223 protein-coding genes, 1 tRNA gene, 2 pseudogenes and 2 riboswitches (2 of these 228 cut by a window edge) are annotated in these 218217 nt (G+C 69.8%); of the genes and pseudogenes, 85 read left to right on the forward strand and 141 right to left on the reverse strand.

Features of this window, described 5'->3' with window-relative positions; translation table 11 throughout:
* Positions 1-107, forward strand: partial view of a Fur family transcriptional regulator gene (locus tag AC6R2M_RS15925; protein WP_500483813.1) — the 3' end only. 331 nt of this gene lie to the left of the window's left edge; only the last 107 of its 438 coding nucleotides appear in the window; its start codon lies beyond the left edge, outside the window; its stop codon occupies positions 105-107.
* A 65-nt stretch (positions 108-172) separates the two neighbouring features.
* Here the strand turns inward: AC6R2M_RS15925 and AC6R2M_RS15930 are convergent, their stop codons facing one another.
* Positions 173-607 (reverse strand): OsmC family protein, encoded by a 435-nt coding sequence (locus tag AC6R2M_RS15930; protein ID WP_500483814.1) that lies wholly within the window; start codon positions 605-607, stop codon positions 173-175.
* Between the two features lie 181 nt (positions 608-788).
* Here AC6R2M_RS15930 and AC6R2M_RS15935 point away from each other — a divergent pair, with 181 nt between their 5' ends.
* Positions 789-1754 (forward strand): tyrosine recombinase XerC, encoded by a 966-nt coding sequence (locus AC6R2M_RS15935; RefSeq protein WP_500483815.1) that lies wholly within the window; start codon positions 789-791, stop codon positions 1752-1754.
* A 70-nt stretch (positions 1755-1824) separates the two neighbouring features.
* Positions 1825-2871 carry a TraB/GumN family protein gene (locus AC6R2M_RS15940; protein WP_500483816.1) on the forward strand — a complete coding sequence of 349 codons (1047 nt, stop codon included), beginning with the start codon at positions 1825-1827 and terminating at the stop codon, positions 2869-2871.
* A gap of 249 nt (positions 2872-3120) precedes the next feature.
* Here the strand turns inward: AC6R2M_RS15940 and lpdA are convergent, their stop codons facing one another.
* The 11 genes from lpdA to mdh all read right to left on the reverse strand — a co-directional run bounded on the left by lpdA (position 3121) and on the right by mdh (position 14714).
* Complete coding sequence (gene lpdA / locus AC6R2M_RS15945) at positions 3121-4536, reverse strand: dihydrolipoyl dehydrogenase (RefSeq protein ID WP_500483817.1); 1416 nt, start codon at positions 4534-4536, stop codon at positions 3121-3123.
* A 30-nt stretch (positions 4537-4566) separates the two neighbouring features.
* Complete coding sequence (locus AC6R2M_RS15950; RefSeq protein WP_500483819.1) at positions 4567-4974, reverse strand: MAPEG family protein; 408 nt, start codon at positions 4972-4974, stop codon at positions 4567-4569.
* 2 nt (positions 4975-4976) lie between these two features.
* Complete coding sequence (locus AC6R2M_RS15955) at positions 4977-5456, reverse strand: hypothetical protein (protein ID WP_500483820.1); 480 nt, start codon at positions 5454-5456, stop codon at positions 4977-4979.
* Entirely contained in the window at positions 5453-6211 is a 759-nt protein-coding gene (locus AC6R2M_RS15960; protein WP_500483822.1) for an SDR family oxidoreductase, read from the reverse strand. Before AC6R2M_RS15960 ends, AC6R2M_RS15955 begins: the two co-directional genes overlap by 4 nt.
* 18 nt (positions 6212-6229) lie before the next feature.
* Complete coding sequence (locus AC6R2M_RS15965; protein ID WP_500483824.1) at positions 6230-6556, reverse strand: pentapeptide repeat-containing protein; 327 nt, start codon at positions 6554-6556, stop codon at positions 6230-6232.
* Positions 6553-6945, reverse strand: coding sequence for a hypothetical protein (locus AC6R2M_RS15970; RefSeq protein WP_500483826.1), 393 nt, complete (start codon positions 6943-6945; stop codon positions 6553-6555). Before AC6R2M_RS15970 ends, AC6R2M_RS15965 begins: the two co-directional genes overlap by 4 nt.
* A gap of 12 nt (positions 6946-6957) precedes the next feature.
* Positions 6958-8229 (reverse strand): 2-oxoglutarate dehydrogenase complex dihydrolipoyllysine-residue succinyltransferase, encoded by a 1272-nt coding sequence (odhB, locus tag AC6R2M_RS15975; RefSeq protein WP_500483828.1) that lies wholly within the window; start codon positions 8227-8229, stop codon positions 6958-6960.
* 28 nt (positions 8230-8257) lie between these two features.
* On the reverse strand, positions 8258-11290 hold the full coding sequence (locus tag AC6R2M_RS15980; RefSeq protein ID WP_500483830.1) for a 2-oxoglutarate dehydrogenase E1 component: 3033 nt from the start codon (positions 11288-11290) through the stop codon (positions 8258-8260).
* Between the two features lie 186 nt (positions 11291-11476).
* On the reverse strand, positions 11477-12382 hold the full coding sequence (sucD, locus tag AC6R2M_RS15985; RefSeq protein WP_500483832.1) for a succinate--CoA ligase subunit alpha: 906 nt from the start codon (positions 12380-12382) through the stop codon (positions 11477-11479).
* Between the two features lie 91 nt (positions 12383-12473).
* Positions 12474-13664: an ADP-forming succinate--CoA ligase subunit beta gene (sucC, locus tag AC6R2M_RS15990; protein ID WP_500483834.1), complete on the reverse strand. Its 1191-nt coding sequence runs from the start codon at positions 13662-13664 to the stop codon at positions 12474-12476.
* Positions 13665-13751: 87 nt separating this feature from the next.
* Positions 13752-14714 (reverse strand): malate dehydrogenase, encoded by a 963-nt coding sequence (mdh, locus tag AC6R2M_RS15995; RefSeq protein ID WP_500483836.1) that lies wholly within the window; start codon positions 14712-14714, stop codon positions 13752-13754.
* A gap of 404 nt (positions 14715-15118) precedes the next feature.
* On the opposite strand from mdh, the gene AC6R2M_RS16000 reads away from it, so the two are divergent.
* Complete coding sequence (locus AC6R2M_RS16000; RefSeq protein ID WP_500483839.1) at positions 15119-16225, forward strand: GGDEF domain-containing protein; 1107 nt, start codon at positions 15119-15121, stop codon at positions 16223-16225.
* A 30-nt stretch (positions 16226-16255) separates the two neighbouring features.
* On the opposite strand, the gene zapE is transcribed toward AC6R2M_RS16000, so the two are convergent.
* Positions 16256-17434, reverse strand: coding sequence for a cell division protein ZapE (gene zapE, locus AC6R2M_RS16005; protein WP_500483841.1), 1179 nt, complete (start codon positions 17432-17434; stop codon positions 16256-16258).
* Between the two features lie 25 nt (positions 17435-17459).
* On the reverse strand, positions 17460-18002 hold the full coding sequence (locus AC6R2M_RS16010; protein ID WP_500483843.1) for a protease inhibitor Inh/omp19 family protein: 543 nt from the start codon (positions 18000-18002) through the stop codon (positions 17460-17462).
* Between the two features lie 259 nt (positions 18003-18261).
* Between AC6R2M_RS16010 and purH the strand changes: the two genes are divergently transcribed.
* Positions 18262-19887 (forward strand): bifunctional phosphoribosylaminoimidazolecarboxamide formyltransferase/IMP cyclohydrolase, encoded by a 1626-nt coding sequence (gene purH, locus AC6R2M_RS16015; protein ID WP_500483845.1) that lies wholly within the window; start codon positions 18262-18264, stop codon positions 19885-19887.
* Positions 19888-19898: 11 nt separating this feature from the next.
* On the opposite strand, the gene AC6R2M_RS16020 is transcribed toward purH, so the two are convergent.
* Entirely contained in the window at positions 19899-21335 is a 1437-nt protein-coding gene (locus AC6R2M_RS16020) for an MFS transporter (protein WP_500483847.1), read from the reverse strand.
* Between the two features lie 153 nt (positions 21336-21488).
* Complete coding sequence (locus tag AC6R2M_RS16025) at positions 21489-26384, reverse strand: NAD-glutamate dehydrogenase (RefSeq protein ID WP_500483849.1); 4896 nt, start codon at positions 26382-26384, stop codon at positions 21489-21491.
* A 117-nt stretch (positions 26385-26501) separates the two neighbouring features.
* On the opposite strand from AC6R2M_RS16025, the gene AC6R2M_RS16030 reads away from it, so the two are divergent.
* The 4 genes from AC6R2M_RS16030 (at position 26502) to AC6R2M_RS16045 (ending at position 29261) form a co-directional block, all read left to right on the forward strand.
* Entirely contained in the window at positions 26502-26759 is a 258-nt protein-coding gene (locus tag AC6R2M_RS16030; protein ID WP_500483851.1) for a hypothetical protein, read from the forward strand.
* The gene (gene pdxY / locus AC6R2M_RS16035) at positions 26759-27661 is read left to right on the forward strand and encodes a pyridoxal kinase PdxY (RefSeq protein ID WP_500483853.1); all 903 of its coding nucleotides are present in this window, start codon (positions 26759-26761) and stop codon (positions 27659-27661) included. The genes AC6R2M_RS16030 and pdxY overlap by 1 nt, the downstream gene beginning before the upstream one ends.
* A gap of 62 nt (positions 27662-27723) precedes the next feature.
* Positions 27724-28476 (forward strand): DUF429 domain-containing protein, encoded by a 753-nt coding sequence (locus tag AC6R2M_RS16040; RefSeq protein WP_500483855.1) that lies wholly within the window; start codon positions 27724-27726, stop codon positions 28474-28476.
* Between the two features lie 80 nt (positions 28477-28556).
* Complete coding sequence (locus AC6R2M_RS16045) at positions 28557-29261, forward strand: carbonic anhydrase (protein WP_500483857.1); 705 nt, start codon at positions 28557-28559, stop codon at positions 29259-29261.
* Between the two features lie 112 nt (positions 29262-29373).
* Here AC6R2M_RS16045 and AC6R2M_RS16050 read toward each other — a convergent pair whose 3' ends face one another.
* The 4 genes from AC6R2M_RS16050 to htpX form a co-directional block, all read right to left on the reverse strand.
* Positions 29374-29520, reverse strand: coding sequence for a hypothetical protein (locus tag AC6R2M_RS16050; protein ID WP_500483859.1), 147 nt, complete (start codon positions 29518-29520; stop codon positions 29374-29376).
* 31 nt (positions 29521-29551) lie between these two features.
* The gene (locus tag AC6R2M_RS16055) at positions 29552-31237 is read right to left on the reverse strand and encodes a heparinase II/III family protein (RefSeq protein WP_500483861.1); all 1686 of its coding nucleotides are present in this window, start codon (positions 31235-31237) and stop codon (positions 29552-29554) included.
* 115 nt (positions 31238-31352) lie between these two features.
* Positions 31353-32753 (reverse strand): RsmB/NOP family class I SAM-dependent RNA methyltransferase, encoded by a 1401-nt coding sequence (locus AC6R2M_RS16060; RefSeq protein ID WP_500483863.1) that lies wholly within the window; start codon positions 32751-32753, stop codon positions 31353-31355.
* Positions 32750-33727 carry a zinc metalloprotease HtpX gene (gene htpX / locus AC6R2M_RS16065; protein ID WP_500483865.1) on the reverse strand — a complete coding sequence of 326 codons (978 nt, stop codon included), beginning with the start codon at positions 33725-33727 and terminating at the stop codon, positions 32750-32752. Before htpX ends, AC6R2M_RS16060 begins: the two co-directional genes overlap by 4 nt.
* Before the next feature lie 132 nt (positions 33728-33859).
* On the opposite strand from htpX, the gene AC6R2M_RS16070 reads away from it, so the two are divergent.
* The 4 genes from AC6R2M_RS16070 to AC6R2M_RS16085 all read left to right on the forward strand — a co-directional run bounded on the left by AC6R2M_RS16070 (position 33860) and on the right by AC6R2M_RS16085 (position 36526).
* Positions 33860-34054, forward strand: coding sequence for a DUF1674 domain-containing protein (locus AC6R2M_RS16070; protein ID WP_500483867.1), 195 nt, complete (start codon positions 33860-33862; stop codon positions 34052-34054).
* Positions 34055-34196: 142 nt separating this feature from the next.
* Positions 34197-34682, forward strand: coding sequence for a thermonuclease family protein (locus AC6R2M_RS16075; protein ID WP_500483868.1), 486 nt, complete (start codon positions 34197-34199; stop codon positions 34680-34682).
* 119 nt (positions 34683-34801) lie between these two features.
* The gene (locus AC6R2M_RS16080) at positions 34802-35122 is read left to right on the forward strand and encodes a DMT family transporter (protein ID WP_500487628.1); all 321 of its coding nucleotides are present in this window, start codon (positions 34802-34804) and stop codon (positions 35120-35122) included.
* A 93-nt stretch (positions 35123-35215) separates the two neighbouring features.
* The gene (locus AC6R2M_RS16085) at positions 35216-36526 is read left to right on the forward strand and encodes a class I SAM-dependent methyltransferase (protein WP_500483870.1); all 1311 of its coding nucleotides are present in this window, start codon (positions 35216-35218) and stop codon (positions 36524-36526) included.
* Between the two features lie 1226 nt (positions 36527-37752).
* Here the strand turns inward: AC6R2M_RS16085 and AC6R2M_RS16090 are convergent.
* From AC6R2M_RS16090 to AC6R2M_RS16100, 3 genes are all read right to left on the reverse strand, one after another.
* Positions 37753-39045, reverse strand: a complete 1293-nt coding sequence (locus AC6R2M_RS16090; protein ID WP_500483871.1) for a DUF2254 domain-containing protein — start codon at positions 39043-39045, stop codon at positions 37753-37755.
* 197 nt (positions 39046-39242) lie between these two features.
* Positions 39243-41198, reverse strand: a complete 1956-nt coding sequence (acs, locus tag AC6R2M_RS16095) for an acetate--CoA ligase (protein WP_500483872.1) — start codon at positions 41196-41198, stop codon at positions 39243-39245.
* Positions 41199-41266: 68 nt separating this feature from the next.
* Positions 41267-42328 (reverse strand): AI-2E family transporter, encoded by a 1062-nt coding sequence (locus AC6R2M_RS16100; RefSeq protein WP_500483873.1) that lies wholly within the window; start codon positions 42326-42328, stop codon positions 41267-41269.
* Between the two features lie 188 nt (positions 42329-42516).
* Here AC6R2M_RS16100 and AC6R2M_RS16105 point away from each other — a divergent pair, with 188 nt between their 5' ends.
* Both AC6R2M_RS16105 and AC6R2M_RS16110 read left to right on the forward strand, forming a co-directional pair.
* Positions 42517-43212, forward strand: a complete 696-nt coding sequence (locus AC6R2M_RS16105; protein WP_500483875.1) for an aspartate/glutamate racemase family protein — start codon at positions 42517-42519, stop codon at positions 43210-43212.
* Between the two features lie 272 nt (positions 43213-43484).
* A complete protein-coding gene (locus AC6R2M_RS16110; protein ID WP_500483877.1) occupies positions 43485-43913 on the forward strand; it encodes a nuclear transport factor 2 family protein in 429 nt (142 codons plus the stop codon).
* Between the two features lie 170 nt (positions 43914-44083).
* Here AC6R2M_RS16110 and AC6R2M_RS16115 read toward each other — a convergent pair whose 3' ends face one another.
* Genes AC6R2M_RS16115 through AC6R2M_RS16130 form a run of 4 tightly spaced genes read right to left on the reverse strand, consistent with a single transcriptional unit; the run spans position 44084 to position 46893 of the window.
* Positions 44084-45388 carry an arsenic transporter gene (locus tag AC6R2M_RS16115; RefSeq protein ID WP_500483879.1) on the reverse strand — a complete coding sequence of 435 codons (1305 nt, stop codon included), beginning with the start codon at positions 45386-45388 and terminating at the stop codon, positions 44084-44086.
* 22 nt (positions 45389-45410) lie between these two features.
* Positions 45411-46136, reverse strand: coding sequence for an arsenical resistance protein ArsH (gene arsH / locus AC6R2M_RS16120; RefSeq protein ID WP_500483881.1), 726 nt, complete (start codon positions 46134-46136; stop codon positions 45411-45413).
* Complete coding sequence (gene arsC / locus AC6R2M_RS16125) at positions 46133-46546, reverse strand: arsenate reductase (glutaredoxin) (RefSeq protein WP_500483883.1); 414 nt, start codon at positions 46544-46546, stop codon at positions 46133-46135. The genes arsH and arsC overlap by 4 nt, the downstream gene beginning before the upstream one ends.
* Before the next feature lie 2 nt (positions 46547-46548).
* Entirely contained in the window at positions 46549-46893 is a 345-nt protein-coding gene (locus tag AC6R2M_RS16130) for an ArsR/SmtB family transcription factor (RefSeq protein WP_500483885.1), read from the reverse strand.
* Between the two features lie 260 nt (positions 46894-47153).
* Between AC6R2M_RS16130 and AC6R2M_RS16135 the strand changes: the two genes are divergently transcribed.
* Positions 47154-47702, forward strand: coding sequence for a putative immunity protein (locus tag AC6R2M_RS16135; protein ID WP_500483887.1), 549 nt, complete (start codon positions 47154-47156; stop codon positions 47700-47702).
* Between the two features lie 111 nt (positions 47703-47813).
* Here the strand turns inward: AC6R2M_RS16135 and AC6R2M_RS16140 are convergent, their stop codons facing one another.
* Positions 47814-48209, reverse strand: a complete 396-nt coding sequence (locus AC6R2M_RS16140; RefSeq protein WP_500483889.1) for a RidA family protein — start codon at positions 48207-48209, stop codon at positions 47814-47816.
* 86 nt (positions 48210-48295) lie between these two features.
* On the opposite strand from AC6R2M_RS16140, the gene AC6R2M_RS16145 reads away from it, so the two are divergent.
* Positions 48296-49015 (forward strand): helix-turn-helix transcriptional regulator, encoded by a 720-nt coding sequence (locus tag AC6R2M_RS16145; protein WP_500483891.1) that lies wholly within the window; start codon positions 48296-48298, stop codon positions 49013-49015.
* A gap of 46 nt (positions 49016-49061) precedes the next feature.
* Here AC6R2M_RS16145 and AC6R2M_RS16150 read toward each other — a convergent pair whose 3' ends face one another.
* The gene (locus tag AC6R2M_RS16150; RefSeq protein WP_500483893.1) at positions 49062-49712 is read right to left on the reverse strand and encodes a YggS family pyridoxal phosphate-dependent enzyme; all 651 of its coding nucleotides are present in this window, start codon (positions 49710-49712) and stop codon (positions 49062-49064) included.
* A gap of 198 nt (positions 49713-49910) precedes the next feature.
* Here AC6R2M_RS16150 and AC6R2M_RS16155 point away from each other — a divergent pair, with 198 nt between their 5' ends.
* The gene (locus tag AC6R2M_RS16155; protein ID WP_500483894.1) at positions 49911-50663 is read left to right on the forward strand and encodes an SDR family oxidoreductase; all 753 of its coding nucleotides are present in this window, start codon (positions 49911-49913) and stop codon (positions 50661-50663) included.
* Between the two features lie 94 nt (positions 50664-50757).
* Here the strand turns inward: AC6R2M_RS16155 and AC6R2M_RS16160 are convergent, their stop codons facing one another.
* From AC6R2M_RS16160 to rplS, 7 genes and pseudogenes are all read right to left on the reverse strand, one after another.
* Positions 50758-52137, reverse strand: a complete 1380-nt coding sequence (locus AC6R2M_RS16160; RefSeq protein WP_500483895.1) for a PepSY-associated TM helix domain-containing protein — start codon at positions 52135-52137, stop codon at positions 50758-50760.
* Between the two features lie 14 nt (positions 52138-52151).
* Positions 52152-52769 carry an SCO family protein gene (locus AC6R2M_RS16165; RefSeq protein ID WP_500483896.1) on the reverse strand — a complete coding sequence of 206 codons (618 nt, stop codon included), beginning with the start codon at positions 52767-52769 and terminating at the stop codon, positions 52152-52154.
* The gene (locus AC6R2M_RS16170) at positions 52769-53314 is read right to left on the reverse strand and encodes a copper chaperone PCu(A)C (protein ID WP_500483897.1); all 546 of its coding nucleotides are present in this window, start codon (positions 53312-53314) and stop codon (positions 52769-52771) included. Before AC6R2M_RS16170 ends, AC6R2M_RS16165 begins: the two co-directional genes overlap by 1 nt.
* 74 nt (positions 53315-53388) lie before the next feature.
* Positions 53389-53796 carry a hypothetical protein gene (locus AC6R2M_RS16175; RefSeq protein WP_500483898.1) on the reverse strand — a complete coding sequence of 136 codons (408 nt, stop codon included), beginning with the start codon at positions 53794-53796 and terminating at the stop codon, positions 53389-53391.
* Positions 53797-53849: 53 nt separating this feature from the next.
* Positions 53850-55259 (reverse strand): 3-isopropylmalate dehydratase large subunit, encoded by a 1410-nt coding sequence (leuC, locus tag AC6R2M_RS16180; RefSeq protein ID WP_500483899.1) that lies wholly within the window; start codon positions 55257-55259, stop codon positions 53850-53852.
* A gap of 108 nt (positions 55260-55367) precedes the next feature.
* Complete coding sequence (locus tag AC6R2M_RS16185; RefSeq protein ID WP_500483901.1) at positions 55368-55490, reverse strand: hypothetical protein; 123 nt, start codon at positions 55488-55490, stop codon at positions 55368-55370.
* A gap of 341 nt (positions 55491-55831) precedes the next feature.
* A pseudogene (gene rplS / locus AC6R2M_RS16190) lies at positions 55832-56290 on the reverse strand (50S ribosomal protein L19); the annotation flags it as partial.
* A gap of 252 nt (positions 56291-56542) precedes the next feature.
* On the opposite strand from rplS, the gene AC6R2M_RS16195 reads away from it, so the two are divergent.
* Positions 56543-57331 (forward strand): sulfite exporter TauE/SafE family protein, encoded by a 789-nt coding sequence (locus AC6R2M_RS16195; protein ID WP_500483903.1) that lies wholly within the window; start codon positions 56543-56545, stop codon positions 57329-57331.
* Here the strand turns inward: AC6R2M_RS16195 and AC6R2M_RS16200 are convergent.
* A complete protein-coding gene (locus tag AC6R2M_RS16200; protein ID WP_500483905.1) occupies positions 57313-57543 on the reverse strand; it encodes a hypothetical protein in 231 nt (76 codons plus the stop codon). The genes AC6R2M_RS16195 and AC6R2M_RS16200 overlap by 19 nt on opposite strands.
* 208 nt (positions 57544-57751) lie before the next feature.
* Between AC6R2M_RS16200 and AC6R2M_RS16205 the strand changes: the two genes are divergently transcribed.
* Positions 57752-58684 carry a DMT family transporter gene (locus tag AC6R2M_RS16205; protein ID WP_500483907.1) on the forward strand — a complete coding sequence of 311 codons (933 nt, stop codon included), beginning with the start codon at positions 57752-57754 and terminating at the stop codon, positions 58682-58684.
* A 19-nt stretch (positions 58685-58703) separates the two neighbouring features.
* Here the strand turns inward: AC6R2M_RS16205 and trmD are convergent, their stop codons facing one another.
* Genes trmD through rimM form a run of 3 tightly spaced genes read right to left on the reverse strand, consistent with a single transcriptional unit; the run spans position 58704 to position 60264 of the window.
* Positions 58704-59387: a tRNA (guanosine(37)-N1)-methyltransferase TrmD gene (gene trmD / locus AC6R2M_RS16210; protein WP_500483909.1), complete on the reverse strand. Its 684-nt coding sequence runs from the start codon at positions 59385-59387 to the stop codon at positions 58704-58706.
* Between the two features lie 11 nt (positions 59388-59398).
* Positions 59399-59701, reverse strand: a complete 303-nt coding sequence (locus AC6R2M_RS16215; protein WP_500483911.1) for a putative quinol monooxygenase — start codon at positions 59699-59701, stop codon at positions 59399-59401.
* Positions 59698-60264, reverse strand: coding sequence for a ribosome maturation factor RimM (gene rimM, locus AC6R2M_RS16220; RefSeq protein WP_500483913.1), 567 nt, complete (start codon positions 60262-60264; stop codon positions 59698-59700). The genes AC6R2M_RS16215 and rimM overlap by 4 nt, the downstream gene beginning before the upstream one ends.
* Before the next feature lie 562 nt (positions 60265-60826).
* Between rimM and AC6R2M_RS16225 the strand changes: the two genes are divergently transcribed.
* The gene (locus AC6R2M_RS16225) at positions 60827-61309 is read left to right on the forward strand and encodes a helix-turn-helix domain-containing protein (protein WP_500483915.1); all 483 of its coding nucleotides are present in this window, start codon (positions 60827-60829) and stop codon (positions 61307-61309) included.
* Here the strand turns inward: AC6R2M_RS16225 and AC6R2M_RS16230 are convergent.
* The 4 genes from AC6R2M_RS16230 to ffh all read right to left on the reverse strand — a co-directional run bounded on the left by AC6R2M_RS16230 (position 61248) and on the right by ffh (position 65423).
* On the reverse strand, positions 61248-61517 hold the full coding sequence (locus AC6R2M_RS16230) for a DUF1236 domain-containing protein (RefSeq protein ID WP_500487629.1): 270 nt from the start codon (positions 61515-61517) through the stop codon (positions 61248-61250). The two genes, AC6R2M_RS16225 and AC6R2M_RS16230, sit on opposite strands and share 62 nt — an antisense overlap.
* Positions 61518-61697: 180 nt before the next feature.
* On the reverse strand, positions 61698-63206 hold the full coding sequence (locus AC6R2M_RS16235) for a sensor domain-containing diguanylate cyclase (protein WP_500483917.1): 1509 nt from the start codon (positions 63204-63206) through the stop codon (positions 61698-61700).
* Positions 63207-63362: 156 nt separating this feature from the next.
* Positions 63363-63770: a 30S ribosomal protein S16 gene (rpsP, locus tag AC6R2M_RS16240; protein WP_500483919.1), complete on the reverse strand. Its 408-nt coding sequence runs from the start codon at positions 63768-63770 to the stop codon at positions 63363-63365.
* A gap of 87 nt (positions 63771-63857) precedes the next feature.
* On the reverse strand, positions 63858-65423 hold the full coding sequence (ffh, locus tag AC6R2M_RS16245; RefSeq protein ID WP_500483921.1) for a signal recognition particle protein: 1566 nt from the start codon (positions 65421-65423) through the stop codon (positions 63858-63860).
* A 366-nt stretch (positions 65424-65789) separates the two neighbouring features.
* On the opposite strand from ffh, the gene AC6R2M_RS16250 reads away from it, so the two are divergent.
* The 11 genes from AC6R2M_RS16250 (at position 65790) to AC6R2M_RS16300 (ending at position 77624) form a co-directional block, all read left to right on the forward strand.
* Positions 65790-66875, forward strand: a complete 1086-nt coding sequence (locus tag AC6R2M_RS16250; RefSeq protein ID WP_500483923.1) for an endonuclease/exonuclease/phosphatase family protein — start codon at positions 65790-65792, stop codon at positions 66873-66875.
* A 74-nt stretch (positions 66876-66949) separates the two neighbouring features.
* Positions 66950-67918, forward strand: coding sequence for an endonuclease/exonuclease/phosphatase family protein (locus AC6R2M_RS16255; RefSeq protein ID WP_500483925.1), 969 nt, complete (start codon positions 66950-66952; stop codon positions 67916-67918).
* Positions 67919-67993: 75 nt separating this feature from the next.
* The gene (locus AC6R2M_RS16260; RefSeq protein WP_500483927.1) at positions 67994-69109 is read left to right on the forward strand and encodes an NADH:flavin oxidoreductase/NADH oxidase; all 1116 of its coding nucleotides are present in this window, start codon (positions 67994-67996) and stop codon (positions 69107-69109) included.
* A 58-nt stretch (positions 69110-69167) separates the two neighbouring features.
* Entirely contained in the window at positions 69168-70076 is a 909-nt protein-coding gene (gene dapF, locus AC6R2M_RS16265) for a diaminopimelate epimerase (protein WP_500483929.1), read from the forward strand.
* Complete coding sequence (gene mtaB, locus AC6R2M_RS16270; protein ID WP_500483931.1) at positions 70073-71347, forward strand: tRNA (N(6)-L-threonylcarbamoyladenosine(37)-C(2))-methylthiotransferase MtaB; 1275 nt, start codon at positions 70073-70075, stop codon at positions 71345-71347. The genes dapF and mtaB overlap by 4 nt, the downstream gene beginning before the upstream one ends.
* A 66-nt stretch (positions 71348-71413) precedes the next feature.
* Positions 71414-71731, forward strand: coding sequence for a hypothetical protein (locus AC6R2M_RS16275; protein ID WP_500483933.1), 318 nt, complete (start codon positions 71414-71416; stop codon positions 71729-71731).
* 148 nt (positions 71732-71879) lie between these two features.
* A complete protein-coding gene (gene ftsY / locus AC6R2M_RS16280; protein WP_500487630.1) occupies positions 71880-73322 on the forward strand; it encodes a signal recognition particle-docking protein FtsY in 1443 nt (480 codons plus the stop codon).
* Positions 73323-73373: 51 nt separating this feature from the next.
* The gene (locus tag AC6R2M_RS16285) at positions 73374-74576 is read left to right on the forward strand and encodes an alpha-hydroxy acid oxidase (RefSeq protein WP_500483935.1); all 1203 of its coding nucleotides are present in this window, start codon (positions 73374-73376) and stop codon (positions 74574-74576) included.
* A 113-nt stretch (positions 74577-74689) separates the two neighbouring features.
* Entirely contained in the window at positions 74690-75343 is a 654-nt protein-coding gene (locus AC6R2M_RS16290) for a septation protein A (RefSeq protein ID WP_500483937.1), read from the forward strand.
* An 81-nt stretch (positions 75344-75424) separates the two neighbouring features.
* On the forward strand, positions 75425-76321 hold the full coding sequence (locus AC6R2M_RS16295; RefSeq protein ID WP_500483938.1) for a tellurite resistance TerB family protein: 897 nt from the start codon (positions 75425-75427) through the stop codon (positions 76319-76321).
* A gap of 343 nt (positions 76322-76664) precedes the next feature.
* Positions 76665-77624 carry an IS110 family RNA-guided transposase gene (locus AC6R2M_RS16300; protein WP_500481999.1) on the forward strand — a complete coding sequence of 320 codons (960 nt, stop codon included), beginning with the start codon at positions 76665-76667 and terminating at the stop codon, positions 77622-77624.
* Positions 77625-78015: 391 nt separating this feature from the next.
* Here the strand turns inward: AC6R2M_RS16300 and AC6R2M_RS16305 are convergent, their stop codons facing one another.
* The 12 genes from AC6R2M_RS16305 to AC6R2M_RS16360 all read right to left on the reverse strand — a co-directional run bounded on the left by AC6R2M_RS16305 (position 78016) and on the right by AC6R2M_RS16360 (position 88080).
* Positions 78016-78576: an NUDIX hydrolase gene (locus tag AC6R2M_RS16305; RefSeq protein ID WP_500483940.1), complete on the reverse strand. Its 561-nt coding sequence runs from the start codon at positions 78574-78576 to the stop codon at positions 78016-78018.
* A 142-nt stretch (positions 78577-78718) separates the two neighbouring features.
* A complete protein-coding gene (locus AC6R2M_RS16310; RefSeq protein ID WP_500483942.1) occupies positions 78719-79123 on the reverse strand; it encodes a F0F1 ATP synthase subunit epsilon in 405 nt (134 codons plus the stop codon).
* On the reverse strand, positions 79116-79349 hold the full coding sequence (locus AC6R2M_RS16315; RefSeq protein ID WP_500483944.1) for a glutathione S-transferase: 234 nt from the start codon (positions 79347-79349) through the stop codon (positions 79116-79118). Before AC6R2M_RS16315 ends, AC6R2M_RS16310 begins: the two co-directional genes overlap by 8 nt.
* Positions 79349-80797 (reverse strand): F0F1 ATP synthase subunit beta, encoded by a 1449-nt coding sequence (gene atpD, locus AC6R2M_RS16320; RefSeq protein ID WP_500483946.1) that lies wholly within the window; start codon positions 80795-80797, stop codon positions 79349-79351. The genes AC6R2M_RS16315 and atpD overlap by 1 nt, the downstream gene beginning before the upstream one ends.
* 109 nt (positions 80798-80906) lie before the next feature.
* Complete coding sequence (locus AC6R2M_RS16325) at positions 80907-81797, reverse strand: F0F1 ATP synthase subunit gamma (RefSeq protein ID WP_500483948.1); 891 nt, start codon at positions 81795-81797, stop codon at positions 80907-80909.
* 29 nt (positions 81798-81826) lie between these two features.
* Positions 81827-83356, reverse strand: coding sequence for a F0F1 ATP synthase subunit alpha (atpA, locus tag AC6R2M_RS16330; protein ID WP_500483950.1), 1530 nt, complete (start codon positions 83354-83356; stop codon positions 81827-81829).
* A complete protein-coding gene (locus AC6R2M_RS16335) occupies positions 83356-83916 on the reverse strand; it encodes a F0F1 ATP synthase subunit delta (RefSeq protein WP_500487631.1) in 561 nt (186 codons plus the stop codon). Before AC6R2M_RS16335 ends, atpA begins: the two co-directional genes overlap by 1 nt.
* Before the next feature lie 206 nt (positions 83917-84122).
* Positions 84123-84521, reverse strand: a complete 399-nt coding sequence (locus tag AC6R2M_RS16340; RefSeq protein ID WP_500483952.1) for an AGROH133_08824 family phage infection protein — start codon at positions 84519-84521, stop codon at positions 84123-84125.
* Between the two features lie 78 nt (positions 84522-84599).
* The gene (locus AC6R2M_RS16345; protein ID WP_500483954.1) at positions 84600-84935 is read right to left on the reverse strand and encodes a type II toxin-antitoxin system PemK/MazF family toxin; all 336 of its coding nucleotides are present in this window, start codon (positions 84933-84935) and stop codon (positions 84600-84602) included.
* A 4-nt stretch (positions 84936-84939) separates the two neighbouring features.
* On the reverse strand, positions 84940-85200 hold the full coding sequence (locus AC6R2M_RS16350) for an AbrB/MazE/SpoVT family DNA-binding domain-containing protein (protein WP_500483956.1): 261 nt from the start codon (positions 85198-85200) through the stop codon (positions 84940-84942).
* A gap of 109 nt (positions 85201-85309) precedes the next feature.
* Positions 85310-85720, reverse strand: a complete 411-nt coding sequence (locus AC6R2M_RS16355) for a DUF2442 domain-containing protein (protein WP_500483958.1) — start codon at positions 85718-85720, stop codon at positions 85310-85312.
* 164 nt (positions 85721-85884) lie between these two features.
* Positions 85885-88080: a primosomal protein N' gene (locus tag AC6R2M_RS16360; protein WP_500483960.1), complete on the reverse strand. Its 2196-nt coding sequence runs from the start codon at positions 88078-88080 to the stop codon at positions 85885-85887.
* Between the two features lie 313 nt (positions 88081-88393).
* On the opposite strand from AC6R2M_RS16360, the gene fsa reads away from it, so the two are divergent.
* On the forward strand, positions 88394-89047 hold the full coding sequence (gene fsa / locus AC6R2M_RS16365; RefSeq protein WP_500483962.1) for a fructose-6-phosphate aldolase: 654 nt from the start codon (positions 88394-88396) through the stop codon (positions 89045-89047).
* 701 nt (positions 89048-89748) lie between these two features.
* Here the strand turns inward: fsa and dps are convergent.
* From dps to AC6R2M_RS16415, 10 genes are all read right to left on the reverse strand, one after another.
* Positions 89749-90273, reverse strand: a complete 525-nt coding sequence (gene dps, locus AC6R2M_RS16370) for a DNA starvation/stationary phase protection protein Dps (protein WP_500483964.1) — start codon at positions 90271-90273, stop codon at positions 89749-89751.
* Positions 90274-90377: 104 nt separating this feature from the next.
* The gene (locus AC6R2M_RS16375) at positions 90378-90866 is read right to left on the reverse strand and encodes a DUF302 domain-containing protein (protein ID WP_500483966.1); all 489 of its coding nucleotides are present in this window, start codon (positions 90864-90866) and stop codon (positions 90378-90380) included.
* Between the two features lie 76 nt (positions 90867-90942).
* Positions 90943-91560, reverse strand: coding sequence for a peptide-methionine (S)-S-oxide reductase MsrA (gene msrA / locus AC6R2M_RS16380; protein ID WP_500483968.1), 618 nt, complete (start codon positions 91558-91560; stop codon positions 90943-90945).
* Positions 91561-91692: 132 nt separating this feature from the next.
* The gene (locus tag AC6R2M_RS16385) at positions 91693-92472 is read right to left on the reverse strand and encodes a succinate dehydrogenase iron-sulfur subunit (RefSeq protein ID WP_500483970.1); all 780 of its coding nucleotides are present in this window, start codon (positions 92470-92472) and stop codon (positions 91693-91695) included.
* Positions 92473-92672: 200 nt separating this feature from the next.
* A complete protein-coding gene (locus tag AC6R2M_RS16390) occupies positions 92673-93935 on the reverse strand; it encodes an App1 family protein phosphatidate phosphatase (RefSeq protein ID WP_500483972.1) in 1263 nt (420 codons plus the stop codon).
* A gap of 131 nt (positions 93936-94066) precedes the next feature.
* Complete coding sequence (locus tag AC6R2M_RS16395; protein ID WP_500483974.1) at positions 94067-94414, reverse strand: virulence factor; 348 nt, start codon at positions 94412-94414, stop codon at positions 94067-94069.
* Positions 94415-94440: 26 nt separating this feature from the next.
* A complete protein-coding gene (gene sdhA, locus AC6R2M_RS16400) occupies positions 94441-96285 on the reverse strand; it encodes a succinate dehydrogenase flavoprotein subunit (protein ID WP_500483976.1) in 1845 nt (614 codons plus the stop codon).
* A 4-nt stretch (positions 96286-96289) separates the two neighbouring features.
* Positions 96290-96682 carry a succinate dehydrogenase, hydrophobic membrane anchor protein gene (gene sdhD, locus AC6R2M_RS16405; RefSeq protein WP_500483978.1) on the reverse strand — a complete coding sequence of 131 codons (393 nt, stop codon included), beginning with the start codon at positions 96680-96682 and terminating at the stop codon, positions 96290-96292.
* Between the two features lie 12 nt (positions 96683-96694).
* Positions 96695-97084 (reverse strand): succinate dehydrogenase, cytochrome b556 subunit, encoded by a 390-nt coding sequence (gene sdhC, locus AC6R2M_RS16410; RefSeq protein ID WP_500483980.1) that lies wholly within the window; start codon positions 97082-97084, stop codon positions 96695-96697.
* 178 nt (positions 97085-97262) lie between these two features.
* A complete protein-coding gene (locus AC6R2M_RS16415; protein WP_500483982.1) occupies positions 97263-97733 on the reverse strand; it encodes a GNAT family N-acetyltransferase in 471 nt (156 codons plus the stop codon).
* A 117-nt stretch (positions 97734-97850) separates the two neighbouring features.
* Here AC6R2M_RS16415 and AC6R2M_RS16420 point away from each other — a divergent pair, with 117 nt between their 5' ends.
* The gene (locus AC6R2M_RS16420) at positions 97851-98450 is read left to right on the forward strand and encodes an exopolysaccharide biosynthesis protein (protein ID WP_500483984.1); all 600 of its coding nucleotides are present in this window, start codon (positions 97851-97853) and stop codon (positions 98448-98450) included.
* Between the two features lie 18 nt (positions 98451-98468).
* On the opposite strand, the gene AC6R2M_RS16425 is transcribed toward AC6R2M_RS16420, so the two are convergent.
* The gene (locus AC6R2M_RS16425) at positions 98469-98633 is read right to left on the reverse strand and encodes a hypothetical protein (protein WP_500483986.1); all 165 of its coding nucleotides are present in this window, start codon (positions 98631-98633) and stop codon (positions 98469-98471) included.
* A 14-nt stretch (positions 98634-98647) separates the two neighbouring features.
* On the opposite strand from AC6R2M_RS16425, the gene AC6R2M_RS16430 reads away from it, so the two are divergent.
* Positions 98648-99658, forward strand: coding sequence for a sensor domain-containing diguanylate cyclase (locus AC6R2M_RS16430; protein WP_500483988.1), 1011 nt, complete (start codon positions 98648-98650; stop codon positions 99656-99658).
* A gap of 91 nt (positions 99659-99749) precedes the next feature.
* Here AC6R2M_RS16430 and AC6R2M_RS16435 read toward each other — a convergent pair whose 3' ends face one another.
* The 12 genes from AC6R2M_RS16435 to hemE form a co-directional block, all read right to left on the reverse strand.
* Positions 99750-100238 (reverse strand): YbaK/EbsC family protein, encoded by a 489-nt coding sequence (locus AC6R2M_RS16435; protein ID WP_500483990.1) that lies wholly within the window; start codon positions 100236-100238, stop codon positions 99750-99752.
* Positions 100239-100754, reverse strand: a complete 516-nt coding sequence (locus AC6R2M_RS16440; protein WP_500483992.1) for a hypothetical protein — start codon at positions 100752-100754, stop codon at positions 100239-100241.
* A complete protein-coding gene (locus AC6R2M_RS16445) occupies positions 100736-101140 on the reverse strand; it encodes a hypothetical protein (protein WP_500483994.1) in 405 nt (134 codons plus the stop codon). The genes AC6R2M_RS16440 and AC6R2M_RS16445 overlap by 19 nt, the downstream gene beginning before the upstream one ends.
* Positions 101141-101234: 94 nt before the next feature.
* Positions 101235-102500 (reverse strand): transcription termination factor Rho, encoded by a 1266-nt coding sequence (rho, locus tag AC6R2M_RS16450; RefSeq protein ID WP_500483996.1) that lies wholly within the window; start codon positions 102498-102500, stop codon positions 101235-101237.
* Between the two features lie 243 nt (positions 102501-102743).
* Positions 102744-104123 (reverse strand): GntP family permease, encoded by a 1380-nt coding sequence (locus AC6R2M_RS16455; RefSeq protein WP_500483998.1) that lies wholly within the window; start codon positions 104121-104123, stop codon positions 102744-102746.
* Positions 104124-104126: 3 nt separating this feature from the next.
* Entirely contained in the window at positions 104127-104657 is a 531-nt protein-coding gene (locus AC6R2M_RS16460) for a gluconokinase (protein ID WP_500484000.1), read from the reverse strand.
* Between the two features lie 106 nt (positions 104658-104763).
* The gene (locus tag AC6R2M_RS16465) at positions 104764-105120 is read right to left on the reverse strand and encodes a DMT family protein (RefSeq protein ID WP_500484002.1); all 357 of its coding nucleotides are present in this window, start codon (positions 105118-105120) and stop codon (positions 104764-104766) included.
* Positions 105121-105205: 85 nt separating this feature from the next.
* A complete protein-coding gene (gene hemJ, locus AC6R2M_RS16470) occupies positions 105206-105724 on the reverse strand; it encodes a protoporphyrinogen oxidase HemJ (protein ID WP_500484004.1) in 519 nt (172 codons plus the stop codon).
* A gap of 301 nt (positions 105725-106025) precedes the next feature.
* The gene (locus AC6R2M_RS16475) at positions 106026-107042 is read right to left on the reverse strand and encodes an LLM class flavin-dependent oxidoreductase (protein WP_500484006.1); all 1017 of its coding nucleotides are present in this window, start codon (positions 107040-107042) and stop codon (positions 106026-106028) included.
* Positions 107043-107278: 236 nt separating this feature from the next.
* Positions 107279-107557, reverse strand: a complete 279-nt coding sequence (locus tag AC6R2M_RS16480) for a BrnA antitoxin family protein (RefSeq protein WP_500487632.1) — start codon at positions 107555-107557, stop codon at positions 107279-107281.
* A 13-nt stretch (positions 107558-107570) separates the two neighbouring features.
* A complete protein-coding gene (locus tag AC6R2M_RS16485; RefSeq protein WP_500484008.1) occupies positions 107571-107831 on the reverse strand; it encodes a BrnT family toxin in 261 nt (86 codons plus the stop codon).
* A 42-nt stretch (positions 107832-107873) separates the two neighbouring features.
* Positions 107874-108896: a uroporphyrinogen decarboxylase gene (hemE, locus tag AC6R2M_RS16490; RefSeq protein WP_500484010.1), complete on the reverse strand. Its 1023-nt coding sequence runs from the start codon at positions 108894-108896 to the stop codon at positions 107874-107876.
* A gap of 613 nt (positions 108897-109509) precedes the next feature.
* On the opposite strand from hemE, the gene AC6R2M_RS16495 reads away from it, so the two are divergent.
* The 5 genes from AC6R2M_RS16495 (at position 109510) to AC6R2M_RS16515 (ending at position 114625) form a co-directional block, all read left to right on the forward strand.
* Positions 109510-110109 carry a Maf-like protein gene (locus tag AC6R2M_RS16495; protein ID WP_500487633.1) on the forward strand — a complete coding sequence of 200 codons (600 nt, stop codon included), beginning with the start codon at positions 109510-109512 and terminating at the stop codon, positions 110107-110109.
* A complete protein-coding gene (locus tag AC6R2M_RS16500) occupies positions 110102-110971 on the forward strand; it encodes a shikimate dehydrogenase (RefSeq protein WP_500484012.1) in 870 nt (289 codons plus the stop codon). Before AC6R2M_RS16495 ends, AC6R2M_RS16500 begins: the two co-directional genes overlap by 8 nt.
* Positions 110968-111552: a dephospho-CoA kinase gene (gene coaE / locus AC6R2M_RS16505; RefSeq protein ID WP_500484014.1), complete on the forward strand. Its 585-nt coding sequence runs from the start codon at positions 110968-110970 to the stop codon at positions 111550-111552. Before AC6R2M_RS16500 ends, coaE begins: the two co-directional genes overlap by 4 nt.
* A gap of 135 nt (positions 111553-111687) precedes the next feature.
* Positions 111688-112422: a DNA polymerase III subunit epsilon gene (gene dnaQ, locus AC6R2M_RS16510; protein WP_500484016.1), complete on the forward strand. Its 735-nt coding sequence runs from the start codon at positions 111688-111690 to the stop codon at positions 112420-112422.
* 211 nt (positions 112423-112633) lie between these two features.
* A complete protein-coding gene (locus AC6R2M_RS16515; RefSeq protein WP_500484018.1) occupies positions 112634-114625 on the forward strand; it encodes a putative bifunctional diguanylate cyclase/phosphodiesterase in 1992 nt (663 codons plus the stop codon).
* Between the two features lie 76 nt (positions 114626-114701).
* Here the strand turns inward: AC6R2M_RS16515 and secB are convergent, their stop codons facing one another.
* Both secB and AC6R2M_RS16525 read right to left on the reverse strand, forming a co-directional pair.
* Positions 114702-115226: a protein-export chaperone SecB gene (gene secB, locus AC6R2M_RS16520; RefSeq protein ID WP_500484020.1), complete on the reverse strand. Its 525-nt coding sequence runs from the start codon at positions 115224-115226 to the stop codon at positions 114702-114704.
* 105 nt (positions 115227-115331) lie between these two features.
* Positions 115332-115886: an FxsA family protein gene (locus tag AC6R2M_RS16525; RefSeq protein WP_500484022.1), complete on the reverse strand. Its 555-nt coding sequence runs from the start codon at positions 115884-115886 to the stop codon at positions 115332-115334.
* 216 nt (positions 115887-116102) lie between these two features.
* On the opposite strand from AC6R2M_RS16525, the gene AC6R2M_RS16530 reads away from it, so the two are divergent.
* The 4 genes from AC6R2M_RS16530 to AC6R2M_RS16545 all read left to right on the forward strand — a co-directional run bounded on the left by AC6R2M_RS16530 (position 116103) and on the right by AC6R2M_RS16545 (position 118916).
* A complete protein-coding gene (locus tag AC6R2M_RS16530) occupies positions 116103-116804 on the forward strand; it encodes a Tim44/TimA family putative adaptor protein (RefSeq protein WP_500484024.1) in 702 nt (233 codons plus the stop codon).
* Between the two features lie 77 nt (positions 116805-116881).
* Positions 116882-117973 (forward strand): murein transglycosylase A, encoded by a 1092-nt coding sequence (gene mltA / locus AC6R2M_RS16535; RefSeq protein WP_500484026.1) that lies wholly within the window; start codon positions 116882-116884, stop codon positions 117971-117973.
* Positions 117970-118518 (forward strand): Smr/MutS family protein, encoded by a 549-nt coding sequence (locus tag AC6R2M_RS16540; RefSeq protein ID WP_500484028.1) that lies wholly within the window; start codon positions 117970-117972, stop codon positions 118516-118518. The genes mltA and AC6R2M_RS16540 overlap by 4 nt, the downstream gene beginning before the upstream one ends.
* The gene (locus tag AC6R2M_RS16545; RefSeq protein ID WP_500484030.1) at positions 118515-118916 is read left to right on the forward strand and encodes a helix-turn-helix domain-containing protein; all 402 of its coding nucleotides are present in this window, start codon (positions 118515-118517) and stop codon (positions 118914-118916) included. Before AC6R2M_RS16540 ends, AC6R2M_RS16545 begins: the two co-directional genes overlap by 4 nt.
* Positions 118917-119232: 316 nt before the next feature.
* On the opposite strand, the gene AC6R2M_RS16550 is transcribed toward AC6R2M_RS16545, so the two are convergent.
* On the reverse strand, positions 119233-119988 hold the full coding sequence (locus tag AC6R2M_RS16550) for a Crp/Fnr family transcriptional regulator (RefSeq protein ID WP_500484032.1): 756 nt from the start codon (positions 119986-119988) through the stop codon (positions 119233-119235).
* A gap of 274 nt (positions 119989-120262) precedes the next feature.
* On the opposite strand from AC6R2M_RS16550, the gene AC6R2M_RS16555 reads away from it, so the two are divergent.
* The 5 genes from AC6R2M_RS16555 to AC6R2M_RS16575 all read left to right on the forward strand — a co-directional run bounded on the left by AC6R2M_RS16555 (position 120263) and on the right by AC6R2M_RS16575 (position 124859).
* Entirely contained in the window at positions 120263-120685 is a 423-nt protein-coding gene (locus tag AC6R2M_RS16555) for a MarR family winged helix-turn-helix transcriptional regulator (protein WP_500484034.1), read from the forward strand.
* Positions 120686-120776: 91 nt separating this feature from the next.
* Positions 120777-122408 carry an OpgD/OpgG family glucan biosynthesis protein gene (locus AC6R2M_RS16560; RefSeq protein WP_500484036.1) on the forward strand — a complete coding sequence of 544 codons (1632 nt, stop codon included), beginning with the start codon at positions 120777-120779 and terminating at the stop codon, positions 122406-122408.
* Positions 122405-122689, forward strand: a complete 285-nt coding sequence (locus tag AC6R2M_RS16565) for a hypothetical protein (RefSeq protein ID WP_500484038.1) — start codon at positions 122405-122407, stop codon at positions 122687-122689. Before AC6R2M_RS16560 ends, AC6R2M_RS16565 begins: the two co-directional genes overlap by 4 nt.
* Before the next feature lie 65 nt (positions 122690-122754).
* Positions 122755-124587 (forward strand): glucans biosynthesis glucosyltransferase MdoH, encoded by a 1833-nt coding sequence (gene mdoH / locus AC6R2M_RS16570; RefSeq protein WP_500484040.1) that lies wholly within the window; start codon positions 122755-122757, stop codon positions 124585-124587.
* A 56-nt stretch (positions 124588-124643) separates the two neighbouring features.
* Complete coding sequence (locus AC6R2M_RS16575) at positions 124644-124859, forward strand: DUF3329 domain-containing protein (protein ID WP_500484042.1); 216 nt, start codon at positions 124644-124646, stop codon at positions 124857-124859.
* A gap of 90 nt (positions 124860-124949) precedes the next feature.
* Here AC6R2M_RS16575 and AC6R2M_RS16580 read toward each other — a convergent pair whose 3' ends face one another.
* Entirely contained in the window at positions 124950-125798 is an 849-nt protein-coding gene (locus AC6R2M_RS16580; RefSeq protein WP_500484044.1) for an SDR family NAD(P)-dependent oxidoreductase, read from the reverse strand.
* 93 nt (positions 125799-125891) lie between these two features.
* Positions 125892-126134: riboswitch (cobalamin riboswitch) on the forward strand.
* A 133-nt stretch (positions 126135-126267) separates the two neighbouring features.
* Between AC6R2M_RS16580 and AC6R2M_RS16585 the strand changes: the two genes are divergently transcribed.
* From AC6R2M_RS16585 to cobO, 5 genes are all read left to right on the forward strand, one after another.
* Complete coding sequence (locus tag AC6R2M_RS16585; protein ID WP_500484046.1) at positions 126268-126906, forward strand: HupE/UreJ family protein; 639 nt, start codon at positions 126268-126270, stop codon at positions 126904-126906.
* On the forward strand, positions 126899-127432 hold the full coding sequence (gene cobU, locus AC6R2M_RS16590) for a bifunctional adenosylcobinamide kinase/adenosylcobinamide-phosphate guanylyltransferase (RefSeq protein WP_500484048.1): 534 nt from the start codon (positions 126899-126901) through the stop codon (positions 127430-127432). Before AC6R2M_RS16585 ends, cobU begins: the two co-directional genes overlap by 8 nt.
* Before the next feature lie 8 nt (positions 127433-127440).
* Positions 127441-128520, forward strand: a complete 1080-nt coding sequence (gene cobW, locus AC6R2M_RS16595) for a cobalamin biosynthesis protein CobW (RefSeq protein WP_500484050.1) — start codon at positions 127441-127443, stop codon at positions 128518-128520.
* A 368-nt stretch (positions 128521-128888) separates the two neighbouring features.
* Positions 128889-132770: a cobaltochelatase subunit CobN gene (gene cobN, locus AC6R2M_RS16600; protein ID WP_500484052.1), complete on the forward strand. Its 3882-nt coding sequence runs from the start codon at positions 128889-128891 to the stop codon at positions 132768-132770.
* Positions 132770-133411 carry a cob(I)yrinic acid a,c-diamide adenosyltransferase gene (cobO, locus tag AC6R2M_RS16605; protein WP_500484054.1) on the forward strand — a complete coding sequence of 214 codons (642 nt, stop codon included), beginning with the start codon at positions 132770-132772 and terminating at the stop codon, positions 133409-133411. Before cobN ends, cobO begins: the two co-directional genes overlap by 1 nt.
* 218 nt (positions 133412-133629) lie before the next feature.
* On the opposite strand, the pseudogene AC6R2M_RS16610 reads toward cobO, so the two are convergent.
* From AC6R2M_RS16610 to AC6R2M_RS16625, 4 genes and pseudogenes are all read right to left on the reverse strand, one after another.
* Positions 133630-134091 (reverse strand): annotated as a pseudogene (locus tag AC6R2M_RS16610) (cupin domain-containing protein); the annotation flags it as partial.
* A 47-nt stretch (positions 134092-134138) separates the two neighbouring features.
* A complete protein-coding gene (locus AC6R2M_RS16615) occupies positions 134139-134717 on the reverse strand; it encodes a cytochrome b (protein WP_500484056.1) in 579 nt (192 codons plus the stop codon).
* 76 nt (positions 134718-134793) lie between these two features.
* Entirely contained in the window at positions 134794-136257 is a 1464-nt protein-coding gene (locus AC6R2M_RS16620; protein ID WP_500487634.1) for a cobyric acid synthase, read from the reverse strand.
* A 26-nt stretch (positions 136258-136283) separates the two neighbouring features.
* Entirely contained in the window at positions 136284-137033 is a 750-nt protein-coding gene (locus AC6R2M_RS16625) for a TSUP family transporter (RefSeq protein WP_500484058.1), read from the reverse strand.
* A 137-nt stretch (positions 137034-137170) separates the two neighbouring features.
* Here AC6R2M_RS16625 and cbiE point away from each other — a divergent pair, with 137 nt between their 5' ends.
* From cbiE to cbiB, 5 genes are read left to right on the forward strand one after another with little or no spacing between them, the layout of a single operon-like run.
* A complete protein-coding gene (gene cbiE, locus AC6R2M_RS16630) occupies positions 137171-138376 on the forward strand; it encodes a precorrin-6y C5,15-methyltransferase (decarboxylating) subunit CbiE (protein WP_500484060.1) in 1206 nt (401 codons plus the stop codon).
* Entirely contained in the window at positions 138373-138762 is a 390-nt protein-coding gene (locus AC6R2M_RS16635) for a cobalamin biosynthesis protein (protein ID WP_500484062.1), read from the forward strand. Before cbiE ends, AC6R2M_RS16635 begins: the two co-directional genes overlap by 4 nt.
* 8 nt (positions 138763-138770) lie before the next feature.
* Positions 138771-140036: a cobyrinic acid a,c-diamide synthase CobB gene (locus tag AC6R2M_RS16640; RefSeq protein ID WP_500487635.1), complete on the forward strand. Its 1266-nt coding sequence runs from the start codon at positions 138771-138773 to the stop codon at positions 140034-140036.
* Entirely contained in the window at positions 140033-141049 is a 1017-nt protein-coding gene (gene cobD / locus AC6R2M_RS16645; protein WP_500484064.1) for a threonine-phosphate decarboxylase CobD, read from the forward strand. Before AC6R2M_RS16640 ends, cobD begins: the two co-directional genes overlap by 4 nt.
* On the forward strand, positions 141046-142002 hold the full coding sequence (gene cbiB, locus AC6R2M_RS16650) for an adenosylcobinamide-phosphate synthase CbiB (RefSeq protein ID WP_500484066.1): 957 nt from the start codon (positions 141046-141048) through the stop codon (positions 142000-142002). Before cobD ends, cbiB begins: the two co-directional genes overlap by 4 nt.
* A gap of 10 nt (positions 142003-142012) precedes the next feature.
* Here cbiB and cobS read toward each other — a convergent pair whose 3' ends face one another.
* On the reverse strand, positions 142013-142783 hold the full coding sequence (cobS, locus tag AC6R2M_RS16655; protein ID WP_500484068.1) for an adenosylcobinamide-GDP ribazoletransferase: 771 nt from the start codon (positions 142781-142783) through the stop codon (positions 142013-142015).
* Positions 142784-142963: 180 nt separating this feature from the next.
* Between cobS and cobT the strand changes: the two genes are divergently transcribed.
* A complete protein-coding gene (gene cobT / locus AC6R2M_RS16660) occupies positions 142964-143983 on the forward strand; it encodes a nicotinate-nucleotide--dimethylbenzimidazole phosphoribosyltransferase (protein WP_500484070.1) in 1020 nt (339 codons plus the stop codon).
* A 50-nt stretch (positions 143984-144033) separates the two neighbouring features.
* Here the strand turns inward: cobT and AC6R2M_RS16665 are convergent, their stop codons facing one another.
* From AC6R2M_RS16665 to AC6R2M_RS16680, 4 genes are all read right to left on the reverse strand, one after another.
* On the reverse strand, positions 144034-144339 hold the full coding sequence (locus AC6R2M_RS16665; protein WP_500484072.1) for an excalibur calcium-binding domain-containing protein: 306 nt from the start codon (positions 144337-144339) through the stop codon (positions 144034-144036).
* 63 nt (positions 144340-144402) lie between these two features.
* Positions 144403-145266, reverse strand: a complete 864-nt coding sequence (locus AC6R2M_RS16670; RefSeq protein ID WP_500484074.1) for an extensin-like domain-containing protein — start codon at positions 145264-145266, stop codon at positions 144403-144405.
* A gap of 109 nt (positions 145267-145375) precedes the next feature.
* Positions 145376-146758 (reverse strand): L,D-transpeptidase, encoded by a 1383-nt coding sequence (locus AC6R2M_RS16675; protein WP_500484076.1) that lies wholly within the window; start codon positions 146756-146758, stop codon positions 145376-145378.
* Positions 146759-146926: 168 nt separating this feature from the next.
* Positions 146927-147340 carry a translation initiation factor 2 gene (locus AC6R2M_RS16680; RefSeq protein ID WP_500484078.1) on the reverse strand — a complete coding sequence of 138 codons (414 nt, stop codon included), beginning with the start codon at positions 147338-147340 and terminating at the stop codon, positions 146927-146929.
* Positions 147341-147497: 157 nt separating this feature from the next.
* On the opposite strand from AC6R2M_RS16680, the gene AC6R2M_RS16685 reads away from it, so the two are divergent.
* Positions 147498-147884 (forward strand): PRC-barrel domain-containing protein, encoded by a 387-nt coding sequence (locus AC6R2M_RS16685; protein ID WP_500484080.1) that lies wholly within the window; start codon positions 147498-147500, stop codon positions 147882-147884.
* A 115-nt stretch (positions 147885-147999) separates the two neighbouring features.
* Positions 148000-148623 carry a glutathione S-transferase family protein gene (locus tag AC6R2M_RS16690; protein WP_500484082.1) on the forward strand — a complete coding sequence of 208 codons (624 nt, stop codon included), beginning with the start codon at positions 148000-148002 and terminating at the stop codon, positions 148621-148623.
* A 14-nt stretch (positions 148624-148637) separates the two neighbouring features.
* On the opposite strand, the gene AC6R2M_RS16695 is transcribed toward AC6R2M_RS16690, so the two are convergent.
* Genes AC6R2M_RS16695 through AC6R2M_RS16705 form a run of 3 tightly spaced genes read right to left on the reverse strand, consistent with a single transcriptional unit; the run spans position 148638 to position 151324 of the window.
* Positions 148638-149135: a RipA family octameric membrane protein gene (locus AC6R2M_RS16695; RefSeq protein WP_500484084.1), complete on the reverse strand. Its 498-nt coding sequence runs from the start codon at positions 149133-149135 to the stop codon at positions 148638-148640.
* 39 nt (positions 149136-149174) lie between these two features.
* Positions 149175-150152, reverse strand: a complete 978-nt coding sequence (locus tag AC6R2M_RS16700; RefSeq protein WP_500484086.1) for a WD40 repeat domain-containing protein — start codon at positions 150150-150152, stop codon at positions 149175-149177.
* Entirely contained in the window at positions 150152-151324 is a 1173-nt protein-coding gene (locus AC6R2M_RS16705; protein WP_500484088.1) for a CobW family GTP-binding protein, read from the reverse strand. The genes AC6R2M_RS16700 and AC6R2M_RS16705 overlap by 1 nt, the downstream gene beginning before the upstream one ends.
* A gap of 173 nt (positions 151325-151497) precedes the next feature.
* Between AC6R2M_RS16705 and AC6R2M_RS16710 the strand changes: the two genes are divergently transcribed.
* From AC6R2M_RS16710 to AC6R2M_RS16720, 3 genes are all read left to right on the forward strand, one after another.
* The gene (locus AC6R2M_RS16710; protein ID WP_500484090.1) at positions 151498-152520 is read left to right on the forward strand and encodes a LacI family DNA-binding transcriptional regulator; all 1023 of its coding nucleotides are present in this window, start codon (positions 151498-151500) and stop codon (positions 152518-152520) included.
* A gap of 31 nt (positions 152521-152551) precedes the next feature.
* Positions 152552-153532 carry a 2-hydroxyacid dehydrogenase gene (locus AC6R2M_RS16715; RefSeq protein WP_500484092.1) on the forward strand — a complete coding sequence of 327 codons (981 nt, stop codon included), beginning with the start codon at positions 152552-152554 and terminating at the stop codon, positions 153530-153532.
* Positions 153533-153723: 191 nt separating this feature from the next.
* Positions 153724-154170: a hypothetical protein gene (locus tag AC6R2M_RS16720; RefSeq protein WP_500484094.1), complete on the forward strand. Its 447-nt coding sequence runs from the start codon at positions 153724-153726 to the stop codon at positions 154168-154170.
* A 63-nt stretch (positions 154171-154233) separates the two neighbouring features.
* Here the strand turns inward: AC6R2M_RS16720 and AC6R2M_RS16725 are convergent, their stop codons facing one another.
* The 15 genes from AC6R2M_RS16725 to AC6R2M_RS16795 all read right to left on the reverse strand — a co-directional run bounded on the left by AC6R2M_RS16725 (position 154234) and on the right by AC6R2M_RS16795 (position 171276).
* A complete protein-coding gene (locus AC6R2M_RS16725; RefSeq protein WP_500484096.1) occupies positions 154234-154905 on the reverse strand; it encodes a GNAT family N-acetyltransferase in 672 nt (223 codons plus the stop codon).
* A complete protein-coding gene (locus AC6R2M_RS16730; protein WP_500484098.1) occupies positions 154902-155768 on the reverse strand; it encodes an alpha/beta hydrolase in 867 nt (288 codons plus the stop codon). Before AC6R2M_RS16730 ends, AC6R2M_RS16725 begins: the two co-directional genes overlap by 4 nt.
* A 10-nt stretch (positions 155769-155778) precedes the next feature.
* Positions 155779-156423: a 2-dehydro-3-deoxy-phosphogluconate aldolase gene (locus AC6R2M_RS16735; protein WP_500484100.1), complete on the reverse strand. Its 645-nt coding sequence runs from the start codon at positions 156421-156423 to the stop codon at positions 155779-155781.
* Positions 156424-156435: 12 nt separating this feature from the next.
* Entirely contained in the window at positions 156436-157917 is a 1482-nt protein-coding gene (locus AC6R2M_RS16740) for an alpha,alpha-trehalose-phosphate synthase (UDP-forming) (protein ID WP_500484102.1), read from the reverse strand.
* 46 nt (positions 157918-157963) lie between these two features.
* On the reverse strand, positions 157964-158701 hold the full coding sequence (gene otsB, locus AC6R2M_RS16745; protein WP_500484104.1) for a trehalose-phosphatase: 738 nt from the start codon (positions 158699-158701) through the stop codon (positions 157964-157966).
* A gap of 269 nt (positions 158702-158970) precedes the next feature.
* Positions 158971-159567 carry an N-acetylmuramidase domain-containing protein gene (locus AC6R2M_RS16750; protein WP_500484106.1) on the reverse strand — a complete coding sequence of 199 codons (597 nt, stop codon included), beginning with the start codon at positions 159565-159567 and terminating at the stop codon, positions 158971-158973.
* Positions 159568-159897: 330 nt separating this feature from the next.
* Positions 159898-161211: a D-amino acid dehydrogenase gene (locus AC6R2M_RS16755; RefSeq protein WP_500484108.1), complete on the reverse strand. Its 1314-nt coding sequence runs from the start codon at positions 161209-161211 to the stop codon at positions 159898-159900.
* Between the two features lie 163 nt (positions 161212-161374).
* Positions 161375-161466: riboswitch (glycine riboswitch) on the reverse strand.
* 202 nt (positions 161467-161668) lie between these two features.
* Positions 161669-162739: a sn-glycerol-3-phosphate import ATP-binding protein UgpC gene (locus AC6R2M_RS16760; protein ID WP_500484110.1), complete on the reverse strand. Its 1071-nt coding sequence runs from the start codon at positions 162737-162739 to the stop codon at positions 161669-161671.
* Between the two features lies 1 nt (position 162740).
* Positions 162741-163655 (reverse strand): sn-glycerol-3-phosphate ABC transporter permease UgpE, encoded by a 915-nt coding sequence (ugpE, locus tag AC6R2M_RS16765; protein WP_500484112.1) that lies wholly within the window; start codon positions 163653-163655, stop codon positions 162741-162743.
* Positions 163648-164532 carry a sn-glycerol-3-phosphate ABC transporter permease UgpA gene (gene ugpA, locus AC6R2M_RS16770; protein WP_500484114.1) on the reverse strand — a complete coding sequence of 295 codons (885 nt, stop codon included), beginning with the start codon at positions 164530-164532 and terminating at the stop codon, positions 163648-163650. The genes ugpE and ugpA overlap by 8 nt, the downstream gene beginning before the upstream one ends.
* 255 nt (positions 164533-164787) lie before the next feature.
* Entirely contained in the window at positions 164788-166101 is a 1314-nt protein-coding gene (ugpB, locus tag AC6R2M_RS16775) for a sn-glycerol-3-phosphate ABC transporter substrate-binding protein UgpB (protein WP_500484115.1), read from the reverse strand.
* A 244-nt stretch (positions 166102-166345) separates the two neighbouring features.
* Positions 166346-167389 (reverse strand): DNA polymerase III subunit delta, encoded by a 1044-nt coding sequence (gene holA / locus AC6R2M_RS16780; protein WP_500484117.1) that lies wholly within the window; start codon positions 167387-167389, stop codon positions 166346-166348.
* A complete protein-coding gene (locus AC6R2M_RS16785) occupies positions 167389-167973 on the reverse strand; it encodes a hypothetical protein (RefSeq protein ID WP_500484119.1) in 585 nt (194 codons plus the stop codon). Before AC6R2M_RS16785 ends, holA begins: the two co-directional genes overlap by 1 nt.
* Positions 167960-170569 carry a leucine--tRNA ligase gene (gene leuS, locus AC6R2M_RS16790; protein ID WP_500484121.1) on the reverse strand — a complete coding sequence of 870 codons (2610 nt, stop codon included), beginning with the start codon at positions 170567-170569 and terminating at the stop codon, positions 167960-167962. Before leuS ends, AC6R2M_RS16785 begins: the two co-directional genes overlap by 14 nt.
* 86 nt (positions 170570-170655) lie before the next feature.
* Positions 170656-171276: a LysE family translocator gene (locus AC6R2M_RS16795; protein ID WP_500487636.1), complete on the reverse strand. Its 621-nt coding sequence runs from the start codon at positions 171274-171276 to the stop codon at positions 170656-170658.
* Positions 171277-171442: 166 nt separating this feature from the next.
* On the opposite strand from AC6R2M_RS16795, the gene AC6R2M_RS16800 reads away from it, so the two are divergent.
* Positions 171443-172438, forward strand: a complete 996-nt coding sequence (locus AC6R2M_RS16800) for an NAD(P)H-quinone oxidoreductase (protein WP_500484123.1) — start codon at positions 171443-171445, stop codon at positions 172436-172438.
* Positions 172439-172452: 14 nt separating this feature from the next.
* Positions 172453-173142: a phosphoglycolate phosphatase gene (gph, locus tag AC6R2M_RS16805; RefSeq protein WP_500484125.1), complete on the forward strand. Its 690-nt coding sequence runs from the start codon at positions 172453-172455 to the stop codon at positions 173140-173142.
* A gap of 4 nt (positions 173143-173146) precedes the next feature.
* On the opposite strand, the gene AC6R2M_RS16810 is transcribed toward gph, so the two are convergent.
* From AC6R2M_RS16810 to phnK, 10 genes are all read right to left on the reverse strand, one after another.
* Positions 173147-175558: a penicillin acylase family protein gene (locus tag AC6R2M_RS16810; RefSeq protein WP_500484127.1), complete on the reverse strand. Its 2412-nt coding sequence runs from the start codon at positions 175556-175558 to the stop codon at positions 173147-173149.
* Positions 175559-175623: 65 nt separating this feature from the next.
* Complete coding sequence (gene phnN, locus AC6R2M_RS16815) at positions 175624-176232, reverse strand: phosphonate metabolism protein/1,5-bisphosphokinase (PRPP-forming) PhnN (protein WP_500484129.1); 609 nt, start codon at positions 176230-176232, stop codon at positions 175624-175626.
* Complete coding sequence (locus tag AC6R2M_RS16820; RefSeq protein ID WP_500484131.1) at positions 176229-177368, reverse strand: alpha-D-ribose 1-methylphosphonate 5-triphosphate diphosphatase; 1140 nt, start codon at positions 177366-177368, stop codon at positions 176229-176231. The genes phnN and AC6R2M_RS16820 overlap by 4 nt, the downstream gene beginning before the upstream one ends.
* Positions 177369-177421: 53 nt before the next feature.
* Positions 177422-178129, reverse strand: a complete 708-nt coding sequence (locus tag AC6R2M_RS16825) for a DUF1045 domain-containing protein (RefSeq protein WP_500484133.1) — start codon at positions 178127-178129, stop codon at positions 177422-177424.
* A 3-nt stretch (positions 178130-178132) separates the two neighbouring features.
* Positions 178133-179002, reverse strand: coding sequence for a phosphonate ABC transporter, permease protein PhnE (gene phnE, locus AC6R2M_RS16830; RefSeq protein WP_500484135.1), 870 nt, complete (start codon positions 179000-179002; stop codon positions 178133-178135).
* Positions 178999-179919 carry a phosphonate ABC transporter, permease protein PhnE gene (phnE, locus tag AC6R2M_RS16835; protein WP_500484137.1) on the reverse strand — a complete coding sequence of 307 codons (921 nt, stop codon included), beginning with the start codon at positions 179917-179919 and terminating at the stop codon, positions 178999-179001. The genes phnE (AC6R2M_RS16830) and phnE (AC6R2M_RS16835) overlap by 4 nt, the downstream gene beginning before the upstream one ends.
* Before the next feature lie 4 nt (positions 179920-179923).
* A complete protein-coding gene (gene phnC, locus AC6R2M_RS16840; protein ID WP_500484139.1) occupies positions 179924-180790 on the reverse strand; it encodes a phosphonate ABC transporter ATP-binding protein in 867 nt (288 codons plus the stop codon).
* Between the two features lie 80 nt (positions 180791-180870).
* The gene (gene phnD / locus AC6R2M_RS16845) at positions 180871-181803 is read right to left on the reverse strand and encodes a phosphonate ABC transporter substrate-binding protein (RefSeq protein WP_500484141.1); all 933 of its coding nucleotides are present in this window, start codon (positions 181801-181803) and stop codon (positions 180871-180873) included.
* 177 nt (positions 181804-181980) lie between these two features.
* The gene (phnL, locus tag AC6R2M_RS16850; RefSeq protein ID WP_500484143.1) at positions 181981-182703 is read right to left on the reverse strand and encodes a phosphonate C-P lyase system protein PhnL; all 723 of its coding nucleotides are present in this window, start codon (positions 182701-182703) and stop codon (positions 181981-181983) included.
* 2 nt (positions 182704-182705) lie between these two features.
* A complete protein-coding gene (gene phnK, locus AC6R2M_RS16855; protein WP_500484145.1) occupies positions 182706-183482 on the reverse strand; it encodes a phosphonate C-P lyase system protein PhnK in 777 nt (258 codons plus the stop codon).
* 104 nt (positions 183483-183586) lie between these two features.
* Between phnK and AC6R2M_RS16860 the strand changes: the two genes are divergently transcribed.
* Complete coding sequence (locus AC6R2M_RS16860) at positions 183587-183958, forward strand: endonuclease domain-containing protein (RefSeq protein WP_500484147.1); 372 nt, start codon at positions 183587-183589, stop codon at positions 183956-183958.
* 194 nt (positions 183959-184152) lie between these two features.
* Here the strand turns inward: AC6R2M_RS16860 and AC6R2M_RS16865 are convergent, their stop codons facing one another.
* From AC6R2M_RS16865 to phnG, 4 genes are read right to left on the reverse strand one after another with little or no spacing between them, the layout of a single operon-like run.
* Positions 184153-185001, reverse strand: a complete 849-nt coding sequence (locus AC6R2M_RS16865; RefSeq protein WP_500484149.1) for an alpha-D-ribose 1-methylphosphonate 5-phosphate C-P-lyase PhnJ — start codon at positions 184999-185001, stop codon at positions 184153-184155.
* The gene (locus AC6R2M_RS16870; protein ID WP_500484151.1) at positions 184998-186095 is read right to left on the reverse strand and encodes a carbon-phosphorus lyase complex subunit; all 1098 of its coding nucleotides are present in this window, start codon (positions 186093-186095) and stop codon (positions 184998-185000) included. The genes AC6R2M_RS16865 and AC6R2M_RS16870 overlap by 4 nt, the downstream gene beginning before the upstream one ends.
* A gap of 5 nt (positions 186096-186100) precedes the next feature.
* Positions 186101-186700: a phosphonate C-P lyase system protein PhnH gene (gene phnH / locus AC6R2M_RS16875; protein ID WP_500484153.1), complete on the reverse strand. Its 600-nt coding sequence runs from the start codon at positions 186698-186700 to the stop codon at positions 186101-186103.
* Positions 186697-187164: a phosphonate C-P lyase system protein PhnG gene (gene phnG / locus AC6R2M_RS16880; RefSeq protein ID WP_500484155.1), complete on the reverse strand. Its 468-nt coding sequence runs from the start codon at positions 187162-187164 to the stop codon at positions 186697-186699. Before phnG ends, phnH begins: the two co-directional genes overlap by 4 nt.
* Positions 187165-187316: 152 nt before the next feature.
* On the opposite strand from phnG, the gene phnF reads away from it, so the two are divergent.
* Positions 187317-188060, forward strand: a complete 744-nt coding sequence (gene phnF / locus AC6R2M_RS16885) for a phosphonate metabolism transcriptional regulator PhnF (RefSeq protein WP_500484157.1) — start codon at positions 187317-187319, stop codon at positions 188058-188060.
* A 20-nt stretch (positions 188061-188080) separates the two neighbouring features.
* Here the strand turns inward: phnF and AC6R2M_RS16890 are convergent, their stop codons facing one another.
* Genes AC6R2M_RS16890 through AC6R2M_RS16915 form a run of 6 tightly spaced genes read right to left on the reverse strand, consistent with a single transcriptional unit; the run spans position 188081 to position 197258 of the window.
* Positions 188081-189031 (reverse strand): Csu type fimbrial protein, encoded by a 951-nt coding sequence (locus AC6R2M_RS16890; protein ID WP_500484159.1) that lies wholly within the window; start codon positions 189029-189031, stop codon positions 188081-188083.
* Complete coding sequence (locus tag AC6R2M_RS16895; RefSeq protein WP_500484161.1) at positions 189028-191439, reverse strand: fimbria/pilus outer membrane usher protein; 2412 nt, start codon at positions 191437-191439, stop codon at positions 189028-189030. The genes AC6R2M_RS16890 and AC6R2M_RS16895 overlap by 4 nt, the downstream gene beginning before the upstream one ends.
* A 20-nt stretch (positions 191440-191459) precedes the next feature.
* Positions 191460-191885 carry a fimbrial biogenesis chaperone gene (locus AC6R2M_RS16900; RefSeq protein WP_500484163.1) on the reverse strand — a complete coding sequence of 142 codons (426 nt, stop codon included), beginning with the start codon at positions 191883-191885 and terminating at the stop codon, positions 191460-191462.
* Between the two features lie 11 nt (positions 191886-191896).
* A complete protein-coding gene (locus tag AC6R2M_RS16905; protein ID WP_500484165.1) occupies positions 191897-192415 on the reverse strand; it encodes a Csu type fimbrial protein in 519 nt (172 codons plus the stop codon).
* Positions 192416-192447: 32 nt separating this feature from the next.
* A complete protein-coding gene (locus AC6R2M_RS16910) occupies positions 192448-192975 on the reverse strand; it encodes a hypothetical protein (protein WP_500484167.1) in 528 nt (175 codons plus the stop codon).
* Between the two features lie 5 nt (positions 192976-192980).
* Positions 192981-197258, reverse strand: coding sequence for a beta strand repeat-containing protein (locus AC6R2M_RS16915; protein WP_500484169.1), 4278 nt, complete (start codon positions 197256-197258; stop codon positions 192981-192983).
* A 360-nt stretch (positions 197259-197618) separates the two neighbouring features.
* Here AC6R2M_RS16915 and AC6R2M_RS16920 point away from each other — a divergent pair, with 360 nt between their 5' ends.
* Both AC6R2M_RS16920 and AC6R2M_RS16925 read left to right on the forward strand, forming a co-directional pair.
* Complete coding sequence (locus tag AC6R2M_RS16920; protein ID WP_500484171.1) at positions 197619-199022, forward strand: putative bifunctional diguanylate cyclase/phosphodiesterase; 1404 nt, start codon at positions 197619-197621, stop codon at positions 199020-199022.
* A gap of 179 nt (positions 199023-199201) precedes the next feature.
* Positions 199202-199927, forward strand: a complete 726-nt coding sequence (locus AC6R2M_RS16925; RefSeq protein WP_500484173.1) for a GntR family transcriptional regulator — start codon at positions 199202-199204, stop codon at positions 199925-199927.
* Positions 199928-200127: 200 nt separating this feature from the next.
* Here the strand turns inward: AC6R2M_RS16925 and AC6R2M_RS16930 are convergent, their stop codons facing one another.
* Positions 200128-200841, reverse strand: coding sequence for a Crp/Fnr family transcriptional regulator (locus AC6R2M_RS16930; protein WP_500484175.1), 714 nt, complete (start codon positions 200839-200841; stop codon positions 200128-200130).
* A gap of 260 nt (positions 200842-201101) precedes the next feature.
* Between AC6R2M_RS16930 and AC6R2M_RS16935 the strand changes: the two genes are divergently transcribed.
* Both AC6R2M_RS16935 and AC6R2M_RS16940 read left to right on the forward strand, forming a co-directional pair.
* Positions 201102-202214 (forward strand): alpha/beta hydrolase, encoded by a 1113-nt coding sequence (locus tag AC6R2M_RS16935; protein ID WP_500484177.1) that lies wholly within the window; start codon positions 201102-201104, stop codon positions 202212-202214.
* Positions 202215-202264: 50 nt separating this feature from the next.
* Entirely contained in the window at positions 202265-202987 is a 723-nt protein-coding gene (locus tag AC6R2M_RS16940; protein WP_500484179.1) for a hypothetical protein, read from the forward strand.
* 39 nt (positions 202988-203026) lie between these two features.
* Here the strand turns inward: AC6R2M_RS16940 and AC6R2M_RS16945 are convergent, their stop codons facing one another.
* From AC6R2M_RS16945 to AC6R2M_RS16960, 4 genes are all read right to left on the reverse strand, one after another.
* Positions 203027-203803 (reverse strand): MetQ/NlpA family ABC transporter substrate-binding protein, encoded by a 777-nt coding sequence (locus AC6R2M_RS16945; RefSeq protein WP_500487638.1) that lies wholly within the window; start codon positions 203801-203803, stop codon positions 203027-203029.
* Between the two features lie 34 nt (positions 203804-203837).
* Entirely contained in the window at positions 203838-204503 is a 666-nt protein-coding gene (locus tag AC6R2M_RS16950) for a methionine ABC transporter permease (protein ID WP_500484181.1), read from the reverse strand.
* Entirely contained in the window at positions 204493-205527 is a 1035-nt protein-coding gene (locus AC6R2M_RS16955) for a methionine ABC transporter ATP-binding protein (protein ID WP_500487639.1), read from the reverse strand. The genes AC6R2M_RS16950 and AC6R2M_RS16955 overlap by 11 nt, the downstream gene beginning before the upstream one ends.
* A 375-nt stretch (positions 205528-205902) precedes the next feature.
* A tRNA-Leu gene (locus AC6R2M_RS16960) sits at positions 205903-205987 on the reverse strand.
* 212 nt (positions 205988-206199) lie between these two features.
* On the opposite strand from AC6R2M_RS16960, the gene AC6R2M_RS16965 reads away from it, so the two are divergent.
* Genes AC6R2M_RS16965 through AC6R2M_RS16975 form a run of 3 tightly spaced genes read left to right on the forward strand, consistent with a single transcriptional unit; the run spans position 206200 to position 208186 of the window.
* Positions 206200-207129, forward strand: a complete 930-nt coding sequence (locus AC6R2M_RS16965; protein ID WP_500484183.1) for an ABC transporter ATP-binding protein — start codon at positions 206200-206202, stop codon at positions 207127-207129.
* Positions 207130-207137: 8 nt separating this feature from the next.
* Positions 207138-207899: an ABC transporter permease gene (locus tag AC6R2M_RS16970; protein WP_500487640.1), complete on the forward strand. Its 762-nt coding sequence runs from the start codon at positions 207138-207140 to the stop codon at positions 207897-207899.
* Positions 207896-208186 (forward strand): Rdx family protein, encoded by a 291-nt coding sequence (locus AC6R2M_RS16975; protein WP_500484185.1) that lies wholly within the window; start codon positions 207896-207898, stop codon positions 208184-208186. The genes AC6R2M_RS16970 and AC6R2M_RS16975 overlap by 4 nt, the downstream gene beginning before the upstream one ends.
* Before the next feature lie 62 nt (positions 208187-208248).
* Here AC6R2M_RS16975 and AC6R2M_RS16980 read toward each other — a convergent pair whose 3' ends face one another.
* Complete coding sequence (locus AC6R2M_RS16980; protein WP_500484187.1) at positions 208249-208884, reverse strand: DUF1236 domain-containing protein; 636 nt, start codon at positions 208882-208884, stop codon at positions 208249-208251.
* 181 nt (positions 208885-209065) lie between these two features.
* Between AC6R2M_RS16980 and AC6R2M_RS16985 the strand changes: the two genes are divergently transcribed.
* The 9 genes from AC6R2M_RS16985 to AC6R2M_RS17025 all read left to right on the forward strand — a co-directional run bounded on the left by AC6R2M_RS16985 (position 209066) and on the right by AC6R2M_RS17025 (position 214671).
* Positions 209066-209623, forward strand: coding sequence for a sigma-70 family RNA polymerase sigma factor (locus AC6R2M_RS16985; protein WP_500484189.1), 558 nt, complete (start codon positions 209066-209068; stop codon positions 209621-209623).
* Complete coding sequence (locus tag AC6R2M_RS16990) at positions 209620-210360, forward strand: anti-sigma factor (RefSeq protein ID WP_500484191.1); 741 nt, start codon at positions 209620-209622, stop codon at positions 210358-210360. Before AC6R2M_RS16985 ends, AC6R2M_RS16990 begins: the two co-directional genes overlap by 4 nt.
* 82 nt (positions 210361-210442) lie before the next feature.
* Positions 210443-210601 (forward strand): hypothetical protein, encoded by a 159-nt coding sequence (locus AC6R2M_RS16995; RefSeq protein ID WP_500484193.1) that lies wholly within the window; start codon positions 210443-210445, stop codon positions 210599-210601.
* An 11-nt stretch (positions 210602-210612) separates the two neighbouring features.
* Complete coding sequence (locus AC6R2M_RS17000; protein WP_500484195.1) at positions 210613-211080, forward strand: hypothetical protein; 468 nt, start codon at positions 210613-210615, stop codon at positions 211078-211080.
* Between the two features lie 82 nt (positions 211081-211162).
* The gene (gene murA, locus AC6R2M_RS17005) at positions 211163-212452 is read left to right on the forward strand and encodes a UDP-N-acetylglucosamine 1-carboxyvinyltransferase (RefSeq protein ID WP_500484197.1); all 1290 of its coding nucleotides are present in this window, start codon (positions 211163-211165) and stop codon (positions 212450-212452) included.
* Positions 212453-212651: 199 nt separating this feature from the next.
* Positions 212652-212870, forward strand: a complete 219-nt coding sequence (gene infA, locus AC6R2M_RS17010) for a translation initiation factor IF-1 (protein WP_055892241.1) — start codon at positions 212652-212654, stop codon at positions 212868-212870.
* Positions 212871-212883: 13 nt separating this feature from the next.
* Positions 212884-213519, forward strand: coding sequence for a Maf-like protein (locus AC6R2M_RS17015; protein WP_500484199.1), 636 nt, complete (start codon positions 212884-212886; stop codon positions 213517-213519).
* Positions 213519-213719, forward strand: a complete 201-nt coding sequence (yacG, locus tag AC6R2M_RS17020) for a DNA gyrase inhibitor YacG (RefSeq protein WP_500484201.1) — start codon at positions 213519-213521, stop codon at positions 213717-213719. Before AC6R2M_RS17015 ends, yacG begins: the two co-directional genes overlap by 1 nt.
* Positions 213720-213747: 28 nt before the next feature.
* On the forward strand, positions 213748-214671 hold the full coding sequence (locus AC6R2M_RS17025) for an AEC family transporter (RefSeq protein ID WP_500484203.1): 924 nt from the start codon (positions 213748-213750) through the stop codon (positions 214669-214671).
* Positions 214672-214674: 3 nt separating this feature from the next.
* On the opposite strand, the gene AC6R2M_RS17030 is transcribed toward AC6R2M_RS17025, so the two are convergent.
* From AC6R2M_RS17030 to hrcA, 5 genes are all read right to left on the reverse strand, one after another.
* Positions 214675-215961 (reverse strand): NAD(P)/FAD-dependent oxidoreductase, encoded by a 1287-nt coding sequence (locus AC6R2M_RS17030; RefSeq protein ID WP_500484205.1) that lies wholly within the window; start codon positions 215959-215961, stop codon positions 214675-214677.
* 5 nt (positions 215962-215966) lie between these two features.
* Entirely contained in the window at positions 215967-216110 is a 144-nt protein-coding gene (locus AC6R2M_RS17035; RefSeq protein WP_500484207.1) for a DUF3096 domain-containing protein, read from the reverse strand.
* A gap of 96 nt (positions 216111-216206) precedes the next feature.
* Positions 216207-216986: a 3-hydroxybutyrate dehydrogenase gene (locus AC6R2M_RS17040; protein WP_500484209.1), complete on the reverse strand. Its 780-nt coding sequence runs from the start codon at positions 216984-216986 to the stop codon at positions 216207-216209.
* Positions 216987-217118: 132 nt separating this feature from the next.
* Positions 217119-217781, reverse strand: coding sequence for a nucleotide exchange factor GrpE (gene grpE, locus AC6R2M_RS17045; protein ID WP_500484211.1), 663 nt, complete (start codon positions 217779-217781; stop codon positions 217119-217121).
* Between the two features lie 150 nt (positions 217782-217931).
* Positions 217932-218217 carry the final stretch of a heat-inducible transcriptional repressor HrcA gene (gene hrcA, locus AC6R2M_RS17050; RefSeq protein ID WP_500484213.1) on the reverse strand. The gene runs 830 nt beyond the window's last position, so the window shows 286 of its 1116 coding nt (coding positions 831-1116); the start codon falls outside the window, past its right edge; it ends in the stop codon at positions 217932-217934.

Genomic DNA, 218217 nt, shown 5'->3' on the forward strand with positions numbered 1-218217 from the left:
AGAAGATCGAGGTCCTGCAGGAGGAGATCGCCCGCGAGCTCGGCTACGAGATCGTCAGCCATCGGCTGGAGCTCTACGCGCGGCGCAGGCGCTCTCCGTCGGGCTGAGCCTTCCGGCCGATTCCCCCGATGTGCGAACCGCCGGGCACGAAGCCCGGCGGCGCCTCCTCGACTCAGACGAGCTTGGCGTCGAGGCTCACCTGGATGGCGCCGAGCGCCTTGGAGATCGGGCAGCCTTCCTTGGCCTTGTTCGCCAGCTCCTGGAACTTGGCGTCCTCGATGCCGGGGACCTTCGCCTCCAGCGTGATCGCGCTGGACTGCACCTCGAAGCCGCCGGAGGCCTGCTCGACGGTGACGACGGCGCGGGCCTTCAGCTCGTCCGCGGGCGTCCCGTTCTCGGCCAGGAAGTGCGAGAGCTGCATGGCGAAGCAGCCGGAATGGGCGGCCGCCAGCAGCTCCTCCGGATTGGTGCCGGACTTGCCCGATTCGTCCTCGAACCGCGCCTTGAACGAGTAGCCGTGCTTGTCGAGCGCGCCGGACTGCGTGGTCAGCGTGCCCTTTCCGTCGCCGAGGGCTCCGTTCCAGATGGCCGTGGCATGACGCTTCATGGGATTCTCCCTTGCCTGTAGGATGTCGTCGTCGGGCGCTGGACTCCCGGAGCGCCCGGTTCGGCTTCGCTGCTCAAAGTGGGTCGGGCCGGCGATCGTTCCAGACGCAAGGCTTCGTTCACCCGGCCGGGGCGAAAATGATGCGGCATCTTCGAACGCGAAAGGATCGGACGACAGCGCCATGGCGAGCCCCCTTCTCCTCAGCGCCGACGCGGACGTGCACGCGCGCAAGCGCGAATGGCTGGCGCGGCTCGGCACCGAGCGCGGCGCGGCGCAGGCGACGCTGACGGCCTACGAGCGCGACCTTCGCCAGTTCCTGGACTTCCTCGCCCGGCACGAGGGGCGGCCGGTCCGCCTCGCCGACCTCGCCGATCTGAAACCCGCCGATCTTCGCTCCTTCCTCGCCGACCGTCGGCGCGAGGGAGCCGGCGCGCGCTCCATCGGCCGCAATCTCGCGGGGCTTCGATCCTTTCTGAAGCATCTGGAGCGCGAGGGCCTGGCCTCCAGCGCCGGAGCCTCGGCCCTTCGCGCGCCGAAGGCGCAGCGCTCCCTGCCGCGACCGCTCGCCGCCAACGACGCCCTGGCGGTGACGGACGAGGCGGGTGCCATGGCCGCCGAGCCCTGGCTGTCCGCCCGCAACGTCGCGGTGATGACGCTGCTCTACGGCTGCGGCCTGCGCATCTCCGAGGCCCTGAACCTGCCGGGCGATGCGCTGGCCGACCCGACCGAGCGCTCGATGAGCATCACCGGCAAGGGCGGCAAGGCGCGGCTCGTGCCGCTGCTTCCGGCCGTGCTGAGCGCCGTCGCGGAGTATCGCCGCCTCTGCCCCTATCATCTGGCGGGCGACGCGCCGCTCTTCCGGGGCCACAAGGGCGGGCCGCTTCGCCCGCAGATCGTCCAGCGCGAGATGGTCCGCCTGCGCGGTCTTCTCGGTCTGCCCCCTTCGGCCACGCCGCATGCGCTGCGCCATTCCTTCGCGACGCATCTTCTGGCGGGCGGCGGGGACCTTCGCACCATACAGGACCTTCTCGGCCACGCGTCGCTGTCGACGACGCAGGCCTATACGGCGGTCGATTCGGCGCGGCTCCTGTCGGTCTATCGCGACGCCCATCCCCGCGCCCGGCGCGCCCCGCCCCCGGCCGGTTGAGCCGACCACCGTTCCGCCATCCGGGGCCGCGATGGTGGCGGCTCGTTCGTTCCGCCCCGAAAGGTCCCCCATGCCGCGCTTCCGCCCGTCCGGCCGACCGATCCGCCAACGGCTCGCGTCCTGCGCCGCCGCACTGACGCTCCCCTTCGTCCTGCTCGTTCCCGCCGTCGCGCAGGACGCGGCCTCCTGCCCGCCGGCGGCCAATCTCTTCGACGCTCTCCCGGCGCCCGACCGCGAGCGCATCGAGGCGCAGGCGCGTGACGTGCCGAACGGCGAGGGCCTGCTCTTCCGGATCGAGCGCGAGGGCATCGCGCCCTCCCATCTTTTCGGGACCATGCATCTGTCCGACCCGCGCATTCTCGCTCTGCCCGAGCCGGTCGAGGCGGCGTTCGCGGGTTCGAACCACCTCGTCGTCGAGACGCTCGACATCGCCGACGACCAGGCGATGGCCGGCCAGCTCCTGCTGCGCACCGATCTGACGCAGGTTCCTCCGGGTCGCTCGCTCGCCGATTTCGTGCCGCCGGACCGGCGCGACGATCTGGAGGAGGCGCTCCAGGCGGCGGGCACCCCGCTCGCGACCGTCCGGACCCTGCAGCCCTGGTTCGTCGCCGTGTCGATCGCCATGCCGGCCTGCGAGATCGCGCGGCAGGCGGACGGCGCGCGCGTGCTCGACCTGCATCTCTTCGACCGCGCCGAGGCGTCGGGGATGAGGCTATCGGGTCTGGAGACCGGCACGGAACAGCTGGAGGCCCTGGCCTCCCTGCCGCTCGACTTCCAGGGCGAGAATCTGATGGCGACGCTCGACGTCGCGGACCGCCTGCCGGACGTCTTCGAGACCATGATCGATCTCTATCGGGAGGGCCGGATCGCGCTCATCGGCTCGGCGATCGAGGCGGTCGCTCCCGCAGGAACCGACGAGGCGGGCGCCGCCGAAATCTTCGCCGCCTTCGAGGAGCGGGTGGTGACGGCGCGCAACCGCACCATGGCCGAGCGGCTGGCCCCCCTGCTCGAAGAGGGCGGCGCCTTCGTCGCGGTGGGCGCGCTGCACCTTCCCGGCGAAGAAGGGCTGGTCGAGCTTCTCTCCCGGGACGGCTGGACGGTGACGCGGGTCGAGTGAGACGTCCGGCAGTCGTCATCGCCCTGTCACGGAAGCGTCGCCGCACTGCCATGCGGTGCCCGTATGGGGGCGCGTCCCGGCCCGCCGGGTCCGGCTTTCGGGGCAATGCCTTGGCCGATACCTGTTCGTCGGTGCCGCGGGACAGAACGCGGCGCCGGCACGAAAAAGGCCGCCGCCGGGTCGTCCCCCGGCGGCGGCCTTCGCATGTGACGGCAACGAACGGCGCTCCGGGCGTCCGAGCCTTGACCCTTACATGTGGATCGGCTTGGCGAAGGTCGCGAAGGCGGCCTCGCGCACGGCCTCGGACATCGTCGGATGGGCATGGCAGGTGCGCGCCAGATCCTCCGACGAGCCGCCGAACTCCATGAGGACGGCCGCTTCGGCGATCAGTTCACCCGCGCCGCGCCCCAGGATGTGGACGCCGAGCACCCGGTCGCTCGCCTTGTCGGCGAGGATCTTCACGAAGCCGTCGGTGGCGAGCATCGCGCGCGCCCGGCCGTTCGCCATGAAGGGATATTTGCCGACCGCGTATTCCACGCCCTCGGCCTTCAGCTCCTCCTCGGTCTTGCCGACCGAGGCGACCTCGGGCTGCGTGTAGACCACGGACGGGATCACGCCGTAGTTCACGTGGCCGCGCTGGCCCGCGAGGATCTCGGCGAGCGCGACGCCCTCGTCCTCGGCCTTGTGGGCGAGCATCGGGCCCTTCACCACGTCGCCGATGGCGTAGATGCCCTCGACATTGGTCTTGTAGTGCCCGTCGATCTCGACGCGGCCCGCCTTGTCGCGGGCAACGCCCACCTCGTCGAGGCCGAGACCGTCCGTGAAGGGCCGGCGTCCGGTGGCGACGAGCACGACGTCGGCCGAAAGCGTCTGCGCCTCGCCGCCCTTGGCCGGCTCGAAGGTGACACTCGCCTTGTCGCCGTCCTTGGCGATGCCGGTCACCTTGGCGCCGAGCTGGAAGTCGAAGCCCTGCTTGGCGAGGAGCTTCTGGAAGGCGGAGGAGACCTCGCCGTCCATCGGGCCGAGGATCTTGTCGAGATATTCGACGACGGTCACCTTGGCGCCGAGCCGCGACCAGACCGAGCCGAGCTCCAGGCCGATCACGCCGCCGCCGACGACGACCATGGTGCCGGGCACTTTCTCGAGCGCGATCGCGTGGTCGGAGGAGACGACGGTCGTGCCGTCGAACTCGACCGAAAGGCCCGGAATGCCCGCGACCTCGGAGCCGGTGGCGATCACGATCGACTTCGCCGCGATGTCCTTCACCGCGCCGTCCTCGCCCGTCACCTCCACGGTGCCGGCGGCCTTGATGCGGCCGGTGCCGATCATGCCGGTGATCTTGTTCTTCTTGAACAGGAAGCCGATGCCGTCGACATTGGCCTTCACCGTCTTGTCCTTGTGCTCCAGCATCTTCGGCAGGTTGAGCTTGGGCTCGGCGTCGATGCCGAGCTCGGCGAAGGAGTGGTTGGCCTCCTCGAACATCTCGGAGGCGTGGAGCAGCGCCTTGGACGGGATGCAGCCGACGTTCAGGCAGGTGCCGCCGAAGGTCTTGCGCTTCTCGACGACGGCGACCTTCAGGCCGAGCTGCGCGGCCTTGATGGCGCAGACATAGCCGCCGGGGCCGGAGCCGATGACGACGAGATCGAAGGCGGAGGTGTCGGACATGGAACCGTGAAATCTCTCGTGTTGCGAGGGTTAGGCGAAGAAGAAGCGGAGAAGCATGAGCAAAAGGCCGAACATGGCCACGACGAAGACGAGGCTGCGCACCTTCGGAACGCCCGTCAGATAGAGCGGGATGTAGACGATCCGGGCGACGAACCACAGCCAGGCGCCGACCGAGCCGATGCCGCCGGTCGCGCCCGTCACCGCGAGGCCGAGCGCCAGCGCGATGAAGGCCGGATAGGTTTCCTTGTAATTGTCGAGCGCGCGCTGGGCGCGGCCGGCGCGCACGCTCAGCGGCTTCTCGTCCGAATTGTCGCGCGGGCCGGCGTTCCAGTCGAGCCCGCGATCGGCGGTGGCCAGCTGGCCCTGGAGCATGATGTGGACGACGAGAAGCACGACCGAGAGGCCGAGCACCACGAGTTCGCCGGGCAGAGAATCCATGGCTACAGTCCCTCCTGAGGACAGGTCGGCGTCACGGCGTCGAAGCGTTCGCCCGTCTCTTCCATCCGCGAGGCGGTGATGCGGATCGGCTCGAAGGGCGGCGCGATCTGCGCCGCCGGCTGAACCTGCCGGGTCTCGTAGCAGCCCGTGAAGACGGTGGTGCGACCGTCGCTCGTGCGCGCCTCAATGGCGACCGGCACGAGGCCGTAGAGCGACCCCGCCGCGCCCTCGACCGTGCCCTCCAGGACGCGGGCGCGAACGCCCGTCGTGTCGGCATATCCGGCCGCGAACGTATCGTAGGGCTGCGCCGCCTCGGCATCGAAATAGGACCAGGCGCGTAAGGTTTCCTGCCGTGCCACCGCGTTGTAGAGCGATTCGATCAGCGCCTGCGGGCTGGAGCGGTCGTCGCGATAGGCCGGCATGTCCTGCGCGAGGGCAGGCGTGGCGGCGGCGAGCGCTAGGGCGAGTGCGGCGGTCTTCATGGCCAGATGCTCCTCACGCCCGAAACGTCGAGAATGGCGCCGGACGAATAGCTCGCGGCGGGCGAGACGAGCCAGAGGATCGCCTCGGCGACCTCGTCCGGCGTGCCCGCGCGGCCCATGGGAAGCGTCGGCCCGAGCCTTGCGACGCGGTCGGGCTGGCCGCCGGAGGCATGGATGTCGGTGTCGATGATGCCGGGCCGCACCGCGCAGACGCGGATGCCTTCGGCGACCACCTCCTTGGCGAGCCCGACCGTCATCGTGTCGATGGCGCCCTTGGAGGCGGCGTAGTCGATATACTGGCCCGGGCCGCCGAGCTTGGCCGCGACGGAGGAGACGTTGACGATCGTGCCGCCCCGTCCGCCCCGGGCGGTGGACATGCGGCGAACGGCCTCGCGGGCGCAGAGGAAGGGCGCGGTCAGATTGATCCGCCACATGCGCTCCAGGCGCTCGGCGCTCATCTCGACCAGCGTCGCGGTCTCGTCGACGATCCCGGCATTGTTGACGAGCGCAGCGAGAGGGCCGAGTTCGTCGGCCGCCTCGAACAGCGCTTCGATCTCGTCCGGCACGCCCATGTCGGCCTTCACGGCGATCGCCCGCCCGCCGGCCCGTTCGACGTCGGAGACGACGCGCAGCGCCGCCGCCTCGTCCCGCGCGTAGTTCACCACGAGGTCGTGACCGGCGCGCGCGGCCAGCCGGCAGACGGACGCGCCGATCCCGCGCGAGCCTCCGGTGACGAGCATCACGGGTCGATCCATTCGGGCGCCTTCTCTCGTCTATTCCGCGGGTTCGCGGTGACGCGCGGCCGCGACGGCGGAGCGGTCGATGTAGTCCGGCAGGCGTGTCGTCTCGTCCAGAACGGCGCGCGAGAGCTGATCGACGGTCAGGTTCCTCGCGCCGGTCAGGTCCGCGCCGACGAGGATCGTGCCGTCGAGATTGGCGCGGGCGAAGTCCGCGTCCGTGAAATTGGCGTTCTTGAAGTCGGAGCCGGCGAAGTTCGCCTCCGTCAGGTCGGCCCCGGTCCAGTCGGTCCGGCGCAGGAAGACGTTCTGCAGGCGGATGCGATGCGGCTTTCTCGCTGCGGGCGGCAATTCCAGCCTCATGACTGCCTCCGTAGGTTGAGGGTCGCGACGATCGCCTGAACGTCGACCGGGGGCGCGCCTTCGCCGTATTCCGGCGATCTCTGCCGCAGATGAACCTCCAGCAGCTCGAAGATCGGAGTCGCGAGGTCGGGAAAATCGCGCGCGACTTCTCTCAATACGTAGATCGCCGCCAGCCTGACCTCAAGCTTCTCGTCGGCCAACTGGCCGGCGGCCCGATTGAAGAGCTCCGTCACGTGGGCCCGACGGGAGAGCTCGGCTTGCGCCACCGCCGTTCCCGCCTGCCGGGTCTTGGGCCCGAGTTCCCGCCAGGCGAGAAACGCGCCGACGCCCGCCGCGAGGGCGAGCGCCAGATTGCGGACGATTTCCGAGACCGCGATCCAGAAATCCATCCGATCGAGGGCTTACAGGTCGAGGACGAGCCGCTCGGGGTCCTCCAGCGAATCCTTGACGCGCACGAGGAAGGTCACGGCCTCCTTGCCGTCGACGATCCGGTGGTCGTAGGAGAGCGCCAGATACATCATCGGCCGGATCTCGACCTTGCCGCCGATCGCCATCGGCCGCTCCTGGATCTTGTGCATGCCGAGGATGCCCGACTGCGGCGCGTTCAGGATCGGCGTCGACATCAGCGAGCCGTAGACGCCGCCGTTCGAGATTGTGAAGGTGCCGCCCTGCATGTCGGACATGCCGAGCTTGCCGTCGCGCGCCGCGATGCCGAGGCGCCCGATCTCCTTCTCGATCTCCGCGATGGTCATCTGGTCGGCGTCGCGCACGACCGGGACCACGAGGCCCTTGTCCGTGCCGACGGCCACGCCGATGTGGGCGAAGTTCTTGTAGACGATGTCCGTGCCGTCGATCTCGGCGTTCACCGCCGGGATCTCCTTCAGCGCGTGGCAGACCGCCTTGGTGAAGAAGCCCATGAAGCCGAGCTTCACGCCGTGCTTCTTCTCGAACAGGTCCTTGTAGCGCTTGCGCAGGTCCATGACCGCCGTCATGTCCACCTCGTTGAAGGTGGTCAGCATCGCGGCCGTGTCCTGCGCGTCCTTCAGGCGCCGCGCGATCGTCTGGCGAAGGCGCGTCATCTTCACGCGCTCCTCGCGGGCCGCGTCCTCGCCCGAGGAGGGGGCGCGCGGCGCGGCCGGAGCCTTGGCCTGCGAGCCGCCCGTGCCCTTGGCGATGGCGTCGAGCACGTCGCCCTTGAGCACCTGCCCGCGCTTGCCCGAGCCCTCGACGTCCGAGACACCCTTCTCGGCCATCAGCTTGCTGGCCGAGGGCGAGGCCGGCATGTCACCGGACTTCGTCGCATCGGACGAGGCGCTCTCCGCCGCCGGAGCGGCGGGTGCCTCGGAGGCGTTGCCGTAGCCCTCGGTCTTGGCGGACGCCGCCTCGGCCTTGGCGTCGGCGGGCTTGGCGGCCGGAGCCGACGCGCCCGAACCAGACCCCTCGCCGATCGTGCCGAGGATCGCGCCCGGCTCGACCGTGTCGCCTTCCTTGGCGAGGATCTCCTGCAGCACGCCCGCGGCCGGAGCCGGCACCTCGACCGTGACCTTGTCGGTCTCGAGCTCGGCGATGGTCTCGTCCTGCTCGACGCGGTCGCCGGCCTTCTTGAACCACTGGCCGATGGTGGCCTCGGTGACGCTCTCGCCCAGCGTCGGAACCTTGATGTCCGTGCTCATGCTTTCCTCTCGGGTTCCAACCTGCGGATCAGTTCTTGGTGGAGTTCGGCTCGCCGAGGGCGTCCTCGAGGAACGCCTCCAGCTGCGCCAGATGCTGCGACATGGTGCCGACCGCCGGCGAGGCGGCGGGCGGGCGCCCGGCGTAGCGCGCGCGGCGCTTGTCGGCGCCGGTGCGGTCGAGCACCCATTCCAGATAGGGCTCGATGAAGCTCCAGGCACCCATGTTCTTGGGCTCCTCCTGGCACCAGACGATCTCCGCCTGCTTGAAGCGCGAGAGCTCGCCGATCAGGGCCTTGGCCGGGAAGGGATAGAGCTGCTCGACGCGCAGCAGGTAGATGTCGTCGATCCCGCGCTTCTCGCGCTCCTCCAGAAGGTCGTAATAGACCTTGCCCGAGCACAGGACGACGCGGCGGATTTCGGCATCCTTGCGCAGCTTCGTCGGCCCGTCCTTCACCATCTCCGCATCGTCCCACAGGATGCGGCGGAAGCCGGTGTCGCCCGACAGCTCCGACAGCTCCGACACGGCGCGCTTGTGGCGCAGCAGCGACTTCGGCGTCATCAGGATCAGCGGCTTGCGGAAGTCGCGCTTCATCTGGCGGCGCAGGATGTGGAAGTAGTTCGCCGGCGTCGTGCAGTTGGCGACCTGCATGTTGTCCTGCGCGCAGGACTGCAGGAAGCGCTCCAGGCGCGCCGAGGAATGCTCCGGCCCCTGCCCCTCGTAGCCGTGCGGCAGGAGCATGACGAGGCCCGTCATGCGCAGCCACTTGGCCTCGCCCGACGAGATGAACTGGTCGATGACGACCTGCGCGCCGTTCACGAAGTCGCCGAACTGGGCCTCCCAGAGCGTCAGCGCGTTCGGCTCGGCCAGGCTGTAGCCGTACTCGAAGCCGAGCACCGCCTCTTCCGAGAGCATCGAGTTGATGACCTCGTAGAAGGCCTGGCCCTTCTGGATGTTGGCGAGGGGGATGTAGCGGTTCTCGGACTTCTGGTCGTAGAGCACCGAATGGCGCTGCGAGAAGGTGCCGCGCTCCGAATCCTGGCCCGACAGGCGGACCGGATGGCCCTCCGTCATGAGCGAGCCGAAGGCCAGCGCCTCGGCCGTCGCCCAGTCGATCCCCTCGCCGCTCTCGATGGCCTTGGCGCGGTTGTCGAGGAAGCGCTGGATGGTGCGGTGGACCTCGAAGTCCTCCGGGATCTCGGTCAGCTTCTTGCCGATCTCCTTGAGCTTCTTGACCTCGACGCCGGTGGCGCCGCGGCGCGGCTCGTCGTCGGAATCGGCCCGGCGAAGGCCCGACCACGCGCCGTCCAGCCAGTCCGCCTTGTTCGGCAGATAGGCCTGGCCCGCCTCGAATTCGGCGTCGAGATGCGCGCGCCATTCGGCGCGGCGGGTGTCGACGTCCTCCTGGCTGAGGACGCCGGCCTCGACGAGCTTCTTGGCGTAGATCTCCAGCGTCGTCGGATGCTGGCGGATCGTCCTGTACATGATGGGCTGGGTGAAGCCCGGCTCGTCGCCCTCGTTGTGGCCGAAGCGGCGGTAGCAGAAGAGGTCGAGCACCACCGGCTTGTGGAAGGTCTGGCGATACTCGATCGCCACCTTCGCCGCGTAGACCACCGCTTCCGGATCGTCGCCGTTGACGTGGAAGATCGGCGCCTCGACCATCTTCGCCACGTCCGACGGGTAGGGCGAGGAGCGCGAGAAGCGCGGATTGGTCGTGAAGCCGATCTGGTTGTTGATGATGACGTGGACCGAGCCGCCGACGCGGTGGCCGCGAAGCCCCGACAAGCCGAAGCACTCCGCCACCACGCCCTGGCCGGCGAAGGCCGCGTCGCCGTGGAGAAGCAGCGGCAGGACCTCGTTGCGGATCTCCTGCGGCACGATGTCGGTGCGCGTGCGCCCGTAGATCTGGTCCTGCTTGGCGCGCGCCTTGCCGAGCACCACGGGATTGACGATCTCGAGATGCGAGGGGTTCGCCGTCAGCGACAGATGGACCGAGTTCTGGTCGAACTCGCGGTCGGACGAGGCGCCGAGATGGTACTTCACGTCGCCCGAGCCCTCGACGTCGTCCGGCTTGAACGAACCGCCCTTGAACTCGTGGAAGATCGCGCGGTGCGGCTTGCCCATCACCTGCGCCAGAACGTTCAGGCGGCCGCGATGGGCCATGCCGAGAACGATCTCCTTCAGGCCCAGCTGCCCGCCGCGCTTGATGATCTGCTCCAGCGCCGGGATCAGCGCCTCGCCGCCGTCGAGGCCGAAGCGCTTGGTGCCCTTGTACTTGACGTCGATGAACTTCTCGAAGCCCTCGGCCTCGATCAGCTTGTTCAGGATCGCGCGCTTGCCCTGATCGGTGAACTCGACGCCCTTGTCCGGGCCCTCGATGCGCTGCTGGATCCAGCGCTTCTCCTCGGGGTTGGAGATGTGCATGAACTCGACGCCGATCGTCGAGCAATAGGTGCGCTCCAGGATCTCCACCATCTCGCGGATGGTGGCGAACTCCATGCCGAGCACGTTGTCGATGAAGATCTTGCGGTCGTAGTCCTCCGGCATGAAGCCGTAGTTGGAGGGCGACAGCTCGTTATAGTCGTCGTCGGCGGGCGTCGCGATGCCCAGCGGATCGAGCTTGGCGTGGAGATGGCCGCGCACGCGGTAGGCGCGGATCAGCATCAGGGCGCGCAGCGTGTCGCGCGTCGCCTGGGCGACCTCGCCCTCGCGGATCTCGCCCTTGCCGGACGGCTGGGCGCCGGCCTTGGCGCTCTCGGCGGCCTTCGCGGCGACCTTGGCGCCCACCTTCTTCTCGGCCTCGGCCCAGTTGCCGTCCAGCGCGGAGACGAGGTCGCCGCCCTCGGCGATCGGCCAGTTGGCACGCTCCCAGGACGGGCCCGAGGCGCTCTTCTCGACCGCCTCCCGGTCGTCCTTCAACTCGGCGAAGAAGGCCTGCCACTCGGGCGAGACGGACTGGGCGTCCTTCTGCCAGGCGGCATGCAGCGTCTCGATGTAGTCGGCGTTGCCTCCGTACAGGAAGGAGGAGAGCGCGAAAGTCTCGTTCGCCGGGTTGCGTGCCATGGATCCTTTTCGGCGCCGGGCTTCCGGTCGCCGTCTCCTCTTGACGTGGCGGCGGCCCGCCCTCGGACCGCCCGTTCGTTCATCGCCCGGGAGCGGGTCCCCCGGGCCGTTCGCCCGCCTTTAGGGGCGGAAGGTGGCGCAAATGTCGGCGGCGGCGAGCTTTTTCGCCGCGCCGCCGGATGAGGATCAGCCCTTGAGCACTTCCGCGAGCGTCTTGCCGAGACGCGCGGGCGAGGGCGAGACGCGGATGCCGGCCTCTTCCATCGCCGCGATCTTGGATTCGGCGTCGCCCTTGCCGCCCGAGACGACCGCGCCCGCATGGCCCATGGTGCGGCCCTTGGGCGCCGTGCGGCCCGCGATGAAGCCGGCCATCGGCTTCTTTCGGCCCTTCTTGGCCTCGTCGATCAGGAACTGCGCCGCGTCCTCCTCGGCCGAGCCGCCGATCTCGCCGATCATGATGATCGACTGCGTGGCGTCGTCGGCCAGGAACATCTCCAGGACGTCGATGAACTCGGTGCCCTTCACCGGGTCGCCGCCGATGCCGACCGCCGTCGTCTGGCCGAGGCCCTCGTTGGTGGTCTGGAAGACCGCCTCGTAGGTCAGCGTGCCCGAGCGCGAGACGATGCCGACCGAGCCCTTCTTGAAGATGGAGCCCGGCATGATGCCGATCTTGCACTCTTCCGGCGTCAGGATGCCGGGGCAGTTCGGGCCGAGAAGGCGCGACTTGGAGTTCTCCAGCCGGCGCTTCACGCGGACCATGTCGGAGACCGGCACGCCCTCGGTGATGCAGACGATGAAGGGGATCTCGGCGTCGATCGCCTCGACGATGGCGTCGGCCGCGCCGGCCGGCGGCACGTAGATGACCGAGGCGTCGGCGCCCGTGCGCTCCTTGGCCTCGGCGACCGAGGCGAAGATCGGCAGCGAGTTGCCGTCGACGCCCGACGTCCAGTTTTCACCGCCCTTCTTGGGATGGACGCCGGCGACCATCTGCGTGCCGTAATAGGCCAGCGCCTGCTCGGTGTGGAAGGTGCCGGTCTTGCCGGTCAGGCCCTGCACGATGACCTTGGTGTTCTTGTCGACGAGAATGGACATTCGAGGGTCCTAGGTTCTTCGGGTCGGCCGCCGGGCGCGGCTCGCGCGCCTCGGCTTGGCCGGGAAAGGGTGGGAAGAGCTGCGTCCGCGATCAGCCGATCGCGGCGACGATCTTCTTGGCGGCGTCGTCGAGGTCGTCCGCCGCGGTGATCGCGAGGCCGCTCTCGTTCAGGATCGCCTTGCCCTTGTCGACGTTCGTGCCCTCGAGGCGCACGACCAGCGGCACCTTGAGGCCGACCTCCTTCACCGCCGCGACCACGCCCTCGGCGATGACGTCGCAGCGCATGATGCCGCCGAAGATGTTGACGAGGATCCCCTTCACCGCCGGATCGGCCGTGATGATCTTGAAGGCCGCCGCGACCTTCTCCTTGCTCGCGCCGCCGCCGACGTCGCAGAAGTTCGCCGGCTCCTTGCCGTAGAGCTTGATGATGTCCATCGTCGCCATGGCGAGGCCCGCGCCGTTCACCATGCAGCCGATGTTGCCGTCGAGCGCGACATAGGCGAGGTCCCACTTGGAGGCCTCGATCTCCTTGGCGTCCTCTTCGGTCTCGTCGCGCAGCGCTTTGATGTCCTCGTGGCGGAACAGCGCGTTGCCGTCGAAGGAGACCTTGGCGTCGAGGACGCGCAGGTGGCCGTCCGTCATGACGATCAGCGGGTTCACCTCCAGGAGCGCCATGTCCTTCTCGGTGAAGGCCTTGTAGAGCGCCGGGAAGAGCGACTTGCCGTCCTCGGCGGCCGCGCCGTCGAGCTTGAGCGCCTCGCTGATCGCCTTGACGTCCGCGTCGGTCACGCCCGTCTCCGGGTCGATGGCGACGGTGACGATCTTCTCGGGCGTGTCGTGGGCGACGGCCTCGATGTCCATGCCGCCCTCGGTCGAGACGACGAAGGCGACGCGGCCGACCGAGCGGTCGACGAGGATCGAGAGATAGAGCTCGCGGTCGATGTCGGCGCCGTCCTCGATGTAGAGGCGGTTCACCTGCTTGCCGGCCTCGCCGGTCTGCGCGGTGACGAGCGTGTTGCCGAGCATCTCACGGGCGTGGGAGACCGCTTCCTCGACCGACTTGGCGAGGCGCACGCCGCCCTTGGCGTCCGGGCCGAGCTCCTTGAACTTGCCCTTGCCGCGGCCGCCCGCGTGGATCTGCGACTTCACGACGTAGAGGGGGCCGGGCAGCTGGCGCGCCGCGGCCTCGGCCTCGTCTGCAGAGGTGATGGCGACGCCCTTGGCCACCGGTGCGCCGAAGCCCTTGAGGACTTCCTTCGCCTGATACTCGTGGATGTTCATGAAAGGCCTTGCTCCGTTCGCAAGCCGAAAGGGGAAAAGGCCGCCCTCCCCTCTGTGAGAGGGAAAGGGCGGCCTCGATACGATGCTTTAGGCGAGGCTCGGCTGGATGCCGCGGCAGGCTTCCATCAGGCCCTTCACGGCGCCGACGGACTTCTCGAACTGAGCCTTCTCGCCCTCGTCGAGCTCGATCTCTATGATGCGCTCCACGCCGCCCGCGCCGATCACGACCGGCACGCCGACGTAGAGGTCGCTCTGGCCGTACTGGCCGGCGAGGTTCGCCGCGCAGGGCAGGACGCGCTTCTTGTCCTTCAGGAAGCTCTCGGCCATCTCGATGGCAGAGGCGGCCGGCGCGTAATAGGCCGAGCCGGTCTTGAGCAGGCCGACGATCTCGGCGCCGCCGTCGCGGGTGCGCTGGACGATCTCCTCCAGGCGCTCGGCCGAGCACCAGCCCATCTTGACCAGATCGGTGAGCGGGATGCCCGCGACGGTGGAGTAGCGCGTCAGCGGCACCATCGTGTCGCCGTGGCCGCCCAGCACGAAGGCCGTGACGTCCTTCACCGAGACCTTGAACTCGTCGGCGATGAAGTGGCGGAAGCGGCCGGAGTCGAGAACGCCGGCCATGCCGACGACCTTCTCCTTGGGCAGGCCGGAGAACTTCTGCAGCGCCCAGACCATCGCGTCGAGCGGGTTGGTGATGCAGATGACGAAGGAGTTCGGCGCGTGCTCGGCGATGCCCTTGCCGACCGCTTCCATGACCTTCAGATTGATGCCGAGCAGGTCGTCGCGGCTCATGCCCGGCTTGCGCGGCACGCCGGCGGTGACGATGCAGACGTCGGCGCCCGCGATCGCGGAATAGTCGTTGGCGCCCGAGAGGTCGGCGTCGAAGCCCTCGACCGGGCCGGACTGCGCGATGTCGAGCGCCTTGCCCTGCGGGGTGCCTTCGGAGATGTCGAACAGGACGACGTCGCCCAGCTCCTTCAGTGCCGCCAGGTGGGCGAGCGTGCCCCCGATCATGCCGGAGCCGATGAGTGCAATCTTTGCGCGGGCCATGATGTGCCTTCTGTTGAAGCCGTGAGCGGAAGCCGGTTCCGCCGATCCTCCGGATCGCGGCGACCGCCAGGGTCCTGGCCGATCGAGCCGCCGGCAAGCCCATACGCAGCTTCCGGGAAGAGTTCAACAGCCAGAATGGAAAGGCTCGATCAACGCGGTGAACGATTTCAACCGGTTAAATGCAGTTTCGTTTACGTAAACGTAAATGCGTTTCTGTCGCGCGGGGTTTGGCTTGCGGTGTCACCTGTCCCGATCGGGTGGGCCCGCTTCCGCTCCGTCCTCGGTCTTCCCATTAATTGCTTTTAAGCCGTTCGCGGCGATGATCACGGCCGCCGGACCGGGAACCTCGTGGAGCAGACATCCTGATCGCGCTTCTGATTTCCCTCGTCAACGGGTTGGGGCTGATGGCGCTCGTCGCCGTGCTCTACGGCACGGTCGAGCGGCTGCGCCTGTCCCGGCCGACGCGGTCCATGATCCAGGGCCTGACCTTCGGCGCGGGAGCGGTGATGGCGATGGCGACGCCCGCCATGCCGGTTCCGGGGCTCCTGATCGACAATCGCGCCATCTTCATCGCGGTCGCCGGGGCCTTCGTCGGCCCGGTCGCGGCCTCGATCGCGGCGGTCCTCGGCGGTGCCTACCGCTACGGCGTCGGGGGAGCGGGCGTCGTTCCGGGCCTGCTGACGATCTCGATCGCCTTCGTCGTCGGCCTCGTCTGGCGCTACGCCTGGGCGAAGCGGCGGCCGGTCACCCCGTTCGGCCTTCTTCTGCTCGGGCTCGGCATCTCGGTCCAGAGCCTCGTGGTCTTCCTCTTTCCCAACGACCTCTCCACGCGCTTCCTGATCGTGATCGCCCTCTCGATGACGGGCAGCGCGCTGTTCGCCGCCTTCGTCCTCTGCGGGATGATGCAGCGCGAGAGCCGCATCATCGCCCGCGAGAAGTCGCTGCTGGACGACGCCCACACCGACCCGCTCACCGGGCTCACCAATCGCCGCGCCCTTCTCGAAGCCGACGAGCGGCTGCGGGCGCTTTCGCATTCGCAGGGCTACGCCGTTCTTCTCATCGACGTCGATCACTTCAAGTCGGTGAACGACCGCTTCGGCCACCATGTCGGAGACGCGGCGCTGTGCGTGGTCGCGGGGCTCCTGCGCTCGGGCGCGCGCGAGGGCGACGTGGTCGCGCGGTTCGGCGGCGAGGAGTTCGTCGTCGTCCTGCCGGGCACGTCGAGCGAGGAGGCCTGGAGCGTCGCCGAACGGATCGCCCGGCTCGTGCGCGAACGCCGCGTCGTTCTTCCCGACGCCGACTTCTCCATGACGATCAGCGTCGGCCTCGCCCATGCGCGCCAGGCGCCGCTGGCGCAGACGATCGAGCGCTGCGACGAGGCGCTCTACAGGGCCAAGGCGGAGGGACGGGACCGGGTGGTGGCCGCATCCGCCGTGCGGGAGGGGCAGCGTCCGCCGGTCCGGCAGGAGCGGCCCGATCCGGCCGGGCTCGCGCGGCCGCGGGCGTTCTGAGCCGGCGGCTCCCGGCGCGGCTCGACGGCGTCAGCCCTCGGAGGACTGCCCCGCCAGCCGCCGCGCCTCGTAGTCGTGCGAGCGCATCTCGATCAGGCGCGAGACGGTGCGGTCGAACTCGAAGGCCTCCGTGCCGCGCCGCCCGGTGTAGAGCTTGTCGACCGGCACGTCGGCCAGGATCGCGAGGCGGCGTCCCTTGTCGTAGAGAACGTCGACGAGAAGGATGAAGCGCTTGGCCTCGTTGCGCTCCGCCTCGCCCATCGCGCTCACGCCTTCCAAGAAGATCGTGTCGAAGCGTTCGGCAAGCGCCAGGAAGTCGCCCGCTCCGAGCGGCCGGCGCACCAGATCGTCGAAGGCGAAGCGCGCCGCGCCGTTGCCCGTGCGCCCCGCCTCGATCGTGCGCCCCTTCACCGCGACCTTGCCCGCGCTCTCGCCCGAGCTGCCGACGACCGAGCGCCAGAGCCCGTCGAACCGCGCCTGCGTCTGCGGATCGCGCGGCCACAGATACAGATCGTCCCCGCCGATCGACTGCAGCCGGTAGTCGGTCGGCGCGTCCACCTCGAACACGTCCGTGTGGCGCTTCAGGACATCGACGAAGGGCAGGAAGAGCGGACGGTTCAGCCCGTCGCGGTAGAGGTCGTCGGGCGCGACGTTGGAGGTCGCGACGAGCGCGATGCCCTGCGCGAACAGCGCCTCGAACAGGCGCGAGAGGATCATCGCGTCGGCGATGTCCGTCACGGTGAACTCGTCGAAGCATAGGAGCCGCGCCTGCCCCGCGATCGCGGCGGCCGTCGGGGCGATGGGGTCGTCGCCTTGCGCGCGCCCCTCCTTCACCGCGGCGCGGTGGGCCGAGATCCGCTCGTGGACCTCGCCCATGAAGGCGTGGAAGTGGACGCGGCGGCGATCGCGGACGCTGCTCTTCTCGAAGAACAGGTCCATCAGCATGGATTTGCCGCGCCCGACCTTGCCGTAGATGTAGAGGCCGCGCGGCGGGGGCGTCGCCTCGCGCCGGCCGAAGAGCCAGCCGAGCGCGCTTTTCTTGGTGGCGACCGAGCCGGCCTTCAGCTCGCGTTCGAGGCGGTCCAGCCGGTCGGCCAGCGCGCGCTGCACGGGGTCGGCGTCCAGCCGGCCCGCGCGCACGCGCTCCTCGAGGCTCGCGCGCACGGCGCCGCGCTCGGCGCCGACCACGCCGTAGCCGGTCTGTGGCATGGCTTCGCCTCGTTCGCCTTGCGGCCTAGCGGAACAGCGAGATCTGCTGGCCGCCCGTGGTGGTGCCCTCGTAGCGGGTGCCGCCGGCATTGTTCAGCGTCGCCACCGTGTCGCCCGATCCCGAGCGCAGCACGACCTGGTTGCCCGAGACGTCCCAGGCCGACACGTCGGCGATCTGGCCGGGGCAGCCGCGCGAGGCCGCGCGGTATCCGCCGCTCCACTGGGTCAGCGCCATGAAGATCTGGCAGTTGCCGCCCGCCGAGGAGACGCGCCAGGCGCCGACGAGACCCTCGCGCGTGACCGGACCGGCGGAGGCCGTCTGGGTCGGAGCCGCGCCGGGGGCTCCGGGCGCACCGGCCGCGCCGTCCGTTCCGGCAGGGGCCTGCGCGGCCGAGGGCGGCGGAGGCGGCGGCGGAAGCTGGTTGGCGAAGACCTGTCCGCGCGGGGCGGAGGGCAGCGGCGCCGGGCCGGCGGAGGCCCCGCCCCCGAAGGTGGGCGCGCTCTGCTGGCAGGCGGCGAGCGTCAGAAGCGCCACCAGCGCCGCGCCGGTCTTCATGCGATGGATCATGGGGCCGTTCCTCGAACCGTCTTTGGCTGTTTCGTCCCGAACAGGCGGCCGTGCCGCCCCTTCCGTCCTTTAGATGGATGTTTCAAATTGTTCGCAAGGCCCATTCTCGCGGCTTGGAATGCGGATCGGCGAATTTTCGGTGGATGGGCCGTGACCCGTGATGGGTTCCGGTGGGGCGGCGGATGCTCTATCAGGCGCGCGAACCCCGCCCGTCGCGCCGTCCTGCGCGGCCGGGCTTCCCCCTGGAGGTTTCGTCCCGATGGCCATCGCCGCCAATGCCACCCCCGCCCCGGACCGCCTGCCCGTTCGACGCGCCCTGCTCTCCGTCTTCGACAAGACCGGCCTGATCGATCTGGCGCGCGCGCTGCATGCGCGCGGCGTGGAGCTGGTCTCGACGGGCGGCTCGGCCAAGATCCTGAAGGAGGCGGGCCTGCCCGTCGCCGACGTCTCCTCCGTCACGGGCTTTCCGGAGGTCATGGACGGCCGGGTGAAGACGCTGCACCCCTCCGTCCACGGCGGCCTTCTCGCCATCCGCAACGATCCGGCGCACGCCGCCGCGATGCAGGAGCACGGCATCGAAGGGATCGACCTCCTCGTGGTGAATCTCTATCCCTTCGCCGAGGTGGAGGCCTCGGGCGCCGAACCCTCGGCGGTGATCGAGAACATCGACATCGGCGGCCCGGCGATGATCCGCGCCGGCGCCAAGAACCATGCCTATGTCGCCGTCCTGACCGATCCGGCCGACTATGCCGGCGCGATCGAGGCCATCGAGGCGAGCGGCGAGACCGACCTCGCCTTGCGCCGCCGCCTCGCGGCCAAGGCCTTCGCGCTGACGGCCGGCTACGACGCCGCGGTGGGCGCGTGGTTCGCCCGGACCGGCGAAGAGGCGAAGTCCGCCGAGACGCTGCCCGAGCGCCTGAACCTGTCCGCCACGCTCGTCTCCTCGCTGCGCTACGGCGAGAACCCGCACCAGTCCGCCGGCTTCTACCGGACGGACGAGAGCCGCGCGGGCGTCGCGACGGCGCGGCAGGTGCAGGGCAAGGAGCTCTCCTACAACAACATCAACGACACCGACGCCGCCTTCGAGTGCGTGGCCGAGTTCGATCCCGCGCGCACGGCGGCCGTCGCCATCGTCAAGCACGCCAATCCCTGCGGCGTGGCGGAGGGCGCCGATCTGTCGCAGGCCTATGCCCGCGCGCTCGCCTGCGACCCGGTCTCGGCCTTCGGCGGCATCGTGGCTCTGAACCGCCGGCTCGACGCCGCGGCCGCGCGCGAGATCGTCAAGATCTTCACCGAGGTCATCGTCGCGCCCGAGGCCGACGAAGAGGCGATGGAGATCGTCGCGGCCAAGAAGAACCTGCGCCTGCTCCTGACCGGCGGCCTGCCCGACCCGCGCGCGGGCGGCCGGATCGTCAAGTCCGTCTCGGGGGGCCTCCTCGTCCAGACGCGCGACGCCGGCACGGTGGACGGGCTCGACCTGAAGGTCGTGACCGAGCGCGCGCCGACGGACCGGGAGATGGCCGATCTGCGCTTCGCCTTCCGCGTCGCCAAGCACGTGAAGTCGAACGCCATCGTCTATGCCCGCGATCTGGCGACGGTCGGCGTCGGCGCCGGGCAGATGAGCCGCCTGGACTCGGCCCGCATCGCCGCGCGCAAGGCGGAGGACGCCGCGCGCGAGGCCGGCGGCGAGCCGCTGACCAGGGGCTCGGTCGTCGCCTCCGACGCCTTCTTCCCCTTCGCCGACGGACTGCTGTCGGCGATCGAGGCGGGCGCGACGGCGGTGATCCAGCCGGGCGGCTCGATGCGCGACGACGAGGTGATCCGCGCCGCCGACGAGCACGGCGTCGCCATGGTGCTCACGGGCATGCGCCACTTCCGGCACTGATCCCGGACGGGTCAGCCGGACGGTTCGAGGCGCGGGTCGCGGGTCGTCAGGAGAAGCAAGAAGCCGAGCGCGAAGAAGACGAGCAGCGCGGACATGCCGATCCGCGAGGCCGTCACCGGATCGGTGCGCGTGGCGGCGAAGGCGGTCAGAAGCGCCACCGAGAGCGGCGCGAGGAAGGTCGTGATGCGGCCGGTCAGGGCGTAGAGGCCGAAATAGCGGCCCGCCTCGTCCGCATCGACCGACTGCGCCAGCCACGAGCGCGACGAGGCCTGGATCGGCCCGAAGGCGAGCCCGATCAGGATGCCGAAGGCGAGATAGGCGCGCTCGGCGCCGGTCGAGAAGAGCCCCGTCTCGCCCGAAGGGTCGGCGAAGACGAGAAGGCCGAAGAGCGTCGCGTTCGGCGCGGTCGAGACGATCCCGAGCGCGGCGAGGCCGAGAAGCAGGATCGAGATCATCACCACGCTCTTGGAGCCGAATCGCCGGTCGATCAGCCCGGCGAGCCCGCAGCCGAGGATCGCGAAGACGTTGAGGATGATGCCGAAGAGCCCGCTTTCGGTCACCGACCAGCCGAAGAGGCCCGCCGCGAAGGCGCCGCCCAGGAGCAGGATGCCGTTGACCCCGTCCTGGTAGAAGAGCCGTGCCAGGATGAAGCGGAAGAGCGCGCCGCGCCGCCGCAGCTCGCGCACCGTGCCGAGGAGCTCCGCCGCGCCCTGGCGCACGGCGGTCCGCGCCGCCACGGGCCGCGACGGGCGATCCGGCACGAGCAGGAACATCGGCAGCACGAAGACGAGATACCAGATCGCCGAGAGCGGCCCGGTGGCGCGCGCCGCCTCCCCTTGCGACGGGTCGAGGTCGAAGAGCGGCGGGATGCCCGCCAGCGTCAGTCCGCTCGTCATGTCGGCCGCGAGCAGGAGCACGGTCGTGAAGAGCGCGATCATGCCGGCGCAGTAGCCGATGCCCCAGGCGATGTTCGACACGAGGCCGATGGCGGGCTTGGGGACCAGATGGGGGATCATCGCGTCGTTGAAGACGATGGAGAACTCGGCGGCGACCGTGGCGACGACGATCAGGGCCGCCGCGGCGAAGAGGCTCGAGCCCGGAGCGGCAGTCCACAGAAGGAGAAGCGCGAGGATCTTCGCCACCGCGAAGGCGGCGATCCAGGGCTTGCGCGGTCCGGCCCGGTCGGCGATCGCGCCGAGAAGGGGCGCCAGAAGGCCGACCGTCAGGCTGGAGACGGTCGCGGCCGCCGCCCAATAGGTCTGGCCGGTCGCCGGATCGGGCGCCAGCTGGGCGACGAAATAGGGGCCGAAGATGAAGGTGACGACGATGGTGAAGAAGGGCTGAGCGGCGAAATCGAAGCTCATCCAGCCCCAGATGGCCGGCCGTGAGAAGACGCCGCGCTCGGGCTCGCCCGGCGCCGTCAGGGCTTCACCCCGCGCGTCCTGCATCGCGTTTTCCTCGAAGCCTCGGCCTACCTCACATCTCCATGTCTACGTCAGGTGCGACCGAATGCCCATCCGCGACGGTTCGCGAACTCGTCCGACGGTGAACCGCCGGTTACGGACGGGCTCGCGGAAAAGCGCGCCCGTCCGAAGGCTCGATCAGCGCGGATCGAGGTCGAGGAGCAGGCCGACCGCGAGCGTCAGACGGGCGACGGAGGTCTCGCCGCTTCCCGTCAGGCGCCCGACCTGTTCCACCACGCGCTGCAGCTGCTCGCCCTGACCCTCGGCCCAGGCCGCGACGGGGTCGTCGCCGCCCTTGCGCAGCGCCTCGGCGGTCATCCGGCGCCGGGCGGCGCTCAGCTGGGCCGCCGCGCGCTCGAGCGCCAGCATCTCGAAATAGTCGGAAGGCCGCAGCTGCCGAAGCGCGCCCTCGATCCGGCCGATGCGGAAGAGGCGTGTGATGCCGAAGAAGGCCGAGAGCGCCTTCGGCAGGGCGACGTCCGTCTCACGTGAAACGGTGAGGACGTCCGGCAGCAGCGCCATCAGGGGCAGGAGCGCGATGTCGTCTGCGAGGTCCTCGGGAACGCCGGCGCTCGTCAGCCCCGCACGCCGCGCGTCGAAGTCGGCCCGGGCCCGGTCGCTGGAGGATTCGACCAGATGCGGGCGCAGGAGCCGCGATGCCTCCGTAATGCGGCCGACCGCTTCGGACAGTTCCGCGCCCTCCGGCACGTTGCGGATGAACCACGCGGTCGTCGCCCAGAGGAAACGGCGGACCGACAGATAGAGGCCGATCTGCGTCTCGCCGTCCAGCCGGCCGTCCAGCGCGTCGATGCGGCTCGACAGATCGTCGATCGCGAAGCCGTCAGCCGCGATGATGTAGGCCGCGACGCAGCGCGGCGCCGTCGCGCCCGCCGCGTCCGCGAACATCACCGCGAAGGGCGAGCCGAGCCGGTTGACGAACGCGTTGGCGAGGCGCGTGGCGACGATCTCGCGGCGCAGCCGGTGCGTCTCGATGTCGGAAAGGTGCTCCTGCCGCATCCGCTCCGGGAAGTAGTGGACGAGACGGTCGGTCAGATAGGGCTCGTCGGGCAGCGAGGACTCCAGGATGCGGTCGTAGAGGTCGAGCTTGGCGTAGGCGAGGAGCACGGCGAGTTCGGGCCGCGTCAGCGCCTTCCCCGCCGCCTTCAGATCGGCGATCCCCGCGTCGGTCGGAAGCGTCTCCACCTCGCGCGAGAGCTCGCCCCGCTCCTCCAGGACGCTCATCAGCCGCGCCTGTCCGGCAAGGCCGAGAACGCCCGTCGCCTGGTCGAGAGAGAGCGCCAGCGTCTGCTCGTAATTGTTGGACAGGACGAGGCTTGCCACCTCGTCGGTCATGGTCGCCAGCAGCCGGTCGCGGGCGGGCCGGTCCAGCCGGCCCTCGGCCATGGCGCTCTTCAGCGCGATCTTGATGTTGACCTCGACGTCGGAGGTGTTCACGCCCGCCGAATTGTCGATGGCGTCGGTGTTGATCCGCCCGCCGGCCCGCGCGAACTCAATGCGGCCCTTCTGGGTGGCGCCGAGATTGGCGCCCTCGCCCACCACCTTGGCGCGCAGCTCGCGGCCCGTGACGCGCACCGCGTCGTTCGCCCGGTCGCCCGCGTCGGCGTTGGTCTCGGTGCTGGCGCGGATATAGGTGCCGATGCCGCCGAACCAGAGAAGGTCGACCGGGCTCTTCAGGATGGCGTTGATGATCTCGCTCGGCGTGCCCGAACGGCGGTCCCAGCCGATGGCCTCGGCGGCCTCGGGCGAGAGGCGGATCGTCTTGTCGCGTCGCGAGAAGACGCCGCCGCCCTTCGACAGGAGCGAGCGGTCGTAGTCCTGCCAGCTGGAGCGCGGCAGCTCGAAGAGCCGCTTGCGCTCGGCGAAGGAGACGGCCGGGTCCGGATCGGGGTCGATGAAGATGTCGCGATGGTCGAAGGCGGCGACGAGCCGCGTCTTCTGCGACAGGAGCATGCCGTTGCCGAAGACGTCGCCCGACATGTCGCCGCAGCCGGCCGCCGTGAAGGTCTCGGTCTGGATGTCGAGCGGCCGTCCGTCGCGTCCCATCTCGCGGAAGTGGCGCTTCACCGCCTCCCAGGCGCCGCGCGCGGTGATGCCCATGCCCTTGTGGTCGTAGCCGGCCGAGCCGCCGGAGGCGAAGGCGTCGTCGAGCCAGAAATCCTCGGCCTGCGCGATGGCGTTGGCCGTGTCGGAGAAGGTCGCCGTGCCCTTGTCGGCGGCGACGACCAGATAGGGGTCCTGCTCGTCATGGGCGACGACGCCGCGCGGGGTCGTCACCTCGTCGCCGAGCGCGTTGTCCGTCACCGAGAGAAGGGAGTCGACGAAGACGACATAGGCCGAGCGCCCGGCCGAGAAGATCGCGTCGCGGTCGCCGCCGGCCGGCAGGCGCTTCGGGTAGAAGCCGCCCTTGGCGCCGACGGGCACGATCACCGCGTTCTTCACCTGCTGCGCCTTCACGAGGCCCAGCACCTCGGTGCGGTAGTCCTGGCTGCGGTCGGACCAGCGCAGCCCGCCGCGCGCGACCTTGCCGAAGCGCAGATGCACGCCCTCAACGCGCGCGTCGAAGACGAAGATCTCGCGGAAGGGCACCGGCTGGGGCAGCCAGTCCATGGCCTTGGGCGCGAACTTGAAGGCGAGCGCCGGCTTCACCGCGCCGGGCCGCGAGTCCGGGTCGGCGGAAATCTCGGGCACGGAATAGTAGTTGGTGCGCAGCATCGCCAGGATCGCCATGGCGAGGCGGCGGATCACCCGGTCGTCGTCCAGGCTGTCGACCGCGTCGAGCCCTTCCAGGATCGCCGCATGGATCGAGGCGACGCCGCGCCGCGCCGCCTCGCGCGAGGCGGCGTCCGCGCCCTCCTCCGGCTCGTCCGGCCGGCGCGTGCGGGCCGGGTCGAAGCTCTGCGCGAAGAGCTCGAACAGCTGGCGGGCGAGATCGGGATGCCGGCCGAGCACGGCGGCGATGAAGCCGTCCGGCAGCGAAAGGCCGGTCTGGCGCAGATAGCGCGCCAGCGCCCGCAGCACGTTGGCTTCGCGCCAGTCCAGCCCGGCGCCGAGCACGAGCGCGTTGAAGCCGTCGTTCTCGATGCGCCCGTCGGCAACGGCGAGATAGGTCTCGGCCAGCGCCTTCGCGCCGCCTTGCGTCAGCGCCGCGCCGCCGTCGCGCCGCGTCAGGTCCATGTGGTGGACATGGACCTCGTCGCCGTCCGGGCGCGTCAGCGCGAAGGTGCGCTCCGAGCCGACGGCAAAGCCCATGTTCTCCAGGATCGGCACGCGCGTGGACAGGGAGAGGGACGGGCCGAGCGTGCGCAGCGCAAGCCCCAGCGTCCCGTCCTCGACGGCGGAGGCGGGGTCGCTGGAGAAGTCCACGTCGAGCGGGGCGTCCGGGGAAAGCGCGGCGATGCGCGCGGTCTCCGTCAGCGCCGCTTCCGGGGCCACCGCCTCGCGATAGGCGCCGGGCAGCGCGCGGCCGAGATCGAGAAGCGCGCGCGTGCCGCCGGAGGCCGCCAGCGCCTTCTCGAAGCCGTCGAGCCAGGAGCGCGCCATGTCGGCGACGCGCGCTTCCAGCCCCGCGATGTCGGGACGCGGCGTCGCACCGCCGCGGCGGCCGATAATGAAGTGGACGCGCGCCAGCGGCCCCTCCGGGAAGGAGGGGTAGTAGGCCGAGACGTGCCCGTCGAAGGCCTCGGCGAGCAGCCGGCCGGTCGCCTCGCGCAGCCGCTGATCGTAGCGCTCGCGCGGCACGAAGACGAGGACGGAGACGAAGCGGTCGAACGGGTCGAAGCGGGCGAGGATGCGCACGCGCGGACGCTCGCCCAGCTCCAGGATCGTGCCGATGAAGCTTTCCAGGAGATCGACGTCGATCTGGAAGACCTCGTCGCGCGAGTAGGTCTCCAGCGCGTTCAGGAGCGCCTTGGCCGAATGCGACTGCGGCGACAGGCCGAAGCGCGAGATCACCGTCTGCGCCTTCTGGCGCAGATAGGGCACCGAGAGGATCGGCTGGTTGTAGGCGGTGGAGGCGAAGAGGCCGACGATCCGCGTCTCGCCGACGAGACGGCCGGAGGCGTCGAAATCCTTCACGCCGACATAGTCCATGTAGACGCGGCGGTGGACGCGCGAGCGCGTGTTGGCCTTGGCGACGATCAGCGGCGTCGGCGCCTCCAGGAAGGCGCGGACCTCCTCGCCGATGCTCGCCTCGCCGGCCTCGCGGCGAAGGACGCGCACCTCGGGGTCGCGCAGGATGCCGAGTTCCGAGCCGGGCCGGCGCTCCAGGACGCCGCCGCCTTCGCCGCGCCGGTAGTCGAACTCGCGGATGCCGAGGAAGATGAAGTTCTTGTCCGCCAGCCAGTCGAGGAAGCGTGCCGCCTCTTCGACGAGCGCGCGCTCGGCCGGATCGACGGTGCGCTCGGCGCGCCGGCCGAGCGTGAAGGCGGCGCGGCTGGCGCGCTCGCGCATGGCGTAGAAGTCTTCGTTGGCGATCGCGACCTCGCCGAGGATGACGGTGAGGCGCTCCTTCAGCTCGGCCTGAGCCTCGGCGTCGGTCGCCGTGGTGGCGAGCTGGATCAGGCTGACGCGCGCCGGCGTCCCGTCCGCCGGATCGGGCAGATGCGAGGCGGAGAAGGAGAGGATGCGCCCGTCGCCCCCGCGCACGACGTCGAGGACGGGATGGGAGATGTAGTGCGTCTCCGCCATCGATTCGGCGATCTCGGCGACGACGGAGTCGAACAGGAACGGCCGGTCGTCGTTGACGATGGTGACGAGCTGCAGCGCCTCGCCGTCCTTGGAGAAGCCCTCGGGGCACGAGACCTCGACGAAGGCGGTGTCGGGCCGGTGCGCGGAGAGCGCGCTCGCGGCGGACTTGGCGGCGACGGCGAGCGCGGCCGGCGGGAAGGCGACGAGATCCTCGGCGGGCGGGCGGGCCAGGAGAAGCGGCACCAGCGTCGCGGCGGCCTCCTCCGTCGCCAGCCTCTCCAGCACGTCCTCGATGATCTGCGTCTTCTCGCGGCTCGTCGACGGCATTGAAGCCCTCCTCTTCCTCGACGGCCCTCTTCTGGCATGAAAGCGGCAACGGCGCGACAGCCCGCATGGCGCCCCACCATATTGCCCTCGTCGCGCCTTTCGGGCAGGGTCCCGCGCATGGAGCACGATCGTCGAGACGCGGAGCGCCGGGCGGAGTCCGAAGCGATCCTCAAGCGGCTGCGCGAGGAGACCGACATCCAGGTCGGCGGCACGACGGCGCGCATGCTGTCGAACACGCGCGGCCACTTCTCCGCCGACGACGCCGACCCGAACGACCGTATCGAGGTGATCGGAACGCGCATCGGCCGCGCGCTGGGGCTCGTCGGCTTCGTCGTCCTCGTCTTCCTCTTCGTCCAGACCTACTTCCTGTCCTGATGAGCGAAACCCGCAGCGCCGGCACCAGCGAGCGGCCGGCGGTCCTCGTCGTCTCCAGCCACGTCGTGCGGGGCACGGTCGGCAACCGCGCCGCCGTCCTGGCGCTGGAATCGCTCGGCCATCCCGTCTGGGCGGTTCCGACCATCACGCTGCCCTGGCACGCCGGCCGGGGCCCGGCGACGCGCGTCGTGCCGGACGAGGCGGCCTTCGCCGCCATGATGGACGATCTGGCCGGCGCCGAATGGCTGTCGGAGGTCGGCGGCGTCCTCACCGGCTATTTCGGCTCGGCCGCCCAGATCGAGCCGGCCGCGCGGCTGGTGGAGGCGGTGCGGCGCGCCAATCCGGACGCGGTCTTCTGCTGCGATCCGGTGATCGGCGACGGCAACGAGAACGGCGGGCGGCTCTACCAGCCGCAGGCGGTGGTGGACGGCATCCGCGACCGGCTGATGCCGCTGGCCGACATCGCCACGCCCAACCGCTTCGAGCTGGAGTTCCTGACCGGGCTGGAGCTCGCCGGCAACGACCATCTGATCGAGGCCGCGCTGACGCTCGGCCCCGGCCGCGTCGTCGTCACCTCCGCCTTCCCGATGCTGCGGGGCGGCATCGGCAATCTCTTCACCGACGGGCGCTCCGCGCTTCTGGCCGAGCACCGGCGGATCGACACGGTGCCGCACGGCGTCGGCGATCTGACCTCGGCGGTCTATCTGGCCCGCGTGCTCTCGGGCCTCGGCGAGGAGCGCGCCCTGCAGACGACGACGGCGGCGGTCTACGAGATCCTGGCGCGCACGGCCCGGCGCGGCGCGGACGAGCTGACGCTTGAAACCGACGCCGACAGCCTCAAGACGCCGATGGCCATGGTGCAGATGCGTCATCTCGCCATGCCGGGCGGGCGACGGGCTTGAGCGACTTATGACGAGTTTACCGGCTTATGCCTGTTTTCCGGTAAACTCTTCATAAGGCTGCCATGGACAAGCCTTTGGTCACGACGGCAGGGGTCGACGGGTATCGCAAGGGCTGGGTCGCGGCCGTTCGCCGCCCAGGCGACGCGGTCCGGCTCTCGACGTTCCCGACGATCGCCGAGCTTGCGAGTTCGCTTCCCGACGACGCTTCGATCGTCGTCGATATCCCCATCGGGCATCCAAACCGCATCGCCGGCAACGGTCGCGTCGCCGAACAGGAGGTCCGTCCCCTTCTGAAGCGGCGCCGATCCAGCGTCTTCTCCATGCCCGCCAGAGCTGTCGTCGAGCTGGCGGGAAGCCGGACTTTCGGTCTCGCGAATATCCTCGAAGCCCATCGGAGCGCGAGCGCCCTTGCCGCCACGCTTTCAGACCCGCCGCGTAAGATCCCGATCCAGTCCTTTTCCATCCTCCCGAAGGTGCGTGAGGTGGATCTGTTCCTTGCCAGCGACCCAAGGCTTCGTGAGCGCATCGTCGAAAGCCATCCGGAAGTGGCGTTCGCCGTGCTGAACGACGACCGGGAAATGGAGCATGGGAAAAAGTCCCAGCTCGGTAGGATCGAACGAGAAGCCGTGCTCTCCCGCCACGGCATTCCAACCGAGGCCTTCGATCAGTCCCTGCCCGGCGTTCCCCACGACGACCGTCTCGACGCTCTCGTCATGCTTCTCATCGCCGATCGTCACGCCCTCGGCCTTGCACGGCCCTACCCCAATCTGCCCCATCGCGACGAGCACGGCCTGCCGATCGCCATCTGGGCATGAGCCGAGGTTGCGCGCGGCCTTGACGTGGCGCGCCGCCTCACGCTTGAAGCATTCCAACGTTCAGCCCGGAGCCGCCGGCCATGACCATTCTCCCCGACCATCTCCTGGCCGGCTACCGCACCTTCATCGAGGGGCGCTATCTGGCCGAGACCGCGACCTACCGCTCGCTCGCCCGCGACGGGCAGGCGCCCCAGACGATGATCGTCGCCTGCTGCGATTCGCGCGCCGCGCCGGAGACGATCTTCGGCTCGGCGCCGGGCGAGCTCTTCGTCGTGCGCAACGTCGCCAATCTCGTGCCGCCCTACACGCCGGACGGCGAGTTCCACGGCACCTCCGCCGCGCTCGAATTCGCAGTCGCGGCGCTGAAGGTGCGCCACATCGTGGTGATGGGCCACGGGCGCTGCGGCGGCATCAAGGCCGCGCTCGACCCCGACATGACGCCGCTTTCGCAGGGCGACTTCATCGGCAAGTGGATGAGCCTCGTTCGGCCCGTCGCCGAGGCCGTGGGCGCCAACGATCTGATGACGCCGTCCGAGCGCCAGACGGCGCTGGAGCGCATCTCCATCCGCCATTCGCTCGCCAATCTGCGCTCCTTCCCCGACATCGCGGCGCGCGAGGCGGCGGGCGAGCTCTCGCTTCACGGCGCCTGGTTCGACATCTCCTCGGGAGAGCTGTGGGCGATGGACCCCGAGACCGGCGACTTCGTGCGTCCGCTGGTCGACGTCGAGGACGACGCCGACCCGGCCAAGCCGGATCAGGAGAAGTCCGGAGAGGACGCGATCTGAAACCGCGATCTGGACCATCGTGCGTCCCATCGGACGCACGATGGTCGCCCAAACTGTCTGAATCCACGCATCAGGCTTTCCGAAGATCGATTCCGATTGTCGGGCCAATTCTTCAGGAGCGCGGCGGCGTCTGCCCGCTCGCCCGCTCGCGCTCCTCGGCAAGATCGTCGAGCGTGTTCGGCAGGACGCCGACCGCGCGGTTCATGCCGCCGCAGGCGGTCAGCGTCAGGACGGCGAGGATGAGGATCGCGCTTCGCATCGCCGGGTAGGTGGAGGCGGGGCGCGCCCCGTCAACGCTGGCGCTCGAAGCGCCAGTTCGCCTGCGCGGTTCCCGTCTGCATGACCGCCACGATCTGCCGCGTGCGGCGCGGTCCCTTGGCGCTGGCGAAGAAGACCGAGTCGTCCAGCGTCGCCGGCTGGTCGCAGAAGAACCACCAGACCTCCTCCCCCGCCGCGAGGCGGATGCCGCGCCCGGCCTGCTCGGCCGCCACGTCCGGGTGAAGGTGGAAGCGCAGCGTCGCCTCCGGGGCGGGCCCGAGCATGCGCGCGCGGCCGGCGGCCGGATGCAGCCGGTCGGCGCCCTCGATCCGCATGCCGTCGTGCCACAGGAGCATCTCGCGCTCGTGGACGAGACCGAAGGCGAGCCGGTAGCCGTCATGGGCGGCGGTCAGGAGCTGGCCTTCCGCGACCTCCTCGCAGGCCGAAGGCACGCGCGAGGGGCCGGCGACGACGGGCGAGCCGAGGAAGCGGTCCAGCCGCTCCGAGCGCGCGAAGCGCGCCGAGGAGCGGTCGCCGAGCGTCAGCGTCGAATGGGCGGCGGTGGCGCGGGCGAGGCGCCGGTGAACCTCGTGGCCGGCGGACGGCGCCCCGCAATTGACGACGAAGCGCTGGCGCCCGGAGGAGAACTCGAAGGCGAGCGTCCCGGCGTGGCTCTCGCCCGACAGCGCGGTGGGCGGTGCGAGGCCGGTGTCGGCGACGATCGTCGTCGTTCCGCGCGACAGGCGCTGGTAGCCGGACTGGCGCATGTGGCCGACCGGCTCGCCCAGCGTCTCGTCCTGGCGCACCAGCGCGGCGACGAGCGGCACCGGCACGAGGCTCGCGCCGTTGAAGAGGGTCGTCGCGCCGTCGCCGTGCAGGAAGAAGCGCAGCGCCGGCAGCATCCGGTCGATGGCGCCGAAGAGCGAGCGCGGAACGGCGAGGCCCCGCATCGAATAGATCTGGCGCAGCGGCAGCAGCATCTTGAGCAGCGCCGCGATGGCCTGCGGGTTGCGCGAGACGTGGCCGCCATCGGGGAAGATCTGGCGGTCGAGCTCGTCGCTGAGATGCGCCGAAGCCGAACGCGCGTCGCAGCGGCCGGGCAGGCAGAGCGCGGCGAAGGCGAGCGCGATGCGAACCTTCAGGCGTGCCAGCCCCTCGGCGGTCTCGGGTGCGGCGCGCTTCAGGGCGCGCGTCTCGGCGGCGAGCGTGTCGAGGAAGCGGCGGCGGAAGGCGGAATCGGCGTTCTGGAGGAGCAGCGGCGCGTGCGAGAGCAGCGCGATCAGCCGCGTCGCGGCGACGTCCGGCCGCTGCGCGGGTGACAGCCGGCGTCTTAGGCCCGGCGCCAGGAAGTCGCGCAGGAGCGCCCGCGCGTTCTCGCTGGCGAGCGCGTCCTCGACCTCGCTCAGATGCCGCAGCCATTCGAAGGAGACCAGCGCCTCGCGCCAGGCGGCGGGGGCCTCGGTCTCCAGGAAGGGCGAGCGCGCCGTGGCGACGATCCGGTGGCCGGCGAGATCGAACACGCCGGAATAGATCGCCTCGGCGATCGCCGCCTTGCCCCGCTCCAGGTCGCGCGGAACGGCGAGCAGCCGGTCGTTCTCGCGCGAGCGGCGGTGCAGGAAGGGCAGGACCGGCAGCCGCAGGCTCCGGCGCATGCGCCGGACGGCTTCGCGGGCCGTCAGCGCGGCCAGGCGCGGGTCGTCGATGAGTTCGGCCGCCATGACCTCTGAGCCCCGCCTCGTGCTTCGATTCACCGGGCCGCGCCGCGACGGGGCCCCGCACGCAAGTTTCGCGGATCGAGGTAAATGCTTCCCTAAGACGGACGGATGACGGCGCTCACGGGTTGCGCCGCAGGCGCGCGGCGAAGAAGCCGTCGAGACCCGGAACCGCGCCCTCGGCCACCCCGAACTCCATGTCGGGCGTGGTGCGGACGTCGCCCTTGGCATCGATCGCCGTTTCGAGCCCGGGGAGCTCGTGCGGGGCGACCGGCTCGCGCGAGAATTCGGGGCGGGAGGCGAGGAAGGCCTCCACCACCGCCTCGCCCTCGGCGGGGTCCAGCGAGCAGTTGGAGAAGACCAGACGCCCGCCCGGCGCGACGAACTCCGCCGCCCGGTCGAGCAGCCCGGCCTGGACCCGCGCGAGCTTCTCCACCTCCTCGGCGCTCTTCGTCCAGCCGACATCCGGATGCCGGCGGATCGTCCCGGTGGAGGAGCAGGGCGCGTCGAGAAGCACCGCGTCGAAGGGTTCGGGGGCGACCTCGCGGATGTCCCCGAGCCGCGTCTCCACCTCGAGACCGAGGCGCTGGAGATTGCCGTTCAGGCGCTTCAGGCGGCTGGCGGAGATGTCGAAGGCCGTGACCCTCGCTGCGGCGGCGGCGAGCTGCGCGGTCTTGCCGCCCGGCGCGGCGCACAGGTCCGCGACGCGCCGGCCCGCGATGTCGCTCAGAAGGCGCGCGGGGATGGCGGCCGCGGCATCCTGCACCCACCATTCGCCCGTCTCGAAGCCCGGCAGCGCCGTCACCGGCCCGTCAAGCCGGTCGAGCCGGACGGTTCCGGTCGAAAGGGCGCGGCCGCCGAGCCGCTCGGCCCAGCCGGCCGGGTCGGCCTTCACGCTCAGATCGACGGGCGCGGGGCTCAGATGCGCGCGCGCGATCGCCTGCGCGCGCGCCTCGCTATAGGCGGCGGTCAGTCGCTCGCGCAGCCAGGGCGCCATGTCCGCCATCGGGTCCACCGGCACGTGCGGCCGCTCGCTCACCTCGCGCGCGATCCGGCGCAGCACCGCGTTGACGAGCCCCGCGAAGCGCTTGTTGCGCGGGTCCTCGTTCGCCGCTGCGACCGCAAGGTCTACGGCGGCCGAATCCGGCACGTCGAGGAAGAGGATCTGCGCCGCGCCGACGTGAAGGAGATGGCGCAGCGAGACAGCGCCCTCGGGGAGCGGGCGTTCGATCGCCCCGGAGACCAGCCCTTCGATCGTGCCGCGAAAGCGCAAGGATGTAGCGAGAATGGCCCGCACCAGGGCCTGATCGCGCGGCTCCAGCCCGCGGTAACCCGGATGCCCGCCGCTCGGATCGGTCAGCCCGTCGAGCGAGGTCCGGGCATCGACGACGGCCGAGAGCAACCGCGCCGCCACCTGACGGCTGGCGAGGCCCGGCCGCGCGGGCTCGGCCCGCTCCGAAGCCCCGCTGTCCCTGGCCTTCGCTCCGCTGCCGCGCCGCGCGCCCGAGGGACGCGCGCTCAACCCCAGGGCCCCTGGCCCGAGGAGGAGCCGCCGCTTCCGCCCGTCCAGGGTCCGCGCTGGCCACCGGTGTGGCGCAGGCCCGCGCCGAAGGCGCTCTCGCCGCGCACCGGGTTCGCGCGCCCCGCCCCCATCTCGGCCGCCATCTGCTGGAGCGCCGCGATGCGGTTTCCGGTGTCGGGGTGCGTCGAGAACAGGCCGTCGGCGCGCTGGCCGTTCAGGGGGTTGATGATGAACATGTGCGCGGTCGCGGGATTGCGCTCGGCGTCCACGTTCACCGTGCGCCCGGCGGCTGTGGCGATCTTCTGCAGCGCGGAGGCGAGCCAGATCGGGTTCCCGCAGATCTCCGCGCCACGCCGGTCGGCCGAGTATTCGCGGGTGCGCGAGATCGCCATCTGCACGATCATGGCCGCGAGAGGCGCGACGATGATCGCGAGAAGCACCCCGACGATGCCGAGCGGGTTGCGGTTGTCGCCGCCTGAATTGCCGAAGAAGAACGCGAAATTGCCGAGCATGGAGATCGCGCCCGCCAGCGTCGCGGTGATCGTCATGATCAGCGTGTCGCGGTTCTGCACATGGGCGAGCTCGTGCGCCATGACGCCGGCCACTTCCTCCGGCGTCAGGCGCTGGAGCAGGCCCGTCGTCGCCGCCACAGCGGCGTTCTCCGGGTTGCGGCCCGTCGCGAAGGCGTTGGGCTGGTCGTTCTCGATGATGAAGACCTTGGGCATCGGAAGACCGGCCTGCGCGGCCAGTCCCTGCACCATGCGGTAGTATTCGGGCGCGGTGCGCTCGTCGACCTCGTGGGCGTGGTGCATGCGCAGCACCATCTTGTCGGAGTTCCAGTAGGCGAAGAGGTTCATCGCCACCGCGATCGCGAAGGCGATCATCATGCCCTGGCTGCCGCCGATGAGGGCGCCGACGCCCATGAAGAGGGCGGTCATCAGGGCGATCAGCATGGCCGTCTTGATCATGTTCATCGGTGGTCGCATCTCCAGCTTGCGAAGAGGCCCCGAAGGGGCGATCTGACGGCTCATGATCTGGTGCGCCGGGCGTTCCGCTTCAATGCGAGCGGCGCGGCCGGCACCCGCGAAACGAGAGGCTCCGCACGGATGAGCGAAGACACCACCGAGACGCCCGAGCGCAAGCCCCTTTCGGCGGCCGCGCAGCGTGCCCTCGCCGAGGCGGCGGAGCGCCGCCGCGCCGAGGCCGGACCGGACCTGCCGCCCGAGCTGAACGGGCGCGACGGGCCGGAGCCCACGCGCTACGGCGACTGGGAGAAGAAGGGCATCACCTCCGACTTCTGAGGGGGAAGCGCGTTAGGATTTCCTTCACGACCCTCGCGCGTGGACCCTCCTTCCGGTTGCATGGCTCGCGGAAACGGGCATTTGCGGTACGCAGGCCTGCGTGGTAGATAGGACTTCTGTCTTATCTCACCCCGAGTCGCCCGTGCCGCGCGCCGCCCTCGCTCTGTTCCTCTCCGTCGCGTTCACAGCGCCCGCGCTCGCCGAGCCGCAGGTTCCGCCGCGCCGGATCGCGGGTCCCGTCGAGGCGCAGGTGATCGAGGTGCGCGACGGCGACACGGTCATGGTCGCCGCCTATGTCTGGCCGATGCAGGCGGTGCACGTGGCGGTCCGCCTTCGCGGCATCGACGCGCCGGAGCGCCGGGGCCAGTGCCCGAGCGAGATCGAGGCGGCCGAGGAGGCGCGCGCCCGGCTCATCGAACTGATCGGCGACGGCCCCGTGCGCCTGACGCGGATCGAGGGCGACAAATATTTCGGCCGCGTCCTTGCGGACCTTTCGACCGAAAGCGAGCCCGATATCGCGCGGCGTCTGCTCTCCGAGGGCCTCGTCGTCGCCTATGACGGCGGCCGCCGCCGCGACTGGTGTTCGGTGGCGGGCGTTCCCGTTCCCCGGCAGGCGACGCGCGGCTGACGCCGGCCGTCGCCTTGACCCGGACGCCCCCGCGAACCATCTGAAAGGCGCGCGGGACGGCCCGCCGCACCCCCATTCCATGCCCGGGACGGCCCGGCTTTCTGAAAAGGAGGCCGATGATGGCCTGGATCATGCTTCTCTTCGCCGGCCTCTTCGAGATCGTCTGGGCGAGCGCGATGAAATTCTCGATGGGCTTCACGAGGCCCGGCCCGACCGCGATCATGGTCGTGTCGATGGCGATCAGCTTCTATCTTCTGACGCTCGCCTTGCGCACCCTCCCGCTCGGCACGGCCTATGCGGTGTGGACGGGGATCGGCGCGGCGGGCGCCTTCGTCGTCGGCATCCTGTTCCTCGGGGAAAGCGCGAGCCCGATGCGGATCCTCGCGGCCGCGCTCATCGTCTCGGGCATCGCCCTCATGAAACTCTCCTCGACCGCCTGAGACGGGCGACGCCCGCACCGTTCGGCCCGACCGGGAATCGCGACTGGACAGGCCTGCCGCGAACCGCCAAGTCTGGCGGCTCAGGAGATGCGCATGGCGAACGATCCGACGACAGGCCGACGCGCCGGCACCGAACGGGCCGAGCGGACGGTCGCCGACCTCCTCGCCCATGCCGTGGACGCGTTCCGGCCGGGCTTCGGCGTCCGCCTCTGGACGGGGGAGCGCATCGGCCCCGCCGGCGGCCCGACGCTCGTCGTCGCCGACGCCCATGTTCTCTCGCGCCTCGCCTTCGCGCCCTCCATCGGGACGCTGGTCGAGCTGTGGGCCGACCGGCGGCTCGACGTCGCCGACGGCTCGATCTTCGACATCGCCGCGGCGCGGCCCGAGGGCGGCCGCAAGCAAGGGCTGAAGCGGCTGGAGAAGGGGCGGATTGCCCGCGCCCTTCCCGCGCTCTGGCGCCTTCGCCGGGCGGAGAAGCGTCAGGCCGCCGCGATCGGCACGGACGAGGGGCGCTCGGGCTCGACCCGGAGCGCCATCCAGTTCCATTACGACGTGTCGAACGACTTCTACCGCCTCTTCCTCGACGAGCGCATGGTCTATTCCTGCGCCTATTTCGACCGCTGGCACGACGACATCGATCGCGCCCAGGCCGACAAGCTGGAGATGATCTGCCGCAAGCTGCGCCTGTCGCCGGGCGAGCGCTTCCTCGACATCGGCTGCGGCTGGGGCGCGCTCCTGATCCATGCGGCCAAGACGCGCGGCATCACCGGCCATGGGGTGACGCTCAGCCAGGCGCAGTTCGATCTCGCAACGCGCCGCGTCGCCGAAGCCGGCCTGTCGGACCGGATCACGATCGAGCTCAAGCCCTTCCAGGAGCTGACCGGGCGCTTCGACAAGATCGCCTCCATCGGCATGTTCGAGCATGTGGGCTTCGCCCATCACGACGCCTATTTCTCGGCCGTCTCCAGGCTGCTGCGCCCGCGCGGCCTCTATCTGCACCACGCGATCGCGCGGCCCGCCAAGAAGACGCCGAAGGACTTCCACCGGAAGCGCTCGCGCGAATACCGGGCGATCACGAAATACATCTTCCCCGGCGGCGAGCTCGACTTCATCGGCCACTCCCTGCAGAAGCTGGAGGCACACCGCTTCGAGGTGCACGACGTGGAGAACTGGCGCGAGCATTACGGCCGCACCTGCCGGCTCTGGGCCGAGCGCCTGCGCGCCAACATGGACGCGGCCGTCGAAGAGATCGGGCCGGAGAAGGCGCGGGTCTGGCTCCTGTACCTCGCCGGCTGCGCGCTGGCCTTCGAGCGCGGCTCGGTCATGATCAACCAGACGCTGGCCTCCAAGCGCGACAAGGGCCCGTCCGGCCTGCCCCCGACGCGGGCCGACCTCTACGGGTAGGCGCCGAGGCTCTTCTCCGACGCTCGTCGAAGGCCGTGCCCTTCGGCGCCCCCCTCTGCCCTGCCGGGCATCTCCCCCTCAAGGGGGGAGATCATTCGCTTCGATAATTTCGCCAAGGCCTGCAACGTCTTCAGCCTTTCGACTAGCCCAGGCCTTCGACGAAGAAGCTGCAACATCCAAACCGCGATCTCCCCCCTTGCGGGGGAGATGGGCGGCAGCCCAGAGGGGGGCGAGCCGGCAGAAGGCCGAGACATCTCGCGCGACGTGATCTCCGGCGCGGCCGACCTCTATGGGTAAACGCGGGGGCTGCTCTCCGACGCTTGTCGAAGGCCGCGCCCTTCGGCACCCCCCTCTGCCCTGCCGGGCCTCTCCCTCTCAAAGGGGGGAGATCATTCGCTTCGATGATTTCGACAAGGCCTGCAACGTCTTCAGCCTTTCGACTGGCCCAGGCCTTCGACGAAGAAGCTGCAACATCCAAGCCGCGATCTCCCCCCTTGCGGGGGAGATGGGCGGCAGCCCAGAGGGGGGGAGCCGGCGGGGCATCTCCCGGCAGAAGGCCGAGACATCTCGCGCGACGTGATCTCCGGCGCAGCCGACCTCTATGGGTAAACGCGGAGGCTCTTCTCCGACGCTCGTCGAAGGCCGCGCCCTTCGGCGCCCCCCTCTGCCCTGCCGGGCATCTCCCCCTCAAGGGGGGAGATCATTCGCTTCGGTCATTTCGCTTAGGCCTGCAACGTTGCCGGATCTTCGGCTTCATCAGCCCTTCGACGGAGAGGCTGCAACATTCCAAGCCGCGATCTCCCCCCTTGCGGGGGAGATGGGCGGCAGCCCAGAGGGGGGCGAGCCGGCGAGGCCTTGGCCTCAAGGCTCCCGGCAGAAGCGCCCCCGGAGCGAGCCCCGGCGACGACCGACATTCGCTTAGCTGCGGGCAAGACAAGCAAAAGGCCGCCTCCCATCTCTGGAAGGCGGCCCCGTGATGTCTGCCCTGCCGGCCGGGATGATCCCGAAACCGGATCGGCAAAATCGTCGGATCAGAAGGAGGCTGCCCCTTCCGACCGGCGAGAATTGCTGGATCCGGCCGACATTTGGAAATCACTCGACATCGGATCACCTCCTTCCATTACGTTGAACACGAACAGAAGTATGGGGTCGGCGGCCGGGCTTGCCAAGGGCTCGACGTACCGAAAGTCTGCGCCCTCGCGTCGCGCCCCCTGTCGGGCGCCGCGTCAGGCCGGCCGCCCCTCCCAGATCGGCGCGTGGGAGCGCTCGAAACGCTCGCGCTCCAGCTCCGTGCCGTCCGCCCTCATCTGCCGCGCCAGGGCCTGCGCCATGGCCGTCGCGGCGGGCGCCATGGCGGGCACCTGGGCGCGCACCGCCGCCAGCGTCTTGGACAGCCGGATCGCGACCTCCGCCTGGGTGCCGCCGTCGCGCACCAGCGTGGCGAAGGCGTCCTCCACGAACTCGCGCTCGTGGGGCCGCGCGAGATAGACCCGCTCCGACGCCGGTTCCGCCTCGCCCTCGTCGTCCCGATCCTTGTCCGCCCCGTCGTCCCGAAGCCGCGTCAGGACGCGCAGGATCGCGTTCAGGACCTCGATGGCCGTGCCCGGATCGTTGACGGCTGGGGACAGCGCCCGGCTGCCGATCTCGGCCAGCGTGATGAGCCCGAGCCGGGGATCGTGATCGAAGGTGCGGTGCCGCTCCAGCGAGAAGGCGCCCGACAGCGCGTCCTCGATCTCGTCCGTGACGGTCCCCTCGACATGGACGAGCGACCGCGTCGCATGCACGAGCGTTCCGGGGATCGCCTCCACGTGGATGATCAGATCGTGCTCCTCGGCCAAGCTCTCGATGAGGTCGAGATGGACGTGCACGACGTAGCCCGTCTTCTTCGAATAGACGGGCCGCGCCCGATCCGGCACGGGGATCGCCGGCCGCGCGCCGCCCATCGGGTCGGCGGCGAAGGCCTCCATCGACCGGCAGGCGGCGTCCTCCACCCGGTCGATCACGTCGGACATGCGGCCGAAGCTCGTCAGATGGGAGATCCATCGAAGCAGGGTCAGGACGATCACGGCGATGAGGGCGACCGTGCCCGTGAAGAGGACGATCCGTCCCTGCTCGCCGTAGATGCCGGTCTGCAGGCCGATGATCCCGACGATGGCGAAGACGAAGGCGCCGAGAAAGGTGGAGAGCGCGTTCTGCGACGTGGTGTCGTTGATCAGGAGCTGGGTCGAGCGCGGCGTCGCGTTCTGCGTCGCCGAACCATAGGCCGTCACCATCGCGGTGAGGGAGAAGGTCGTCACCGCCAGCATGGAGGAGGCGATGATCTCGAGCAACGTGCCGACGGCGTCCTGCCCGATCTCGACCGTGAACTCGAAGGGGACGAAATTGCTGGCGATGGCGGCCAGGGCCGCGACGACGATGGCCGCGACGGTGATCAGGGCGGCCCGGAACCAGATGCGGTGGCGCAGCTGGGCGAGCAGGAAGTCGAACCGGGACAGCCGCTCCCGTTTGGTCTTGGACATGAGGGCCGATCCGAAGGCGTATGCGAACGAGGGGTGTCGCCGCGCCCGAGCTCCCACCCTGATCGGGAATATGAAGCTCCCGCGGCGCCCTTCAACGTCGCCCGGTGGCGGCCGCCTTGCCCCTCACGCGCGACGCTCCGAAGGCCGGAGAAGACCTTCGGACCGCATCGGTATGCGAAGCCGCCCTTCGGGCGGATTCAGCCGCGCTTGTTCTGGCGGTTCTCCACCAGATCGTCCACGACGCCCGGATCGGCCAAAGTGGAGGTGTCGCCCAGCGCGCCGAAATCGTCCTCGGCGATCTTGCGCAGGATGCGACGCATGATCTTGCCCGAGCGCGTCTTCGGCAGGCCCGGCGCCCACTGGATCTTGTCCGGCGAGGCGATGGCCCCGATGTCCTGTCTCACGTGAGACACGAGCTCGCGGCGCAGCTCCTCCGTCGGCTCGATGCCGCCCATGAGCGTGACGTAGCAGTAGATCCCCTGCCCCTTCACGTCGTGCGGGTAGCCGACGACGGCCGCTTCCGAGACCTTCGGATGGGCGACGAGGGAGGATTCCACCTCCGCGGTGCCCATGCGGTGACCGGAGACGTTGATGACGTCGTCCACCCGGCCGGTGATCCAGTAGTAGCCGTCCTCGTCGCGCCGCGCGCCGTCGCCGGTGAAGTACTTGTTCGGATAGGTCGAGAAGTAGGTCTCCTCGAAGCGCTTGTGGTCGCCGTAGACCGTGCGCATCTGCCCTGGCCAGGAATCGGCGATCACGAGGTTGCCGTCGCAGGCGCCCTCCTTCACCTGGCCCTCCGCGTCCACGATCTGCGGCTTCACGCCGAAGAAGGGCAGCGTCGCCGAGCCCGGCTTGAGCGCCGTGACGCCCGGCAGCGGCGTGATCAGGATGCCGCCCGTCTCGGTCTGCCACCACGTGTCGACGATCGGGCAGCGCTCCTCGCCGACGACGCGGTAGTACCAGTTCCAGGCTTCCGGGTTGATCGGCTCGCCCACCGTGCCGAGCACGCGCAGGCTCTTGCGCGAAGTCTTCCGCACCGGCTCGTCGCCGCCGCCCATCAGGGCCCGGATCGCCGTCGGCGCGGTGTAGAAGATCGTGACCCGATGCTTGTCCACGACCTGCCAGAACCGGGACGTGTCGGGGAAGTTCGGCACGCCCTCGAACATCAGCGTCGTCGCGCCGTTGGCGAGCGGGCCGTAGACGATGTAGCTGTGGCCCGTCACCCAGCCGACGTCGGCCGTGCACCAGTAGACGTCGCCGGGGCGCCAGCCGAAGACGTGTTCGTGCGTCATCGAGGCGTAGACGAGATAGCCGCCGGTGGTGTGGAGCACGCCCTTCGGCTTACCGGTGGAGCCGGAGGTGTAGAGGATGAAGAGCGGGTCCTCGGCGTTCATCGCCTCGGGCTCGCAGGTCGCCGAGGCGCTCTCGCGCGCCTCGTGCCACCAGACGTCGCGCCCCTGCGTCACCGCGACCTCGTTGCCGGTGCGGCGCACCAGAAGGACGGTGTCGACGCTCTGCCCGGCCTTGGCGGCGATCTCGATCGCCTTGTCGGCGTTCGCCTTCAGCGGGATCGTCTTGCCGCCGCGATAGCCCTCGTCCGCCGTGATGAGGACTGAGGAGGCCGCGCCCTCCAGCCGCCCGGCCAGCGCGTCCGGCGAGAAGCCGCCGAAGACGACCGAGTGCACCGCGCCGATGCGTGCGCAGGCGAGCATCGCGAAGGCCGCCTCCGGGATCATCGGCATGTAGAGCGTGACGCGGTCGCCCCGCTTCACGCCTCGGTCCTTGAGGACGTTCGCCATGCGGCAGACCTCCTCGTGGAGCTGCCGGTAGGTGATCGCCCGGGTGTCCTTCGGGTCGTCGCCTTCCCACAGGATCGCCGTCTGGTCGGCCTTGCCCTCCAGATGCCGGTCGATGCAGTTGGCCGAGACGTTGAGCTGCCCGTCCTCGAACCACCGGATCGAGACGTTGCCGGGCGCGAAGGAGGTGTTCTTCACCTTGGAGAAGGGGCGGATCCAGTCGACGCGAAGCCCGTGCTCGCCCCAGAAGGCGTCGGGGTCGGACAGGCTCTTCCGGTACCATTCCTGGTAGGTCGCCTCCGAGATCAGTCCCTCGGCGGCCCATTCGTCACGGACGGGGATCGTCTTCTCGCTCATCGTTCCTCCCGATTGAAGCGCGTCGTTCGAACCGTTCTAGCCGGAGGGCGGCGCCGCCGCCAAGCCTGTCAGGCGCCGTCCGACGGCTCCGGCTCCCCGCCGCCGAGCACGTCCTCGACATAGAGCATCGTCACCATCGTCTTGATCACCGCCACGACCGGCACCGCGAGGATGAAGCCGGCGAGGCCGAAGAGCAGGCCGAAGATGAGCTGGACCGTCAGCGTCAGGGCCGGCGGCAGCGAGGTCGCCCATTTCTGCGCGATCGGCGTCGTGACGTTCGATTCCACGCCCTGGATCAGGATGTAGACGCCGACGCCGAGCAAGGCGGTGGTCGTGTCCACCGACAGGCCTGTCAGGACGATGGGCACGCCCGCCGCGATGGCGCCGAGCGTCGGCACGAAGGCGAGCAGCCCCGCCTGCAGCGCCAGAAGGAAGGCGAAGGGCATGTCGATCAGCCAGAGGCCGATCCAGGACACGGTGAAGACGGTGGCCATGGAGATCGCCTGGCCGAGGAGCCACATGCGCAGCGACTGCGCGCTCTCGTTCATCGCCTCGCCCAGCCGGGCGCGCTTGGCCTTGGGCACGAGGCTGACCGTGCCGCGCCGGTAGATGCCGGGGCTCCAGGCGATGAAGGCGGCGAGGAAGAGGATGATGAAGAAGTTGCCGATGCCGCCGGCGACGGAGAAGAGCGCCGTCGTCGCGCCCGACAGGACGCCGCTGGCGTCGGGCAGCATGTCGCGGATCTCGCTCGGCTCGATCTCCTCGGCCGAGACCGGGAAGCCCTGGCTCTGCGCCCATTCCAGAACGCTCGTCGCCTGCCCGCTCACCGCGTCCAGAAGGTCCCGCGCCTGATCGGCGAGGGTCGCGCCGCCCCAGAAGATCAGGCCGGCGAGCGCCGCCAGGGTCGCCAGGAAGACGAGCGCGAGGGAGGCCGCGCGCCCGAGCCCCAGCATCATCGCCGCGCGCGCCGCGCCGTCGAAGATGGCCGCCAGCACCATCGCCGCGAAGACCATGAAGAAGGCGCTGGCGGCGAAGTAGAAGACGGCCAGCGCGATCAGCATGGCCAGCACGATGGCGGTCGCGATGACGGTCCGCCTCGCGAAGACGGCCTCGGAGGCGGATGGGGTCACAAGCGGGCTCCTCGAGACGCGGGCTTAGGTCCCAAGATAGGGCGCCGCGCGGCGAGGAGAACGAAGCGGCGCGCGCGAGCCTCTGCCCGGACCGGCAGCGGCGCGGCTCGCGCGGCACCGGCTTTCGGACTAAGGATGGCCCCCCGAACGGCGCATCCTCGCTTTTCGGCGTCGAACGGGAACAGGCCATGCGGACGATCGGGCTGATCGGGGGAATGAGCTGGGAGAGCTCGGCGGAATACTACCGCATCCTCAACCAGGGGGTCCGGGACCGGCGGGGGCCTACGGCCTCAGCGCGCTGCCTCCTGTGGTCGTTCGATTTCGCCGAGATCGAGGCGCTGCAGCATCGCGGCGACTGGGACGGGCTCGCCGACCGGATGACCGACGCGGCGCGTCGGCTGGAGGGCGCCGGGGCCGATCTCCTGATGATCTGCACCAACACCATGCACCGCCTCGCCCCGCAGGTGGAGGCGGCGGTCGGCATCCCGCTCCTGCACATCGCCGACCCGACGGCGGACCGGATCAGGGCGGCGGGGCTTGGAACCGTCGGGCTTCTCGGAACCGCCTTCACCATGGAGCAGGACTTCTACAAGGGCCGCCTGCGCGAGCGCCACGGCCTCGACGTCATCGTGCCAGGGCCGGAGGATCGCGCCACCGTCCACCGGGTGATCTACGAGGAGCTCGTCGCCGGACGGATCGAGGCGGCCTCGCGCGAGGCCTACCGGTGGATCATCGGGCGGCTGGTCGAAGAGGGCGCCGAAGCGGTGATCCTCGGCTGCACGGAGATCATGCTCCTGATCGGCCCGCAGGACAGCCCGGTTCCGATCTTCGACACGACCGCGCTCCATGCGCAGGCGGCCGTCGAGAGGGCGCTGGCGGACTGAACTGCGCGCCCGGCTCCGCCATCGGGCCGGAAATGGCGCGAAGGCGACCGGCGGCCCCGTGCCGCCCGGGACGCACGCAAGGCAGGCGCCGGTCGAGCCGCGCCCCGCGGCAACCCGCACGGCTTGCAGGGTCGTGGCCGACACGTCGGGAGCGCGGTCATCATTGTTTCCACGTCACCCGTCATCGATATTCGTCGGAATCCATCCGCCGCAAGGGCCGCGAGCATCGCATGGTGGCCCCGAGCGACAGGCACAACCACAGGTGAATGAGAATGACCGCCAACGAACGCATCGTGAGAGCCATCTATGCGGCCGCCGAAGCCCGCAGCCTGAACGCGGACGCGTTCGCCTCGCACTTCGCGCCGGACGGCTACTTTCTCGACATGGCGTCCGGCCAGCGTTGGACGGGAGACGAGGTCCGCCAGCCCGTCCAGGGCCTGGCCTCGATCTTTCCCGACATGCACCGCGAACTCATGAAGCTCTATTCGACGGGCGACGACGTCGTGGTCGTGGAGTTGCGGCTGCAGGGGACCCAGGCGGCCGACTTTCCCGGGCCGAACGGCGTCATCCCGTCCGCCGGACGGACGTTCGACGTCCCGTGCTGCGACGTGTTTCATCTCAAGGACGGGAAGGTGACGTCGTTCCACTGCTACAACATGCAGTCGATCTGGCTCGCGCAGTTGAGCGGCGCCGCCGGCTGAGCGGCCGCTGCCTTCTCGCGCTCGACGAACGCACGCTCGTGCCCGGCGCCTGCCTTCGTTCGACCGCGAGGACCCAGAGTGCCGGGGCTTCCGGGGCAGTCCCAGAGCGCCGAGCGTCCGAACGCACGCACAAAAGTCGCCCTTACCCTTTGAATCTACGGAACCGGACGTCAGGAGACGACCGGCAGCCACGCCCACAGCGCCACGAGCGTCGCGAGGAGAACGGGCGGGGTGAGCACGAGCCCCACCCGCACATACTGCCCCCAGGTGATCCGCTGCCCCTTGCCGGCGAGGACGTGGAGCCAGAGGAGGGTCGCGAGCGAGCCGATCGGCGTGAACTTCGGCCCGAGGTCGTTGCCGACGACGTTGGCGTAGATCATGAGCTCGCGGGTCAGGGGCGCGACGTCCGCCCGGTCGATGGCGAGCGCCCCGACGAGCGTGGCGGGCATGTTGTTCATGACGGAGGCGAGCATGGCGACGACGACGCCCGTCCCGACGGTCGCCACGAACGTCCCCTGGTCGGCGAGCCAATGCAGCACGCTCGCGGCGATGTCCGTCAGCCCGGCGTTCCCGAGGCCGTAGACGACGAGATACATGCCGATCGAGAAGAGGACGATCTGCCACGGCGCCTCGCGCAGCACCTTGGCCAGCGGGACGACCGCGCCGCGCCCGCCGGAGAGCCAGCGTCCCGCGACCGCCATGAGGACGAGGGCAGCGGCCCCTGTGACGAAGGCGATCGGCACGCCGAGCGGCCCCGTCACGAGATAGGCGACGAGCAGGAGGGCGAGGAGCGGGAAGGCGGTGCGAAAGACCGCCAGGTCGCGGATCGCGCTCTTCGGCTCCTCCAGCCGGCCGACCTCGTAGGTCGCCGGAATGTCGTTGCGAAAATAGGCCCAGAGCACGATGAGCGTCGCCGCGAGCGCGACCAGGTTCACCGGGACCATGACGGCGGCATACTGTCCGAAGGAGATCCCGAAGAAGTTCGCGGTGACGATGTTGACGAGGTTCGACACCACCAGCGGCAGGCTGGTCGTGTCGGCGACGAAGCCGCAGGCGATCACGAAGGCGAGCGCTGCTTCGGGCGGGAAGTGCAGGCGCAGGAGGATGGCGAGCACGATCGGGGTGAGCAGAAGGGCCGCGCCGTCATTGGCGAAAAAGGCGGCGATGACCGCGCCGAGGACGACGATCAGCGGAAACAGGCGCCGTCCGTCACCTCCGCCCCAGCGCGCCACGTGGAGCGCGGCCCAGGAGAAGAACCCGGCCTCGTCGAGGATCAGAGAGATGACGATTAGCGCGACGAAGGTGAAGGTCGCGTCCCAGACGATGTGCCAGACGGTTTCCACGTCGCCCCAGCCGACGACGCCGGAGCTGAGCGCCGCCGCGGCGCCGGCCAGTGCCGCCCAGCCGATGCCGAGCCCGCGGGGCTGCCAGATGACGAGAACGAGCGTGGCGACGAAGATCGCGAGGGCGAGCATGGACGCTCCGGGACGTTGAGGGTCAGAGGGTGCGCTGGTTCACGCGCGTCGAGAGGGCCTCGGCGGTCTCGACGCGTTCGGAGTAACGGTCGGTCAGATAGGCCGAGCGCCCGCGCACGAGCCAGGTGAACTTCGCCAGCTCCTCGCAGACGTCGACGACGCGGCTGTAGAGCGCCGACGATCTCATCCGGCCAGCCTCGTCGAACTCCAGGAAGGCCTTGGGCACCGACGACTGGTTCGGGATCGTCACCATGCGCATCCAGCGGCCGAGAATGCGCATCTGGTTCACCGCGTTGAAGGACTGCGAGCCGCCGGACACCTCCATGACGGCCAGCGTCTTTCCCTGCGTCGGACGCTTGGCGCCGAGGGCCAAGGGGATCCAGTCGATCTGCGCCTTCATGATCCCGGTCATCGCGCCGTGGCGTTCCGGGCTGACCCAGACCATGCCCTCCGACCAATCGGCGAGGTCGCGCAGTTCCTCGACCTTCGGGTGGTCCGGCTCGGCCCCGTCCGGGAGCGGCAGGCCGCGGGGATCGAAGGTGCGCACCTCGCACCCGAACCAGCGCAGCAGGCGCCCGGCCTCTTCGGACAGGAGCCGGGAGTAGGACCGTTCGCGGATCGAGCCGTAGAGAACGAGGATGCGCGGCAGGTGCGTCGGGCCGCCGGGGCCGGCGAGCGCATCCACGTCGATCGGGCGAAGCTGACCCAGATCGACATTCGGCAGATCGGGGGCGACGGGGACGCTCACGCCGCCGGACCCTTGGCCCCGACGACCTCCCCGTCCTCCTTGATGAAGGTCGCGACCGGATGGGCGAGAAGCGGCAGCACCGTCTCCGACGGGCGGCACAGCGCCGCCCCCTTGTCCGTCACGACGATCGGACGGTTGATGAGGATCGGGTGCGCGATCATCGCGTCGAGAAGAGCGTCGTCGGACAGCGTCTCGTCCCCGAGCCCGAGTTCGGCATAGGGCGTGCCCTTCTCGCGCAGGAGGTCGCGAGGCCGGATGCCCATGGCCTCGATCAGTTCGATCAGACGCGCGCGGTCCGGCGGGTCCTTCAGATACTCGATCACCTGCGGCTCCTCGCCGGACCGGCGGATCATCTCCAGCGTGTTGCGCGACGTGCCGCAGGCGGGGTTGTGGTAGATCGTGACGGTCACAGCTAAGTCTCCGGGGCGCAGTCGGAAGCGAACGCGTCGCCGAAATGGCCGCAGATCTCCGGGTTCCCCGAGCAGCAGTCCTCCGTCAGGAAGGCGAGGAGCTGGCGCATGTCGTCATAGCTCGCCGCGTAGAGGATGCGGCGCCCGTCGCGCCACGAGCGGAGGAGCCTGGACCGCTCCAGCGTCGCAAGGTGGAAGCTCATGCGGGTCGGCGGGATGGACAGGGCCTCGGCGATCTCCCCCGATGCCATGCCGTTCGGGCCGGCGCGCACGAGCATCCGGAAGGCCGCGAGACGGTCGGCATGGGCGAGGGCGGAGAGGGCAGCAACAACTGTGTCGTCGTTCATTCCCTCGATATTGCAAATATCGTTGTAGTGTTCAAGTCTCCTATCGACGGTGGCCTTTGGGATGGTCGTAAGGGCCGAGGGCCGTGGCGGCCCGCGCTCCATGCCGGAGGCGCGCCATGCGCTCGACGGCTTCGCCGCCGACCTGGCGGGACGCTGAGGTCGAAACACCGCTCGCGCCCGGAAACCGCGAGCGATGGTTGCCGCTCGCCGTCGCCGCGAGTTTACTCGCAGCAATGGTCACCTGAAGAGGCCTCGTTGCCATGACGCCGACGATGACACGCTCTCCTCAAAGTCTCAGCGAAACCGACCGTCGGCTCCTCGCCGCCTGGGCGGCCGACTGCGCGGAGCGCGTGCTCCCCCTCTTCGAAGCCGAGCGGCCGACCGATCCCCGCCCCCGGGCCGCCATCGCTCGGACCCGATCCTTCGCCGACGGGACGCTGCCGACGGCCGTCGCGATCCGTGACCGGTTCGGGGGAGGCAGCTCGGCTCTCGATGCCCGCGCTCCGGCGGCCGTGGCTGCCGCCAGATCGGCCGGGCAGGCATCGGCGGTCTCTCACATGGGCGCCCATGCGCTCGGGGCCGCGGCCTACGCTGCGGCGGCAAGGAGTGCGGAAGGCTCAGGCTCGCCGGATTGGGGCGAGGAGGAAATCCGCTGGCAACTCGGTCACATGAGCTCGGCGGTGCGGGCCGCCCTTCGAACCCTGCCTCTCCTCGGCGAGGACCGGTCCGGGCCGCTCGGACCCGGACTTCTGGCGCGGGGATATGTCGGGATGGCGATCCGAAGTCTGCAACGGGCCATCGCAGCCTAGAGCCTTGACGCTCCGCTCGATCGGTTCGGGAAGGACCCCGCATCGAAGAGGGTTCTTCCCGATGCCGGCTTCGAACAGGGGGCGAAGAGCGACCTCGAAGCGCTGGCGCCGTCAGGCGGCCGCGGTCGCCTCGATCTCGAAGAGCAGTCCGGGGATCGCAAGGCGCGTCACACCGAGGAGGGTCATTGGCGGAGACGCGCGATGGGCGCCGAAGCGCATACCGATCAGATCGAAATTCCTCAGGGCTTCGTCGACGTCGGTCGCATAGATCCCGAGCTTGACGACGTTGCCCAGACCAACGCCGGCGTCCCTGAGCACGGTCTCCAGATTGTCCAGGGCCAGAGCGATCTGGGCGCGCATGTCGCCCGCATGCTGCGGGATGCCGTCCGCGTTCACGGCGGTCTGGCCAGAGCAGATCACCTGCCGCGTCGCGCCTTCGATGATTTCGGCCTGATTGTATCCGAACTTGAGCGACCAGTCCCACGGATTGACGGCCCGACGATCCATCTGCACATCTCCTTCTGCGCGTTGCGGGATCGGGTGTATGGTCAAACGGTGCCAGAAGGTGGCACCTTTGTCGTAGGTTCCGCGTCATGAACATGCGGGTCAGGCAGGACACCATCGTTCGCGCTCTGCGCCGCAACGGCACGTCCACCATCGCCCAACTGGCCGAGGAGGTCGGTGCCTCGCGCCGCACCGTGCTACGGGATATCGGCGCGTTGCGGGACGCCGGCCATACCATTCATTCCGATGTCGGCCGGGGCGGCGGGCTGCGGCTGGATCCGCATTCGGTGCAGACGACGGCCAGGCTCTCCGTTCCGGAGGTGTTCGCGCTTCTCATCAGCGTCGCCGCCATGCGGGCGGCCTATCATCTGCCGTTCTCGGAGCTGGCGGATGCGGGGCTCGCGAAGATCGAACAGGCTCTTCCGGCGGACAAGGTGAAGGATCTGCGCGCCCTTCTCGGCTGCCTGCACATCGGACGTGTGTCGGACCGGCAGGACCTGTCCGACATGGGGACGATCGATCCGAGGCTCCTGCCGACCTTCGAGGCGGCGTTCCTGGCTCGCCAGCGCATTCTGTTCGACTACCGCGACGCGAAAGGAATGCGCACCCGACGCATGGTAGAGCCGCAGGCCATGCTCATTCTGCCGCCGCTTTGGTATCTGGTGGGTTGGGACGATGCGCGTGACGACTTCAGGCATTTCCGGATGGACAGGATCGGCGACCCTGCCGTCGTTCCCGAGTCCAGCTTTCGGCGGCGTCACGTCCCTTTCGATGACGACGTCTGTCCCTACGGCACCATGGTCAAGTGATCTGAAAGGCTCTAGCGTGACGGCGTGTCGGAACGATCCGCCACCCCTACCCCCGCCCGCCGAAGATCGCCGAGCCGACGCGCACGCTGGTCGCGCCGTGGGCGATCGCCGCTTCGAAGTCGCCGGACATGCCCATGGAGAGCCTGTCCACGCCCGCCGCCTTCGCCAGTTCGGCCAGCGCCGTGAAATGCGGCGCGGGGTCGTCCTCGAAGGGCGGGATCGCCATCAAACCCTCGATGGCGAGCCCGTGCACCGTGCGGCATCGCTCGACGAAGGCGACGGCCTCCTGCGGCGCGATCCCGGCCTTCTGCTCCTCCCGCCCGATGTTCACCTGAACGTAGAGGCGGGGCTTGCGCCCCTGCCGCTCGCACTCCTTGGCGATCTCGCGCGCGATCTTCTCGCGGTCCACCGTCTCGATCACGTCGAAGAGCGCCACGGCCTCGGCCGTCTTGTTCGACTGCAGCGGGCCGATGAGGCGCAGTTCGATTCCCTCGAACTCCTCGCGAAGACCCGGCCATTTGGCCTTGGCCTCCTGCACGCGGTTCTCTCCGAAGATGCGCTGGCCGGCCGTCAGGACGGGGCGGACCTCCTCCGCCTCGAAGGTCTTGGAGACGGCGACGAGCGTGACCTCGCGGCCGGCTGCGGCAGCGGCGATGCGGGCGCGGATGTCGTTCAGGCGTGAGACGGCGTCACTCATGGCGGCTGAGCTCCTTTGCCCACCGACATACCGCTCCGGCGCGGAGCTTCAAAGGCGGACCACCGACCCTCCGGCGGCCGGCTGCGCTCCCCGCCCATGCCGGGCGGCCGACCGATCGTTCGCGGGCCTGCCGAAAAGCGGGTGGGTGGGCGCGGGCTCGGCGTTTAATTGATGCGCTCCGTTCTCAGGAGTGACGCCATGACGCTGTTATCGAATAAGGTCGCCATCATCACCGGAGCCAGTTCGGGCATCGGCCGAGCGGCCGCCAAGCTGTTCGCCAGCGAGGGCGCCCGTCTCGTCCTCTGCGCGAGGCGGGCCGAGCCGCTGGATCGACTGGCAGCCGAAATCCGCCGGGAGGGCGGCGAGGTCGTGACGGTCGCCGGTGACGTTTCGCGGGCGCAAACGCACGCGGAATGCGTCGCCGCCGCGAACGATGTTTTCGGATCGCTCGACATCGCGTTCAACAACGCCGGAACGGTGGGCGCGATGCGCCCCCTCGCCGAACTGACGTCGCAGGAATGGGAGGACGTGCTCGGCACCAACCTCACGGCCGCCTTCCTGGGGGCGAAGGCCCAGGTGCCCGCCATGCTGAAGGGCGGCGGCGGATCGTTGGTCTTCACGGGCAGCTTCGTCGGCAACAGCGTCGGCCTGCCCGGCATGTCGGCCTACGGGGCGGCGAAGGCCGGCCTCATGGGTCTGGTCAGGGGGCTGACCGCCGATTACGGCGCGCGGGGCATCCGGGCGAACGCGCTTCTGCCGGGCGGCACCGAGACGGCCATGGCGGGCAGCGCCGAGCAGCGCGAATGGGCGGCGGGCCTTCACGCGATGAAGCGGATCGCGCAGCCGGAGGAGATCGCCCACGCCGCCCTGTTCCTGGCCAGCGACATGTCGAGCTTCGTGACGGGCTCGGCCCTCTGGGCCGATGGCGGGAATGCCGCGGTGAAGATGTAGGCCGACGAAGCCCCCGCCCCCATGAAGGGCGGGGGTCCCGGTCCGTCGCCGCACCGTGCGACGCCGAAGCGGATGCGCTTCGGCTGGAACGGGTTCAGACCGCCGGCCGCATGCGCCAGCCCTGGCCGAGCCGCCGGACGCCAATGTCGATCGCCAGCATGACGATGAGCGAGGCGCCGACGAGCGGGAAGATCACCCCGCCGATGGCGAGCAGCGCCAGAAGCCCCCGGAAGACGCGGGGATCGCGCGGCATGGGCGGCACGCCGAGCGAGCGCGCGGGGCGCCGCTTCCACCACATGACCCCGGCCGAGACGCTCAAGACCACGATGCCGAGGCAGGCGAAGGCGAGGAGAAGCTGGTTCGCCCGCCCGTATTCCTGCCCGAGATGGACGTTGATGCCCCATTCGAGCGCGCGTCCGCCGAAGCCGTAATCGCCATAGCTCATGTCCACCAGCGGCTCGCCCGTATATTGGTCGAGATGGACGACCCGCTGGAGCGAGACGTCGTCGGGATAGACGGAGGCGGAGAACACGCCGCCCGCGTCCTGCGGCAGGCGGACCGCGAAGCCGGGATGCAGGCCGAGCCGCTCGGCGGTTTCCACCGCCGCGTCGAGGCCGATCGGCGTTCGCCCCGCGCCGGAGACCGGGATCTCGGCCTGCTCCAGGCTCCAGGAGGTCGGCTGGTCCTCGGCCAGACGCTGGCCCGACATCGGAACGTCCACGCGGACGCCGGACGGGTAGCCGAAATTGGAGCCGTTGGCCCATTGGTTCACCTGCCCGCCCCAGACCTGGCTCCATGGCATGCCGGTGACGGCCAGGAACACGATCACGCCGCCGAGGACGAGGCCGGAGACGGCGTGGACGTCGCGCCAGAAGACGCGGGCCTTCGGCGTGCCGCGCACCGTCACGACGCCGCCCCTCCGTCCGGGCTGACCTCCCCTCGGCCACCAGAGGAAGAGGCCGGTGGCGACGAGGAGGATCGCCCAGCCGGCCGCGATCTCGATCACCCCGCGCGCGATGGGGCCGAAATAGCGCAGCGAATGGAGGTCGCGCACGATGCCCATCACCGTGCCCCGGTCGGGAAGCGCGCCGAGCACCGTCCCGTCATAGGGGTTCACGCCGACGACGAGCCGGCCCTGTCCGAAGGCGTCGATGACGACTTCGGCGGCCGCGTCCGGGCGCGGCGGATCGACATAGCGGATCGCGGTGCCGGGATAGGCCCCGAGCGCGGCCCAGACCATCGCGGAGGGCGACGCCTGGCCGACATTCTCCTGAATCTCGACGCGCTTCAGGTCGGAATGGACGATGGCGTCGATCTCGTCACGGAAGAGGTAGAGCCCGCCGGTGACGGCCAGCGAGACCAGGAAGGGCAGGACGAAGAGCCCGGCATAGAAGTGCCAGCGCCAGACGGCGCGGTAGAGATCGGCGGAGGAGCGCTCGCGGCGCTCGGCGCGGGAGGCGGTGACGTTCGACATCGTTCCCCTCCCCCTCACGCCGCGTCGATCAGACGGCGAAGCTTGGCGAGCGCCGTCTCCGGGTCTTCGTGATAGGTGATCGTGCCGGCGAAGGCGTTCTCGGCGTCCATGAGGAAGACCGAGGCCGTGTGGTTCATCGTGTAGCCGTTCTCGGTCGCGACCCGCTCCACCTGGACGCGGTAGGCGTCGGTCATCGCGGCCACCTCCTGCGGCGTCCCGGTGAAGCCGCGCAGGCGCGCGTCGAAGGCCGAGAGATACTCGTTCAGGATCTCCGGCGTGTCGCGTTCGGGATCGACCGTCACCATGACGAAGTTCATCCGGTCCGCATCGGGTCCGAGCCGCTCCATCAGGCTCGTGACCTCGAAGAGCGTCGTCGGGCAGACGTCCGGGCACCAGGTGAAGCCGAAGAAGAGCGCCGTCGGCCTGCCGGTCAGGTCGGCCTCGCTGACGCGCGCGCCGGTCTCGTCAATCAGGCTGAAGGGACCGCCGATGTCGGCGGTGCCGGTGGAGGAGACGAGGCCGCGAGCCTGCGGCGGCGCGGCGGCCTGGCCGAGGACGCCGGCGAGGACCGCGAAGGAGGCGCCGAGCGCGATGGCGGCGGCGGCGAGGAGGGCGAGACGGGCCGGGCGCATCAGTGGCCCCCGTGCCCGGAGGAACCGCCGGACGCGCCCATGGCGCGCACGTCGAGCTCGACATCGATCGTTCCGCTCTCGAAACGAAGCGTCAGCGGGACGCGGTCGCCTTCGCTGAGCGGGGCGTCGAGCCCGACCAGCATCAGATGGTAGCCGCCCGGCTCCAGCGCGAGCTCGCCGCCGGCCGGCACCTCCACGCCCTCGGGCATCTCGCGCATGCGCGCGACGTCGTTCTCCATCGTCATGGAATGGATCTCGACGCGGCTCGCGCGCGGCGACGATCCGCCGAGAAGACGGTCCGGCGTCTCGCCGGTATTGGTGACGATGAGATAGCCGGCGGCGACGTTCGCCATGGGCGGCGTCGCGCGGCTCCAGGGCATGGAGACCGCGAGGTCGCCGAGCGTGACGGCTTCGGCCTCGGCGGCGGGGTCGGCCGGGGCCTCGGCCTCGCCGTGATGGGTTCCGTCGTGATGGGCGTGGGCCGCGAGCGGGCACAGGGCGAGGGCCGCCGCCAGAGCGGGCGCGGCGAAGAAGCGGGTCTTCATGGGAAAACTCTCCGGGAGAGACGAACGGTCGGCCCCGGCGCGGATCGTCGCGCAAAGGCCGGGTGCGGTTCAGGTCAGGCGGAGAGGGAGGGCGGCCCGCGCGGGCCGGGGGAGAGGCCGAGGCGGCCGGGGTCGATGAAGCGGGCCGGATCGTCGGCGGGCGCGAAGGCGAGGTCGGTCTCGACGACGAAGGCGGGCCCGAGATCGGCGCCGGGCGCGACGGCGGGCACGGCGAGCGCATCACCGTCATGGCCGATCACATAGGGGCAGTCGTGGCTGAAGGGCGCGGCGCCGTCCGGCGCCTCGGCCCCCAGCGGCTGGCCCGGCTCGCAGATCACGAAGCTCGCTCCCGCCTGCACCGGCACGGTCATGCCGCAGGAGAAGGCGGCGACGAAGAGGTTGAGCACGAGGAACCAGCCCGCGAGGCCGGCGCAGACGCCGCCCGACAGCCGATCCCCCAACAAGGCCCGCAAGCTCTTCATGCCACGCTTGTGGCAAAGGCCGGCGCGTTTGTCACGCCGGCCCGCGCATCACGTCAGCGCCAGTCGCGGATGTCGACGAAGCGCCCTTCGATGGCCGCGGCCGCGGCCATGGCGGGCGAGACCAGATGGGTGCGGCCCTTGTAGCCCTGGCGGCCCTCGAAATTGCGGTTCGAGGTGGAGGCGCAGCGCTCGTTCGGCTTCAGCCGGTCCTCGTTCATGCCGAGGCACATGGAGCATCCCGGCTCGCGCCAGTCGAAGCCGGAGGCCTTGAAGATGGCGTCCAGCCCCTCGGCCTCGGCCTGCGCCTTCACGAGGCCCGAGCCCGGCACGATCATCGCCGAGACCCGGTCGGCGACCTTGCGGCCCTCGACCATCTTGGCGACGATCCGCAGATCCTCGATGCGCCCGTTGGTGCAGGAGCCGATGAAGACCTTGTCGAGCGCGATGTCGGTCATCTTCGTGCCCGGCGTCAGGCCCATATAGTCGAGCGCGCGGCGCTTGGAGGCGCGCTTCACCTCGTCGGCGATCTCGTCCGGGTTCGGCACCACGTCCTCGATCGAGACGACGTCCTCGGGCGAGGAGCCCCAGGAGACGATCGGCGGCAGGGCGCCGGCGTCGAGCGTGACGATCTTGTCGTAATGGGAGCCCTCGTCGCTCTTCAGCGTGTTCCAGTATTCCACGGCGCGGGCGAAGTCCTCGCCCTTGGGCGCGCGCGGGCGGCCCTCGATATAGGCGTAGGTCGTCTCGTCCGGCGCGATGAGCCCGGCGCGCGCGCCGCCCTCGATCGTCATGTTGCAGACGGTCATGCGCCCTTCCATCGAGAGGGCGCGGATCGCCTCCCCCGCGAACTCGATGACGTGGCCGGTGCCGCCGGCCGTGCCGATCTTGCCGATGATGGCGAGGATGATGTCCTTGGCCGTCACGCCCTGCGGCGCGACGCCGTCCACGCGCACCAGCATGTTCTTCATCTTGGACTGGATCAGCGTCTGCGTGGCGAGAACGTGCTCGACCTCGGAGGTGCCAATGCCGTGCGCGAGCGCGCCGAAGGCTCCGTGCGTGGAGGTGTGGCTGTCGCCGCACACGATGGTCATGCCCGGCAGGGTGAAGCCCTGCTCCGGGCCGATGATGTGGACGATGCCCTGCCGGCGGTCGAGCTCGTTGAAATATTCGACGCCGAACTCGGCGGCGTTCCAGGCCAGCGCCTCGACCTGGATGCGGCTCTCCTCGTTGGAGATGCCCTTCGTCCGGTCGCCGGTGGTGACGTTGTGATCGACGACGGCGAGCGTGCGGTCGGGCCGGCGCACCTTGCGGCCCGCCACGCGCAGCCCCTCGAAGGCCTGCGGGCTCGTCACCTCGTGCACGAGGTGGCGGTCGACGTAGAGAAGGCCGGCGCCGCCGTCGACGGTGCCGAGGAAGTGGTCGTCCCAGATCTTGTCGTAGAGGGTGCGGGGCTTGGTCGTCATCTCTCGGGTCTCCTGCCCTCGCGTGCGCCGCCGGCTGAGGCGGTTCGCGACGGGCGTCATTCTTCGGTCTGAACGCGTCGGATCGGGCGCGCGGCGCGCCCTCGCCGGTCAGAGGCCCGGTGCGGTGAGCGCGCGGTAGAAGAAGCGGCCGGGCAGGCGACGGCGATCGTCGAGCGGGGAGAAGCCCAGCGTCGTCGGCAGTCGGCAGCTGCTGTTCGAATTGACCGTCATGGGCGCGATTTTACCAGTTCCAGACTGCGCCGACAACGGTGGACGGTGCTCGGGGTTTCAGCCGGTCGTGCCTCATGCACCCCCCTCTGGGCTGCCGCCCATCTCCCCCGCAAGGGGGGAGATCGCAGCTTCCGCTGCCAAGGCTCTTCCAGGAGAAGCGGTCATTCCAGCGAATGATCTCCCCCCATGAGGGGGAGATGCCCGGCAGGGCAGAGGGGGGCGAGCTGCCGCAGACCCCCGATCCGAACCGCCGACCCACGATCCAAGCCGCCCCCTCCCAAACGAAAAGGGCGGCCCTTTCGGACCGCCCTTCGAACGACAGCGAAGATCGCCCCGCCTTACTCGGCGGCGTCGGCCTTGGCGGCCTGCTTGTCGGCCTGCGCCTTGGCGCGCTCCTCGGCGGCCACCGCGCGGGCGTCGTCGTTCAGCTTGCGCGCGCGGGCGTTGGTCGCCTCGACGATACGGGCCGACTTGCCGCGGCGATCGCGCAGGTAATACAGCTTGGCGCGGCGCACGCGGCCGCGGCGCACGACCTCGACCGACTCCACCATCGGGGAGTAGACCGGGAACACGCGCTCGACGCCCTCGCCATACGAGATCTTGCGGACGGTGAAGTTCTCCTGCAGCCCGCCGCCCGAGCGCGCGATGCAGACGCCCTCATAGGCCTGGACGCGCGTGCGCGTGCCTTCGGTGACGCGCACGTTGACGCGCAGCGTGTCACCCGGGGAGAAGGAGGGAAGGGTGCGGATGGCGTCAATGCGGGCAGTTTCGGCCGCATTCAGCTCGGCGATGATGTCCATGGGTCAGGCCTCAGTCTTGGTTTCATGCCGGCTTCAAGCCGGTCATGGCCGATTGAACGGTCAAGTTTTTGTCGAGGGACGCGCGGGCTCCTACACCAAAGCCGACGCCCTGTCGAGAGACGCCCCCCCCCCGACGCCCGGCCCGATCCGCCCGCCGCTCCCCGCCATTGCCAGCGCCGCGGGCCCGCGCTATCGCCAGCGGCAAACGATAAGGCCGCCTTTGCGACAGGGGCCGAGGGGAGGCCCAGGCCCATGGACATCGCGACGATCGAGTTTCTCGGGCTCGACCTTCTCACCATCGCCCTTCTCTTCCTCGCCGGGCTCTTTGCGGGCGCCATCAACGCCATCGCGGGGGGCGGCACCTTCCTGACGTTCGGGGCCTACACGCTGGCCGGCCTGCCGCCGATCTCGGCCACCGCCAGCTCTGCCGTCTCGCAGTTTCCCGGCTACGTCACCTCCACGCTCGCCTATTGGAGCGATCTGAAGAAGATCTGGCGCTCGGCCCTCGTCCTGGCGCTCGTCTCGATCGCCGGCTCGCTCGGCGGCGCCTTCATCCTCGTCAACATGGACAACGAGCAGTTCCGCGTCCTCGTCCCCTGGCTGCTGCTGGCGGCCACCGCCATCTTCGCCGGTGGTCCCTATCTCAAGCCCAAGCCCCGGGCGGAGGGTGCGCCCGAGCCGTCCGGCGCGGACTGGAAGAGCCCGATCGTCCAGTTCTTCACCGCCATCTACGGCGGCTTCTTCCAGGCCGGCATGGGCATCATCATGCTGGCGACGCTCAGCCTGACGATCCGGGGCGACTACCACCGCCTGAACTCTATCAAGAACCTTCTGTCCAACGTCATCTCGCTGGTCGCGATCCTCGTCTTCGTCTCCGGGGGGATCGTCGCCTGGCCCTTCGCGCTGTCGGCCATGCCGGGCGTGGCGCTCGGCGGCTATCTCGGCGTGTGGCTCGCCAAGCGCGTGCCGCAGCCTTACGTGCGCGGCTTCGTCGTCATCGTCGGCCTGTCGCTCGCGGCCTACTACTTCGTCACCGGCTGAGCCGGTCCGGCGGGCCGCGCGGGCTCCCCGAGGGCGGCGGCGCGGCGAGCTTGCGATCTGGTGAGCGCATGGGTGCCATGCAGCAGGACCACTGCCTCGACGCCGCCGACCGCGGCATAGTGCATCGCATATCCCCGGTGGCATCCTCCTCCCAGCCACCCGGGATCGCTCGCCAGATCCTCCCAGACGGCGAGCATGGATAAAAGGCCCATCGGTCCTCCCCCGATGGGCCTTTTCTTTTCGCGCCCTCGGGCGGACGATCGGCCCCTGCGATCCCGAACCCTCGCCGGCGCAGTGTTCCCGCCCAAGGGTTGAACGGCCCCCGGATCGGTGCGAGGGGTCGCGGCGATCTGGCTCTCTTCGCCCTCGCCTGCCCCCTGCCCTCGCTTGCCCCCTGCCCTCGCTTGAAAGACCGGCCCCATGAGCAGCGGCGTCTTCCTCGCCTTCGTGGCCTATGGCCTCTTCGCCATCTCGGACGCGGCGATCAAGCTTCTCGGCGGCACGATCCCCACCGCGCAGGTCGCCTTCACCGGCGCCGCGCTCGGCTTCTTCCTGCTGCCGATCATCGCGGGCAAGGGCGAAAGGCTGACGGACGTCTTCTCCACCGTCTCCTGGCCGCTCTGGATCGGGCGCGCCCTTGCCCAGACGCTCGGCGGCCTGACGGCGGTGGTCGCCTTCACGCGCCTGCCCATGCCCGAGGCCTTCGCGCTCATCTTCCTGATGCCGCTCTTCGTGACCGTGCTTTCGGTCCTGTTCCTGAAGGAGCAGGTCGGCCCCTGGCGCTGGGCGGCGGTGGTGCTCGGCTTCGTCGGTGTGCTCGTCGTCCTGCGGCCGGGCTTCCGCGTGCTCGATATCGGCCATGTGGCGGCGGTGGCCGCCGGCCTCTCGGCCGCGACCTCGGTCGTGATCTACCGCTATATCGGCCCGCGCGAGAAGCGCATCTCGCTCTTCGGCGCCGGCCTCGTCGGGCCCTTCCTGATCAACGGCGCCCTGATGCTGCCGACCTTCGTCGTGCCGGACGGGCGGCAGGTGCTCTGGCTCTTCGTCTACGGCGCGCTGGCCGCCATCGCGCAGGCCGTCCTGATGGTCGCGGCGCGCCGCGCGGCGGCGAGCCACATCGCCCCGCCGCAATACTCCCAGATGATCTGGGCGGTCGCCTTCACCTATCTGGTCTTCGAGCAGCCGGTGGACGCCCTGTCCTTCGTCGGCATCGCGATCATCATCCTCGCGGGGCTTCTCACCTGGCTGCGCGAGCGCATCCGCATGCCGCGCGAGCGCCGGCTCTGGTCGATCTTCACGCCCACGGCGTCGGCCCGGAGATCGGAGGCGAATTCCGGAAAGCCCGACGCGTAGATTTCGAAGGTCGAGAGCGTCAGGACCGGCGCAGAAGGTCCGGACGACGCGCCGCGGTGATCCGCTCGGCCTCGGCCCGCCGCCAGCGCGCCACGGCTCCGTGATCGCCGGAGGAGAGAACCGGGGGGATCTCCCGTCCCTCCCAGACCGCCGGCCGCGTGTAGTGCGGATGCTCCAAAAGCCCGCCCTCGAAGCTCTCCGTCTCGCCCGACAGCGCATTGCCCATGACGCCGGGAATGAGCCGCACCACGGCGTCGAGAAGGAGAAGCGCCGCCATCTCGCCGCCCGACAGGATGTAGTCGCCGACCGAAACCTCGACGAGGCTCCGCCCCTCGATCACCCGCTCGTCCACGCCCTCGAAGCGTCCGCAGACGATGACGGCGCCCGGCCCTTGGCTGAGCTCGCGCACGAAGCGCTGGTCGAGCGGGCGCCCGCGCGGGCTCATCAGAAGGCGCGGGCGCGGATCGCCCTGCGGCGACGCCGCGTCGATGGCCCGCGCCAGAACGTCGGCGCGCATCACCATGCCGGGCGAGCCGCCCGAGGGCGTGTCGTCCACCGTGCGGTGCCGTCCCTCGCCGAACTCGCGGATGAAGGTCGTCTCCAGCGCCCAGTCGCCGCGCTCCAGCGCGCGGCCCGCGAGCGAGACGCCCAAGGGGCCGGGGAACATCTCGGGATAGAGCGTGAGAACGGAGGCGCGGAACATCGGCGGAAGCGTCAGTCGAGCGGCGCGGTCTTGCCGGCCTCGACGGTCTTCAGCTCGCGGCCGAGCGGGCCTTCCGCCTTCACCGCCTCGCGCCACGCCTCGATGTGCGGGGTCCGGCCGTGGGCGTCGAGCGCCTCCATCGTCTCCCACTCCTCGTAGATGCGGATGAGGCCGGGCTCCAGAAGATCCTCGGCGAAGGAATAGAGGATGCAGCCCTCTTCCTTGCGCGTCTCGCGCAGCGTGACTTCGGCGATCGCGCGCAGGGCCGCGACGGATTCGGGGCGCAGCCTGAGCGTTCCCGAGACGATGATCATGGCTTGCCCTCCTCCTCGATGTCGCCCTCGCGGACCTCCACCGCGTCCTGCAGCCCCGCCGCGACCGGCTCGACGACGATGTGGCCGAGATCGAGGTCGATTTCCGGCACCGCTTCCATCGTGAAGGGGATCATCACCGACTTGCCGCCCTCCGGCGCGATCTCCAGGATGTCGCCCGCGCCGAAATCGTGGAAGGCGACGATCTCGCCGATCACCTCGCCCCCGGTCGTGCGCGCCACGAGGCCGACGAGGTCGGAATGGTAGAACTCGTCCTCGCCCTCGGCCGGCAGGCTGGCGCGCGCCACGAACAGCTCGGTGCCGTTCAGCGCCTCGGCGGCGTTGCGGTCGGAGACCTCCTGGAAGCGCACGACGACGACGTTCTTCTGCGCGCGGGCGGACTTGACCGTGTAGCGGTTGCCCCGCGCGTCGAAGAGCGGGCCGTAGGCGCCGACATCCTCGGGGTCCTCGGTGAAGCTCTTCACCCGCACCTCGCCGCGGATGCCGTGCGCGCCGCCGATCGTGGCGAGAAGGACGGGATCGTCGACGGGGGGTTTTGCGGACATGGAGGACGGGCGCCGTTTGGGTCTGTTGGCGCGCTTCTAGCGCATCGGACGCGGCGCAGGAACCAGCTTGTCGGCCGAGCCTTCTGCCGGGCCGAAAGAAGCTGGCGTCTGAGTTGAAAGTCGCCTGGCGAGGCTTCAACAGGGAGGGTTGCCCCGTAAAGCACATCTTGAGCGTCCTGATACGAATACTCGACCTTCCACCCGCTCCGATTGTGTCATATCTTCAGTTTGTTGAGAGGAATGGGGGACGACGCAGTTGCGGTTGGAACCAAGGGAAACTCGGTCATTGGGCTGGGTGAGCTTTGAATGGGACGACAAGAAGCTGGAAAAGAACATCAAAAAGCATCGAGTATCCTTCCCCGATATACTCCCCGGATTTGACGATATCGAAAGCCTACACCGGGCGGAGTTCGATGAAAGGGATCACGAGTTTCGGAGGTCATCATCGCTCTGGTGGACACGCGGCTCTACAGCATATGCTATACGATGCGAGAGGACGAAACGGTGTGCCGCCTCATAAGCGCGCGACCGGCGGAGCCTCACGAAGCGCGGAGGTACCGGAATGGTTAGAGTGAATCTTTCGCTCAGCGCAGGCCCGACGCCACCTCCGGTCGATGAGGATAATCCTTCTTGGACCGCAGAGCAGCTTGAGAAAGCTGCAATAGGGCGAAAGGTTCGGAGATATCGGCTTGCGGAAGGTCTTTCTGTTGCGGAACTTGCCGACCGCTCCGGATTTTCGCGCGATCAAATTGCAGCTTGGGAGCGTGGCGACCGAATTATATCGGCGGAAGAGTTCGAGCGAGTAACGGACCCGGATTCTCAGATGATGAGAACCCGTCCACCCCGAGGATCTGATAGATCATGTCGACGAGATCGAGATGGATGTCGATCTCGGTTGATCGCTTTCGGATACGGGACCGGTGAAACGCGAAAAGGGGAGCGCCGGGCGCTCCCCTTCGTCGATCGGCGCTTTCGGCGCTCGATCAGTTGTAGACCTCGATCACCGTGCGCGTGTTCGGGTCGAGGATCACGCGGCGGTCGTTGACGATCGCATAGCCGTAGTCCGGCTGATCCGGGATCGCGATGACCTCGACGGTCTCGGGCAGCACCTCGCCGCGCACGAGCTCGCCTTCCAGAACGACCGAGGGAACGGTCTGCTCGGTCACGTAGGTGCGAACGGTCGAGGGCACCTCGACGGTCGTCGTCTCCGTCACGGTCGTCGTCGTCGTGGTGGTCTGGGCGGCCGCCGGCAGCGCGGCGGCGAGCGTGGCGGTGGCGCAAAGGGCAACGAGAAGCTTCACTGAAATTCTCCCATCGGAAAACGTCCCTGGCGGGGAGAACAGGCGTCGGGCGCAACGGTTCCCCTTGTCGGCGCCCTCGGCCCGAAGCGCGGACGGCGTCCGGGCGAGCGGCCGGGCTCGGCGCGCGGCGCGTCAGACGAGGGGAGAACCGCCTCGGGGGCCCCCGCCCCGCGTGTGCAGGCGGTAGAACTCCTGCTTGGCGGCATACATGCGAAGGTCGGCGCTCTTGACCGCGTCCTCCAGCCGCGCGCCCCGTTCGGCCAGCGCCGTTCCGTAGGAGAGCGAGAGCGCGGTTCCGGTGGAGAAGGTGTTGTTGATCTCGATCAGCTTGTCGATCTCGGCGGCCAGCCCCTGCGCGTCTTCCTCGCGGGCGTTGGGCAGGAGGATGACGAACTCGTCGCCGCCGATGCGCGAGGCGGTCGCCGGGCGCCGCACCGCCTCGCCTAAGACCTCGCCGGCCCGCCGCAGGAGCTCGTCGCCCGCCGCATGGCCGAGACCGTCGTTCACCTCCTTCAACCCGTTCAGGTCGGCGACGAGGACGGCGACCGGCCAGGGGCCCTTGCGCTCCAGCCGGTTCATCTCGTCGACGAAGAAGGAGCGGTTGTGCAGCTTGGTCAGGACGTCGTGCTGGCCGAGATATTCCAGATAGGCCTCGGCCTTCTTGCGGGCGGTGATGTCGGTCATCGCCACCTGCACCAGCGACCAGTCCTCCTCGTGGCCCGGCAGGACCGAGAACTGCATGTGCAGGTGGAGCTCCTCCCCGTCGAGCGCGTAGTTCACCACCTCGCGCACCTGGAAGAGCTTGCCGTTCCACAGATCGACGAGCTGCTCGCGGAAATGGCCGTGCATCCGGTCGCGGAACACCTCGTCGAGGCGCGCCAGAAGCGCGTCCTTCGAGGCCCCGCCGAACAGCTCCAGCGTATGGGAATTGACGTCGATGACGCGGATCTCGCTCATGCAGCGCGAGACGAATTCGGGCGTCACGTCGGTGAAGGTGCGGAAGTCCCTGATGCCCCGCGCCCGCAGATCGTCGAGGAGCGTCTTCACCGCCGAGAAGTCCTCGACCCAGAGCGAGATGGGCGAATGCTCGAACAGGCCCTTGGCGTAGGCGTCCGACGCGGCGAGGTCGCGCCGCGCCGTCTCGCGCGCCGTCACGTCTTCCGTCGAGACGAGGACGCGGGTCCAGTCGGCCTCATGCCCCGGCAGGATTCGGCCCCGGACCTGGATGTCGAGGCGCCGCCCGTCGATCGCGTGGTTGACGCCCGAGCTCTCGAAGGAGGCGCCGTTCTCCCAGAGCTGGACCAGCTCCTCCAGATGCGACTGCAGCATCGCCTCGGCGAAGACCACGCCCAGATTGGCGCGCAGGTGGTCCACGTCGCGCGCGCCGAAGAGCGCCAGCGTCCGCGCGTTCACGGCAAGGATCCGGATCGCCCCGGAGCATTGCGCGATCCGGCCGGGATCGGCGTTCAGGAAGGCGCGAAGATCGAGGACGCCCTCGGCCCGCCATCCCTCGAACAGGGCCAGGATGCCGCTGTAGTCCTCCAGCCAGAGCGGCACGGGCGCCAGCTCGAACATGTCCGCCGGTGCGGGCTGAGCGTCCGCGCCGGGCCCGGGATCTCGTTCGGGAAGGGAATGGGGCATGGCGGGCTTCGACCCTTCAACGCTTCGCATCGGCGGTCCGGACGTTGCCTTCGACGGTCGCCCCGATGCTTCGGGCCCCATCCACTAAACTATATTCCTTAAAATGCGAACGGCGCCCGAAGGCGCCGCTCTCTTTGCGTCAGTCGCGGTCCGCGATCAGGCCGAGGCCTCTTCGCCGGCCGTCTCCTCGGCGGGCGCCTCGGCGGCCTTGGCAGCGGCCTCGGCGGCGTCTTCCTCGCGCTGCTTGCGCTCGGCCTCGCGCTCCTGCGCCTTCTTGCCCGGCAGGGCCTTGGTCGGGTTCTTGCGCTCGGCGCGGTTGGCGATGCCGGCCTTGTCGAGGAAGCGCAGCACGCGGTCGGTCGGCTGGACGCCCTCGGCGAGCCAGTGCTTGACGCGGTCCTCCTTCAGCGTGACGCGCTCGGCGTCCTTCGGGAGCATCGGGTTCCACGAGCCGACCGTCTCGACGAAGCGGCCGTCGCGCGGCGAACGGGCGTCGGCGACGACGATGTGGTAGTAGGGGCGCTTCTTGGAGCCGGCACGGGCGAGGCGGAGCTTCAGGGGCATTTTATGTCCTTACGTTCTGAGATCGAGCCGGCCGAGCCGGCGGTTTCGTTGATGTCTTCGGTCTTCGCTAGAGACGGCGCAGCCGCCCTATTTCTTCTTGCCGGGCAGGCCCGGAAGTCCGGGGAAGCCGCCGCCGGGCAGGCCGGGCATTCCGCCCAGCCCCGGCGGCATCGGCGGCAGGCCGCCCATTCCGCCGCCCTGCATGGCCTTGGCCATGGCCTCCAACTGCTTGGGGTCCATCTTGGAGAGGTCCGGCATGCCGCCCGGCATTCCGCCCATTCCCCCTCCCGGCAGGCCTATCTTGGCGCCGAGCCCGCCCATGAGCTTGCCCATGATGCCGGCGCCCTTGCCGCCCTTGCCGCCCATCGCCTTCATCATGTCCGCCATCTGGCGGTGCATCTTCAGGAGCTTGTTGAGGTCGGCGGCGGTGGTACCGGAGCCCGCCGCGATGCGCTTCTTGCGGGAATGCTTCAGCGCGTCCGGGTTGGCCCGCTCATAGGGCGTCATGGAGGAGATGATCGCGAGCTGGCGCTTGAGCAGCTTGTCGTCGAGCCCGGCGCCCGCGATCTGGTCCTTCATCTTGGCGACGCCGGGCATCATGCCCATGATGCCGCCCAGGCCCCCCATCTTCTGCATCTGGCCGATCTGGTCGGCGAGGTCGTTCAGGTCGAACTTCCCCGACTGCATCTTCTTCTGCATCGCCGCGGCGCGTTCCGCGTCGATGTTCTCGGCGGCGCGCTCCACGAGGCTGACGATGTCGCCCATGCCGAGGATGCGGTCGGCGATGCGGGAGGGGTGAAAGTCCTCCAGCGCGTCCATCTTCTCGCCGGTGCCGATCAGCTTGATCGGCTTGCCGGTGACGGCGCGCATGGAGAGCGCGGCGCCGCCGCGCCCGTCGCCGTCGACGCGGGTCAGGACGATGCCGGTGATGCCGACGCGCTCGTCGAAGGAGCGGGCGAGATTCACCGCGTCCTGGCCGGTCAGGCTGTCGGCGACGAGGAGGATTTCGTGCGGGTTCGAGCGGGCCTTGATCTCGGCCATCTCGACCATCAGCGGCTCGTCGATATGCGTGCGGCCGGCGGTGTCGAGGATCAGGACGTCGTAGCCGCCGAGCCGGGCGGCCTGGGCGGCGCGCGCGGCGATCTCGACCGGGCCCTGACCCGCGACGATCGGCAGCGTGGCGACGCCCGTCTGCTCGCCGAGCACGCGCAGCTGCTCCTGCGCGGCCGGGCGGCGCGTGTCGAGCGAGGCCATCAGGACCCGCTTCTTCTGCCGCTCGGTGAAGCGCTTGGCGATCTTGCCGGTGGTGGTCGTCTTTCCCGAGCCCTGGAGGCCGACCATCATGACCGTCACCGGGGCCGGCGCGTTCAGGTCGATCGCGACCTGCTCGGAGCCGAGCGTGGCGACCAGCTCGTCGTGGACGATCTTGACGACCATCTGGCCGGGCTTGATCGACTTGACGATCTCGGCGCCGACGGCCTTCTCCCGGACCCGGTCGGTGAACGACCGCACGACCTCGAGGGCGACGTCGGCTTCCAGCAGCGCGCGGCGGACCTCGCGCAGCGCCGCCTGGACATCGGCGTCGGACAGCGCCCCGCGGCCCGTGAGGCCGTTCAGGATGGAGCCGAGGCGGTCCTGCAGGGACTGGAACATGACGCTTCACCTTTCCATTCGTTCGGGCGGCCGCCCTTGCAAATGGGGACCCTCCGCGCCGCCTTCGACCGGAACGCACAAAGCGGTGCGTCCTCCGCGGGCGAAACTCGCTGGCGGAGGTTGACCTCCACGCGGCTCGGCCTTGCGGCAAGGGGCGTGGTCGGCGGGTCGCGGACAAAGGAACGCGGATATCGCCGCGCTTGAAGACCATCGGGGGCCGAAAGTCAAGGTTCGCCCGCCGCGTCGGGCCGAACGGCGCGAATATGGGCCTGCGGAGGATCGCGCCCCGCATCCTGCGCGTTGTCGCTCGCGCGGATCATCCCAGATTGGAGGGTGCGGCCGGCACGCGGGGCGAGAGGGGCGGGAATGACGACGACACTGGCGATCCTGACGGCGCTGCTGGTCGCCGCGACGGCGATCTCGTTCCTGCGCATCGCGCACGGCTTCGTGCGGGTCTTCTCCTTCCCCCGCCTTCAGATCATCGTCGTCGCGATCCTCGTCCTGCTCGCCGTCTTCGTCTTCGTGGAGGAAGGCTGGCTCGACAGTCTGATGGTCGCCTCGCTGGTCAGCGTGATCGTGGCGCAGGCCGCGACCATCCTGCAGTTCACCCCGGTCCGCAAACCCGAGACCCGGCGCTTCGAGGGCGACGAGAACGGCCCCGACACCTTCTCGCTCGTCTCCTTCAACGTGAAGGAATCCAACACGAACTTCGCCCGCGCCATGGACAGCGCCCGCTCGCCCGACCCCGATCTCATGCTCTTCATGGAGACGGACCAGAAGTGGGTGGACGCGCTGCAGCCGCTGGCGCAGACGCACCCGAACGTCGTCGCTCACCCGCTCTCCAACGCCTACGGCATGATCCTCTTCTCGCGGCTCGAGATCGCGGACGCCAAGGTCGAGTATCTCGTCATGGACGAGATTCCCTCGATCCACGCCACCATCGTCCTGCGCGACGGTCAGCGCTTCCGGCTGATCTGCGTCCATCCCGAGCCGCCGGTGCCGCACGTGGATTCGCTCGGGCGCGACGCCGAGCTCGTCACGGTGGCGAAGGTGGTGACGCAGGAGCCGCTGCCCTGCCTCGTCACGGGCGACCTCAACGACGTCGCCTGGTCGAACACGACGCGCATGTTCCAGCGCCTGTCGCGCCTGCTCGACCCGCGCGTCGGGCGCGGCTTCTACAACACCTTCGACGCCCGCTACTTCTTCATGCGCTGGCCGCTCGACCACCTCTTCCACGACCGCCGGTTCCAGCTCATCGCCATGGACCGTCTCGACCCCGCCGGGTCCGACCATTTCCCGATGTACTTCAAGCTGGCCCTGACGAAGGCCGAGGGCGGGGAGTTGGACATGCCGGACGAGGCGAACGAGGAGGACCGCCAGGAGGCCGAGGAGATCGAGGCCGAGGGCCGCAGGCTCAAGCGCGACCCGATCGGCACCGACTGGGAGAACTGACCAAGGGGGAAGCGTCGCCCGCCTGTCATGGAAGCCGACTAGGGAGGCTCGCCCGGATCTTCAGGAGCCTTCCCATGCCCGCCCGTTCCCTCGCTCTGGCCGGTGTCGCCGGCCTCGCTTTCGCAGCCCTCGCCTTGCCGGCTCGCGCCGAGACCCTCTCCGTCCTCAGCTTCAACATCTACTGGGGCGCGACGCTGACGGAGGATTCGCTGGAGCGCACCGTCGCGGTAATCGAGGAGAGCGGCGCCGATGTCGTCGGCATCCAGGAGAAGATGACCTTCGACGAGCGCGGCGAGGCCTTCGCGGTCAATTCGGCGCAGGAGATCGCGCGAAGGCTCGGCTGGCAGATGGTCGACCAGACCAGGGAGAACGACGGCGCCTGGAGCCACAGCGCCATTCTCACCCGCCTTCCCGTCGATCGGCTCGCCGCCAACGAGATGTGCGTCACGCTGACGACGCCGGCCGCGCCCGTCCGCTTCTGCAACCTCCATCTGATGTCGGCGCCGTACCAGCCCTACCAGCTTCTTCACATCCCCTATCGCGACGCCCCGCTCCTCGACACGGCGGAGGAGGCGATCCGTGCCGCGGAGGAAACGCGCGGCGCGGCGATCGACGCCCTCGCCGAGGATCTGGCCGAGGGCGGCGACCTGCCGACGATCCTCGTCGGGGACTTCAACGAGCCCTCGCATCTCGACTGGACGCAGGCCGCCGCCGATGCGGGCCTGCACCCGATCGCGGTCGCCTTCCCGACGACGCGCCGGCTGGAGGAGCTCGGCTTCCGCGACGCCTACCGGACGCTTCACCCGGACGAGGTCGCAAGGCCCGGCCACACCTGGACGCCGACGACGAGCGCGGACGACCCGCAGGACCATCACGACCGCATCGACTTCGTCCTCTTCCGCGGCTCGCGGATCGATTTGAGGGACGCCTCCGTTCTCGGCGAGGCGGGGCCGATGACCGACGTCGCCATGGAGCCCTGGCCGTCGGACCATCGCGCGGTTCTGGCCGTGTTCGAGGTGACGGCGCCCGCAAACGGTCGGTGACGCGCCTCTCCGTCGGGGCTTGATCGCGGGCGGAACGAGCGCGACATGAAGGCTCCTTTCACGGAGACCTGCCCGATGAGCCGACTGTTCGAGCCGATGACGATCGGCACGCTGGCCCTGCCCAACCGCATCGTCATCGCGCCGATGTGCCAGTATTCGGCCAAGGACGGCGTGCCGGGCGACTGGCACCGCGCCCATCTCGGCCAGCTCGCCATGTCGGGCGCGGGGCTCCTCATCGTCGAGGCGACCGGCGTCTCGCCGGAGGCGCGCATCACGCCGGGCGACACGGGCCTCTACGACGAGGCGACCGAAACGGGCTTCGCCGACCTGATCCGGGGCATCCGCACCTTCTCCCGGATGCCGCTCGCCATCCAGCTCGCCCATGCCGGCCGCAAGGCGTCGAGCCGGGCGCCCTGGGAGGGCGGCGCGCAGATCGCGCCGGGCGAGCCGAACGGCTGGGAGACGGTCGCGCCATCGAGCGTGCCGCACGGCGAGGGCGAGGTCGCCCCGCACGAGCTCGACGCCCAAGGGCTCGACAAGGTCCGGCGCGACTTCGCGCAGGCGGCCCGTCGCGCCGACCGGCTCGGCTTCCATGGCATCGAGGTCCACGGCGCCCACGGCTACCTCCTGCACCAGTTCCTCTCGCCGGTCGCCAACAGGCGGACCGACGCGTATGGCGGGAGCCTCGAAAACCGCATGCGGTTCCCGATCGAGGTCTTCGATGCGGTGCGCGGCGCCTTCTCCGGGGACAAGCCGGTCTGGGTGCGGCTCTCGGCCAGCGACTGGGTGGAGGGCGGCTGGGATTTGGACAGCACCATCGCCCTGTCCAAGGCGCTCGAGGCGCGCGGCTGCGCGGCGATCCACGTCTCGTCCGGCGGCGTCGCCGCGAACCAGAAGATCGCGCTCGGCCCCTCCTATCAGGTGCCCTTCGCCAAGGCCGTGAAGGCGGCGGTCTCGATCCCCGTCATCGCGGTCGGGCTGATCACGCAGGCGCGGCAGGCCGAGGCCATCGTGGCCGACGGCGAGGCCGACGCGGTCGCCCTGGCGCGCGGCATTCTCTACGATCCGCGCTGGCCCTGGCATGCCGCGGCCGAGCTCGGCGCGCAGGTGGACGCGCCCCCGCAATACTGGCGCTCGCAGCCGCGCGAGGCGAAGGATTTGTTCCGCGCGGCGAGCTTCGGCCAGCGCTGAGACCGGCCGGGCCGGGGACGGGTGGCGTCCCGGCCCGGCCTTTGCCATATAGGCGGCCATGACGGACAGTGCGGATCAGGTCTCTGGCAACGGCGTGCCCTTCGCGCGCATGAACGGGCTCGGCAACGAGATCCTGGTCGCCGATCTGCGCGGCCGGGCCGACCGGATCACGCCCGACGCCGCGCGCGCCCTCGCCGGCCGATCCGAGACGCATTTCGATCAGATCATGGCGGTGCACGACCCCGTCACGCACGGAACCGACGCTTTCGTGCGCATCCTGAACGCCGACGGCTCGGAGGCCGGCGCCTGCGGCAACGGCACGCGCTGCGTCGTCCAGGCGCTCGCAGCCGAGACGGGCCAGCGCGACTTCACCTTCGAGACCCGCGCCGGGCTCCTCTTCGCGAAGGAGCACGAGGACGGCCTCGTCTCGGTCGACATGGGACGCCCGTGTTTCACGTGGGACAGGATCCCGCTTTCGGAGGAGTTCGCCGACACGCGCGCGATCGAGCTGCAGATCGGCCCGATCGATGCGCCGGTCCTGCACTCGCCCTCCGTCGTCTCCATGGGCAATCCGCACGCGGTCTTCTGGGTGGGCGAGGACGTCTGGTCCTACGCGCTCGACCGCTTCGGCCCGATCCTAGAAAATCACCCGCTCTTTCCCGAGCGCTGCAACATCACCATCGCGCAGGTGACGGGGCGCGAGACCATGGTCATCCGCACCTGGGAGCGCGGCGCGGGGCTGACGCGAGCCTGTGGCACCGCCGCCTGCGCCGCCGCCGTCTCCGCCGCGCGCACGAACCGCACCGGGCGGCGCGTCACCGTCACCGTTCCGGGCGGCGATCTCCTGATCAACTGGCGCGAGGACGATCACGTCGTCATGACCGGCCCGTCCGAATGGGAATGGTCCGGCCGCCTCGACCCCGAAACCGGCGCGTTCGAGCGCGACGCCGACGCGGTGCCGGCATGAGCGGCGTCGAGATCGTCTCCTTCGGCTGCCGGCTCAACACCTACGAGGGCGAGGTGATGCGCGCGCAAGCCGAGGCCGCCGGGCTCGGCCTCGCAGAGAAGGCCGTCATCATCAATTCCTGCGCCGTCACCGCCGAGGCCGTGCGTCAGGCGCGCCAGGCCGTCCGGCGCGCGCGGCGCGAGAACCCGGAGGCGCGGATCGTCGTCACGGGCTGCGCCGCGCAGACCGACCCGGACGCCTTCGCCGGGATGGCCGAGGTGGACGCCGTCCTCGGCAACGAGGAGAAGCTCAAGAGCGACAGCTACCGGCGCCTGCCCGATTTCGGCGTCTCGGCCTCCGAAAAGATCCTCGTCAACGACATCATGAGCGTGTCGGAGACCGCCGGCCACATGGTGGACGCCATCGAGGGCCGCGCCCGCGCCATCGTCCAGATCCAGAACGGCTGCGACCATCGCTGCACCTTCTGCATCATCCCCTATGGTCGCGGAAACTCGCGTTCGGTGCCGATGGGCGCGGCGGTGGACCAGATCAGGCGCCTCGTCGCCAACGGTTACCGCGAGGTGGTGCTGTCGGGGGTGGACATGACGAGCTGGGGCGCGGACCTGCCCGGCGCGCCGAAGCTCGGCATCCTCGTCCAGTCCATCCTGCGCCACGTGCCGGACTTGGAGCGGCTGCGCCTGTCCTCCATCGATTCCGTCGAGGCCGACGAGGCGCTGGTCGAGGCCGTCGCCTCCGAAGCCCGCGTCATGCCGCATCTGCATCTCTCGCTCCAGGCGGGCGACGACATGGTTCTGAAGCGGATGAAGCGCCGGCATCTTCGCGAGGATTCCATCCGCTTCTGCGCCGACATGCGCGCCGCGCGGCCCGACATCGTCTTCGGCGCCGACCTCATCGCCGGGTTCCCGACCGAAACCGAGGCGATGTTCGAGAACACGCTGGCCCTCGTCGAGGAATGCGGCCTGACGCATCTCCACGTCTTTCCGTTCAGCCCGCGCGAGGGCACGCCCGCCGCGCGCATGCCGCAGGTGGAGAAGAGCGTCGGCAAGGCGCGCGCCGCGCGTCTGCGCGAGGCCGGGGCGGCGGCCGTCGAGCGCCATCTTTCGAGCCGCGTCGGCACGGTCCAGCGCGTCCTGGTCGAGCGCGAGGGATTGGGCCGCGCCGAGGATTTCACCCTCGTCTCATTGCCGCACGGCCTCCCCGGCGAGATCGTCGGCACTATGATCACCGGAGCGAGAGACGGCCGGCTCGTCGGCGCGCCCCTCGCCGCCTGAGACGGCCCCGAATCGACACGGTCGCCCGAGCGGCCCGGATTGCAAGAGAAGAAGGAACCGAACCCCATGGCCGAGCAGGGAGGCTTCTTCCGCCGCATCTTCTCCTTCGGGCAGAAGCCCGAGCCCCATCCGGGCGGAACGCAGCCCGACGTCGATCGCCGCGCCGAGGCCGAGAATCTCGTCGCCGCGCCCGATATCGCGACGAAGGCCCCCGAGGCCCCGGACAACGACGCGCACCAGCTCGCCGCCGCCTCCTCCAACGCCGACACCGAGGCGGGCGCCGATCCGCGCGCCTCCGACGAGGGCGGCATCGAACCGCTGCACCCCGCATCCCCGCCCCACGACGGCGGCTCGGCGGAAAAAAAACTCCGAATTCCTGACTGATCCGGGCGAGGCCTCGCCCGTCTCCAGATGGACCGTGGCGGGCGAAGAGCTGCCGCCGTCCGAACCAGGCGAGCCCGTCGTCTCCGGCACCGCCTTCCTCGACGCGCCGCTTCCCCCGGAAGGCGAGGACGATGTCGCCTCCGAGCCGGTGCCGGACGGGGGCTCGGACGATTTCTCCTTCCTCGACGAGCCGACCGTGCCGGAGGAGGAGCCGAAGGCGGATTTCTCCTTCCTCGAAGCCCCGGTCGCCGAGACCCCCGCCGCCGCCGAGTCGAACGACGAGCCTGCGATCGCGCCTGCCGAACGCGAGATGATCCTCGCCGACGGCGGTATTCCGGCGACGGACGATCCTTCCGCCTCCGAAACGATCTTCGCGCCCGAGGAGGATGTGGACCGGGACGAGTTCGCCTGGCTCGACGCGCCTCTGGACCCGGAGGAGGACGAGGCCCTCTCCGCTCCGGCGAGGACGGCCGCCGAGGCGCCCTCCGCCGACCCGCTCGCGGGCGAGCCGGACCGCATCGACGCGGGCGCGGCCGGTCCGCTGTCGGATCTTCCGGGCGTCGCGCCGATCCCGGCGCCCCCGCCCGCGTCCGGCGAGGGCTGGCGCGTTCGCGAGGCGGCGCCGGGGGCGATCGCCTCCCCGGCCGCCGTCACGCAGACGAGCTGGTTCCAGCGCCTGCGCGAGGGCCTGTCGCGCTCCTCCGGTCAGCTCTCCGGCCAGATCGCCTCGCTCTTCACCAAGCGCCGCCTCGACGAGGAGACGCTGCAGGATTTCGAGGACGTGCTGATCCAGGCCGATCTAGGCGTGGAGACCGCGACGCGCATCACCGACCGTCTGTCGGAAGGGCGCTTCGGCAAGGAGATTTCCGGCGCCGAGGTCCGCCGGGTGCTGGCCGACGAGGTGGAGAAGACGCTTCTGCCGGTGGCCATGCCGCTGGAGCTCGACCTGTCGCACAAGCCGCACGTCATCCTCGTCGTCGGCGTCAACGGAACCGGCAAGACGACGACGATCGGCAAGCTCGCGGCCAAGCTCGTGGCCGGGGGCATGAAGGTGACGCTGGCGGCGGGCGACACGTTCCGCGCCGCCGCCGTCGAGCAGCTGAAGATCTGGGGCGAGCGCATCGGCTCGGCGGTCGTCGCCAAGGCCATCGGCGCGGACGCGGCGGGTCTTGCCTTCGAGGCCTATGACGAGGCGGTCGCCAACGGCTCCGACGTCCTGATCGTCGATACGGCCGGTCGCCTGCAGAACAAGGCCGAGCTGATGGCCGAACTGGAGAAGATCGTGCGCGTGTTGAAGAAGCGCGAGCCGAGCGCGCCGCACACGGTCCTCCAGACGCTGGACGCGACCACGGGTCAGAACGCGCTCCAGCAGGTGGAGATCTTCCGCAACGTCGCGGGCGTCAACGGCCTCGTCATGACCAAGCTCGACGGCACGGCGCGCGGCGGCATCCTCGTCGCCATCGCCGCCCGCCACAGGCTGCCGGTCTTCTTCGTCGGCGTCGGCGAGGGCATCGACGATCTGGAGCCGTTCAGCGCGCGCGACTTCGCGGACGCCATCGCGGGCCGCACGGGCGCGCCGGGCGAGCTATGACGGGGCTCCCTCCCCTTCTATAACGGTCCCGAACGGGAGAGGATGTGCGACATGGCGCGGGTGGTGACGACGATCGAGGATCTGCGGATCAAGGCCAGGCGCCGGGTTCCGAAGATGTTCTACGACTATGCCGATTCCGGCTCCTGGACGGAGACCACCTACCGCGCCAACGAGACGGACTTCGCCGCCATCCGCCTGCGCCAGCGCGTGGCGGTGGACATGCGCGATCGCTCCCTGAAGACCACGATGATCGGGCAGGAGGTCGCCTTGCCGATCGCCCTCGCCCCGACGGGCCTGACGGGCATGCAGCATGCCGACGGCGAGATCCACGCCGCGCGCGCCGCCGCCAAGGCGGGCATTCCCTTCACGCTTTCCACGATGAGCATCTGCTCCATCGAGGACGTGGCGGAGAATTCGCCCGAGCCCTTCTGGTTCCAGCTCTACGTGATGCGCGACCGCGACTTCGCGCGCTCGCTGATGGACCGGGCCAAGGCGGCGGGCTGCACGGCGCTGATGCTGACGCTCGACCTGCAAATTCTCGGCCAGCGCCACAAGGACGTGGTCAACGGGCTGACGACGCCGCCCAAACCCACGCTCGCCAACATCCTGAATCTGGCCACCAAGCCGCACTGGTGCCTCGGCATGGCGAAGACCCAGCGGCGCACCTTCCGCAACATCGCCGGACACGCCAAGGGCGTCTCGAACATGTCCTCGCTCTCCTCCTGGACGGCCGAGCAGTTCGACCCGGCCCTTTCCTGGGACGACGTCGCCGAAATCCGCGACTATTGGGGCGGCAAGCTGATCCTGAAGGGCATTCTGGACGCCGAGGACGCGATCAAGGCCGCCGAGATCGGCGCGGACGCCATCATCGTCTCCAACCACGGGGGCCGGCAGCTCGACGGCGCCCTCTCCTCCATCGCCGCGCTTCCCGCCATCGTGGAGGCCGTCGGGACCAAGGTCGAGATCTGGATGGACGGGGGCGTGCGCACCGGGCAGGACGTGCTGAAGGCAGTGGCGCTCGGGGCGCGCGGCGTCCTCATCGGCCGCGCCTTCCTCTATGGCCTGGGCGCGGGCGGCGAGGCGGGCGTCACCAAGGCCATCGAGATCATCGCCAAGGAGCTGGACGTCACCATGGCGCTCTGCGGCCACCGCGACATCCGCAATGTCGGGCGGGACGTGCTGGTGCCCGGCACCTACCCGGAGGCCGACCCCGCGCCGTTCCTCCGCCATGCCGCCGCGCCGGGCACCACCTGAAATTCGGCGCTTTCGCCAGCCAGAGCATGTTCGGCCGGAGCGCGGACGCGCCGGCCGAGGACGATGCGGCGAGAGAACGGCCGCGGCGACGACGAGACGAGAGATCTGAGACCATGAGCGAGCGCATTCTCGAACGGGCGCCGAACGCGCCGGCCAAGCCGGAGATGAACCCGATCCTGAAGTTCGCACTCGAACTCGGGCCGCTTCTCGTCTTCTTCTTCGCCAACAACCGCGCCGAATGGATCGTGGAGACCGTCCCGGCGCTCGGCGCCATGGGCGGGCCGCTCTTCGTCGCCACCGGCCTGTTCATGGGCGCGACGGTGATCGCGCTTTCGGTCTCCTACGCCATGACGCGCACGCTTCCCGTCATGCCGCTCGTCTCGGGCGTCTTCGTCGTCGTCTTCGGCCTCCTGACCCTCTGGCTGCAGGACGAGCTCTTCATCAAGATGAAGCCGACCATCGTGAACGGCATCTTCGCCGCGATCCTTCTCGGCGGGCTCTTCTTCGGCAAGTCGCTCCTCGGCTACGTCTTCGACCAGGCCTTCAAGCTCGACGCCGAGGGCTGGCGCAAGCTCACCTTCCGCTGGGGCCTGTTCTTCATCTTCCTCGCCGTCCTCAACGAGGTCGTCTGGCGCCTGACCTCGACCGACTTCTGGGTTGCCTTCAAGGTCTGGGGCACGATGCCGATCACCATCGCCTTCATGATGGCGCAGGTGCCGCTGCTGAAGCGCCATTCGCTGGAGCCTCTGCCCGAGGACAAGCGCTGAGGAGCGCGCGCGCCGTCGCGTCTTGCCATCGGCGGACCGCGACCCCAACTGCCCACGACCGATGATCAGGATCGCGGATAGATGATCGACGCGCAGCGACTTCTCGACCAGTTTCTCGGCTCCGGCGCGGCGCGCCAGAGCGTCGGAAGCCCCGAGGCCGGCACGGGCCGGGCCTCCACCGGCAACACGCTTCAGGAGGGCCTGGGGCAGCTTCTGGGCGGCGCCCTCGGCGGAACGGGCGCGGCCGGGCAGAGCGGCGGCTTCTCGGGCGGCCTGTCGGACATCGCCGGCAAGCTTGGCGGCGGGGGCGGCGGCCTTTCGAGCCACATTCCCGGCGCGCTGGCGGGCGGGCTCGCGGGCTACCTCCTGCGCGACAAGGGCATGAAGAAGATGGGCGGCACGGCGCTGAAGGTCGGCGGCCTCGCCCTCGTCGCGGGCCTCGGCTACAAGGCCTGGACCAACTACCAGGCGCAAAGCCGGGCCGGCGGGGCCTCGCAGGCGGGCGCCGCGCACACGGTGCCGACCGGCGCCCCTCAGCCCCGCGCCCTGCCGCGCCCGGTGGAGGAGGCGGTTCCCTCCGCCGAGGGCACGACCTTCCTTCCCGCGCCCAACGAGGCGGACGAGCGGGCGCGGTTGCTTCTCTCGGCCATGATCGCCGCCGCCAAGGCCGACGGCTACATCGACGCGGAGGAGGAGAAGGCGATCTTCGGCCGCGTCGACGATCTGCAGCTCGATTCCGAGGCCAAGGGCCTCCTGATGGACGAGATGCGCCGGCCGAAGACCATCGACGACCTCGTCGCGCGGGCGCAGACGCCGGAGGTGGCCGTCGAGGTCTATGTCGCCTCGATGATCGCGGTGGACGCCGACCACCCGGCCGAGCGCGCCTATCTCGACATGCTGGCCGCGCGGCTGGGCCTGGAGCCCGACCTCGTCGCCGAGATCCGCCGCACCGCCGACGAGGCCCGCGCGCCGGCCTGAGGCTCGGAGCGGCGAAGGATCGGGATCAGAAAGAGGCGCCATTCCTCTCCCGCTTGCGGGAGAGGGTGGCCGCGCAGCGGCCGGGTGAGGGCATGAAGCCGCAGCGCGCGCTGAGCCGTGCATCGGCGATGCGCCCTCCGAAGCCCTTGTCTGTGCCTGGATGTTGTAAGCTGTTTCTGTCTTCCGGGACGCCCGCTTGGCGCTCCAACGCCAAGCGGGCTGTTGGCGGAGGGGCCGATAAGCCCTGAGCGTCGAGCGCTGAGGATGAGCAGGGCCGCCGCCGACGTTTCATGACCCGGATGGTTGCAGGGACGAACGGGTCCGAAGCCACAAGGATGGGTCGATGGAACGGGCACAGCGTAACACGAAAGTCGCCGGAATCGATGTGGGGAAGTTCTGGCTGGACGTGGCGATCCACGGCCGGGACGGGACGCGCCGGTTTGCCAATGACGAGGCGGGCCTGACAGGGCTTGCGGTCTGGCTGGCCGAAGAGGGCGTGGTCCGCGCGGGGCTGGAGGCGACGGCCGGCTACGAGCGGGCGGCCCGCTCGAGACTGGAAGCCGAGGGCGTTCAGGTGATCGTCCATCAGCCGCTGGAGGTTCGGCTGTTTGCGCGGCTCAAGCGCTGGAAGGCCAAGACCGATCGGCTGGACGCGGTCCTGATCGCGGCGGCGACGGTTCAGGTCGAGACGGTCCGGGCCGCTCGGGACCCGCTCCTGGTCGAGTTGGCACAACGCCTGACCGCCTATGAGCACATCACCGACAAGGTCGCCGACCTGAAGACCTTCATGGAGCATGTCGATCTGCCCGACCTCGTCGAAAGGCTGGGCCAGGAAATCGGGAGCCTTTCGCGTCTCAAGGTCAGGCTGGCGAGCGATATCCTCGCCCGGATCAAGGCCCGCCCCGATCTTCTGACGCGCTACCGCCTGCTGTTGTCCCTGCCGGGCGTCGGGCCGATCGTGGCCGCCAGCCTGCTGATCCGCATGCCCGAGCTCGGCGCCATGCGGCGCGGTCAACCGGCCGCCCTGCTCGGCGTGGCTCCGCTCGACCGGCAGTCGGGGCAATGGAGGGGCCGAAGCGTCATCGGCGGCGGCCGGGCCCGTCCGCGCCGGATGCTCTATCTCGCCGCCATCGCCGCCAAGCGCTGCGACCCCGGCTTCAAGGCCTTCGCCGAGAGACTGATCCAGGCCGCAAAGCCTCCGAAGGTCGCCATCGTCGCCGTCATGCGAAAGCTCATCGAGGCCGCCAATCTGGTCCTGCAAAGACAGCAGCCATGGACCGCGCAAACCGTCCCAACGACATAGTTGCTCATCCCCCTGCCGGGACCTTCTCCCCACGGGGGAGAAGGAAGCCGCTCGAACGCCTTGCCGATCCTCGTGAGCTGACGGACGTGTCAGAAGGACCGACGAGACGAGCGGCTCGTCCCGGACACGCGAACGGCCGGATGAACGCCTTGTAGGGCTCTGACCTGACAGCTCTCTCGGCTCCGCCGCCCCTCATCGCCTGCCGGCACTTCTCCCCGCAGGGGAGAAGAATGCGGTTGCGGCGTCGGGCTCCGTGAGCTCGTCCTCGGGCGACGAAGATCGTGCGACAACACCGAAGCCTCGCCCTTCTCCCCACGGGGGAGAAGGTGCCGGCAGGCGGATGAGGGCTTCGAAAGGCGCCGAGCGACGCGGAGCGACGTGGAGCGAGACCTTACAGCGCCTCGTCGCTCATGCGCGTCCCGTCGGGCAGCTCGTCGGCGTTCCGGCCGAACGGATTGGCGAAAGGCGTCGCGCTCCCCTCCTCGGCACGCCGGTCGTGCTCCAATGCCCAGTGGACCGACGGGAAGGCCAGCCCGTCGTAGGGAACGTCCTCGGGCGCGAAGAACGCCACCTCCAGGCTCTCCGGCCCGGCCGCGACCTCGCCCGAGCGCAGCGTCGCGCGATAGATCAGCTGCACCTGGCTGAGCCGCGTGACGCTGTAGATCGCCAGCAGATCCCCCAGAACGAGATCGGCCCCGGCCTCCTCCCGCGCCTCGCGCCGGGCGCCCTCTTCCGGGCTCTCGTTCAGCTCCAGATAGCCCGCCGGGATCGTCCAGAAGCCGCGTCGCGGCTCGATGGCGCGCCGGCACAGCAGGATGCGGCCCTCGTGCCGCACCACCGAGCCGACCACGATCTTGGGGTTCTGGTAGTCGGTGAAGCCGCAATGGTCGCAGATGCGGCGTTCGAGCGTGTCACCGGGAGGAACGCGACGGGAGAAGGAGGGCTCGGTCATGCCGGGTCAAATGGGCGCCGCGCGCCGATCGGCCAGCGGGCGACCCGAAACGACGAAGGCCCGAGGGTCGGGATCGACCGTCGGGCCTTCGAGAAGCTGGAATCGTTTGCAGGACGCGTGCGCTCGGCGCGCTCGAAACCGTTCAGGCGCGCAGGGCGTCGCGCGCGTTGACGAGGTCGCTGACGCGCTGCTCGGCGCGGACCTTCGGGTCGCCGTCCGCGGCCGACGCGGCGGCCTCGCGGGCCTCCTCGATGTAGCGGTCGAGATCGGCGGCATCCATGTCCGCGACGTCCGAGGCCTGCTCGGCCAGAAGCGTGAAGCCGCGCGGGTTGATGTCGGCGAAGCCGCCCTGGATGAAGATCCGGCGGGTGGAGCCGCCCGCGAGCGTCACCTCGACGAGGCCCGCCTTCAGCGTCGCCATCAGCGGCGCGTGATGGGCCATCACCGTCATGTAGCCTTCCGTCCCCGGCGCGACGACGGCCGTCACGTCCTCGGACACGACCAGCCGCTCGGGGGACACCAGTTCGAATTTGAAGCTGTCAGCCACTGTGTGTTGCCTTGCCTGGCTCCGAGAGGTGGAGCTCCGCCTGAAGCGCGGTCTCGAAATGGCGGACCGCGATCTCGAATTTATCGCGGCAGCCGGAATTGCAGAACCCGACCACGCGGTCTTTGTACAGCGTCAACGCGTCGCCCGAGATCGGCTGGCCGGACCAGGGGCAGGTGGCGTTGACGGCGTCCTCGATCCTCAGGGTCTCGGACGCCGTCATCTGCATCAGGCCTGTGCGGCCATCTTCTGGGCCTTCTCGACGGCCATCTCGATGGAGCCGACCATGTAGAAGGCCGCTTCCGGCAGATGGTCGTACTCGCCCTCGACGAGGCCCTTGAAGGACTTGATCGTGTCTTCCAGCGGCACGAGCTGGCCGGGCGAGCCGGTGAAGACCTCGGCGACGAAGAAGGGCTGCGAGAGGAAGCGCTCGACCTTGCGGGCGCGCGCCACCGTCAGCTTGTCCTCTTCCGAGAGCTCGTCCATGCCCAGGATCGCGATGATGTCCTGCAGCGACTTGTACTTCTGCAGGATCTGCTGGACCGCGTTCGCGACATTGTAGTGCTCCTCGCCGACGATCAGCGGCGAGAGCATGCGCGAGGTGGAGTCCAGCGGGTCCACCGCCGGGTAGATGCCCTTCTCGGAGATCGCGCGGTTCAGAACCGTACGGGCGTCCAGGTGGGCGAAGGAGGTGGCCGGCGCCGGGTCGGTCAGGTCGTCGGCGGGCACGTAGATGGCCTGGACCGAGGTGATCGAGCCCTTGTGCGTGGTGGTGATGCGCTCCTGCATCTGGCCCATGTCGGTGGCCAGCGTCGGCTGATAGCCCACCGCCGACGGAATACGGCCGAGAAGCGCCGACACCTCGGCGCCCGCCTGCGTGAAGCGGAAGATGTTGTCGACGAAGAAGAGCACGTCCTGGCCCTGGTCGCGGAAGTGCTCCGCGATGGTCAGGCCCGTCAGCGCGACGCGGGCGCGGGCGCCCGGGGGCTCGTTCATCTGGCCGTAGACCAGCGCGGCCTTCGAGCCGGCGGTGGAGCCGCCGTTCTCATGCGGGTCCTTGTTCACGCCGGACTCGATCATCTCGTGATAGAGATCGTTGCCCTCGCGGGTGCGCTCGCCGACGCCGGCGAAGACGGAGTAGCCGCCGTGCGCCTTCGCGACATTGTTGATCAGCTCCTGGATCAGAACCGTCTTGCCGACGCCCGCGCCGCCGAACAGGCCGACCTTGCCGCCGCGCGCATAGGGCGCGAGCAGGTCGATGACCTTGATGCCGGTCACGAGAATCTGCGACTCGGGGTTCTGGTCGATATAGGCCGGGGCCGGCTGGTGGATGCCGCGCTTCAGCTGCGAGGCGATCGGGCCGACCTCGTCGATCGGCTCGCCGATGACGTTCATGATGCGGCCGAGCGTCTCGTCGCCGACCGGCACCTGGATCGGGCCGCCGGTGTCCTTCACCGGCTGGCCGCGCACCAGACCCTCGGTCAGGTCCATCGCGATCGTGCGGACGGTGTTCTCGCCGAGGTGCTGGGCGACCTCCAGAACGAGCCGGTTGCCGTTGTTGTCGGTCTCCAGCGCGTTCAGGATCTCCGGCAGCCCGCCGTCGAACTCGACGTCGACGACGGCGCCGATGACCTGCGCGATGCGGCCCGTGCCGCTCTGAACCATTGTGTCAGCCATCGAAGGCCTCCTCTAGAACCGTCCTGCGGCGCCGGTCTGACGGGAATGTCCCGCCGCCGTCGCCCGTTCATTCCATGTCCGTCGGACGGCGGGCGCCGTCCGAAATCGATCAGAGCGCCTCGGCGCCCGCGATGATCTCGATGAGCTCGGTCGTGATCTGCGCCTGGCGCTGCCGGTTGTAGGAGATCGACAGGCGGTTGATCATGTCGCCGGCATTGCGCGTCGCCGAATCCATGGCGCTCATGCGCGCGCCTTGCTCGGAGGCCGCGTTCTCGAGCAGCGCCCGGAACATCTGCACCTTGACGTTGCGCGGCAGGAGATCCTCCAGGATCGCCTCCGGCTCCGGCTCGTACTCGTAGAGCGCGCCGTCCACGGTCTCGGGCGCCGCATCCGCCTCGCCCGCGCCGCCGACCACGGCCGGAATGACCTGCTGGGCCGTCGGCTTCTGGGTGATGACGTTGATGAACTCCGAGTAAAAGATCGTCGCGACGTCGAACTCACCCGCCGCGAAGAGGTCCATCGCCTTGGTGCCGACCTCGTCCGCGACGGAGAAGCCGACATTCTTGGCGCCGCCGAAGTCCAGACGCTCGACGATCTTGGACGCATGCTCGCGGCGCAGAAGGTCGTAGCCCTTCTTGCCGACAGTGATGATCTTCACCGTCTTGCCGGCGGCCTCCAGCTTGCGGATGTGCTCGCGGGCCAGCCGCGCGATCTGCGAGTTGAAGCCGCCGCACAGGCCGCGATCGGCCGTGAAGACGATCAGGAGATGCGTCTGGTCCTGCCCGGTGCCCGCCATGAGCGCCGGCGCCTCGCCGTCGTCCATGGCGGCCGAGATGTTCGCCATCACCGACGCCATGCGCTCCGAATAGGGGCGCGCGGCCTCGGCGGCGTCCTGGGCACGGCGGAGCTTCGCCGCCGCGACCATCTGCATGGCCTTGGTGATCTTCTGCGTCGCCTTCACCGAAGCGATGCGGTTCCGCAGATCCTTGAGCGAAGCCATCTAGAAGCCGTCTCCTCGACTGCGGACCGTTACGAGAAGGACTTGGCGAACTGGTCGATCGCGGCCTTGAGCTTCGAACGGGTGTCGTCCGACAGGCTCTTCTCGGTCGCGATGGTCGACAGGATCTCCGAATGGTTGGAGCGCAGCGAGGTGAGGAGACCCTCCTCGAAGCGTCCGACGTCGGAGACCTTCAGCTTGTCCAGGTAGCCCTGCGTGCCGGCGAAGATGACGGCGACCTGCTCTTCCGTCTTCAGCGGCGAGAACTGAGGCTGCTTCAGGAGTTCGGTCAGGCGCGCGCCGCGATTGAGCAGGCGCTGCGTCGCGGCGTCGAGGTCCGAGCCGAACTGCGCGAAGGCCGCCATCTCGCGATACTGCGCGAGCTCGCCCTTGATGGAGCCGGCGACCTGCTTCATCGCCTTGACCTGGGCGGCCGAGCCGACGCGCGAGACAGAGAGGCCGACGTTCACCGCCGGGCGGATGCCCTGGTAGAACAGGTTGGTCTCGAGGAAGATCTGGCCGTCCGTGATCGAGATCACGTTGGTCGGGATGTAGGCCGAGACGTCGTTGGCCTGCGTCTCGATGACCGGCAGGGCGGTCAGCGAACCGGCGCCCATCTGGTCGTTGAGCTTGGCCGCGCGCTCCAGGAGGCGGGAGTGCAGGTAGAAGACGTCGCCCGGATAGGCTTCGCGGCCCGGCGGGCGGCGCAGCAGCAGCGACATCTGGCGGTAGGAGACGGCCTGCTTGGACAGGTCGTCATAAGCGATCACGGCGTGCATGCCGTTGTCGCGGAAATATTCGCCCATCGCGCAGCCGGTGAAGGGCGCGATGTACTGCATCGGAGCGGGGTCCGAGGCGGTCGCGGCGACGACGATCGAGTACTGCAGCGCGCCGCGCTCCTCGAGCGTGCGGACGAACTGGGCGACGGTCGAGCGCTTCTGGCCGATGGCGACGTAGATGCAGAAGAGCTGGTCGCCCGTGCGGCCCTCGTCGTGCGCCGGCTTCTGGTTCAGGAAGGTGTCGAGCAGGATCGCGGTCTTGCCGGTCTGGCGGTCGCCGATGACGAGCTCGCGCTGGCCGCGGCCGATCGGGATCAGCGCGTCGATGGCCTTGATGCCGGTCGACATCGGCTCGTGCACGGACTTGCGCGGGATGATGCCCGGCGCCTTGACGTCGACGCGGGCGCGCGTCGCGCCCTCGATCGGGCCCTTGCCGTCGATCGGGTTGCCGAGACCGTCGACGACGCGGCCGAGCAGGCCCTTGCCGACGGGGACGTCCACGATCGCGCCGGTGCGGCGGACGGTGTCGCCTTCCTTGATCTCGCGGTCGGAGCCGAAGATGACGACGCCGACATTGTCGGATTCGAGGTTCAGCGCCATGCCGCGCACGCCGCCGGGGAACTCGACCATCTCGCCGGCCTGGCACTGGTCGAGGCCGTAGACGCGGGCGATACCGTCACCGACCGAGAGAACCGTCCCGACTTCGGAGACTTCCGCTTCCGAGCCGAAATTCTGGATCTGGTTCTTGAGGATTGCGGAAATTTCCGCGGCGCGGATGTCCATCAGCCGACCTCTTTCAGAGCGAGCTTGAGCGAATTGAGTTTGGTGCGGAGCGAGGTATCGACCTGCCGCGAACCGATCTTGACGACGAGGCCGCCGAGGATCGCGGGGTCCACGCTCTCGCGCATGGAAACGGTCTTGCCGGAATAGGTGCCGAGGGCACGCTTCAGCTCGGCGCGCTGCTCGTCGGTCAGCGCCTGGGCGCTCACGACCTCGGCCTCGGTCTCGCCGCGGTGCTCGGCGGCGAGCCGGGCGAAGTGCGTGACGATCTGCGGCAGGGCGAAGAGGCGGCGGTTCTGCGCCACGACCTTCAGGAAATTGCCGGTCAGCTGCGAGGGCTTGGCCGAGTCCACCACCGCGGCGACGGCGCGCGTCTGCTCGGCGGAGGTGAAGGCGGGGCTTTCGACCAGATGGCGGAAGTCGGAGTTTTCTCGGATCAGGTCACGGAAGCCGTTGAGCTCCCGTTCCGTCTCCTCGACCGAGCCGCCGTCACGCGCGAGCTCGAACAGGGACTGGGCGTAGCGTTCTGCGACCCCGGAAACCGGGGAGGATGAATTTGCCACGGACGACCGCTTCTCTCGCTGCTGGCTCAACTCCGGCGTCCCCTCGAAAGGGAGGGCGTCGGACCTTCGCGCAATTCGTTGAATTCATGAGGCGGGCACGACCGGAACGGCGCCCGCCGCGCCGATCGGCGTTCGTCTAGCATAGCGATCTTGGAGCGACAACCGCGCTTTGGGCCCGATTTCGCGTGCGCCTCGCCCGCTCCGGCTCAGCCGAGGCCGAGGAGGCCGATCACGGGGTTGAGGAAGAGGACGGCGAGGGCGAGGTTCAGGACGAGGAGCAGGAAGTTCGCCGGCGTCGCGCCCGCATCCGACAGGATCGAAACGACGCGGCCGAAGGCGGCGAAGAGCCAGCCGGCGCCCACGACCATCTGCACGAAGGGCTGATCGTAGAAGAGAAGCGCCACGAGGCCGGTGCCGAGCCAGTAGCCGCCGATCGTGCCGCGCACCTCCGCCACCGCCTCCGGATGGGCCGGCGCCGTGTCGAGCCGCAGCACGCGTAGGACCGCGCGCGGCGCGAAAAGCGCCAAGAGCCCGAAGAGCACGGTGAGAGCGGCCGCCGCGAAGGGCAGCCAGTCGGCGGGATAGATCGGCAGGGAGAATTGCATGAGGCGTGCAGCGTCCGTGTTCGGCCGGAAGGTGTCCCGGAGGAGCGGCGACGATAGAGGCGGAGCTTGTTTCGGGCCTTACCGTTCGAAGATCGGTAGAACCCGCGCCAGGACCTGATCCATCACCGCATCCGGCACGCGCTCGCGAAAACGCCCGTGCCGCGCGTTCAGATCAAGGATCCGAAGCTGGTCGCAGATCACAAGTCCCCTCGTAGCCGTCCCGGCACCGTCCAGCGAAACCGTGAAGCCGCGAACTTCGGAGAACCGTCCACGGCTCGTTATCGGACAAATCACTGCGCGACCGATGACCACGTTGAACACGTCGGCGGACACGATCAGCGCATATCGCCGTCCCGCCTGCTCGCTGCCGGCTATCGGGTCCAGATCGACGTGCCAGATGTCGCCACGCCGCATCGGATCAGATGATCTCGCTGCCCACGGCTCGTCCGTTGATCCAAGCGCGATCCTCGTCGGTGTCGGTCGCGTTCGGGTCGATCTCAGCGAGAAGCTCCGCGAGGGTATAGCGCGGCTGCGCCGCCCGCATGGCGATCGAGCCATCCTCGCGGTTCACGGTCAGTTCGACCTGGGACCCCTCCGCGATCTTCGCCTCGTCAAGAACCGCGCGCGGGATGGCGACCATCACCGAGCTGCCGACCTTTCGAAGTTTCGCAACGGGCATGCCAGCCTCCTGGGTTAGATCGCAATATAACATCGGCGGAGAATGGCTCAAACAGCGGTCGTCTTCGCAGGAATGATCGATCGACGTCGAGCTTGTCGGCAGAGCACGATCAGGACGTGCGGCGTGGACGTCCGCCCTTCTGGCCATTGCGGCGCGCTGCCGCCGTCTTCGCCTCGCTTCGGGCCTCGCCACCTTTGCGGGCGGCCTCCATGAAGCGCGCATTGCCGAAGACGCCCGCCATCAGGCTTGAAATCCGAAAATCGACGTCGAGCGCATCCCAATGAAGACCGGTCTCGCCCAGGAGCGAGACGTCCTCGAGTTCGGCGTCGCTCGCCTTCTCCAACCCCTGCAACTGCCAGGCCGGCACCATGAAGGCCGCGCCGTTGGTGAACTCCACGACGATCCGCCCGCTCGCCCGGTCGAACCGGACGCTCGAGGGGACCGGACGACCCGCCCGCTCCGCCTCGCCCGCCCGTGTCGCGGCAGCGAATTCGGCCTCGTCGATCACTTCGTCAGCCATGCATCTCGTCCCATGCCTTCAGAAGCGCAGATCAATGTTGGAGCACTTCTGCAACCGCGCGCGACAGATCGCGTCGCGACCTGCGCCGAAGCGCATTCCGCCGCTGCGATGCACCATGACCAATAATAACCCAACACGGTTGGGTTTAAAGACGACTGAGGCCGCTACAGGAAGCTCTGCGGATCGACGTCGATCTGGAGCTGGACCGAGCCGCGCGGTTTCGGGCAGACCGCCAGCCAGGCGCGCAAAAAGTCCTGCATGCGGGCCGAGCGCGGGCCTTGAGCGAGGAGGCGGAAGCGGTAGCGGCCGCGCAGGAGCGCCAGCGGCGCCTCGGCCGGGCCGAGCACCTCGACGCCGAAGCCTTCCGGCACGCAGGCGCGCATCGCGCGGCCATGCGCCTCCGCGTCGCGCTTCTCGGCGGCCGAGACGATGATGGCGGCCAAACGCCCGAAGGGCGGCAGGCCCACCTTCTCGCGCTCGGCGGTCTCGCGCTCGTAGAAGATGCCGGCGTCGCCGCTGGCGATCGCCCGCATGACCGGGTGCTCGGGCTGGAAGGTCTGGATCAGCCCCCGGCTCTTGCGGCCCGTGCGCCCGGCGCGGCCCGTCACCTGATGCAGGAGCTGGAAGGTGCGCTCGGCCGCGCGCGGATCGCCGTTGGCAAGGCCGAGGTCGGCGTCGAGCGCGCCGACGAGCGTCATCAGCGGGAAGTGGTGCCCCTTGGCGACGAGCTGCGTGCCGATGACGATGTCGGCCTCGCCCTCGGCCACCGCGTCGAGCTCTCGCCGCAGCCGCCTCGCGCCGCCCGGCAGGTCGGAGGAGAGGAGGATGGTGCGCGCGTCCGGGAAGAGCTGCAGCATCTCCTCCGCAATGCGCTCCACCCCCGGGCCGCAGGGCACCAGATGGTCGAGCGTGCCGCATTCGGGACAGGCCTCGGGCCGGCGTTCGGCGTGGCCGCAATGGTGGCACTGGAGCGTGCCGCGCAGCCGGTGATCGACGAGCCAGGTGGAGCATTGCGAGCACTGGAAGCGGTGGCCGCAGGCGCGGCAGAGCGTCAGCGGAGCGTAGCCGCGCCGGTTGAGGAAGAGCAGCGCCTGTTCGCCCCGCCCGATCGTGCGCTCGATCTCCGTCTGCAGCACCGGCGAGACGAAGCGGCCGCGGGGGGCCGGATGGCGGCGCATGTCCACCAGATGCAAATCCGGCAGCGCCGCCTCCTCGAACCGGGCGGTCAGCTTCACATGGGCGTAGCGCCGGTCGCCGGCATTGACCCGGCTTTCGAGCGAGGGCGTCGCCGAAGCGAGGATCGCCGCGCAGCGCGAGAGGTGGGCGCGCACCACCGCCATGTCGCGGGCGTGGTAGAAGGTGCGGTCCTCCTGCTTGTAGGCCGGGTCGTGCTCCTCGTCGACGACGACGAGCTTGAGGTTCCGGAACGGCAGGAAGAGCGCCGAGCGCGCCCCCGCCACCACCTTGACGCGCCCCTCCATGACCTGCCGCCAGACCTTCTCGCGGATGCGCGGGGGAAGGTCGGAGTGCCATTGCGCGGGCTCGGCGCCGAAGCGGGCGTGAAAACGGTCGATGAAGCTCTGCGTCAGGGCGATCTCGGGGAGCAGGATCAGCACCTGCCCGCCCGCCTCCAGCGCGCGCGCCACGGCCTCGAAATAGACCTCCGTCTTGCCCGACCCCGTGACGCCTTCGAGCAGCGTCGCGGAAAAGCCGTCGCGCTCCACCGCCTCGACCAGCCGCTCGGCCGCCTCGCGCTGCTGCGGGCTGAGCTCGGCGCGCGCGTAAGACGTGTCGGGCTCGGGGACGACGGGAAGCGGCGGCAGCTTCACGGGCTCGAAGGCGCCCGCCTTGGTCAGCCCGTCGATCACGGACGGGGTGACGCCCGCGGCATGGGCGAGGCCCGAACGCGTCCAGGCGGGCGCTTCCTCGGCCAGCGCCAGGACGCGGCGGCGCGCGTCGGTCAGGCGCGGCGGGGCGGCGCCGGTCGGGCGCAGCGCCTCCACCAGGGGCTCGGGATCGAAGGCGACCGGCACGCGCAGCACCATGCGTGCGACGAGCCCCGGCGGGGACAGCGTGTAGCCGGCCACCCAGTCGACGAAGCGGCGCATGGTCTCGTTCAGCGGCGGGCAGTCGAAGACCTGCGCGATCGATTTCAGCTTCGCCGGGTTCACGCGCTCCGTCTCGCCGTCCCAGACGATTCCGGGCACGAGGCGGGGCCCGAGCGGCACGGCGACGATCGAGCCGGGCTCGACCTGCATCCCCTCTGGCACGGCGTAGGAATAGGGCCGGTCCGCCGGCAGCGGCACGAGCACCGGGACGGTGCGCGGGTCCTCCTCCCGGAAGAGATGCCCCGTCACCATGGGGCGCGCCCCGTCGCAATGGCCCGGCCCGTCCGGAACGGGCGCCGGGACGATCCTGCGGGCCGCGGGGCCGAAAGTACGGGGGACGGGTCGGACAAGATGGCGATCGTCTGCGGCGGGGAAGCGGCGATCGCGCCGCGTCGGGCGCGAGGCTGCGGAGGGGGCGGCCCCCGATATCGCCATTCCCTCCGCCAGCGGCAAGGGCATCCAGGTCAAGGGTTCGGTCCGTCTGGTTCAGAGATCGGTATGGCCTCAAGGCCGCGCGGGGTTTAAGGAACGGCCCAACCATTTCGGTCGAACAGGAGCGATCTTCATGAAATTCTTCGTCGACACGGCGGACCTCGCCGAGATCAGGGAACTTCAGGACGCCGGCCTCATCGACGGCGTGACGACGAACCCGTCGCTGGTGCTCAAGGCCAACCGGCCGATCAAGGAGATCATCGCGGACATCTGCGAGGTGACGGACGGGCCGGTCTCGGCCGAGGTCGCCGGCACGACGTTCGACGAGATGATGCGCGAGGGCAAGATCCTCGCCACCATCGCCTCCAACGTCGTCATCAAGCTGCCGCTGACGCTCGACGGGCTCAAGGCCTGCAAGCACCTGACGGAAGAGGGCTTCGAGACCAACGTCACGCTCTGCTTCTCGGCCAACCAGGCGCTGCTCGCGGCCAAGGCCGGCGCGACCTACATCTCACCCTTCATCGGCCGGCTGGACGACACCAATATCGACGGCATGGCGCTGATCGCCGACATCCGGCGCATCTACGACAATTACGGCTTCGACACCGAGATCCTCGCGGCCTCGATCCGCACGCCGAACCACGTCCGCGAGGCGGCGCTGATCGGCGCGGACGTCGCGACCGTGCCGCCTGCCACGCTCAAGTCGCTGATCAAGCATCCGCTGACGGACAAGGGCCTGGAGAGCTTCGTCGCCGACTGGAAGAAGACCGGCCAGTCGATCGAGTAGGCCGGCTCCGCCGTCGCCGTTTCACGTGAGACGGCGACGCTCGCCCTTCTCCCCGACTGGGAGCGGAATGGCGGCTTCTACGGATACGTCGCAGAACCGAGCGCCCTTCTTCTCCCGCTCGCGGGAGAAGAAGGCCCGAAGGGCCGGATGAGGGCCTGAAGGGCGCGGCTTACGAAGATGAGGGCTCTCGGCCGCCGCGCTCGTTGACGCCCTCACCCGGCTGCTCGCTGGCGCTCGCATCCACCCTCTCCCCGGAGGGGAGAGGAATGGCGCCCTTTACGGACACGTCGCAGGCCCAAGCGCCCTTCTTCTCCCGCTTGCGGGAGAAGGTGGCCCGAAGGGCCGGATGAGGGCCTGAAGGGCGCGGCTTACGACCATGCGGGGTCTCGGCCGCAGCGCTCGTTGACGCCCTCACCCGGCCGCTTCGCTCCGCTCGCGTCCACCCTCTCCCCGAGGGGAGAGGAAAGGCGCCCTTTACGGATACGTCGCAGAGCCGAGCGCCCTTCTTCTCCCGCTCGCGGGAGAAGGTGGCCCGAAGGGCCGGATGAGGGCCTGAAGGGCGCGGCTTACGACCATGAGGGCTCTCGGCCGCCGCGCTCGTTGACGCCCTCACCCGGCTGCTCGCTGGCGCTCGCATCCACCCTCTCCCCGGAGGGGAGAGGAATGGCGCCCCTTACGGAGACGTCGCAGGCCCGACGGCCTCACTTGGTCTGGAAATGGCTTTCCAGGAAGTAGAGCGACTTGTCGACGCCCCGGCCGATCGCGGTGAAGAGGTCGGCGGTCAGCTCGTCGCCCGTCTCGTCGCACTCCTCGATCGCCTCGCGCAGCGCCGCGCCGTAGTCGGAATAGTTCTTCGCCAGACGCTTCAGGTGGTCCATCGAGTCGACCATGTCGAGCGGATAGGGCTCCAGCAGCGTCTCGCCCGCCGAAGCCTGCACGGTGCCGCGCGCCTGGCCGCCCAGCGCCGTCAGGCGCTCCGCGATCGTGTCGACATAGCCCTCGGCCTCCTCGTGAAGCTGATCGAAGAGAAGGTGCGTCTGGTAGAAATTGGCGCCCTTCACGTTCCAGTGCGCCTGCTTGGCCGCATAGGAGAGGTCGATCGCCGTGGCCAGATGCTTCTGCAGCAGGCCGACCATGGCGACGCGGACATTGTCGTCCGTCGTGTTGCGCGTCGGATGCATCGTGTTCCCCGAACCGGTCGGGGTGCTGTCGTTCTTCTTGGCCATGGCGGCTCGGGTCCCTGTCTCGCGAGGCCGATCGCACCGTCGATCGGCCGTCTCTTGAGACGGTAAAAGATCGCCGCGCGCCGCAGGTTCCGTGCGCGAGGGCGTCAGTGCCCGGCGTCGGCCCGTTCGTCGCGCCGCTTCACGGTGGCCGAGACCAGCGCCTCCAGACCGGCGCGCAGCCGGCCGAGCTCGGGATGGCCGGACGAGAAGCCGTGCCGCGTCACGAACATGGTCGGCGAGACGAACCCCACATAGGTCCGGCCTTCCTCCTCCCAGACGAGGATCCGCTGCGGCATCTCGATCGCCGCGCGCGGATTCTGGGCGATGATCGGCGTGGCCGATTTCGGCTTGGCGAAGAGGACGACGGTCGATTGCGCGATGTCGAGCCCCACCTCCTGGGCCGCCTCGCGGTGATCGAAGACCGCGAGCACCTTGGAGCCCGATCGAACGATCGCCTCCTGCAGCCGCTCCACGGTCGTCTCGACCCCGACCGAGCTTTCCCGCACCACCCAGTCGTCCGCCGCGAAGGCGGCGGGCGCGGTGCCCGCCAGCGTCAGAAGCAGGGCGAAGAGGAAGGAGAGGCGAGAGCGCATGCGGTCGGTCTCCTTAGATCCGCGCATCGGGCGTTCCGAACATCGACCCCGGTGTCCGGGCCGATGGTTCAGGCCTTCAGCCCGAACGGGCGTCGGCGAGGCTGCGTCCGCCCCAGACGCGCGCCAGCGTCTCGTCGCGGCGGCAGCCGATCCGGTAGCGCTCGTAATGGGCGGGGTTGGTCACATGGAAGTTCTGGTGCTCGGGACCGGCCGCGGTGAAGGGCGCGGCGGGCAGGATCTGCGTCGTCACCCCCGCGCCGAGGATTTCGGCGACCTTCGCCTTGGAGGCCTCGGCCGCCTGCCTCTCGGCGTCGTTCGAGACGAAGATCGCGGCCCGGTAGGGCTCGCCCTTGTCGCAGAACTGGCCGGCGGGGTCGGTCGGGTCGATCGACTGCCAATAGGCCGTCAGAAGGTCCTCGTAGCTGACCCGTGCCGGGTCGTAGGTGACCTTCACCGATTCATGGTGCCCCGTGTCGCCGCGCACCACCTCGTAATAGGTCGGGTTCTCGGTCCGCCCGCCGGCAAAGCCCGAGACCGTCTCGGTGACGCCCGGAACGCCGTCGAACATCTTCTCGACGGACCAGAAGCAGCCGCCCGCGAAGATCGCGGTCGCGGCCTGAGCGCCGGCGGGGGCCGCGAGGAGGCCGAGCGCGAGGGCGCCGGCCGACAGGATCGAGTAAAGCGCAGTCCGCATGCCGTCACACTCCCCGCGCCGGATGGCACGGGAGGAGTGTGGTGGGTCATTGCGGGCCAAAACAAGGCGCCGGACCGCACGGCGCCGGGGAGCGTGCGAAAAAACCGCACGGCTCCGAGGTCGGACGATGCGTCAGACGCGGCGCTCGACCATCATCTGCTTGATCTCGGCGATGGCCTTGGCCGGGTTCAGACCCTTCGGGCAGGTCTGCGTGCAGTTCATGATCGTGTGGCAGCGATAGAGCCGGAACGGATCCTCCAGATCGTCCAGGCGCTCGCCCGTCGCCTCGTCGCGGCTATCGATCAGCCAGCGATAGGCCTGCAGCAGCACGGCCGGGCCGAGATAGCGCTCGCCGTTCCACCAGTAGCTCGGGCAGGAGGTCTGGCAGCAGAAGCAGAGGATGCACTCGTAGAGCCCGTCGAGCTTCTCGCGGTCCTCGTGGCTCTGGCGCCACTCCTTCTGCGGCTCGGGCGTCTCGGTCTTGAGCCAGGGCTCGATGGAGCGAAGCTGCGCGTAGGGCACCGTCAGATCCGGGACGAGGTCCTTGATGACCGGCATGTGCGGCAGCGGGTAGACCTTCACCGCGCCCGACACCTCGTCCATGCCCTTGGTGCAGGCCAGCGTGTTGGTGCCGTCGATGTTCATCGCGCAGGAGCCGCAGATGCCCTCGCGGCAGGAGCGGCGCAGCGTCAGCGTCGGATCGACCTTGTTCTTGATCCAGAGCAGGGCGTCGAGCACCATCGGCCCGCAATCGTCCAGATCGACATAGTAGGTGTCGACGCGCGGGTTCTCGTCGTCGTCCGGCGACCAGCGATAGATGCCGAATTCGCGAAGGTTCTTGGCGCCTTCCGGCTTCGGCCAGCTCTTGCCCTTGGTGAGCCTGGAATTCTTCGGCAGCGCCAGTTCGACCATCGTCTTCGTCCCCGTGGGTCCGCAGCGCCGAGATCGTGCCTCCCGCAGCCCCGCATGGAGCCGGGGGCCGATCCCGCGCGGCCCAGTTCGTTCAGTCTGGAATGGACCTAATGTGAAAGGGCGTGCAGCGCAACCGAGGCACGGCGGCGCAGCACGCTCTCAATCGATTGTAATCGAACCGGCGACCGTCGGGGCGAAATTCACGGCTGGACGATGATGGGGAAGCGCCCGTAGCGCGTCGCCTTGTCGTTCTCGGCCATGACCTCGGCCTCGACCGCGTCGTGCGTGCCCGCCGGCACGAGGCCGAGCCGCTCGGAGAGCTCGGCCGCCTTGCGCAGCGTGCGCCCGAGCGTCGTCGGCACGCCCTGCAGTTCGATCTCGGCCAGGTCGCTCTCCACCTGGCTCGGCGCCTCGGAGGGGCGCACGTCGTGGATGTGGACGGCGAGGACGCGGCCCGGATGGCGCGCCACCGCCCCGGCATAGACCGAGGAATCCTTCTGCCCGGAATCCCCGATGAGGACGAAGTTCAGGTCCGGATAGGCCGCCATCAGCCGGTCGATCATCCGGTCCTTGTGGCCGAAATGGTCACGGCGCAGCCAGGCCGCGGCGTCCTCCGACAGGTTGCGGAGCAGCATCGGACCGCGCGGGATGTTCTTCTGCGCCATGAAGCGCTCGAAGATGTCGAAGAGGTTCCAGGGGCTGGAGGAGACGTAGAAGATCGGGTTCGTCTCCGGCCCGGCCGCCCCGTCGGCGAGCGCGCGGTAGAAGTGCGAGACGCCGGGGAAGGCGGCGCGCGCCTCCGGCGAATTGGCCGTGACGATGCGCCAGTGGCGCAGCATGCCGAAGGCGCCGGTGTGGATGATCGTGTCGTCGATGTCCGAGATCACCGCGAAGCGCGCCTCCGGCGAGACCAGCCGCACGCCGCCCTCGGCGCTCTTGGGCTCGAACTCGTAGTGGCGCGCCTTCACGAGGCGCAGATGCACCGGGAGCCACGCCGTGTCGCGATGGGCCTCGGCCTGCGCCCCGCCGAACGGGTGGTCGATCTCGAAATAGCCGTCGTCGCGCGAGCGCACCTCGCCGGAGAAGCCGTTCGCCTCCCACTCGACCTTGGCGTTCGCGATCTCGTCGGTCTCGTAGCGCTTGAAGGTGAGCCAGAGATTGCGCCAGGTGGAGTTGGAGTGCGGCGCGTCGAAGACGCCCTCGTCCTCAAGGACCCGGCCCTTCACCTTCAGGCGGCCGTTCTCCACGAAACCGGAATAGGCGACGAGGGTCGGGCGGTCGGTCAGGCGCAGCTTGCGCTTGAGCGCGAAGCGCGCGGCACGCAGGCGCCCGACGACGCCGTGGCCCTTCTTCGAGCCCAGTCTCACGATGGCGCCCCTGGCCGCCTCGCCCGCCGCCCTGCGAAGGCTGTCATGGGCGCTGGCTCCCCAGCCGGGCCCGTCGGACAGATCCCTGACGCTCATCGGACATCCCCCGTCCGAGTTCGACCTCGGCGGCGATCATGCCCGACTTGTTCGACGAATGGATGAAGGCTGCTGGTGTCATGCGATCGGCTGGTGGACGGGGCGGATCATGAAGCGATCCGTCCCGCCGCTCAACCGTCTTTTCGCTTGGCTGCCCGTTCGACGGCCGGCATCAGGTCGTTGTTGTCCTCGATCCGCAACATGCGGATGTCGCGGACGGAAGGCGCGAACCAGTCGAACTCCGCCGTCAGATCCTGGATCGTGAGGACGCAGTTCACCGCGTCCACCGTCTCGTCGCCGAAATAGGTGGAGCCCTGCTGCCAGCCGAAGCCCCGCCGCTTCAGGAAGTTGCGGACCTCGCTATAGGCGTTGTTCCAGGACGGCCCGCCATAGACCTCCTTGAGGCTGTTCGTGTCCAGGTCGAAGACGATGGCGAACATGGAACCCCTCGCGCGGCTGTTGTGACCGATCGTGGGCATCGGCGGTCTCCTGAGGCCCGAAGGCCTCAGTATACGCGCTTCTTCGGCTCGATGTACTCGATCTGGTTCGACAGCGTGTAGGTGTGGACCGGACGGTCGTCGAGCGAGACGGTCTTGGCGTCCACGTCGCAGAAGGCGAGCGTGTGCTTCATCCAGTTCACGTCGTCGCGGTCCGGGAAGTCCTCGCGGGCGTGGGCGCCGCGCGACTCCTTGCGGGCCACCGCCGAATCCATGGTCACGACCGCCTGCGAGATCAGATTGTCGTATTCCAGGGTCTCGATGAGGTCCGTGTTCCAGATCAGCGAGCGGTCGGTGACGCGCACGTCCTCAGAGCCGCGCCAGACCTCATGGATCTTGGTGTGGCCCTCTTCGAGGATCTCGCCGGTGCGGAAGACGGCGCAGTTGGACTGCATCGTCTGCTGCATGCGGTTGCGCAACTCGGCCGTCGGCGTGCCGCCCTTGGCGTAGCGGAAGCGGTCGAGCCGGGCGAGCGAGTTGTCGCCGGCATTGGCCGGCAGCGGCGCCTGGTCCTCGCCGGCCGTCACCGTGTCGGCGCAGCGCAGCGCCGCGGCGCGACCGAAGACCACGAGGTCGATCAGCGAGTTGGAGCCGAGGCGGTTGGCGCCGTGCACCGAGACGCAGGCCGCCTCGCCGACGGCCATCAGGCCCGGCACGACGGCGTCCGGGTCGCCGTTCTTCTTGGTCAGCACCTCGCCGTGATAGTTCGTCGGGATGCCGCCCATGTTGTAGTGGACCGTCGGCAGGACCGGGATCGGCTCCTTGGTCACGTCGACGCCCGCGAAGATCTTGGCCGATTCCGAGATGCCCGGCAGGCGCTCGTGCAGGATCTTCGGGTCCAGATGGTCCAGATGCAGATGGATGTGGTCGCCGTTCTTGCCGACGCCGCGCCCGTCCCGGATCTCCATCGTCATGGAGCGCGAGACGACGTCGCGCGAAGCCAGATCCTTGGCCGAGGGGGCGTAGCGCTCCATGAAGCGCTCGCCTTCCGAGTTCGTCAGATAGCCGCCCTCGCCGCGCGCACCCTCGGTGATGAGGCAGCCCGCGCCGTAGATGCCGGTCGGGTGGAACTGCACGAACTCCATGTCCTGCAGCGGCAGGCCGGCGCGCAGCACCATGGCGTTGCCGTCGCCCGTGCAGGTGTGGGCCGAGGTGGCCGAGAAATAGGCGCGGCCGTAGCCGCCGGTCGCCAGAATCGTCTTCTTGGCGCGGAAGCGGTGGATGGAGCCGTCGTCCATGTTGATGGCGACGACGCCGCGGCAGGCGCCCTCCTCATCCATGATGAGGTCGATGGCGAAATACTCGATGAAGAACTCCGAGCTGTAGCGCAGCGACTGGCCGTACAGCGTGTGGAGGATGGCGTGGCCGGTGCGGTCGGCCGCCGCGCAGGTGCGCTGGGCCGGCGGGCCGTTGCCGAAGTCGGTGGTCATGCCGCCGAAGGGGCGCTGGTAGATGCGCCCGTCCGTCGTGCGGGAGAAGGGCACGCCGAAATGCTCCAGCTCGTATACGGCGGCCGGGGCCTCGCGCACCAGATATTCGATGGCGTCCTGGTCGCCCAGCCAGTCCGACCCCTTCACGGTGTCGTACATGTGCCAGCGCCAGTTGTCCTCGCCCATATTGCCGAGAGAGGCGGCGACGCCGCCCTGCGCGGCGACCGTGTGGGAGCGGGTCGGGAAGACCTTGGTGATGCAGGCGGTGCGAAGGCCGGCCTGCGCCGCGCCGAGCGTGGCGCGAAGGCCCGCGCCGCCCGCGCCCACGACGACGACGTCGAAGGTGTGGTCGACGAAGCTGTAGGCCTTGCCGTTCTGGGCCGGCGCGCTGCGATGCGGCTGTGCGGTTCCGTTGGTGGCCATCGGTTCAGGCTCCCAAAGTGAGGCGGACGACCGCGAACAGGCTCGCGCCGGCGATCAAGACCGCGAAGAAGGTGTTGAGGAGGAGAAGGAGGATGCGCGTGCCGCCCTGGAAGTAGTCCTCGATCGCCGTCTGCATGCCGAGGCGCATGTGGATGGCGAAGGAGACCGGGAAGAGCCCGATCAGGAGGGCGACGAGCGGGTTGCGGAAGGCGGCGCGGACGGTCTCGTAGCTCTCGGCGTGCATGGAGATCAGGAAGCCGAGGAAGAAGACGAGCAGCACGAGGTTGGAGATCGCGGTGACGCGCTTCACCCAGAAATGCTCGGTGCCGGACTTGGCCGAGCCGTAGCCGCGAACGCGGGCGAGGGGGGTGATCATCTTGGAGGTCTTGGCGCTCATGGGTTTCTCTCCTCAGACGATCCAGACGATGAGCCAGAGCAGCACGGTCAGGCCGAGCGAGACGACCGGCGTCAGGCTGGCGATCTTCGTGGCGCTCGCCTTGTTCAGGCCCGTGCCCGTGTCCCAGACGAGGTGGCGCACGCCGCCGGCCGCGTGATGCAGCAGCACGAAGGAATAGACGAAGAGGATCGCCCGGCCGAAGATCGAGCCGAAGAAGGCGGAGGCGGTGGAGAAGGCCTCCGGGCCGCTCGCCAGCGCCACCAGCCACCAGACCAGAAGCACCGTCCCGCCGTAGAGCGCCATGCCGGTCAGCCGGTGCGCCACCGACATCGCCATGGTCGGCGCCCAGCGGTAGACCTGGAGGTGCGGCGAAAGCGGCCGCGCTCGTTTCACGTCGGACATGTTCGTTCCTTGCAGCTTCCGGCTCTTCCGGCGGCTCGGCCGCCTCTTCGCTGGAGTGCTTCTAAAACAATGTTCGCCCCATCGAAAGCAAGGATGCAGGCGCGTGTTTCGGACCCGCGGAGGCGGGAAAATCGATTAGACCGGGCGGCGACCTCTCGTCGCGGCCCGGTCGGTCCGGTCACGGCTGGCGATCGACGAAGCGGATGACGTAGCTCGACCATTCGGCGCGCTCGGCGATCGCCTCGTAGAGAAGGCGTCCTGAATCGGCCGTGCGCGGCGCCTGCAGCGTCAGCCGCGACCAGCCGCGCGCGTCCGCCTCGTCGGCCAGAAGGTCCACCATGGCCTTGGCGATGCCCTTCCGGCGGAATCCGTGGTCCACGTAGATGTGGTCGGCGAGTCCGGCGCGCATGCCGGTCCAGGGGTCGGGAAGGTCGTAGAAGACGAGGAAGGCGACCAGCCGCCCGTCGAGCCGCGCGCCCAGGAGCTCGCCGGTGCGGTCCTGCAGCAGCTGCTCGGCATAGAAGAGGTCGGGCGCGCCGGGCGCGCCGCGAAAGACGGACTGGTTGTAGGCCGAGATCAACGGCGCGAGGTCGCGCGCGTCCTTCAGGCGCAGCCGCGTGATCTCGATGTTGGGAACCGGCGTTTCCATCGGCCATGGCGATAGGCGTCCGGCCGGGCAGGGTCAAGCGTCCGCCGCACTTGACCCGCCGGGGGGCGGCTCACATTTCCCTCGACCATCACTCGCGCTCGCGAAGGCGTTACCGCATTGGCCGAACAGACCGACGACAAGGAGCGCGAGACCGTCGCCGAGATCCTGAACGAGTTGCAGGACGCCGCGAGGGGCGTCGTGCGCGTCTCGATCGGCGACGTCATGGAGCGCCTCGGCGACCGCGGCTTCGGTCCCTTCCTCCTCATCCCCGCCCTGATCGAGGTCTCCCCGATCGGCGGCATCCCCGGCCTGCCGACGCTCCTGGCCACGATCATTGCCATCGTCGCGGTCCAGATGCTGATCGGGCGGCACCATCTCTGGCTGCCCCAGTTCATCCAGAAGCGCTCGGTGCGCGCCGGCCGGCTGGAGAAGGCGGTGGAGCGCCTGCGCCCGCTCCAGCGCTGGCTCGACCGCTGGTTCCACGGCCGCCTGTCGCTGCTCGTGCGCGGCCCGTTCCGGCGCGCCGCCGCGGCGGTCGTCGTCCTCGCCTGCCTGACCGTGCCCTTCCTGGAGTTCATTCCCTTCGCCTCCACCATTCCGATGGCGATCGTCATCGCCTTCGGCCTCGCCATCACCGTGCGCGACGGGGCGCTGATGGCGCTCGCCTTCACCGGCGTCGTCGGCGGGGCCTACGCGCTCTGGCGCATCGTCATGTAGCGGGATCGACACGGGCGTTCACGCGATCGGCAACTGGAAGTCGCGATATCGATTTCGGTTCTGCAACCGATCGGGTAGGTGGAGCGCAACGTGCGGCATCCGACCGAGGATCGGACGCGTAGAAGCGAAGAGATCGAGCGGCCGTCCCGCGTCCGGCGGATGCGGGCCGCCTTCGAAGATCATCGGGGAGTGTTTCCTTGAAGACCCAATTGGAGGCGGCGAACGGGAGCGAGGCCGCACGACTTTCGGCCCTCGCCCGTTCCGGCCTGTCGGACCCCGCCACGGACGAGGCCTTCCGCCCCGTCACGACTCTCATCCAGACCGTCTACGACATGCCGATCGCCTTCGTGTCGACGGTCGGCGAAACGCGCCAGCACTACAAGTGCTCCTTCGGCCTGGACGTGAGGGACCTGCCGCGGGATGCGACGTTCTGCGGGGCCGTGATCGAGGGAGCCGACATCGTCGTCATCGAGGACGCGCCGAACGATCCGCGCTACCGCGACCATCCGCTCGTCACCGGTCCGATGGGCCTTCGATCCTATCTCGGCGCGCCGCTCGTCTCGCCCGACGGCTTCGCGATCGGCACGGTCTGCGTCGCCGGCACCGTGCCGCGCCGTTTCGACGCGCGGGACATCCAGATGCTGCGCCAGTTCGCCACGGTGGTGATCGACCAGTCCGCGCTCCTGCAGATCGCCGACCGGGACACGCTGACGGGCGCCTGGACGCGGCGCGCCTTCCTCAAGGCCGTCTCGCGCGAAATGGTCCAGGCGAGGGCCACGGGCGAACCGGCCTCTCTGGCGGTGTTCGATCTCGACCATTTCAAGCGGATCAACGACGGTTACGGCCATCGCGTCGGCGATCTGGTGCTGAAGGCGGCGGTCGAAATCTGCCAGGCCCGGATGCGCGAGGAGCAGATCATCGGGCGGCTGGGCGGGGAGGAGTTCGCGGTCCTGTTCTCCGGCGCCTCGCTCGCGGCGGCCGGCAAGGCCGCCGAACGGATGCGCGGCGGGATCGAGGGCCTGCACCTGCGCGACCCCTCGCTCCCCAATGTCACGTCGAGCTTCGGCATCGCCGAGCTCGAGCCCGGCATGGCGCGCTCGGAGGACTGGATCGAGGCTGCGGACCGGGCGCTCTACCGGGCGAAGGCGGCGGGCCGGAACCGCGTGGAGACGGCCGAGGGCCAGAGCGGCGGGCGGGGAGAGGTCTGAAGCGCCGTGCGTCCGACCGGACGCGGAGAGGCCGCTCAATCTCTTCGAGAGACGGCCTACCTTCCCTGGCGGATCGAGGCCGGCGTTCGGCTCAGCCGGACGTCAGATCGGCGACGCTGGCCTGAACCGCCTCGGCCAGCATCTTCGGCCGCGTCTCGAAGACGTGGTAGGGCGAGCCCGCAGCGGCCCAGACGACCTCCTGCTCCAGAAGACCGGCGTCGATCGCGATCCGCATGGGCTTGGTGGAGCCGAGGGGCGACACGCCGCCGATCGCAAAGCCCGTCGCCGCGCGCACGAAATCCGCGTCGGGGCGCTCGATGGGCTCTCCCGCGAAGCGTGCGGCCTTTCTCTCGTCCACCCGCCGGTCGCCGCCGACGAGCAGCAGGATCGCCTCGCCGCTGTCGCGGCCCCGGAAGACGAGGCTCTTGACGATCTGCCCGACCGTCGCGCCGACGGCCTCGGCCGCCTCCTGCGCGGTTCGCGCGATCGTCTCGGTGCGCAGGATGCGCACCGGCAGGCCCTTGGTCACCGCGTCGATCTCGACGCGGCGCACGGAGTCCGGAAGCAGGGGTTCGGTCATTCAGGCGGCCTTCGCGACGGCTTGCTCGAAGCGCTTCCAGCGCCGCGAGAGATCGACGGGCTTCGTCGCTCGGACCTGGAGAGGCTTATAGACCCACGTCGGGTGGACGAGCCGGACGACGTCCGGCTCTTCGATACGCAGAATCTGGGACCCCAGCGCGAGATCGACCCCCGACGACATCGCGAAGCCCGCGCCTTTGCCGGTCTCCACTTTCGCGAAATCGAAGCCCTCCACCGCACCGTAGAACTGCTGGTCGGGGCTGTAGAGACCAACGAACCAGGGGTCGAGTTCCGGAGGCGTCTTCGACGCATGGTAGGCGTCGTACAGGGTGCGGAACATCCGACGGGTGCCGACCCGATCGACATAAGCGCTGAAGAGGGACAGTTCGAGGGAGCCGGGATCGTCCGGGCGGACCGACCACATGGCGGCGTCGGGCTCGAAGCCGAGGTCCTTCAGTGCCGTCAGATAGCGGGTGCCGGCTGTGAGCCGATCTCTCGTCACAAGCTCTTCAGCCATTCGATCACTCCGTTTGGCCCGAACACAGCCTCATACATCTCGCGGGCTTGGCGACGCGGTAGAACAGACCCACGATAGGCGCTCTCCCTCTTCCAGGAAAGCGCGGTGGATACTTCGAACTTCAAAGATCTTGGAACGTCTATCGGCCCGATCTTCGCCAGCGCCATGAGCCTTCGGAGGTCATGCGTATAGAGGTCCGGTCTGTCGGCCTTGTCCGGCCAGCGGTTCCAGCGCTCGCGCTTGAGGATGACGGCCTTCAGCGCGAACTCGACGGACGTCCCGCAGGCATCCCAGGCCTCGACCGCGTTGCGGCGGTCTTCCTTCATATGGAGAGCGACGAGGCGCTTGCCCTCGATCCGCCGCCACCATTCCTCCGGCGTATCCAAGCGACCCCCATCAGACCGATGGCGGGCCGAGCGGGCGCCGCCGGAGAGACACGGTAGGCGCGTATCCCTCCGGCATCAATACAGGCGATGCGTGTCAGGTGTTCATGGAATCGAAGAAGTCCGAATTGGTCTTCGTCTGCTTGAGCTTGTCGATGAGGAACTCGATCGCGTCCGTCGTGCCCATGGGCGAGAGGATGCGGCGCAGGACGAAGATCTTCTGCAGGTCCGCGCGCGGGACGAGCAGGTCCTCCTTGCGCGTGCCGGACTTGAGGATGTCCATCGAGGGGTAGGTGCGCTTGTCGGCCACCTTGCGGTCGAGCACGATCTCGGAATTGCCCGTGCCCTTGAACTCCTCGAAGATGACCTCGTCCATGCGGCTGCCCGTGTCGATCAGCGCCGTCGCGATGATGGTCAGCGAGCCGCCTTCCTCGATGTTGCGCGCCGCGCCGAAGAAGCGCTTGGGCCGCTGCAGGGCGTTGGCGTCCACGCCGCCCGTCAGCACCTTGCCGGAGGAGGGGACGGTCGTGTTGTAGGCGCGGCCGAGGCGGGTGATCGAGTCGAGCAGGATGACGACGTCGCGGCCGTGCTCCACGAGGCGCTTGGCCTTCTCGATCACCATCTCGGCCACCTGGACGTGGCGCGTCGCGGGCTCGTCGAAGGTGGAGGAGACGACCTCGCCCTTCACCGACCGCTGCATGTCGGTCACCTCCTCCGGGCGCTCGTCGATGAGCAGCACGATGAGGTAGCACTCGGGGTGGTTGGAGGTGATCGACTGCGCGATGTTCTGCAGGAGCACCGTCTTGCCGGTGCGCGGCGGCGCGACGATCAGCGCGCGCTGGCCCTTGCCGATCGGGGCGACCAGATCGATGACGCGGGCCGACATGTCCTTCTTCGTCGGGTCCGGGTTCTCCATCTTGAACCGCTCGTTCGGGTAGAGCGGCGTCAGATTGTCGAAATGGCTCTTGTGGCGGATCTTCTCCGGGTCGTCGAAATTGATCGTGTTGACCTTGAGGAGCGCGAAGTAGCGCTCGCCGTCCTTGGGGGAGCGGATCTGGCCCTCGACCGTGTCGCCGGTCTTCAGCTGGAAGCGGCGCAGCTGCGAGGGCGAGATGTAGATGTCGTCCGGGCCCGGCAGATAGTTGGCCTCGGGCGAGCGCAGGAAGCCGAAGCCGTCCTGCAGGATCTCGACCACGCCCTCGCCGATGATGTCGACGTCCTGCGCGGCGAGGCGCTTCAGGATGGCGAAGAGGAGCTCCTGCTTGCGCAGGACGGAGGCGTTCTCGACCTCGTTCTCCTCGGCGAAGGCGACGAGCTCGGCCGCGGTCTTGTTCTTGAGGTCCTGAAGCTTGATCTCGGGCATCTTTTCACGAAGGGCTGGCGTCCGCGCGAGCCGTCATGGAGCCCGGGGGACACGGAAGAATGGGGGAGGGACTGCAGGCCTGAAGTTCTGGAAGGACGTTCGGCGATGCGGGGGGAACACCTGCCGGATGGCGCGAGAAGCGGTCCGGGACGCATTCGAAAGGCGGGAATGGCTCACGATATACCGCCGCCCCGCGCAAGGCGCAAGGCGGCGGCGTCGTGCCCGGTCTTCGGAGCGCGCGGCTCAGAACAGCAAGAACAGGAGGCCCGAGAAGGCGAAGCCGCACAGACCCACCAGCGTCTGCATCACGGTCCAGGTCTTGAAGGTCGTCTTCACGTCCATCTCGAAGAAGCGGCCGACCAGCCAGAAGCCGGAATCGTTGACGTGGCTGAGCATGACCGAGCCGGCTGCGAGCGAGATCACGGTCGCGGCGAGATCGACGCTGCCGTAGCCCGCCCCGGCGATCGCCGGCTGGACGAGCCCGGCGGCGGTGATGAGGGCGACCGTCGCGGACCCTTGCGCGATGCGCAGCGCGGTCGCGATCAGGAAGCCGGCGACGAAGATCGGGACGCCGATCCCGTCGAGCGCACCCGCCAGCGCGTCGCCGATGCCCGAGGCGCGCAGGACGCCGCCGAACATGCCGCCCGCGCCCGTGATGAGGATGATCGCGCAGACCGGACCGAGCGCGGAATCGACGATGGATTCGATGCGCTTGGGGTCCTGGCCGCGCCGCGTGCCCAGCACCACCATCGCGACGAGAACGGCGATCAGGAGCGCGACGGGCGTTGCGCCGAGCGTGCGCCCGGCCGCGTAGAGGACGGCGTCCTCCGCGATCCAGCCCTGAGCCCGCGCGAAGTTCATGCCCGTGTTCAGGAAGATCAGGACGAGCGGGATCAGGAGCAGCCCCAGCACCGTCGCGGGGCGCGGCGGGTCGGCCCGGTCGGCCACCTGCGGTCCGCCGGACAGGATGTCGGGAACGGGAAGGACGATGCGCCGGCCGATCCAGGTGCCGAAGAGCTGGCCCGCCACGAACCAGGTCGGCACCGCGACGAGGATGCCGAGGAGGACGAGAAGCCCCGCGTCGGCGCCCAGAAGCTCGGCGGCGGCCACCGGGCCCGGATGGGGCGGCACGAAGACGTGCATGACCGAGAAGGCGGTCGCCACCGGAATGCCGTAGCGCAGGAGACCGCCGCCGAGACGCCGCGCGACGGTGAAGACCACCGGCAGCATGACGACGAGGCCCGCGTCGAAGAAGATCGGGAAGGCGAAGATCAGCGAGGCGACGCCGAGCGCCAGAGGCGCGTTGCGCTCGCCGAAGCGGCGCACGAGATCGTCGGCGAGCGCCTGCGCCCCGCCGGAGGTCTCGACCAGCCGGCCGAGCATCGCCCCGAGGCCGACCAGAAGCGCCACGCCCCCCAGCGTCGATCCGAAGGCCTCTGTCAGCACCGGCACGATGGAGGCGATCGGGATGCCCGCCGCAAGCGCCGTCATCAGGCTGACGAGGATCAGCGCCAGGAAGGCGTGAAGCCGGAACGGGATGATGAGCACGAGGAGCGCGACGATCGCCAGCCCCGCGATGGAGAGGAGCGCGCCCGCGCTGAGCGTCTGTTCGAAGCCGTCCATGGTTCAGGCGCCTTTCAGGCTGAGGGCGAGGAGGGACTGGTCGCGCACCGTCTGCGGCGGCGGACCGACGTCGATCTTCACGCCGTCCTCGTCGTCGTGGAGCTCCTCGAGGTCGGCGAACTGGGAGTCCAGGAGCGAGGTCGGCATGTAGTGGCCGGTGCGCTGGGCCATGCGCTCGGCGACGAGCGCCTTGGAGGCCACCAGCTCCAGGAAGCGCACGCGGGCGCGGGCGCCGCGCAGCGTGTCGCGGTAGCGGCGCTTGAGCGCCGAACAGGTGAGGACGACGCTGCGCCCTTCGGCCGCCTGCCCCGAGATCCAGTCGCGGATCGTCTCCAGCCAGGGCTGGCGGTCGGCGTCGTTCAGCGGAATGCCGGCCGACATCTTCTCGATGTTCTGCGGCGGGTGGAACTCGTCGGCCTCCGCGAAGGGCCAGCCGAGCTCGGCCGCGATCATCTGCGCGGTCGTCGTCTTGCCGACGGAGGACGGTCCCATCACGATGATCGCGACGGGGGCGGGAGATGAAGGTTCGGCCATGGGCGACTCCGAGGCGGCGCGTGTTCCGCGCGGGGGCGGCGGCCGGCGATCAAGGGTTTGATTCCCCGGCCCTATCCGCCCATCGGTGCCCGTGGCAAGCGCTCTCTCAGAGCGGCCCCCGGAAGATGAAGACGGCGCCCGCGAAGATGAGCGTGAAGCCGACCAGATGGTTGATCGTCAGCTTCTCCCCGAGGAACCAGACCGAGAAGCCGGCGAAGACGATCAGGGTGATGACCTCCTGCATCGTCTTCAGCTCGGCCGCCGAATAGACCTGATGGCCGATGCGGTTGGCCGGCACGGCGAGGCAGTATTCGAAGAGCGCGATGCCCCAGGAGGCGAGAACGACCGTCGTCAGCGGCGCGTTCGGGAATTTCAGGTGCCCGTACCAGGCGAAGGTCATGAAGACGTTCGAGGCGAGAAGCAGGAGGATCGGCGCCAGATAGGGCCAGGACAGCGCGGGCATGGGCACACGTGAGAAGGGGGCGTGAAGCTCCTCGCTTACGCCCCCTTCGCGACCGCGCCAAGATGGCGCGCGATCCGTGCGAAGATCAGAACGGCTTCACGATCACCAGGATGACGATGAGGACGAGAAGCACGGTCGGGATCTCGTTGACGATCCGCCAGTGCCGGGCCGACTTGGTGTTGGCGTCGCCCGCGAAGCGCCGCGTCGAGGCCGAGAGATAGCCGTGGAGGCCGGACAGGAGCACCACGAGCGCGATCTTGGCGTGCAGCCAGCCGCCCTGGAAGGCGAAGACGTTCCAGGCGAGCCAGAGGCCGGAGACCCAGACGACGATCATCGCCGGGTTGACGATCGCCTTCAGGAGCCGGCGCTCCATCACCTTGAAGGTCTCCGACTGCGGCGTGCCGGGCCCGACTTCGGCATGGTAGACGAAGAGGCGCGGCAGATAGAGCATGCCGGCCATCCAGGCGACGACCGCCACGACGTGCAGCGCCGTCACCCAGAGCGACAGGGACAGCGGCGTGAAGCCGAAGAGGACGATCGCGAGGACGAGACCGGTCCCGAGCGCGATCATCGAGGAGCGGTCCTTGGCGGTGGCGGGCGTCATGGGCGGCGATCTCGCTTCGTTGGCGTTTCACCGGACGCTTATTGGAAAGGCTCCAGCCTGGGAAGCGGACAAAGGGTCCGCGGCCCGGGCGGCTCGGTCTTCCCGACGAGTTCCAAGGAGCTTCGTTTGAGGCCATGAGGTGATCATGGGCTCTTCAACTTCGTCATCCTCGGGCTTGACCCGAGGATCGCTCCACGGTCGCGCGACCTGTCAGAACCCTGAAGACCCCGTCACCCGATCCTCGGGTCAAGCCCGAGGATGACGAGTGTGGGTCAAGGCCGAGCTCAGGACGTGCGGACCCTCACCGCCAGCCGAGAGCCGGCGCGACGTGCTTCAGGACACTCTCGATCACATGCGCGTTGTAATCGACGCCGAGCTGGTTCGGCACGGTGAGGAGCAGCGTGTCCGCCTCGGCCACGGCCTCGTCGGCGCGCAGCTCCTCGATCAGCCTGTCCGGCTCGGCGGCGTAGCCCCGCCCGAAGACGGCGCGCATGTTGTCGATGATGCCGACCTGATCTCTCTCCTTGCCGCGCCCGAAATACATCCGGTCGGTGTCGTTCATCAGCGGGAAGATCGAGCGCGACACCGAGACGCGGGGCGTGCGGGCGTGGCCCGCCTCGGCCCACGCGTCGCGATAGGCCCGGATCTGGCGCGCCTGCTGCACGTGGAACGGCTCGCCCGTCTCGTCCGCCTTCAGGGTGGAGGACTGGAGGTTCATGCCCTTCCGCGCGGCCCAGACCGCCGTCGCGTTCGAGGCCGAGCCCCACCAGATGCGCTCGCGCAGGCCCTCCGAATGCGGCTCCAGGCGCAGGAGCCCCGGCGGGTTCGGGAACATCGGCTGCGGGTGGGGCTCGGCGAAGCCCCGCCCCTCGATCACCTGCAGGAAGACCTCGGCATGGCGGCGGCCCATGTCGGCGTCGCTCTCGCCCTCCGCCGGCGCGTAGCCGAAATGCCGCCAGCCCTCGATGACCTGCTCGGGCGAGCCGCGCGAGATGCCGAGCTGCAGACGCCCGCCGGAGATGAGGTCGGCCGCGCCCGCATCCTCGGCCATGTAGAGCGGATTCTCGTAGCGCATGTCGATGACGCCGGTGCCGATCTCGATCCGGCTCGTCTTCGCGCCGACGGCCGCCAGCAGCGGAAAGGGAGAGGCGAGCTGGCGGGCGAAATGATGGACGCGGAAATAGGCGCCGTCAGCGCCCAGCTCCTCGGCGGCGACGGCGAGATCGATCGACTGGAGGAGCACGTCGCGCGCCGAGCGCGTGGCCGAGCCGGGCGCGGGCGACCAATGGCCGAAGGAGAGAAAGCCGATCGATTTCATGAGGATGCGTCCTTGACTCACAGGCCGGGCGCGAGAAGCCCGAACCCTTCGCCTCAAGGATTAGGGATGAGGCGCGGCATCCCACAAGACGTCATACGGGCGTGACCACCCCTCGCGCACCGGACGGACCGTCAACCGGCGGGCGAAGTGTTCGACAGGCCGCCGGTGCCGCCTTCATCCTTGTCGTCTCCGCTCGGGCATGGATGGGCGACCGCCTGCCGACGACCGCGGAAAAGCTAGAGCTTCGCGTCTTTCAGGACGTCGTTGATGCGCGACTGCCACCCCTTGCCGGTCGCCTTGAACTTCTCGATCACGTCGGGATCGAGCCGGAGGGAAATCTGCTGACGCGGCTTCTCGATCCGGGGCCGGCCGCGGCTTCGTCGCATGCTCTCGGCGATGTCCGGAAAGACCTCGGTGAATGGCCGCGCCTCTTCGAAATCCGCCTCCGTCCATTCGGGATTGTCGGAAACGTCGTCCCAGTCCGCCTCGGTGTATCCGTTCGCGGCGGCGTGCACGGGATCGAACGGCTTATCGCTCCTGGTCACGAAGCCACCTCTCTCTTGCGGACGCCGGGCGCATGCTGACGACGGAGATCGCCTCCGTCCCCAAGGGCCGGAAGACGACGGCCGCGACGAGCGTTCCGTCGACCCGTCCAAAGGCGATCATCCTGTGGTCCCGAGCAGGACGAACGATCGCGCCCTCGAAGAACTCGAACGTCAGGGACGAGAAATCGAGACCGTGCTTGCGCAGGTTGCTCTGCCGCTTCCGATCGTCCCAGACGATCCTCATCCAATTTTTCGTATCACGAATATACGAGAGACCGGGCCGGCTTCAAGCGCCCCGCACCCGCCTCAACAATTGCTCGACATGCTCGATCGGCGCGTCGGGCGTGATGCCGTGCCCGAGATTGAAGATCAGCGGGCCGGCGCCGAGCTTTTCGAGGATCGCGTCGACGCCCTCATCCAGCGCGCGGCCGCCCGCGATCAGCCGCAGCGGGTCGAGATTGCCCTGGACCGGACCGCCGCGCTGCAGCTCCGCCCCCTGGCTGAACGGCACCGACCAGTCGAGGCCGACGGCGTCGACGCCGGTGCCCTCGCGGTAGCGGGAGAGAAGCGCGCCCGCCCCCTTGGCGAAGCCGATGATCCTTGCGCCCGGCACCGCGGCGCGCACCCGGTCCACGATCAGCTTCGTCGGCGCGACCGAGAAGCGCTCGAAGGAGATCTCGTCGAGGACGCCCGCCCAGGAATCGAAGATCTGGACGCAGTCCGCCCCCGCCTGGAGCTGGCGGATCAGATAGTCCGCGCTCATCTCGGCCAGAAGGAAGATCAGCTGCTCGAACGCCTCCGGCTCCCGGTAGGCGAAGAGGCGCGCGGGCGCCTGGTCCGGCGTGCCGCGCCCCGCGATCATGTAGGTCGCGACCGTCCAGGGCGCGCCGCAGAAGCCGATCAGCGCGGTCTCTTCGGGAAGCTCGGCGCGCAGGCGGCCGACCGTCGCGATGACGGGCGCCAGATGTGTCTCGGCGAGCGAGGGGTCGAGCGCCTCGATCTCGCGGACGGAGATCGGGTCCATGCGCGGGCCCTCGCCGGCGACGAAACGAACGTTCCGCTGCAGCGCGTCCGGGATGACGAGGATGTCGGAGAACAGAATGGCCGCGTCGAAGCCGAAGCGGCGGATGGGCTGGAGCGTCACCTCGGTGGCGAAGTCGGGATTGTAGCAGAGGTCGAGGAAGCCGCCCGCCTTCTCGCGGGTCGCCCGGTATTCGGGAAGGTAGCGGCCCGCCTGCCGCATCAGCCAGACCGGAGGGGGAAAGACCGTCTCGCCCGCCAGGACCTTGAGGAGCTTTCGATCGGTCATTCGTCGTCCGTTGCCTGTCGTCGCCGCTTCTCGTCCCCCCGATGAAGGGCACGGGCGCTTCTCGCACAGGCTCCCTCAGAAAAGAAATTCTCTCAGAAAGGAATTGATGATTCTTAGACTCGGTGGATCGCGGGAATTCACACCGCCCTTGCCGCCGCCAAGGAAATCGCCGCCGAAACGAAGCCGGTGCAGCCACGGAAGGCTCCCCGCCTGGGGACAAGCCGAAAAGGACCAGTTCCCCGAAGGGTTTGGACCGCTCGAAGGCTGGGAGGAACGGAGGTCGAGCGCGTGGACGAGGGCGACGGTCGCGGGCCGACGATCCCCGTTGTCGACAGGGCTGTAGACGTTTCGCCGGGCGGTCTGCGATTGTGGAGAACCGGGCGGTTTTGCCCACGGGCCCGGATCGTCCGCAAAGCTTGCCCGCGCCGCGCACTGATTCCCACAGGAGCGCGAGAATGGCGGGGGCGATGGCGATCTCCGCTTGCCTCGAAGGGCTCAATCGAGTCCGAACGAATTGGTTCCGATTCTCGAAGCTTCTACGGTGAACCCCGGATCGGGATGATTCGTTGAGCCCGAGCGCCCGAGGGGCGCTCTCGGCTGAAGGGAGAAGCGCATCGTGACACGGCTTGTTCTCGCCTCGGGGAGCCCGCATCGGCTCTCCCTCCTGCGGAATGCCGGGGTCGATCCGGAGGCGGTGCCCTCCACCATCGACGAACGGTCGGTCGAGGCGCCGCTCCTCTCGTCGGGCGCCGGTCCCGAGGATGTCGCCGAGGTCCTGGCCGAGGCCAAGGCGAGCGAGGTGTCCGAGCGCCATCCGCAGGCGCTCGTGATCGGCGCGGACCAGACGCTCGGGCTCGGCGGCGAACTCCTTCACAAGCCGGAGGACATGGAGGCCGCGCGCCGGCAGCTCCTCGCGCTCTCCGGCCGAACGCATCGCCTGACCAGTGCGGTGGTGCTGGCGCAGGGCGGGCAGGCGCTGTGGCGTCACGCGGCGAGCGCCGACATCACCTTTCGCGAACTGACCCCGCCGGAGATCGGCCGCTATCTCGCCAAGGCCGGACCGGCGGCGCTCGGCAGCGTCGGCTGCTATCAGATCGAAGGGCTCGGAATTCGTCTGATCGAGCGCGTCGAGGGCGACTTCTTCACGGTCGTCGGCCTGCCGCTCCTGCCGCTTCTCGCCGAGCTTCGCGCGCGCGGTGCGCTGGATGACTGAGCCGGTTCAGCCCCGCGCCTTCGTCACCGGCTGGCCGGTCGCCCATTCCCGCTCGCCGATGATCCACGGCACGTGGCTCGCCGAACTCGGCCTTCCCGGGTCCTACGAGGCGGTGGCGGTCGAGCCGCAGGATTTCGCCGCCTTCCTTGGCGGTCTGCGGGCGAAAGGCTTCGTCGGCGGCAACGTCACCATTCCACACAAGGAAGCCGCCTTCGCTCTGGTGGATCGCAGGGACGCGGCGGCCGAAGCGATAGGAGCGGTGAACACGCTCTGGTTCGAAGGCGGGACGCTGGTCGGCGGCAACACCGACGCCTACGGCTTCTCCACCAATCTCGACGAGCGGCTGGACGGCTGGCGGAGCGCCGGGCGCGCCCTCGTCCTCGGCGCGGGCGGCGCGGCGCGGGCCGTCGTTCACGCGCTCCTGTCCGCGGGCATTCCCGACATCCGGGTCGTGAACCGCACGCGCGAACGCGCCGAGGCGCTGGCCGCCGATTTCGGCCCGAAGGTGCAAGGGTTCGGGTTGCAGGCCGAAGCGGGCGAGCTGCGCCTTGCCGACCTCGTCGTGAACACGCGTCCGGGCGGCAAGGCCGGCGGGCGGGATCGGGACGCCCTTCCCGACCTGTCTCACGTGAAACAGGACGCGCTGGCGACCGACATCGTCTACGTGCCGCTGGAGACGCCCTTCCTGCAGGCGGCGAAGGCGCGGGGGCTGCGCAGCGCCGACGGCCTCGGCATGCTGCTCCATCAGGCGGTTCCGGGCTTCGAACGCTGGTTCGGGGTGAAGCCGACGGTCGGCTCGTCCTTGCGGTCGGCGATCGAGCGCGACATCCTCGGACCCTCTGGCAGCGGAGACACGCCATGATCCTCGTGGGGCTCACCGGTTCGATCGGCATGGGCAAATCGACGGCCGCGCAGATGTTCGCCAGTCTGGAGCTGCCGGTCCATTCGGCCGACGACACGGTGCACCGTCTCTATTCGGGCCGCGCCGCGCCGATGGTGGAGGCGCTGTTTCCTGGAACGGTGGAGAACGGGACGGTGGACCGCGCCCGGCTCTCGGCGCGCGTCCTGAACGACGACGCTTCCATCAAGGCGCTGGAGGCGCTGATCCACCCGCTGGTGCGCGAGGAGGAAGAGGCCTTTCTGGACAGCGCGCGGGCGAGCGGCGCGCTGGCCGCGATCCTCGACATTCCGCTCCTGTTCGAGACCGGCCGCGACGCGGAGATGGACGAGATCGTCGTCGTCTCCGCGCCCTTCGACATCCAGAAGGCGCGTGTCCTCGCACGCCCGAACATGACGGAGGAGAAGTTCGAGGCGATCCTCGCCCGGCAGGTCCCGGATGCCGAGAAGCGGGCACGCGCCACCCATGTCGTGGAGACGGACGGACCGATCGAGGCGACGCGCGAGCAGCTGCGTGAGATCGCCTCGACCTGGGTCTCCGCCTAAAACAAAACGAGAACAAAGACTTGCGTCTGGGGAGAAGCGCAGGCGCCCTCCCCTTCCGTTCTTGATCGCGGGAGTCCGCGCAGCCTATCCAGAGCCCTGGCGGAATTCCCCCGTCTTGCGGAAAGGGCCGTTTCGATGCGCGAGATCGTCTTCGACACCGAGACCACCGGGCTCGACTTCGACGCCGACCGGGTGATCGAGATCGGCGGCATCGAGCTCTGGAACCACATTCCGACCGGCCGCGAATACCATGCCTTCGTGCGCCCGGCGGGCCGCAAGGTCGATCCGGCCGCCTTCGACGTCCACGGCATCTCCGACGACTTCCTGCGCGACAAGCCGCTCTTCGAGGAGGTCGTCGACGGCTTTGCCGAGTTCTTCGACGGCGCGGTCCTGATCGCCCACAACGCCACCTTCGACGTGCGCTTCCTGAACGCGGAGCTGGCGCGCCTCGGCCGCGCGCCGATCGAGATGCACCGCGTCATCGACACGCTGGCGATGGCCCGCCGCAAGTTCCCGATGGCGCCGGCGACGCTCGACGCCCTCTGCTCGCGCTTCTCGATCGACACCTCGCGCCGCGACAAGCACGGCGCGCTCGTCGACTCCCACCTTCTGGCCGAGGTCTATGTCGAGCTGATCGGCGGCAAGCAGGCCGCCCTCTTCTCGCTCCAGGGTGAGACGACGCGCCGCGGCGGCGAGGCGGCGGGCGCGGTGCGCCGCCACGGCCCCCGCCCCGCCCCGCTGCCGGCGCGCCTGTCGGCCGAGGAGGCCGAGCGCCACCGCGCCTTCGTCGAGACGCTGGGGCCGGAGGCCGTGTGGTCGCTCTACGGGATCGGCGCGCAGCCGCAGGACGCCGCGCAAGGGAGCGTCTGACGCGGCGAACGGGGTAAAGAATGCGCTAAGGACGATTCGGCCCGGCGATTCATTCGTCTTTTCTTATTCAGTTGAAGGCTATCTAACGGTCTTCGGTGGAGCGGAAGGCGGCCCTCGTGAATTCGTCGATGCTGATGATCCCGACGCGGTCCTTTGCGGTCGCGGGCTTCCAGGCCCCGGCGATCCCCGCCCGTTCGGGCCCGGCGCGCCGATGAAGCGGCGCGACCCATCCGCCGAGCCGAGCGAGCTCTCCGTGCGCCACACCGAGCTCCTCCTGGAACTGGAGCGCCGGCTCATCGCCGAGACCGCGGCCCGCTCGGAGGCCGAGGCGCTGGTCGCCCACGGTCTTCGCGCCCTCCACGAGCAGCAGCGGCGCTCCGCGCTTCTGGAGCGCATCGCCATCAAGGCGAACGAATCCGGCTCGGTCGACGAGGTCCTGGAGTTCGCGGTCTCCGAAATCTGCGAACACACCGGCTACGGCGTCGGCCACGCCTTTCTGGTCGAGGGACGCGAGATCCGGCCGACGCGGATCTGGCATCTGGAACCCGCCCTCCCCCCGCGCATCTCCGCCTTCGTCGAGCGCTCGCAGACGATCTTCTCGGCCGAGGATTCCGGGCTCGTCGCCCAGGTCTGCGACAGCGCGCGACCGGTCGTCCTGTCGCGGATCGAGGACGCGCGCAGCCTGGCGCGCCGGGATCTGGCCCTGGAATGCGGCCTTCGCAGCGCCTTCGCCTTCCCCGTCCTGATCCGCAGCGAAGTGGTCTGCGCGCTGGAGTTCTTCTCCATCGGCGATCTGGAGCCGGACGAGGGGCTGCTCCAGTGCCTCGCCCAGATCGGCACCGCTCTCGGCCGGGTGGTCGAACGCCAGCGGACCGCCGAGCGGCTCCAGCGCGAGGCGACGCACGACGCTCTCACGGGCCTGCCGAACCGCAAGCTCTTCACCCGCAGCCTCGACCGCGCCGTGTCGCGCCAGCTTCAGGACGCGTCCACCGCCTATGCGGTGATGTTCCTCGATCTCGACCGGTTCAAGATCGTCAACGACAGCCTCGGCCACGCGGCGGGCGACCTTCTGCTCGTGTCCGTCGCCGAACGGTTCTCCCGCGCCCTCGACGAGGTGGGGAGCGGCGCGGCGCTGCTGGCCCGGCTCGGGGGCGACGAGTTCACGATCCTGATCGAGCACCCGGCCGCGCCCGAACTCGCCTCGAAGGCGGCGGCGGCCCTTCAGGATGCCCTGGTCGAGCCCTTCGAGATCGGGGGACGCACGGTCTACACCTCGGCCAGCATCGGGATCGTCGCGCAGACCGGGATCTACGACAGCGCGGCGGAGATCCTCCGGGCGGCCGACATCGCCATGTATCACGCCAAGGCCGGCGGGCGCTCGCGCAGCGAGGTGTTCTCGACAGAGCTGCACAATGCGGCGGTCAAGCGGCTCGAGACGGAGACGGCGCTGCGCGAAGCCCTTCGCGCCAACCAGTTCGAGCTGCACTACCAGCCGATCGTGGAACTCGCCACGAAGCGCGTCGCCGGCTTCGAGGCGCTGATCCGGTGGCGCCGGGCCGACGGCCGCCTCGTCGCTCCGGCCGAGTTCCTCGACATCGCCGAGGAGACGGGACTGATCGTCCCGATCGGGCGCTGGGTCCTGCGGGAGGCCTGCGCCGCAGCCGCCCGTCTGTCCGCCACGCGGCGCGGCGACCCGCTGGCGATCAACGTCAACGTCTCGCCCCGGCAGTTCATCCAGCCCGACTTCCTGACGGACGTGCGCTCGGCCGTCGCGGCGGCCGGCATCGCGCCCTCGCTTCTGAAACTGGAGATCACCGAGGCGACGCCGATCCGCGACCGCGATCTGGCGGTGAGCGTCCTGAATGCGCTGCGCGCCTTCGGCGTCGCGGTCTCGATCGACGATTTCGGGACCGGCTATTCCTCGCTGAGCTATCTGCACCGCCTTCCGGTCGACACGCTCAAGATCGACCGGGCCTTCATCGCCCGGCTCGGTGATTCCCGGCAGGCCCAGGCCATGGTCCGCGCCATCATCGAACTGGCGCAGACGCTCGGGCTGACGGTCGTCGCCGAAGGCACCGAGCTGGAAAGCGACGTCAGCGTCGTGCGCGACATGGGCTGCGACTACGCGCAGGGCTATTTCTTCGCCAAGCCCATGCCGGAGGCGGAGGCGATCGCGAGCCTCTCCCGCTCGCACGCCGCCTGAGACGAAGATGACCTTGGACACGAAAAAGGGCCGCTCGCGCGGCCCTTCTCGTATCGGACGGGTCGCAGAACCCGGCTCAGGCGTTGGCGGTCGGCTGGACCTGCGCGCGGGCGCGCTCCTCGGCCAGACGCTGCTGGAAGAGCGCCGCGAAGTCGATCGGGTCGATCATCAGCGGCGGGAAGCCGGCGCTGCGGGTCGCGTCGGCCAGGATCTGGCGCGCGAAGGGGAAGATCAGGCGCGGGCACTCGACGAAGAGAACCGGGAGCACGTGCTCCTTGGGCAGGTTCGCCAGCCGGAAGACGCCGCCATAGACGAGCTCGGCGTGGAACAGCATGTCCTGCCCCTCGCCCGCGCGCGCGTTCAGCGTCAGGCGGACGTCGTATTCGTTCTCCGTCTCCGGGATCTGGTTCGCCCCGACATTGACGCCGATGTTGATGGCGGGCGCCTTGGTCTGCTGGCGCAGCGAGGCGGGCGCGCGGGGGCTCTCGAAGGAGAGGTCCTTGATGTACTGGGCGAGGATGTTGATCGCGGGCTTCGGCGCGCTCGCCGGAGAGCTGCCGTTCGCGCCGTTCCCGTTGGTCTGCGTCTCGGTGTCGGACATCGCGTTCGTTCTCTCTTGCCGCTGTGGGGGATCGGGCGCGAGCTAACATGGGCTCGCCCGTCAGACAAGTTTGGCGCCTGGCCGGCCCGGTCGCGCCTCGGGCGGTCAGTCGCGGCGCGGCCCCTCGCCCGGAGCCTCGGTGCGGCCGTCGATCGTGCGCGCCTCGATCTCGCGCCACGGGCTGCTCGGATCGCCGCCGGGGCCGCGCGCCTCGTCGCGGCGCTCGAATTCCTCTTCCGAAAGGTCCACGACGTCGGGCCGCGCCGGTCGCGCGCCGTAGCCGGCGCCGTAGCTCGTATGGGTGCGCACCACGACGCGGCTCTTCAGCCAGTGCCAGACGGCGTCGCGCAGCGGCGGGACGAGGAGGAGCAGGCCGAACGTGTCGGTGATGAAGCCGGGCAAAATGAGAAGCAGGCCGGCGAAGGCGATCAGCGCGCCGTGGACCATCTCGCGGCCCGGCATGGCGCCGTTCCTCGCCTGCGCCTGCGCCGAGCGCAGATTGGCCAGGCTCTGCCGGCGCACGGTGGCCACGCCCAGGATCGTCGTCGCCAGGATCAGGAGCAGCGTCCAGCCGACGCCGATCCGCGACCCGACCGCGATGAAGACCGCGATCTCGGCGAGCGGCATCCCGAGGAAGACGAGCGCCAGGACGATCCGCATGCGGCAAACTCCCTTCGCGGCCCGCAGGGGCGGCCGCACGCCGGATTTCGTGAACGGGCGGGTCGCTTTTCGACGCCGACGGCCCGTCGCGGCCTTGTCCCGGCCGCGCTTGTCCGAAATAGGATAGTCCCGGCCGAATTTGAATGCGTGCGCGGCCTTATCTATATGCCGCGCACGACCGGATGATGGCGCTCTGAACTTCGAAAGACGACGCGGATGGGTTTCGGCACGATACTGTTCATAGTGGTCACGGTGATCGTGCTCTACCAGCTGCGCAGCGTGCTCGGTCGGCGGACCGGGAACGAGCGCCCGCCCTTCGATCCCTATTCCCGGCCCGAGAGCACCGGCAACGCGCAGCAGGGCGGCAATGTCGTGACGCTGCCGAACCGCCGCGCGCAGCGTCCCGACGAGGGCCCGCGCGACGCCTATGCGGCGATCGACAAGCTCGCCGAGCCCGGCACGCCGACCAACGCCGAGCTGCGCCGCATCCGCGACGCCGACCCCAATTTCGACGCCGCCGAGTTCGTCGAGGGCGCCAAGGTCGCCTACGAGATGATCGTGACCGCCTATGCGGACGGCGACCGTCAGGTTCTGCGCAACCTCCTCTCCACCGACGTCTATCAGGGCTTCGAGGCGGCCATCGCGGGCCGCGAGGAGCGCGGCGAGCGCATGCAGTCCTCCTTCGTCGGCATCGACGACGCCAAGATCGTGTCGGCCGAGCTGAAGGACCGCGAGGCCTATGTCACCGTGCGGATCGTCTCGCAGCTGATCTCGGCCGTGGTGAAGCCCTCCGGCGAGGTGGTCGAGGGCGACCCGGAGACGGTGGTCGAGGTGCGCGACGTCTGGACCTTCGCGCGCGACACCCGCTCGCGCGACCCGAACTGGAAGCTGGTCGGGACCGAATCCGAGGACGAGTAGGAAGCGGCCTCCTCCGTCCCGCCGCGCTGGCGCGGCCGGGAAGCGGACAGGACTTCCCCGGCAGGCGCTGCGGTTCGATGCAAGTGACGCCGTTTCAAGACATCGGGTTCGACCGACTGCCGGGCTGGGCCGAGGCCGATTGCGGCCCGGCGCTGGAGGCCTTCCGCCGCTCCGCCCCGCGCCTCCTGTCGGGGGACGTGCGCTGCGGGTCGCTCGGCATCCGGCCGCAGGATTTCGGGCCCGCCGCCCGCGCCGCGATGGCGTTCGAAGGCGACGCCGAGGACGCGCGGACCTTCTTCCGGCGCCATTTCCGTCCGGCCCTGCTGTGGCCCGGCCCGGACCGTCCGAAGGGCTTCGTGACCGGCTATTACGAGCCTGTCCTGCCCGTGTCGCGCCGGCGCAGCGATCGCTTTGCCGCACCCCTCCACGCCCGTCCGGCCGATCTCGTCGCGCTCGGCGAGACCGTTCGTCCCGAGGGCCTGCCGGAGGGTATGGCCTTCGCCCGCCGGCTGGCCGACGGGCGCCTCGTGGAGCATTTCGACCGGGCCGCGATCGCGCGCGGCGCGCTGGACGGGCAGGGCCTCGAGCTCGTCTGGCTGGAGAACGAGATCGAGGCCTTCTTCGTCCACATCCAGGGCTCGGCGCGGCTCGCGCTGGAGGACGGCGGCGCGATGCGCGTCGGCTACTCGGCCAAGAGCGGCCACGCCTATGCCTCGATCGGGCGCGTTCTGGTCGAGGCCGGGGAACTGACGCTGGAGGAGGCCGACATGGCGGGCCTTCGCCGCTGGCTCGCCTCGAACCCCGGCCGAATCCGCGAGATCCTCGACCGCAACCGCTCCTATATTTTCTTCGCCGCCAGCGAGATCGTGGACGAGACGGCCGGGCCGGTCGGGGCGGCGCAGGTGCCGCTCACTCCGCTCGGCTCCATCGCGCTCGACCATCACTTCCACACCTTCGGACTGCCGGTTCTGGTGGACGCGCCGGGCCTGGGCGACACGGGTCTTCCGGGGGCGCGCCTGCTTCTGGTCGCGCAGGACACCGGTTCGGCCATCGTCGGTCCGGCGCGCGGCGACGTCTTCGTCGGCTCGGGCGATGCGGCGGGGCGGATCGCGGGTCGTATCCGCCACGAGGCCGATCTCTACGCGCTCCTGCCGAGGGCGGAGCGATGAGGCGCCGCCGGGTCCTGTCGGCGGAGGAGGCGCGCCTGTGGGGAGAGGTCGCCGCAACCGCCCGTCCGCTCGCGGGAAAGGCGCCCGTGCCGGCACCCGCGCCGCCCGCCGCCGAACCGAAGGCCGAAGCGCCCGCGCCCTCCCCCGTGTCGGGCACCCCGGCTCCGGCGCCCGGCAAGGCGGATGCCGCCTCCCGCTCCTCCGCTCCCCGCCCGCCGGCCTTCCATCCGATCGAGCGCCCCGTGCGCCGGCGGATCGGGCGCGGCCGCATTCCGCTCGACGCGCGCATCGACCTGCACGGTCTGACGGAAGCCACCGCCCATGCCGCGCTTCTGGGCTTCCTGCGCCGGGCACGGGGCGAGGGCGCGCGCCATGTCCTCGTCATCACCGGTCGCGGCGCCTCCTTCGGCTCGCAGGGCGTGCTGCGCCGCGCGCTGCCGCACTGGCTGGCGACGCCGGACTTTCGCGGCCTCGTCGCCGGCTTCGAGCCGGCCGAGCGCGCCCATGGCGGCGACGGCGCCTTCTACATGCGGCTGCGGCGATGACCCCGTTCGGCACGCGGGTGCGCGAGCTGCGCCGCCAGCGCGGCGTGACGCAGGGCGAGATGGCCAAGGCGCTCGGCGTCTCGGGCGCCTATCTCTCCGCGCTGGAGCACGGGCGGCGCGGACGCCCGACCTGGCCGATGCTGCAGCGGATGATCCATTTCCTGAACGTGATCTGGGACGACGCCGAGGAGCTGGAGCGCCTCGCCGAGCTCTCCCATCCCCGCGTGGTGGTGGACACGAGCGGCCTGGACGCGCAGGCGACGGCGCTCGCCAACCGTCTGGCGGAATCGATCGCGATCCTTTCGCCCGCCGACGTGAAGGCCCTGATGGAGAAGCTGGAGGAGGCGGCGCAGCGCGCCGAGGAGGCCGAGCGCGCCAAACGCCGCCGGCCGCGCTGAGGGCGGCTCGGACGCCTCCGGATCGTCTCCGAGGCCGTTTCTCATCACGATAATGAAAAGGCCGCTCGCGTCCTTCGACGCGGCGGCCCGTCCATGCCCGGCTCTCCTGATCCGCCGGCGTGCCGCTTGAGGGCGCCCTGCGGATCGTCAGCCGGAGTAAAGGCCTTCGCCGCTCGCATCCCGCCAGTACATCCGTGGTCGGGGCGCGAGGGTCTGAAGGCCTTCGGCGCATCGCCCTTCAAAGAGAGGGGAGCGCTGCACCGCCCTCATATGGATAGCGCACGAACCTTGTTCAAGGCTGGAGCGCGAGACCGGTTCAGGACGCGTCCCGAGCGGATGTCGCGCCGGCCGGGAGCCAGGAATTGTCCATCCTGTAGACGCGATCGACGAAATCGACCTCCCGCGCCAGAAGCTCGCGCTGCGCCAGGCGCAGGCGCCGCTGCTCGCGCACCAGATGCCCCTCGCTCTCCAGAAGGCGGATGGCGCGGTTCACCGACACGGTGGAGAGGCCGACGGCGTTGCCGATCGTCTCCTGCGAAAGGGGCAGGGAGAAGCTGTCGTCGTCGACCGCGCCCGTCAGGCAGAGCCGGGCATGGGTCTGGAGCAGGAACAGCGCCACGCAGTCGCGCGCGCTCATCCGGCCCATGGCGCGCAGCCGGTCGATCAGCGAGGCGCGCTCCACCGAGGCGAAGCCGAAGAACAGCCCGATCAGCCGCGGGAAGGCGACGAACATCTCCGGCAGCGAGCCTTTGGGCAGCGCGCAGAGCTCGGCATCGGTCGCCGCCACGTAGTTGAGGGTGGAGAACTCGCAGCCCAGCTGGCTGACGCCGACGAGGTCGCCGGGATGGTAGATCTCCGCGACCATGTCCATCCCGTCCTCCTCGTTGGTGTGGGCGAGAAGCCAGCCCGTCTTCAGGACGTAGATCGCCGGCAGCTTCTGGCCGGAGGAGGCGAGGGTCGATCGACGCGAAAGCTTCTGCGGTTCGGCCTCGGCCTTCTCCAGGAACTCGGCCTCGGCCGGCGTCAGTTCGACATAGTGCTTCAGTTTTGCGACAAGGCAGCTTTCGGTCATCTGTTACCATGGGGGCGGGATCGGACTGCTGGACCTTCCCAAGTGTTTTATCGCGATCAGTAATATCCGCCAGCGACAGCTCCCGGTCATCTGCCGCGACGAGACGAAGAAAGGCCGAAACGGCCGATGTCACGATCGATGGCGGCATTCTATTAAGCAGTTTAATGTCGGACTGTGCTCATTCAGGCATACAGTCTGCATGACAAACCTTTCGGCTAACAAACGGACCGCCGAGGATCGACCCGTCGCGGAGATCGCCGCAGAGTCCGCCGGCATGGCCGGCAGCCTGCTTTCGATCTCCAAATCGACACGGGCCTTCCTCTCCCTCCTCCTGGCCGACATCGGCCTCTATCCGGGCCAGGACCACCTCCTGGAACGGCTGGAGCTCGATCGTCCGGTGAGCGTTTCGGTCCTGGCCGAGCAGCTCTCCGTCCGGCCCTCGACCGTGTCGAAGATGCTCGACCGGCTGATCGAGAAGAATCTCGTTCGCCGGCTGAACTTCGAGGGCGACGCGCGCCGCACCATGGTCCACCTCACCGAGGCGGGCGAGGAGATGCGCGGGCGCATCCGCACCGTCTGGGGCCGTTTCGAATCCGAGCTGTCGGGCAATCTGTCGGACGAGGACCGCCGGCGTCTCGCCACGGCCCTGACGGAGGTGGACGCCATCCTGTCCACGCGTCTGCGCCGGCTGCGCTGATCTTGCGGGCGCCGGGGCCGGCGCCCTTTGCGATCGGGAAACGGTTGCGTATGCTAAGGATGCAGCGCAGCAGAAACGACATCGCACGGCCTTGACCATCCAACATCACCCGAACCGCCGGGTCGCGCTCAAGCTCGGTCTTGGCGGCGTCATCGGCACGGTCCTCCTGAAGGACGCCTTCGCGCAGGACGGCGAGGATCCGTCCGCCGCCGCCGATGCGGCGCCCGCACCGGACGCCCCGGCCCCGACCCATGTCGATCCCGCCAACCTCTCCTTCGACGCGCTCTCGGCCGCCATGCGCCAGCGCGCGGCGCAGCCCTACGAGCCGGCGCCCGACGATCTGCCGGACATCGTCCGCGATCTCGACTACGATTCCTACCGGCGCATCCTCTTTCGCCGCGACCGCACGGTCTGGGCAGGCGAGCCCGGCCAGTTCCACCTGCAGGCCTATTTCCCCGGCTTCCTCTATCAGGCGACGACCCGCATCCATGTCGGGGACGGCACGCAGTTCCGGCCGCTCACCTTCACCGGCGCCGATTTCGAGTTCCTCGGCCCGCTCGACGCGGAGGCCTTCGCCGGCGTCGAGCTGCCGGGCGTGGCGGGCTTTCGCATCAACGCGCCGATCGACCGGCCGGACGTCTTCGACGAGATCGTCTCGTTCCTGGGCGCCAGCTACTTCCGCGCGCTCGGGCGCGACAACCGCTACGGGCTCTCGGCGCGGGGCGTGGCCATCAACACGGCGACCTCCGAGGCCGAGGAGTTTCCGCGCTTCTCCGCCTTCTACATCGTGCGCCCCGGACCGGAGGACGAGCGCATCGTCCTCTATGCCGAGCTCGACAGCCCGAGCCTGACGGGCGCCTACGCCTTCACCGTCACGCCCGGCCCCAACACCGTCATCGACGTCGTCCAGCGCCTCTACTTCCGCGCGGCGGTCGAACGGCTCGGCATCGCGCCGCTGACCTCGATGTTCATGCACGGCGAGAACGCGCGCAGCGCCCGGCCCGACTTCCGCCCGGAGGTGCACGACAGCGACGGCCTCGCCATCGTGCGGGCCGACGGCGAGCGCCTCTGGCGGCCCTTGCGCAACCCGCAGACGCTGGCGCTCAGCTACTTCCGGGAGATTTCGCCCAAGAGCTTCGGGCTGATGCAGCGCGACCGCTCCTTCGAGAGCTACCAGGACGTCGAGGCACGCTACGAGGCCCGGCCCTCGCTCACCATCGAGCCGGCGGGGGACTGGGGCAGGGGCGTCGTCCAGCTCGTGGAGATCCCGAGCGCCTCGGAGGCCAACGACAACATCGTCGCCTTCTGGGTGCCGGACGAGCGGCCGGAGGCCGGCAGCTCCTACGAGTTCCGCTACCGCATGCGCTGGGGCGATCTGGAGGAGACGCGCACCGAGACCGCGATGGTGGCCGACACCTATGCGGGCGTCGGCGGCAACGCGGCCGAGAGCGGGCCGAGCCCCTACTGGCGCTTCGAGGTGAACTTCGTCGGCGGCACGGCGGCGAACCTGCCGGCCGGCGCCGAGCTGGAGACCCTGGTCGACGTGCCGCAGAACGCGGTGCTTCGCCATGTCGGCACCGACCGCCTGCCGAACGGCGGCTGGCGCCTGTCGATGGAACTGGAGAAGACCGACTCCCTGCCGGCCGAGCTGCGCGCGCGCCTCGCCTTCGCCGGCCGTCCGATCAGCGAGACCTGGCTGTACCAGTGGAGCGGCCAGCCGTGAGGAAGCCCGGTTCCGAACCGGATGCGGACATCCATATCGGCGATCTGATCGGCCGGCCCGACCTCGACGACGTCGCGGTCCGCGAGGCGGTCGTGGAGCGGCTGAAGGCGGACGGGCGCGAGACCATCGATCCCGACATCGTCCTCGACGCCGCCCGGCTCGGCAAGCGCAAGGCGCTCGCCTTCCTGCGCAAGCTGGTGCTGCCGCCGCCGGTCGAGCGGCTCGACATGCCGGTGCGGCCGATCCTGCGGTCGCAGATCCGGCAGGCGCAGAACCGCTGACGATGCGGCGGGCGGCCGGGGAGGGGCCGCTCGACCGGATTTGATGCGCCGGAGCGGTCATGCAAATGTCCGCAACCGGAGATATCCAGCCCATTCCTCCATCAACTGAAGATCATCGCATGGCGTTGGCCCGGTCCCTCTTCATCGTCGCGGCCTTCGTCCTGGCGCTGTTCGCCGGAATCCTGTTCTGGACGGTCATCACCGTCAACGGAGCGGTGCCGCTGAACGTGTTCCAGACGCTGCTCCTGGTCGTCTGCTGCCTGTGGCTCGCCTGGGGCTTCAACACGGCGACGGTCGGCATCCTCGCGCCGCGCAAGGCGCCGAAGGAGATGCCGCGCATCGCGCCCTCGCCGGAGGGACGCACCGCCATCCTCATGCCGGTCTACAACGAGGACGCTGACGCGGTGATGTCGCGCGTCGCGGCCATGATCGAAGGCCTCGCGGCGCTGGACGCGCTCGACGATTTCGACGTCCACATCCTGTCGGACTCGACCAGGGAGGAGGCGCGCGCCGCCGAGCGCCGCGCCGTCTACCGCGTCGCCGGCGATCTGGAGACCGGCCGCCACCTCTATTACCGCAACCGCGCCAAGAACGTCGGCCGCAAGGCCGGCAACATCGCCGACTTCGTCACGACCAGCGGCGGCGCCTATGCCTACATGCTGGTGCTCGACGCCGACTCCCTGATGCGGCCGGAGACGATCCTGGCGCTCCGCTCGCGCATGGACGCCGATCCCAAGCTCGCGCTGCTCCAGACGCAGCCGCTCATCATCGGGCGCCAGACCCTGTTCGGCCGCGCGCTGCAGTTCTCCGCCGCGCTCTACTCGCCCTTCTTCTCGCGCGGCATCGCCGCGCTGCAGGGGCAGGAGGGGCCGTTCTGGGGGCACAACGCGATGATCCGCGTGCGCGCCTTCGCGCAAAGCTGCGGTCTGCCGGACCTGTCCGGCCCGCCGCCCTTCGGCGGGCACATCCTGTCCCACGACTTCGTGGAGGCCGCGCTTCTCGCCCGCGAGGGCTGGACCGTGCGCGTCGACCCGGATCTGGAGGGCTCCTACGAGGAGGCCCCGGCCAACCTCATCGAATACGCCAAGCGCGACCGCCGCTGGTGCCAGGGCAATCTCCAGCACGGCCGGCTCCTGGCCGCGCCGCGCCTGCGCTTCTGGAGCCGGATCTCGATGATCTCCGGCATCATGGCCTATGCGGCCTCGCCGATCTGGCTCCTATTCCTGTCGGTGAGCCTCGCCTATGCGGTCTTTGCGCCCGCGCCGAACTACTTCCCGCCGGATTCGCTCTTCCCGGTCTTCCCCCGCCCGGAGACGGGCCGCGCCCTCCTGCTCCTCCTCGGCATCGGGCTCCTCCTGCTCCTGCCCAAGACGCTGATCGCCTTCCGCTCGGCCTTCACGCGGCGCGGCGCGCGCTTCGGCGGGCCGGTGGCGGTGCTCCTCGGCGCGACCTTCGAGCTGATCATGACCAGCGCGCTCGCGCCGATCATGATGATGTTCCAGTCCAAGGCCGTGGCGGAAATCCTCGTCGGGGCCGATTCCGGCTGGCCGGCGACCGAGCGCGAGGACGAGGGCGTGCCCTTCTCCGCCGCGCTCAAGAGCTCCTGGTGGATGGTGATCGCGGGGGCGGTGCTGCTCTTCTCGTCCTACACCTACGCGATGGAGCTGTTCCTCTGGGTGACGCCGATCGGCCTGCCGCTGCTCATCGCCCCGCTCTTCATCTGGGTGACGGGCAGCCCCGCCTTCGGCGAGATGGCGCGGCGCATGGGCATCTTCTCGACGCCCTTCGAGCTGCATCCCGAGCCGGTGATCCGCGCGGCGCGCCAGTGGCGCGAGCGGCTGGAAGCGCCGGTGCCGGCGCCCGGCGCAGCGCCCGCCCCGCAGGCGATCGCCGCCTGACGCCCGAGCGCGCCGGGCGATTGCCTTGGCGCGCCGGTCCTGTAGAGCATCGGGCCATGACGAGCGACAACAACCATCCCTTCTTCAGGCCGCTCTGGCGGCGCGTCGCCATCCTCGCGGTGGTGCTCGCCTGGTCCGGCTTCGAATGGTGGAACGGCGAGACGATCTGGGGCGTCATGACGCTGATGATCGCCGCCTATGCGGTCTGGGTCTTCTTCGTGAAATACGATCCCGACGCCCATCAGGGCTCCGAGCCGCCCCGCCGCCCGTGAGGCGGAGCGGGCCTGAAGCGACCTTCGAACCGACGCACCGCGCTTTCGCGACGACCGGTTCCGATCCTGCGGCCGAAGCCGAAAGGCCCGTCAGCGACCCTCGGCGAAGGCCTTGTAGCGCTCGGCGAAGTCCGGGTGCCAGCGCGAGAGGGGCGGGCGGTTCTCGATGATGTCTCCCGCCGCCCAGGCGACGCGCTTCTCGTCCGTCTCGCGGCTCACCTCGCCGTCCGGGCACAGGATGTAGAAGTCGCCCGCGTCGAGGCGCTCCAGCATGAAGTCCACCGTCTGTTCGGGCGTCCAGGCGCCCGCCGGCTTCTCCGTCCGCTCGCCGCGCGTCAGCCCGGTGAAGACGAAGCCGGGAATGAGCAGGGCGGCCGAGACGAGCCCGCCCGGCCGGTTGCGCAGCTCGTGCGCCAGGGCCTCGGTGAAGGCCTTCACCCCCGCCTTGGAGACGTTGTAGGCCGGATCGCCCGGCGGCGTGGTGATGCCCTGCTTGGAGCCCGTGTTGATGATGAGGCCCGGCTCGCCGTGCTCCAGCATGGAAGGCCCGAAGGCGCGCGTGCCGTTGATGATGCCGCCGAGATTGACCGAGAGCACGGCGTCCCAGTTCTCCTGGGCCCCGAAGATCGAGGAGCCGGGCTGGATGCCGGCATTGTTCATCAGGACGTGGACCTTGCCGAGCCGCTCGGCGACATGGGCCGCCGTGCGCTCCATGCCCACGCGGTCGGTCACGTCGCAGGCCGCCGCCACGACCAGATCGTCCGAGCCCGCGATCTCCGCCAGTTCGTCGCGCGCTCGCGTCAGCGCGTCCATCGTCCGGTCGACGATCGCGACCTTCAGGCCGGCGCGGGCGAAGGCGCGCGCCGCGGCGAGGCCGATCCCGTCGGCGCCTCCGGTGATGACGGCGGTGTGCTGGGGGCGGAGTGCGGGATGCTGCATGGATGAGATCCTTCCGGTCTTGCGGGCGGGAAGATAGGCCGCACTCCGCGCCCAGCCATCCGGCGGCGCGATTGAAAGGCGCGGAAGCGAGGTCTATGGTCGCTCCCGGATGGTTCCCCGGAGCGCCGCAGCGCGCCCCGGGGCCAAGAGGGAATGCGACAGGACGGACCCAAGCCGGGCGTCCCCATCGCAGCCGACCCCGCGACTGTAGAGCGGCGAGGCGCTTCCACCGGTTCGTAGAGCGAACCGGACAAGCCACTGGACGGTCCGTCCGGGAAGGCGAGGGAGCGACGACGACCCGCGAGCCAGGAGACCTGCCATCCGCGCATGACGTCGTCGGGACGGGGTGTTCCGGACACGAGGCTTCCGTTTCGTCCGCCTGAGGCTCGGTGAGCCCGGCGGCTCGACATCGGCGCATCGTGCTCCCGCCCGGTCCTTCCCACACCTGGACACGGGAGCTTGTCCTTCGATGAACCGCACCCTCCGCCTTGGCGGCGCGACCGCCCTTTCGCTTCTCCCCAGCCTCGCCTTCGCCCATCATCCGGGCGGCGGGGAAGCGCCGCAGACCCTGTTCGAAGGGCTCCTGTCCGGCCTCGCCCATCCCGTGATCGGGCTCGACCATCTGGCCTTCGTCGTCGGCGTCGGCCTTCTGGCGGCGATCACGCCGCACCGTTTCACCGCCCCGCTCGTCTTCGTCGTCGCGACCGTCCTCGGCACGCTCCTGCATCTGATGGCGATCGACCTTCCCGCCGCCGAATTCGTCATCGCCCTCTCCGTCGCGGCCATCGGCGCTCTCGCGCTGTCCGGCCGCCCCGTCGCCTTCCCCGCGGTGGCCGCGCTCTTTGCCGTCGCCGGCCTCTTCCACGGCTACGCCTATGGCGAGGCGGTGGTCGGCGCGCGCACCGACGCGGTCCTCGCCTATCTCGTCGGCTTCGCCGCGATCCAGTACGCGGTGGCGGTCGCCGCCGGCCATGTCGCCGTCGCGCTTCTCGGCAAGGGCCGCGCCGCGCGCGAGAATTTCGGCCTGCGCGTCACCGGAGGCATGGTCGCGGGCGCCGGCGGGATCATCCTCGGCGAACAGCTGCTCGGGCTCGCCGGCCTTGGCTGACACCGGGAGAGGGGAGGGCCGCCATTTCGTCCTCGGCGGGGTTCGCTCGGGCAAGAGCCGCTTCGCCGAAGGCGTCGTGCAGGCGAGCGGGCTCGCGCCGGTCTATCTGGCGACGGGTCAGGCCTTCGACGACGAGATGACGGCCCGCATCGCCGAGCACCGGGAACGACGCCCCGCGCCCTGGCGCACGGTGGAGGCGCCGCTCGACCTCGTCGAGGCGATCGGGGCCGAGGCGCGGGAGGATCGCGCGATCCTCGTCGACTGCCTGACGCTCTGGGTCTCCAACCTGATGCTGGCCGAGCGGGACGTCGAGGCGCAGTCGCTTCGTCTGGCGTCCGCGCTCGAAGCCCGCCCGCCCGGCCTGATCGTCCTCGTCTCCAACGAGGTCGGCCTCTCCATCGTCCCGGCCAACGCCATGGCCCGCCGTTTCGCCGACCATTCCGGCCGGCTCCACCAAATGGTCGCAGAGGCCTGCGACCACGTCACGCTCGTCGCGGCAGGCCTGCCGCTGAAACTGAAAGGGTGAGAACCCGAATGCAGAAGATTCCCGCCACCGTCGTCACCGGTTTCCTCGGCGCCGGCAAGACCACGCTGATCCGCAACCTCCTCCAGAATGCCGGGGGGCGGCGCATCGCGCTCATCATCAACGAGTTCGGAGACCTCGGCGTCGACGGCGACCTGTTGAAGGGCTGCGGCGTCGAGACCTGCCGCGAGGAGGACGTGGTCGAGCTGACCAATGGCTGCATCTGCTGCACGGTCGCCGACGACTTCATCCCGACCATGGAAAAGCTCCTGGAGCGCGCCGACCGGCTCGACCACATCGTGATCGAGACCTCCGGCCTCGCTTTGCCGCAGCCGCTGGTCGCGGCCTTCAACTGGCCGCAGGTGAAGGCGCAGGTGACGGTGGACGGCGTCGTGACCGTGATCGACGCGGCGGCGGTCGCCGCCGGCCGCTTCGCCGACGACGAGGCACGCGTACAGGCGGCGCGCGAGGCCGACGAGAGCCTCGACCACGAGAACCCGCTGGAAGAGCTCTTCGAGGACCAGATCCGCGCCGCCGACCTTCTGGTCCTCAACAAGGCCGACCTCGTCTCGGCCGAGGATCTGGAGCGGGTGAAGGGCGAGATCACGGACCATGCCGGGCGGACCCTGCCGATCCTCTCCGCCGAGAACGCAAGCCTTCCGGCCGACGTGCTGCTCGGCCTCAAGGCCGGTACGGAAGACCTCATCGCCGCGCGCAAGTCGCATCACGAGATGGAGCACGAGACGGGCGAGGACCACGATCACGACGAGTTCGAGTCGATCGTCGTCGAATGCGGCCCGGTCGCCCATGTGGACGCCTTCGTGGACGGGCTGAAGACCATCGTTCAGCATCACGACATCCTGCGCGCCAAGGGCTTCGCGGCGGTGGAGGGCAAGCCCTCGCGTCTCGTGGTGCAGGGCGTCGGCTCGCGCTTCTCGACCTATTTCGACCGGCCCTTCGGCAAGGACGAGGAGCGGGCGACGCGTCTGGTCCTGATCGCGCTGCACGAGGCCTTCGACGACGGCGCCGAGGAGCGGATCCGCATGCAGATCGAGGCGCTGGCCGCCCGTCTCAGCGAGGCGGCCGAGTAGGGTGTGTCCCATGAGCAGGAACGAAATGGCGCGAGATCCGGCGATGGGATGCAAGAAGAAGCGCGAAGAGCGGGCTACAGCATCGGCCCGAAAATCGGATTCGATTTTCGGAAAGTCCGATGCGTAGATTCATAGAGTTAGAGCGACCTTTGTGCGTCCGTTCGGACGCACGGCGCTCTAATGCCCGGTCGAGCGGTTCGACGACGCAGCTCGAAGCCGGGACCGCGTCCCTTCGGGATCGGGCGCTCCGGGGCGGCAACTTCGTCGCGAAAGCTCGAAAATGCCCGCATTTCCTTCGCTTTCGCTCCTCGTATCCGGCCCGGATCGTCCCGACCATTTCCGTCCCTGCTCATGGGGACACACCCTAGATGCACCTCCTTCTCGCAGCCAAGGGGACCATCGCCGAGGACGGCGAGGCGATCGATCTCGGCCAGTCGCCGGGCGATCTCCTCATCCTCTCGGCGGCGGACACCGAGCTGTCGAGCCTCGCCTTCGCGGTGCGCCGGCTGGGCGGGGCCGCGCCGAAGACGCGGCTGGCGAGCTTTTTGAAGCTCGCCCATCCGCTGTCGATCGACACCTATGTGGAGCGCACCGCCCGCCACGCGAAGCTGATCGTGCTCCGCATCATCGGTGGGGCGACCTACTGGCCCTACGGGCTGGAGGCGCTGCTGTCGCTCGCCCAGGCGAAGGGCATCGCGCTCGCCGTCATGCCGGGCGACGACAAGCCCGACCCCGGCCTCGACCGTTTCAACACCGTGCCGCTCGACATGCGGGACCGGCTCTGGCGCCATCTCGCTTTCGGCGGGCCGCAGAACGCGGAAGGCTTCCTCCGTGCGGCGCGCGCGGTGATGGACGGCGGCGAATGGCCGCCCGAGCCCGAGCCCCTACCGAAGGCCGGCGTCCTCGTTTCACGTGAGACGCACGGTCGCCCGGTCGCGGCCGTGATCTTCTACCGCGCACTCGTCCAGAGCGGCCAGACGCAGGCGGTGGAGGCCCTTTGCGACGCGGTGGAGGCCGAAGGTCTTGCGCCTCTGCCGGTCTTCGTGGCGAGCCTCAAGGATGCCGAGTGCGAGGCCGGGCTGCGAGCGATCTTCGCCCGCACGCCGCCGTCCGTCGTCGTGAACTGCACGGGCTTCGCCGTCTCCTCGCCGGGCGCGCCCAAGCCGACCGTCCTCGACGAGGGCGGCGCCGTCGTGCTGCAGGCGGTGCTCGCCGGCATTTCGCGGCAGGCCTGGGAGGCCAATCCGCGCGGGCTCACCGCACGCGACCTCGCCATGAATGTCGGCCTGCCCGAACTCGACGGGCGCGTGCTCTCGCGCGCCATCGCCTTCAAGTCGGCCGGCGAATGGGACGAGACCTGCGAGATCGACATCGTCGCGCACGAGCCGATGCCCGACCGCGTCGCCTTCACCGCGAAGCTCGCGGCGGCCTGGGCGCGGCTGCGGGAGATGCCATCGGCCGAGCGGCGCGTCGCCATCGTCCTCGCCAACTACCCCGGCCGCGACGACCGGATCGGCAACGGGGTCGGGCTCGACACGCCCGCCGGAACGGTCGAGGCGCTGAACGCCATGCGCGAGGCCGGCTTCGACGTCGGCGACGCGCCGAGGACGGGCGCGGCTCTGATGGCGCATCTCCTCGCCGGTCCGACGCCGGCCGGCTGGCAGGGCCGGACGATCCGCGAGGCCCTGCCGCTTCACGCCTATCGCCGCTTCTTCGACGGGCTGCCCGAGACGATCCGAGACGCGGTCACCGCGCGCTGGGGAGCGCCGGAGGAAGATCCGTTCTTCGCCGCAGGCGCCTTCGCGCTGCCCGTCGCGCGCTTCGGCAAGACGCTGGTCGGCATCCAGCCGGCGCGCGGCCGGGCCATGGACCCGAAGGACGATTATCACGACCCGGAGCTCTACCCGCCGCACCACTACATCGCCTTCCACGCCTTCCTGCGCGAGGGTTTCGGAGCCGACGCCGTCGTCCACATGGGCAAGCACGGCAATCTCGAATGGCAGCCCGGCAAGGCGATGGCGCTCAGCCAGGCCTGCGTGCCCGAGGCGCTGCTCGGCCCGATGCCGCATCTCTATCCCTTCATCGTCAACGATCCGGGCGAGGGGACGCAGGCCAAGCGCCGGACCGCGGCCGTCATCGTCTCGCATCTGACGCCGCCTCTGACGCGTGCCGAGACCTACGGGCCGCTCAAGGACCTCGAAGCGCTGGTCGACGAATATTACGAAGCCGCCGGCTCGGACGCGCGGCGCACCGCGCGGCTCGAACGGCAGATCCTCGACCTCGTGCGCGTCAGCGGCATCGGCAAGGACGCCGGCATCGCGGAGGGGGCCGACGAGGCCGAGGCGCTGCAGACGATCGACGCCTGGCTCTGCGACCTGAAGGAGCTGCAGATCCGCGACGGGTTGCACGTCTTCGGCAAGGCGCCGGAGGGCGCGCTTCTGACGAGCCTGACGCTGGCACTGGCGCGCCTTCCGCGCGGGCTGGAGCCGGGGGAAGGTTCGCTTCTGCGGGCGCTGGCGGCGGACGTGCTGGTAGATGGTTCGGAGCTTGCCGAAGGCGGAGGCGCCTCCCCCTCATCCGCCCTTCGGGCACCTTCTCCCCGCAGGGGAGAAGAATGGCGCGAACCCGCCGATGCAGCGCTCGCGATCGAAGGAGAGCAGTCTACGCCCGAAACTGCGTTCTTCTCCCCTGCGGGGAGAAGGTCCCGGCAGGGGGATGAGGGGCATGCGACCTTCGACCCTCTCGACTGCGACCTGTCCACAGCCTGGACCGGTCCTCGTCCGCAGCGTTTGAAGGACATATCCACAGACCCCTGGCGCACGACCGGCGACACACTGGAACGCCTGGAAGCCCTTGCACACGGCCTCGTTTCGGGTGCGGTCCGACCCGATCCGTCGTGGTCGTCCACAACCGTCGTCCTGCGCGAGGTCGAGACCCGTCTGAAGCCGTCCCTCGTCGGCTGCGGAAGAGCCGAGATCGACGCTCTCATCGCCGGGCTGTCGGGGCGGTTCGTCCCGCCCTCGCCCTCCGGGGCGCCGACGCGCGGGCGGCCGGACGTTCTGCCGACGGGCCGGAACTTCTATTCGGTCGACACGCGCGCGGTGCCGACCCAGACCGCCTGGAACCTCGGACGGAAATCCGCCGAGCTTCTGGTCCGCCGGCATCTGCAGGACCATGGCGAGTGGCCCCGCGCCATCGGCCTGTCGGTCTGGGGCACGTCGAACATGCGCACCGGCGGGGACGATCTGGCGCAGGCGCTGGCGCTGATCGGCGCCAAGCCCGTCTGGGATCCGGCCTCGCGGCGCGTCACCGGCTTCGAGATCGTGCCGCCGGCGGCGCTCGGCCGCCCGCGCGTCGACGTCACGCTGCGCATCTCCGGCTTCTTCCGCGACGCCTTCCCCGAGCAGATCGCCTTTTTCGACAAGGCGATGCGCGCGATCGGGGCGCTCGACGAGGACGAGGAGGACAATCCGATCGCCGCCCGCATGCGGGAGGAGACGGCCGCGCTGATGGAGGCGGGCCGGAGCGAGGGCGAGGCGCGCGCCGAGGCGGGCCACCGCATCTTCGGCGCGCGCGCGGGCGGCTACGGCGCGGGGCTGGAGGCGGTGCTGGAGACCGGGCGCTGGACGACCCGCGCGGATCTGGCGGAGGCCTATCTCGCCACCGGCGCCCACGCCTATGGCGGCGGCGCCGAGGGCGCGCCCGCCCGCGAGCGCTTCGAGGCGCGGATCGCCGGGCTCGACGCCGTGGTCCAGAACCAGGACAATCGCGAGCACGACATCCTGGATTCCGACGAGTACTGGCAGTTCGAGGGCGGCATGGCGGCGGCCGCCGAGGCGCTCGTGGGCGCGGCGCCCGCGCTCTACCACAACGACCATTCGCGGCCCGAGAGCCCGAGGATCGGCACGCTCGGCGAGGAGGTCGCGCGCATCGTGCGCGGCCGGGTGGTGAATCCCAGATGGATCGCGGGCGCCATGCGCCACGGCTACAAGGGCGCCTCCGAGATCACCGCCAGCGTCGACATGCTCTTCGGCTTCGCCGCGACGACCGACGCGGTGGCGAGCCACCATTTCGACCTCGTCCATGCCGCCTTCGTGGAGGACGAGGCGGTGGCGGACTTCATGCGCGAGGCCAATCCGCGCGCCTTCGAGGCGCTGCGCGCGCGTCTTGCCGAGGCGCTCGCGCGCGGCTTCTGGCACCCCCGCTCCAACTCGGCCCGCATGGGCCTCACCCTCGAGGAAACCGCCTGATGGCCGAGAAATCCGAACGCCTCCTCACCATGAGCGAGGAGGAGATGGACGCGCGCCACGCCGAGAAGATGCGCAAGAAGAAGGCCGCGCGCGACAAGATCGTGGCGACCAAGACGCGCGAGAAGGGCCTCGTGATGGTCCACACCGGCAAGGGCAAGGGCAAGTCCACCGCCGCCTTCGGCCTCGTCTTTCGCGCGCTCGGCAACGGTATGAAGGTCGGCATCGTCCAGTTCGTGAAGGGCAAATGGGACACCGGCGAGCGCCACGCGCTGGACCGCTTCCCTGGCGAGGTGACGATCAGCGCCATGGGCGACGGCTTCACCTGGGAGACGCAGGACCGGCAGCGCGATCTGGCCGCCGCCCGGCAGGCCTGGGACATGGCCAAGCGCCTCATCCTCGACGAGGAGCACCATCTCGTCGTCCTCGACGAGCTGAACATCGTGCTGCGCTACGACTATCTGCCGATCGAGGAGGTGGTCGCCTTCCTGCGCGACGAGAAGCCGGAGATGAAGCATGTCGTCGTCACCGGCCGCAACGCCAAGGACGAGCTGATCGAGATCGCCGACCTCGTCACCGAGATGGAGGCGGTGAAGCACCCCTTCCGCTCCGGCGTGAAGGCCCAGAAGGGCATCGAGTTCTAGAGCGCCGTGCGTCCGTTCGGACGCACAAAGGTCGCTCTATCTCCTTGAATCTGCGCATCAGGCGTTCCGAACATCGATTCCGATGTTCGGGCCGATGCTGTAGGCGAGGCGGGGCGGACCCGCCGGGCGGAAGCCACGGCGGAACCGGGTTCTCACCGCGAGCCGTCGCCGGCGTCCCCGTGATCGTGCCCGTGCCCATGGTCGTGAGAATGGGCGTGCGGGTGCTTGTGGATCGGATCCACCCAGTAGACCTCTTCGGGCGCCTCGACCGGATCGACGTCGGTGATGTTCACGACCACCGCCTCGTTGTCGGAGCGCACCAGCACGCATTGCAGCGGGTTGTCCGGGTCGGCGTTGATCTCCTGATGCGGCACGTAGGGCGGCACGTAGATGAAGTCGCCCGGCCCGGCCTCGGCGACGTATTCCAGCCGCTCGCCCCAGCGCATCCGGGCCTTGCCGGAAACCACGTAGATCACGCTCTCCAGCGCGCCGTGATGGTGGACGCCGGTCTTGGCGTTGGGCTCGATCGCCACGGTTCCGGCCCAGATCTTCTGCGCGCCGACGCGGGCGTGGTTGATCGCGGCCTGCCGGAACATGCCCGGCGTCTGCGGCGTGTTGGAATCCAGGCGATCGCCCTTGATCACCCGGACGCCGTCCTCCTTCCAGCGCTCGTCCGACATCGAGACCTCCTCTCCCGTTGGAGGAGCGACGCTAACCCGACTTGCCCTCAGGCGCCAAACGGGCGGGCGCTCCGGCCCTTGGTCATCCGGTCGAGCGTGCCGTCGCGCCGCGCCAGCCCGTGCCAGAGCGCGAAGGCGATGTGGCCGGCGATCAGGATGAAGAGCACGAAGCCGAGAAGACCGTGCAGGGCGCTGGCCGGCGCCGTCAGCGCCGGGTTCGGTTCGCCGCCCGGCGCGACGAGCTGAACGCCGTAGACCGAGAAGCCGCGGCCGTTGTTGGCCGCGCGCAGGATCGCCAGGAACGGCACGACGATCATCAGCGCGTACATCGCGAAATGGCCGATGGTCGCCGCGGCTCGCAGCGGCGCGGGCCCCTCGTGCGAAGGCCGGTTGGAGAGGTTCGACAGGCCCCAGGCGCCGCGCAGGATCGCCAGCACGAAGATGGTGAAGCCGACGGAGAAATGCGTGCCCCAGAAGAAGTTCGCGAGCGCCGTGTCGTTCGCGAGGATGCGCGTCAGCACCGTGACCAGCTGCCAGACGATGAAGGCGGCCATGATCCAGTGGAAGGCCCGGCTGACGACGCCGTAGCCGGCGGGATGGTCTCGAAGCTGCGTTGCGGAACTCATCGGCTCTCTCCGTGGGCCTCCCGAGCATGAAGATGCGCGAGAACGTCAGCCGGCCAAGTGAATTCTTGGAAAGATTCTACGTCCTCGTCCTCGCGAGGGCGAGAAGCCGGTCCGTGTCGACCGCGCCCGCCAGAGCGTCGGCCACTTCATCGAGCGCCGCGTCCACCCGCTCTCCATAGCCCGGACCGCCCGAAACCTCGCATCCGAGCGAGGCGAGGAAGGCGCGCCGGAACGCGTCTCCCGCGAACAGGCCGTGCAGATAGGTGCCCATCACGCGGCCGTCGTCGCTCGTCGCCCCTTCCGGGCGGCCGCCGAGCGTGGCGAAGGGCCGAACCCGGTCCGGCCCCTCGGTGCGGCCGAGATGGATCTCGTAGCCCTCCACCGGCGGGCCGAGCGTCGAGCGGCCGGCGGCGGGGCGCACGGTCTTGCCGCCCTCCATCGCCGTCTCGACGTCGAGGAGCCCCAGCCCCTTGGCGGCGCCGGGCGTTCCGTCGTGACCCTTCGGGTCGGCGATCGAGCGGCCGAGAAGCTGGAAGCCGCCGCACAGGCCGAGGATCGCGCCACCCGCCGCCCGCACCGCCGCGATGTCGCGGTCCCAGCCATTCGCCCGGAAGGCGGCGAGGTCGCTGAGCGTCGATTTGGTGCCGGGCAGGACGACGAGGTTCGCCGAGGCCGGAATGCACGCCCCCGGCCGCACGAAGGAGAGCGAGACGCCCGGCTCCTGCGCGAGCGGGTCGAGATCGTCGAAATTGGCGATCCGGTCGAGGAGGGGGACGCAGATGCGGAACGCGCCGGAGCCGGAAGCGGAGATCCTTTCGAGCGCGACGGAATCCTCCGGCGGCAGCGTGCCGGCGGCCTTCAGATGCGGCACGAGGCCGAGGCCCGGCCATGCGGTGAAGCGCGTGACGGCCTTCATCCCCTCGTCGAAGAGGGTGGGGTCGCCGCGGAACTTGTTGACGAGAAAGCCCCGGATCATGGCGCGGTCGCCGGGCTCGAGCACGGTGTGGGTGCCGACGAGCGAGGCGATGACGCCGCCGCGGTCGATGTCGCCGACGAGGACCACGGGCACGCCCGCCGCGCGGGCGAAGCCCATATTGGCGATGTCGCCGGAGCGCAGGTTGATCTCGGCCGGCGAGCCCGCGCCCTCGGCGATCACGAGATCGACGCCCGCGCTCACCTCCTCGAAGGCGTCGAGCACGTGGTCGAGCAGCCGGGGTTTCAGGCGCTGATAGTCCCGCCCCTCGGCGGTCCCGTAGACACGGCCGCGCACGACGATCTGCGACCCGGTCGAGGACTGGGGCTTGAGCAGCACCGGGTTCATGTCGACGCTCGGGGGCGTGCGGCAGGCAAGCGCCTGGAGGTGCTGCGCGCGGCCGATCTCCCCGAAGCCGTCCGTGCCCGGGATCGCCGCCACGGCGGCGTTGTTCGACATGTTCTGCGGCTTGAAGGGGCGAACGCTCAAGCCTTCGCGGGCGAAGAGGCGGCAGAGCCCGGCCACGAGCACGCTCTTGCCGACGTCCGAGCCCGTCCCCTGCAGCATGATCGCGGGCGTTCGGAGGCGGCCGGTCACGAGGTCCAGAGCAGCCGGATCGCCAGCGCGATCGAGACGGTGACGAGCAGCGGCTTGATCAGTCTGGCGCCGAAGGCCATCGCCGAACGCGCGCCGACCTGCGCGCCCGCGAAGGCCGCAAGGCCCATGCACAGGCCGAAGGTCCAGTGGATCGAGCCCGTCAGCGCGAAGACGGCGAAGCCGCCGAGATTGGACGAAAGGTTCAGGAGCTTGGTGTGGGCGGTCGCCTTCAGGAGGCCGTAGCCGCACAGGCCCACCAGCGCGATCATGTAGAAGGAGCCCGCGCCCGGCCCGAACAGCCCGTCATAGGCGCCGATGACCGGCACGAAGCCGAGCGCGAAGGCGGCCGCCGGAATGCGCCTGGCGGAATCGATGTCGGAGGCTGCGGGCTTCAGCGCGAAGTAGATCGCCACCGCGATCAGGAGATAGGGCAGGGCGGCGGCCAGCCATCCGGTCGGAATGACCTGCGCCAGAAGCGCGCCCGCGACCGCGCCGAGAAAGGCGATGCCCATCGTGGGCAGGAGCGGACGCAGCGGCACGTGGCCGCCGCGCACGAAGGCGATGGAGGAGGAGGTCGTGCCGAAGAGGCCCTGCACCTTGTTGGTGCCGATCGCCGTCAGCGGATCGACGCCCGCGATCAGGAGCGCGGGAATGGTGATCATGCCGCCGCCGCCCGCGATCGCGTCCATATAGCCGGCGCAGAAGGCGGCGAGAACGAGGAGGATCAGGACGAGTTCGAAGGACATGGAAGTCTCTCGTGGCAACGGGCGTTGACTACGCCGGACGGGTCCTGAAGGGAAGGGTCGGGCGTCGCCCCGGCTTCCGCGCGAGGCGGAAAGTCTCTATTCGCCATTGTCTCACGTGAAGCACGCCGATGGAGCGGATGACGCAGGACCCCTGGATTTCCGTGATCGGCATCGGCGACGACGGCCCGGACGGGCTGACGCCCGCCGCCCGCGCGCGTCTCGACGCGGCGCGGCTGGTCGTCGGGGGGCCGCGCCATCTCGGCATGATCGAGCGGCCCGAGCGGGGCCTCGCCTGGGCGAGCCCCATCGGCGACACGCTGCCCGGCATCGAGGCGGCCCGGCCCGGTCCGGTCGCGGTGCTGGCGAGCGGCGACCCGTCCTGGTTCGGCGGGGCGAAGCTCTTCGGGCGCTATGTCGAAAGCGGCGAGGCGGAGATCCTGCCCTCGGTCTCCTCCTTCCAGATCGCCGCCGCCCGCCTCGGCTGGCCGCTGGAGAGGACGGCCTGCCTTTCGGCCTGCGGGCGCCCGGTGGAGGACGTCTGGCCGCATCTTCGGCCCGGCGCGCGGCTGATCGTCCTCTCCTCCGGGCCGAAGACGGCCGGTGAACTGGCGGACGGCTTGAAGGCGCGCGGCTATGGCGCGAGCGCCATGTGGATCATGGCGCATCTGGGCGGCGACGAGGAGCGGATCAGCGCCTCGCGCGCCGACGCCTTCGAGGACGGCAACGTGCTCCCGCTCAATCTCATCGCCCTCGAATGCGCGCTCGACGAAGGCCGGGTCTTCGTCCCGCGCGTGCCGGGCCTTCCCGACGAGGCCTTCACGACCGACGGAACGATGACCAAGCGCATCCTGCGCGCCGCCGCGATCTCCGCCCTCGCACCCCGCGAGGGCGACCATCTCTGGGATGTCGGCGCCGGCTCCGGCTCGATCGCGGTGGAATGGCTGCGGGCGGCGACGAGGACCTCCGCGACCGCCGTCGAGCCGCGCGAGGATCGCCGCGCCCTGATCGCGGCGAACGCGACGGCGCTCTGCGTCGCCGGCCTCTCCATCGTCGCGGGGCAGGCGCCTGAATGTTTCGGCGACCTGCCGGAGCCGGACGCGGTGTTCTTCGGCGGCGGCCTGTCGGAGGAGGGCGCCGAGATCGCGCTGTCGCGGCTGAAGCCGGGCGGACGCCTCGTCGCCCATGGCGTGACGCTGGAAACGCAGGGGTTGATCTGCGACCTGCACGCGCGGCACGGCGGCGAGCTCCAGCGGATCGGCGTGGAGACGGCCGAGCCGCTGGGCCGCTATCGCGGCTGGCGGGGCGCGATGCCCGTCCTCCATTGGCACTGGACCCGATCATGAGCGCAGCCTTCGTCATGGGGCTCGGCGCCTCGTCCCTGGCCACCGTCGAGGACGCCGCCGCGCTGTGCGACGCGGTTCTGGAGGAGGCGGGCGTGACGCGCGCCGATCTGCAGGCCATCGCGACCCTCGACCGGCGCACCGACCATCCGGCGCTTCTGGCGCTTGGCCAAGCGCTCGGCCTGCCCTTGACCGGCCTCTCGCCGAAGCGGCTGCGGGACGAGGAAGCGCGGCTGGAGACGCCGTCCGAAACGGTTGCCGCGCGCACCGGCCTTGCCGGCATCGCAGAAGCGGCGGCTCTCTCGCTCGCGGGACCGGACGCGCGCCTCGCCGTGCCGAAGCGGGTCCTGGGCGGCGTCACCGCGGCGCTGGCGGAGCGCGCCGCTTGAGCGCCGGCCTGCCTCGCATCCTCGTCTCCGCGCCGTCCTCGGGCGCCGGCAAGACGACGGTCACGCTGGGGCTCCTGCGCGCGCTGCGCCGAAGCGGCGTTCCCGTCGCCTCCGCCAAGGCGGGGCCGGACTATATCGACCCGGCCTTCCACGCGGCGGCGAGCGGCGCCGAATGCGTCAATCTCGACCCCTTCGCCATGCGCCCCGCGCTGATCGCGGGCCTCGCGCCGAAGGGCGGGCTGGTCGTCGAGGGCATGATGGGGCTCTTCGACGGAGCGGCCGACGGAACGGGCTCGGCCGCCGACCTCGCCGCCCTTCTTCGCCTGCCGGTCGTCCTCATCGTCGACTGCGCGCGCCAGTCCCATTCGGTCGCGGCGCTCGTGCGGGGCTTCGCCACGCACCGGCCGGACGTGCCGCTCGCGGGGCTGATCCTCAACCGCGTCGCCACGCCGCGCCACGAGGCGATGCTGCGCGGCGCGCTGGAGCCGCTTGCGCTTCCGATCCTCGGCGCCCTGCCGCCGCGCGCCGACCTCGCTCTGCCCGAGCGCCATCTCGGCCTCGTGCAGGCGGGCGAGCACGACGATCTCGACGCCTTCCTGAACCGCGCGGCCGACTGGATCGAGGCCGGGATCGACCTCGCCGCCCTGCCATGCGGCGCGGATGCCCCGGCGCGCGAGGCCGCGCCGCTGGCGCCGCTGGGAAGCCGCATCGCGGTCGCGCGCGACACCGCCTTCGCCTTCGCCTATCCGCATCTTCTCGCAGGCTGGCGTCAGGCGGGGGCCGAGCTCTCCTTCTTCTCGCCGCTGGCCGACGAGACGCCGGAGGAGAGCGCCGACGCGGTCTATCTGCCCGGCGGCTATCCCGAGCTTCATGCCGGTCGCCTGTCCGGCAATGTCGGCTTTCGCGCCGGGATGAACGCCGCCGCCGCGCGCGGCGCGCTGATCTACGGCGAGTGCGGCGGCTATATGAGCCTGGGCGAAACGCTGGAGGATGAAGAGGGCGTCACCCACGAAATGCTTGGCCTGCTTCCGCTGCGAACATCGTTTCGGGTCCGAAAGCGTCACCTCGGCTATCGGCGGCTAGAACCCGCGACCGCAGGTCCATGGGACGGGCCGCTCGTCGGCCACGAGTTCCACTACGCGACCATCCTTCACGAAGGGGAGGCCGACCGGCTGTTCACCGCGCGCGACGCGCTCGGCGCGACGGTCGGACCGATGGGTCTGCGCGTCGGCCGGGTCATGGGCTCCTTCGCGCATGTGATCGACCGGACATGAGGGACGCGCTCGTCCACGGCGGGGCGCTCGACGGCGCGATCCGGGCTTACGGAGGCGAGCGGGCGGACTGGCTGGACCTGTCCACCGGCATCGCGCCGCGCGCGCCGTCCCTGCCTGCGATATCCCCTGACGCCTGGACTCGCCTGCCCGAGCGCGAGGCCGAGACCGCGCTGCGTGAGACCGCCCGTCGCGCTTACGGCGCGCCGGAGAGAGCCTCCATCGTGCCCGCGCCCGGCACCCAGAGCCTGATCTCGCTCTGGCCCCACCTCTTCGGCCCCGGCGACGCGGCGGTGGTCTCCCCGACCTATGCCGAGCACGCGGCGGCGCTCGACGCCGCCGGCCATGCCGTCCGGGCGATCGCAAGGCCGGACGACATCGACGCGGCAACCCGGCTCCTTGTGGTCGTCAATCCGAACAATCCGGACGGACGGCGCTTCTCCCGGCCCGCCCTCCTCGATCTGGCCGACGAACTGGCGGGACGGGAGGGCCTTCTCGTCGTCGACGAGGCCTTCATGGACCCCGATCCGGCCGAAAGCGTCTCGGGCGAGGCGGGCCGGGTGGGCCTTCTCGTCCTGCGCTCCTTCGGCAAGTTCTACGGTCTGGCGGGTCTTCGCCTCGGCTTCGCGCTGGCCGAGCCGGCCCTCGGGCGGCGTCTGGAGGAGCGGCTCGGCCCCTGGGCCGTCTCGGGACCGGCCATCGAGATCGCGACCGCTTTGATGCGCGAGGAGGCGGCGGACGGCCGCCAGCGCGAGCGCGTGGCGGCGCAGGGCCGCCTGCTTCTCCGCACGCTCGACGCGGCCGGGCTCCCGGTTCTCGGCTCCACCCCGCTCTTCGCGCTCGCCCATCACAAGAGGGCCCACGCCCTGTTCGAGGCGCTGGCGCGCCGGCGGATCCTCACCCGGCCCTTCGCGACGGAACCCGGCTGGCTGCGTTTCGGCGTCCCGGCGCACGACAAGGCGGCCGCGCGCCTGTCGGCGGCCTTGGCGGACGCCCTTTCAGAGGTTCGCGCTTGAGCGAGATCTTCTTCGTCCTCACCCTCGCGCTGCTTCTCGATCGCACGATCGGCGATCCGCCCGGCCTCTGGGCCCGCATCCCCCATCCGGTCGTCCTCTTCGGGCGCGCCATCGACGCGCTCGACCGCAACTGGAACCGGGAGCGCGACACGCCCGGCCGCCGCCGCGCTCTGGGCGTCCTCGCCTGCCTCCTGCTTCTGGCTGGCGCAGCCGCCATCGGCTGGGCGATCCACGCCGCCTGCCTGTCCCTCGGCTTCGCCGGCCTTCTTCTGGAGGGCGTAATCGTCTCGATCTTCCTGGCGCAGAAGAGCCTCGCCGCCCATGTGTCGGCGGTGGCGGACGGGCTGCTCGCGAGCCTCGCGGAGGGGCGGCGCGCCGTCTCGATGATCGTCGGCCGCGATCCGGACCGGCTCGACGCCGCCGGCGTGTCCCGCGCGGCCATCGAGAGCCTGGCCGAGAACGCCTCGGACGGCGTCGTGGCGCCGGTCGTCGCCTTTCTCCTCGCCGGGCTTCCGGGGCTCCTCGCCTACAAGATGCTGAACACGGCCGATTCCATGATCGGCCATCTCTCCGCCCGCCACCGGGACTTCGGCTGGGCCGCCGCGCGGCTCGACGATGTCGCCAACTACGTCCCCGCCCGGCTCACCGCCGGCCTCTTCGCCCTTCTGGGGCCGAGAGCGCGCGAGGCCTGGCGCGCGGCCAGACGCGATGGCCCCAATCATCGCTCCGTCAATGCGGGCTGGCCGGAGGCGGCGATGGCGGCCTCGCTCGGCCTCGCGCTCGGGGGACCGCGCCGCTACGGCGAACTGGAGGTCGACGCGCCGTTCCTCAACGCGCAAGGGCGGCGCGATGCGGGGCGCTGCGACATCGCCCGCTCGCTCGATCTCTTCCGCCTTCTGTGCGGGATCCTGCTCTTCTTCTCCGCCGCCGGCCTCGTCCTCTCCGCCCTGTGACGCGGCGCTTCTAGAGGGCGAGCGCGAAGCCGGTCAGGATCGCGACCTCGACGAGCTGCTGGTCGCAGCCGATCGTGTCGCCTGTCGCCCCGCCGAGGCGCCGACGGACGAAGCGGCGGAAGGCGAGATGCGCGCAAAGGCCGGCAAGCGTCGGCAGGAGAAGGCCGAGCGCCCCGGCGGCGAGCGCCCCGAAGGCGGCCGAAACGACGAGGCCGATGGCGATCGCGGCCCGCCCGGCGCGCGCATCCGGCGCGCCGACCCGCGACGCGAGACCGCCGGGCTCGGCGGCCGGCAGGCTCGACCAGAGATGGGCCATCGCGCCCCGGCTGGCGGCGGCGGCGGCGAGAAGCGCCAGGATCGCGGCGCCGGTCCCGTGAGTCAGAAGCTCGGCGAGGAGCGCGACCTTGGCGCCGAGCACCAGGATCAGCGCGAGCGTGCCGTACACGCCGATGCGGCTGTCCTTCATGATGGCGAGCGCCCGCTCGCGCGGGTGATGGCCGAAGAGACCGTCCGCCGTGTCCGCCAGCCCGTCCTCGTGCAGCGCGCCGGTGAGGCCGATCGTCAGGGCGAGCGAGAGGATCGCCGCGACGGGCGCCGAGAGTCCCAGCGCCTGGGCGAGCGCCAGGAGCGCCGCGCCGGGCAGGGCGACGAGAAGCCCCGCGGCCGGGAAGGCGTGGGCGTCGTCGCCGAGCCGGTGCTCGCCGTGGAAGGCGCGGCCCACCGGCGGCAGGCGGCTGAGGAAGGCGAGGGCGCGCAAGGTGGCGTCGAGATGGCCGGTCATGTCCGCTCGTAGCAGCGCCGGCCCGGCTCCGTCACGCGCTGTTCGCCGGCTGCCATTCGCATTCCCGAAGGCGCGCCCCCGCATCGGATCGACGGGCCTTCTGGAAATCGATTCCGATTTGCGGGCCGATGCTCTAACACCCGGGCTCACCGTTTCACGTGAAATATCGAGCCCGACACCATGTCCGCCACCGGCCTTCCCTTCGACGACATCCGCGCGCTCCTCGCCCGCATGCCCGGCCCCGACGGCGCGGCGCTCCACGCGGTGCGCCATCGCGAGGAGACGCTGACCAAGCCCGAGGGCTCGCTCGGGCGGCTGGAGGAGATCGCGGCCTGGCTCGCCGTCTGGCAGGGCCGCGCCAGCCCGGCGGTGAACCGTCCGGTCGTCGCGATCTTCGCCGGCAATCACGGGATCGCGGCGCGCGGCGTCTCGGCCTATCCGTCCTCCGTCACGCGGCAGATGGTCGAGAATTTCGCGGCCGGGGGCGCGGCAATCAACCAGATCTGCCAGACCTACGGGCTCGGCCTCAAGGTGTTCGACCTCGCGCTCGACCATCCGACGGCCGACATCACCGCCGAGGCGGCGCTGTCGGAGAAGGCCTGCGCGGCGACCATGGCCTTCGGCATGGAGTGCCTGCACGACGAGCCGGACCTCCTGTGCATCGGCGAGATGGGGATCGGCAACACGGCGGTGGCCGCGGCGATCTTCGCCGGCCTCTTCGGGGGCACGGCCGCCGAATGGGTCGGCCCCGGCACGGGGCAGGACGCGGAGGGCGTGAAGCGCAAGGCAGCGGTCGTACAGGAGGCGCTGGACCTGCACCGGGCGCATCTCACCGATCCGCTGGAGGTTCTGCGGCGTCTCGGCGGGCGCGAGATCGCCGCGATGGCCGGCGCGATCCTCGCGGCCCGCGTGCAGCGCGTGCCCGTCATCGTGGACGGCTTCGCCGCGAGCGCGGCGGCGGCGGTCCTTCACGCGCTGGACCGCTCGGCGCTCGACCATTGCCTGTTCGGGCACGTCTCCGCCGAGCCGGGCCACCGCAAGGCGCTGGAGGCGATGGGCAAGGTGCCGCTCCTGGCGCTGGGAATGCGGCTCGGCGAGGGGACGGGCGCGGCGCTCGCCGCCGGCATCGTCAAGGCCGCGGCCGCCTGTCACACGGGCATGGCGACCTTCGAACAGGCCAAGGTCTCGGGCAAGCTCTGAGCCCCGTCAGGGCCTCGGGGAGCGATCCGGTCCCCTCCCACCGTCCGGCGTCAGCAGCCGATCTCCGCGCGGATCTCGTTCACCTCGGCGAGCGTCGAGCAGACGGTCTCGCATGGGATCCCGTCTCCGTCGCCGTCCGCGCGGGTGTAGCCGTCGCACCAGAGGATCACCGCTTCGCGGCAGGAGCGCATGTCGCCGCAGGTCTGGCGGCGCTGCGCCAGAAGCTGCGGCTCGCGAAGCGCCTCGAAGGCCTCCCGGACGCTCGGGGACTGCTGCGCCCATGCAGACGGGACGAAGACCGAAGAGAGTTGAAACGCGGCGAGGAGCATCGCCGCGACGAGACGTTTCGCAACCATAAGTCGATAGTGGCAGGCGAACGCCTCGCCCGCAAGGCGGACGGGAGAGACGCGCGTTACGGCTCACCGGCAATAGGTCGAGCCGTTGGAGCGTGCGGCGATGTCGAGATGCAGATGGTCCGCGTGGTCGGCATCGGTGCCGGGACCGAGGACCGTCCTGAACGGGCCGCAGGCGGCGCGCCGGACGGCGGCGAGGAACCGGTCCTCGGGCGAGCCGGCGTCCTGCGCCTCGACGGCGACCGGCGCGCGCTCCTCCCACGCGAAGGCGCCGACGTCGATGGCGCTGCCGCGACCGTGCTCGGAGACGCCGCTTTCGCTCGCGCGGTCGCGGCAGACAAAGGTCGAGACCTCCCCGATCGCGGAGGGCGCGTCGGCGCCGAGCGTCTCGCGGGCGGCGGGAACGACGCCCTCCGTCACCCAGATGTCGAAGGCGAGCGCGGTGCGGCAGAGCATCCGCGTGTCCGCGCCCAGAACGACGCCGGAGGAGGTGCGGGTGAGCGAGACGGGCCGCAGCACCCCGCATTCGCCCTCCGAGACGCTGGGGGAGACGGTGAACCGCGCCCCGCGCGCGGTGAGCTCCGCCTCGCAAGCGCGGGCATCCTCGACGGCGCGCGCCGCCTCGACGCTCTCCTGCGGCGTCACGTCGAAGTCGGGCGTTTCCGGCGCGCTTTCCTCGGGCGAGGTGCGGGCCTCGTCGGGCGAGACATAGGCCGGCTCGTCCTCGTCCTTATCCGTGTCCTCGGCCGGGCCATCCTCCGTTCCGGCTGCTTCGTCCGAGGGCGCCGAATCGTCCTTCGGGCGGGGCTCGGGCGTCGGAACGCCGGTTGAAGCCGGCTCATCGCCCGGCGTCTCGGTCTGTGCGGCGAGGGGAGAGGCGCAGAGGAGCAGCATCAGGGCGGCCCCCTGCAGCGGGATCAGGCTCGGCATCGTTCCTCCTCGCCGTTCCTAGCCGAACGGCTCGAGAAGGATCGGCCGGCGAAAGCGGCCTTTGTGCGGTCCCATGCGAAAACGGCGCCCGCAGGAGGCGCCGTTCCCGTCACTCGACGAAGGTGACCGTGACGCCGGGGGAGACGATCTTGGCCAGTTCCGTCGCGTCCCAGTTCGTCAGTCGGATGCAGCCGTAGGAATAGGTGCGGCCGATCTGCGAGGGCTCGGGCGTGCCGTGGATGCCGTAGGTCGGGCGCGAGAGGGCGATCCAGACCGTGCCGACCGGGCCGTTCGGGCCGGGCGGGATGGTGAGGATCTGCGTGTTCTCGCCCTGCTGGAAATTGACTTTGGGATTGTACGTGTAGTTCGGGTTGAGCGCGATGCGCGTCACCTCGACCTCGCCCTCGGGGGACGGCGTGGAGGAGGAGCCGATCGAGGCCGGATAGGCGACGACGAGACGGCCGTCCTCGCCATAGCCGCGCACCTGCTTGCGGCCCTTGTCGGCCTCGATGCGCACGACGGGCGTGGTGATCCGGTCGCCGACATTCATGACCTTGATGATCGTGCCGGGACGGTTGAAGTCGGCGCCCGGATTGATCTCCTGCAGGTAGCGCTCGTCCATGTGGAAGCGCTCGGCGAGCTTCTCGGTCACGCGCTCGTAGGACATGTGGTCGAGCAGCGCCTTCTCCGAATAGTCGCTCGGGATCGAGGCGACGAAGGGGCCGGAGACGTCCTCGTTGGTGATCGTGTACTCGATGACCGCCGGCCCGCCCGTGGCGTAGAGCTCCTCGGCCAGCGCCTGCGGGTCGTTGAAGTCGATCGAGCGGCCGGTGATCTCCTCGTAGGCCGCGACCGCCTTATTGACGTTGGAGCCCATCTGCCCGTCGATGACGCCCGGCGAGGCGCCGGCGCGGTCGAGGATCACCTGATAGGCGGCGACCTGCGCCTTGGCGTTCGGCCCGGTCGGGCCGGCGACGGTCGGGGCGGGGTCGCTTTCGGGCTGCTGGGTCCAGAGCTGCGGCGGCTGCTGCGGGCCGATCGAGCCGGTGGCGTAGGGATCGGTGCCCTCCGGCGGCAGGGCGGCGGTCTGGCTCGGCTCGGTGCCGGGCGCGGGCAGAGGCTGCGCCTCGACCGGACGCTCGGCCGCCGAATCCCAGTCCTGGCCGGTGAAGGGGTCGCCGTAGCGCGGCGGAACGGTGCCGACCGGGCCTTCCAGCACCGCGCCGGGGGGCGGGGGGCCGTCGAGCACGATGGCGCCCTGCGGTCCGCGCTCCTCCACCGCGACGACCCGGCCATAGGGATCGACCGTGATCAGCCGGCCGTATTCGTCGATGAAGCTCTCGTTGCCGCTCGAGCGGTCGGGTTCGAAGGAACGGTAGTAGGGGCTGTCGCGATAGGGATCGTAATATTGCGCGAAGGCTTCGCCCGAAACGGCGCCGAGCCCGAACGGAATCGCCAGGATGCCAATCGCGATGCCCGACAGAACCCTCATCGGCGTCTCTCCGTCTCTTCGTTCCCGCCGACGTTCAGGAGGCGCCGGTCCCTATCAATGCCCGAGAGGGGCGAACGTCTCCATTCATCCCTCATCAAGCCTAACGAAAGGCAAATGAACCCGGCATGAAGATGTCGCGCCGATCACGCTCCGGCGAGTCCGACGGCATCAGGACCCCGGACGCTGAGGCCCTTGCGCGCGCGTTCGCTCCAGCTCGATCACCACCGGGTTCGGCACGTGGTCGTAGGCCGCGCGCGTGTAGAGATCGACGCCGACCCCGACGACGGTCGGTCCGCCGAGCGCGTTGCGCGCGACGCCCGAGGCGCCGGCCACGCTGATCCGGCGCCGCACCTCGACGGTCGCGGTCTCGTAGCCCGGCGCGCTCGCCGTCACCGTGAAGTCGCGCGAGCGCGGCGCGCGCACCGTGCAGGAGCCCTGGCACGCGACGTCGAGGCTGGTGCGGATCGTCGCGTTGGCGGGCGTCACCTCGATGCGCACCGGCTCCTCCACCCCGCGCTGGATCGTGCCGCAGGCGGGAAGCGCCAGAAGGGCCGGCAGGAGAAGGAGACGGGCGAAGATCATGAACCGGGACCCTTTCATCGAGCGGGGGAGCGGCGCTCTCCATGGCACGGGCGCAACGCCGTTCGAAGACGACGCGGGCGCCGGACCGCCCGTTTTTCCGGAACTGCGAGGGCGGGGGGACGTTCCTTCCGCCAATCCACGCGAAAAGGAGACGATCATGTCCGCGACCATGGGAACGGGACCGTCCGGCGAAATCGAGACCGGCGTCGACGCGATCGAGGCGAGCCGCGTGAACGGCACGAAGGTCTACAACACCGACGGCGACAGCCTCGGCCATATCCACGACGTCGTCATCGGGAAGCGCGACGGCCGCGTGAAATACGCCATCATGTCCTTCGGCGGCTTCCTCGGCATCGGCGAGGAGTATCACCCGCTGCCCTGGAACGTCCTGAAATACGACGAGCGCCAGGGCGGCTACGTGGTGGGCCTGACGCGCGAGCAGCTGGAGGGCGCGCCGCGCTACGCGGAAACGAACCGTCCGAGCTGGGGCGACGAGGCCTATGGCCGCCGCGTCCACGACTATTACGGCGTCGGCTATCTCTGACGGCCGAGGGGGCGGGCCCGCTTCGGCGGCCCGCCCCTGACGACCATCTGCCACCCCTTGCGCCGTCAGCGGCGCTCCTCCACTCTCGGCCGGAACAGGGGGAGGATGCGGGACGATGAAGCTGTTCTATTCGCCGGGGGCGTGTTCGCTCGCCGCGCACATCGCGCTGATCGAGGCCGGCGCGCAGTTCGAGATCGCCGCGGTGGACCTCAAGGGCGGCGAGCAGCGCCGGCCCGAGTTCCTGAAGGTCAATCCGAAGGGCCGGGTTCCGGCGCTCGTCACCGATCGGGGCACGATCACCGAATCCATCGCCATCCTCGCCTATGTCGCGATGGCCTATCCGCAGGCGCGGCTCGCGCCGCTGGACGATCCGCACGGCTTCGCCGAGATCCAAGCGATCAACTCCTTCCTCTCCTCCTCGGTGCACGTGACCTTCGCGCTGGAGCGGCGCGGCGCGCGCTACGCCGACGACGAGGCGGCGCGCGAGTCCCTCAAGCGCAAGGTGCCCGAGACGCTCGACGCCCATTTCGGCCTGATCGAGGAGATGCTGGCGGACGGGCGCGACTTCGTCCACGGCGACCGCTACACGATCTGCGACCCCTATCTCTTCCTGTTCTCTCGCTGGTACCGCGACCGGGGCTTCGGCTCGGCCGAGAAGACGCCGCATGTCTTCGCCCATCTGGAGCGGATCGGCGCGCGCGAGGCGACGCAGGCGGCGATCAGAGCCGAAGAGGGCTGATCGCCCGTCCGCCGTCAATTCCAGAAGAAGGCGAGGCCGCCGAAATAGATCCAGGCGATCGAGAAGATCCAGGGCGTGTGCCGGGCGAAGAGCGAGGAGCGCTGCAGCCCGACCATCAGCGAGGGATCGTAGCGCCCGCGCTGCGGCCCCGAGGTCGGCCAGTAGGTGGCGATGTCGGTCCGGCTCGTCAGAAGCTCCTCCTGCCGCTCCTGCCATTTCGAGATGGACTCGTAGGAGGTGCGGATGCTCGGCCAGGCGTAGATCGAGAGGATGAGGCCGAGCAGCGCCAGCGGCAGCGGCACCAGCACCATGTAGTAGGGCGCGGAATCGAGCGCGCCGCTCATCGAGGTCGCATAGGCGATGATCAGGAAGGACTGCGCCGACAGGAAGGCGTTGAGCCGCCCCGACAGAAGCTCGGTCTCGAAGCGGATCTCGCTGCGATAGGCGGCGAGCAGGCCGACATTCTCGCTGTGCGAGTTCGTGTCGATGATGGGAATGTCGTCGTCGGCCATGGCGCGCCTGAAGCGTTGGGAAGCGGAGCGGCGGGCCGGTCAGCCCGAGATGTCGACGATCCCCGCCTCGCCCTCCTCCGTGCCGAAGGCGAGGAAGCGGCCGGTCGGGTCCCAGCCCATGGCCGAGATCGCCGCGTTGCCCTGGCGGCGCAACAGCGCCTCCTTGGCGTCCTCGATGCGAACGGCGAGGATCATGCCGTCGGCATAGCCGATGGCCACCACGTCGTCGGTCGGATGGCAGGCAACCGAGACCGCCATCGTGTCGCCGCGCGTGCCGAGTTCGAGCGGCGCCTTGCCCATCGGCCCGTCTTTGCCCGTGAAGGGCCAGAGGATGGCGGCGGGCGCGCCGGAGGTGGCGAGGAAGCGGCCCTTCGCCGACCACGACCAGCTCTTCACCTTCACCGGATAGCCGGTCATGCGCATGTGCTTGCCGTCGTCGAGCCGCCAGCCGTGCAGGGCGTTCTCCTGCATGGCGGTGACGAGAAAGCGCCCGTCCGGCGAGAAGCAGACGTCGGTGTGGGCGCCCTTCCATTCCAGCCTTTGCGGTTCGGCGTCGGTGCCGGCGAAGTAGAGATTGGCGCCGTCGTAGCGCGCGGTCGCGATCCGAAGGCCCTTGGGCGCGAAGGCGACGTCTTCCACCGAGCGCGGATGGGCGAACTCGCGCACCCGCCCGCCGTCCACCACATAGGCCGAGCGGCCGCTGGCGAAGGCGAGCGCGCCCTTCGGGCCGCCGGCCACCGCGTTGATCCACTTCGAGCGCCCGACGCTCGCGAACTCGATCTGGGTGCCGTCCGGCTGCGTGGCGACGACGCGCCCGTCCTCGCCGCCCGTCAGGAGGCGATGGGCGAAGGGATCGGCGCGGGCGACCAGAAGGCCGCCCTCGTGGGTGTCGAGCGCCGTCTCGCCGCCGGCCGGAAAGCGAACCGTGCCGTCGCTGAGCGCGAAGACCGGGCGGTCCTTCAGATAGAGGGCGGCCTCGACATGGCCTTCGAACTGGTAGGGCGCGATCGAGGGCATCAGGCGGCGGCGGGCTTCTTCAGGCAGGAGCGGAACTCGGCCTCGAGCCGCGCGGCGTCCAGCTCGCGGCCGATGAAGACGAGCCGGCTCTGCCGCGTCTCGTCCTCGCGCCAGGCGCGCTGGTGGTCGCCCTCCACGATCATGTGGACGCCCTGGATGACGTAGCGGTCCGGATCGCCGGCAAAGGCGAGGATGCCCTTGAGCCGCAGGATGTTGGGCCCTTCCGTCTGGGTCAGGGTCTGGATCCAGGGGAAGAAGCGGTTCTGGTCGAGCTCGCCGCCGGAGAGCGACACCGACTTCACCGTCACGTCGTGGATCGGCGCGACCTCGCCGTGATGGTGGTGGTGTCCGTGACCGTGCCCATGCCCATGATCGTGCCCGTGATCATGCGTATGCCCATGATCGTGATCGTGCGAATGGCCGTGATGGTCGTGGCCGTGATGATGGTGATCGTGGTCGCAGTCGGGGCCGCAGACATGCTCGTCATGCGCCTGTTCGGCCTCGACCAGGAAATCGGGGTCCTCGTCGAGGACGCGGGACAGGTCGAAGGCGCCCTGCCCGAGGACGCGCTTCAGATCGATGCCGGCGCGGGTGGTGCGGTGCATCACCGCATGCGGATTGATCGCGCGCACGGTCGCCTCGACCGCCGCCAGCTCCTCCGGGGAGACGAGGTCGGTCTTGTTGACGAGGACGACGTCGGCGAAGGCGATCTGGTCCTCGGCCTCCTTGGAGTCCTTCAGCCGCAGGCCGAGATGCTTGGCGTCCACCAGCGCGACGACGGCGTCGAGCTTGGTCTTGGCGCGCACGTCCTCGTCCATGAAGAAGGTCTGCGCGACGGGGACGGGATCGGCGAGGCCCGTCGTCTCCACGACGATGGCGTCGAAGCGACCCTTGCGCTTGGTCAGCCCCTCCACGACGCGCACGAGATCGCCGCGCACCGTACAGCACACGCAGCCATTGTTCATCTCGTAGATCTCTTCGTCGGTCTCGACGATGAGGTCGTTGTCGATGCCGATCTCGCCGAACTCGTTGACGATGACGGCGTAGCGCTTGCCGTGATCCTCCGAGAGGATGCGGTTGAGAAGCGTCGTCTTGCCGGCCCCCAGATAGCCGGTGAGGACGGTCACGGGGATCTGGTCGTTCGTCTTCGCGCTCTGGCTCGTCTCGGACATGGTCGCTACTCCTTCGCGGCTCGCGCCCCGATATAGGCAAGGCGCGCGGGGAATGCACGAGGGGGAGCCGGCCGTTGTGCGGCGCCGTTTCTTCGGCGCCTGACGACTTGTTGCGCCGCGTCCTGTCCGAAGCTACACCCGTCGAAGTCCTGCCACGGCGCGACGGGAGAGTGGTGGCTCAGAAAGTCAAACTGTCGACCATCGCGGAACGGCTCGGCCTGTCGACGGCGACGGTCTCGCTGGCCTTACGCGATTCGCCGCTGGTCGCGGAGGTCACGCGCGAGCGCATCAAGGAAGAGGCGCGCGCCACCGGCTATATCTACAACCGCCGCGCCGCCAGCCTCCGCACCTCCAAGTCCGGCATCGTCGGCGTGTGCGTGGCCGACATCATGAATCCGTTCTTCGGCGAAATCCTGAAATCGGTGGAGAGCGAGCTCGACCGCCACCGCCAGACCTTCGTCCTCTGCAACCACTACGACGCGCTGCCCAAGCAGCGGGCCTTCGTGGACACCATGCTGCAACTGGGCGCCGACGGGCTGATCATGTCGCCCTCGGTCGGCACGCCCGCCTCCGACATCCGCCTCGCGGAGGAGAACGACCTGCCGGTGACGCTGATCGCGCGCACCGTGGAGGGCTCGGGCGTCACCAGCTTCCACGGCGACGATCGCTTCGGCATGCGGCTCGTCGTCGATCATCTGATCGCGAGCGGACATCGCCGCATCGCCATGGTGGGCGGCACGGACGCGACCTCCACGGGCCGCGAGCGCGAGCGCGGCTGGCGCGAGGCGATGGAGGCGGCGGGGCTGGAGGCCTCGGCCGAGCTCCGCATCAAGGGCCCGCGCGACCGCCATTCGGGCTTCGACGCGGCCGCGGCCGTGCTCGCCGTTCCCGACCGCCCGACGGCCATCGCCTGCTTCTCGGACCTCGTCGCGCTCGGCCTCATGTACGGCCTCTCGCGCGAGGGGCTGCGGCCGGGCGTCGACATCGCCGTCACCGGCTACGACGACGTGGACGAGGCCGCCATCGCCATGCCCTCGCTCACCACGGTCGCCAACGGCCAGAGCGAGGTCGGCCGGCGGGCGGCCGACTGCCTCGCCGCGCGCCTGTCGGGCGCGCCTGCCGTGGAGGCGGTCGAGCTGATCACGCCCGAACTCAAGATCCGCCAGTCGAGCGCCTGCCGACCGGGCGGGGCCTGACATTTCCAATGACGCCACGGGAGACGCCGTCATGACCGATTTCAAGTCCGTTCGCATTCTGGTCCCGGGCACGTTGAACCCCGACACGTTCGAGACGCTGAAGGCCACCTTCGACGTCCGCCATCTGCCGTCGAGGAACATCGCCGATCTGCCCGAGGAGGAGCGCGGCTCGATCGTCGGCCTCGCCGGCTTCAACGCGGCGCCCGCTCCGCTGATCGATTCCCTGCCGAACCTCCAGATCATCGCCAATTTCGGCGTCGGCTACGACGGGGTGGACACGAACCACGCGGTCGCCAAGGGCATCATGGTGACCAACACGCCGGACGTGCTGACCGAGGAGGTCGCCGACACCGCGCTCGGCCTGACGCTGATGACGCTGCGCGATCTCGGCCGCGCCGAGCAGCATCTGCGCGCCGGCAAATGGGCGTCCGACGGCCCCTTCCCGCTGACGCACACGACGATGCGCGGACGCCGGGCGGGCATCATGGGGCTGGGGCGCATCGGGCTGGCGATCGCCAGGCGGCTGGAGGCCTTCGGCGTCGAGATCGCCTATCACAACCGCTCCCGGCGCGACGACGTGACCTACGCCTATCACGACAGCCTGGAAGGGCTCGCGCGGGCGGTCGATCTCCTGATCATCGCCGCGCCCGGCGGCGCTTCCACCGACAAGGCGGTGAACGAAGCGGTGCTGAAGGCTCTCGGGCCTGACGGCGTGCTCATCAACATCGGCCGCGGCACGACGGTGGACGAGCCGGCGCTGATCGAGGCGCTCGAGAACGGCACGATCAAGGCCGCCGGCCTCGACGTCTTCGAGAAGGAGCCGCACGTGCCGCAGGCGCTCATAAACGCGCCGAACACGGTCCTCCTGCCCCACGTCGCCTCCGCCTCGCGCCACACGCGCCGGCAGATGGGCGAGCTGATGATCGAGAATCTGAAGCGTTGGTTCGCCGGGGAGAACGTCGCCACGCCCGTGGCCGAGGCCGTGAAGGCCGGGGTGAAGCAGGCCGGCTGACGGGCCGTCTCCGGCCTTCGGGCCGGTTTTTCCTTCCTCGTGAACGACCGACGGGACGGCACGCGCGCCGTCCCGTTTTCGTTCGCGGGATGGGTTTTGGACACCGACGACCGGCGGCGGAGGGTTCGTTAACGCTCAGGTAAGATTAAGAATGCGATACTGGCGCTAAGTCTTCTTTCAGGAATGCCGTCATGAACTTTGCCGCCATGGTCCTGTCCGCCGGCGTTGCCGGCGCTTTGCTCGCCTACAACCTGCAGGGCGACGCCATCGCCGCCGGCGACAGCCTCGCCGCCTCGATGCGTCCCTCGCCCGAGATCACGGGCTCGCTCCTGCCCGACGCCCGCTCCATGCCGACCGCCGCCATGCGCGTGATCGACCTGCGGTCGGGCAAGAGCTGCAAGGTCGCGCGGCCCGACCCGTCCGACACGAGCCTGAAGCGCGCGCCCATCGGCCCCGAATGCGCCACCTCGCCCCATCTCGGCCGCGTCGCCTACTGGCGCACGACCGAGGACGGCGCGCTGATCATGGCCGACCGGCGCGGCCAGACGGTCCTGGAGTTCGCGCCCGCCGACGGCGCGCTCTACGAGTCGGTCTTCCCGGCCAACGAGGTCATGACGATCGTCCCCGCGCGGGGCTGATCGCGCTTTTCCACGAGCGTCTTCGGCCGGGTCCCCTTCTTCGCCGGCGCGTCGCCTGCAGCGTCAGCCCTCGCGAAAACTCTCCAACGGCCGCTTCTGCCGGCCGTCCGCGTCGAAGTTCGACGGGTCGAGCCAGGCCTCGAAGGCCGCCTTGAGCGCCGGCCATTCGGCGTCGAGCACCGAGAACCACGCCGTGTCGCGGTTCTCGCCCTTCACGATCAGATGCTGGCGGAACAGCCCCTCGTAGCGGAAGCCGAGGCGCTTGGCCGTGCGCTTGGAAGGCTCGTTGCGGTCGTTGCACTTCCACTCGTAGCGCCGGTAGCCGAGCTCGTCGAAGACGCGGCCCATCATCAGATACTGCATCTCGGTCGAGGCGAGGGAGCCCCGCAGACCGCGCGAGAGCGCGATGTTGCCGATCTCGACGACGCCGTTGGCCCGATCGATCCGCATCAGGGAGGCGACGCCCGCCGCCCGGCCGGTCCCGTGCGGGATCACGGCGTGGAACATCTGGTCGCCGGCGAGATAGGTTCGCGCGGCGAAGTCGCGGAACCGCGCCTCGCTCTCGAAGGGCCCGTAGGCCAGCCAGCGCCACATCTCAGGCTCGTCCCGCGAGAACGCCTCGTAGAGCTCGACGAAGCGCCTTTCGTCGACGATCGGCTCCACCGTCACCGTGCGTCCCTCGATCGGCTCGGAGCCGGGCCAGGGGCGGGGAGACCAGTTCGACAGATCGCTCATGGGTGGGCTCTCAGGAAGGCGAAGACGGCCTCACGGATCGCCGGATTGCCGAGCGGCAGGGCGGTCGCGAAGGACGAGATGGGGACGATGTGGTTGACGCCCTCGAACAGGCGCAGCTCGACGCGCCCGCCCGCCGAGCCGATGGCATCCGCCATCGAAACGGAGTTCGCGGGCAGGACCGTCGTGTCGGCCGTGCCGTGGACGAGGAGCGTCGCAGGACCCCGTCCGTCGGCATAGTTCACCGCCTGACTCTGGTCGCGCGTCGGCGCGGGGAAGACGCGCTCGTAGCGCGCCTCGGTCAGCGGCAGGAAATCGTAGGGGCCGGCGAGCCCGACGAAGGCCGAGAGGCGCTGGCGCGACGAGCCGGCGGCGGCCAAATAGCGCCCGTCGAAGGCGAGGAGCGCGGCGATCTGCGCGCCCGCCGAATGGCCCATCAGGGCGATGGGATGCCGCCCGGCCGGGACCCCGTGCGCACCGGCACTCGCGGCCCGGTCGATGGCGGCCACGGCGCGCGCCCCGTCCTGAACGAAGCCGGGGAAGGTGACCTGCGGGTACAGCCGGTAGTTCGGGACGGCGAGGATGAAGCCCTGCGCGGCGAAGGACTGGCCGACGAAGCGGTAGATGTCCTTCGAGCCCGAATCCCAGGAGCCGCCGTGGACGAAGACCACGACGGGCGTCTGCGGCGTGGCGCCGTCCGGCACGTAGAGGTCGAAGCGCTGGCGCGGGTCCGGCCCGTAGGGAATGTCGTTCGTCGCCGTGTAGCCGGCGCGCGAGGTGACGAGGTTGAGGGCGTCGGTGGCGCAGGCCGTGAGGAAGAGGGCGAGCGCGGACAGGAGCGCCGCGGGGTTGAGGAAGCGGCGCATCGGTTCGGGCTCAGGCCTGCCGTTTCAGGCCGGCGGCCTCGCGCGACAGGCGCGTCACCTCGTCGAAATCCCCCGCCTCGAGCGCGGCCTTGGGCGCGACCCAGGAGCCGCCGACGCACACGACGTTGGGCAGCGAGAGATAGTCGCCGACATTCGTCGTCGAGATGCCGCCCGTCGGACAGAAGCGGACGGTCGGGAAGACCGGGGCGAGGGCCTTGAGAAAGGGCGCGCCGCCGAGCTGCTCGGCCGGGAAAAATTTCAGCACCGAGTAGCCGCGCTCCATCATCGCCATCAGCTCGGACGGCGAGGCCGCGCCCGGCAGGAGCGGGCAGGAGGAGGCCTCGGCGGCGTCCAGCAGCTCCGGCGTTCCGCCCGGCGAGACGATGAACCGCGCGCCCGCGCCCTCGGCCTTGTGGAAATGGTCGCGCGTCAGGATCGTGCCGGCCCCCACGATCGCCTCCGGCACCTCCTTGGCGACGGCGCGGATGGCGTCGAGCGCGGCGGGCGTGCGCAGGGTGATCTCGATCGCCGGCAGGCCGCCGGCCGCGAGCGCCCGCGCCAGCTTCACGGCCCCGTCCGCGCTCTCGACGGCGACGACCGGGATCACCGGCTGGCCCTGAAGCACCTTCAGGAGCGGCTCGACCTTCTGCACCATGGGATCGACCTTCTATCGCGGGCGCACGGCGCCCAGGAACCGGAGTGCCTTATCCCAGGTCCAGGGGGTTCGCAAAAGCGCGGCGTGCGGATCGTCGTCCCGCCGCGCGCCGTCGGAGTTCGCCAGCACGTCGAGGAAGCCGTCGCACCAGTTGGCCGCCGTGTTGGAGAAGACGCGGGCGCGCATGAGGTCGTAGCGCCGCCTGCGCTCCTCCAGCGGCATCTCCAGCGCCACCTTGAGGGCTCGGGCGACGTCGTCGGAGGAATAGGGGTTCACGATGAGCGCGGCGTCGAGCTCGGCCTTGGCCCCGGCGAAGCGCGACAGGATGAGGACGCCCGGATCCTCCGGGTCCTGCGCGGCGACATACTCCTTGGCCACGAGGTTCATGCCGTCGCGGAGCGGCGTGACCATGCAGATGCGGGCGGCGCGGTAGATGCCCGCCAGCGCCTTGCGCGTGAAGCCGCGCGTCAGGATCTGCATCGGCGCCCAGTCGAGCGTGGCGAAGCGGCCGTTGATGTTGCCGGCGAGCTGTTCCAGCTCCTGGCGCAGCTCGGCATAGGCGTCGAGCTCGCCGCGCGAGACCGGCGCGACCTGCAGGAAGCGGACCTTGCCGTGCGCCTCCGGATGGTCCTCCAGAAGCTGCTCGAACCCCCTCATGCGGTGCAGGATGCCCTTGGAATAGTCCATCCGGTCGACGCCGACGATCTGGGCGCGGCCGTTGGCCATGCCGAGCATCATCGCCTCGTGCTCCTTGGCCTCGTCGGAGCGGGCGAACTCGGCGAAGCCCTCCGCGTCGATCCCGATCGGGAAGGTGCCGCAGCGCACCCGCCGCTCGCCGACCCGCAGGATGCCGTCCTCCAGCTCCTCGGCCTCCAGCTCCTCCACGCAGAAGGCGACGAAGTTGCGCCGGTCCACCTCGGTCTGGAAGCCGACCACGTCGTAGGCGAGCATGGCCGAGACGAGGTCGAGCGAGGCGGGGAGGGCGCCGAGGATCTCCGGCGGGCAGAAGGGGATGTGCAGGAAGAAGCCGACGCGGCCCTCATAGCCCTGCTGGCGCAATTCGGCGCCGAGATAGAAGAAATGGTAGTCGTGGACCCAGACGAGGTCCTCCTCGCCGATCATCGGCACGAGCCGCTCGGCGAAGCGCTTGTTGACGGCGCGGTAGACCCGGTCGGACTCGCGGTCGTATTCGGCGATGTCGAGCCGGTAGTGCAGCAGCGGCCAGAGCGTGCGGTTGGCGTAATGGAGGTAGAAGCCCTCGGCCTCCTCCTCCGTCAGGTCGATGGTGGCGAGCGTAGTGTCGCCGTGCGTCTCGGTCTTCAGCTCGCAGTCCGAGCCCTCCTCCGAGGTCTCGCCGCTCCATCCGAACCAGAGCCCGCCGCGTCGGCGCAGCGCATCCGCAAGCCCCACCGCCAGACCGCCGGCCCGCCCTTCGTCGGACAGCGGCCCGACGCGGTTGGACACGAAGACCAGTCGTCCCTCACCGTTCCTCAATGGTCCGTCCTCCATCGATTCGCGCGAGCCCACCATCGACGCATGTTCACGCCCTGCCAAGGGCGCCGTGTCTCAGCCAGGCGTGGACGGCGGAGACGTCGGCCAGCCGTGCCCGCGCCACGCTCTCGCCCTCGCCGACCTTGATCCCGACCCCGCCGGCCTTCTGAACCGCCGCCATGGCGTATTCGTCGGTCGTGTCGTCGCCGACATAGAGGGGGAGGCGCCCGGCGAAAGCGGCCTCGTTCAGGAGCGCGGCGACGGCCACGCCCTTGTCCATGCCGGCGGGGTGCACCTCGACGATGCGGTTGCCCGGCATCACCTTGAACCCGTCCTCCTCGGCCACGGCCCGGGCCATGGTTTCACGTGAAACCTCTTCCAGCTCGGGGTGCTCGCGATAGTGGAGGACCAGGGCCGAGCCCTTGTCCTCCAGCCGCAGGCCCGGATGGGCGGCAAGCGCGTCCGTCAGGCGCGATCTGATGCGGTCGAGGGCGTGCGGATCGACCGAGCGCTCGATCGCGGCCTTCGGGGAGCGCCGCAGCTCCAGGCCGTGGACGCCGGCCGCCGCGAAGGCGAGGGGGGAGAGGAACCGGTCGAGATCCTCGATGCGGCGTCCCGAGACGATGGCGAGCGCGCCGGAGAGGCGTTCGGAAAGCGCGGTGAGGCTGTCCAGCGCGTCCGGCTCGATCGCGACCGCGTCCGGGTCGTCGCGAAAGCCGACGAGCGTGCCGTCGAAATCGAGAAAGAGCGCGTGGCGGGACGGGTCGAGCGGGGACGGTGTCTGCATCGACCCGCATCTAGGGGGCGCTGCGGCGAAGGCCACGATCAGAGTGGTCATGATGGAGGGCAGGGTTGGTCGATGCGTTCCCGCCCTTGAACGAACACCCCCCTCTGCCCTGCCGGGCATCTCCCCCTCAAGGGGGGAGATCATTCGCTAAGAGGCATGCGCATATCCGGACGGGTCGCCATGCCGTCAACCTGCGATCTCCCCCTCTTGAGGGGGAGATGGGCGGCAGCCCAGAGGGGGGTCCGAAGCAGAGCCGCGCCGGACTGACGTCACCCCAACGCCCGCCGCGCCGTGACCAGCGCGGCGGCGATCTTCTCGTCGTAGCGGTTGCGCGCGAAGCCCGGCCCGTTGTAGCGGCGCGCGAAGCCGGCATGGTCGCCGCGCTCCAGCAGCCGGTGCAGATGGCCGAGCTTCAGGAAGCGTGCCCCGATCTCCAGCTGGCCGGCGGCCGAGGCGCGGGCGGCGGCCGCCAGTTCCAGCGCGCTTTGATAGCCGAGCGCCCGCCAGTGCGAGCCCATCACCTGCGCGAGGCCCCAGGAGGCGGAGGCATAGGCCGCGGCGGCGTCGATCGAGGCGGCGCGGGCCAGAAGCGCCCAGCGGGAGGCCTGCGTGCGCGGATTGCGCACCGCCCCCGCGCGGGGATGGGACAGGCCGGCGGTCCGCGCGATGCGCCGGGACTCGCCGGACAGGAGCCGGTCGAAATAATGCCCCTCGAAGCGGATCAGCGGCTCGCGCCGGTCCCCGACCGGGGCGAAGGCCCGCGCGTTCGTCTCGACGATCGCGATCGCGAGGAGGACGGCGGGCGAGATGCCGTTCGCCGCGCCCACATTTTTCGCCGCCTCGATGATGTCCGCTTCGATCCTCATGCCGGCCTCCGTTCTTCGGAAAAGCCTTCATTGTCCGCGAGGATCGGGGAAGGGGGATAAGTTCGGAGGATGGGAGGCGAGGCGCCGTCCGAGTCGTCGTGCACTGCGGCGGTCGAACACCCCCCCTCTGGGCTGCCGCCCATCTCCCCCGCAAGGGGGGAGATCATTCGTTGGGATGAATGCGCTTCGTCCTGCCCCGGAAAGTAGCCGACCGCCGCAACCGCGATCTCCCCCCTTGCGGGGAGATGCCGGCAGGCAGAGGGGGGCGCCGTAGAGCGCGTCGCCGGGGCGCCGTCGAAGCGTCGGCGTCCGAGAACGCTCTGCGCGCCCCTACGCCGCCTCGGCGAGGGCCTTGCGGCCCTCTTCGCGCTCCGCTGCGCGCAGCGAGGCGCCGGAGACGGGCCGGGCGCCCATGTCGCCGGCCATCTCGTTGGCGATCATGTCGGCCGTGATGGCCGAGAGCGTCCAGCCCAGATGCCCGTGGCCGGTGTTGTAGTAGACGCCCTTGCGGCGTCCGGCGCCGACGCGCGGCATCATGTCCGGCATCATCGGGCGAAGGCCCGCCCAGGGCACGACGGACGCGGTGCCGATGCGCGGGAAGCGGTGGCGGCACCAGGCGACGAGCGGCTTGATGCGGTCCCAGCGGATGTCGCGGTTCTCGCCCGCGAACTCGGCGGTGCCGGCGATGCGCATGCGGCTTTCGCCCAGGCGCGAGGTGACGATCTTGGCCTTGTCGTCGAGGAGCGAGACCCAGGGCGCGCCGGCCCGGCTCTCCTCGTCCTCGAGGTTCACCGTGATCGAATAGCCCTTCACCGGATAGATGTTCACCCGGTCGCCGAGCTGCGCGGCGAAGCGGCGCGAGGCGACGCCCGCGCAGACCACGACCGCGTCGTAGCGGTCCAGGCGCTTGGGCTCGTCGGTCGTCTCCCACTCCACCGTGACGCCGTCCTCGTCGTGGCGGAGCTGCGAGACGTCGGCGTCGTAGCGGATCGTGACCCCGGCGCGCTCGCAGGCGTCGGAGAGGCCGCGCGTGTATTTGTGGATGTCGCCGGTGAAGTCGCTCTCGGTGAAGAAGCCGCCGTGGAAGGTGCCCGCCAGCGTCGGCTCGATGGCGTGGATTTCGTCGTTCGTCAGCGCCCGGCGCGACAGGCCGCCCTTGGCGTAGAGCTTCGTCACGCGCTCGGCGTGCTCGTATTCGGACTTCGATTCGTAGACGTGGAGGATGCCGCGCTTCTCCAGATCGAATGAGAAGCCCTCCTGTTCGGCCATGCCGACGAGATGCTCGCGCGCCGCGATCGCCATCTTCACGGTCGCGATCGTGTTCTCCTCGTAGGAGCGGGCGGCCAGGACGAACTCCGCCATCCAGGACAGCTTGTGCCAAGTGGGCGCGGGATGGACGAGGAGCGGCGCGTCCTTCTTCAGCATCCACTTGATGCCCTTGATGAAGGTCGCGGGGTTGTTCCAGACCTCGGCGTTGGAGGCCGAGAGCTGGCCGCCATTGGCGAAGGAGGTCTCCATGCCGGCGAAGGGCTGGCGGTCGAAGACCGTCACGTCGAAGCCCTGACGCATCAGCTTGTAGGCGGTGGTGATGCCGGTGATACCCGCGCCGATGACGGCGACGGTCTTGGCGGAGGAAGCAAGCATGAGGCACGATCCCGATCGAACGCCGGCGCTCTGGCTCGAAGCGTTCTCGTCGTGCCCCTCTCCGTCATTGGCCTGAGAGCTTCACGGCAGCCGGAGAATTCCAGTCGTCCGCTTTCTCCTTCGGCGGACGGACGCGGAAGCGCCCGTCACTCTCCGGATTTCAAAACGCCGCGCGGTCCGTTTGCCTGAGAGATTCCGGGGCGGTTGCTCCTTCGGCGCCGGCCCGTTCGGACCGGTCTCTCCCGCAGCGGCGGTCGATGAGAGGACGATACAGGAGGCCTACCCACCGGGCAAGATCAAAGAATAGGCAGTCGGGACGCCGAGGGCGGTGCCGTCGTCGCTCCCGGTGTCTTGGCGTCGAGTCCTTCATGCCCTCATCCGGCTGCCGCCACCTTCTCCCCGCAGGGGAGAAGGCGAAGCCTCGACGCCGCGCTCGTCCAGGAGCCGAAGACTGCGCCTATGCCGCGATGCGCTGACCGGACCCCGTGTCGAACAGGTGGAGATGCGCCGGGTCCGCCACGGCGGTGACGCCGTCGCCGATCTCGTGGCGGGCGTAGCCGGGCAGGCGCACGGCGATCTCCGGCCCGCCGCCCCTCGGCGTGCCGTAGACGTAGCTCTCCGCGCCGACGATCTCGACCGCCGAGACGGTGAGGTCGAAGGCGGGCCGGCCGGCCGGGGCCGAGCCGTTCTCCGCCAGGGCCATGTGCTCGGGGCGCATGCCGAGCGTGCGGCCGGGCGCGATGTCGGAGCGGGAATCGAGGCCCGAGACGTGGGCGCCGGTCTCAGTGCCGATCGGCACGAGATTCATGGCCGGCGAGCCGATGAAGGAGGCGACGAAGAGCGAGGCGGGCCGCTCGTAGAGCTCCAGCGGCGTGCCGACCTGCTCGATGCGGCCGGCATTCAGCACCACCAGCCGGTCGGCGAGGGTCATCGCCTCCAGCTGGTCGTGGGTGACGTAGAGGCTGGTGGTCTTCAGCCGCTTCTGGAGCGAGCGGATCTCGGCGCGCATCTGGACGCGCAGCTTGGCGTCGAGATTGGACAGCGGCTCGTCGAAGAGGAAGGCCGCCGGCTCGCGCACGATGGCGCGGCCCATGGCGACGCGCTGGCGCTGGCCGCCCGAAAGCTGGCGCGGCTTGCGGTCGAGCAGCGCCTCGATCTGGAGATTGGCGGCCGTCGCCTGGATGCGCCGCTCGATCTCGGCTTTCGGGGTGCCCTGGTTCTTCAGCCCGTAGGAGAGGTTCTGACGAACCGTCATGTGCGGGTAGAGCGCGTAGTTCTGGAACACCATGGCGATGTCGCGCTGGGCCGGCTCCAGGCCGTTCACCACCTTGTCGCCGATCCGAACCTCGCCGCGCGTGATCGATTCCAGCCCCGCGACCATGCGAAGGAGGGTCGACTTTCCGCAGCCCGAAGGCCCGACGAGGACGACGAACTCGCCGTCGGCGATCGAAAGGGACACGCCCTTGACCGCTTCCTCGGTGCCGCCGGCATAGGTCTTGCCGACCTCTATGAGATCAATCGAGGCCAACTCACTTCTCCGTTTCGACGAGGCCGCGCACGAACCAGCGCTGCATCAGGACCACGACCGCCACGGGCGGGAGCATGGCGAGGATCGCCGTCACCATGACGATGTGCCACTGCGTCTCGGCGTCGGCGAAGGAGATCATCCGACGCAGGGCGATGACGATGGTGTTCATGTCGTTGGTGGTGGTGATGAGCAGCGGCCAGAGATACTGCGTCCAGCCGTAAATGAACATGATGACGAAGAGCGCCGCGAGGTTGGTCTTCGACAGGGGCAGGAGGATGTCCTTGAAGAAGCGCCAGGGACCGGCGCCGTCGACGCGCGCGGCCTCCACGAGCTCCCCCGGAATGGTCAGGAAGAACTGTCGGAAGAGCAGCGTCGCCGTCGCCGAGGCCATCAGCGGCACGATGAGCCCGGCATAGGTGTTGATGAGCCCGAGATCGACCATCACCGCATAGGTGGGGAGGATTCGGACCTCGACCGGCAGCATCAGCGTGATGAAGATGATCCAGAAGAAGGCCATGCGGCCGGGAAAGCGGAAGAAGACGATCGCGAAGGCCGAAAGCAGCGAGATCGCGATCTTGCCCACCGCGATGCCGAGCGCCATCACGGTGGTGTTGAACAGGAGCCGGTCGGCGCCCACGCCCCCGGTCTGGCGCACGCCCCCGAAGAGCGCCTGTCCGTAGTTCTCCAGGAACCGGTCGCCCGGCAGGAGCGGCAGCGGCGGGCGCAGGATCGTCTGGAGCGAATGGGTCGAGGCGACGAAGGTGTAGTAGATCGGGAAGGCGACGATGAGGACGCCGAGGATCAGGATCAAATGCGCCGTGTAGCGCGAGAAGCGGCTGATCCCGAGCGGGGCGCTCTCTTCGGCGCGGCCGAGCTTTTGCGCCGTGCCGGCGGGTCTGGTGGCGGCATCAGGCATAATGGACGCGCCTTTCGACGTAGCGGAACTGGAAGGCCGTCAGCGCGATCACGATGACCATCAGGATCACCGACTGGGCCGCCGAATCGCCGAGGACGAGATTCACGAAGCCGTCGTGATAGACCTTGTAGACGAGCGTCTCGGTCGCCTTGCCCGGCCCGCCGCCCGTCACCGCATGGATGATGCCGAACGTGTCGAAGAAGGCGTAGGTCGTGTTGATCACGAGCAGGAAGAAGGTCGTCGGTGCCAGCAGCGGAAAGACGATCGTCCAGAAGCGCTTGGGGCCGGACGCGCCGTCGATGGCGGCGGCCTCGATCAGCGTCTTCGGGATCGCCTGAAGCCCGGCGACGAAGAACAGGAAATTGTAGGAGATCTGCTTCCAGGCCGCTGCCGCGATGACGAGCGCCATGGCCTGATCGCCCTTCAGGAGCGGGTCCCAGGCAAAGCCGGCGGAGCGTAGGCTGAAGGCGAAGGTGCCCATGGCCGGGTTGAACATGAACAGCCAGACCATGCCCGCGATCGCCGGGGCGATGGCGTAGGGCCAGATCAGCATGGTGCGGTAGAAGCCCTTGCCGCGGATGATCTTGTCGGCCTGGACGGCGAGAAGAAGCGCGATCGCCATGGCGAAGAAGGCGACCAGCGCGGAGAAGACCGCCGTGTTCTGCAGCGCGTTCAGATAGGCCGGGTCGGACAGGACGCGGCGGAAGTTGCGCAGGCCGACGAAGCTGGAGGAGAGGCCGAACGGGTCCTCGCGCAGCACCGACTGATAGAGCGCCTGGCTGGCCGGCCAGTAGAAGAAGATCGCGATGATGACGAGCTGCGGGGCGAGCAGCACGTAGGGCAGGACCTTGTTGGGAAAGACCACGCGGGGCGTCATCGTTCGGCTTTCATGCGTGGTCGCGCTTTCTCGTGGAGCATTGCGGCGGCGGGCCCCCCTCTGGGCTGCCGCCCATCTCCCCCGCGAGGGGGGAGATCACGCGGTAGGAGCGCCGCCGAATCGTCTTCGACGCCTCGGAGGGCGCACTTCGATTTGAAACTGCCGATCTCCCCCCTTGAGGGGGAGATGCCCGGCAGGGCAGAGGGGGGCGAGCCGCCGCGACCTCGAAGGACGACGACAGCCCGCCCCGTCCGGTCAGTTGCCGAGGGCTTCCTGGATGGCGGCGTTGCCGCGCTCCACGGCCCGGTCCAGCGCTTCCTGCGCCGTCTGCTGGCCGGCCAGCATCCGCTCGAACTCCTCGTTCTGAATGTCGCGGATCTGCGGCAGGTTGACGAGGCGCACGCCGCGCGAGTTCTCGGTCGGCTCCTTGCCCATCATCTGCGAGATCGGGATCTCGCGGCCCGGGTTCTCCTCGTAGAAGCCCGATTCCTTCGTCGCCTCGTAGGCGGCGAGCGTCACCGGCAGATAGCCCGAGACCTGATGCAGGCGCGACTGGATCTCGGTCTGCGACAGGAACTCGAAGAAGGCCGCGACGCCCTCGTATTCCTCGTCCGACTTGCCGTCGAAGACCCAGAGCGAGGCGCCGCCGGGGATGGTGTTCTGCGGCGCGCCCTCGGCTTCCGGATAGTAGGGAAGCTGGCCGAGCCCGTAATTCATGCCGGAGTTGATGACGTCGCCGAGACCGCCGGAGGACTCGGTCATGATCGCGCACTCGCCCGACAGAAAGAGCTGCTTGGCCTCGGAGGTGCGGCCGCCGTAGCGGAACGTGTCGTCGGCGGCGAGATCGGCGATGTTCTGGAAGTGCGTGACGAACTGGCCCTCGTTGATCTTCAGCTCCACGTCGGAGCCGGCGAGGCCGTTCTCGTTGGTCCCGTACTGGAGGTTGTTCCAGGCCGCGAAGTTCTCCAGGCCGATCCAGGTCAGCCAGGTGGAGGTCAGGCCGCAGGGCGCCGCGCCGGACTCCTTGATGGTGCGGGCGGCCTCGAAGACCTCCGGCCAGGTGGTCGGCGGGGTCTCGGGGTCGAGACCGGCTTCCTCGAACAGGTCCTTGTTGTAGTAGAGGATCGGCGAGGAGGAATTGTAGGGGAAGGACAGCATCGTGCCGTCCGGGCGCGAATAGTAGGCGACGATGCCCGGCAGATACTGCGAGGGATCGAACTCTGACCCGCCCATCGACAGGATGTCGGCGACCGGCTTCACCGCGCCTTCGGCGTTCATCATCACGCCGGTGCCGACGTCGAAGACCTGGATGATGTGCGGGGCCTGGCCGGCGCGGAAGGCGGCGATACCGGCGTTCAGCGTCTCGGGATAGGTGCCGCGATAGGCCGGGACGACCCGGTAGTCCGACTGCGATTCGTTGAATTCCTTCGCCAGCGTCTCGACGACGTCGTTGTTGGCGCCGGACATGGCATGCCACCACTGGATCTCGGTCTGCGCCGAGGCGGGCATGGCGAAGGCGACGGAGGCCAGGAGCGCAGCTCCACCGGCCCTTGCGAGGGTGTTCTTCATGTCAAATCGTCTCCCCAGGGGGCCGTTCTTCAAGTGACGGCGTCGTCCTCCTAACGACGCTGCCCGACGGCTGCGTGAAACTTCTATGACAGTTCGGTGACGCGTGAAACCCCTGGCTGCGCTCGCAAAACGCCGCGCCGACGGAAATACCTGTCGCGGTAAACGCCGCAGAACACGCTCGAGGGCGCGGCGCCGGACCATCACAGGCTGAATCCTGCGCCGTCGCCGGCAACCTCGGGTGCGGTCAGCGCCGTGTCAGACGCCGGCGCGCGGCTTCGACGCCGATCTCGACCAGCGTGCGGTGGGTGATCGTCATGGCGAGCGCGGCTTCCTTGCGGCTCGTCAACACGTCCGCCTCGATGCGCGAGAGCGTCGAAACGAGGCCCGCGCGGTCCCAGGCCGCGGCGGCGGCCAGGAGCGCGTCCTTGCGCCGGAAGTGCGGCCGGCGCTTCTCCACCGCCGCGCCGACGGTCGCGCCGCCCGCCTCCACCTCCTCGCGGATCGACAGGAGCTGGTGGAAGTGGCGCAGCAGCGCCGAATGGAGCTGGAAGGTGGAGGTGCCGGACGAGGTCAGGCGCTCGATCAGCTCGGGCAGCTTGCGCACGTCGCCGCCGGCCGCCGCGTCCACCGCCTCGTCCACCGTCTCGGCCGACACGTCGCCCACGACGGCCGCCACGTCCTCCTCGGTGATGCCGGGGCGCCCGTGGGCGTAGAGACAGAGCTTGCGGACCTCGCCGCGCGAGGCCATGCGGTCGGCGCCGAGCCGGCTCTTCAGGAGCTCGCGCGCGCCGCGCTCGATGACGAGGCCGCTCGCCCCCGTCTCCTCGTCGATCATGCGGTCGAGCGCGCGGCCCTCGTCCTGGTAGCAGGGCAGGGCCATCGCGGCGTGGCCGCGCTCGGCGTTGAGGCGCAGGCCCGAATTCTTCTTCAGGTCGCCCGCCTCGATGACGACGACGGCGTCCCTCGGCGGGTCGGCGGCGAGATCGGAGACGGCGTCGGCCAGATTGCGGCCGTTGCCCGCACCCTTCACCCGGATCAGCCGGCGCCCGCCGAAGAGGCTGATCGTGCGCGCCTCGTCGAAGAGACGGCCGATCTCGCGCTCCAGCTCGTCCGCCTGCAGGAGGACGGAGGCGAAGGGGTCCGAGCGATCGACGCCGGACTTGTCCGCGATCGCCTCGGCCCGTTCGGCGACGAGGCCGGGATCCGGCCCGTAGAGCAGGATCACCGGAAAGGCGTGGTCGGGCCGCGCCAGGAAGGCGTCGACCTCGCCGGCGCGCTTCTGGGCCATCAGGTCCGGGGCAGGGCGGCGGCCGAGGGCTGCCCGGAGACGTCGCCGCGAAGGATGGGCGCGATGGCGAGGGTGATCTGCGCGGCCAGCGTCTCGCCCGCGTTCTGCCGCGCGTTCAGAAGCGCGCGCTGGGCGGCGAAGAGCTGGTCCGACCGGTCGTAGGGCGAGGTGGCGAAGCGCGAACCGCGCGCCACGATCCGCCCGTCGGCGACGCGGGTCACCGTGTAGGTGGCGCTCATGCGGTAGACGCTGGCGCGCGGCGTGCCGCTGCCGCCCTGGATCGAGACGGCGGAATCCGATCCGGAGACGGCGAGCGTCACCTGATAGATCGGGTCGCGCACCGGCTCGGCGCCGTTCAGCTGGAACAGAAGCGCGTTGCGCAGGATCTGGTCGGTCCGCGCCTGCGCCTCCACGACGGCGATCCGGCCGCGAAGCTGGGCGAGCGCGGCGTTGGAGGCGCCGGTCGCGGGATCGATCGACGTGGTGCCGTAGAGCGGCGCGGCCTGACAGGCGGCGAGGGCCAAGGCGAGGCCGAGCGCGGCGGCGCGGCCGGCGCGGCGCGTGAAGGTGCTAGAGGACGACATTGACGATCCTTCCCGGAACCACGACCACCCGCTTGGGGCGCTCACCCTTCAGCGATTCGCGCACGAAGTCGAGGGCGAGAATCATCGCCTCCACCTCGTCCTTGCCGGCCTCCGCCGGCACGCGCACGTCGCCGCGCTTCTTTCCGTTGATCTGCACCGGCAGCACGATCTCGTCGTCGCGCAGGAGCGCCGGATCGACGCTCGGCCAGGGCGCGGCCGCCACGAGCTCGTCCCGGCCCAGCTCCCGCCAGCACTCCTCGGCCAGATGCGGCATCATCGGCGCGAAGAGGCGCACGAGGATCGACAGCGCCTCAGCGCCCGCCGCGCGCAGCGATTCATCGGCCTGCACCGCCTCCGGCTGGAGCGCGGCGAAGAGCGCGTTGACCAGTTCGTAGATGCGCGCGACCGCCTTGTTGAAGGCGAGGCGCTCGATGTCGTCGGCCACGCCCGCGGCGGTGCGGTGGGCGGCGCGGCGCACATTCGTCGCCGCCTCGCTCCACGCGCCGTCGAAGCCGCCCGTCGCCGGCCCGGCGTTCTCGGCCACCAGACGCCAGACACGCTGCACGAAGCGGTGCGCGCCTTCGACGCCCGCCTCCGTCCAGATCACGTCGCGCTCGGGCGGCGAGTCCGACAGCATGAACCAGCGCGCGGTGTCTGCGCCGAGCGAGGCGATGATGTCGTCGGGATCGACGACGTTCTTCTTCGACTTCGACATCTTCTCGATGGAGCCGATCTCGAGCGGTGCGCCGTCCGAGAGGCGCCGGGCGCGGCGCTCGCCGCCCTCCTCGAAGAAGTCGACGTCGACCGGCGGCACCCATTCGCGCGCCGTGCCCTCGCCGAGCGTCCGGTAGGTCTCGTGGACCACCATGCCCTGCGTGAACAGGCCCTTGAAGGGCTCGGCCACGTCCATGTGGCCGGTCGCGCTCATCGCCCGCGCGAAGAAGCGCGAGTAGAGGAGATGCAGGATCGCGTGCTCGATGCCGCCGATATACTGGTCCACCGGCAGCCAGCGGTCGGCGATCGCGGGAACGGTCGGCGTTTCGGCCTGCGGGCTGGTGAAGCGCGCGAAGTACCACGAGGAATCGACGAACGTGTCCATCGTGTCCGTCTCGCGCCGGGCCGGGCCGCCGCATTGCGGGCAGGCGACGTGGCGCCAGGTCGGGTGCCGGTCGAGCGGGTTGCCGGGCGTGTCGAACTCGACCTCCGGCGGAAGGGTGACGGGCAGGTTCCCGTCCGCCTCGGGCACCGCGCCGCAGGTCTCGCAGTGGATGACCGGGATCGGGCAGCCCCAGTAGCGCTGGCGCGAGATCAGCCAGTCGCGCAGGCGGAACCGCGTGACGCCCCGGCCGGACCCGCGCGCCTCGAACCACTCGATCGTGCGCTCGATCGCCTCCTCGCCGGTCGCCTCGCTTACGCCCGCGAACTGCTCGACATAGACGACGCGCTCCGACTTGGCCGGCACCAGCGCCGTGTCGGCGATCTCGTTCGTCTCGCCGGGCATGTGGAAGGCGTTGCGCACGAGGAGGTCGTATTTGCGGGCGAAGTCGAGATCGCGCTGGTCGTGCGCCGGGCAGCCGAAGACGGCGCCCGTGCCGTAGCCCATCAGCACGAAATTGCCGATCCAGACCGGCAGCTCGCGGTCCTCGGCCGGATGGCGGACGGTGAGGCCGGTGTTTCGGCCGCGCTTCTCGGCCTTCTCCAGCGCCTCCTCCGAGGTGCCGATGCGCCGGCACTCGGCGTTGAACTCGGCCAGCGCCTCGTCCTTTGCCTCCAGCGCCAGCGAGAGCGGATGGTCGGGCGAGATCGCCACGAAGCTCGCGCCGTGCATCGTGTCCGGGCGCGTGGTGAAGCAAGTGATCGCCTCGAAGCCCGCCGTCGGCGTCGTCAGGGCGAAATCGACCTCGAGCCCACGCGACTTGCCGATCCAGTTGCGCTGCATCAGCTTCACCTTCTCCGGCCAGCCGGGAAGGCCGTCGAGGGCGGCGTCGAGATCCTGCGCGAAGTCGGTGATCTTCAGGAACCACTGCGTCAGGTCGCGCTGCTCGACGAGCGCGCCCGAGCGCCAGCCGCGCCCGTCGATCACCTGCTCGTTGGCGAGCACGGTCATGTCGACCGGGTCCCAGTTGACCTTGGCGGAGCGCCGCTCGACGAGGCCGGCCTTCCAGAAGTCGAGGAACAGCTTCTGCTGATGGCGGTAGTAGGCGGGGTCGCAGGTGGCGAATTCGCGGGACCAGTCGAGCGACAGGCCCATCGTCTTCAGCTGGCCCTTCATCGTCTCGATGTTGGCGTAGGTCCAGTCGCGCGGGTTCACCTTGTTGTCGCGCGCCGCGTTCTCGGCCGGCAGGCCGAAGGCGTCCCAGCCCATCGGATGCAGGACGTTGAAGCCCCTGGCGCGCTTGTAGCGGGCGACGACGTCGCCCATCGCGTAGTTGCGCACGTGGCCCATGTGAATGCGCCCCGAGGGATAGGGGAACATCTCCAGCACGTAATAGGGATCGCCGCCGGCGGCCGTGTCGGTTTCGAAGAGCTTCGCCTCGTCCCAGGCCTTTCGCCAGCGCGGTTCGGAGCTTTTCGGATTGTAGCGTTCGGTGGCCATGGAAGATCGTCGATCGGTCAGAATGTCGGCTGGGCGTTCGGAACGGTTCTTAGCCGCTCCCGCCGCCGGACGCCATGCCGGTCGGATCAGCCGTGCGCGGTGAGGAGATGGGCGGCCGCCGCCGCGAAGAAGATGGCGATCGAGCCCTCGATGAGGCGGCGCGCCCGCGCGTAGAGCGCGACCATCGGCGCGGAGGAGAAGACGAGCGCGTAGGTGGAGAAGATCGTGATGCCGAGCGCGATGCAGCCGACGAGGATCATCGGCAGGACATGCGCCGGCATGCCCGGCCGAAGGCCGAGCGACATGATCGAGATCCAGCCGAGGATCGCCTTCGGATTGGTGAGGTGGATGAGCAGGCCCCGACGGTAGAGCGTGCCGTAGGAGACGCTGCCGGGCGCGCTCGCGCCCGGGTCGATCGGGCGCGCGGTCATCGCGGCCTTCGCCGCCTTGTAGGCGAGGAACAGAAGATAGAGCCCGCCGACGATCCGAACGATCGTCATGGCCCCGGCATAGGTGGCGAGGACGGCGGAGAGGCCGCTCGCGGCCAGACACGCCCACGTCGCCGAACCGGTGATCGTGCCGCAGGCGAAGGCGAGGGCGGGGCGCCGGCCCTGGCGCATCGCCGTGCCCATGATCGCCATGTTGCTCGGCCCCGGGCTCGCCGTGGTCAGGACGTAGGCGAGATAGACCGGCAGGAGATGGGTCAGCGTCTGCATCGTCGATCGTCCGAGCGGGGGCGGGCCGGACGCGCGAGCGCTCGGAGCCCGAAAGCTCTAGCATGGGCCGCGTGGGGATACAGCCGCCGCGCGTTCGACTTCGCGCGGCGGCTTCCCTACTTCGCGGGGCACGAAGCGTTGTCGACGGAGAGGCGAGATGGGATCGCGGACGATGAAGGCGGTGATCGCGAACGGGGCCGGCGGGCCGGAGGTGCTGACCTTCGTGGAGCGCGAACGGCCCGAGCCGGGACCGGGCGAGATCCTGGTGCGCATCCGCGCGGCCGGCATCAACCGGCCGGATGTCGCGCAGCGCAATGGCGGCTACCCGCCGCCGCCCGGCGCCTCCGACATTCTGGGGCTGGAGTTCGCCGGAACGGTCGAGGCGCGGGGCGAGGGCGCCGAGCGCTTCGCCCTCGGGGCGCGGGTGATGGGGCTGGTCGCGAGCGGCGGCTATGCCGAATATGTCGTCGTCCACGAGACCAACGCCTTGCCCGTCCCGGACGCTCTGTCCGACGTCGAGGCGGGCGCCGTGCCGGAAACCTTCTTCACCGTCTGGACCAACGTCTTCGAGCGCGCCCGCCTGCGGGCCGGCGAGACGATCCTGATCCATGGCGGCTCGTCGGGCATCGGCACGACGGCGATCCAGCTCGCCAAGGCCTTCGGCGCCAGTGTGATCGCGACGGCGGGCAGCGCGGCCAAGCTCGACGCCTGCCGGGCGCTCGGCGCCGACGTGCTCATCAATTATCGCGATGAGGATTTCGTCGAGGTGGCGAAGGCGGCGACGGACGGGCGCGGGCCGGAGGTCATTCTCGACATGGTCGGCGGCGACTACGTGCAGAAGAACCTGCGCCTCGCCGCCGTGGACGGCCGCATCTCGCAGATCGCCTTCCTGAACGGCCCGAAGGTCTCGCTCGACCTGACGCCGCTCCTCGTCAAGCGCCTGACGCTGACGGGATCGACGCTCCGCGCGCGGTCCGTGGCGATGAAGGCGGAGATCGCAGACGCGCTGGCCGAGCACGTCCTGCCGCTTCTGGCGGACGGTCGCGTCAGGCCGGTCATCGACACGGTCGTGCCCTTCGCGGAGGTCGCGAACGCCCACCGGCGCATGGACGAGGGCTCCCATGTGGGCAAGATCGTCCTGACGATGGGCTGAGCGACGTGCCGACGATGGACCCGGCATCGCGGATGACGGTGCCGGAGGCGATCCTCTTCGATCTCGACGGGACGCTCGCCGACAGCCTGCCGTCGCTGGCCGCGATCACCAATGCGGTTCTGCGGGCGCGCTCGCGAGAGGAACAGCCCGTCTCGCGCCTGCGCCTCTTCGTGGGCGACGGGCCCGCCAAGCTGGTGGAACGGGCGCTGGAGGCGACGGGCGGCGCCTCGGCGCAGGAGGCGAGCGACGCGGTCGCCGAGTTCATGGCGCTCTACGAGGCCTCGCCGGTGGAAGGCACCGTTCTCTATCCGGGCGCGGCGGCGTGTCTCGATGCGCTTTCGGGCGCCGGCATCAAGCTCGGCATCTGCACCAACAAGCCGGAGGCCGTGTCGCGGCTTCTCGTCGGCGGCCTCGGCCTGCTCGACCGCTTCGGCGCCCTCGTCGGCGGCGACAGCTGCGCGGTGCGAAAGCCGGCGGCCGAGCCGGCGCTGGAGGCCTGCCGCCGGCTCGGCGTCGATCCGGCGCGCAGCTGGTTCGTCGGCGACAGCGAGCACGACGTCGCCTGCGGCCGGAGCGCCGGCTGCGCGGCCACGATCCTCGTCACCTACGGCTATCTGCGCGTGCCCGTCGAGGAGATCGAGGCGGACGCTCTCGCGGGCGACCTGCGCGAGGTCGCGCGCCTTGCCCTGAGCGCGAGCGGCTGACGCCTCAGGGCGTCAGCGTCAGCACGCTGGCCGCGTTCGCCACCACCGCCTCGCGCGAGTAGAGAAGCGGCACATAGGCGCCCGCCGCCCAGAGCGGCGCGAGATCGCGGTAATGCGGGCTCGACGGGTCGCCGGACTGGCCGGGCGCGTTGATGACGCGGCTCTCGTCCCACCGGCCGACATCGAGGACCATGCGGAAGGACGCGCCCGAGCGCACGACGAAGTTCTCGTCATAGGTCGCCGCGCGCGGCGTGTGCGCCGAGCCGCCGATGGCGAGCGGGCCGACGCTCGACTGCGCCGCCTCGGCCTCCGACAGGAGCGGCGCGATTTCCGGCACGAAATGCGCCCGGTGGATCGCGCCCCAGCGCCACTTCGCCGGGTCCTCGCCCATCAGCTCCACGGCCCGCGCGAAGCCGGCGTCGAAGGCGCGGGTCAGGATCTCGTCCCGCGCCCCTCGCGGATCGTCTCCCAGACGCTCGTCCGGGTTCTCCAGAAGGTCCAGCACCGCGCCGATCTCGCCGGCCGCGACGATGGCGCGCGCGGGTTCGGGAACGGCGACGTCGACCGTCTCGCGCCCGAGCGGGGCGAAGATCATGATCTCCGCCAGCGCCGCCGCGCCGCTGTCCGCCGAGGCGAAGCCGTCCCACGCCTTGAGCATGGAGAGCGCTCGCGCCTTCGCCTCGTCCCGCGGGTCTAGCATCGCCTGGACGAGCGCGGCGAGCCGCCGCCCGACCATGGTGCCGTCGTCGTTCTGGAGCCGCATCGCGTCGTTCACCGAGACGGACGCGTTCTGCGACAACACCTCCGCGATCCGCTCGTAGCGCGAGGGATTGGCCCATTCGAAGCCGATGGGCTTGTCCGCCACCGGGAAGTCCGGCGGCAAATTCATCTCGTTGGCGGTGGCGAACCAGCCCTTTTCGGGATTGTAGGAGGAGGGGAGTTCGGAGCGCTCCAGAAAGCCCCATTCGTAGCGCCCGTCGCCCGGAACCGGCAGCAGCCCGTCCCAGCCTTCGCGCCTCGGCGTCATGCCGGCGGCGATCCAGCCGATATTGCCTTGCGTGTCGGCATAGACCTGGTTCTCGGAGGGCGCGGCGAAGCGGTTCATCGCCGTCTCGAACTCCTGCCAGTTCCGCGCCGTCATGTAGTCCGACGAGCCGAAATAGGCCGAGGTGCCGGGCTCCAGCCAGACGGTGCGCAGCGCGAAGGCGCGATGGTTGCCCTCGTCCACGCGAAGGACCGGACCATGGCGGGTGAAGCGAAGCTTCACGGTGCGCGGCTCGCCGCCCTTCACCGCGATCGTCTCCGTCTCGACGCGCATCGCCTCCCAGCCCTCGCCGTAGCGGTATTCGTCGGGGTTCTCGGGGTTCAGCTCGTAGACGTAGAGGTCCTCCTGATCGACCGAGAAGATCGTCAGCCCGAAGGCGATCGTGCCGTTGTGGCCGATGGAGATGCCGGGCAGGGCCGGCTCGCCCGCGCCGATCACCGACAGGCCCGGCGCGTTCAGGTGCACGATGTAGCGCAGCGAGGGAACGCCGTGCGCGCGGTGCGGATCGTTGGCGAGGATCGGCCGGCCGGTCGCGGTGCGGCTCGGCGCCACCACCCAGTTGTTGGAGCCGATCGTGTCGCGCGCCTCGCGCGAGGCCTTGAGGAAGTCGCGCGCCTCCAGCGCCGCGTCGCGCTGGCCGAGGGCCTCGAACTCCACGGGCTTGGTCGCGAGCTGATAGTCGGCGAGAACGTCCTCGGGGATGGAGCAGAGGTCGAGCCCTTCGGGGACGGACGCGGTCCAGTCCGGCTCGAGCTTGGCGCGCAGGCGGTCGGCCTCCAGACCGGCCGCGCAGGCGACGCGGGCGCGCTCCACTTCGGAGGCGGCGTTGCGGGTGAGGCCGTGGCTGCGGATGCGGACCACGTCCTCCGGGCTCCAGCGTTCGGGGCGGCTGCCGCTCGCCCTGAACTGGACCGGCAGCTCGATCTCTTCGTCGAGCACCTGATCGACATAGGCGTTCAGCCCCTCGACGAAGGCCTCGGTATAGAACTTCGCCTTCGGCCCGTAGGAGGCCCATTCGGCCTCCATGTCGCCTCTGTAGAGAAAGAGCCGGGCGGCGCGGTCCTGCTCGGCGAAGGAGGGGCCGAAGCTCTCCGACAGACGCCCGAGCCCGCGCTTGCGCCAGAGGTCGATCTGCCAGAGCCGGTCGCGGGCGGCATTGTATCCCTGCAGGAAGAGCGCGTCGCGCTCGCTTTCCGCGTAGATGTGGGGGATGCCCCAATGGTCGAGCACGATCTCGGCCGGGCTTTCCAAACCGGGGACCTGCCGCGTCTCACGTGAAACGGCGCTTGCGAATTCGGCCTCAGCCGAGGCGGACTGACCGACCAGCGTCGATCCGAGAAGCGTGGCGGCGATGAGCTTCACCATGGTCATGAGGGCGGCACCTCTTGATGCGGCCCGGACTGTAAGGGCGGCTTAGGAGATAACGCAAGAGACGCCTACAGTGCGGCGACCCGGTCCTGCCGGCAAGCCGAAGGCCGAAGGCTTCGCAGGAGATCGACGAGCGCGGCGCCGGAGGCCTCCAGAGAGCCGGAATTGTCGATGACGAGATCGTAGGGCACGCCCGGCGCGCAGAAGCGCTCCGAGCGCTTCAGCCGCGCCTCGACCGCCGCTCCGCTTTCGCGGCCCCGCGCCGCGATGCGCCGCGCCAGCACCTCGATCGGCGCGGTGATCTCGACGGCGAAGGCGCTTGCGTAGCGCGCGCGCATGTCCGGCAGGACGCCGCGCGAGAGATTGGCGACGACCACGTCGCCTCGCGCGACGAGCTCGTCCACCGCGGCCGGGATGCCGTAGGAGCAGCCATGCGCGTCCCAGGAGAGGGCGAAGCCCTCGGCACGGCGAAGCGCCTCGAAGCGCTCCGGCGAGCAGCTGTCATGGGCCTCCGCGCCCTCGTCCGCCTCGCGGGTGATGACGCGGCGCACGAAGTGGAAGCGGCCCGGCGCCTCCTCGTCGAGCCGCCGGCGCGCGAGGCGCATGACCGAGTCCTTGCCCGAGCCGCTCGGGCCGACGATCGCGACGAAGGCGCCGCCCGTCACCGCGAGGCTCACGCGACCCGGCGTCCCTCGCGCCAGACCGAGCGCACCACCGGAATGCCGTCGCCGGCCGAAACGCGGATGATGTCGCCGCGCAGTCCCTCGGCGATCGAGCCGCGATCGGTGAGGCCGACCGTGCGAGCGGGCGTCGAGGTGACGAGGGCAGCGGCCTGCGGCAGGGAGATCGCATCGACGTCGCGGGCGAGCGCGAAGACGGCCTGCAGGAGGCTGGAGGGCACGTAGTCGGAGGAGAGGACGTCGAGGACGCCGGCCTTCGCCAGATCGCTGGCGGCGATGTTGCCCGAATGCGAGCCGCCGCGAACGATGTTCGGCGCGCCCATCAGGACCGAGAGCCCGCTCTCGTGCGCCGCGCGCGCGGCCTCCATCGTCGTCGGGAACTCGGAGACCGCGACGCCCTCGCCGACCGCCTCCTCGACATGGGCGAGGGTGGCGTCGTCGTGGCTCGCCATGGGAATGGAGCGGGCGCGGCAGTGCTCGGCGATCTCGCGCCGGTGCGGCGCCGAATAGCGCGCCGACTGGTCCACGCGGCGCTGCACGAAGGCGTCGAACTCGGCATCGCTCAGGCCACGCTTCTTCTTGTAGTAGAAGATGTAGGCGTCCATCGACTGGAACTGCCGCTGGCCCGGCGCGTGGTCCATCAGCGAGACGAGATGGACGTGCGGATCCTCGCGGAAGGCGGCGAAGGCGTCGAGCACGTCGGGCGCGGAGACCTCGCAGCGCAGATGCAGCTTGTGCTCGGCGCGAAGGCGCCCCTCCTTCATCGCCCGCTCGATGGCGTCGGCCAGATCGCGCATCTCCGCCGGGTCGAAACCCCCGTCCTCGTCCGAGCCCATGCGCAGGCAGTCGAAGACGGTGGTGATGCCCGAGCAGGCGACCTGGGCGTCATGCGCCTGGACGGCGCCGAGCATGTTCCAGCGAACGCCCGGACGCGGGCTGTAATGGCCCTCCAGATGGTCGGTGTGGAGTTCCACCACGCCCGGCATCAGATAGTCGCCGCCAAAATCCTCGCCGGTGCGCGAGGAGCCCGTGTCGATCGCGGCGATGCGTCCGTCCCGAAGGGTGACGCTGCCGGTCACGATCTCGTCGCCGAGGACGATGCGGGCGTTGGAGAGGACGGTTTCGGTGCTCATGCGTCAGGTCTTTCTGGTGGCTCTCGCGGCGGAGCCCGCCGCGTGTCTCACGGTCAGGCGGCGTCGAAATGGCCGAAGGCCGGCTGCGTCCGGGCATGGCCCGAAAGAGGATGGATGTCGACGACCTCAAAATCCGCGCCGCGTTCGCGCTCGGCGAAGAGCGCAAGGGTCGCGATCCGGTGGGGTGAAGCGAGAAGCGGCGCGAAGCGCGTCTCCAGCTCCGGCCGGACGGCGGCGCTCGCCGCCTCGTCGAGGCGCCCCGTGAGCGTCATGTGGAAGGCGAAGTCCTCGAAGACGTAAGGATAGCCCCAGCGCTCGAGATGCTCGCGCTGGCGCTCGGGCAGGGCCTCGGGACGGCGTCGCGCCCGGTCCTTCTCCGACAGGGGCGCGCGGAACGCCTCGAAGTCGCGAACGATGTCGGCGGCCAAGGCGTCGAGCGCCGCATGCCGGCTCTCCGGTACGATGGCGAAGAAGCCGGACGGCTGGCCGAGCGTGAGGCGAACGGCCTCCACCGGGGGACGCGCGGCGCACCAGCGGGCGAGCGCGGCCTTCAGCTCGCTCTCGGTGCGGCCTTCCGCCAGTTCGAAGGGGGCCTTCAGCGTCGCGTGGAAGCCGTAGCGCCGCGCGTCGGCGACGAGCGCCGGATCGGCCGCTCTCGATGCCTCGACGGTCCGCCCGAAGGCGCTGCGGCCGAGCCAGTCTTCCGCCGCCGTCAGCAGCCGGTCGCCGGGCGCGGGCGTGTAGTAGAGGGCGTATCGCATGGCTCAGTTTCCTGCCGCGCCGATGAAGCGCTGGCGCACCTTACGCGACAGCCAGTCGATCACGAAGATGCAGACGAGGACGTTCAGCACCACGAAGGCGACCTGGTCGAAGAGATTGGCCCGGAAGCGCTCGATGATGATCATGCCGACGCCGCCCGCCCCGACGATGCCGAGGACGGTGGCCGAGCGGGTGGAGGATTCGAAGAAATAGAGCCATTGGGACAGGAAGACGGGCAGCACCTGCGGCAGGTAGCCGTAGCGCACCACCTTCACCGGCGAGGCGCCGGTCGCCCGCACGCCCTCCACCTCCTTGCGGTCGATGTTTTCGATCGCCTCGGCATAGAGCTTGGAGAGGGTGCCCGTGTCGGAGACGATGATGGCGAGCACCCCCGCGAGCGGCCCGAGCCCCACGGCGCGCACGAAGACGAGGCCCCAGACGAGCTGGTCGACGCCGCGCAGAACGTCCAGGAAGCGGCGCACCAGATGGCGGAGCGGCGAGATCGGCATGGTGTTGCGCGCGGCGAGGAAGCCGATCGGCAGGGAGATGAGCGCGGCGATGAGCGTGCCGAGAAAGGCCATGGCGAGCGTCTGGGCGATGGCGCCGTAGATGTTGGCGTACTGCCAGCTCTCCATGTTGCGCCAGACGAACATGGTGGAGAGGAGCCGCCACGCCCGGTCGGAGGCGTAGGCGAGCTTCCAGACCTCGAAATACCAGAGCGAGCCGAGCGTATAGGCGAGGACCGCGAGGGCGAGCGCCCAACCGAGGCCGGCACCGCGGTTCGGGCCGAAGATCGCCGGATGCTCGGCCTCGAGCCTCGACACGGCGCCGGCGTCGAAATCGGCGAAACGGTTGGGGAGGGCGAGCGCGCTCATGCCAGGTTCTCCCGGCCGATCAGGCGGGCCCGCAGGGCCTCGGAGAGAAGGTCGATGATCGTCACCAGCACGATCACGATCAGGAGCACGGCGAGGACGCGGTCGTCGGAATAGAGGCTGATGACGCGGTTCAGCTCCGTGCCGATGCCGCCCGCGCCGACGAAGCCGACGATGGAGGAGGCGCGCACGTTGATCTCGAAGCGCAGCAATGTGTAGGAGGCGAAGTTCGGCAGGACCTGCGGCATCACGCCGTAGCGCATCTCCTCGAACCAGGTGCCGCCGACCGAGCGGATGCCCTCCACGGGCCGCAGCGAAGCGTTCTCGTTGACCTCCGAGAAGAGCTTGCCGAGCGCGCCCGCCGAATGGATGGCGATGGCGAGAACGCCCGCCAGCGGGCCGATGCCGATCGCGAAGACGAAGACCAGCGCGTAGAGGATTTCCGGCACGCCCCGGCAGATCTCCAGGAAGCGGCGCGAAATCCAGTAGACGACCGAGTTCGGGGCGAGATTGTGCGCCGCCGGAAAGGACAGGAGGAAGGCGGCGAGAGAGCCGAGGATCGTCGCCGTCAGCGCCATCAGGATCGTCTCGCCGATGAGCCGCAGATAGGTCGAGAGGTCCGAGTACCAGTAGGTCAGGGAGCCCGGAACGGCCCGTCCGTCCTCCCCGCGCGGCAGGAGCAGCTTGTCGAGCTCCAGGTTCGGCAGGATCGTGCCGAAATAGTCGAAGATGCGCGGCAGGCCGGAGGCGAGGCGCTCGGGGTAGAAGCGCGAGATGACGACCGACAGCGCCAGGACGGCGAGGAAGCCGGCGGCGAAGAGGAGGTTCATCGCCATCTTCTGCCGGATCAGCTCGGCGCGGTGGCGTTCGAAGGTCTCGACCGCGCCGGTGCGCGGCCGCCGGTCCTCGCGGGACGTCATCGGATCAGTTCGCATAGGCCGGCGCGGGGCCGGCGACACGGGCCATCGCGCCGGCCGGAACGGGCTGGGGCGCGGCGGCGCGGGCGGGCGCCTTGCGGATGGCGGTGGAGGTCAGTCCCTCCTGGAAGGCGTCCTCGGCCTCGGCGCCGTAGATCTCGCGCGCCGCCGCCTCGGTCAGCTCCTCCGGCCTGCCGTCGAAGACGACGCGCCCTTCGGCGAGGCCGACGATGCGGTCGCAATAGGCGCGCGCGGTGTCGAGCGTGTGGAGGTTGCACAGGACGGTGATGCCGTCCTCGCGGTTGATGGTGCGCAGCGCGTCCATCACGATCTTGGCGTTCAGCGGGTCGAGCGAGGCGATGGGCTCGTCGGCGAGCAGCATCTTCGGCTCCTGCACCAGCGCGCGGGCGATGGCGACGCGCTGCATCTGGCCGCCCGACAGCGTGTCGGTGCGCTGGAGCGCGGTGTGCGCCATGCCGAGCCGGTCGAGGGCGTGGACCGCGAAGGCCCGCTCGGCGGCGGAGAAGTTCTGCAGCATCGAGGAGACGAGGCCGTGATGGAAGAGCCGGCCGGTCAGGACGTTCGTCAGGACGTTCAGCCGCCCGACGAGGTTGAACTGCTGGAAGACCATGGCGCAGTCGGCGCGCCAGGCATGCAGCTCGCGGCCCTTCAGGCCGGTCACGTCGCGACCCTCGAAGAGGATGCGGCCGGACGACGGTTCGGCGAGGCGGTTGAGCATGCGCAGGAGGGTGGACTTGCCGGCGCCCGAGCGCCCGATCACGCCCACCATCTGCCCGGCCGCGATGTCGAGCGACACGGCGTCCACCGCGTTGCGGCTCTTGAAGGTCTTCGTCAGGCTCTCGATGCGAAGCATGTCGGATCCTCGTCCACTCGTCCCATGGGAAAGGGTCCCGCACCGTCCGGCACGAGACCCTTCTGTCATGTTCGGTTGTCTCAGCGCGAGCCCGCGACCTCGCGCTCGCGCATGGCCACGACGTTCTCGAAGAAGGAGTGGTCGACGCGCTTGAAGCCCTCGCCGCTGCCGTTGGAGATCTGGGCGAAGCACTCCGGATCGGTCTGCGGCAGGTTCTCCATCCACTCGGTCCAGATGGTCTTGGCCTCCTCCGGCAGGGCGGAGCGGATGACCCAGGGGCCGTTCGGGATGAGGTTGGAGCGCCAGATGACGCGAAGGTCGCTCATGTCGAGCAGGCCGTTCTCGACCATGGTGCGGAAATTGCCGCGGGTGAAGCCTTCGGACTCCTTGCCGACGCCCGAGGTCCAGGTGACGCCGGCGTCGTACTGGTCGTTGAGGACCGCGATCACCGCCTGCTCGTGGCCGCCGCCGAAGCCGGTGCGCGAGAAGTAGCTCTCGATGTCGATGCCCTGGCCTTCGAGCTCGGCCTTGGGCACGAGATAGCCCGAGGTGGAGTTCGGGTCGGCGAAGGCCAGCGAACGGCCTTCCATGCCGGCCAGATCCTGGATGTCCGAGTCGGCCCGGACATACATCATGGCGTAGTAGCCGTCGGAGCCGTCGGCCTCGAGGTTCACGAAGACCGGCTCGACCGCGTTCGGGTCCTGCATGTAGATGCCGGCATAGCCGGAGGCGCCGAGCGAGGCCATGTCGAGCTGGCCGGCCACGAGACCCTGCATCACGCCCGCATAGTCGGAGGCGGGATAGAGCTCGATCGGCGCGCCGAGCGCCTCGCCGAGCTGCTCCACCAGGCACTGGTAGGAGCGCAGGCGGTCGGCCTCGTTCTCGCCGCCGAGAATGCCGACGCGGAAGGCCTGGATGCCGCCGGCCGCGCCTTGAGCGCTGGCGGCGAGAGGGGCGAGCAGGCCGGCGGCGATCGCGGTGGCGAGGCTCAGGCGTGCGAGACGAGCGGTCATGGAAGGCTCCGGGCCGACAGATGAGAATGACGCGACCGTTCGGGCGAGGGCGCGCTCGGCAGTCGAGCGGCGTTCGGTCCTGCCCCGGTCGCGGCAAGCCTTAGTCAAGCTCTGCGACAGTCCTTCAACGGCGCCATGACGTTTGGGTGACGGTCCGCGGCGTGCCTTCCCGCGGGCTCAGGCGGCCCGGCGCGCCGAGAAGGCCGAGACGTCGAGAATGCGGGTCGCCACCGCGTCCCGCACCTCCTCGTCGTGGAAGATGCCGAGGATCGCGACGCCGCGCGACAGCTTCTCGCCGATCATCTCGATCACCACGCGCCGGTTCGCCGCGTCCAGCGAGGCGGTCGGCTCGTCGAGGAGGAGGACGGGATGGTCGGTGGAGAAGCCGCGCGCGATGTTCACGCGCTGCTTCTCGCCGCCCGAGAAGGTGGCGGGCGGCAGATCGAACAGAGCGGCCGGCAGATTGAGGCGCCCGAGCAGGGCGGCGGCGCGCGCCGCCGCCTCCTCGCGGCCCGTGCCGGAGGCGACCAGCGCCTCGGCCGCGACGTCGAGCGCGCTGGCGCGCGGCACCGCCCGCAGGAACTGCGAGACATAGGCGATGGAGGTCCGCCGCAGCGCCAGGACCGCGCGCGGCGAGGCGCCCGCCAGATCGACCATCGCGCCGCTCTTGCGGTCCCGCACGAGGATCTGGCCGCGATCGACGCCGTAATTGCCGTAGACCATGCGCAGGATCGAGGATTTGCCGACGCCGGACGGCCCGCCGAGGACGACGCATTCGCCGGGGTGGAGCTCGAAGGCGGCGTCGGCCACCACCGGCAGCGTCACGCCGCCGCGCATGTGCATGGTGAAGGACTTGCAGACGTCGCGGACGAGGAGCGCGGGTTCACACGGGTTCGGCATCGTCAGGCTTCCGGGATCGAGGCGACGAGGAGCTGGGTGTAGGGATGGCGCGGGTCGTCGAGGACGCGGTCGGTCAGCCCCTCCTCGACGACCCGCCCGCCCTTCATGACGATCATGCGCTGGGAGAGAAGCCGGGCGACGGCCAGATCGTGCGTGACGATGACGACGGAGAGGCCGAGATCGGAGACGAGCGAGCGCAACAGGTCGAGGACGCGCGCCTGGACCGAGACGTCGAGCCCGCCGGTCGGCTCGTCCATGAAGACGAGGCGCGGATGGGTGACGAGGTTGCGCGCGATCTGCAGGCGCTGGCGCATGCCGCCGGAGAACTCGACCGGCCGGTCGTCGATGCGGCCCGCCTCGATCTCGACGCGGGCGAGCCAGTCGCCCGCCGTCTGGCGGATGCGGCCGTAATGCCGTTCGCCCACCGCCATCAGCCGCTCGCCGACATTGCCGCCGGCCGAGACGCGCATGCGCAGGCCGTCGGCCGGGTTCTGGTGGACGAAGCCCCAGTCGGTGCGCATGAGCAGGCGCCGTTCGGCTTCGCCCAAGGTGGCGAGGTCGCGCAGCGCGCCGTCGCGCATGCGGTAGGCGACGGTGCCTTCGCTGGGCGCGAGGCGCGCCGAGAGACAGGCGAGCAGGGTGGACTTGCCCGAGCCGGACTCGCCGACGATCGCCAGCACCTCGCCGGGATGGAGGTCGAGCGAGATGCCGGCGCAGCCGATCCGCGCGCCGTAGCGCTTCGTCAGCTCGCGGACGGAGAGAAGAGGCGCGTCGGTCATGGCAAGCGCTCCTGTCGGTCGGAAGGCGCCCCTTCGCGCCCCCGTCTGCCTGCCGCCAGGCAGACGGGGGTATGTTGCCGCGACGTCACCGACAGGAGGTTTGGATGCCGCACCGGCCGGTCGATCCCCGAAACCGCGCGAACGCGCGTCGCATGCGCCATACGCTGACGCCGGCCGAGCTGAAGCTCTGGAACGCGGTCCGCGCGCACCGGCTGATGGGGCTGGGCTTCCGCCGCCAGTATCCGATCGACCGCTTCATCGTGGACTTCGCCTGCCCCGAGCACCGGCTGATCGTCGAGCTCGACGGCTCCGGCCACGGGGAGGAGCACCAGGTCAGGCGAGACGACGAGCGCACGAGGCGACTGGAAACGCTCGGCTGGACCGTGCTGCGCTTCTGGAACGACGAGGTGCTGACGGATCTCGACGGCGTCTGCCGTCACATCGTCATCGCGGCAGGGTGGGGCGGGGCGGACTAGGATCCCAAGGTTGGCACGAACGACACCCCCCTCTGCCTGCCGGCATCTCCCCCTCAAGGGGGGAGATCGATCGTGCGTGGCCGCCGCACCCTTCGAACAGAGGTCGTTGGACAGACCGGCTTCGATCTCCCCCCTTGAGGGGGAGATGCCGGCAGGCAGAGGGGGGCAGGGACTGTCGAAGATGACGACGATACTCATTCCGCCGCCTCCTTCCGGGCCGCCTGCGTTTCGCAGAAGTCGGTGTCGGAGCAGACGAACATGCGCCCGCCGCGGTCGTCGGTGACCAGCTCGTCGAGATAGGCGCCTTTCGATCCGCAGACGGCGCACGGCACCTCGAAGCGCTGCACGGCGAAGGGGTGGTCCTCGAAGTCGAGGCTCTGCACCCGCGTGTAGGGCGGCAGCGCGTAGATCCGCTTCTCGCGCCCCGCGCCGAAGAGCTGCAGGGCCGGCGAGCCGTCCATCTTCGGATTGTCGAATTTCGGGATGGGCGAGGGGTCCATCACGTATCGGCCCTCGACCTTCACCGGATAGGCGTAGGTCGTCGCGATGTGGCCGTGGCGGGCGATGTCCTCGTAGAGCTTCACGTGCATGAGGCCGTATTCCTCCAGCGCGTGCAGCATCCGCGTCTCGGTCTCGCGCGGCTCCAGGAAGCGCAGGGGTTCGGGGATCGGCACCTGATAGACGACGGTCTGGCCGGATCCGAGCGGCGTCTCCGGGATGCGGTGACGGGTTTGGACGATGGTCGCCTCCGCCGTGCGCGTCGTCGTCGCCACGTGGCACACCTTCTCGAAGAAGGCGCGGATCGAGACCGCGTTGGTGGTGTCGTCGGCGCCCTGGTCGATGACCTTGAGGACGTCCTGCGGCCCGATGATCGCGGCCGTCACCTGCACCCCGCCGGTGCCCCAGCCGTAGGGCATCGGCATCTCGCGCGAGGCGAAGGGCACCTGATAGCCGGGGATCGCGATGCCTTTCAGGATCGCGCGGCGGATCATCCGCTTGGTGCCCTCGTCGAGATAGGCGAAATTGTAGGAGGGGAGGCTCATTGCGCCGCGTCCTTGCTGTCCGCCTGAGGCCCGGCCCGCTCGGCGTTGAGGCGCCGCAGGAGGTCGAGCTCGGCCTGGAAGTCCACGTAATGGGGCAGTTTCAGATGCTCCACGAAGCCGGTGGCGGCGACGTTGTCGCAATGGGCGAGCACGAACTCCTCGTCCTGGGCCGGCGAGAGGCGCTCCTCGCCGAGCTCGTCGGCGCGCAGGGCCCGGTCGACGAGGCTCATCGCCATCGCCTTCCGTTCCGACTGCCCGAAGACGAGGCCGTAGCCGCGCGTGAAGCGCGCCGTCTCGTCTCCGCCGCCGGTGAACTGCGAAACCATCTGGCATTCGGTGAGGCGGACGCGGCCGATCGTTACGGGAAAGCCGAGCTCGGGCATCTCGACCTCGACCTCAACGAGGCCGATCCGCACCTCGCCGACGAAGGGGTGGGTACGGCCGAAGCCGCGCTGGGTGGAATAGCCGAGCGACAGGAGGAAGCCCTCGTCGCCGCGCGCCAGCGTCTGGAGGCGCAGGTCGCGCCCGGCCGGGAAGTCGAGCGGGTCGCGCGTCACGTCGCCCGGCTCGCCCGAGGCCACGCCGTCCGGTTCGATCAGCCCCTCGGCGGAAAGAAGATCGGTGACGCGCGGGGAGGGCGCGTGCGGGTCGGCTCCCGCGCGGCGCCGCGGCTCGGCCACCGCCTCGTCCTGTCCGAGCGCGGCGTCGAGGAGGCGGTGCGTGTAGTCGAAGGTGGGGCCGAGCACCTGCCCGCCCGGCAGATCCTTGTAGGTCGCCGAGACGCGCCGCTCGATCGTCATCGCGCCCGTGTCCACGGGCCGGGCGGCGGCGAAGCGCGGCAGCGTCGTGCGATAGGCGCGCAGGAGGAAGATCGCCTCGATGAGGTCGCCGCGCGCCTGCTTGATCGCGAGCGCGGCGAGCGCCGGATCGTAGAGCGAGCCCTCCGCCATGGCGCGATCGACGGCGAGCGAGAGCTGGCCGGCGATCTGCTCCAGCGTCAGGGCGGGGACCGAACGGTCGCCCCGCCGCCGGTCGGCGAGGAGGGCGTGGGCGGCGGCGATGGCGGCCTCCCCGCCTTTCACGGCGACATACATGAGCCTCAGGCCTTTGCAACGCGGGTGGTGCGCGGCAGGGCCATGACCCTCGTGCCGGCGACGAGGACGAGGTCGTGGCCGCGCGGGAACAGGGCGGCGTTGCGCCGACGGTACTCGACGAAGCCCGCCGACAGGCCGCGCGGGGCGATACGCCGCCGGCTCTGGATGCCCGGCCCCGTAAGCACCAGCTCCGGGCCGCCTTCCAGGGCCTCGACCGGGAGGATCAGCGTCGCGGACCGGTCGGGATAGGGCTCGGTTCCCTGCGGGAAGCGGTCCCAACCGGCCGGGTCGGAGCCGAAGGCGAGAACCACGAAGGCGGCCTCGCGCCAGCTGCCGACCGGGGCGGAACCGGTCTGGAAGGCGAGCCAGGCGGGCGCGTCGCCCATCGGCTCGTCGAGATGGACGGGCGCATCCGCGTCGCTGAGGGCGGCGAGAAGGGCGGCCGCGCCGGGCACGAGCCCGTCCGGGGCCTCGACGCGGCCGGAGAGGTCGGCGATCGTGCCGGGTTCGGCGAAGACCCCCATCATGGCGCGGAACACGGCCTGGCCGTCGAAGACGGGATCCTTGAACCCGCCCGATACGGCTCTCGATGCGACGGCGTTCATGGCTGCTGGTCCTCCCCTCGAACCACGGTGAAGAAATCGACCCTCGTCGCCTGCGTCTCTTCGGCGAGACGGGCGCGGGCGCGTTCGTCGGCGGCGATGGCCGGCTCCACGATTTCGGCCTCGATGCGCGCGCGCCATTCGTCGCGCTGCCAGAGGGCGTCGAGATGAGCGGCCGCGCGGGCCTTGTCGGCGTCTCGTCCGAGGATCATGGACGAGCCGACCTCGCCGGTGGCGAGCCGCACTGTCGCACGTGTGACACTCGCCTCGCCGAGATTGAACGGCGCGCCGCCGCCGCCCGCCCGGCCTCGCAGCATGACGAGGCCGATCTCGGGGCCCCGCACCGGCTCGGCCGGAGGCGCGGCTTTCAGCAGCGGCCCGCAGAGGGCGGAGAGGGCAGCCGGGTCGGCCAGCGCATAGGCGCCGATCGCGCGGCGCCTCGCCTCGTCGGTCGAATTCTCCGTCATCGCCGCACCTGTATATTTGTGTAGACAAGTAAATCTCTACCCTTCTATAACGCGTGCGGCGTGACGCAACGATGACGTTCGCGCGGAAAGATCGGTCCCGGCTGCCCGACGCCGCGCGGCATCGATGGCGGGCACCGGACATGGAGCGGGGGATGATCGGCGAGGCGGAGCGCAGCGGCATCGCCGTCTGGCGGCGGGTGCGGGACGATCTGGCGGCCGAGATCCGCGCCGGGCGGCTGGAGGGCCGGCTGCCGAGCGAGACGGAGCTGGCCGAGCGCTTCGGCGTCAACCGCCACACGCTGCGCCGCGCGCTCGCCGTCCTGTCGCGCGAGGGGCTGCTCTCCACCCGGCGCGGGCTCGGCAGCTTCATTGCCCCGCCGCCCGAACGTCTGTCCTATCCGATCGGCGAGCGCACCCGCTTCTCCGCCAATCTCATCGGCCAGGGCCGGGTGCCGGAAGGGCGCCTGATCGGGGCCGAGCGAGTGGCCGCCGATCGCGACCTCGCCGCGAAGTTCGGCTGCCGCCCCGGCGCGCCGCTGCACCGGCTGGAGACGCTGCACGTGGCGGACGGCGTTCCGCTGACCGTGGCGACCGGCTATTTCGACGCGGCGCGCTTTCCCGGCATCGTCGCCGCCTATGCCGAGACGGGCTCGATCACCGAAAGCCTGAAGCGCGAGGGCTGCGCCGACTACCGGCGCCAGGAGACGCGCATCACGGCCGAGCGCGCGTCGCCCCGCGACGCCGAGCATCTCGGCCTCGGGCCGGACGCGGTGGTGATGGTGACGCTCGCGGTGGACGTGGACGGCGAAGGGCGGCCGGTCCAGGTCCTGCGCACGCGCTTTGCAGCGGACCGCATCGAATTCGTCGTGCGCGAGCCCGGCCGGGACCCGGCCTAAGGGACGCCGGCCCCGTCGCCTCAATGGGTGACGGTCACGACGACGACGTCGGTGTAGCGGCCGGCGGGGGGCGTCGGCTGCGCCGGCACCAGCCCATAGACGGGGATCGTGCGCGTCACCCCGTCCCCGACGCCGGAGACGAGGCTCGCCGTCGTCCAGGGAACGGCGTTGGCCGGGTCCTGGTAGAGGCCGTACGCGATCTGTCCGGGTCCCCCGGTGCGGGTCATGAAGCGCGGCAGGCCGCTGCCCGAGGAGCCGCCGCCCAGCGAGATGGAATAGGACGCGCCGGGCGTGCAGCGCACCCGCACGCGCGAGGCGGCGGAGACGGCGGCGTTGAGCAGGCCCTGCGAGCCGAAGTCGAGATCGTCGGCCTCCACGAGACAGTTGCTGGCGACCTGCGCCCGCACGTCGAAGGCGGGACGCGTCACGTTTCCGAGCAGGATCAGCGAGCAGCCGAGATTGACGCCGCCATAGTAGAAGCCGGTCTGCGCGCCGGAGAAGGCGGCGGAATAGTCCCCGATGGGGACGGTGGACTGGCCGCCGAAGATGCGGGCATAGAGCGGGACGGTGACCGAACTGTTGCCGCCGGGCACGACGATGCGCGGCGTCGTTCCGAGCGCCGGGTTCTCCAGCGAGCCCCAGGGCACCAGCCGCGTCGCGTCCTGATAGAGCTGGAAGCGCAGGCTCTGGCCGCCCGCCGACGTCATGAGCCGGGAGCCGTCCGCCGCCAGTCCGGCGGGACCCGCATTGATCCCCGGGCAGACGGCGGCGCCGAGCGTCGACTGGCAGCTGATCGTCACATTCGCGGTCCGGTCGATATTGCCGCCCGACAGCGTGTCGATCGGCCCGAAGGCGAGATTGTCGATCGAGGCGTTGCAGGTCTGCGCCGCGGCCGGCGCGGTCCCGGCGAGGAGAAGCGCCGCGCAGGCCGCGACCGCGAGAAGCGCAAGGCGGGCGACGGGCCGTCTCATGGCGTTCCTCCCGTGGGCACTGTCAGGGGGACGCAGGCGACGTCCGAAACCATCGTCTGCTCGGAGTTTTTGGAGAAGTCGAAGCGGGCGAGGCAGGGGCCGCGCTCGGCATCCTCCACCATCGCCTCGTTTCGGGCCTCGACCCTCGGCAGATAGGCCTGCCCGTCATAGCCGATCAGCACCTCCTCGCCGTTCAGCCGAACGGCGGAGCCCGCCGCGACGAAGTCGCCGTCCGGCCGGCGGAAGGAGACGAGGGCGGCCTGCGCGTCCGGCTCCAGGCCGAAATCGACGCTCGCGCCGGAGCGCCGGGCCGGAACCACCGTCCGGCGCGTCGCGCCGATCGTCATGTCGAGCGGCAGGCCCTGCGGGTCGAAGGACAGGTCGTTGCGCTCGTTGGATCGAAGGTCCGGCACGAGGATGCGCCCGTCGGCGCCCGAGCGCCCGACCGGCCGGTTCTCGAACAGGACCTCCACGCCCGGCGCCCCGATGTCGACGAGGGCGAAGGCGTCGTCGATCCGGCGGGTGAGATGCGGCCGTCCGCCCGCGAACACCACGGCCCCTTCGGCGCGCGCGCTCGCCCGCAGGTCGCCGTCGAAGCTCTCGACCCCGGCCTCGATCTGCGCCGCGGCGGCATTGTAGGTGAATGCCGCCGCGCTGGTCGTCTCCGCACCCGCCCGCAGCCGCCAGCCGTAGTCGCCGACGGCGCGCCCGGCGCTGCGGGTGATCTCGGCCGTTCCGCCGAGAATTTCGGAATCGGCAAAGCCCGCGATTTGGCCGTTGACGCGCTCGCCGAGGGGGAAGGACAGACCGGCGTAGAGCCCGGCCTGCCGCCCGTCGAGCGAGGCGAAGCCGGAGGCGAAGAGGCTGGCGTTGCCCGGAAGGGCGCGGGACCAGGAGAGCCCGGCGATTTCGCTCGTTTCGTCGAACTCGGTGCGGATGCGCGCCAGGCTGACGCTGAGCGTGGACGGATCGAAGCCGAGCGGGAAGGACAGACCGATCTGGTCGAGTTCCCTCGGCTGGCGCCGCGCGATCAGAACATCCGGGACGAGACCCGGCGTCGTCAGCGGCTCGGCCGTGACGGAGGCGATGTCGTCATAGGGGCCGAAGGTGCGCTGCGCGCGCGCGTTGATGACGATCCCCGACCATTCCGCCTGCAACTGCGCCGCGACGAGCGCGCCGGTGCCCTCGTCGCTGCGGCTCGCCGCCCCCGCCAGCGAGGCGACGCCGAGCGAGCCGAGCGTGAAGACCGCGCCGAGGCCGCCATTGGCGAGCCCCTCGCCGCCCTCGCCATGCGCCTCCAGCGTCAGCGCCTCGGTCCAGCCGTAGCGCAGCGAGGCCGAGCCCATCGGCCGGTCGTCGTAATCGTCCGATCTGACGCCGTAGGAGCGGCGCGCGAAGCCGAACTCGGCCGAATAGTCCGCAAGGCCCGGCGCCAGAAGCCGCGTCGAGGCGAAGAAGGGCGTCTGCGTGACGCGCTCCACCCCTTGCGCGTCGCGGACGACGAGACGGGCGGTGGAGCCGCCCTCGACGACGGGCAGATTGGCGATCTCGAAGGGACCGGCCGGCACCTCGGCCGAGTAGCGGCGCGCATTGTCGAGATAGACCTCGACGGTGGAGGGAACAGCGGCCGAGCCCGACAGGCTCGGGACCGGAAAGGTGACGAGGTCCGGGCGCAGCGCGAAGTCGCTCTGCATCTGCAGCCCGCCGAGCCGCACCGGCCGCGTCCAGGAGAGGCCGCCGGTGACGACGTCGCCGATCCGGTAGGTCCGAAGGTCGGACGTGTCGGAGAAGGACCATGTGGTGGAGAGGCGCCGCATGTCGTCGAAGCGCCCGTCGCCGCCCGAGACGATCATCGAATGGTCGAGCACGCCGAAGGGACCGTAGAGCCGGGGCTCGAGGACCGCCGAGAGCCCGTCGAGCGACCAGAGGTCGTCGAAGGCGCCGGTCGCGGTGGAGGCGAGGAGCGAATAGTTCATCAGCGCCCCGGTCCCGGTTTCGGGCTCGATCAGCCCGGCCTCGCCGAAGCGGCCGGCATCGACGACGCGCGCCGCGCGGCCCTCATCGCCGCTGGTGAAGGCGATGGTCTGCGCGGCCTCGTCATAGTCGAAGGCGACGCCGGGCAGGGCGTCGAGAGCGACCCAGCCGTCCCGGCCCGTCGCTTGCGCGGCCGGGGCGATGCCGACCTCGCGCAGCTCCTCCGGCTCGGCGAAGAAGGCACCGTCGGCCCTTCGCCGGAAATGCCCGACGAGCTCGCTCGAGACGCCGTTCACGAAGACCTCAAGATAGAGATCGAGCGCCTTGGCCGAGCCGGCGACGTCCTCGGCGGCGGCGGGCGGCGGGCCGCAGAGCGGCGTTGCGAGCAGCAGGAGAAGCGCCGCCAGGAGCCGGCCGTTCGAGGAGGATGCCATCCGCAAGCCTCCCGCCGATCTCAGTCGGAGAAGACGACCGGGATCGAATGGCGCACCACCACCTGGATCTGCCCGGAGGCGAGGGGACGCCGGTCGGGGACCTCGTCGACGAGCAGGCGATAGGTCTCGCGCGGGCCGGCCGGCCCCTTCCTGAGCCTGACGATCCGCACGAGATTCTCCGTGCCGGGGGCCAGCGTCGCCAGAGGCGGGCTCGCCACCACGTCGCGCGTCGGCTCCAGCGCCTCCGGCCCGCCGCGCTCGTCCCAGCGGAACACGCGGACCTGGACCGTGACCGGGCGCTGGTCCTCGTTGCGGATATGGAGCGTCGAGGTGGCCGTTCCGCCCGTCAGCTCGAAGCCCACCGGCGCGACCCGGATCGAGGCGGCATGGCTCGTCGCCGCGGACAGGCCGAGGCAGAGGATCGCGAGAACGGCGAGGCGGGGCATGATCGCGCGCCTCACGGATAGGTGACGGTGACGGTGACGGTGTCGGTGTAGGCGCCGGCCGGCGCCACGCCCTGGCCGCCCAGGATCTGCCCGTAGACGGTGAAGTTCTGCGGCAGGCCGGTGGCCGTTCCCCCGTTCACCTGGGTGTCGGTCGTGTTGCCCCAGAGGATCGTGCGGGCGGCGTCCTGGTACAGGGAATAGGCGACCGTCGAGGTCGTCGCCGGGACCGGTCCGCGCATGAGGCGGGTCGCGATCGTGGCGGTGGGCGCCGTCCCCTGGTTCAGCCCGATCGTGAAGGGGGTGCCGGCCGTGCAGGTGACCGTCAGGACGTTCGTCGCCTGCCCGCCGGTCCCGCCGACGAGGGCGAGCGATCCGAAGGCCATGGGCGTCGCCGCGACGACGCACTGGTTGAGCACGGTCAGCGTGACGGTGAAATTCGTCGTCGCGGTCGCGGCCTGCGCGGCGGGGGCGCCGAAGGCCAGGCCCGCCAGAAGTGCGGCGCCGGCGGCGGTGATGGTGTGGAAACGCATTTCGGACCTCCCTTGACGTCTCTGCGAAGGAGCTAGCGGGGCCGCGGCGTGGGCACCGCGTAGCCGAGCTGGCGTGTCACGCCGAGTTCGGCGACCGCCTGGATCGGCTCGACGCGAAGGCCGGCGAGCTTCCAGACCTGGCCTTCGACCATGAAGGCGAACTCGAATTCGACCGGGACCGGCGAGGTGGGGAACGTGCCGCTGAGATGCATGACGTTCTGCTCGTCGAGCGTCGGCTCGCCGGTGATCGCGGGTTGCAGGACCGCCGCCGACTGCAGGTCGATCGACTGCTTGCGGAGCGGCGTGAACACCGCCGCGAGATCCGCGGCGGTGAACTGGGCGCGGAAGGGTCCGCTCCCGATGTCGCGAAGCACCGAGTAGTTGCCGGAGATATTGGCCTGGTGCAGGGCGACGAGGTGGGAGCGGACGAGGGCCGCGACGAGATTGGCGTCGTCGCGGCTTCCGACCGCCGGGCGCCCCCCGGAGGCCTCGGCCGCCGGGATGGAACCCGGCGACACGAGGAAGGCGAGGAGGACGGTGGCGAGAGCCGCGCGACGCATCGGGCTCACCAGGCGTAGGTGAGGCCGGCGCGGCCCGCGACCGTGCCGCGTTCGGTCCCGACGCCGATGCCGCCGTTCAGGTACCAGTTGTCGGCGATCTGGCCGACCGCGCCGATCCCGAAGGCGGCGGTGTCGTCGAAATAGCCGACGCTGCCGGTGAGCGCGAAGGTCTTGTCCGCGGGAAGCGCGACGGCCCCGAGCGCCATGGCGATGGCGATGCCGTCCGACTGGCGGTCGAACTTGCGGTCCATCCGGGCCAGCTGGCCCTCGATCGCTGTCACGCCGGAGAAGAAGTCCGACAGGGGCAGCGAGGCGAGGTTGCCGGCCGCGTCCGTGGTGACGACGTCGAGCGGTCCGCTCTGGGCCGCCCGGCTCGCGTCCGAGGTCACGCCCGGCATGGTGTAGGTGTTCGACGCCGTGCCGAAGACCATTTGGTTGGCGCGCGTGGCGCTCGCCCCCGCCCCGAAGGCCGAGGAATTGTCGAACCCGGCCGAAGCGCCCGCGCCGAAGGCGGAGGAGCCGGCGCCGAGCGCCGAGGCGCCGGACCCGTAGGCCGAGGCATTGGCGCCGGAGGCGACAGAGCCGCCGCCGATCGCCACGGTCTCCGTTCCCGTCGCCCGCGCCGGGCCCCTTGCGGTGTTGACCGAGACGAAGGCGAGGCTGCCGTCCGGATTGAACGCGCCGACCTGGTTCTGCAGGGCCGTCACGCTGTCGTCGAGGGCGGCGAAGGCCGAGCCGGCATCGGTGAAGCCGGTTCCGCCGATCGAGTAGGACGGCGCGGCGAGCGTGCCGTCCGCCGCGACCGAAGCGCCGCCGCCGAGCGCCGAGGCGATGCTCGTCGTGGTGGCGAAGGCCTGGTTGCCCGTCACCGCGTCGGTCGAGCCCGCCGCGACCGTTCCGTCCGAAAGGCCGGTGACGAGGCGCGTCGAGCCGTCCGCCTGGTTGAACTCCACCGCATCGCCGTCGGTCGTGGCGCCGACCGTCAGGTTCTCGCCGGCCGCAGCCTGCCGGACGAGGCCGACCTGACCGGTGTTGATCTGGGTGGAGAGGTCGACGATCGCGGTGGTGTTGGCGGTCGTGCGGCCGTCGAGATTGCCGATGGCGTCGCCCACATTGGTCGCCGTCACCGTGCCGCCGGCCAGCGAATAGCTGGGTCCGGTGAAGGCGCCGGTGGCCGGATCGAAGGACGCGCCGCCGCCCAGGGCGTCCGCCGTCGCGGCGAGGCCCGTATTGGTGGCGAAGAGCTGGTCGCCGTTGACCGCGTCGGTGGAGCCCGCCGCGACCGAGCCGCCCCCGACGCCCGTGAGGACGCGCGGGCCGTCGGTGCCGGCGAAGTTCACCAGCGTGCCGCCCGTGGCCGCCGCGACCGTGACCACGCCGTCCGCGCCCTGCTGGACGAGGCCGATCGTGCCCGAGCCGATCTGGCCGGCGAGGGTCGTGGTGCGGGTGTCGAGGTTGGCGATGGCGCCGCCGACCGTCGTCTCCGTCACCGCACCGCCGTCGAGGACGAAGCTCGGCGGTGTGAAGGTGCCGGTCGCCGGATCGTAGGCCGCACCGGCGCCGAAGAGGGCGGCGGTGTTGGTCAGACCCGTCTCGACCGTTCCGACCGCCTCGTTGGTGGCGAAGAGCTGCGCGCCCGTCACCGCGTCGGTCGAGCTGGCCGAGAGGTCGCCGTCGGCGACGCCGGTCAGGACGCGGGCGGAGCCGTCCAACTGCGTGAACTCGACCGCGTCGCCGTCGGTCGTGGCGCCGACCGTGATGTTGGCACCCGGCCCAGCCTGCTGGACGAGGCCGATCGTGCCCCCGCCGATCTGCAGCTCCAGATCGAGGATGTTATCGGTGTTGATGGTGACCTGATCGTCGAGCGCGGTCAGCGCCGCCCCGACATTGGTGCGAACCGCGCCCTGGATCAGATAGGCGGGCGGGCTGAAGATGCCGGTGACCGGATCGTAGGACGCGCCGCCGCCGAGGGCGCCGGCCGTCACCGAGAGACCGGTTCCCAGGGTGCCCACCACCGTGTTGGTGGCGAAGAGCTGAGCGCCGGTCACGGCATCGACCGAGGTCTCGGTGAGGGCGCCGTCGGCGATGCCGGTGAGGACGCGCACGTCGCCATCGACATTGGCGAAGCCGACGACCGCTCCGCCGACCGTTCCGCCGACCTCCAGGGCGCCGCCGGGAACAAGCTGGCGGACGAGACCGACCGCGCCGGTCTCGATGTTGGTGACCAGCTCGGTGATGTTGGTGGTGTTCTCGAGGGTTCGTCCGTCGAGATTGCCGAGGGCGTCTCCGACATTGTCGAAGGTCTCGGTGCCGATGCCGCTGGCGGCGTTGAGCACGAAGGCCGGAGCGGTCAGGACGCCGGTGATCGGATCGAGGGCCGCTCCGCCGCCGATCGCATCGACAGCGCCAGCCAGACCGGTGCCGACCGCGTCGACCAGTTCGTTGGTGGCGAAGAGCTGGGCGCCGGTCACCGCATCGACGGAGGTCTCGGAGAGAGCGCCGTCGGCGATACCGGTGAGGACGCGCACGTCGCCGTCGACATTGGCGAAGTCGACGACCGTCCCGCCGACCGTCCCGCCGACCTCCAGGGCGCCGCCCGGGACGAGCTGGCGGACGAGGCCGACCGCGCCGGTCTCGATGTTGGTGACCAGCTCGGTGATGTTGGTGGTGTTCTCGAGGGTGCGCCCGTCGAGGTTGCCGAGGGCGTCTCCGACATTGTCGAAGGTTTCGACGCCGATGCCGCTGGCGGCGTTGAGCACGAAGGCCGGGGCGGTCAGGACGCCGGTGATCGGATCGAGGGCCGCTCCGCCGCCGATCGCATCGACCGTACCGGCCAGACCGGTGCCGATCGTATCGACCAGTTCGTTGGTGGCGAAGAGCTGTGCGCCGGTGACCGCATCGACGGAGGTCTCGGTGAGGGCGCCGTCGGCGATGCCGGTGAGCGTGCGTACGCCGAGGGAGCCGGCAACGTCGATCGTATCCCCCGCTGCGGTTGCGCCGATCGTGATGGGGCCGCCCGGAATGAGCTGCTGGACGAGGCCGACGGTGCCTTGGGTCAGGTTGGTAATGTCGGTGGTGTTGGTGGAGACCTGTCCGTCGAGGGCGGTCAGCGCGGCGCCGACCGTCGGGCGCGCAACGCCCTGGACGAGGAAGGAGGGCGGCGAGAAGACGCCGGTAGCCGGATCGTAGGAGGCCCCGCCGCCGAGCGCGCCGGCCGTGCTGCCGACCGCGTCCGCGACCGAGGTGAGCTGCGCGACGTTGACCGCGTCGCCGACCGCAGTGCCGGCGGCAAGGCCGGTCAGCGTGCGCCCGCCGACATTGAGTTCGCCGGTGCTGGTCTGGCCCGCGCCGACGCCGATGGCCGTGTAGCCGACCTCAGCGCCGCGCGTCGTCGCAGAACCCGCGCCGAGCGCGATCGAGTTCGCCTGGGTGACGGTGGCACCGGCGCCCAGCGCGAGGCTGCCGACGCCGCCGACCGTCGCTCCCGCGCCGAGCGCGACGCCGCCGGTCGCGCCGGCCGCGACCTCCGCCGTATCGCCGAACGCGATGGCGCCGGTTGCCGCCGCACCGACTTCGGCATCGACGCCGAGCGCGATCGCGCCGGCCGAGCCCAAGCCGGTCTGCGCATTGTCGCCGAAGGCGATGGAATCGACCGTGCGGGCGATCGCCGGTGCGCCGGTCCCGCTGCCGAGGCCGGCGATCTGGTTGCCGCCGATGGAGATGCCCTGCGTGCCGTCGAGCTGGAAGCTGTCGGCGAGGATGTTGCAGTCGGCGCCGGGGCCGAGAAGCTGGTTGTTGGTGTCGAGAACCTGCAGCCCGAGCGGCGCGCCGGCGGCGACGCCGCCGAGGATGGAGCTGACGTTCAGGTTCAGGGCTGGGACCGTAAGGAGGCCCGGAAGCGGAAGGATGGGGAGAGCGCCGGCGGTGAGGCCGTTGACGATCGCGCCGACATTCCCGACCAGCGGATCGACGGTGGCTTCGATCGGATTGACGACGGCCTGCAGCAGCGGAACGAGACGATCGCGCAGGACCGACTCGTTCAGCGAGAGCCCTGTGCAGAGATCCACGAGCTGCGCCTGAGCCCTGGTCCCCGGCATGCCGGGCATCGCAGTCGAGCCCATCAGGCCCATGATCGCGAGACTTCCGGCAAGGCCCGTCGAGGCGGTGAGACGCGCGGTGCGCCGCGCCAGCCCCCGAACCCCCTCGAATGTCCCGCTGGAACGCGCGGCCGGCGAAGCAGGCGCCCCCGCGCCCCCCGTCACCGCCGATGGACGATTGTTCACGATCTGCATCATTGATCCCCCGTGACCAGTCGCACCGGGCAAGACAGGCTCGAAGGGGACGGCTTGACGACACGACCCAACAACGCGAATGCCCGGTCTCACGACTTTCGCCGAGGAGGCTATGTCTTCGCCACAATCCCAACATAGAGCATCCCGGACACAGCAAATCCGGGCGGACCGAAACGAATATTTCCGTTCGAAGGACCGATATCCGATCTCGAAGAATCGATATTCGAGTATAGAGAATTCTTATTTTCTATAGGAATATGGGTCGTTCAGTTTAGCGCCAGCCAGCGTCTTGCGAACCGCGGCAATACTCCGATATCTCGGAACCCGAGTTGCAAAACGCATGGATCGGCGATGCCTCTGTCCTGTGTCGAGCGGGTGCCCTACGGTCGTGTCCGTGCCGACGAGCCGGACATCGACCCTCTCACGGGTCTGCCGCGGGCCGACGCGCTGGCGCGCTGGATCCGCGACGCCGGCCAGCCGCTCGCCCTCATCCTGTTCGATCTCGACGGGCTTCGGCGCGTGAACCGGTCCTACGGCTACGCGGCCGGCGACCGGATGCTCGTCTCCACGGCCGAGCGGCTGACCCGCATCGCGCGCTCCGAGGCCAGGGTCGCGCGGCTGGAAGGAGATCGCTTCGGCGTCCTCGTGATGGACGCGGAGGATCTGGCGGACGTGTCCGGACTGATCGAGCGGGCCTTCTCCGTCCTGGCCGTGCCGCGCCAGCGCGAGGGGGAGGAGCTTTCGATCGGCGTCAGCGCCGGGGTGGCGCTCATGCCCTGGCACGCGGCCACCGCCTCCGGTCTTCTCGTCTGCGCCGACCTCGCGCTGGCCGAAGCCAAGCGCCTCGGCGGCGGTTGCTGCCGCCTCTTCGAGGAGAGCATGCGGCCGGCCCGGCCGATGACCGCCAGCGTCCGCGAGGAGCTGGCGCGCGCCTGCCGCGAGGGCGAGTGGGAGCTGCACTACCAGCCGCAGGTGCGCGAGCCCGACGGCGGTCTCGACGGGCTGGAGGCGCTTCTGCGCTGGCGCCACCCCACGCGAGGTCTCCTGACGCCGGCCCGCTTCCTGCCCGACCTGGAGCGGGACGAGACGGCCGACGAGGTGGGGCGATGGGTCGTCGAGCGCTGCTGCCGCGACCTGACGAACTGGCGCCGCGCGGGCCTGACGGTTCCGCGCGTGGCGATCAATCTCTTCGCGAACGGCGCCGGGCACGCGACGCTGCGCGCCGACGTGGCGGCCGCGCTCTCGGCGAACGGGCTTCGGCCGCAGGATCTGGAACTGGAGATCACCGAGGGCGTGGCGCTCGGCCGGCACAGCGCGCTGCTGGACGATCTCCGGCTCCTGCACGCGGCGGGCTTGCACATCGCGCTCGACGATTTCGGAACGGGCTTCGCATGTCTCGCCACGCTGCGGGAGCTGCCGATCACATGCCTGAAAATTGATAGGTCCTTCGTCCGGGACCTTCGACCCGGCTCCACCGACCGCGCCGTCGTGCGGGCCGTTCTCGCGCTGGGCCGCGATCTCGGCCTCCGCGTGGTGGCAGAGGGGGTCGAGACCCCCCGTCAGGTTGCGCGTCTGACCCGGATGGGATGCCGCATCTTCCAGGGCTTCGGGTACGCCGCGCCCCTTGACGCAGAGGCAATCGGCAGGCTTCTCGCGCAGGGTCACCGGTTCGCGATCTTGGCGGAACGCAACTCTAGGGCGGTGTCCGGAACGGCCGATCTATCCTTAAAGTCTGCGATGAATGCACAAATGTAAGCTTGCCGGACTGTCGGCTATTCGACATTCGGTTGCGGTCAATCGATTACATTATATGTTGATAGATGGGCTTAGCCGCTTTTATCAATCATAGATTGCATGATGGGGCGATGTCGGCGGAGAGCTAGAAATCGACCCGATCGTCACTGGGGCACCGGTCGCTTATCAGGGGTTGTGGGATGGGACGTCATTATCCGACACGAGGCAATTTCGAACACCGGCCGCTCTATGAGGAACTCGCCGAGGAGTTCTGCCGCCGGATCACCGTCGGCCGCTGGCCGGTCGGGCGGCCGCTGAAGACGGAAGCGATGATCGCCGCCGAGCTCGGCGTCAGTCTGGGAACCGTACGCCGGGCCTTCGACCGCCTCGAGGGAATGAACCTGATCGACCGCACGCCCGGACGCGGAACGATCGTCCGCGAGCTCGACTGCGAGCGTCGCCTCGCCTCGCTCACCAACGTGGTGGACCTGGAGGGCGCGCCGGTGAACGGCGACATCCAGATCGTCGGCGCGCAGCGCGTGAAGGCCGACGAATGCGTCGCCACCGAGCTCGAGCTCGATCTCGGCGCGCCGGTCGTCCGCATCGAGCGGACCCGCAGCCATCTCGGCCGCGTCTTCTCGGCGGAGACGGCCTACCAGATCGCGCCGGACGGCGAGGTTCCGACGGACGAGACCCTCTGGGCCTCGACCCGCAACTTCATCGTGGGCGCCTCCATCGCGGTGAAGCGCAAGGAGGAGGTGCGGGTCGTCGGCCAGCCGGACACGGCGCGGACCGCTTCCTTCGAGAGCCGCACCGATCCGGTGCTGGTGGTGCATCGCACGCTGCTCGCCTTTGACGACGCTCCGCTGGAGTTCTGCGTCGCCCACTGCCAGCTCGGCAGCGATCTGCGCTACCGGATCTGCTGACGGGACGAAGCGCCGTCTTTCGCGGCGCGTCGTCCGGCGTCCTCGCTTCCCCAGCCGGGCCGGCTGATCGGCCCTCCAGCATCGGCCCCACGGCATCGGCCCGAAAATCGGGATCGATGTTCGGACGGCCTGATGCGCAGATCCAAAGAGATAGGGCGGACCTCGTGCGTCCAATCGGACGTCCGGCGCTCTTGCGCCTCTCAATGGTAGTAGTAGGCCTCGCCGGCGATCGCCTCCAGCTTGCGCCGATCCGTGATGCGCACGACGCCCCGGCGACTGCGGATCGCCCCCTCGCCCTCCAGAACGTGGAGGGACGTCGTCACGCTGGTGCGCTGCGCCCCCAGCATCATCGCCATGAACTCGTGGGTCAGGTGCACGTCGTCGGTGTCGAGCCGGTCGTTGCACATCAGGAGCCAGCGCGCGAGGCGGGCGACCAGCGAATGGCGCACGTTCGACACGGCGGTGAACGCCATTTGTCCCATGAAATTGTAGAGGAAGTTCTGGATCTGGACGGAGAGGTCCGGGATCTCCACGAGCGCCTCGCGAAGTCCCTCCGAGCGGATGCGATGGGCCTCGTATCCGCCGATCTGCACGACGGTCTGAACCGGCGAGCGGCGGCCGGGATGGAGGACGGAGAAGCTGGAGATGCCTTCGCGGCCGAGAATGCCGAACTCGACCAGACCGCTGACCGGCAGGTTCAGCGTGAAGGACAACACGCCGCCTTCGGGGAAATAGGCGTAGGCCGGTTGCTCCCCGGCGTCGTTCACGACCTGCTTGGTCTGCAGTTCGACCTTCTCCAGCCTGGGCAGGAGCGCGGCCAGCTGCGCCTCCCCGAGAGCGGCCAGGAGGCGGTTCCGAAACGCCGGCGGCCGGTCGTTCGAAGGCGCCGGGGGTTCGACGGATTGGTCTGGCACGACACTCTCGGCTGGATATCGACCGGATGAATCAGGTTCTGGCTGCGTGCGGCTTGTGCTCCGCGGGCGGGCCGCGGACACGTCGCCCTCCAAGCTCTTAGACGGCAAAGCGCCGGCGCTCAACGGTCCGGGCACGGGGGACGCGATTGTCCCGAGGCCGTCTCTCGCCTATGCACGAACGGCATCGGCGCGCCGAACGACGGCGATCCGAAGCGACATGGTGCCGCAGGTGCGTCGGCTGGGTCCAGCGGGGTTCGGGCATGGAATCAATTCGTCGGGCCGTTCCGCTGCTTCTCCTGTCGGCGTCCCTGGCGCTTTCGGCCTGCGCGACGCGCCCGGGCGACGCCGTGCTGAACCCCGTGGCCGAGCGCGCAGAGGACGCGCGCATCGTCGACATCCATGTGGTGACGACGCGCGAGCGCGCCTCGCCGGAGCGCAACGACTTCACGACGGGCCGGGCGGATCGCCCGAACTATGCGAGCTTCGCGGTTTCCGTTCCGCCCGACCACCGGCCGGGCCGGATCGAATGGCCGCGCGAGGGCGCCGATCCGCGCACCAGCTTCGCGGTGACCGAACAGGCGGTCCTGAGCCGGCGCGCCTTTCTCGACCGCCTCGCCGGCGCGCCGGGCCGGCCGCGCGACGTCACCGTCTTCGTGCACGGCTTCAACACCAACGTCCCGGAAGCGGTCTTCCGCGCCGCGCAGCTGGCGGTCGATTCCGGGCGGACGGAACCGACGATCCTCTTCGCCTGGCCGTCCGACGCGGTGGTGGCGGGCTATGTCGCGGACCGCGATTCGGCGGCCTTCTCGCGCGACGCGCTGGCCGACACGCTGATCGGACTCGCCGAGGCGCGGCGGATCGGGCGCATCACCCTGTTCGCCCATTCCATGGGCGGCTGGCTCGCGGTCGAGGCGGTGCGCCAGCTGCGCCTCGCCGGACGCGACGACGTGATCGCGCGGCTGGCGGTGGTGCTCGCCGCGCCCGACATCGATCTCGACCTCTTCGACCGGCAGATGGCGGTGGTCGGCCCGCTCGATCCGCCGCTGACCGTCCTGACCGCGCCCGACGACCGCGCGCTGCTCGTCTCCGGCCGGCTCGGGGGCATGCGCGAGCGCGTCGGGGCGCTGGATGCGCGCGATCCGCGCGCGGGACGGCTGGCGCAGGAGCGGGGGCTCGCGATCGTCGACATCTCGCAGGTCCGCTCGCTCGACCCGCTGAACCACGACCGCTTCGTGGCGCTGGCCTCCATGGCCGGCGAGATCGAGGGTGGGGCGGGCGGCCTGCGACGGGCGGGCGCCTTCGTCTTCGACGCGGTCGGCGCGGCCATCTCCAGCCCCTTCACCCTCGTCGGCGGGGCGCTGGCCGGTGAGTAGCGCGCAACCCTCGAACGCCCCGCCGCCTGCCGGGCCGGAGGGCGTCTGAGATGTCGAGCGGGTTCTCCGCCCTCGCGGCCCTGGCGCTGATGGCGGTGCATCTCCTCGCCGCGCGCGAGCCGCTGCGCAGCTTCGCCCACGGGCGCCGCCTGTCCTTCGCGGGCGGGGCGGCGGCGGCCTACGTCTTTCTCTACATCCTCCCGATCATCAACCGGATGGCATCGGAGGTGCCGGGGGAGGACGCGCGCTGGGCGGACGGGGAATGGATCTTCGTCGCGACGCTGGCGGGCACCTGCCTCTACCACGCGGCACAGGTCTACGGCCGGCACAAGGAAGCCGACAGCGGGCCGCTGCGCACCCTGCGGCAGCGGCTGAACCTTGCCGCCTTCGCGCTCTACAACCTCCTCATCGGCGCGCTGCTCGTGCTCAAGCCCTACGCCAACGGCGTGGACGCGCTCGTCCACCAGATGGCGCTGGGGCTGCATTTCGCGGTTCTGGGCGTGACGCTGCGGGAGCGCGATCGCGACGGCTACGACCGGTTCGGCCGGTGGGTGATGGTCGCTTCGGTCGCGGCCGGCTGGGCGATCGGCACGCTCGACCTGTTGCCGACGAGCGTGATGGGGCTGGCCTTCGCCTTTCTGGCGGGCGGCATGATCCTGAACGTCCTGAAGGAGGAGATGTCCCAGCTCGACGATGCCGGGCCGCTGCCCTTCCTCGCCGGCGCTGCGAGCTTCGCGGTCCTGTTCCTCGCGGCGCGGGGTGTCAGCCTCTAGATGGGCGGGGGGCGTGTCCGCCCCCCGCCGCATGTCGGGTCAGAAGGACGGGACGACCGAGCCCTTGAAGGTCTCGTCGACGAAGGCGCGCACCTCCGGCGAGCGATAGGTCTCGACCAGGGTGGAGACCCAGGGCGCATCGGCGTCCTCGCCACGAACCGCGATGACGTTCACATAGGGGCCGTCGGCCGCCTCGCGGGCGATCGCGTCCTCCTGTGGGTCGAGGTCGGCCTCCAGCGCGTAGTTCGTGTTGATCGCGGCCGCGTCGACGTCGGCGAGCGAGCGCGGAAGCTGCGCGGCGTCGAGCTCGACGATGCGCAGGTTCTTCTCGTTGGTCTCGATGTCGAGCGGCGTGGCGCGAAGGCCCGCGCCGTCGGCGACGCCGATCAGGCCGAGCGTTTCCAGGAGCAGGAGCGCGCGGCCGCCATTCGTCGGGTCGTTCGGGATCGCGATCGTCGCGCCGTCCGCCAGCTCGTCGAGCGAGGCGACCTTCTGCGAATAGACGCCCATCGGGTAGTTCACCGTCTGGCCGACCGAGACGAGGTCGTAGCCGCGATCGGCGACCTGATTGTCGAGATAGGGCTGGTGCTGGAAGGAGTTGGCGTCGAGCTCGCCGTCCGCCAGCGCCTGGTTCGGCACGACGTAGTCGGAGAACTCCAGGATCTCCAGCTCGATGCCCTGGGGCTCGAGCAGCTCCTTCACCTTCTCCATGATCTGGGCGTGGGGTCCGGGGGTGACGCCGATGCGGATGTCCTCGGCCAGCGCATGGCCGGCGGACAGCGCCGCGAAGGCGGAGGCGAGGAGAGCGGTCTTCAGACGCATGACAGGTCCTTTGCGTGGAGGGGTGGGATCAGGAGCGGCGCGCGCGCTTGTCGAAGCGGCGGGCCAGGAGGTCGCCGGCGGACTGGACCGCCTGGACGAGGACGATGAGGACGAGCACCACGGCCAGCATCATCTCCGGCATGAAGCGCTGGTAACCGTAGCGGATGCCGAGATCGCCGAGCCCGCCGCCGCCGACCGCCCCGACCATGGCCGAATAGCCGATCAGCGAGACGATGGTGAGCGTGACGCCGAGCGTGATCGAGGGACGCGCCTCGGGCACCAGCACCTTCCAGACGATCTGCACCGGGCTCGCCCCCATGGCGCGCGCCGCTTCCACGAGGCCCGGATCGACCTCGCGGATGGCCGATTCGACGAGACGCGCGACGAAGGGGACGGTCGCGACCGTCAGGGGCACGATCGCCGCCGTCGTCCCGATTGAGGTGCCGGTGACGAGGCGCGTGAACGGAATGATGGCGACGACGAGGATGATGAAGGGCGTGGAGCGCAGCGCGTTGACAACGAGGCCGAGCACGCGGTTGACCATGGGCGCGGCGAAGAGCTCGCCCTTGCCGGAGGTGGCGAGGAAGATGCCGAGCGGGGCGCCGAGAAGGATGCCGATGGCGGCCGAGACGGCGACCATGAACAGGGTGTCGAGCGTCGCCGCCCAGATCAGCCACATCATGTTAGCGGACATAGCCGAGCACCTCCGTGCGCAGGTTCCGTGCCTCCACGAAGCGGCGCGCCTCGTCGAGGCGCCTGGCGTCCAGCGAGACGACCAGCGTGCCGAAGGGCCGCTCGTCGATCTCCTCCACCGCGCCGGCGAGGATGTTGACCGGCAGGTCGAGCGTGCGGCCAAGATCGTAGAGGATCGGGTCGGTCGCCGTCGGCCCGGTGAAGACGATCTCCATCACCGCCTCGCGCGCCTCGCCCGGGTCCATGGTCATGCGCTCGCGCAGGAAGGCGGGCAGGCGCACCCCGGTGACGCCTTCCAGGAAAGTGCGCGTGACAGGGTTCTGCGGCCGGGAGAAGACGGAATAGGTGTCGCCCTCCTCGACGATCCTCCCGCCGTCCATGACCGCGACGCGGGTCGCGATCTCGCGCACCACATGCATCTCGTGGGTGATAAGGATGACCGTGAGGCCCAGCTCGCGGTTGACGGTCTTGAGCAACGCCAGGACCTGGCGCGTCGTGTCCGGGTCGAGCGCGGAGGTCGCCTCGTCGGAGAGGAGCACGCGGGGCTCGGTGGCGAGCGCGCGCGCGATGCCGACGCGCTGCTTCTGCCCGCCGGAAAGCTCGGCCGGATAGTTGCGCGCCTTGTCCTTCAAGCCGACGAGCTCGAGGAGCGGCGTCACGCGGCGCTGGATCTCGGCGCGGGAAACGCCCGCGATCTCCAGCGGCAGCGCGACATTGTCAAAGGCGGTGCGCGAGGAGAGGAGGTTGAAGTGCTGGAAGATCATGCCGACGCGGCGGCGCAGCTCGCGCAAGGGGCGCTCGCCGAGGCTGGAAACCTCCACGCCGTCGACCACGACGCGGCCCTCGCTCGGGCGCTCCAGCCCGTTGACGAGGCGCACCAGGGTGGATTTGCCGGCACCCGAACGGCCGATGATGCCGGTGATCGAGCCCTGCGGGACCGACAGATCGACGTTTCGGATCGCGGCGAAGGGCTCGCCGCCCTTGGGCGCGGCGAAGCGTTTGGTGACGTTCTCGAAGCGCACGATCGACGGCGGCGCTGACACGTCGCCCGACACCGGCTCGCTCTGGCTCTGGCTCAACTGAAAAACCTCAAGGTCCTGTCCGAAGACCCCGGACCTCCAATCCTCGTCTTCCATTTAGGCCCGCTTGTCGCCGCTCGGCCGGCCGAGCGCAAGGATCGGCGGCGCGCGCCGCCGGGCCGCGTTGGAAAAATATTCCGCGATCGAGCCGGATCAAGACGGGAGGGGAGTCGTGCTGGCGCGAGAGGCTCGGCGCGGGCAGGTTCAGCGCGCCCGAGCCGGTCGCAGATCGATCTCGGCCGGCTCCGCCCTGGCGGGACCGCCTCGCGCTCGATCGATTGTCGGCTTAGCTGTCGGGCTTCCCTGAACATTCAGGGGAATTGGTGCCCAGGAAAGGACTCGAACCTTCACGCCTCGCGGCACACGGACCTGAACCGTGCGCGTCTACCAATTCCGCCACCTGGGCACGGGGCGGACGTTTAGGGGCGCGGCGCGCGCCTGTCAACGACGTTCGCGCGCCAATCGCAAAGCGTGCCTGATAGCCGGATGGCGACCGTGACTCGCATGCCGCACCGGCGCGGCGGCCGGCAGGACGCGCGGCGCGCGTGCGTCACTCAAATGTTCGCTCCGCTTCCTATATGGTGGCCGCAGCCTGTCTTCCCCGAAAGTCGATTCCCCGTGCAGCCCATCCTCACATTGTCCGGCCTGTCGAAGGTCTATTCGACCGGCTACGAGGCGCTCAAAAGCGTCGACCTGACGATCGCCAAGGGCGAGATCTTCGCGCTTCTCGGCCCCAACGGCGCCGGCAAGACCACGCTCATCGGCATCGTCTGCGGGCTGGTGCGGCCGAGCTCGGGCACCGTGACCGTCGGCGGGCACGACATCGAACACGACTTCCGCGCCGCCCGCACCATGATCGGCCTCGTGCCGCAGGAGCTCACGGCCGACGCCTTCGAGACCGTCTGGGCCACCGTCTCCTTCTCGCGCGGGCTCTTCGGCAAGCCGCGCGACGACGCGCATCTGGAGCGCGTGCTGAGGGACCTGTCGCTCTGGGACAAGCGCGATTCCAAGATCAACACCCTGTCCGGCGGCATGAAGCGCCGCGTCCTCATCGCCAAGGCGCTGGCGCACGAGCCCGAGCTTCTCTTCCTCGACGAGCCGACGGCGGGCGTGGACGTGGAGCTTCGGCGCGACATGTGGGCGCTCGTGAACCGGCTGCGCGAGACCGGCGTCACCATCATCCTGACCACCCACTACATCGAGGAGGCCGAGGAGATGGCGGACCGGATCGGCGTCATCGCGCGCGGCCAGTTGCTCCTCGTGGAGGAGAAGGCGCATCTGATGAAGCGGCTGGGCCGGAAGGAGCTGACGGTGGAGCTGCAGGAGCCGCTGCCCGCCATCCCGCCCGCGCTCGAGGCGCACGGGCTGACGCTCTCGACCGACGGGCTGAACCTCACCCATTCCTACGAGCTCGATTCGGGGCGCACCGGCATCACCGCGCTGTTCCGCGACCTCGACGCCGCCGGCATCCGCCTGCGCGACGTGAACACGCGCCAGTCGACGCTGGAGGAGATCTTCGTGGACCTGACCCGGGAGGCCCGCTCGTGAGCGCGTCGATGAATCTTCGGGCCGTCGCGGCCATCTACCGCTTCGAGATGAACCGCGCCTTCCGCACGCTATTCCAGTCCATCGTCTCGCCGGTGGTCTCGACCTCGCTCTATTTCGTCGTCTTCGGCGCGGCGATCGGCTCGCAGATCCCGGAGATCGACGGGGTCTCCTACGGCGCCTTCATCGTGCCGGGCCTCATCATGCTGTCGCTGCTCACGCAGTCGATCTCCAACGCCGCCTTCGCGATCTACTTCCCGAAATTCGTCGGCACGATCTACGAGGTGCTGTCGGCGCCGGTCTCCACCTTCGAGGTGGTGCTCGGCTATGTTGGGGCGGCGGCGACCAAAGCGCTGCTGCTGGCGCTCATCATTCTGGCCACGGCCACGCTCTTCGTGGACATCCGCATCGAGCACCCCGGCTTCATGCTGCTGTTCCTGGTGCTGACGGCGGTCACCTTCTCGCTCTTCGGCTTCATCATCGGCATCTGGGCCGACGGGTTCGAGCGGCTGCAGCTGGTGCCGCTCCTGATCGTCACCCCACTCGCCTTCCTCGGCGGCACCTTCTACTCGATCCGCATGCTGCCGGAGTTCTGGCAGGACGTGTCGCTGATCAACCCGGTGCTGTATCTCGTGGCGGGCCTTCGCTGGAGCTTCTACGGCACGGCCGACGTCAGCGTGACGGTCAGTCTGGCGATGACGCTGGTCTTCCTCGCGGCCTGCCTCTTCGTGGTCCACCGCATCTTCAAGACCGGCTACAGGCTGAAGCCATGAGCGAACCGTCCCCCGCCAAGCCCCGGATCGCCATCACCTACTGCACGCAGTGCTCCTGGATGCTGCGCTCGGCCTGGCTCGCGCAGGAACTGCTCTCCACCTTCGGCGCCGATCTCGGCGAGGTGGCGCTGATTCCCGGCACGGGCGGCGTGTTCGAGATCGCCTGCGACGGCACGCTCGTCTGGGAGCGCAAGGCGGACGGCGGTTTCCCCGAGGCGAAGGTGCTGAAACAGCGCATCCGCGACCGCATCGACCCCGACCGCCCGCTCGGCCACTCCGACCGCTGAACGCCAAAAGGGCCGCTCCCCGGCGGGGAACGGCCCTTCGTCATACGGTCCGTGCGTGACGCCTACTGGCGGACGTAGATCACTTCGCGGCTGGAATCGGCCACGATGTAGGGGCGGCCGTTGGCGTAGAAGTAGGAGTAGCCGCTCTGCTCGGGCAGCGGCGTCAGCGTGACGGTCGAGGGCACGACCTCCCCCGCGACGATCTCGCCTTCCAGCGTGACCTCTTCGACCGGGTTCGCGTCCACATAGGTGACGGCGGTCTGCGGGACGCCGGCCGGCGAGTAGACGACGGCGCGCGTCGAGGCGTTCACGATGACCGGGCGGTTGCCCTCCAGGTAGATGTAGGCGAGCTCGTCATTGTCCGGGATCGGCGTCAGTTCGACGGTCTCGGGAATGATCACGCCCTCGGCCAGCTCGCTTTCGAAGGCGACCGGGGCGACCGGGTTGGCGACCACGTATTCGCGGACCTCGGGCGTCACGGCCGCGGTCGCGCCGACCGCCGTGCCGATGAAGCCGCCGACGACGGCGCCGAACGGCCCGCCGACGATGGCACCGGCCGCCGCGCCGACGCCGGCGCCCGCGAGAACGCCGCCGGCCTGCTCGGTGGACGAGCGCTCCTGCGTGGTGGTGACGGTGGTCTGGGCGAGCGCCGTGCCGGCCATGCCGAGCATCGCGGTCGCAATGAGAATCGTACGCATGTGGGGTGTCCTCAAAGGTTCGTGACCCTTCGCGGCAAAGAATGCGCGGTCCCGCGACAACGTTCCCGAAGGCGGCGAAGTTTGCCCGCCCTCGGTGCGGCCCCGTTGACAGACAGGCGCCGGCCTGTTGGTTTTGGCGGCACCGAGGGGAGGATGTGGCGAGTGCCGCTTCGGGGTCGCGATGAACGAGATTGAGGCGCGTCGCCATCTGGCCGGGCGGATCCGCGCGGTCGCCTCCGGCGATTCCGCCGCGCTGCGGGACGTCTACGATCTGACCAGCGCGAAGCTCTTCGGCGTCTGCCTGCGTATCTTGCCCGACAGGGAAGAGGCGGAGGACGTTCTCCAGGACGTCTATATCACCGTGTGGAACAAGGCCGAGACCTACGAGGAAGGACGCGCGAGCCCGATCACGTGGCTCTCCACGATCGCGCGCAACCGCTCCATCGACCGCCTGCGCGCGCTCGGCTCGCGCCCGCGCGGGCAGGGGATCGAGGACGCCGCCGAAATCCGCGACGACACGCCGGACGCGCTGGACCGCCTCGAGGCGAACGAGGAGGCCGGGCGCCTGCACGACTGCCTGAAGGGCCTCGACGACCGCGCGCGCGGCGCCATCGCCTCCGCCTTCTTCGACGGACGCACCTATGAGGATCTGGCGCGCGAGCGCGCCATGCCGCTCGGCACGATGAAGAGCATCGTGCGCCGGGGCCTGATCCGGCTGAGAGGGTGCCTCGAAGCATGAGCGATCCGATCGAGACCTTTTCCGACGAGGACTTCCGGGCGGCGGACTACGTGCTCGGCACGTCGGGCCCGGCCGAGCGGATCGCGGCCGCCCGCCGCCTTCGCGACGACCCGGCCTTCCGCGCCGAGGTCGAGGCCTGGGAGGAGAGGCTGGCACCCATGGCCGCGGCCGTCGCGCCGGTCACGCCGCGGCCGGGCCTCTACGCCGCGATCGAAGCGGCGCTGCCGCGCCCGCGCCGCGCCGCGCCCGAGCGGCAGGTTGCGGCCGGCGAAGGGCTCGTCCCCGCCTTCTGGCGCTGGCTGGCGCTCGGCTCCGGGGCGCTCGCCGCCGCGAGCCTCGCCGCTCTCGCCCTCCTCGCGGTGCCCGTTCTGCAAGGTCCCGCCGACACCGCCGGAGCCGGCTTCGCCGCCACGACGATCACCAGCGACACCGACGGCTTCCCGATCTTCGCGGTCGTCCTCGATCCCGCCTCGGACACGGCGACTCTTGTGCCGATCCGGCTGGAGCCGGGACCGGGGCAGGTGCCCGAGCTCTGGATCGCGCGCGACGGCGGAGCGCCGCAATCGCTCGGCACCTTCGATCCCGACGTGCCCCTGCGCATCTCGCTGGAGCCGGGTCTGGTCTCCGGCGACCTGTCGCGGAGCCTCCTCGCCATCTCGCTGGAGCCCGAAGGCGGATCGCCGACGGGCCAGCCGACGGGGCCGGTGGTCGGGCACGGAGAGCTGAACTCGATCTGATCGCGGCGCGATGCGGCGCGCGATCGCGCGTCCCGCCGGGCGACCCGTTCCACTCGGCCGGCCGACCCTATAGAGGGGCGGGATGGCCCGCATCTTCTCCATCCTCCTGATCCTCGCCATGGCGGTGCAGATCATCCGGCCGCTCGGCCTGCCGGGGCTGCGGCGGCGCGCCGACTTCTGGAAGATCGCCGTCTTCGCGCTCGTCCTCGTCGCGGCGACGGCGATGATCCAGCCGCAATAGGCGCGGCGGGAATGAAAGATCGGCTGGATCCCGCCTTCCGGCAGACCCTCGTCGAAGCTGCCCGGGCCCTCGACGCCGCCGGCCTCGACTGGTGCGTCTTCGGCGGAGCCGCCTTCGCGCTCCATCGCTCGACGTCCGATCCGGTTCCCGACATCGACGTATGGGTTCCGCCGGACGCCGGCGAAGCTCTTTCGACGGTCGCCGGTCTTCGCGACTGCTCCGACGGCGGCACGGCGCGGTTCCGCTCGCGGCGACGCCTCGTCGGAACATTCGGTCCCGTTCCGGTCGAAATCCTCCTCGGCTTCGAGGTCCGGACGGCGGGCAGATGGGAGCCGGTCGCGATCGGCGAGCGTGCCGCGATCGCGCTGGGCGACGTGTCCATCACGGTGCCGGAGCGCACAGAGCTTGCGCGACTGTTCCGCCTCATCGGGCGGGAAAAGGACATCGCACGCGCCGACATCCTGGAGAGAGACGGATAAATCGAAGGCCACCCCTCGTTTGAAGCAGGGGCCCTTTCCATGTAGGAACCGCAATTTCCACTCAGGCGAGAGATCGGCGTTCATGGACCGGATTCGAATTCGCGGCGGCAATCCGCTGAACGGCACCATCCCGATCTCGGGCGCCAAGAACGCGGCCCTGCCGCTGATGATCGCCTCGCTGCTCACCGACGACACGCTGACGCTGGAGAACGTGCCGCATCTGGCCGATGTCGAGCAGCTGATCCGCATCCTCGGCAATCACGGCGTGGACTACGCCGTCTCCGGCAAGCGCCTCAGCCACGACCCGGCCGGCGGGCGCACCATCCACTTCACCGCCCGCACCATCGTCGACACGACCGCGCCCTACGAGCTCGTGTCCAAGATGCGCGCGAGCTTCTGGGTGATCGGCCCGCTCCTGGCGCGCTGCCACAAGGCCAAGGTCTCGCTGCCGGGCGGCTGCGCCATCGGCACGCGCCCGGTCGACCTCTTCATCGAGGGGCTTCGCGCGCTCGGCGCCGAGATCGAGATCGACGCGGGCTACATCCTCGCCGAGGCCAAGGGCGGGCTGACGGGCGCGAACTACACCTTCCCCAAGGTCTCGGTCGGCGCCACGCACGTGATGCTGATGGCCGCCTCGCTCGCCAAGGGCACGACGGTGATCGGCAACGCGGCGCGCGAGCCCGAGATCGTCGATCTCGCCGACTGCCTGAACGCGATGGGCGCGAAGATCACGGGCGCGGGCACCTCCACCATCACCATCGAGGGCGTTCCGGCCCTGTCGGGCGCGCGCCACCGCGTTCTGCCGGACCGGATCGAGACCGGCACCTACGCGATCGCGGCGGCGATGGCCGGCGGCGACGTGACGCTGACGGGCACGCGCGCCGATCTCCTGTCGGCCGCGCTCGACACGCTGCGCGCGGCCGGCGCCGACATCACCGACGTTCAGGACGGCATCCGGATCGTGCGCAACGGCGCCGGGCTCTCGGCGGTGGACATCGTCACCGATCCGTTCCCGGGCTTCCCGACCGACCTGCAGGCCCAGTTCATGGCGCTGATGACGCGGGCCGAGGGCGTCTCCTCGATCACCGAGACGATCTTCGAGAACCGCTTCATGCACGTGCAGGAGCTGGCACGGCTCGGCGCGCGGATCTCGCTCGCCGGCCAGGTGGCCAAGGTCGAGGGCGTGCCGCGCCTGGCCGGCGCGCCGGTCATGGCGACCGATCTGCGCGCCTCGGTCTCGCTGGTCATCGCCGGGCTCGTCGCCGAGGGCGAGACGACGGTCAACCGCGTCTATCACCTCGACCGGGGCTTCGAGCGGCTGGAGGAGAAGCTCGGCGCCTGCGGAGCCGAGGTGGAGCGCATCTCGGGCTGATCCCGGAGGGCTAAGGGCGGCCCCGGCCGGCGGGCCGATCGTTCGCCGCTCTTGCTTTTTGAGGCGCAAAGGCCGATCTAGGGCCCGAAATTCCGAGTGTCCCGGCACGAGGCCGTCTTCGCACGTGCCCTTCCGGCCCCATTCCCGTCCTCAAGCGGCCGCCCTCGCGTCCGCCCTTCAATCCAAGGTTCGATCCTATATGGCGAAAGAAGAAGTTCTCGAGTTTCCCGGAACGGTCACCGAGCTCCTGCCCAACGCGACCTTCCGCATCAAGCTCGAGAACGATCACGAGATCATCGCCCACACCGCCGGCCGCATGCGCAAGAACCGCATCCGCGTGCTGACGGGCGACAAGGTCCTGGTCGAGATGACGCCCTACGACCTGACCAAGGGCCGCATCACCTACCGCTTCAAGTAAGGGCCTCGACGCGATGGCGCGGCCGCAGCAAAAGCATCTGGTGCTCGCCTCCGGCTCGCCGCGTCGGCTGGAGCTGCTGCAGCAGGTCGGCATCGAGCCGGAGCGCCTTCTGCCCGCCGATCTCGACGAGACGCCCGAGCGCGGGGAGCATCCGCGCGCCCTCGCCAAGCGCCTCGCCAAGGCGAAGGCCGAGGCCGGCGCGCTGACGCTGTCGCGCATCGAGCAGCGCAAGGGCCGGTACGTGCTCGCGGCCGACACGGTGGTGACCGTCGGGCGCCGCGTCATGCCGAAGGCCGAGCTGGCCGAGGACGCGATCGCCAATCTGCGCATCCTCTCCGGGCGCGCCCACCGCGTCTATACGGGCCTCTGCCTCGTCACGCCGGAAGGGCGGCTGCGCCAGCGCCTCGTCGAGACGCGGGTGCGCTTCAAGCGCCTGTTGAAAAGCGACATCGAGCGCTACATCGCCTCCGGCGAATGGCGCGGCAAGGCCGGCGGCTACGCCATCCAGGGTCTGGCCGGCGGCTTCGTCGTGCGTCTCGTCGGCTCCTACACCAACGTCGTCGGACTGCCGCTCTACGAGACGCTGTCGCTGCTCGAAGGCGACGGCTTCCGCTGGGGCGCGCCGATCGAGGCCGAGGAGCCGGCGTGATGCCTGCGCCCTCCGGCGCCAAGGTGACGCCGCTGCGGCCCAGGCGCGAATGCCCCGAATGCGGCCGCCCGTCCGACCGTGCGACCTTTCCCTTCTGCTCGCCGCGCTGCAAGGACGTCGATCTCAACCGCTGGCTCTCGGGGTCCTACGTGATCCCCGGCACGGAGGAGGAGCCGTCCGACCCCTCCCGCGAGGGATGAGCGCGCGCGGCGGAGAGGATCGGCGGGCATGATCGCCGCCATCGCCTCGGCACTGGTGCCGACCGGCCTCCTGATCGGGCTCGGTCAGGTTCTGCGGCGGATGGAGTTCGTGCCCGACGCCTTCTGGCCGCAGGCCGAGCGCCTCTGCTACTTCGTGCTCCTGCCCGCGCTCTTCGCCCACAGTCTGGGCACGGCCGACCTCTCCGCCGTTCCCATCGCGGGGCTTGCGAGCGTCGTCATCCCGACCACGATCCTCGTCTCGCTCGCCCTTGTGCTGCTCGCCCCGCGCCTCGCCCGCGACGGCGCCGCCTTCACCTCGGTCTTCCAGGGCGGCATCCGCTTCAACAACTATGTCGGCATCACCGCCGCGCTGGCGCTCTTCGGCCCGCCCGCCATCGCGCTGGCGGCGGTCGCCAACGCGGCCATCGTGCCGACCGTCAACGTCCTGTGCGTCCTGATCTTCGCGCGCTTCGGCGCGGCGCAGCCGAGCCTGTCCGGCATCCTGCGCGGCATCGTCACCAACCCGCTGATCGTCGGCTGCGCCATCGGCATCGCGCTTCAGGTGGCGGGGATCCGCATTCCGGCGACGCTTTTCGGCGCCGTCGGCGCGCTCGGGCAGGCGTCGCTGCCGCTCGGCCTCCTGTGCGTGGGCGCCGCGCTGGATTTCTCGCAGGCGCGCTCGGCCCTGCGCCCGGTGGTCCTGTCGAGCGTCGCGAAGTTCGCGGCCATGCCGGCGACGGCGGCGATCCTCTGCCTCGCCTTCGGGCTGGACGGGCTGGCGGCCTCCGTCGCGATCCTCTTCATGGCGCTGCCGACGGCCTCCTCCTCCTACGTCATGGCGCGCCAGCTCGGTGGCGACGCGCCGCTGATGGCGACCATCGTCGCGGTCCAGACGATCCTGGCGATCCTCACTTTGCCGCCCGCCATCCTTCTGGCGAAGGCTCTGGCCTGAGGCCTATTCGCCGTGGAGCTTGAGCGCCGGCCCCTTGGCCGGCGACAGGAGGTCGGTCGCGATGGCGAGTGTTCCGCGCAGCGGCCCGAGCACGCGCACCTGATGCTGGCGCTCCAGCGCATGATAGGCGGCGGTGGCGAACTGGCCGTCGATGAAGAGGTCGCTCCCGCGCGAGAGCCGGGCGCGGCCGACCGTGCCGGCGAGGCCGAGAGAGACGAGCCGGCCCTTGTTCTCGAACTCGAAGGCGCGGACCGTGCGGCCCTTCGCCAGTTCGGGGATGGTCCTGACCAGATAGGCGGCCTGCTGGCTCGCGGCCTGCGCGGTCGGCGGGATCGGCCTGTCCGACATCTCCGGCGTAAAGGCGGCCGAATCGCCGATGGCGAGCACGCGGCGGTCGCTCGCCGAACGCAGCCAGCGATCGACGACGATGCGGCCCTTGCGGTCCAGCTCGAAATCGCCGAGCCCCTTCAGGACCGGATTGCCGACGAGCCCGGTGGCCCAGACCGTCAGATCGCTCGGCCAGGTCTCGCCCTTGACGGTGCGGATCTCCTCCTGCGTCACCTCCGAGACCTGCGCGTCGGTGACGATCTTCACGTCGAGCGCGCGCAGGCGCTCGGTGATCTCGCGGCGCAGCGTGTCGTCGATCCCCGGCATCAGTTCGGGCGCGGCCTCGATCAGCGTCACCGACAGGAGCTTGCCCTGCGAGGGCGAAGCGCCGGGCTCGAAGAAGCCGTGCTCGGAATGGCGTAAGTGCGCGGCGAGCTCCGTGCCCGTCGGCCCCGTGCCGACGATGCCGATCTCCGCCGGCGTGCCGGTCTCGCGGGCCCGGACCATGAGCGCGATGAAGCGGCGGCGGAACTCCTCCGCGTCCTGCGGCCCGTCGAGCCGCAGCGCGTGCTCCTTCACGCCGGCCGTGCCGAAATTGGGAGTGGCGCCGCCGAGCGCGACGACGCACAGATCGTAGGGCAGGTCCCGCGCGGCGGCCAGTTCCCGCCCCTCGCCGTCCACCATCGGGGCGAGGCGGACGGTGCGCGCCTGCCGGTCGATGGAGACGACCTCGCCCTGTTCGAAATGGAAGCCGCGCAACTCGCCGAGGAGATAGAAGGATATCTCGGCCAGCGAGGTCTGCACCGTGCCGGCCGCCAGCTCGTGGAGCCTCGGCTTCCAGACATGCGCGGTTTCCCGATCGACGAGGATCACGTCGAGCTCGCGGCGCCACGCGAGCTGCGAGGCGAGTTCGAGCCCGCCCGAGCCGCCGCCGAGAACGAGGATGCGCGCTCGCTCGCCCATGCGGCTCAACCGATCAGATCCGGGAACAGGCCGACCAGTCCGATGAAGATCAGGTAGAGCGCGACGATGATGTTCAAAAGGCGCGGGACGATCAGGATGAGGATGCCCGCGATCAGGGAAACGATCGGCGTGAAGGTGACGATTTCCAAGTTTCGAGCCTCCGTCTGAGCCGGCGCCGCCGGGCTGCTGCATTGCGAAATCGCTGGCCGCGACCTTCGGTTCCAAGCCCTCGGGGTTAAGGCCGGTCAGCCCATGTACCAGCCGTGGCTCGGGATGATGGACTGGCCGGTCAGCGCGTTGGAGCGGAAGCCGGCGAGGAAGACCGCGACGTCCGCCACATCCGCGACCGTCGTGAACTCCTGGTCCACCGTGCGGCCGAGCATGATGCGGTTGACCACCTCCTCCTCGGAGATCTTCAGGTCGCGCGCCTGTTCGGGAATCTGCTTCTCGACGAGCGGCGTCTTCACGAAGCCGGGGCAGATGATGTTGGAGCGCACGCCGTGCGGCCCGCCCTCCTTGGCCATGACGCGGCAGAGGCCGAGGATTCCGTGCTTGGCGGCGACATAGGCGCTCTTCAGGGCCGAGGGCTCGTGGGAATGGACCGAGCCCATGTAGATCAGCGCGCCCGACTTCTGCGGGTACATGTGCCGGACCGCCGCCCGGGTCAGCAGGAACGAGCCGCCGAGATGGATGTCCACCACCTTGCGGAACTCCTCATAGGGGAACTCCTCGATCGGGTGGACGATCTGGATGCCGGCATTGGCCACCATCGTGTCGAGGCGTCCGAAGCGCGAGACGACCGCCTCCACGCCCTCGTTCACCGCCGCCTCGTCGGTGACGTCCATGGTCACGGCCATCGCCTGCCCGCCATCCGCGGCGATCTCGTCCACGGCGGCCTTCGCGGCCTCGCCGTTCAGATCCGCGATGGCGACCTTCGCGCCCTCGGCCGCATAGGCCCTGGCGATGGCCTTGCCGATGCCGGACGCGGCGCCCGTGACGATCGCGACGTTGCCTTCGAGCTTCATGGGCGCCTTCCTCCTGATCCGGGACCTCTCCCGCTCAAAGACTAGCCGCCGCACGCGCATTGTCACGCTCTGCCGGAACGAAAAACGGCGGCCGATGGGCCGCCGCTCGTGTCGTCGTGAGAGAAGACGCGCTCAAGCGTCCTTGGTGGTCTCGTCCGGCACGCCGGGCTTCTGGTCGACGGTCGCCTTCGGTCCGCCCTTGGAGACGCCGACCATGGCCGGGCGCAGCACGCGCTCGCCGATGGCGTAGCCGTCCTGGACCACCTGGACGACCGTATTGGCCGCCAGACTCTCGTCCGGCACATCGAACATCGCCTGATGGAAGTTCGGATCGAAGCGCTGGCCCTTCGGGTCGAGCTTGCGGACGCCGTGGCGCTCCAGCGAGGAGAGCATGGCGCGGGCCGTCATCTCGACGCCCTCGACCAGCGAGGTGAGCCCGGCCTCGCCGGCCGCGCGCGCCTCCTCCGGCACCGCCTGCAGCGCGCGGTCGAGATTGTCCGACACGCTCAGCATGTCGCGGGCGAAATTGGCCACGGCGAACTGGCGCGCGTCCTTGATCTCGCGCTCGGTGCGGCGGCGCAGATTCTCCATGTCGGCCGCCAGACGCAGAAGGCGGTCCTTCACGTCGGCGTTCTCGGCCTCGAGCTCGGCGATCCGGGCTGCGTCCGCCGCCTCCGCGCCCTCGCCCCAGGCCGAGCGCTCGGCGCCGGCCTCGGCCGCGCCCTCCGCTCCGGCGTCGCGGGTGAGATCCTCGGCCTCGTTCGGCTCGCGGTTCGGGATGTCGCTCGTCGTCATCGGTGCAGGGAACTCCGGGCTGGTCCGCCAAGCCTTCCGCGCGGGAGATGCGGCATCTCGCGGGCATGCTCGGCGGATCGTGGTGATTTCGCGCCCGATATCGAATGCGGGGCGGCACAAATCAAGGGCGCGGGGCGAGGTCGCGCGCGGTCAGGAGCGCTTGGCGGTGCCCGCGTCGCCGAGGAGGCGCGAGACGAGACGGGCAGTGTAGTCCACCATGGGCACGATGCGGCGGTAGTTCAGCCGCGTCGGCCCGATCACCCCGACCGCGCCGATGACGCGCTGCCGGTCGTCCGAATAGGGCGCGACGACGAGGGAGGAGCCCGAGAGCGAGAACAGCTTGTTCTCCGAGCCGATGAAGATGCGAACGCCGTTGCCGGTCTCGGCGAGGTCGAGCAGCTCCACGATGGAGCTCTGCGTCTCCAGATCGTCGAAG

It is taken from the genome of Aureimonas sp. CAS, from assembly GCF_059838215.1.

Coding starts and splice junctions, on each gene's coding strand:
- AC6R2M_RS15930 (WP_500483814.1), bottom strand. CDS start 607: ATGAAGCGTCATGCCACGGCCATCTGGAACGGAGCCCTCGGCGACGGA.
- AC6R2M_RS15935 (WP_500483815.1), top strand. CDS start 789: ATGGCGAGCCCCCTTCTCCTCAGCGCCGACGCGGACGTGCACGCGCGC.
- AC6R2M_RS15940 (WP_500483816.1), top strand. CDS start 1,825: ATGCCGCGCTTCCGCCCGTCCGGCCGACCGATCCGCCAACGGCTCGCG.
- lpdA (WP_500483817.1), bottom strand. CDS start 4,536: ATGTCCGACACCTCCGCCTTCGATCTCGTCGTCATCGGCTCCGGCCCC.
- AC6R2M_RS15950 (WP_500483819.1), bottom strand. CDS start 4,974: ATGGATTCTCTGCCCGGCGAACTCGTGGTGCTCGGCCTCTCGGTCGTG.
- AC6R2M_RS15955 (WP_500483820.1), bottom strand. CDS start 5,456: ATGAAGACCGCCGCACTCGCCCTAGCGCTCGCCGCCGCCACGCCTGCC.
- AC6R2M_RS15960 (WP_500483822.1), bottom strand. CDS start 6,211: ATGGATCGACCCGTGATGCTCGTCACCGGAGGCTCGCGCGGGATCGGC.
- AC6R2M_RS15965 (WP_500483824.1), bottom strand. CDS start 6,556: ATGAGGCTGGAATTGCCGCCCGCAGCGAGAAAGCCGCATCGCATCCGC.
- AC6R2M_RS15970 (WP_500483826.1), bottom strand. CDS start 6,945: ATGGATTTCTGGATCGCGGTCTCGGAAATCGTCCGCAATCTGGCGCTC.
- odhB (WP_500483828.1), bottom strand. CDS start 8,229: ATGAGCACGGACATCAAGGTTCCGACGCTGGGCGAGAGCGTCACCGAG.
- AC6R2M_RS15980 (WP_500483830.1), bottom strand. CDS start 11,290: ATGGCACGCAACCCGGCGAACGAGACTTTCGCGCTCTCCTCCTTCCTG.
- sucD (WP_500483832.1), bottom strand. CDS start 12,382: ATGTCCATTCTCGTCGACAAGAACACCAAGGTCATCGTGCAGGGCCTG.
- sucC (WP_500483834.1), bottom strand. CDS start 13,664: ATGAACATCCACGAGTATCAGGCGAAGGAAGTCCTCAAGGGCTTCGGC.
- mdh (WP_500483836.1), bottom strand. CDS start 14,714: ATGGCCCGCGCAAAGATTGCACTCATCGGCTCCGGCATGATCGGGGGC.
- AC6R2M_RS16000 (WP_500483839.1), top strand. CDS start 15,119: ATGGCGCTCGTCGCCGTGCTCTACGGCACGGTCGAGCGGCTGCGCCTG.
- zapE (WP_500483841.1), bottom strand. CDS start 17,434: ATGCCACAGACCGGCTACGGCGTGGTCGGCGCCGAGCGCGGCGCCGTG.
- AC6R2M_RS16010 (WP_500483843.1), bottom strand. CDS start 18,002: ATGATCCATCGCATGAAGACCGGCGCGGCGCTGGTGGCGCTTCTGACG.
- purH (WP_500483845.1), top strand. CDS start 18,262: ATGGCCATCGCCGCCAATGCCACCCCCGCCCCGGACCGCCTGCCCGTT.
- AC6R2M_RS16020 (WP_500483847.1), bottom strand. CDS start 21,335: ATGCAGGACGCGCGGGGTGAAGCCCTGACGGCGCCGGGCGAGCCCGAG.
- AC6R2M_RS16025 (WP_500483849.1), bottom strand. CDS start 26,384: ATGCCGTCGACGAGCCGCGAGAAGACGCAGATCATCGAGGACGTGCTG.
- AC6R2M_RS16030 (WP_500483851.1), top strand. CDS start 26,502: ATGGAGCACGATCGTCGAGACGCGGAGCGCCGGGCGGAGTCCGAAGCG.
- pdxY (WP_500483853.1), top strand. CDS start 26,759: ATGAGCGAAACCCGCAGCGCCGGCACCAGCGAGCGGCCGGCGGTCCTC.
- AC6R2M_RS16040 (WP_500483855.1), top strand. CDS start 27,724: ATGGACAAGCCTTTGGTCACGACGGCAGGGGTCGACGGGTATCGCAAG.
- AC6R2M_RS16045 (WP_500483857.1), top strand. CDS start 28,557: ATGACCATTCTCCCCGACCATCTCCTGGCCGGCTACCGCACCTTCATC.
- AC6R2M_RS16050 (WP_500483859.1), bottom strand. CDS start 29,520: ATGCGAAGCGCGATCCTCATCCTCGCCGTCCTGACGCTGACCGCCTGC.
- AC6R2M_RS16055 (WP_500483861.1), bottom strand. CDS start 31,237: ATGGCGGCCGAACTCATCGACGACCCGCGCCTGGCCGCGCTGACGGCC.
- htpX (WP_500483865.1), bottom strand. CDS start 33,727: ATGAACATGATCAAGACGGCCATGCTGATCGCCCTGATGACCGCCCTC.
- AC6R2M_RS16070 (WP_500483867.1), top strand. CDS start 33,860: ATGAGCGAAGACACCACCGAGACGCCCGAGCGCAAGCCCCTTTCGGCG.
- AC6R2M_RS16080 (WP_500487628.1), top strand. CDS start 34,802: ATGGCCTGGATCATGCTTCTCTTCGCCGGCCTCTTCGAGATCGTCTGG.
- AC6R2M_RS16085 (WP_500483870.1), top strand. CDS start 35,216: ATGGCGAACGATCCGACGACAGGCCGACGCGCCGGCACCGAACGGGCC.
- AC6R2M_RS16090 (WP_500483871.1), bottom strand. CDS start 39,045: ATGTCCAAGACCAAACGGGAGCGGCTGTCCCGGTTCGACTTCCTGCTC.
- acs (WP_500483872.1), bottom strand. CDS start 41,198: ATGAGCGAGAAGACGATCCCCGTCCGTGACGAATGGGCCGCCGAGGGA.
- AC6R2M_RS16105 (WP_500483875.1), top strand. CDS start 42,517: ATGCGGACGATCGGGCTGATCGGGGGAATGAGCTGGGAGAGCTCGGCG.
- AC6R2M_RS16110 (WP_500483877.1), top strand. CDS start 43,485: ATGACCGCCAACGAACGCATCGTGAGAGCCATCTATGCGGCCGCCGAA.
- AC6R2M_RS16115 (WP_500483879.1), bottom strand. CDS start 45,388: ATGCTCGCCCTCGCGATCTTCGTCGCCACGCTCGTTCTCGTCATCTGG.
- AC6R2M_RS16130 (WP_500483885.1), bottom strand. CDS start 46,893: ATGAACGACGACACAGTTGTTGCTGCCCTCTCCGCCCTCGCCCATGCC.
- AC6R2M_RS16135 (WP_500483887.1), top strand. CDS start 47,154: ATGACGCCGACGATGACACGCTCTCCTCAAAGTCTCAGCGAAACCGAC.
- AC6R2M_RS16140 (WP_500483889.1), bottom strand. CDS start 48,209: ATGGATCGTCGGGCCGTCAATCCGTGGGACTGGTCGCTCAAGTTCGGA.
- AC6R2M_RS16145 (WP_500483891.1), top strand. CDS start 48,296: ATGAACATGCGGGTCAGGCAGGACACCATCGTTCGCGCTCTGCGCCGC.
- AC6R2M_RS16150 (WP_500483893.1), bottom strand. CDS start 49,712: ATGAGTGACGCCGTCTCACGCCTGAACGACATCCGCGCCCGCATCGCC.
- AC6R2M_RS16155 (WP_500483894.1), top strand. CDS start 49,911: ATGACGCTGTTATCGAATAAGGTCGCCATCATCACCGGAGCCAGTTCG.
- AC6R2M_RS16160 (WP_500483895.1), bottom strand. CDS start 52,137: ATGTCGAACGTCACCGCCTCCCGCGCCGAGCGCCGCGAGCGCTCCTCC.
- AC6R2M_RS16165 (WP_500483896.1), bottom strand. CDS start 52,769: ATGCGCCCGGCCCGTCTCGCCCTCCTCGCCGCCGCCGCCATCGCGCTC.
- AC6R2M_RS16170 (WP_500483897.1), bottom strand. CDS start 53,314: ATGAAGACCCGCTTCTTCGCCGCGCCCGCTCTGGCGGCGGCCCTCGCC.
- AC6R2M_RS16175 (WP_500483898.1), bottom strand. CDS start 53,796: ATGAAGAGCTTGCGGGCCTTGTTGGGGGATCGGCTGTCGGGCGGCGTC.
- leuC (WP_500483899.1), bottom strand. CDS start 55,259: ATGACGACCAAGCCCCGCACCCTCTACGACAAGATCTGGGACGACCAC.
- AC6R2M_RS16185 (WP_500483901.1), bottom strand. CDS start 55,490: ATGACGGTCAATTCGAACAGCAGCTGCCGACTGCCGACGACGCTGGGC.
- AC6R2M_RS16195 (WP_500483903.1), top strand. CDS start 56,543: ATGGACATCGCGACGATCGAGTTTCTCGGGCTCGACCTTCTCACCATC.
- AC6R2M_RS16200 (WP_500483905.1), bottom strand. CDS start 57,543: ATGGGCCTTTTATCCATGCTCGCCGTCTGGGAGGATCTGGCGAGCGAT.
- AC6R2M_RS16205 (WP_500483907.1), top strand. CDS start 57,752: ATGAGCAGCGGCGTCTTCCTCGCCTTCGTGGCCTATGGCCTCTTCGCC.
- trmD (WP_500483909.1), bottom strand. CDS start 59,387: ATGTTCCGCGCCTCCGTTCTCACGCTCTATCCCGAGATGTTCCCCGGC.
- AC6R2M_RS16215 (WP_500483911.1), bottom strand. CDS start 59,701: ATGATCATCGTCTCGGGAACGCTCAGGCTGCGCCCCGAATCCGTCGCG.
- rimM (WP_500483913.1), bottom strand. CDS start 60,264: ATGTCCGCAAAACCCCCCGTCGACGATCCCGTCCTTCTCGCCACGATC.
- AC6R2M_RS16225 (WP_500483915.1), top strand. CDS start 60,827: ATGGTTAGAGTGAATCTTTCGCTCAGCGCAGGCCCGACGCCACCTCCG.
- AC6R2M_RS16235 (WP_500483917.1), bottom strand. CDS start 63,206: ATGCCCCATTCCCTTCCCGAACGAGATCCCGGGCCCGGCGCGGACGCT.
- rpsP (WP_500483919.1), bottom strand. CDS start 63,770: ATGCCCCTGAAGCTCCGCCTCGCCCGTGCCGGCTCCAAGAAGCGCCCC.
- ffh (WP_500483921.1), bottom strand. CDS start 65,423: ATGTTCCAGTCCCTGCAGGACCGCCTCGGCTCCATCCTGAACGGCCTC.
- AC6R2M_RS16250 (WP_500483923.1), top strand. CDS start 65,790: ATGACGACGACACTGGCGATCCTGACGGCGCTGCTGGTCGCCGCGACG.
- AC6R2M_RS16255 (WP_500483925.1), top strand. CDS start 66,950: ATGCCCGCCCGTTCCCTCGCTCTGGCCGGTGTCGCCGGCCTCGCTTTC.
- AC6R2M_RS16260 (WP_500483927.1), top strand. CDS start 67,994: ATGAGCCGACTGTTCGAGCCGATGACGATCGGCACGCTGGCCCTGCCC.
- dapF (WP_500483929.1), top strand. CDS start 69,168: ATGACGGACAGTGCGGATCAGGTCTCTGGCAACGGCGTGCCCTTCGCG.
- mtaB (WP_500483931.1), top strand. CDS start 70,073: ATGAGCGGCGTCGAGATCGTCTCCTTCGGCTGCCGGCTCAACACCTAC.
- AC6R2M_RS16275 (WP_500483933.1), top strand. CDS start 71,414: ATGGCCGAGCAGGGAGGCTTCTTCCGCCGCATCTTCTCCTTCGGGCAG.
- AC6R2M_RS16285 (WP_500483935.1), top strand. CDS start 73,374: ATGGCGCGGGTGGTGACGACGATCGAGGATCTGCGGATCAAGGCCAGG.
- AC6R2M_RS16290 (WP_500483937.1), top strand. CDS start 74,690: ATGAGCGAGCGCATTCTCGAACGGGCGCCGAACGCGCCGGCCAAGCCG.
- AC6R2M_RS16295 (WP_500483938.1), top strand. CDS start 75,425: ATGATCGACGCGCAGCGACTTCTCGACCAGTTTCTCGGCTCCGGCGCG.
- AC6R2M_RS16300 (WP_500481999.1), top strand. CDS start 76,665: ATGGAACGGGCACAGCGTAACACGAAAGTCGCCGGAATCGATGTGGGG.
- AC6R2M_RS16305 (WP_500483940.1), bottom strand. CDS start 78,576: ATGACCGAGCCCTCCTTCTCCCGTCGCGTTCCTCCCGGTGACACGCTC.
- AC6R2M_RS16315 (WP_500483944.1), bottom strand. CDS start 79,349: ATGCAGATGACGGCGTCCGAGACCCTGAGGATCGAGGACGCCGTCAAC.
- atpD (WP_500483946.1), bottom strand. CDS start 80,797: ATGGCTGACACAATGGTTCAGAGCGGCACGGGCCGCATCGCGCAGGTC.
- AC6R2M_RS16325 (WP_500483948.1), bottom strand. CDS start 81,797: ATGGCTTCGCTCAAGGATCTGCGGAACCGCATCGCTTCGGTGAAGGCG.
- atpA (WP_500483950.1), bottom strand. CDS start 83,356: ATGGACATCCGCGCCGCGGAAATTTCCGCAATCCTCAAGAACCAGATC.
- AC6R2M_RS16340 (WP_500483952.1), bottom strand. CDS start 84,521: ATGCAATTCTCCCTGCCGATCTATCCCGCCGACTGGCTGCCCTTCGCG.
- AC6R2M_RS16345 (WP_500483954.1), bottom strand. CDS start 84,935: ATGCGGCGTGGCGACATCTGGCACGTCGATCTGGACCCGATAGCCGGC.
- AC6R2M_RS16350 (WP_500483956.1), bottom strand. CDS start 85,200: ATGCCCGTTGCGAAACTTCGAAAGGTCGGCAGCTCGGTGATGGTCGCC.
- AC6R2M_RS16355 (WP_500483958.1), bottom strand. CDS start 85,720: ATGGCTGACGAAGTGATCGACGAGGCCGAATTCGCTGCCGCGACACGG.
- AC6R2M_RS16360 (WP_500483960.1), bottom strand. CDS start 88,080: ATGGTGACGGGGCATCTCTTCCGGGAGGAGGACCCGCGCACCGTCCCG.
- fsa (WP_500483962.1), top strand. CDS start 88,394: ATGAAATTCTTCGTCGACACGGCGGACCTCGCCGAGATCAGGGAACTT.
- dps (WP_500483964.1), bottom strand. CDS start 90,273: ATGGCCAAGAAGAACGACAGCACCCCGACCGGTTCGGGGAACACGATG.
- AC6R2M_RS16375 (WP_500483966.1), bottom strand. CDS start 90,866: ATGCGCTCTCGCCTCTCCTTCCTCTTCGCCCTGCTTCTGACGCTGGCG.
- msrA (WP_500483968.1), bottom strand. CDS start 91,560: ATGCGGACTGCGCTTTACTCGATCCTGTCGGCCGGCGCCCTCGCGCTC.
- AC6R2M_RS16385 (WP_500483970.1), bottom strand. CDS start 92,472: ATGGTCGAACTGGCGCTGCCGAAGAATTCCAGGCTCACCAAGGGCAAG.
- AC6R2M_RS16390 (WP_500483972.1), bottom strand. CDS start 93,935: ATGAGCGTCAGGGATCTGTCCGACGGGCCCGGCTGGGGAGCCAGCGCC.
- AC6R2M_RS16395 (WP_500483974.1), bottom strand. CDS start 94,414: ATGCCCACGATCGGTCACAACAGCCGCGCGAGGGGTTCCATGTTCGCC.
- sdhA (WP_500483976.1), bottom strand. CDS start 96,285: ATGGCCACCAACGGAACCGCACAGCCGCATCGCAGCGCGCCGGCCCAG.
- sdhD (WP_500483978.1), bottom strand. CDS start 96,682: ATGAGCGCCAAGACCTCCAAGATGATCACCCCCCTCGCCCGCGTTCGC.
- sdhC (WP_500483980.1), bottom strand. CDS start 97,084: ATGTCCGACGTGAAACGAGCGCGGCCGCTTTCGCCGCACCTCCAGGTC.
- AC6R2M_RS16415 (WP_500483982.1), bottom strand. CDS start 97,733: ATGGAAACGCCGGTTCCCAACATCGAGATCACGCGGCTGCGCCTGAAG.
- AC6R2M_RS16425 (WP_500483986.1), bottom strand. CDS start 98,633: ATGATCTTCGAAGGCGGCCCGCATCCGCCGGACGCGGGACGGCCGCTC.
- AC6R2M_RS16435 (WP_500483990.1), bottom strand. CDS start 100,238: ATGACCGAACCCCTGCTTCCGGACTCCGTGCGCCGCGTCGAGATCGAC.
- AC6R2M_RS16440 (WP_500483992.1), bottom strand. CDS start 100,754: ATGGCTGAAGAGCTTGTGACGAGAGATCGGCTCACAGCCGGCACCCGC.
- rho (WP_500483996.1), bottom strand. CDS start 102,500: ATGCCCGAGATCAAGCTTCAGGACCTCAAGAACAAGACCGCGGCCGAG.
- AC6R2M_RS16455 (WP_500483998.1), bottom strand. CDS start 104,123: ATGGACGGCTTCGAACAGACGCTCAGCGCGGGCGCGCTCCTCTCCATC.
- AC6R2M_RS16460 (WP_500484000.1), bottom strand. CDS start 104,657: ATGGCCGAACCTTCATCTCCCGCCCCCGTCGCGATCATCGTGATGGGA.
- AC6R2M_RS16465 (WP_500484002.1), bottom strand. CDS start 105,120: ATGCCCGCGCTGTCCTGGCCCTATCTGGCGCCGATCCTCCTGCTTCTC.
- hemJ (WP_500484004.1), bottom strand. CDS start 105,724: ATGACGCCCGCCACCGCCAAGGACCGCTCCTCGATGATCGCGCTCGGG.
- AC6R2M_RS16475 (WP_500484006.1), bottom strand. CDS start 107,042: ATGAAATCGATCGGCTTTCTCTCCTTCGGCCATTGGTCGCCCGCGCCC.
- AC6R2M_RS16485 (WP_500484008.1), bottom strand. CDS start 107,831: ATGAGGATCGTCTGGGACGATCGGAAGCGGCAGAGCAACCTGCGCAAG.
- hemE (WP_500484010.1), bottom strand. CDS start 108,896: ATGACCGATCGAAAGCTCCTCAAGGTCCTGGCGGGCGAGACGGTCTTT.
- AC6R2M_RS16500 (WP_500484012.1), top strand. CDS start 110,102: ATGACTGAGCCGGTTCAGCCCCGCGCCTTCGTCACCGGCTGGCCGGTC.
- coaE (WP_500484014.1), top strand. CDS start 110,968: ATGATCCTCGTGGGGCTCACCGGTTCGATCGGCATGGGCAAATCGACG.
- dnaQ (WP_500484016.1), top strand. CDS start 111,688: ATGCGCGAGATCGTCTTCGACACCGAGACCACCGGGCTCGACTTCGAC.
- AC6R2M_RS16515 (WP_500484018.1), top strand. CDS start 112,634: ATGAAGCGGCGCGACCCATCCGCCGAGCCGAGCGAGCTCTCCGTGCGC.
- secB (WP_500484020.1), bottom strand. CDS start 115,226: ATGTCCGACACCGAGACGCAGACCAACGGGAACGGCGCGAACGGCAGC.
- AC6R2M_RS16525 (WP_500484022.1), bottom strand. CDS start 115,886: ATGCGGATCGTCCTGGCGCTCGTCTTCCTCGGGATGCCGCTCGCCGAG.
- AC6R2M_RS16530 (WP_500484024.1), top strand. CDS start 116,103: ATGGGTTTCGGCACGATACTGTTCATAGTGGTCACGGTGATCGTGCTC.
- mltA (WP_500484026.1), top strand. CDS start 116,882: ATGCAAGTGACGCCGTTTCAAGACATCGGGTTCGACCGACTGCCGGGC.
- AC6R2M_RS16540 (WP_500484028.1), top strand. CDS start 117,970: ATGAGGCGCCGCCGGGTCCTGTCGGCGGAGGAGGCGCGCCTGTGGGGA.
- AC6R2M_RS16545 (WP_500484030.1), top strand. CDS start 118,515: ATGACCCCGTTCGGCACGCGGGTGCGCGAGCTGCGCCGCCAGCGCGGC.
- AC6R2M_RS16550 (WP_500484032.1), bottom strand. CDS start 119,988: ATGACCGAAAGCTGCCTTGTCGCAAAACTGAAGCACTATGTCGAACTG.
- AC6R2M_RS16555 (WP_500484034.1), top strand. CDS start 120,263: ATGGCCGGCAGCCTGCTTTCGATCTCCAAATCGACACGGGCCTTCCTC.
- mdoH (WP_500484040.1), top strand. CDS start 122,755: ATGTCCGCAACCGGAGATATCCAGCCCATTCCTCCATCAACTGAAGAT.
- AC6R2M_RS16575 (WP_500484042.1), top strand. CDS start 124,644: ATGACGAGCGACAACAACCATCCCTTCTTCAGGCCGCTCTGGCGGCGC.
- AC6R2M_RS16580 (WP_500484044.1), bottom strand. CDS start 125,798: ATGCAGCATCCCGCACTCCGCCCCCAGCACACCGCCGTCATCACCGGA.
- AC6R2M_RS16585 (WP_500484046.1), top strand. CDS start 126,268: ATGAACCGCACCCTCCGCCTTGGCGGCGCGACCGCCCTTTCGCTTCTC.
- cobW (WP_500484050.1), top strand. CDS start 127,441: ATGCAGAAGATTCCCGCCACCGTCGTCACCGGTTTCCTCGGCGCCGGC.
- cobN (WP_500484052.1), top strand. CDS start 128,889: ATGCACCTCCTTCTCGCAGCCAAGGGGACCATCGCCGAGGACGGCGAG.
- cobO (WP_500484054.1), top strand. CDS start 132,770: ATGGCCGAGAAATCCGAACGCCTCCTCACCATGAGCGAGGAGGAGATG.
- AC6R2M_RS16615 (WP_500484056.1), bottom strand. CDS start 134,717: ATGAGTTCCGCAACGCAGCTTCGAGACCATCCCGCCGGCTACGGCGTC.
- AC6R2M_RS16620 (WP_500487634.1), bottom strand. CDS start 136,257: ATGCTGCAGGGGACGGGCTCGGACGTCGGCAAGAGCGTGCTCGTGGCC.
- AC6R2M_RS16625 (WP_500484058.1), bottom strand. CDS start 137,033: ATGTCCTTCGAACTCGTCCTGATCCTCCTCGTTCTCGCCGCCTTCTGC.
- cbiE (WP_500484060.1), top strand. CDS start 137,171: ATGACGCAGGACCCCTGGATTTCCGTGATCGGCATCGGCGACGACGGC.
- AC6R2M_RS16635 (WP_500484062.1), top strand. CDS start 138,373: ATGAGCGCAGCCTTCGTCATGGGGCTCGGCGCCTCGTCCCTGGCCACC.
- cobD (WP_500484064.1), top strand. CDS start 140,033: ATGAGGGACGCGCTCGTCCACGGCGGGGCGCTCGACGGCGCGATCCGG.
- cobS (WP_500484068.1), bottom strand. CDS start 142,783: ATGACCGGCCATCTCGACGCCACCTTGCGCGCCCTCGCCTTCCTCAGC.
- cobT (WP_500484070.1), top strand. CDS start 142,964: ATGTCCGCCACCGGCCTTCCCTTCGACGACATCCGCGCGCTCCTCGCC.
- AC6R2M_RS16665 (WP_500484072.1), bottom strand. CDS start 144,339: ATGGTTGCGAAACGTCTCGTCGCGGCGATGCTCCTCGCCGCGTTTCAA.
- AC6R2M_RS16670 (WP_500484074.1), bottom strand. CDS start 145,266: ATGCCGAGCCTGATCCCGCTGCAGGGGGCCGCCCTGATGCTGCTCCTC.
- AC6R2M_RS16675 (WP_500484076.1), bottom strand. CDS start 146,758: ATGAGGGTTCTGTCGGGCATCGCGATTGGCATCCTGGCGATTCCGTTC.
- AC6R2M_RS16680 (WP_500484078.1), bottom strand. CDS start 147,340: ATGATCTTCGCCCGTCTCCTTCTCCTGCCGGCCCTTCTGGCGCTTCCC.
- AC6R2M_RS16685 (WP_500484080.1), top strand. CDS start 147,498: ATGTCCGCGACCATGGGAACGGGACCGTCCGGCGAAATCGAGACCGGC.
- AC6R2M_RS16690 (WP_500484082.1), top strand. CDS start 148,000: ATGAAGCTGTTCTATTCGCCGGGGGCGTGTTCGCTCGCCGCGCACATC.
- AC6R2M_RS16695 (WP_500484084.1), bottom strand. CDS start 149,135: ATGGCCGACGACGACATTCCCATCATCGACACGAACTCGCACAGCGAG.
- AC6R2M_RS16700 (WP_500484086.1), bottom strand. CDS start 150,152: ATGCCCTCGATCGCGCCCTACCAGTTCGAAGGCCATGTCGAGGCCGCC.
- AC6R2M_RS16705 (WP_500484088.1), bottom strand. CDS start 151,324: ATGTCCGAGACGAGCCAGAGCGCGAAGACGAACGACCAGATCCCCGTG.
- AC6R2M_RS16715 (WP_500484092.1), top strand. CDS start 152,552: ATGACCGATTTCAAGTCCGTTCGCATTCTGGTCCCGGGCACGTTGAAC.
- AC6R2M_RS16720 (WP_500484094.1), top strand. CDS start 153,724: ATGAACTTTGCCGCCATGGTCCTGTCCGCCGGCGTTGCCGGCGCTTTG.
- AC6R2M_RS16725 (WP_500484096.1), bottom strand. CDS start 154,905: ATGAGCGATCTGTCGAACTGGTCTCCCCGCCCCTGGCCCGGCTCCGAG.
- AC6R2M_RS16730 (WP_500484098.1), bottom strand. CDS start 155,768: ATGCGCCGCTTCCTCAACCCCGCGGCGCTCCTGTCCGCGCTCGCCCTC.
- AC6R2M_RS16735 (WP_500484100.1), bottom strand. CDS start 156,423: ATGGTGCAGAAGGTCGAGCCGCTCCTGAAGGTGCTTCAGGGCCAGCCG.
- otsB (WP_500484104.1), bottom strand. CDS start 158,701: ATGCAGACACCGTCCCCGCTCGACCCGTCCCGCCACGCGCTCTTTCTC.
- AC6R2M_RS16750 (WP_500484106.1), bottom strand. CDS start 159,567: ATGAGGATCGAAGCGGACATCATCGAGGCGGCGAAAAATGTGGGCGCG.
- AC6R2M_RS16755 (WP_500484108.1), bottom strand. CDS start 161,211: ATGCTTGCTTCCTCCGCCAAGACCGTCGCCGTCATCGGCGCGGGTATC.
- ugpE (WP_500484112.1), bottom strand. CDS start 163,655: ATGCCTGATGCCGCCACCAGACCCGCCGGCACGGCGCAAAAGCTCGGC.
- ugpA (WP_500484114.1), bottom strand. CDS start 164,532: ATGACGCCCCGCGTGGTCTTTCCCAACAAGGTCCTGCCCTACGTGCTG.
- ugpB (WP_500484115.1), bottom strand. CDS start 166,101: ATGAAGAACACCCTCGCAAGGGCCGGTGGAGCTGCGCTCCTGGCCTCC.
- holA (WP_500484117.1), bottom strand. CDS start 167,389: ATGGCCCAGAAGCGCGCCGGCGAGGTCGACGCCTTCCTGGCGCGGCCC.
- AC6R2M_RS16785 (WP_500484119.1), bottom strand. CDS start 167,973: ATGTCGTCCTCTAGCACCTTCACGCGCCGCGCCGGCCGCGCCGCCGCG.
- leuS (WP_500484121.1), bottom strand. CDS start 170,569: ATGGCCACCGAACGCTACAATCCGAAAAGCTCCGAACCGCGCTGGCGA.
- AC6R2M_RS16800 (WP_500484123.1), top strand. CDS start 171,443: ATGGGATCGCGGACGATGAAGGCGGTGATCGCGAACGGGGCCGGCGGG.
- gph (WP_500484125.1), top strand. CDS start 172,453: ATGGACCCGGCATCGCGGATGACGGTGCCGGAGGCGATCCTCTTCGAT.
- AC6R2M_RS16810 (WP_500484127.1), bottom strand. CDS start 175,558: ATGACCATGGTGAAGCTCATCGCCGCCACGCTTCTCGGATCGACGCTG.
- AC6R2M_RS16820 (WP_500484131.1), bottom strand. CDS start 177,368: ATGAGCACCGAAACCGTCCTCTCCAACGCCCGCATCGTCCTCGGCGAC.
- AC6R2M_RS16825 (WP_500484133.1), bottom strand. CDS start 178,129: ATGCGATACGCCCTCTACTACACGCCCGCGCCCGGCGACCGGCTGCTG.
- phnE (WP_500484135.1), bottom strand. CDS start 179,002: ATGAGCGCGCTCGCCCTCCCCAACCGTTTCGCCGATTTCGACGCCGGC.
- phnE (WP_500484137.1), bottom strand. CDS start 179,919: ATGACGTCCCGCGAGGACCGGCGGCCGCGCACCGGCGCGGTCGAGACC.
- phnC (WP_500484139.1), bottom strand. CDS start 180,790: ATGCTTCGCATCGAGAGCCTGACGAAGACCTTCAAGAGCCGCAACGCG.
- phnD (WP_500484141.1), bottom strand. CDS start 181,803: ATGACCGCTCGTCTCGCACGCCTGAGCCTCGCCACCGCGATCGCCGCC.
- phnL (WP_500484143.1), bottom strand. CDS start 182,703: ATGCCGAACCCGTGTGAACCCGCGCTCCTCGTCCGCGACGTCTGCAAG.
- phnK (WP_500484145.1), bottom strand. CDS start 183,482: ATGACCGACGCGCCTCTTCTCTCCGTCCGCGAGCTGACGAAGCGCTAC.
- AC6R2M_RS16860 (WP_500484147.1), top strand. CDS start 183,587: ATGCCGCACCGGCCGGTCGATCCCCGAAACCGCGCGAACGCGCGTCGC.
- AC6R2M_RS16865 (WP_500484149.1), bottom strand. CDS start 185,001: ATGAGCCTCCCCTCCTACAATTTCGCCTATCTCGACGAGGGCACCAAG.
- AC6R2M_RS16870 (WP_500484151.1), bottom strand. CDS start 186,095: ATGTATGTCGCCGTGAAAGGCGGGGAGGCCGCCATCGCCGCCGCCCAC.
- phnH (WP_500484153.1), bottom strand. CDS start 186,700: ATGAACGCCGTCGCATCGAGAGCCGTATCGGGCGGGTTCAAGGATCCC.
- phnG (WP_500484155.1), bottom strand. CDS start 187,164: ATGACGGAGAATTCGACCGACGAGGCGAGGCGCCGCGCGATCGGCGCC.
- phnF (WP_500484157.1), top strand. CDS start 187,317: ATGATCGGCGAGGCGGAGCGCAGCGGCATCGCCGTCTGGCGGCGGGTG.
- AC6R2M_RS16890 (WP_500484159.1), bottom strand. CDS start 189,031: ATGAGACGGCCCGTCGCCCGCCTTGCGCTTCTCGCGGTCGCGGCCTGC.
- AC6R2M_RS16895 (WP_500484161.1), bottom strand. CDS start 191,439: ATGGCATCCTCCTCGAACGGCCGGCTCCTGGCGGCGCTTCTCCTGCTG.
- AC6R2M_RS16900 (WP_500484163.1), bottom strand. CDS start 191,885: ATGCCCCGCCTCGCCGTTCTCGCGATCCTCTGCCTCGGCCTGTCCGCG.
- AC6R2M_RS16905 (WP_500484165.1), bottom strand. CDS start 192,415: ATGCGTTTCCACACCATCACCGCCGCCGGCGCCGCACTTCTGGCGGGC.
- AC6R2M_RS16910 (WP_500484167.1), bottom strand. CDS start 192,975: ATGCGTCGCGCGGCTCTCGCCACCGTCCTCCTCGCCTTCCTCGTGTCG.
- AC6R2M_RS16920 (WP_500484171.1), top strand. CDS start 197,619: ATGCCTCTGTCCTGTGTCGAGCGGGTGCCCTACGGTCGTGTCCGTGCC.
- AC6R2M_RS16925 (WP_500484173.1), top strand. CDS start 199,202: ATGGGACGTCATTATCCGACACGAGGCAATTTCGAACACCGGCCGCTC.
- AC6R2M_RS16935 (WP_500484177.1), top strand. CDS start 201,102: ATGGAATCAATTCGTCGGGCCGTTCCGCTGCTTCTCCTGTCGGCGTCC.
- AC6R2M_RS16940 (WP_500484179.1), top strand. CDS start 202,265: ATGTCGAGCGGGTTCTCCGCCCTCGCGGCCCTGGCGCTGATGGCGGTG.
- AC6R2M_RS16950 (WP_500484181.1), bottom strand. CDS start 204,503: ATGTCCGCTAACATGATGTGGCTGATCTGGGCGGCGACGCTCGACACC.
- AC6R2M_RS16970 (WP_500487640.1), top strand. CDS start 207,138: ATGAATCTTCGGGCCGTCGCGGCCATCTACCGCTTCGAGATGAACCGC.
- AC6R2M_RS16975 (WP_500484185.1), top strand. CDS start 207,896: ATGAGCGAACCGTCCCCCGCCAAGCCCCGGATCGCCATCACCTACTGC.
- AC6R2M_RS16980 (WP_500484187.1), bottom strand. CDS start 208,884: ATGCGTACGATTCTCATTGCGACCGCGATGCTCGGCATGGCCGGCACG.
- AC6R2M_RS16985 (WP_500484189.1), top strand. CDS start 209,066: ATGAACGAGATTGAGGCGCGTCGCCATCTGGCCGGGCGGATCCGCGCG.
- AC6R2M_RS16990 (WP_500484191.1), top strand. CDS start 209,620: ATGAGCGATCCGATCGAGACCTTTTCCGACGAGGACTTCCGGGCGGCG.
- AC6R2M_RS16995 (WP_500484193.1), top strand. CDS start 210,443: ATGGCCCGCATCTTCTCCATCCTCCTGATCCTCGCCATGGCGGTGCAG.
- AC6R2M_RS17000 (WP_500484195.1), top strand. CDS start 210,613: ATGAAAGATCGGCTGGATCCCGCCTTCCGGCAGACCCTCGTCGAAGCT.
- murA (WP_500484197.1), top strand. CDS start 211,163: ATGGACCGGATTCGAATTCGCGGCGGCAATCCGCTGAACGGCACCATC.
- infA (WP_055892241.1), top strand. CDS start 212,652: ATGGCGAAAGAAGAAGTTCTCGAGTTTCCCGGAACGGTCACCGAGCTC.
- AC6R2M_RS17015 (WP_500484199.1), top strand. CDS start 212,884: ATGGCGCGGCCGCAGCAAAAGCATCTGGTGCTCGCCTCCGGCTCGCCG.
- yacG (WP_500484201.1), top strand. CDS start 213,519: ATGCCTGCGCCCTCCGGCGCCAAGGTGACGCCGCTGCGGCCCAGGCGC.
- AC6R2M_RS17025 (WP_500484203.1), top strand. CDS start 213,748: ATGATCGCCGCCATCGCCTCGGCACTGGTGCCGACCGGCCTCCTGATC.
- AC6R2M_RS17030 (WP_500484205.1), bottom strand. CDS start 215,961: ATGGGCGAGCGAGCGCGCATCCTCGTTCTCGGCGGCGGCTCGGGCGGG.
- AC6R2M_RS17040 (WP_500484209.1), bottom strand. CDS start 216,986: ATGAAGCTCGAAGGCAACGTCGCGATCGTCACGGGCGCCGCGTCCGGC.
- grpE (WP_500484211.1), bottom strand. CDS start 217,781: ATGACGACGAGCGACATCCCGAACCGCGAGCCGAACGAGGCCGAGGAT.